This window comes from Pseudoduganella rhizocola (assembly GCF_045984285.3).
Classification (GTDB): Bacteria; Pseudomonadota; Gammaproteobacteria; order Burkholderiales; family Burkholderiaceae_D; genus Rugamonas.
The window spans coordinates 1-229070 of record NZ_JBJQIK030000007.1 but is presented as its reverse complement, the minus strand read 5'-3'; the positions used below and the strand labels follow the sequence as shown (position 1 = coordinate 229070).

Genomic DNA, 229070 nt, shown 5'->3' with positions numbered 1-229070 from the left:
CAGCAGCTCGCCGGGCAGGCCGGCGGTGAAGTCGGGCGCGGGCGGCACGGTGCGGTCGCCCGCCAGGTCGCGCAGGGAGCCCGGCAGCTGCGCAGTCAGCAGCGACAAGGCATTCAGCGCCTGTGCTTCCTGTTCAAGGAGGGCGGGAAGCGTGGCGCGCTGCTGCGCAAGCTGGGCCTCCAGCCTTGCCGTATCGATGGCGTTGGCAAGGCCCTGGCGCTGTCGTACCTCGGCCAGCTTCAGCAGCTGCAGCGTGGCGTCGATGTCTTCGCTGGCGAGTGCCTGTTCGTGCTGGGCGGCGCGCAGCTGGTAGTAGTTGCGCGCCACCTCCACGGCAACGCTGAGCTGCACCTGGCGCAGCTGCGCGCTGGCGGCGCCGGCTTCCGCGTCGGCCGCCTCGATGCCGCGGCGCACGCGGCCCCACAGGTCGAGCTCCCAGCTGGCGTCGAAACCGGCCTGGTAGACGGTGAAGGGATCGCTCAGCACCGCAACCAGCGCGTCGCGCGATCCGGGCGCCAGGGCGGCGGCCATGCGCGTGGCGGCGCCCGTCTCGCTCTGGCGCTGGCGTGTGGCGCCCGCATGCACGCCCAGCTGCGGACCCTGCTGGCTGGCGGTGAGGTCGCGCTGCCTGCGGCTTTGCGCGAAGCGCAGCGCGGCAGTTTTCAGGTCGAGATTGGCGCCGGCCTGGGCCAGCAACCCGGCCAGCACGGGATCGTTGAGGCGTGCGAAGGCCGGCTTGTCGCCGGCTGGCAGTCCTGTGTCGCCCAGTTCGGCGGCGCCGCCATGCCATTCCTTCCATTGCTGCGGCGCGGCGGCTTGCGGGGCATGATAGTCGGGACCCGCAGCGGTGCAGGCGGCGAGCGCGGCGCAGAGCAGGGTAAGGGGCAGGGTTTTCATGATGAAGTCCAGTTCAGACAAGTCGGTTGCGGAACAGCCAGGCGGCCAGTGGCAGCGTGAGCGTGGCGATAATCAGCAGGGGCACCAGGTCCGGCCATACCGTGCCGAGGCCCACGCCTTCCAGGTAGATGCGTTGCACCATGTCGATGGCGAAGCGCAGGGGATTGGCCATCGTGAGCCACTGCAGCAGCTGCGGCATATTGCGCACCGGTGTGGTGAGGCCGGACAGCAGCATCATGGGCATCACCAGTACGAAGGTGTAGAGCATGGCCTGCTGCATATTGGCGGACAGTGCGGAGATGGAGAGTCCGACGCCGACGCAGGCAATGGTGAACAGCGTGAGGCCCATGTAGATCGCCGGCGCCGATCCGGCCATCGGCACGCCGAACCAGTAGCGCGTGACCAGCAGGATGATGGTGGATTGCAGCAGGCCGATACATACCGGCGGCAACGCCTTGCCGGCCATGATTTCCGCAGGCGTGAGCGGCGTTACCAGCAGCTGGTCAAAGGTGCCCTGTTCACGCTCGCGCGCGACCGAGAGCGCCGTCAGCAGCAGGGTTTGCAGCATGCTGAGGGCCGCGATCAGGCCGGGCATCAGGTTCCATCGGGTTTCCAGGTTGGGGTTGTACCAGGCGCGGGTTTCCACCTGCAGCGGCGGTGCGGCGCCGCCGTGGCGTTCGCGCCAGCTGCGGTTGAAGTCCCCCGCCACCGCGCCGACGTGGGAGGCGGCGGAACCGGCCGTGTTGGAGTTGCGGCCGTCGAGTATCAGCTGCAGCGGCGCGGCGCGTCCTTCGTAGAGTGCGCGTTCGAAGTCGGGCGGAAAGTGCAGCACGAGCAGGACCTTCTGTGTGTCGATCAGCGTTTCCACTTGGCTTTGCGACTGTACGGAAGCGATGCGGTGGAAGATGCCGCCGCCATCCAGCTTGGCCAGCAGCTCGGCCGATGCGGCGCTGTGGCTGCGGTCCAGCACCGCGTAGGGCACGTTGCTCAGTTCGTAGGTTGCCGCATAGCCGAACAGCATGCTCTGCACCAGTGCGGGCACGATGAGGATGGCGCGGCTGCGCGGGTCCTTCAGTACGGCGAGGAACTCCTTGCGGCACAGGTTGGCGATGCGGCGCAGCAGGGGGATGACGATTTCCATGGCTTGCCTCAGTCGAGTTTTTTGCGGGTGACAAAGCGCGCGAGCCCCAGCAGCACCACGGCATAGGCGGCGAGGATGGCGCAGTTGCGCAGGATGAGCGGCCACACGTTCCCGGCGAGGAAGAGGGTTTTCACCAGTTCCATGAAATAGGTGGCGGGCAGGATATGGCCAACGCCGCGCACCACGGCGGGCACATTGCGCAGGTCGAACAGGAAGCCGGACAGCATCAGCGAGGGCATGAAGCTGGTGAGCAGGGCGACCTGGCTGGCGAGGAACTGGTTGCGCGTGACGCTGGAAATCAGCAGGCCCATGCCCACCGCCACGAAGAGGTAGAGCATGGAGCTGAGCAGCAGCAGGATCAGCGATCCCTGCATCGGCACATCGAACAGCAGGCGCGCAGCCAGCAGGCACAGTACGAGGCCGCCCATGCCGACGCAGAAGTAGGGAATGATTTTCGCCAGCAGGATTTCGGCGGGCCGCACCGGCGTGACGAACAGTGCTTCCAGCGTTCCGCGCTCCCATTCGCGCGCCATGACCAGCGCCGTGAGGAAGGCGCCGACCAGCGTCATGATCAGCACAATAAGGCCGGGCACCAGGTACCAGGTGCTGGTGTTGGCGGCGTTGAACCACATGCGCTGTTCGATGCTCACGCCTTGCGCCGGCCCGCGCGGACGGGCCAGCGCTGCGCTCGCGTAGTTCATGATGATGGTGGCGCGGTTGGCTTCGGAGCCGTGCACCAGCAGCTGAATACGGCCCTTGCCGGCCGCGAGGTCGCCAGGGAAGGTGGACGGCACGCGGACGATGGCGTCCACCCGGCGCGCGAGCATCAGCTGTTCCGCTTCGTGCATGGAGCCCAGCATGACAGGCGAGAACACGGGCGACAGCTGCAGGCCCGCCACTGCTTCGCTGGCCGTGGGCGAACTGTCTTCCATCACAATGGCGATGGGGGCGTTTTTCACATCCAGCGACAGGCCATAGCCGAAGATGAGGATCAGCACGATGGGCAGCAGCACGCCTATGGCGAGGTTGCTGGAATCGCGCAGCAGCTGGCGGAATTCCTTGCGGGTGAGGGCGATGAGGCGGCGCAGGTTCATGCTGCAGCTCCTTCGCGCCCGCGTTCCACGATGCCGATGAAGGCGTCCTCCATGTTGGCGGCATGGCCGGCCTGCGCGCGCACCTGCGCCGGCGTGCCGAGCGCCAGCACCTTGCCTGCGTCCTGGATCACGATGCGGTCGCAATACTCGGCTTCTTCCATGAAGTGGGTGGTGATGATGATGGTGACGCCCGCTTCCGACAACGCCGTGATGCGGCGCCAGAACTCGCGGCGCGCCAGCGGATCGGCGCCGCTGGTGGGCTCGTCGAGGAAGAGGATGTCCGGTTCGTGCAGCAGGCCGGCGGCCATGGCCAGGCGCTGGCGGAAGCCGCCGGGCAGTTCGCCGCTGGCGCGGTTTTCGGTGCCGCGCAGGTGGAACTGGTCGAGCATGTCGGCGATGCGCTGCTGCAGCCGCGCGCCGTACAGGCCATAGGCGCCGCCGAAGAAGTTGAGGTTTTCTTCGACGGTCAGGTTGCCGTACAGGGAAAACTTTTGCGCCACGTAGCCGATGCGGGCACGTGCCGCCGCACGCGCCGTGCGCAGGTTAACGCCTGCCACGCGCAGCGTGCCGCTGCTGGCGGGCAGCAGGCCGCAGAGCATGCGGAAGGTGGTGGTCTTACCGGCGCCATTGGGGCCCAGCAGGCCGAAGATCTCGCCGCGCCGCACGCTGAAGCTGGTGCTGGCGACAGCCGTGAAGTCGCCGAACTTGCGCACCAGGTCATGCACTTCGATCACCGGGCCGGCGCCCGCCGGCGCCGCACTGCCTGTGGCGGCGGGCGGCACGGCGGCGTCTGTGCCGGCGCCTTCGCGCAGGATCATCATGAAGCCGTCTTCCAGCCGGGCGCGCGCCGGACGTGGCGTGCTGCCGTCGAGCGCCGGCTGCAGGGCGGCCGTGTCCGCGCCGGAACGCAGCACGTAACGCACTTCGCCGCCTTCCGGCACGGCGTCAATGATGGCGGCGGGCAGGTCGAGCAGGCGGGCCTGCAGTGCGCGCGCCGGTTCGCCATGCGCTGGCGCTGCGGTGAAGCACAGGCCATCGGCCATGCCGCGAATGGAGTCCGGCGTGCCGGTGGCGAGGATGCGGCCTTCGTGCATCACGCACACCTGTGCGCAGCGTTCCGCTTCGTCCATATAGGAGGTGCTGACGATGACGCTGAGTTGTTCTTCGTCCACCAGCTGCTGCACGATCTGCCATAGCTCGCGGCGCGACAGGGGATCGACACCGACGGTCGGCTCGTCCAGCAGCAGCAGTTCGGGCGATCGTACCAGCGTGCAGGCCAGGCCCAGCTTCTGTTTCATGCCACCAGATAGTTTGCCGGCCGGGCGCGCGGTGAAGCGGGCGAGGTCGGTCATGTCGAGCAGGCGCGCAAAGCGCTGCCGCCGTTCGGCCGGGGGCACGCCGTGCAGGTCCGCATAGAGGTCGAGATTCTCTTGCACGCTCAGGTCTTCATACAGGCCGAAGCGCTGGGGCATATAGCTGATGCGGTTCTGCACCGCCTGCGGCTGTACCGCCACGTCGATGCCGAGCACCGACAGCGAACCTGCGCCGGGCGCCAGCAGCCCGGCGGCCAGGCGCAGCAGCGTGGTCTTGCCGGCGCCATCCGGGCCAACCAGCGCCGTCAGCGTGCCGCGTGGCACGCGCAGCGAGATATCGTGCAGTGCCTGCACGATGCCGAAGGCCTTGTGCAGGCCGCTGGCGATAAGGACATCCTGGCCGGCCATGATTCAGCGCGCGGCGGTATCGATGGTGACGGTGGCGGGCATGCCCATGCGCAGGCGGTCGGCCTTGTCCTCCGCCAGCACGCGCACTTCGTAGACCAGGGCAGTGCGCAGTTCTTCGGTCTGTACCGTTTTCGGCGTGAATTCCGCGACCGAGGAGATGTAGCCCACCTTACCCGCAATCGGCTGCTGCGGCTGCGAATCGATGGTGATGCGCGCGGCCATGCCGGAGCGGACGCGGCCAAGGTCGGTCTCGGATACATAGGCGCGCACCCATTTCGGATCGGTGATGGCCAGCGTGTAGACGGGACGCTGCGGCGAGGCCATGTCGCCCGCCTCCAGCAGCCGCGCGCGCACGGTGGCGTTGAGCGGGGCGTGCAGCGTGGACTCCGCCAACTGGTGCTCCAGCAGGGCGATGTCGGCCAGCGCCGCATCGAGGCGGGCCTGGGCCTGCGACTTGTCTTCGGCGCGCGGTCCCTGCTGCGCCAGCTGCAGGGCGCTGCGGGCGTTGTCGAGCTGCGCCTGCGTGGCTTTGCGGCGTGCGGCGGCGCTGTCGAGGTCCTGTTGGCTTACGGCGCCCGCCGCATCCTTCTGCGCGTCGCGCAGGCGCTGCCACTGCTGCTGTGCGAGCTCCGCCTCCGCCTGCGCGGCGGCGACGGCGGCGCGCGCCTGCGCCACTTCTTCGGGACGGCTGCCTGCCTGCAGTCGGCGCAGCGCCTGGCGCTGCGCTTCGGCCTGGGCGCGGGCCTGGTCCAGCCGTAGCTTGAGTGTGCGCGTATCCAGTTCGCCCAGCACCTGGCCGGCTTTTACCTGCTGGCCTTCATCCACATCCAGCCGCGCGATGCGCTCGCTGCCGCTGAAGGCCAGCGACACCTGGCGCGCGTCCACATTGCCATACAGGGTCAGTACGCCGGTGCTGCGGGCAGGGGTGTGCAGCTGCCAGGCCAGCGCGGCGCCGCCCGCGAGCAGCACGGCGGCGATGAGGATGGGCTTCTTGTTCATGCAGGGCCTCGAAAGGATGTTGTGGCGATGATGCGCATTCTAACATCAAATTCAAATTACAATTTGAATTATTTGAGTAGCGTGCTATCTTCCTGCCATAGCCTTTACAATGCACGCCATGCCAAATTCCAGCCGCGTTCCCGCCCCCGCCTCCGCCCGCAGCAAACGCCCGGATGGCGACGCCACCCGCCAGCAACTGCTGGACGTGGCGGGGCAGGTGTTCGCCGAACGAGGATACGCCGATGCCACCAGCAAGGAAATCTGCGCGCGCGCCGGCGTGAACCTGGCGGCAGTGAACTACCACTTCGGCAGCCGCGACCAGCTGTACGAGGCGGTGCTGGTGGAGGCACATCACCATTTGCTGAAGCTGGAGGAGATGCAGGCGGTGGCCTCGGCCGATACCGATCCGCGCGCCAAGCTGCGCACCATCCTGACCGGCATCGTGCACCGCGCCGCTGCGCCGGATGCGCACTGGGGCTCGCGCGTGGTGATTCGCGAGCTGCTGGCGCCCACAGCCTTCGCGCCCACGCTGGTGCACAAGGCCATTGCGCCCAAGGCCCAGGTCATGCTGGGCATCGTCACCCAGATTCTCGGCCTGCCGCCGGACAGCCCCGGCCTGCAGCGCGGGCTGTTCTTCATGATGTCGCCCTGCCTGGCGCTGCTGATGGCGCCGCGCGCCATGCGCGAAAACCTGTTCCCGTCCCTTAGCGGCGACCTGGATTCCCTGGCGGATGACATGCTGCGCTACGCGGACGCGGGCCTGGCGGCGCTGGCGGCTCAATACAGCAGCAACACTCGTTGACCGAAGGTACGGTGCTGCACCGCACCGGCACTAGCCGTTAAGCTTCTGCTGCCGCGTTCCGCCCAATGCGCGCCGCGCGGCGATCCCCGATGCAGCGTCTATCACCCAGGAGCCAGCCATGAAGAGTGCATTTGCCGTATTCGCCGTGTTGTTGGGGATGCTGAGTCCCCTCCATGCCCAGGAACGCCACGATTTTGCCTATTCCGATTTGCTGTTGGCTGCGCATGTGCCCAGCGGAAAGTACTTCGGCACTTTTGAAGGGCAGGATAACGATGGGGACGGCATGCTGGAACTGGAGGAGCTGAGCTATTTCAGCTGGAACAAGACAGTTTATATCTCCGGCGGAACCAGCGCCTGCACGCTGCCCGGTTATGAATGCCCGGTATTCAGCTTCCTGTACCCCGGAGCCGGACATGGCGTGTTCTTCTATGTGCAGAAGTTCACCGGCGGTTCGCTGCTGGAAGAAACCATCGTCGGCCTCTATATCAATCATCCGCGCGAGCCGGGTTCCGGCCAGTATGCGGTATTCAATTCGAGCTCGCGCTTCTACCTGGATGGCCAGATGGTGCCGATACCGGAACCATCGGCGCTGGCGCTCTTGCTGGCGGGGCTCGCATCATTGGGAATGTTGCAGCTTAAACGGCGCCGGAGCCACGGGGCGCTCAGGCCGCGAAAGGGCTGGCTTGCGCCTGCAGGATGGCTTCTACTGCAGGGTGCTTGATGCGCCGCTCGCTTGAGATGGCGTAGAACTGTTCGCGCAGGTCGGAGGCCGGGCCCACGGGCAGGGCCCCGAGCCGGGTGCGGATGTCCTCTTCCAGCAGGGCGGGGGCGAAGAACATGCCCAGGCCGTCGCGCGCGAAGGTAGTCAGCATGGCGTTGTCCTCGAACTCGCCCACCACGTCGGGCCGCACGTCCTGCTCCAGCAGCCAGGTGTCGATGCGGCCGCGCAGCGCGTTGTTCCGCGTCGGCAGCAGCAGCGGCGCCCCCTGCAGGCTGCGCGGGAACTGCTTGCCATGGCGGCGCGCCAGCGCGGGGGCCCCAAACAGCATCATCTCGCTTTCCCCCAGCAGGTGGCTGAACACGCGCAGGCTGGCGGTGGCGCGTACCGAACGGTCGGTCAGCACCACGTCCAGCTTGTGCAGCGCGAGGTCGCCCAGCAGCGCCTCGAATTCCCGCTCCACCACCACCAGCTTCACCTTGATATCCATGTGCAGGGCTGCCCGCAGCAGGCGGTAGGCGATCAGCTTGGGCAAGGAATCCGAGATGCCGACCGTCAGCCGGGTCTTGCCGGCATCCGTTTCCTCCAGCGCCTCCTGCATGCGGTCGCCCAGCTCGAAGATCTGCTCGGCATAGATGAGCGCCACCCGGCCCGCTTCAGTCGGCACAAGGCGGCGGCCCTGCTGCGTCAGCAGCGACTTTCCGATCGATTGTTCCAGCGCCGAGAGCTGGGCGCTGACGGTCTGGATCGCGAGACCCAGGCGCTCGGCAGCGCGGGTCAGGCTGCCCTCCGCGGCCACCACGCGGAAGAAATAAAGATGGCGGAAATTGATGCCGGTCGTTTTCATGGTTCGGTTTTTACGAAGTGAAGTTCAGATTATCTTCTATTTTTCAATTGCCATGTTTTCCTTACACTGCGTGACATAGATCAAACAAAAGAGGTTACGCATGAAGTACTTCAGGATTTCCTTCCTGGTGACTTTTATCTGCCTGGCGATCGCCGGCTGGTGGGGTTACGAGAAAGCGGGCATCACCGGCCTGATGTCGGCACTGGGCATTGCCGTCATTCTCGGCATTATGGAAGTGTCGCTCTCCTTCGACAACGCGGTGGTTAACGCGTCCGTGCTGAAGGGCTGGGACGAGTTCTGGCAGAAGCTGTTCCTCGGCCTCGGCATCATCATCGCCGTCTTCGGTATGCGCCTGCTGTTCCCGCTGGTGATTGTGGCGGTGGCGGCCGATATCGGCCTGATGGATGTGTGGACGCTGGCGCTGAACAACCCTGAAGAGTATTCGCGCCACCTGACCGACCACCACGCTGAAGTGGCGGCCTTCGGCGGCATCTTCCTGCTGCTCGTGTTCCTGAACTTCATCTTCGACCACGAGAAGGAAACGCACTGGCTGGGCAATGTCGAGAAAAAACTGGGTTCGCTGGGCAAGGTGTCCTCGATCTCCGTGATGATCGCCCTGGGCGCGCTGCTGGGCTGCATGAGCTTTGTGCCTGAGGGCCAGAAGCTGGTGGTGCTGATTTCCGGCCTGTGGGGTGTGCTGATCTACGTTGGCGTGGATGCGATCTCGAACCTGCTGGAGAAGGAAGACGCGAGCGGCGGCAATGTCGGCGACATGGTGAAGCGCGGCGGTATCGGCGGCTTCCTCTACCTGGAAGTGCTGGATGCATCGTTCAGCTTCGACGGCGTGATCGGCGCGTTCGCCATCACCTCCGACGTCGTGATCATCATGCTCGGCCTGGCGATTGGCGCAATGTTCGTGCGTTCGATGACGGTGTTCCTGGTGCACAAAGGCACGCTCGACGAATTCGTCTACCTGGAGCACGGCGCGCACTATGCGATCGGCATCCTGGCAGTGATCATGCTGGCGAGTATGAAGTTCCATATTCCCGAGATCTTCACCGGCCTGATTGGCGTGGCCTTCATCCTCGCCTCGCTGTGGTCCTCGGTGCAGCATCGTAAAAAACAGGAAGCCCTGGCGCTGAGCGCGTAAGGGCGGTACAGAAAACGCGGCGCGCTTTAGACACCAGCCTGCCGCGCATGCAAGGTGTCTGACAACACAAGGAGTAAGACAAATGGCAATCAGTCTGCAAAAAGGCGGTAACGTTAACCTGAGCAAGGAAGCCCCCGGGCTGTCCAAGCTGACGGTCGGCCTGGGCTGGGACGTGCGGGCCACCGACGGCGCAGCCTTCGACATCGACAGCTCGGCCTTCCTGCTGAAAGCGGACGGCAAAGTGCGCGCCGACCAGGACTTCATCTTCTACAACAACCTGAAATCGAGCGATGGTTCGGTGGTGCACAGCGGCGACAACCGCACCGGTGCCGGCGAAGGCGACGACGAAACCGTCAACATCGACCTGAGCAAGGTGCCTGCCGGCGTGGAGCGCATTGCGATCTGCGTCACGATCCACGACGCCGATGCGCGCCGCCAGAATTTCGGCCAGGTGCAGAAAGCCTTCGTGCGCTGCGTGAATGCGGCGGGCGGCACCGAGATCGCACGCTTCGACCTGTCGGAAGACGGCTCCACGGAAACCGCGCTGGTGTTCGGCGAGGTGTACCGCAACGGCGCCGACTGGAAGTTCAAGGCCGTGGGCCAGGGCTACAAGGGCGGTCTGGGTGCGCTGGCTTCGTCCTTCGGCGTGAGCGTATAAGCCATGCCAACTTTTACCGTAACGGGTGATGTGGATCCCTTCCTCCATGTGGGACTGAAGCAGGGAGACAAGATCTACTGCGAATCCAACGCGATGGTGATGATGGAGTCCACGCTGGAACTGAAGGGCCGCATGCAAGGCGGCCTGGGTGCGGCGCTGATGCGCACCTTCGCCAACGGCGAATCTTTCTTCCAGCAGCACATCGAAGCGGTGCGCGGCGACGGCGACTGCCTGCTGTCGCCAACCCTGCCGGGTGCGATGCAGGTGATCGACGTCGGTCCGCGCCAGTACCTGATCAGCGACGGCGCCTTTGTGGCGGCCACCTTCGGGGTAGACCTGAAGGTGCGCACGCAGAACATCGGCAATGCGATCTTCGGCCAGAGCGGCGGCTTCTTCATCACGGAGACGCAGGGCAGCGGCCAGTTGGTGGTATCGGGCTTCGGTTCGATCTCCCAGCTGGAGGTGGAGCCGGGCAAGGACGTCGTCATCGACAACGCCCATGTGGTGTGCTGGGACAGTTCGCTGCACTACGAGATTTCGGTGACAACCGGCCGTAGCGGCGGTGGCCTGCTGGGCAACCTGGTGAACAGCGTCACGAGCGGCGAGGGCATGGTGCTCCGCTTCTCCGGCGCAGGAAAGATTCTGGTGTGCTCGCGCAACCGCGACAATTTCGTCGCCTGGCTGTCGCGCGGCCGCCAATGAAAGGAGTAATGCAATGTCAGTCAATTTGACCAAGGGCCAGAAGATCTCGCTGGACAAGGAAGCCGGCGGCTCCCTGAACCGCGTGGTGATGGGCCTGGGCTGGGATGCCGTGAAGAGCAAGGGCTTCCTCGGCTTCGGCGCGAAGAGTGCCGACATCGACCTGGACGCATCCTGCGTGCTGTTCGATGACGCCAACAAGCCGCTGGACGTGGTGTGGTTCCGCCAGCTCAAGAGCCGCGACGGCAGCGTGTTCCACAGCGGCGATAACCGCACCGGCGCCGGCGACGGCGACGATGAGCAGATCAATGTGGCGCTGCAGTCGGTGCCGGACAATGTGCGTAGCATCGTATTCACGGTGAACAGCTTCACCGGCCAGAGCTTCGCGCAGGTGGAAAACGCCTACTGCCGCCTGGTGAGCGCGGAGAACGGCAAGGAAGTAGCCCGCTTCAACCTGTCGGTTCAGGGCCAGCACAACGCGCAGATCATGGCCAAGCTGTACCGCCATAACGGCGAGTGGAAGATGCATGCCATCGGCGAGAACGGCCTTGGCCGCACGTTTGACGAGCTGCTGCCGCAGATTGCGCAGCATCTGTAAGGAATAGGTAGTACGTAAGGAGTTTCACAGGCGCCTGCCCCATGGCGCGCTTCCCTTTGCGGTGGTCCTGGCAACAGGCCACCGCTTTTTTTTTGCGCGATACTGGCAGTGGTGGGCGTGGAAAGCAGTTAAAGCTGTGCGCAAGCGCCACAAGGTGGGCCAGGTACAGGCACCAGTGAGTTGTCATGCGAAGACCTGGACTGAAGCCTGGCCGGCTCGTTCGCTAGCGCCATTTCCAATCGGCTGGATGCGCCTCTATCCAGGCCCGGGCGCCCGAAAATGCATCATCTTCGGCTGTGACCTGGCTCAGGAATGATCGTGTGCTCGCGAGCGCGACTCCGTGCTGGATTGGGCTTCCGTCAGCAGAAGTGATCAAGGTTCGGTACGAGTAGTCGGGGGCCAGTGAAGACTGAACATTGATGAAATAGCCTCTGTAGCGTTGTGTGGACATATTACTTTCTGTTGATTCTCATGTTCGGTGGCGACTGCGGCGGCGTGATCGTGGCTCGAACAGGACGCGCATCACGGTCGCAGTCTTTAATCCGTAAATGCGCAGCATGCTCTCTGCATACTGGGTGCCGTGGGTTTCAGCGAAGACGATAGCGCGTTCGCATACGGCTGCTGTCACCTCATTTGATCTTCGGGACTGCGGAACATCCATTTTGTCGCGCACACGTCTCAATACATCTTCATGATCTGTCCCGGTGTCAGGTTGAGCGGCCAGTTTGTCCCTCGCTGCGGGGTGCGGAGCATCCGTTGACCGGTGAATACCAAGGGGGGAAAGCACGCGAAACGCTACGTCCCGCTCCACCCCGCGCTGCCTCATGTAGTGCCATGCGGATACGCATCCCCATAAAGTGTTGACCCGGATACCGGCATCCACAAACACAGCGCATCTGGTGTCGTTCCGCTTCTCGGCCATCGCTCGTCCTAGCGCATCGATTGTGCTTCGAACGCTGCTATTCGCTCTTCACTTGCCTCAACCGCGTTGACTCCATCATCGATCAAGGAGGCGGACCGCTGGGCGATCCCGCCAATCTCTTCGATACAGTTCGATCGTCGGCCGATATCGGCCAGGTCCGCGTCACGACGAACGCGGTGTGCGGGTGTTTCGGGCAGTTTTGAGGGCTTGGTGAAGTGCTTGTGCGGCGTAATCATATGGTTCTTCTGTTGTCAGTGCACTGCGGCCCGAGCTTGGGCATGGCCACGAACGTCGTGCCGAAGGAACAGGATCAGACAGGGATTGTCGCAGCTGACAAAACAGAGTGAGACTGAGCTTGGAGGTGTGCGGGGCGTGAATCACTATACACCTGTGGATCGCACGCACCATTGAATCCGTGCACGGGATGGTATTTTCGCGGCACCATCGCTAGCTCTTCGCCTACAAGCCGGCAGGCCTTTGAATGACAGGATCAATTTAAGGAAAGAGGTACTCTAAAGCTTTGGGCTGGTAATGAACCCGAAGAGCAACGGCATCCCCGAACGAATCCCGACCACCTCGTCCGAAAACAACAGCGGGAGCCCCTCGGCTCGTCCGCTCGGCAATGCACTTCCACGCCGCATTCCAACGGTCGAGCGCCGGGTGTCAACTGGCACGTATCGTGGGCGTGAAAGAAGAGGCCCCGGTGAAAGGCTGTGAAGCGGGTCGCCGCGTATCAGAGTCCAGCACCCGAAGTATGGTTGGAGTTTTCACATGGTAGAGGCGTAACAGCGCCATACTGAATGCACGCCCATGCGTATCGAGCAGGCTTATCGCGCGATCGCACGCATAGGCCGTTAGCCGGTCGGTTCGCGGGCACGAAGTCAGGAATGGCTTGGCCTTGTACGAGTCGATACTGCCCCGCTGATCCAGGATATCCAATGCGACCTGCAGCTCATGTTCCACCGGCACAGGACATGGACTCCTTCGCGGCTGACCTGCCGAAAATATCCGTAACAGGGTCTGCGCATCGATCTGGTAAGCGCGCGCATAGTTCCAGGCGCGCGTTGTTCCCCAGAGCGTTTGGACGCGTACCGCGGCGTCGACCACGGCCCTTGCCCGGACATTCATGCGGCGGTCGCCGGCATTCGTATTGGTCATGCCCAGATTCTGCACTTTGCGGTTGGTGAAGCAAACGGATTGATGCACTATACGCCCAAGTCTTCCCAATGCTTCAAACTTTCAATCGGGCGCTCAGCATCCAGGCAGGCCAAGCACTCAGCAGCGTTGTCCCTGCTGCTCGGCTGCCGGTGCTCGGAGCATGTCGAAGAACTGCAGCATGGCGCGGCTGGCATCGGGGCCTGCGCAGTCGGTAAAAGTGCCGGCCGCGCTGCCGCCTGCCCAGGCGTGGCCTGCGCCGTGTATCACCCAGTGCTCCGCCATAACGCTGGCGTCCTCGCCGCGGTACACGTGCCGTGTGTATTTTCGCCCTCCCGGCGCCTTCTTCGTTTCCGACTCAGGCGCCATGCCGCACTCGGACGAGACGGATCCTGTCACGATGTGTTGCCCGTTGGAGGGATGTACCGTTGCATCCCGGTCGCCATGAAAAACGATGACTTTCGGTCCGGCTGCCCGCCTGTGTTTCCCTTGCGCCCCGGCCCGCATCGACTGTAAGGCGGAGGGCAGGTCGCGTGCTGCACCGAAGGGCAGGCCGGAATGCACGCCGACGGCGTGGAAAAGTTCCGGGTACACTGCAGCGACCACCGCCGCCATTGCCCCGCCGGCAGACAGCCCGGCGATACTTATACGCGCGGGATCCACCGCGTGACTGGCCATCACCTGCTGGATAATGCCTGCGATCAGCGCAGGCTCGCCCTTGCCACGCTGCTGGTCCGCCGTATTGAACCAGTTCCAGCAGCGTGAGCTATTGGCATGCACCGCTTGCTGGGGCCAGACGACAAGACAGCCCGCTTCTTCCGCCAGCAGATTCATACGGGTGCCCGCGGCGAAGTCGTCGGCATCCTGCGTGCAGCCATGCAGCATCACCAGCAACGGTAGGGCTTGTCCGGCGTAGCTGCCTGGAATGTACAGCTTATAGTCGCGCTGGTCCGCCGCGCCTTCGTAGCTGAGTGCGAGATAGCGTGCGCCAGCAGGTAACGGCGGTGCAGGAGAACGTGCGCGCCGCTTCGTGGCTGCTGGCAGCGGGCTCCCTTTTGGCAGGGTGATGCCAGCTTGCCTTCGCAGCGCAGCGAGGTCCGGCACTTCGGCTATCGCCGCTGTGCCGGGGGCCTGGTTCGTGCGTGCCGCCGACGGCTCGTCCCGGCGCGTTCGATCGGCCGCCGGCGCGTGGGCCCATGCCGGGGCGGCGTTCAGATTTTTCATCTGCGGCGTGGGCGGGCTTCGGCTTGCTGCGGGCGCGTTGTCCGCATCGGGATTGGCGAGCGCATCCTGGATGGCCGCGGTGGCCGCGAGCGGTCCCTCCTTCATCAGCTGTTGTGTTGCCTGCTGCAGCTTTGCCATCAATGCCGTATAGGGTTTCATGTGTGCCTTTATGGGTGGTAGTGCGTTGATTCGCGATTGATCCGTCCGGCCAGAGCAGCGCGAACGGCCGTGGGGGCATGTAGCGCGCCCAGAACTGTCACCGAACGAATTGTTGCTGCCGCCAGCGCCGCCGGTACGTCGTCCGCAATGGTGAGCAGCCCCAGGACGCGGAGTGAGAGCATGTCTCCGCGCGTTTGCACCGCCTCAAGGTCAGCGCGGCTGTACGCGAGGAGCCCGAGCACGAGTTCATCCCGCTCCACGGTGCGGCGTACCGCTTCCGCATGCTGGCTGAGCTGGTTGCGCACCGCAGTCCGGATAAGGTCGGTGCGGTTGGAATAGAAGCCTTGCTGGACCAGCAAGTCAATCTGTCCGAGGTCGACAGGCATGAGGTTGATCGTAATCTTCTCGGACTCGGCAAGGCGGGACTTCAGTTCTGGCATTGGCAGCTCCTGGATATGAGCGACCATACTGGCACCATCCAAGTGGATGGTGTATCTATATCTACGGCGCGCTCATAACGGTATCGCGTCAGCGCGCCCGTTCGAGTCGGTGGAGCGGAGTCCCTTCTGTTTCTTTGGAAGGGTGACGGTAAACGTTGTCCCATCAGCATCAGACCGCACGTGTATCCGTCCTGAATGCCCATGAACAATTTCGCGCGCGATGAACAGCCCAATCCCCATGTTCGTACTTTCTCCTGGAGGCGCGGCCTCGATGCGCGAAAGGCGTACCAGGGGATCAAAGATGCTTGCAATCTCGTCTGGCGGGATTACCGGTCCGCGATTCATGATGGCAATGGAGATGTCGTCCTCAGCACTCGTGACGTCGACACTCACCGGCGACTCCTTGCTGCCGTATTGAAGCGCGTTGCCAAGCAGATTTGACAGCACTTGCGCCAGCCGGCTGCCATCGACAACCGCGCTCAAGGACGCCGGGGCACGAAGTTCGATGACGCGGTCGGGATGAAATGTGCGCAACTCATTGACCGCCTGCTCGCAGACCACGGTCAGGTTTTCCTGCCGCGGGGTGATCGGGATGCCTGGGCCGAGGTGCGTACGCGTGAAGTCAACCAGGTCATTGATCAGCTTGCCCATGCGTGTGGCGCTATTGAACATTCTCGTCGCAAGAAGAACGTATTTCGGAGCGAGGTCGAGCGCCTGCATGATGAAGCTCGAGCCCATAAACAGTGTGCCAAGCGGGTTGCGCAAATCGTGCCCGAGGATCGCCAGGAACATGTTCCGCGATTGCGTGACCAGGCGCTCGTAGCGGGCGACCGACTCAGCCACCGCCTGATCGACAGCCTCATTGAAACGCGTCACGTCCGTGAGGTTGGTACGGGAACTGTCAGCGGCCTCGGCACTCCACAGCGTCAGGACACTGGAACGAAGAGCGCGGTACTCCGATACGAGTTGCACCACGGTATAGCCAGACCTGAGGCGCGCCTGGGCATGTATCTCTGCTGCAGTGTCTTGCCGTCCCCGCTTTGCCAGGCCCTTGGATTTTGCAACGCTATCCGCGTCCGACTGGGCGGTTTTGATGTCTTCGGCAAAGGCGCAGAGCATTTGGTGCGCATGGTCGCGTAGCTCCTCATCGTCCATTGTCAGCGCGGGCGGTTCAATCGTGCGCGCAAAATTCTCCCAAGCCATAAGGATAGGTTCAATGTTGGCTAGTATGAAATCGGAGAGTCGGGGATTGGCATTCATGAGGAGTCTCCAGTCAGCTGCGTCCCACACATCCGGGCGTTTTTATCATAACAGTGGACAGCAAAGCGTCATGGATGATTCGTCTGCCGGGCAAATATTCGCGAAATACTTAGGCGAACCGGGCAAACTGCTGTATTGTGGGTCCGTGCTTCCACAAGCCTTGTATGTCGGCTGTCTTTCCTGTCTCGCCTCGGCGGTCCCGTTTGATTCCCTTCGTTTCCCTGCATTTGGCAAGCACGCAGGCGACTTGCCTATGCAATATGAAAGGACTACGAAATGACTACTCAAACTGGCACCGTAAAATGGTTTAACGACGCTAAAGGCTTCGGCTTTATCGCTCCGGATGGCGGCGGGGCAGATCTGTTCGCACACTTCCAGGATATCCAGTCAACCGGCTTCAAGAGCCTGTCGGAAAACCAACGCGTCTCGTTTACCCGCGCGAACGGCCCCAAAGGCGAAAAAGCTGCGAATATTCAGGTGGTCTGAAATCCACCAGTGCCCCGGCGGCGTGGAGTCAGGCCGCCAAGCACTTCTGCGTGCCATCGCGTCTGAAAAGGGTGTCCGGATGTCGACGACATATTGGATGCTCTTCGCCGGCGCAATAGAAGGTGGCATATGACAATACTTGAATGGCTCAGCACGGGCTTCCTGGCGCTGCCGCCATGGCAGGTTGCTGCGGCAGGCCTGGCGGCCACGCATCTGACGATCATCGCCGTTACAGTTTATCTGCACCGCAACCAGACCCATCACGCGTTGACGCTCCATCCGCTGCCAGCGCACTGCTTCCGATTCTGGCTGTGGCTCACCACCGGCATGGTGACGCGTGAATGGGTCGCGGTCCATCGCAGCCATCACGCGCACTGCGAAGGCGAACTTGACCCTCACAGTCCGCGCACCAAAGGAATTGGCAGCGTGCTGCTGCGGGGCGCGGAACTCTACCGCGCCGCCGCCGCCGATCCCGCGCTGGTGCGCCGCTATGGCGCCGGCGCACCGGATGACTGGATCGAGCGCCGGCTCTACAGCCGTTACACATGGCAGGGTGTAGCCATGCTGCTGATCGCCTATGTTGCAGCCTTCGGTGTCATCGGCATTACGGTATGGGCGATTCACATGCTGTGGATCCCCTTGCTCGCCGCAGGCGTGGTCAACGGCCTTGGTCACTACGCGGGCTACCGGAATTTCGATGGACCAGATGCTGCGGCCAATCTGATGCCGCTGGGGCTGCTGATCGGCGGTGAGGAACTGCATAACAACCACCATGCACTGCCGACTTCCGCCAAGTTCTCGGTACGCTGGTTTGAATTCGATGCCGGCTGGGCTTATGTTCGGCTGCTGGTTTGGCTGAGGCTGGCAAGCGTGCGGCCGCCGGCCGCACCACTAAGGTTGCGCGCGGAGCCAGGTGCACCGACCGTCGACACTCTGCGCCAGGTGCTGTGCAATCGGGCAATCCTGACCCGGCAGTTGAATGCTTGCGCGGTGGCGGCGCTACGTGTCCAGCGCCCCACTCTGCGGCATACTCTTTCCGCGCAGGCGATGGCGAGGATCGAAACCCTTCTGGCGCGCACACCGGGCCGGCTCGACCGCGAAGAGGAAGCCGAGTTGACACATTTTTGTGCCGTCTACCCCTTGTTTGAACAGCTCCAGGAACAGCGTCGCAGCTTTGAGGCGTTGTGGAACCGGTCGGCTGCGCCGCCAGCCGAACTGCTACTCCGGCTATCGGCATGGTGCGCGGCTGCCGCACGCGTTCGCCCCTTGAGCAGCTTCGCAAACCATTTGCGGCGGTACGGCTGACCAATGTAAGCAGTGGGCGAAGAAGTCAGCTTGGGCATTTTGAAGCTGCGCGGCTGCTTATTTCACCCACGTCCTCAATTGGCGTCGTCCAAAGGGATTTGTTTAAGCACCTCCTCGGCTACTTCTTCTTGTCCAAGCGCGGACAGGGTGCCTAAAATCATCAGGCGAGACCCCATTTCATTGTCAACGGATGAAGTCGCTTTCATCAAAGAGAGTAGCCGTCCCGTGATTCGCATTGCCGCGTCCGAACTTACTCGCCGCTGAATGCGGAAGCAATGTCCTTGCCGGTCCTTTGCATATTGTTGAGTAAGCTGGTTTTCATGTGAACCTCCCACTTGCTAAGCTATCACGCCGCCCGCTCGCGTAGCGCCGGCTTACCAATACGGTACTCCCTTTTCGTTGGCGGATATGCCAGGCCGACGCCTGGCAACGTATCGACCTGATGCCCATGAACAAGGCAGGCGCGGATGCGGCGAAGGTGAAAGGCGTGGATGCCGATGCGGGGCTGAGTTTTACCGAGGAACTGCATGCAGTGCAGGCCACCATTGCAGGGCAGGGCGTGGGGCTGCTCAGCCTGACCCTGGTGCAGCAGGAACTGGCGGCCGGTGTGCTGGTGCAGCCCTTCGCGCTGGAGCTGGGCAGCTTCAGTTATGACTTGGTGTACAGCCCGCGGGCGGCTAACCGTCCCGCGACGCTGCTGCTGAAGGAATGGGTGGCGTCGCAGTTCAGGCCACCCGCCTAGCGCTTACTCGACACGCAGGCTCTTGCCGATTCGGTCGGTACGCGGCAGCCAGTTGCCCTTGATGTCGGCCGAGACGAGGATGCGTTCCGCGCGGCCGATCAGCAGCGCGCGTGGCACGGTGCCGAACACGCGCGAATCGCCGCTGTTGTCGCGGTTATCGCCCAGCATCAGGTAGCTGTCGGCGGGCACGGTGATGGGACCGAAGTCGCGCATCGCCGCGATCTGCGGCAGGATCTGGATCGGGTAGCTGGCCTTGCCGCGCGTTTCCTGTACCTGCAGCGCCTGCAGCTCGCCCAGCACGTCCATATGTTCGGTGGCGTTGCCCAGCACTGTGTAATCGGCGTGCACGCCGTTGATCAGCAGGCGTTCGCCGCGCATTTCGACCGTGTCGCCGGGCAGGGCGGCGATGCGCTTGATGAGGCGCGTGCCGTCTTTCGGCGAGGAGAAGGTGACGACGTCACCGCGCTGCGGATCGTTGAGGCGCGCAACCGAGATATCGGTCAGCGGAATCTTCACGTCATAGGCCAAGCGGTTGACGAAGACCACATCGCCTTCCAGCAGGTTGGGGCGCATGGAGGCCGAGGGGATCGGGTTCCAGTCCGCGACCGCCGTGCGGAACAGGCCGAACAGCATGAGGAAGGCGATAAAGCCCTTGTTGGCGCGGATCCAGTTCTTCACGGCTGTTCTCCCTGATAAGCATTGTCGATATGCTTATCTTGCTCATCCTTTCTTAATCCGGGCTTATGCCGAAGGCCTTGCGCAGCTGCCTCTCGCCCTGCGGCGGCACGCTGAGCGCGCGGCTGTCGAGGTCCTGTTCCACCCAGCCCTTCTTCAACGCGAGCTGCAGCAGCGCCGCGCCCAGCGCGCCGCCGAGGTGGGGCTTGCGTTCGCTCCAGTCCAGGCAGGGACAGGCGAAGCGGCGCCGCAGCTTGCGCATGGCGGGCAGGTCGAAGCCGAGCTGTTCGAAGCGCGCCGCGCCGGCTGCGGACAGCTCGTAGTCGCCACGCCCGCCTTCTGCAGCGAGCCAGCCCTGCTCGGCGAAATGGTCGTGCAGGCGGACGGCAAGCGTGCCTGCCATGTGGTCATAGCAGGTGCGGGCGTTGCGCAGGCGGGGCGGCGTGTTTGGCGTGAAGGTGGGGCGGGGCAGGCCTGCGACCACGAGCAGCGCTTCCAGCGCCGCGGCCACGTCGCTGCCGGCGAGCTGGTAGTAGCGGTGCTTGCCTTGCGCGAGCTGGTCCACCAGGCGCTCATCCTTCAGGCGCGCGAGGTGGGCGCTGGCGGTGGAGGGGCTGACCTCGGCCACCACCGACAGTTCGGTGCTGGTGCGGGCGTGGCCGTCCAGCAGGGCGCACAGCATGCGCGCGCGGGCCGGTTCGGCAATCGCGCCCGCAATGCGGGCCAGGTAATTGTCGGCATGTGCATCCATAGTTCGATCCAGGACGAAGTGTTGATGTTCTTTTTTCAGGATACTGCTTTTATCCGATCATGCAAAGGACAGAACACCATGACAGCAATGAACGCAATCGCGGCGGCCACGCATCCCGATCCCTATCCCTGGTACGCCACGCTGGCGCGGGGCGGGCTGCAGTACGATGCCGCGCTGAAGCTGTGGATTGCAGCTTCCCCGGCGCTGATCCGCGAAGTGATGGCGCATCCGGCCTGCCGCGTGCGGCCGCCAGCGGAGCCGGTGCCTGCCGCGATTGCGGGCAGCGCGGGCGAACTGTTTGGCATGCTGGCGAGGATGAACGACGGTCCGCCCCACGTGCAGGCGCGCGCGATCCTGCAGCCGGTGCTGGATGCAATGGATGCAGGCACGGCCGCCGCACACGCGCGGCGCGTGGCGGGCGAGCTGGCACATGGCGGCGCCGCGTCCATGCTGAACCGCGTGATGGGCGAGGCGCCGGTGCGGGTGATGGCCGAGCTGCTCGGCTTTGCGCCCTCGCGCGGACCGGAAATCGCGCGGCTGGTGGCAGCGTTCGCGGCCTGCCTGTCTCCGCTTAGTTCCGCAGCCCGGATCGGGGCCGCGCATGAAGCGGCGCGGGCACTGCTGGCGGCAATGCGCACGCTGCACGATGCGCCGCTGCCGGTGCTGGCCAATATGGTGGGGCTGATGTCGCAGACTTATGAGGCCACGGCGGGCCTGATCGGCAACAGCGTGATTGCGCGCTGGCGCGGGCATGGCGGCACGGCGGCGGAACTCGTTGCCCGGACGGCGCAGCTGGATCCGTCGATCCAGAACACGCGGCGCTTCCTGGTGGAAGATGCGCAGATCGGCGGCGTATCGCTGCGTGCCGGCGATGCAGTATTGCTGCTGCTCGGCGCCGCCGCGCGCGAGGGACTGGGCTTCGGGCATGGCGTGCACCGCTGCCCCGGCCAGCGTCTCGCTGAAACCATTGCTGTGGCAGCGCTGGAGGTGCTGGTGCAGATGCCCCTGCCGCAACAGCTCATATGGCGTTACCGTCCATCGGTGAACGCACGCATTCCCGACTTCCTGGAGGCCGCATGATTGCCGTGATTTTTGAAGTTGTGCCGCACGCTGAGCACCGCCAGCGCTATCTCGATCTTGCGGCAGCGCTGAAGCCGATGCTGGAAGGGATTGACGGCTTCATTTCAGTGGAGCGTTTTCAGAGCCTGGCGAATCCGGAGAAGGTGCTGTCGCTGTCCTTTTTCCGTGATGAGGCGGCGCTTGCGCAGTGGCGGCAATTGGAGGCGCATCGCGTGGCGCAGGAGGCGGGGCGCAGCATGCTGTTCAAGGATTACCGGCTGCGGATTGCCGGTGTCATACGCGACTATGGTCTGTCAGAAAGGGACGAGGCGCCTATCGATAGCCGTGAGCGGCACGCGTAGCGCCTGATGGGGCAGACGGCAGCGCCGAGCCCCCAATGAAATAATCAGGGTCTGTCCCCAATTATTCAATGCGCGGGGTGCTGGACGGCGGCGCTGCCGGTGCCGTGGCGCTTGCCTTCGCTGACGGCGGTCACGGTGCCGTCGGGGTTGAAGACCAGCGCATTGGCGGCGCCGATTTCTTCCTGGGCGCCCCAGGTATGGCCCATCGCTGCCAGCCCTTTTGCCTGCGCGCTTGTGCCGAAGCCAGGTTCGATGTCGGTAGCGGCGCCGTTGCGCTGGGACAGGCGCGGCGCGTCCAGCGCCTGGTCCATGCGCATGCCGAGGTCGATGTAGTTGACGATGGTCTGCAGTACCGTGGTGATGATCGTCGAGCCGCCCGGGCTGCCGATGGTGAAGGCCGGCTTGCCGTCCTTGAAGGCGATGGTCGGCGTCATGCTGCTGCGGGGACGCTTGCCCGCTTCGGGCACATTCGGATGGGGACCGCTGAAATCGAAGTCCGTCATCTCATTGTTCAGGATGAAGCCATAGCCCGGCACCGTGATGCCGCTGCCGCCCCAGGATTCAATGGTGTAGGTGTAGGAGACGATATTGCCCTCCTTGTCCGACACCGTGAGGTGCGTCGTGTGCGCGCCTTCCGCCAGCAGCTTGCTGGTCGATGGCCGCAGCGGATAGCTCTGGTCTTTCTGGAACGGATAGGGATCGCCGGCGGGCGCCATGGGTTTGCCCGCGTGGTTGACGTCGATCAGTTCGCGGCGGCGCGCTGCATACTCCTTGCTCATCAGGCCTTCCACCGGCGCTTCCACGAATTCGGGATCCGCCAGGTAGGCATTGCGGTCGGCAAAGGCGAGGCGGCTCGCTTCAAGATACAGGTGCTCGGCCTTCTCGCGCGGCATGGACTTGAGGTCGTAGCCTTCGAGGATATTCAGCGCTTCGGCCACGGCTACGCCGCCGCTGCTCGGCAGCGGCATGCCGACGATGTCATAGCCGCGGTAGGTGCTGCGCACCGGCTGACGCAGGCGTGCTTCGTAATTGGCCAGGTCGGCCATCGTCATGTTCCCGCCGCGCACGTCGGCGCCACCCGCAACAGGCGGCTTGTTGACGGCAGCGACGATGGCGCGGCCGATCTTCCCTTCATAGAAAGCCTTAACGCCGCCCGCCGCGATCTCGCGGTAGGCTTTCGCCATGTCGGGATTGCGCAGCAGCGTCCCGGCAGGAAGCGATTTGCCGTCCTTCAGGTACAGGGCCGCCGTCGCCGGGAAAAGCTGGAATTTCCCGATATTGCCGTCGATAAGGTGCGCGAAGTTGGCATTGATGCGGAAGCCTTCGCTCGCAACCTTGATGGCCGGCGCCAGCACCTGGCGGAAGTTCATCTTGCCGTAGCGGTCCAATGCCTCGTGCCAGCCGCGCACCGTGCCCGGCACGCCGACCGACATGCCGCTGGCCACCACTTTTTCGAAATCCATCTCTGCGCCGTTCTCGGTGAATACCGTCGGCTTGAAGCCTGCAGGCGCCATCTCGCGGTGATCGATGGTGATCACGCGCTTGTCCCTGGCCAGGTAGATCACCATGAAGCCGCCGCCGCCGATGCCGCAGCTGAAGGGATCCGTCACGCCCAGGGTGGCGGCCGCCGCCACCGCTGCATCCACGGCGTTGCCGCCCTGGTTCAGGATGGTGATGGCCGATTGCGTGGCCTGTTCGGAGATGGTGGCCGCCGCGCCGCCGGTGCCGGTGGCCACGGGGCGCTTGGCGTATGCGGGGCCGGTGAAGGCCAGCGAGATGATGATGGTGGAAACGAGAAGGGTGGGAGTGGCGCGTCGCTGGCTTGGGCTCATGGTCGCTTAGGTAGGGCTTGGAAGATTTACCCTCAAGCTTACCCGATAATCCGGTGCGGGCTCATCTGCCGCCAGCGGTTCCGGCGGATCCAGGCTCTCCAGCGCGAACGCAATGCCGTTCTGCGTGATGGCGCGCCGCGCGTTCGGCATGTTCTCGGCGAGCACGAAGGTTTTGCTGCCCTTGGCGTCCTGCAGCGTGAAGCTGTAGCTGATATAGCCTTCCCACACGCAGACCGTGTTCCTGCGGCAGCGGCTGTCGTTGATGCGTTCCAGTTTGAGCGTGGTGTCGCGCGCCAGGCGCACGGTCTGGCCGGCGCGCAGCGCATAGCTGATCTCCATGCGCTGCGGCTGGCCGGACTCCGCGTTGGAGACCGGCACGCTGCAGGCGGCGATGACGCCGAGACCGAGAATGAAAGCGATGGTGCTGATGAACCGGGTGTTCATGGTTCCTCCTGGGCCGTAAAGGCAACGGGAGGAATGTTATCGAAATTACATCATACCCGGCGCACGATTGGCGCCAAAGCAAGAGAGCCGGCGGGGACGCTGTCCCGGCCGGCCCTCCTTACGTGCGGAAAATTACACGTAGGCGGCGAGCGCGCCCTTCATTTTCTTCAGGGCAGCCGCTTCGATCTGGCGGATGCGCTCGGCGGACACGCCGAACTCTTCCGCCAGCGTGTGCAGCGTGGCGCCGGAGCCGTCGTCATTCGCCAGCCAGCGCGCTTCCACGATGCGGCGCGAGCGCGGGTCCAGCTTGCCGAGCGCCGTTTCCAGGCCTTCGGACTGCAGGCGCGTTACCTGTTCGGCTTCCAGCACGCGCGTCGGCTCGTTCTGGTCGGAAGACAGGTAGGCGATCGGCGCGAATTTGTCGTCCTCGTCGTCGGTCGGCGATTCCAGCGCGATGTCGCGGCCGCTCAGGCGCGTTTCCATCTCGATCACTTCCTCGCGCTTCACATCCAGCATTTTCGCCAGCTCGTCGATCTGCTTGGGCGACATCGCATCCAGGCCCTGCTTGTGGCTGCGCAGGTTGAAGAACAGCTTGCGCTGGGCCTTGGTGGTGGCCACTTTGACCAGGCGCCAGTTCTTCAGGATGTACTCGTGCATTTCAGCCTTGATCCAGTGCATCGCATAGGACACCAGGCGCACGCCCTGGTCCGGGTCGAAACGCTTGACCGCCTTCATCAGGCCGATATTGCCTTCCTGGATCAGGTCGGCGTGCGGCAGGCCATAGCCCAGGTAGCCGCGCGCGATCGACACCACCAGGCGCAGGTGCGACATCACCAGCTTTTCGGCGGCTTTGATGTCGTTCTTTTCCTTGAGCTCGCGGCCCAGCTTGACTTCCTCGTCATGTGACAGCATCGGCAGGCGGTTGACGGCGGAAATGTAGGCGTCCAGGTTGCCCAGGTTGCCGCTGAAGCCCAGGCCAAGGGCATTGCTGCCAGCCGGAATCAGTGCAGAAGATGCGGACATCGTAGTCATTTTCATTTCCTCGCTTGAAGTGCTTTGTGCTGCCTGCGGAATTGCAGAGAACACTCATTGCCTACAGCATGCTCTAAACAACTTAGACAGTTCTTAATCCTGATTAAGTTGCATTACGGAACTGTTTTAGCATTGCTTTGGACATATATTAGCACTCTCGCCCGGTGAGTGCCAATCGTCGAAAACTGATCGCGGCGATAGAGAAGCGCTATCGATAGGCCGGATGCGATTCAGTTCGAGGGGAAGTATGGTGACAGCTTATCGCTGCCCGCGCGGCGTCCTCTGTGCGAGAACGCACGCTTGCGGCAGGACTCAGTTCAGGCGGGCGAGATGGCGCTGCACGGAAAGCACCGCTCCTGCCAGGCCAAGGCCGGCGGAGAGGGCCAGCAGCAGGGCCATGGGCAGCGGGTCGAGCGGGGCCAGCTGGAACTCGGAGGCGTACAGGCGTGCAAATTCGGCAATCGCCGTGTTCAGCGGACGCAGGGCCAGCGCCACCGCGCCCAGCGCCACCGCGCCGGCGCCCAGGCCGAGCAGGGCGCCCGTGTAATAGAAGGGGCGCTGGATATAGCTGTCGGTGGCGCCGATCAGGCGCGACACGAGGATCTCTTCACGCTGGGTCAGCACCTGCAGGCGGATGGTATTGAAGATGACCGCCACCACCACCGTCCCCAGCGTGGCCGCCAGCAGCAGCAGGGCCAGGCGCAGCACGCCCAGCAGGGCGGCCAGGCGCTTGACCCAGGCCGAGTCCACCTGCACCGCCTGCACGCCCGGCAGCGCGCGCATGCGTTCGGCGATATCGTCGATGGCCGCGCCTTCGGCGGCGCTCTGGAAGGCGTTCAGCTTGATGACATAGCTGTCCGGCAGCGGGTTCTCGCCCAGGGTGGCAACCACGTCCGCCAGGCCGCTCTTGTCGTTCAGGGTATCCAGCGCCTTCTCGCGCGGCACGAAGACGATCTTCGCATCCTTGACGATGGCGCGCAGCGAGGAGGCGAGGGCGGCCGACTGTTCGCGCGGCGCATCCGGCTGCATGAACACGGAGAGCTCGGGATCCACCGACAGCTGCTCGGACATGGGCCGCACATTTTCCAGCACCGTGAGCCCGGCGAAGGGCAGGGCCAGCGCAATCGCCACCACCAGGATATTGAAGAGGAAGCTGCCCGGCGCGCGGCGCAGGGTAGCGAAGGCGCCGCCCAGCGCGGCGAAGTGATGGCGCAGCCAGACGCTCATGCCGCCACCCCCGCGTCTTCCAGCTGGCCCTGTTTCAGGTAGATGACGCGGCCCGCCGCATCCAGCACCTGCTCGTCGTGGGTGGAGATCACGCAGGTCACGCCCACCGAATGGAAGGCTTTCAGCGCGTCGAACACGCGGGTGGCGCTGGCGCGGTCCAGGTTGGCGGTCGGCTCGTCGGCCAGGATGATCTGCGGCCGGTTGACGATGGCGCGCGCGATCGACACGCGCTGCTGCTCGCCGCCGGACAGGGCCAGCGGCTGGGCGTTGGCGCGGTCGCCCAGGCCCACCTTGTCGAGGGCGGCGCGGGCGCGCTGCTCGGCCTGGGCGCGCGGGGCGCCCGTCACCAGCAGCGGCATCATCACATTGGCCAGCACGGAGCGGTCGGTCAGCAGGCGCTGCTGCTGGAAAATCAGGCCCAGGTTGCGCCGCAGGAAGGGCACGCCGGCCGGTTTCAGGCGGCTGATGTCGGTGCCGTTTACCACCACGCTGCCCGAACTGGGGCGCTCCATCGCCGCCACCATCTTCATCAGCGTGGACTTGCCTGCGCCGGAAGGACCGGCGAGGTAAACCAGCTCGCCCTTGCCTATCGTGAGCGTGATGTCGCGCAGCGCCATCACATCGGAAGAATATTGCTTGGAAACGTGCTGGAATTCGATCATGGAGTCCTTAACCGAGCAGTGCTTCAACAAACTCCGCAGCACTGAAGGGCTGCAGGTCTTCGATCTTCTCGCCGATGCCGATGAAATAGACCGGCACCGGGCGCACGCGCGCAATCGCGGCCAGCACGCCGCCCTTGGCGGTGCCGTCCAGTTTGGTGATGATAAGGCCGGACAGCTGCAGCGCATCGTCGAAGGCCTTCACCTGGGCCAGGGCATTCTGGCCCGTATTGCCGTCGATGACCAGCAGCGTCTCGTGCGGCGCGCCTTCCAGGCCCTTGCCGATCACGCGCTTGATCTTCTTCAGTTCTTCCATCAGGTGCAGCTGGGTCGGCAGGCGGCCGGCGGTATCGATCATCACGACATTGGTGCCGCGCGCCTTGCCGGACTGCACGGCGTCGAAGGACACGGCGGCCGGGTCGCCGGACTCCTGGGCGATCACCGTCACATTATTGCGCTGGCCCCACACCATCAGCTGCTCGCGCGCGGCGGCGCGGAAGGTGTCGCCTGCCGCCAGCAGCACGGACTGGCCATGCGCCTGCATATGCTTGGCCAGCTTGCCGATGGTGGTGGTCTTGCCTGCGCCGTTGACGCCGGAAATCATCATCACCAGCGGCTGGTGGCGGCCCAGTTCGAAGGGTTTTTCCAGCGGCAGCAGCAGTTCCGTCATCAGCTGCTTCAGCGCCAGCTTCACGGCGGCCGCATCCAGCAGCTTGTCTTCCTTGACCTTGCGGCGCAGCGCGTCCAGCAGGTACTGGGTGGCATCGACCCCGGCGTCGGACATCAGCAGGGCGGCTTCCAGCTCCTCATACAGCTCCTCGTCGATGCGGGCGCCGACGAACAGCACGGACAGGTTGGCCGAGGTTTTCGACAGGCCCGCCTTCAGGCGGCCCATCCAGGACTGTTTCGACTCCGGGCGTTCGGCCGTTTCGGCATCGAAGGCCAGCGGGGCGGGGGCGGCGGATTCGGGTGCGGCGGGTTCTGGCGCCGCGGATTCGGACACCGCGGGCGCCGGCACTTCGGGCGCGACAGGTTTTTTCTTGAAGAAGCTGAACATGGTTGCTGCCGACACAGGAAAAGAGCCGGTATTCTACCAGAGCAGGCCGCGCCAATTGCGCCGCAGCAGGGTGTCAGGCGGCGGGGGCGTTGAGCTGGGCGCGCAGGCGGCGCCACTCTTCCAGGCGGGCGCTGATGTCGGCCAGTTCGATAATGCGCAGGTAGCCGGGCGGACGGCGCCGCAGCGCCGCGTTGCCGCCGCCGATCCATAGCTCCACATGCTCCGGCAGGCGGGCGCGCAGCTGCTTCAGCGATTCTGTTACCTGGCGCGAATTCATGGCCGAGGAGAAGGACAGCGCCACCACGTCCACCTGCTGCGAGCGGGCCGCCTCCACGATATCGGGCAGCGGCGTCTGCACCCCGAGCGAAATGCATTGCGCGCCCTCGGCCGAAAACAGCGCTTCGGCCATCAGCAGGCCCAGGCCGTGGCGCTCCTGCGGCAGGGTGGTGAGCAGGATGCGCGGGCGCGGCGCGGCGCTGATATGGCTGGCCTGGGGCAGGGCGAACACCGCGCTGTGCATCACGGCCTGCAGCGATTCAGTCACCATGTGTTCTTCAAACACTGCAAACTGGCCGCAAGCCCAGGCATCGCCCACCATCGTCGTCAGGGGCGCCATCAGGTCCAGAACGAAATTACGGACTCCCATTACCATCAGGGCCTGCGACAGGCGGCGGCGCAGTGCGTCGGCGTCCAGGCTTTTGCATAGATCGAGGTAAATCTGCAGATCGGGGTGGGGCGTGCGGCGCGGCTGGCGCTGGTCGGCGGCTTTTTCGGCCAGGGCCTGCAGCGCCTCCATGTCATAGCTGATCACCTTGCCCGGGCGGTAGCCCAGGTCGATCAAACGCTTGATCATGCGCAACTTCTGCACCTGCTCGGACGGGTAGACTCGCTCGCCGAAGCTGTCGCGTTGCGGCTGGGGAAAATCGTAGCGGCGTTCCCAGACGCGCAGGGTTTCTTTGGCGACGCCGGTATCGCGCTCAACATCGCTGATTGTTGCAGGCACGGGCATGTGGGTGACGTCGGTGTTCATCGGGATAGGCGGCTCCGCCAAGGAAGGCGACGTGCATTCTAACCTCGTTTTTACGAAGAAAGTTGCGCATTATCCACAGCAGACCAGGTGTTAAAAACTTGCTCGCGTTGCTTGTCCAATACACAGCTTGTGGTTTTTTGGCTTTCGCTTCGATTCCTTTCATTGTAGTTCCTGTGTCGTGGACAGAGGCCGTTACAAATTTTTTTTCACTCGGCGCTGCCATGCAAATGCGGATCCTTCGCACCAAGATGGTGCAGTCTTATGTGGAAAATACTTACTTAGATATGCGACATCATTAGCTGATTTCATACATAAAGTAGGTTATAAAGAGACAGTTTTTGCTGCTTTGCGGCAGGAATTTGTGTTCGGGTATACAATCCTGCCGTGGTGACCACCCAGGGAGACTGGCTGGTTCCATTAGTAGCTTGATACTTGATGGAAAGCAAAAGCATCAGTATAGTGCCGCCTCCCGGTGCATCCGTGCACCGATATGAAGCCGGCGCGAAACTCGGCCGCGACAATAAGTGAGAGCTCTCCTACCAGGAGGGCGAGATGGCAAATGGGGATATTTGCTTTCACAAAGACGGCGTCCGGGACGAGGACGCCCACAAGACCGATTCAAGCCTCTGCTTTGAAAAATCTTTAAATTGCAACACAACAGAAGGAACAGTAATGAAAAAAACTCTAATCTCCCTCGCAGTGTTAGGCGCAATGAGCAGCGCCGCTTTCGCACAGAGCAACGTCACCATCTACGGTATCCTGGACGCGGGCCTGGTTGCTGAGCGCGGCGGTAAAGCCGGCAATATCACCAAGGTAACCAGCGGCGTGGCCAACGCTTCGCGTATCGGCTTCCGCGGCGTGGAAGACCTGGGCGGCGGCCTGTCGGCCATCTTCACCCTGGAAACCGGCTTCCGTGCGGATGACGGCGCGCTGGACAACACCAGCAGCACCCTGTTCAACCGCCAGGCTTTCGTTGGCCTGCGCTCCAAGGAAGCCGGCACGCTGACCATCGGCCGCCAGTACACCCCTTGGTACAACGCCTTCGTGCAAGTGGGTGATCCGTTCGCTGCCGGCCTGTCGGGCTCCGCGAAAAACCTGTTCCCGGCCGGCGGCATCAACGTGCGTAACAGCAACGCCGTGGTGTACCAGACCCCGGTGTACAACGGCCTGAGCGGTGAAGTGTTCTACGGTTTCGGTGAGCAGTCGGGCGATTCCGCTGCCGGCCGTCAACTGGGCGCTGCCGTGTCCTACGCCAACGGTCCGCTGAACGTGCGCCTGGCCTACAACAACCGCAACAACGACACCGCGACCGGCCTGGCGCCGATCGTTGAGCGCGATATCGGCCACAACAGCCTGCTGGCAGTCAACTATGACTTCAAGGTTGCCAAAGCCTTCTTCATGTACGGAAGCAACAAGGGCCTGAACAGCGTCGCTTACCCGAACGCTACCGCCTACACCACCACTGCAGTGGCGCCGTCGACCGACAGCCGCAACGCCCTGATCGGCGCCACCGTGCCGGTCGGCGCGGCAGGCAGCTTCATCGCTTCCTACAGCACCGTGGACGACAAAGAGTTCAACCGTGACGCGCACCAGTGGGCACTGGGCTACACCCACAGCCTGTCGAAGCGCACCACGACCTACCTGTCGTACGGCAAGATCAACAACAAGAACGGCGCCAGCTACACCGTTGGCAACAACGCCGAAGTTGGTTCCGGCGATTCCGCTTTCAACGTGGGCATCCGCCACTCGTTCTAAGCCGCCTTGCTGCACATGGAAACCGGCTGCTTCGGCAGCCGGTTTTTTTTCGTCCTGCCGCGTTAGAATGTGGGCATGAAAACAAGAACCCGTTTGAGCATGGCCTTGCTGGCCCTGGTGACCGTCAGCTGCGCCGCCATTGCGGCGGCCTTCGCCGCGCCGCGCGGCAAGCAGGAGCCGGAACGCAAGCCGATTCCGCGCTACGGCGTTCTGGTTTATTCCGATATCTGCGTGCACCCGGAAACGGGCGACTATGGCGGCCAGCGCATTACCTTCCAGCGTTTCCTTGAAGTGGATACGGCCATCTACGAGTTCACGGCGGGCGGCATCAGCTGGCCGCTGGTGGCCAGCGATATCAATATCGACCCGCGCGGCAAGATGATGTATTTCACGGTGGACGTGCCGCAGGAAGAGGAGCCGCGCACCATCAGCGGCAAATTCTCGGCCGACGGCGAAACGCTGACGCTGGACGGCGGCTACTGCGAAGACCAGCAGAATCCGATGAAGCTGTCGCGCGTGCACGATTTCGGCGCCAGGCCCAAGGCCTGCAAGTCCTGCCCGCCGCCACGGCCGGTGAAGGAGAAGCGGGAGCCGGCGGAAGAACTGCCGCCGATGGAAAAAACGCCGGCCCCCAAATGGGAACCGGCGCCGCCGTCTCAAGGCTAAAGCCGCTTAGCGCTGCTGCGCCGCCTCTGCCGCCTTGCGCATCGCTTCCAGCGTGGCGCCCGGCGTAATCAGGTTGCCGTCGTAGCGCAGCTCGATCAGCGCGGGCAGCTGCTGCGTGCGCGTATGCTGCAGCGCGCGTTCCAGCGCCGGCGCGAAGTCCGCCGTCTTCTCCACGATCTCGCCATGCGCGCCGGAGGCCTTCGCCAGTTGCGCGAAATCCGGATTCGCCAGCGTGGTGCCGGAAACGCGGCCCGGATAGGTTTTCTCCTGGTGCATGCGAATGGTGCCGAACATCTCGTTATTGAACACGATGATGATGACGCCCGCCTTGTACTGCACGGCGGTGGCCAGCTCCTGGCCGTTCATCATGTATTCGCCGTCGCCCGCGAAGGTGATCACGGTGCGCTGCGGATCGATGATCTTGGCCGCGACGCCGGAGGGGACGCTGTAGCCCATGGCGCCGCTGGTCGGGGCCAGCTGGGTGCGCGCGCCCCCGTAGCTGTGGAAGCGGTGCGCCCAGGTGGCGTAGTTGCCGGCGCCGTTGGTGATGATGGTGTCGTGCGGCGCCAGGCGGTCGATGTCCTGCACCACCTGCCACAGGTCCAGCGGCGCCTTGCCGTCCTGGAAAATGGCGGGCTTCTGCTGCCAGGCCTGCAGTTCGGCGCGTGCTTCCGCCACCGAACCTTTCCAGGCGCCCGCGTCCACCGGCTCCATGGCCGCCAGCATGGCCGCAGCCTGCGGCATGCCGCTTGCGATCATCAGCTCGCCCTGGTACACGCTGCCCAGTTCTTCCGGATCCGGATGGATGTGCACGAGGCGCTGGCGCGGCACCGGCGATTCGATGATGGTATAGCCGCTGGTGGTCATCTCGCCAAGGCGCGGGCCGATGGCGATCAGCACGTCCGCGTCGCGCACGCGCGCCGCCAGCTTGGGGTTGATGCCGATGCCCACGTCGCCTGCATAGTGCGGGTGCTGGTTGTCCAGCAGGTCCTGGAAGCGGAAGGCGCAGGACACCGGCAGGGCGTTCGCTTCGGCGAAGCGCACGATATCGGCGCGGGCCTGCTCGTTCCAGCCGCTGCCGCCCAGCAGCAGCAGCGGGCGTTTCGCCTCCGCCAGCATGGCGCGCAGCTGCGCGATCTGGGCGGCGGCCGGGGAGGCTTGCACCGGCTGGTAGCGGCGGGTGTCCGCCACGGCGGCCTGCGCCACCAGCATGTCTTCCGGCAGTGCCAGCACCACGGGGCCCTGGCGGCCGCTGGTGGCAATCTGGAAGGCACGGGCGATATATTCAGGCACACGGTCGGCACGGTCGATCTGCGCCACCCACTTGGCCATCTGGCCGAACATGCGGCGGTAATCCACTTCCTGGAAGGCCTCGCGGTCCATGAAATCGCTGCCCACCTGGCCGATGAAGAGGATCATCGGGGTCGAATCCTGGAAGGCGGTATGCACGCCGATGGAAGCATTGGTGGCGCCGGGGCCGCGCGTCACGAAGCAGATGCCGGGCTTGCCGGTCATCTTGCCGTAGGCGTCGGCCATGAAGGCCGCGCCGCCTTCCTGGCGGTTGATGATGAAGCGGATGCCGGAGCCGTGCAGTGCATCCAGCACATCCAGGTAGCTTTCGCCGGGCACGCCGAAAGCGGTATCGACACCGTGGACTTTCAGTGCATCGACCAGGATCTGGCCGCCGGAACGGGATGGATGCGTCATGGAGCTCGCCTCAAGATAATAAGATGATGCAGCATTCTAGAACCTGCCCCGCCGCCCGGCTTTCCAAATGGCGACACCAATTTCCTGATTCCGACCGGGTATAATACGCCCTGATGCAAGCCAGACAGCCGCTGGCTGCCGTAGCAATACGGTGGCGGGAGGAAGGTCCGGACTCCATAGAGCGGGGTGACGGTTAACGGCCGTCCGCTGAAAGTCCTTCCGGGGATATAAGGCGAGGAACAGGGCCACAGAGACGAGCGTATTAAGTTACGGTGAAACGCGGTAACCTCCACCTGGAGCAATTTCAAATAGGCACGCGTTGAGGCGGCTCGCGGAGCGTGCGGGTAGAAAGCTTGAGCGGCGGAGTAATTCGCCGCCTAGAGGAATGGCTGTCATAGCGCTTCGGCGCCGTAACAGAATCCGGCCTATCGGCTTGCTTCAACTAATTCCTTTCTTCGGATTCGCCGATGAAAAAATACATCCTGGCGTTAGATCAGGGCACCACCAGCTCCCGCGCAATCCTCTTTGACCAGCGCGGCCGGCTGTGCGGCAGCGCAGCGCAGGAATATCCCCAGCACTTTCCGCAACCGGGCTGGGTTGAACACGATCCCAAGGACATCTGGGAGAGCCAGCTTGCCGTGGCGCGCAAGGTGCTGGCCGAACAGGGCGTGCAGGCTGCGCAGCTGCAGGCCATCGGCATCGCCAACCAGCGCGAAACCACGGTGCTGTGGGACCGCCTGACCGGCCAGCCGGTGGCGCCCGCCATCGTGTGGCAGGACCGGCGCACCGCCGACTACTGCGAACAGCTGCGCGCCGAGGGCAAGGCCAAGCTGATCTGCGAATGCACCGGCCTGGAACTGGATGCCTATTTTTCCGCCACCAAGCTGAAATGGCTGCTCGACCACGTGCCGGGCGCCCGCGAACGCGCCGAACGCGGCGAACTGTGTTTCGGCACCGTGGACAGCTGGCTGGCCTTCAAGCTGTGCGGCGTGCACGTGACGGACGTCAGCAATGCTTCGCGCACCATGCTGTTCAACATCCACCTGATGCGCTGGGACGCGGACCTGCTGGCGCTGTTCCGCATTCCGGCCTCCCTGCTGCCGCAGGTGGTGTCCTCCAGCGAAGAGGTGGGCATGACGCACGAGGAGCTGTTCGGCGAAGCGGTGCCGCTGGCCGGCATCGCGGGCGACCAGCAGGCCGCCACCTTCGGCCAGGCCTGCCACCAGCCCGGCATGGTGAAGAATACCTACGGCACCGGGTGCTTCATGCTGATGCATGCGGGCGCCCACCCGCGCGTGTCGCATAACCGCCTGCTGTCCACCGTGGGCTGGCGGGTGGACGGCGCCACCGACTACCTGCTGGAAGGCAGCGTCTTCATGGGCGGCGCCACCGTGCAGTGGCTGCGCGACGGGCTGGGCATCATCCGGCAGTCTTCGGACGTGGAAGCGCTGGCCGCCAGTGTGCCGGACAGCGGCGGCGTGCTGCTGGTGCCGGCCTTCACGGGGCTGGGCGCGCCGCACTGGGATCCCTATGCGCGCGGCGCCATCGCCGGTCTGACGCGCGGCAGTACGCAAGCGCATATTGCGCGCGCCGCCGTCGAATCCATCGCCTACCAGAGCGCCGAGCTGCTGGCCGCCATGCAGCGCGATGCCGCCATTCCTGTGGCCGAAGTGCGGGCCGACGGCGGGGCGGCGCGCAACGACATGCTGATGCAGTTCCAGGCCGACCTGCTCGGCGTGCCGGTGCTGCGCCCGCGCGTTACCGAGACCACGGCGCTCGGCGCCGCCTACCTGGCCGGCCTGGCCTCCGGTTTCTGGGCTTCGCGCGAGGAGATCGCGGCGCAATGGGAGTGCGAGCGCCGCTTCGAGCCAGCCATGGACAATGAGCGCCGCGCCGCCCTGATGCAGCGCTGGTCGCGCGCCGTCGAACGGGCCAAATCCTGGGCCGCGCCGCTCGATTGAAGCACTGCAGCATGGCCTGCGTATAATGGCGGCAGGCGCTGCACGGCAGCGTAAATTTGTCTATACAACTTGTTTCCCTCAAGCATCGTTGCTGCTGAATTCCTGAGCAGCCGCTCCTCCGGGGCGGTGGTGAAAACTGCCGCGCTCCCGCCTGTTCAGGGCAATTTCCGGCAAATTTGCGGCTGTCGCCCGTACGCGACGTGTTCGTTGCCAACTTGCAACCTTATGCATTTGTTTTAATTTTGTTTGTACCAATTTTGTAGCGCCGGACACGGTTGCGCAGATGAGGTAGCACTTTCACTATCCCGCCTAAGTATCTAATTTCTCGACACATTTTCACGTGAGCTCGCTTCAACGATGCGCGCTAAGTCCTTAATTTCATTACTAAAAACCGGTTTTTTCCAATTGGAAATCGCTTGACCACCAGTTTTGCTTACTCTAAAGTGGGCATCTGTGTGAAAAAGTGTAGTTTTGTGGGATTTTTTGGCGAGAAAAGCGCTGCACAAAATGACGGACAACATTAGGGATAGATAGAAAGAACAGCCGTGTTCCAGGGGGCTTCCGCGATCACTCTCGATGCGAAAGGCAGGATGTCGATTCCGGCCAAGCATCGTGACGCACTGATGATTCAGTGCGAAGGCCGCCTCACGCTCACGAAACACCCGGACGGCTGCCTGCTGATGTATCCCCGCCATGTGTGGGAAGCGAAGCGCGACCAGATCGCGGCGTGGCCGATGTCGGCCCGCGGCTGGCAGCGCATCCTGCTGGGCAATGCGAGCGATGTCGAGATGGATTCGGCCGGCCGCATCCTGGTGGCGCCCGAGCTGCGCGATGCCGTGGGCCTGGGCCGCGAGGTCGTCCTGTCCGGCATGCTGACCCACTTCGAAATCTGGGATCCGGCCAAGCGTGCCGAAAACGAGCAGGCCACCATCGATGTCGGCATGCCCGACACCCTTTCCGATTTCTCCTTCTGAGGCCTGCCGATGACCACGACAGCAGTGCCCGAATATCAGCATCGCACGGTGCTGCTAGATGAAGCGGTGAATGCGCTTGATCTGGAGGGCGCGCGCGCCAACGGCACATACATCGACGGTACTTTCGGCCGCGGCGGCCATAGCCGCCTGATTCTCTCGAAGCTCGGCGCCAACGCGCGCCTGATCGCCTTCGACAAGGATCCGCAGGCCATCGCCACCGCGGAACAGATCAGGGACCAGCGCTTCACGATCGTGCATGACAGCTTCGCCACGATGGCGGACGCCCTCGCCGAACGCGGTATCGGCAAGGTGGACGGCATCCTGCTGGACCTTGGCATCTCGTCGCCGCAGGTGGATGACGCGGCGCGCGGCTTCAGTTTCCGTAACGATGGTCCGCTCGACATGCGCATGGACACCACGCGCGGCATGTCGGCGGCGGAGTGGCTCGCCACAGAAACCGAACAGACACTGGAAAAGGTGATAAAGGAATATGGGGAAGAACGGTTTGCTTTTCAGATTGCAAAGGCGATTGTTGCTCGCCGGGCAGTCGAACCAATTTCAAGCACACGACAGCTTGCCGGTATCGTGGCAGGCGCGGTCAAAACCCGGGAGAAGGGCAAAGATCCGGCCACTCGGACCTTTCAGGCTATCCGGATTTTCATCAATAAAGAGCTTGAAGATCTCGAAGCAGGTCTGAAGCAGGCTTATGAAGCGCTGGCGCCCGGCGGCATCATTGCGATCATCAGCTTCCACTCGCTGGAAGACCGCATGGTGAAGCGCTTCTTTGCCGAACGCGCCAATGTGCCGCAGCCGGACCGCCGGCTGCCGATCCGCGCCGTAGACCTGCCGCAGCCTGAACTCAAGCTGCTGGCCAAGGTCAAGCCGTCGGACGAGGAAGTGGAAGCCAATCCGCGCGCCCGTTCCGCCGTCATGCGCGTGGCATTGCGCCTTGCTCCGAAAGGAGCGCTGCAATGAGCGGCAAGATCAATATCGTGCTGACCGCGCTGCTGGTGCTGTGCGCCTTGTCACTGGTGAAGTCGCAGTACCAGGCGCGCCACCTGTTCATTGAACTGGAACGCACCCAGAGCCAGGCGCGCCAGCTCGATATCGAATGGGCGCAGCTGCAGCTGGACCAGTCAACGCTGGGCAAGCATGCGCGTATCGAAGAAATTGCGCGGCGCGACCTGTCGATGACCCAGCTGACCCCCGCACGCACCCAGTACCTGACGGAGGGCGAGAAATAATGCGCGCCACCAGTGGCCTGAGCAGCTCCCGCGTTGCGGCTTCGAAGGGCGTGTCCTTCTCGAAGAGCCCCGTGCTGGCCGTGCGCCTGCCGACCTGGCGCTCGCGCGTGGTGCTGTTCGTGCTGTTCGCGGCCTTCGCCGCGCTGGCCGGCCGCGCACTGTGGCTGCAGGGCCTGTCCACCCAGTTCCTGCAGAAGCAGGGCGAAATCCGCTACGCGCGCACCATCGAACTGCCCGCAACGCGCGGCAAGATCACCGACCGCAATGGCCAGGTGCTGGCATCTTCCGTTCCCGTGAAAGCCATCTGGGCGATTCCGGACGATGTGCTGCAGGCGCCTGCCGACAAGATCCGCAAGCTGGCGAACCTGCTGGAGATGAGCGAGGTGGAACTGCGCAAGAAGCTGGATTCGGACCGCAACTTCGTTTACCTGAAGCGCCAGGTGGAGCAGGATGTGGCCGACCAGATCATCGCGCTGAAGATCGACGGCATCGACACCCGCAAGGAATACAAGCGCTTCTACCCGCAAGGCGAAGTGATGACCCACGTGGTGGGCTTTACCAATGTGGAAGATGTGGGCCAGGAAAGCATGGAACTGGCGCAGCAGAAAACCCTGGTCGGCACGCCCGGCTCGCGCCGCGTGATCAAGGACCGCCTGGGCCGCATCGTGGAAGACATCGGCGCCAAGCACGAGCCGCATGACGGCAAGGACCTGGTGCTGTCGGTCGATTCCAAGATCCAGTACATCGCCTTCACCCAGCTGAAGGGCGCCGTGGAGAAATTCAAGGCCAAGGCCGGCGCCGCCGTGGTGCTGGACGTGCACACGGGCGAAGTGCTGGCGCTGGCCAACTACCCAAGCTACGACCCGAACAACCGCCGCCAGCTGACCGGCGCGCAGCTGCGCAACCGCGTGATGACCGACTCCTTCGAGCCCGGTTCCACGCTGAAGCCGATTACCGTGGCGCTGGCGCTGGACAGCGGCCGCGTCAAGCCGCATACGCAGATCGATACCGGCAACGGCCGCCTCACCATTTTCGACCGCACCATCACGGACACCAAGCCGCACGGCGTGATCGACGTGAAGCAGATCATCGAGATGTCCTCCAACATCGGCACTTCCAAGATGGCGCTCAGCATGCCGCCGCAGGAGATGTGGGAGATGTTCACCAAAGTCGGCTTCGGCCAGCAGCCGAAGTGGGGCTTCCCCGGCGCCGTGGCGGGCCGCGTGCGTCCTTATAAATCCTGGCGTCCGGTGGAACAGGCCACCATGAGCTACGGTAACGGCATTTCGGTGTCGCTGATCCAGCTGGCGCGCTCCTACATGATGTTCGCGCGCGACGGCGACACCATTCCGCTGTCCTTCCAGAAGGTGACGGAGCAGCCCGTGGGCCAGCAGATCATCAAGCCGCAGACTGCGCGCGATATGCGCGAAATGCTGGAGGCTGTGGTCTCCGGCAAGGACGGCACCGCCAAGCAGGCGCAGATTCCCGGCTACCGCGTGGGCGGCAAGACCGGCACCGCCTACAAGGTGGAAAACGGCCGCTATGCGATACCGCGTAAATACATCGGTTCCTTCGTCGGCATGGTGCCGATGTCGAACCCGCGCTTCATCATCGCCGTCATGATCGATGAGCCGACCCAGGGCGGCCACTTCGGCGGCCAGGTCGCCGCGCCTACTTTTGCCAAGGTCGCAGAGAACGCTCTGCGCGCCATGAACGTGCCTCCGGATTCGTCCGTGACCGAAATCGTGATTCCGACCGATACCGGACCGGAGGCCATGTAATGAATACGATGACTAAGCAAGAAATCAGCAACTGGATCAAACAGGCAGCGCCCAACGGGCAGCTGGCCTCGGACTCGCGCCGCATCAAGCCGGGCGATGTGTTCTTTGCCTATCCCGGCGATGCCGGCGACGGGCGCACTTTCATTGAGACGGCGATTGAGCAGGGCGCAGCCGCCGTGGTCTACGACCCCGCAGGTTTCAGCTGGAAGCCCGAATGGAAAGCCGCTTCGCTGGCGGTGGAATCGCTGAAGCAGCAGGCCGGCCCGATCGCCCATGCCTTCTACAATATGCCGGACAGCGGCATGTTCACGGTGGCCGTCACCGGCACCAATGGCAAGACCTCCACCGCCGTATGGCTGGGCCACGCGCTGTCGCGCGGCGGCGATACCACGGCCGTTATCGGCACGCTGGGCGTGGGCCTGTTCCATGGCCGCGGCGAACCCGAATTCAGCTCCACCGGCTACACCACGCCGGATCAGGTGCTGCTGGCGCGCACGCTGGACGAATGCCGCGCCGCCGGCGCAAAGTCGCTGGCCATCGAAGCCTCCTCCATCGGCCTGGAACAGGGCCGCGTGGCAGGCATGCATTTCGACGTGGCGCTGTTTACCAACCTCACGCGCGACCACCTGGACTTCCACGGCACCATGGAAGCCTATGAGGCGGCAAAAACGAAGCTGTTCGACTGGCCCGGCCTGAAAACCGCCGTGCTGAACCTGGATGACCCGATGGGCCGGCGCCTGGCAAAGCATGTGCAGGGCAAGGTGCAGGTCATCGGCTACACGCTGGCGGACGCCGCGGCGCTGCCGGACCTGGACGGCGTGACCATGCTGCGCGCCAGCCAGGTACGCAGCCGTAACATCGGCACCGAATTCCACCTCGATTCGCCGCTCGGCAGCGCCAACGTGAAAACGCAGCTGGTCGGTTCCTTCAATGTGAGCAATGCGCTGGGCGTACTAGGCGCGCTGCTGGCCAAGGGAATCGCGCTGAAGGCCGCCATCGATGCCGTCGAGACCCTGACGCCGCCGCCGGGCCGCATGCAGCTGGTAGGCGGCAACGACACGCCGATGGTGGTCATCGATTATGCCCACACGCCGGACGCGCTGGAGAAAACCATCGCCGTATTGCGCGACGTGGCCGGCGACCGTGGTGGCAAACTGTGGTGTGTGTTCGGCTGCGGCGGCGACCGCGATCCGGGCAAGCGCCCGCAGATGGGCCGCATTTCGCAGGCCGCCGACCACGTGCTCGTCACCAGCGATAACCCGCGCAGCGAAGACCCGCATTCCATCATTGAACAGATCGTTGCAGGCATGGACCCCAAACACCCGTCCTCCGTGTTCGAGACCGTGGAAGACCGCGCCACCGCAATCCTCACCGCAATCCGCCATGCGGGCAAGCAGGACGTGATCCTGCTGGCAGGGAAGGGCCATGAGCCTTACCAGGAAATCAAGGGCAAGAAGCTGCCGTTCTCGGACGCAGACCACGCCCAGCTGGCGCTGTCCGCCCGCCTGACCATGATGAGGCCAGGCTGATGCGCGCCACGCTCGACCAGATCCTCAGCGTGCTGCCCGGCGCGCGCCTGTATGCGCCGGTGCTGGCCGATGGCGGCGCCGCGGCCGTGGCCGCGCTGGCGGTGCAGTTCGAAGGCGTGTCCACCGACAGCCGCACCGTGCCTGCGGGTGCGCTGTTCGTCGCCCTGCGCGGCGAAGTGTTCGATGCACACGACTTCCTGCCGCAGGTCGCGGAGAAGGGCGCTGCCGCCGTGATCGCGGAACAGCTGCCGGAAGGCTGGACCCTGCCTGCCATCATTGTGCCGAATACGCTGGCGGCGCTGGGCCAGATCGCCAACTGGTGGCGCCGCAAGTTCGCGCTGCCGCTGATCGGTGTCACCGGCAGCAACGGCAAGACCACGGTGAAGGAAATGATTGCCTCCATCCTGGCGGCGGCCCACGGCGAAGATAATCGCCTGGCCACGCGCGGCAACCTGAATAATGAGATCGGCGTGCCGCTCACCCTGTTCCGCCTCGGCGCGCAGCACAAGTCCGCGGTGGTGGAACTGGGCATGAACCATCCCGGCGAAATCGGCCGCCTGAGCGCCATCGCCGCGCCGACCATCGGCATGGTCAACAACGCGCAGCGCGAGCACCAGGAATTCATGCACACGGTGGAAGCCGTGGCGCGCGAGAACGGCAGCGTGCTGGCCGCGCTGCCGGCGGACGGCGTGGCCGTGTTCCCGCAGTCGGACGAATTCACGCCTATCTGGCGCGAGCTGGCGGGCAGCCGCCGCGTGCTCACCTTCGGCCTGACGAAGGAGGCGGACGTGAGCTGCACCTACCGCGCGGGCGACTTCGGCAACCAGATGTTCGTCAGCGTGCGCCAGGGCGGCGAGCCGCTGCAGTTCTTCATCGGCCTGCAGGCCGCGGGCGAACACAATGTGCTGAACGCGCTGGCCGCCATCGCCTGCACCTGCGCAGCGGGAATTCCCGCCGCGCAGATCAAGCTGGGCCTGGATACGTTCGCGCCGGTCAGCGGCCGCCTGCAGAAGAAGCAGGCCGCGAACGGCGCCACCGTTATTGACGACAGCTACAACGCCAATCCCGATTCGGTGCGTGCCGCGATTGACGTGCTGGCGAAAGCCGCCGCACCGCGCGTACTGGTGCTGGGCGATATGGGCGAAGTCGGCACCCAGGGCCGCGAGTTCCACGAAGAGATTGCTGCCTATGCCGCGAGCAAGGGCATCGAGCACGTTCTGGTAACAGGCGAACTGGCCAGCCACATGGCAGGCCACGCACAACACTTCCAACAGTTCGACGCATTGCTGCAGGCGGTAGATGCAGCCGTGGCGCCGGACACCACTGTATTAATCAAGGGCTCCCGTTTCATGAAAATGGAGCGGGTCGTGCAGCATTTGATTGGATCGCAACAGGCTAACAAGGACAACCACTAATGCTGCTCTGGCTCGCACAATTCCTGCAGGACGATATCGGCGCCTTCCGCGTCTTTAACTTCATCACCTTCCGCGCCGTGTTCGCGACGATCACGGCGCTGGTCATCGGCCTGGTTGCCGGTCCTGCGGTGATCCGCAAGCTGACCGCGATGAAGTATGGGCAGGCCGTGCGCACCGACGGTCCGCAGACCCACCTGAAGAAGCATGGCACGCCAACCATGGGCGGCGTGCTGCTGCTGATCGCAGTCGGCGTTTCCACCATCCTGTGGTGCGATTGGTCCAACCGCCTGATCTGGCCGGTGATGGTCGTTACCATCGGCTTCGGCCTGGTGGGCTGGGTGGATGATTACCGCAAGGTGGTGCGCCAGGATCCCGAGGGCATGCGCTCGGCCGAAAAATACTTCTGGCAGTCGCTGGTGGGCATCGGCGCGGCGCTGTACCTGGCCTTCTCCGTGTCGGCGCCGACGCCGGTGGAAGTGCTGAACCTGTTCTGGGCCTGGGTGCAGTCGGGCTTCTCGATGGACCTGCCGCCGAAGGCCGACCTGATCGTGCCGTTCTTCAAGACCATCAGCTATCCGCTGGGCGTGTGGGGCTTCATCGCGCTGACCTACTGCGTGATCGTGGGCACCTCGAACGCCGTGAACTTCACCGACGGCCTGGATGGCCTGGCCATCATGCCGACCGTGATGGTGGGTTCGGCGCTGGGCCTGTTCGCCTACCTCACCGGCAGTGCGACCTACTCGAAATACCTGTTCATTCCGCACATTCCGGGCGCGGGCGAGCTGATTATCTTCTGCGGCGCCATGGCAGGCGCGGGCCTGGCCTTCCTCTGGTACAACACGCACCCGGCGCAGGTCTTCATGGGCGACGTTGGCGCGCTGGCGCTGGGCGGCGCACTGGGCACGATCGCCGTGATCGTGCGCCAGGAGATTGTGCTGTTCATTATGGGCGGCATCTTCGTGGCCGAAACCCTGTCGGTGATTATCCAGGTGGGCTGGTTCAAGTACACCAAGAAGCGCTACGGCGCCGGCCGCCGTGTGTTCCTGATGGCGCCCCTGCACCACCACTTTGAACAAAAAGGCTGGAAGGAGACGCAGGTGGTCGTGCGCTTCTGGATCATCACCATGATGCTGGTGCTGATCGGCCTCTCGACCCTGAAGCTGCGTTAAACAACACAGATGATCTATAACGGCAAAATCGCGTTGGTATTAGGGCTGGGTGAATCCGGCCTGGCGATGGCACAGTGGCTGGCCCGCTGTGGCGCGCTGCTGCGCGTTGCCGATACGCGTGCCGTGCCGGACCGCCTGCCTGCGCTGCGCGAGGCGCTGCCGGGCACGCAATTCATCTCCGGCCCCTTCAACGCGGCCCTGCTGGACGGCGTGGACTTCGTGGCTGTCAGCCCCGGCCTCGGCCCGAACAAGGAACTGGCCGAGATTATCCCGGCGGCTGCCGAAAAGAATATCCCTGTATGGGGCGAAATCGAGCTGTTCGCACAGGCCCTGAAATGGCTGCAGGACGACCGCGCCTATGCGCCGAAGGTCATCGCCATCACGGGCACCAACGGCAAGACCACTGTCACCACGCTGACCGGCCAGCTGTGCGAGCGCGCCGGCCAGACCGTGCGTGTGGCGGGCAATATCAGCCCGGCCGCGCTGGATGTGCTGCGCGAAGCGATGGACGAGGAAACCCTGCCGCAGGTATGGGTGCTCGAACTCTCCAGCTTCCAGCTGCACACGACCTACAGCCTCAGGGCCGACGCCGCCACGGTGCTGAATGTGACGCAGGACCACCTGGACTGGCATGGCGATATGCAGTCCTACGCCAACGACAAGGCGCGCATCTTCGGCGACGACACCGTGCGCGTGCTGAACCGCGACGACGAATGGGTGATGCGCATGGCGAACCCCACCGGCGAGAACGTGACCTTCGGCACCGATGAGCCGGTGCTGGCGGACAGCTTCGGCCTGGTGAACGAGCGCGGTATCTTCTGGCTCGCCACCGCCGAGCCGACCGAGGAAGTGGAAAAGAAGAAGCGCCGCAAGAACGATCCGCCACGACCGCCGGTTGAGTGCTATGTGAAGAAGATGATGCCGGCCGATGCGCTGCAGATCCGCGGCACGCACAATGCGTCGAATGCGCTGGCCGCGCTGGCCTTGTGCCGCGCCATCGGCCTGCCGTTCGCGCCGCTGCTGCATGGCCTGCGCGAATACAAGGGCCAGCCGCACCGCGTGGAGCTGGTGTCGGCCATCAACGGCGTGGAATTCTACGACGACAGCAAGGGCACCAATGTGGGCGCCACCGTCGCGGCGCTGAATGGTCTCGGCAAGAGCTTCGGCGGCGAGCACCAGCGCCTGGTGCTGATCGCCGGCGGCGACGGCAAGGGCCAGGAATTCGATCCCCTGGCCGAGCCGGTGGCGCGCTATGTGCGCGCCGTGGTGCTGATCGGCCGCGATGCGCCTGGCATCCGCGCCGCACTGGCCGATACCGGCGTGCCGATGGAAGACTTCGCGACGCTGGAAGAGGCAACGAAGCGCGCTGCTGCGCTGGCGCAGAACGGCGACGCCGTGCTGCTGTCGCCGGCCTGCGCGAGCCTGGACATGTTCAAGAACTACGCGCACCGCGCGCAGGTGTTCATCGACACCGTGCGCGAACTGGCGCTCGATGCGGGGCAGGAGATCTGATGGCGTTCCAGCTCCCCTTCAAATTCGGCGGCGCGTCCGCCCCCACGCCGATCGACAGCCGCGCACGCCAGTCGAAGATGATGGAATACGACCAGCCGCTGGTGTGGGTGGTGCTGCTGCTCATGCTGCTCGGCATGGTGATGGTGTACTCCGCTTCCATCGCGCTGCCGGATTCGCCGAAGTTCGCGGCCTACTCGAATACCTACTTCCTGAACCGCCAGGCGCTGTTCATCGGCATTTCCGCCGTTGCGGCGGTGATCGTGTTCCGCATTCCGGTCGCCACGCTGCAGAAGGCGTCGCCTTACCTGTTCATCGCCACGCTGGTGCTGCTGGTCCTCGTGCTGATTCCGGGCATCGGCATCGTGGTGAACGGCGGCCGCCGCTGGCTGCCGTTCCGCCTCGGCCAGCCGTCCGAAGTGATGAAGCTCGTGATGGTGATCTACGCCGCCGACTACACGGTGCGCAAGCAGGAATACATGCACAAGCTGACCAAGGGCTTCCTGCCGATGGCGCTGGCCGTGAGCTTCGTCGGCCTGCTGCTGCTGCTGGAGCCGGACCTTGGCGCCTTCGGCGTCATCGTCTGCATCGCCATGGGCATCCTCTTCCTGGGCGGCGTGAACGCGATCTGGTTCGGCGGCATCGGCGCCATGCTGGTGACGATCTTTGTTTCCATCATTGCCTTGTCCAAGTTCCGGCGCGACCGTTTCTTCGCCTACCTGAATCCGTGGGAGGAAGAGAACGCGCTGAACAAGGCCTACCAGCTGACGCACTCCCTGATCGCCTTCGGGCGCGGAGAGCTGATGGGCGTTGGCCTGGGTGGCAGCGTGGAGAAGCTGCACTACCTGCCGGAGGCGCATACCGACTTCCTGCTGGCCGTGATCGGCGAAGAGCTGGGCCTGGCGGGCGTGCTTGTTGTGATCGCGCTGTTCTACTGGATCGTCAAGCGCGCCTTCGATATCGGGCGCCAGGCGATCGCCATCGACCAGACCTTCGCGGGCCTGGTGGCGAAAGGCATCGGCATCTGGATCGGCGTGCAGACCTTCATCAATATGGGCGTGAACCTCGGCCTGCTGCCGACCAAGGGCCTGACGCTGCCGCTGATGAGCTACGGCGGCTCGGGTGTTCTGATCAACTGTGTCGGCCTGGCGATCCTGCTGCGCATCGACTATGAAAACCGTGTGCTGATGCGGGGAGGGCGGATATGAAGCGCCTGATGATTATGGCGGCAGGTACCGGTGGCCACATCTTCCCCGGCCTGGCGATCGCGAACACCATGCGCGAGCGCGGCTGGGAAGTGAGCTGGCTGGGCACGTCCCACGGCATGGAAAAGGACCTGGTGCCGAAGAGCGGCATTGCGATGGATACCATCGATTTCAGCGGCATGCGCGGCAAGGGCCTGAAACACACCATCGAAGGCGGCTTCAAGATGCTGGGCGCCTTCGCCGACTGCTTCGGTTTCCTGGGACGCCGCAAGCCGGACGTGGTGCTGGGCATGGGCGGCTACGTTACGGTGCCGGGCGGCGTGGCGGCCAGGCTGCGCGGCGTGCCGCTGGTGCTGGTGAACGCCGATGCGGCCCTGCTGATGTCGAACAAAACCCTGGCGCCGGTGGCGAAGCGCGTGTGCTTCGGTTTCCCGGCCGAATTCGGCGCGGCTGCCGGCAAGGCCACGGTAACGGGCAACCCGGTGCGCGCCGAGATCCTGGCGCTGCCGGAACCGCAGCAGCGCTTTGCCGGGCGCGAAGGCCCGCTGCGCATCCTGGTGGTGGGCGGCAGCCTGGGCGCCAAGGCGCTGAACGATGTTTTGCCGGCTGCGCTGGCGCTGATACCGCCCGCGCAGCGTCCGATCGTCACCCACCAGTCGGGCAAGAAGAATATCGATGCGCTGCACCAGGCCTACTGGAAAGCCGATGTGCAGGCGAATGTGCTGGACTTTATCGACGACATGGCATGCGCCTATGCCGCGGCGGATCTCGTGATCTGCCGCGCGGGCGCCATCACCGTGTCCGAACTGACGGCGGCCGGCGTGGCGAGCGTGCTGGTGCCGCTGGTGGCGTCCACCACCAGCCACCAGCGCGACAATGCGCAGTGGATGGCGAAGCAGAACGCTTCCATCCATATGCCGCAGACGGAACTGAATCCGCAGAGCCTCGCGGCCCTGCTGCAAACGCTGACGCGTGGCGCCTGCCTGAACATGGCGGTGGCGGCGCGCGCGGTGGGCAAACGCGATGCGAACAACGCGATCGCGCAAGAACTGGAAAAACTGGCATGAAACACAAGGTCAAGAACATTCACTTCGTCGGCATCGGCGGCAGCGGCATGAGCGGCATCGCGGAAGTGCTGGTCACGCTCGGCTACAACGTCTCCGGTTCGGACCTGGGCAGCAACGCTGTTACCCAGCGCCTGACGGATATGGGCGCGAAGGTGTTCCAGGGCCACGCAGCGGACAATATCGGCGATGCGGATGCGGTGGTGACGTCAACCGCGGTGAAAGAAGACAATCCGGAAGTGGTGGCAGCCCGCGCCCGCAAGATTCCCATCGTGCCGCGCGCCGTGATGCTGGGGGAGCTGATGCGCCTGAAGCGCGGCATCGCGATCGCCGGCACGCACGGCAAGACCACCACCACCAGCCTGGTGGCATCGGTGCTGGCCGCCGGCGGCCTGGACCCGACCTTCGTGATCGGCGGCCGCCTGACTGCGGCGGGCGCCAACGCCAAGCTGGGCTCCGGCGAATACCTGGTGGCGGAAGCCGACGAATCGGATGCTTCCTTCCTGAACCTGGCGCCGATGATCGAAGTCATCACGAACATCGATGCCGATCACATGGAAACCTACGAGCACGATTTCGAGAAGCTGAAGCAGGCCTTCGTCCACTTCACGCACCGCCTGCCGTTCTACGGCCGCGCCATGCTGTGCATCGACGATCCGCATGTGCGCAGCATCATTCCGCAGGTGACGAAGCCCGTAACGACCTATGGCTTCAGCGAAGAAGCGGAAGTGCGCGCCATCAACGCGCGCGCCGTCGGCACCCAGATGCACTTCACCGTGCTGCAGGCCGGCCATCCGGACCTGGGCGTGGTGCTGAACCAGCCCGGCATGCACAATGTGCTGAACGCCTGCTCGGCGGTCGCCATTGCGCGCGAGATCGGCGTGGAAGACAGCGCCACGCAGGCCGGCCTGGCCGGTTTTGCCGGCGTGGGCCGCCGCTTCACCAAGTATGGCGACATCGCGATTCCGTCCGGCGGCAGCTTCACGCTGGTGGACGATTTCGGCCATCACCCGATTGAAACGGAAGTCACGCTGGCGGCGGCGCGCGCCGCATATCCCGGCCGCCGCCTGGTGCTGGCCTTCCAGCCGCACCGCTACACCCGCACCCGCGACCTGTTCGAAGACTTTGCAAAAGTGCTGAGTTCTGTCGACGTGCTGGTGCTGGCGGACGTTTATGCAGCGGGCGAGCAGCCGATCGTGGCTGCCGACGGCCGCTCCCTGGCGCACGCGATCCGCGCGCGCGGCAAGACCGAACCGGTATTCGTTGAAAACATCGCGGATATGCCGGAAACGATTATGAATGTGGTGCGCGGCGGCGACGTCGTGCTCACGATGGGCGCAGGCTCGATCAGCGGCGTCCCGGCAAAACTGACTGCATACAAGGCATGAACGTGAAACCTATCACTCAACAGGAAGCGCAGGCATTGGGCAAGGTGGGCGTGCTGTTCGGCGGACGCTCCGCCGAACGCGATGTGTCCATCATGTCCGGCACCGGCGTGCTGAAGGCGCTGCAAAGCCAGGGCATCGATGCCCACGCCTTCGATCCGGGCCAGCGCACGCTGGCCGAACTGGCCGCGGAAAAATTCGACCGCGTGTTCATCGCGCTGCACGGCCGCTTCGGCGAGGACGGCAGCCTGCAGGGCGCGCTGGAATTGCTGGGCATTCCCTACACCGGCTCGGGCGTGATGGCCAGCTCGGTGGGCATGGACAAGATCACCACCAAGATCTTGTGGCTGAACGAAGGCCTGCCGACGCCGCGCTACGCGGTGCTGGATGCGAAATCGGACCTGGACAAGATCGCCGCCGACCTGGGCCTGCCGCTGATCGTGAAGCCGCCGCATGAAGGTTCGACCATCGGCATCACCAAGGTCAACGCCGCGGCCGAATTCCGCCAGGCCTATGACACCGCGGCTGCGCTGGACGACGCCGTACTGGCCGAGGAATTCGTGACGGGCCGCGAGTTCACCGTCGCCGTGCTGGGCTCGGGCGCCAATGCGCGCGCGCTGCCGGTGGTGGAGATCGTGGCGCCTGAAGGCAATTACGACTACCAGAACAAATACTTCACCGACGACACGCAGTATTTCTGCCCGCCGCAGCTGGACGAATCCATTCAGGCCGAAATGCGCCGCATCGCCGTGGAAGCCTACCGTGCGGTCGGCTGTGAGGGCTGGGGCCGGGTCGACGTGCTGCTGCGCGTGGCCGACAACAAGCCTTTCCTGCTGGAGGTGAATACCTCCCCAGGCATGACCAGCCACTCGCTGGTGCCGATGGCGGCGCGTGCGGAAGGCATCAGCTATGAGCAGCTGTGCGTGGAGATACTGCGCTCGGCACGGCTGAAGATGAAGGCCTGAGGGGAATAAGGGGAACCATGTGGCAGGACGTCAAAGCCCTCAACGCAGCAGCCAGCGGCATCACCGCGCTGGCGCTCGTGGCTTGCGTCGCCGGTGGTGTGTGGTGGGTGGCGCAGCGTCCGGTGTTCAACCTGCGCACCATCACCGTGGAAGGGGTGGACAAGGAAGAACTGAAGCACGTCAACCTGCTCACCTTGCGCAACGGTACGCAGGGCCGGATACGCGGCAATTTCTTCACCGCGAACCTGGACAGCGTGCGGCAGGTATTCGAGTCGGTGCCGTGGGTAAGGCGGGCGACGGTGCGGCGCGAATGGCCGGACCAGCTGATCGTGGAAGTGGAAGAGCACGAAGCCCTGGGCACCTGGGGTGAGGATGGCAGGCTGCTGTCGGTGAAGGGCGATGTGTTCACCGCCAACCTGGCAGAAGCCGAAGAGGATCACGAGCTGCCCGCCTTCTCCGGACCGGAGGGCAGCGAGAAGGAAGTGCTGGCGCGCTACGGCGAACTGCAGAAATGGTTTGCGCCGATCAAGCTGGCGCCGGAGGAGTTGTCGCTGTCCAGCCGGTATGCGTGGACGGTAAGGCTGGACAACGGCATGAGCGTGGCGCTGGGCAGGGAGCAGACGCCGAGCATGCTGAAGGAGAGGGTGGACCGGCTGGTGGGGATCTGGCCCCAGCTGGTGAGCCGGGTGCCGAATATCGAGACGGTCGATATGCGGTACCAGAATGGATTGGCGCTGAGCGCACAGGGATTGAAGATACCGGCTGAAAAGCCGCATAAATAAAGCAGGCAAACAGATGACTAAAGACGCTAAAAACCTGATCGTCGGACTCGACATCGGCACCTCCAAAGTGGTGGCCGTGGTGGCCGAAGTGATGGGCGATGGACGCCACGAAGTGATTGGCCTGGGCCAGCACGAGTCTAAAGGCCTGAAAAAGGGCGTAGTGGTGAACATCGAAGCGACGGTCGAATCGATCCAGCGCGCGCTGGAAGAAGCCGAGCTGATGGCCGACTGCAAGATCCGCAATGTGTACGCGGGCATTGCGGGCAGCCATATCCGCAGCTTCAATTCCAGCGGCATGGTGGCCATCAAGGACAAGGAAGTGACGGCGACCGATGTAGCGCGCGTCATTGAAACGGCGAAGGCGGTTAACATCCCGACCGACCAGCAATTGCTGCATACCGTGCCGCAGGAATTCATCGTCGACAGCCAGGAAGATGTGCGCGAGCCGATCGGCATGAGCGGCATCCGCCTGGAAGTCAAAGTACATATCGTCACCGGCGCCGTGAGCGCGGTGCAGAACATCGTCAAATGCGTGCGCCGCTGCGGCCTGGAGGTCTCGGACCTGATCCTGCAGCCGATGGCCTCGGCCGATGCCGTGCTCACGCCGGACGAAAAGGAATTGGGTGTGGTGCTGATCGATATCGGCGGCGGCACCACCGACGTTGCTGTGTTCTCGGACGGCGCGATCCGCCATACGGCTGTGATCCCGATTGCCGGTGACCAGATCACCAACGATATTGCAATGGCGCTGCGCACGCCGACCTCGGAAGCGGAAGAAATCAAGATCCGCTACGGCGTGGCCAAGCAGGTGCTGGCGGATCCGGGCGAACACCTGGAAGTGCCGGGCCTGGGCGACCGCGGCCCGCGCAACCTTTCGCGCCAGGCGCTGGCTGCCGTCATCGAGCCGCGCGTGGAGGAGCTGTTCGCCATGGTGCACCAGGTGGTGCGCGAATCCGGCTACGAGGGCGTGCTCTCGTCCGGCATCGTGCTCACCGGCGGCACCGCCATCATGCCCGGCATGGTGGAAATGGCGGAGGACATTTTCCTGAAACCGGCGCGCCTCGGCACGCCGGACTACCGCGGCCAGCTGGCTGACGTGGTGCGCAGCCCGCGCTACGCCACCGTGCTCGGGCTGCTGCTGGAAGCGAAGAAGCAGTACCTGCGCGGGCATATCGTGACGCGCCAGGACGGGTCCGTGAAGGCGGTGTGGCAGCGCATGAAGGAATGGTTCCTCGGGAACTTCTGATTTTTTTGGGTTTGGCTTTTTAAATTTTTACTTTATTAAAACCGCAGTTTTCAATCTCCAGTTCTTCTACCGATATGAGGACTGGCGCTTGAAAACCGCATTCTTAGGAGCACATCATGGAGTTTGATATGGTCGATAACGCATCGCTGGGTACGGTCATCAAGGTGGTCGGCGTCGGTGGCGCAGGCGGCAACGCAGTGCAGCACATGATCAACAAGGGGATGAGCGGTGTTGAATTCATCGCCGCCAATACCGACGCGCAGGCGCTGTCGACTTCCAAAGCCAATAACATCATCCAGATCGGCGAGACCGGCCTGGGTGCGGGCATGAAGCCTGACGTTGGCCGCCAGCTGGCCGAAGAGTCCCGCGCGCGCATCGAAGACGCGCTGCGCGGCGCGCACATGGTGTTCATCGCTGCCGGCATGGGCGGCGGCACCGGCACCGGCGCTGCGCCGATCGTGGCCGAAGTGGCGAAGGCCCAGGGCGCGCTGACCGTGGCCGTGGTGTCCAAGCCTTTCTCGCACGAAGGCCAGAAGTGCATGGACATCGCCGATGAAGGCCTGGAAAAGCTGGCCGCGAACGTCGACTCCCTGATCGTGATCCTGAACGAAAAGCTGGAAGAGATCTACGAAGACGAATCGCTGATCGAATGGCTGCAGCACGCGGACGATGTGCTGAACAACGCCGTTGCCGGTATCGCCGAGATCATCAACGTGCCAGGCCACATCAACGTCGACTTCAACGACGTGAAGACCATCATGGGCGAGCAGGGCAAGGCCATGATGGGCACCGCGACCGCTTCCGGCGTGGACCGCGCACGTATCGCTGCCGAGCAGGCCGTGGCATCGCCGCTGCTGGATGGTATCGACCTGTCCGGCGCGCGCGGCGTGCTGGTCAACGTGACCGCATCACGTGGCCTGAAAGGTAAGGAGATCAAGGAAGTCATGGCTGCCGTGCGCGCCTTCGCTGCACCGGATGCATCGATTGCACAGGGTATCGCCTACGACGACTCCATGGGCGACGAAATCCGCGTCACCGTGGTGGCAACGGGCCTGGGCAAGGGCAAGAAGCACGTGCAGCTGGTGCCTCAGCCAATGCTGCGTACCGGCACCCACAATGCTCCTGTGATGCCATCGGCAGCACTGGGCGGCGCGGCAGCTGGCGGCACCGTGACCATGGGCAGCGCCCAGGGCTTCGAAGGCATGAAGGCGCCAGCCGTATGGCGCCGCGAATCGGCTTCCGAGCAGGTGCGCGCCATGGAAAAGAACGGCATGGAAACCTACGACATTCCGGCTTTCCTGCGCAAGCAGGCTGACTGATAGCAGTCCGGGAGCTTAATCGCCGGACGTGGCACAATACGTCCGGCAAGCCGCGCGCTGCGCGGCTTTTTCATTTCCGAATAACAGAACAGGAGTCATCCATGACCATTAAAGTAGGCGACAAGCTGCCGGAAGGCACGCTGGCAGAATTCATCGAAGTCGAGACCGAAGGCTGCTCCCTCGGCCCGAACGTATTCAATGTGCAGGACCTGGTCAAGGGCAAGAAGATCGCGATCTTCGGCCTGCCGGGCGCTTTCACCCCAACCTGCTCGGCACAGCACGTGCCGGGCTACGTCAAGAACGCCGACGCGCTGAAAGCCAAGGGCGTGGACGAAATCTGGTGCATCTCCGTGAACGACGCCTTCGTGATGGGCGCCTGGGGCCGCGACCAGAAATCCACCGGCATCGTGCGCATGATGGGCGACGGTAACGCCACCTTCACCAAGGCCCTGGGCCTGGACGCCGACTTCAGCAAGCACAATATGGGCACCCGCTCCCAGCGTTATTCGATGCTGGTGGAAGACGGCGTGGTCAAGCAGCTGAACATTGAACAGCCGGGCAAGTTCGAAGTCTCGAACGCCGAAACCCTGCTCGGCCAGCTGTAATTCACGCAGCCCGACGCAAAACGGCGCCCCTGAGGCGCCGTTTTTTTTGCTGTGATCTCCCGCAGGAGGACTGGGTAGGCTAACTGTTTTTTTTCGGTTTTACTAAAACGTGCTAATCCCCGCTACTTCGCTATAGCTGCCACTATTCCGCGATATCTCAAGCTAAATTGTAGTAAGGATTAGCGCACTATAGCGGGTTGTAGCAGTGATTGGCGGCGTTTAGAAAAACGCCTTTTTCAAGAGAGGTACCCCATGTATCTTTCCCAGGAGGGCTACGAGGTATCCGCCTGGCCTGGCTCAGCTTGTGGCGCACTGATAGCTGGAGGCCTTGTTCACGTCTCCGTGGCCCTTGTAGCGCGGGAAGGCCGGATAGCGGCAGAGTGGCCGCGAGCGGCCGGCGGTTGCCGCGTTGACGTCCACGCCTTTCAGCGTCTCGGGATCGTCGCCCTTGCTGACCCAGTCGTCGAGGATATCGACCGCGTTCCACGAGGGGACGAAGGTGCCGACCGAGTGGCCCAGGCCGGGCACCGTGTAGAAGCGCATGAACTTGTTGACGTTGTGCTGCCCCATCTTTGCGATCTGCGCCTGGTAGTAGGCAATGGTCGCGTTCGGGCTGATCACTTCATCGGCCAGGCCATGCAGCACGATCAGCTTGCCGCCGTGGCCGCGGAAGGCGTCCAGGTCCGGATTGGTGGCGCCGACGATGCCCGACATGTCCACCAGCCGCTGCTGCCACATGCCGGGATTGGCGATATCGAAGCCGATCGAGCTGTAAGTGCTGTTCTTCGTGATGAAATACTTGATGTAGCCGTCACCCTGTGAGAACAGGTAGCCGTTGGTGAGCGCACCGGGAGGCGAGCCGAGGTCGGGCGAGGAGCCGAGTCCCGGCGCCGGCGCGAAGTTCGCGCCCTGCAGGATGTTGTAGCCGTGGTGGCGGTTCACGCCGTGCGCCAGCTGGTAAGGCAGTACGAGGTCGCTTGCGATGACGTTCACAGTATTCAGCTGGGCATCCGACAGGCAGCTGTTGCCGGTATCGGCGCCGCCGGGGCAGCGCAGCGCTGCGGTGATGGCCGCCGACTTCGTGCGGCATGCGGCCACATTGCCCACGATGGAATCCTGCAGCCCGTCGTCGGCATCGCAGTGGGCGAGCACGGTGCTGTGCACGAGCGCCTGCTTGGTCTGGTTCAGGTAGCCGCCCGGAACGCCATAAGCCGCCTGGCCGACTTTCACGCCATGCAGGCGCACGCCCGCAAAGTTAATGGCCGGTGCGCTGACGACCGCGCCGTCATAGTCATGCGGATAGCGCTGGATCGCGGTCATGCCTTCGCGCCCGCCGGTGGAGCCGCCTGCGAAGTAGGAGCGCTTTGGCGCTTCCGCGTAGTGCAGCTTGATCAGGGCGAACGCCGCGTCGTGCGTTTTCTTCAGGTGTTCGTAGCCGAAGTTGGCGATGGCCGCTTCGTTCAGCGCGAATTCCGCACTGCCGACGCCGCCCACGTGGCCGGTATCCGAGCCGTAGGTGGCGAAGCGCTGCTGCAGCGGCGCAAAGCCCGGCGCGAAGGGCACGGCGCCGGTGGCATCAACCACCACGCCGCCATAGCCCGCGCCGCCCATCTGCACGGCCTTGCCGTTCCAGTCCGTCGGCAGGTTGAGCTGGAAGCGGATATCCGGCGTGCCTGCGGGCGCCGATACCGAAGGAATGATCTTGCCCAGCAGCTGGCAGTACTGCACGCCCTCGGCAGGCGTTACCAGCGTGGCCGAAGTCACGCTGGCGCCGCCCGTCGGCAGGCCGAGCGAAGACGCGGGAACACTCTGGCCGTTCATGTCGGCGCAGGCCACCGGTTTGGGTTTCTTCTTGGCTTCGGGGGCGCCGCCCTGGACGGCGCTGCCTTGCGCGAGGCTTTGCTGGGGGGCTGGTGTGGAATTGTCGCCGCCGGAGCAGGCAGCAAGCAGCGCGGCGGTCAGCGCGGCGCTGGAAAGACGAAGTGAGGCACGATACATGGGCAGTCTCCTGTTCACATCAATCGGGGAGTGATGGGAACGCGGCCTGCTGCCCGGTGGCGGCGACCATACACTCGCAGGCGCATCTTATTACAGCGCCGCGCGGGTGGGAATGGTCGCCTGGTCCCGGTCGAACCGGGGATTATTTAGACTTCTTCTTCTGCTTCTTCTTAGGCGCGAGCATCACGCCGGTGCAGGAAGGTGCGCCGCACAGGCAGCGGAAGGCTTCCTTCACTTTCTTCGTGTGCCTGGCCTCGTAGATCAGGCCGTAGTTGTAGTTCAGCTCTTCGCCTTTGTCGATGGGACGCAGGGCGTGGATGAAGACCCGGTCGTCCTCTTCGACGGCTTCGCAGTTCGGCTCGCAGGAGTGGTTGATGAAGCGCGCATCATTGCCCTGGGCGCCGCCGTCGATCAGCAGGCCGTTGTTGAGCGTGAAGAAGAAGGTATGGTTGATCGGGCCGCCCTTGGCTTCCGTGCGGCGGCAGGTTTCGTCCCAATCCACACGTTCTCCGGTGTACTCGATGATGCGTTTGCCCGCCGGGATCTTGCGCGCGGCGAAAACGCCGTTGCCGTGTACCGGCGAGTTGCGGACTTCGTAAAGGGGCTTGGTTTCTTTGTTGGGCGTGCTCATGGCGATATCATACAACGCCGGCGGCAGCGCACGATTCGCCATATGGCTTGTGGCGGGCTTGCGGCTCAAGCACGGACGCCGGGCATTGCGTACAATGGTTGACCCAAGAAAAAATAAAGTCGAGTCGCGCCGTGAACGCCAAGGAAAACCTGCACAGTATTTATGCGATGGTGGCAGCCGTCGCCATGTTCGCCTGCATGGACACCACGATGAAGCTGCTGGCCGAGCATTACCCGGCCATGCAGGTGACGGTGCTGCGCTGCGTGACCTCGATGCCCATCGTGTGCGCCTTCATGGCCTACCGTGGCAGCTTCCGCGGCATTTTCCGCGTGCGCTGGCCGCTGCACCTGCTGCGCGGCGTGATCGGCATCGGCATGCTGTCCATGTTCGCCTATGCGCTCAAGTCGCTGCCGCTGGCCGAAACCTATTCCATCTTCTTCATCGCCCCGGCCCTGATCACCGCGCTGTCGGTCTTCATCCTGAAGGAGCGCGTGGACGCCACGCAGTGGGGCGCCATCGTGGTGGGCCTGGTGGGCGTGCTGGTGGTGCTGCGGCCGGAGGGCACGAACTTCATTTCTGTCGCGGGCCTGGCGGTGCTGGCATCGGCGGCCTGCTATGCGGTGTCGGCGATTGCCAGCCGCATCCTGGCGCGTACCGATGCGCCGGAACACATCATGTTCTGGGTGCTGGCCCTGATGGGCATCGGCGCGCTGCCGCTGGCCTGGCCGAACTGGGTGCCGATCCAGGCCGCACACTGGCCTATCCTGGTGGCGCTGGCCGTCACCGGCTTCCTTGGCCAGCTGGCGCTGACCAAGGCCTTCAGCATCGGCAAGGCTTCGATTGTGGCCCCCTTCGAGTACACGGCGCTGGCCTGGGGCGTGGCGATCGACTGGGCGCTGTGGGATACGCTGCCGGATTCCTATACCCTGCTGGGTGCGGCCATCATTATCGGCAGCGGCATCTACCTGGTGCGGCGCGAGGCCGTGCATGCCGAGGCGGAGCATCCCTGAGCGGAAGCCGATATAATCGGCGCATGCTCAAACAACGCACTATTAAAGAAATGGTCCGCACCACCGGTGTGGGGCTGCATTCCGGCACCAAGGTCGTGCTGACCTTGCGTCCTGCCGCGCCGGATACCGGCATCGTGTTCAGCCGCGTCGACCTGGATCCGCCTGTTGTGTTTCCGGCAAGCGCCATGGCCGTGGGCGATACGCGCATGGCCTCGGTGCTGATCAAGGACAATGCCCGCGTCTCTACCGTCGAACACCTGATGTCCGCCTGCGCGGGCCTCGGCATCGACAATCTCTTCATCGACGTCACCGCCGAAGAAATCCCCATCATGGACGGTTCGGCATCGTCCTTCGTCTACCTGCTGCAGCAGGCCGGCGTGGAAGAACAGGAGGCGCCGAAGAAATTCATCAAGGTGCTGAAGCCGGTGGAAGTGCGCGAAGGGCAGGGCGCCGGCGAAAAGTGGGCCCGACTGGTGCCGCACGACGGCTTCAAGCTGGACTTCTTCATCGAATTCAATCACCCCGCCGTGGACGGTACCGCGCAGCGCGCGAACGTCGATTTCGGCGATGTGTCCTATGTGCAGGCGGTGGCGCGCGCGCGCACCTTCGGCTTCATGCAGGACGTGGAAATGCTGCGCGGGATCGGCCTGGCACGCGGCGGCTCGCTGGAAAACGCCATCGTGATGGACGAATACCGCATCCTCAACTCGGACGGCCTGCGCTACGACGATGAATTCGTGCGCCACAAGATCCTGGACGCCATCGGCGACCTCTATCTGGTCGGCCATCCGCTGGTGTGCAGCTACGAGGCGCACAAGTCCGGCCACGCGCTGAACAACCAGCTGCTGCGCGAGCTGCTCAAACACCCGGACGCTTACGAGATCGTGACTTACGATTCAGTGGAAAAGGCCCCGCCTTCCTACGCGAAGCAGATGGAGCAGGAGTGGTCGTTTAATTAGCGGCGCCGGGCCACCATGGCCCGCAGCGCGGCGATCAGCTTTTCATTCTGCGCGGTAGGTTCCAGCGTCTCGCTCAGCTGGGCGAAGGAATCCACGGCCGTCGGCGGCAGCGACAGCTCGCGCTTCTCCACCGGCGCCACCGAGGCGCTGCGCATCATCTGCACTTTCAGCCGGATGTTGCTAATTTGCCAGCCCTTCTGCTGCAGCTTCTCCTGCAGCTTGGGCAGCTGCTGCTTGAGCTTGGCCGCCAGGGCCGCATTCGGTGTGGACAGCACCAGCACCTCCCCCTCGAACGAAATGATTTCGCAGAAAGCGAAAGCGGTCGGCAGCACGGCGGCGCAGTCGCGCTGCAGGCTGGCCATTCGTTGCACTGCTGGCAACAAAGCGGCGAGCCGGTCATTGCGGCGCAGGAAATCCGTTGCCTCGATGGCCTTGCCGAACTGGTTGGGGGAGTTAAAGCGCATAGGACACAGCTTAGCACCCCGCAGGCTGAGAGCGCCAGCGCACATAGTATTTGCAGTTCCGGGTGTTAATATTTCCCCCCGCGCTATTGTGATACAGCCGTCCACCCTTATCTTGCCCAGAACGCATGATAAAATCACGGTCTTTTGCCATTGGCGGGCCGGCGGCAGCAAAGCGAGCTCTTTTTTACAAACGGCGTTAATTCAAGAATTCAAGCATGTCCTTACTGACCCAGATTTTCGGCAGCCGCAACCAGCGTCTGCTCAAGCAATATCAAAAAACGGTAAAAGCGATCAACGCGCTCGAGCCTGAATTCGAAAAGCTGTCGGATGCAGAGCTGCAGGCGAAAACGCCTGAGTTCAAGGAGCGCATCGCCAAGGGCGAAACGCTGGATGACCTGCTGCCCGAAGCTTTCGCCGTCTGCCGCGAAGCGTCCAAGCGCGTGTTCAAGATGCGCCACTTCGACGTGCAACTGATCGGCGGCATGGTATTGCATTACGGCAAGATTGCCGAAATGGGCACCGGCGAGGGTAAAACGCTGACCGCCACGCTGCCGGCCTACCTGAACGCACTGTCCGGCAAGGGCGTGCACATCGTGACCGTCAATGACTACCTGGCCCAGCGCGACGCCGAAACCATGGGCAAGCTGTACCGCTGGCTCGGCCTGTCCACCGGCATCAACCTGTCGCAGATGGAGCACAGCGCCAAGCAGGAAGCCTACGGTTCGGACATCACCTACGGCACCAACAATGAATTCGGCTTCGACTACCTGCGCGACAATATGGTGTTCGAAGCGCGCGACCGCGTGCAGCGCGGCCTGAACTTCGGCATCGTCGATGAAGTGGACTCGATCCTGATCGACGAAGCGCGCACGCCGCTGATCATTTCCGGCCAGGCCGAGAACCATACGGACCTGTACCACAAGATGAACGAAGTGCCGCCGCAGCTGATCCTGCAGGTGGGCGAAGAAACGCCGGACGGCAAGGGCAAGATCGAAGTGCCGGGCGACTACACCAAGGACGAGAAATCGCACCAGGTGCTGCTGACCGAAGCGGGCCACGAGAAGGCCGAAGCCATCCTTACCAAGATGGGCCTGCTGCCGGAAGGCGCTTCCCTGTACGACTCCGCCAACATCACGCTGGTGCACCACCTGTACGCGGCGCTGCGCGCCTTCGCGCTGTACCACAAGGACCAGCAATACGTGGTGCAGAACGGCGAAGTGGTCATCGTTGACGAATTCACCGGCCGCCTGATGACGGGCCGCCGCTGGTCCGACGGCCTGCACCAGGCCGTGGAAGCGAAAGAGGGCGTGAAGATCCAGAACGAGAACCAGACCCTGGCCTCGATCACCTTCCAGAACTACTTCCGCATGTACGGCAAGCTGGCCGGCATGACCGGTACCGCCGACACCGAAGCATACGAATTCCAGGAAATCTACGGCCTCGAAACCGTGGTGATTCCACCGAACCGCCCGTCGCAGCGCAAGGACCGCCAGGACCAGGTCTACAAATCGGCCCAGGAAAAATACGGCGCCATGCTGAACGACATCCGCGACTGCTACGAGCGCGGCCAGCCGGTGCTGGTGGGTACCACCTCGATCGAAAACTCGGAACTGTTGGCCGGCATCCTGACCAAGGCCAAGCTGCCGCACAACGTGCTGAATGCAAAGCAGCACGCGCGTGAAGCGGAAATCATTGCGCAGGCAGGCTCCCCGAAAGCCATCACCATCGCTACCAATATGGCGGGCCGCGGTACCGACATCGTCCTCGGCGGTAACGTCGAGAAGCAGATCCAGTTCATCGAAGCGAATCCGGACCTGGGCGACGCCGAGAAAGCGGCCCAGGCCCAGAGCCTGCGCGACGGCTGGCAGGCGCTGCACAATGAAGTGGTGGCGGCCGGCGGCCTGCACATCATCGGCACCGAGCGCCATGAATCCCGCCGCGTGGACAACCAGCTGCGCGGCCGTTCCGGCCGCCAGGGCGACCCGGGTTCCTCGCGCTTCTACCTGTCGCTGGACGATCCATTGCTGCGCATCTTCGCGGGCGACCGCGTGCGCGCCATCATGGAACGCCTGAAGATGCCGGAAGGCGAACCGATTGAAGCGGGCATCGTTACCCGTTCCATCGAATCCGCGCAGCGCAAGGTCGAGGCCCGCAACTTCGATATCCGTAAGCAGCTGCTGGAATACGATGACGTGGCCAACGACCAGCGCAAGGTGATCTACCAGCAGCGCAACGAGCTGCTGGAAGCGACCGACGTCTCCGACATGATCCAGAACCTGCGCCACGGCGTGTTCACCGACCTGGTGCGCGAGCACGTGCCGGAAGAATCGGTGGAAGAGCAGTGGACCGTGGACAAGCTGCAGGCGCAGCTGGCTGCCGAATGGCATATCGACCTGCCGCTGGTGGAGATGCTGGAGAAGGAAAGCAACGTCACCGACGAAGACCTGCTGGAACGCGTGCTGGCTGCCGCCGATGCGCAATACCAGGCCAAGATCGACGTCGTGGGCAAGGAAGCCTTTGGCGGCTTCGAACGCAACGTGATGCTGCAAAGCGTGGACAGCCACTGGCGCGAGCACCTGGCGGCGCTGGATCACCTGCGCCAGGGCATCCACCTGCGCGGCTATGCGCAGAAGAATCCGAAGCAGGAATACAAGCGCGAAGCCTTTGAGCTGTTCGGCCAGATGCTGGACATGATCAAGAACGACGTGATCAAGATGGTGATGACGGTGCGCATCCAGTCGCGCGAAGAGGTGGAGGCAGCGGAAGCAGCGCTGGCCGCTTCGCACGTGGAGAACGTGCACTACCAGCACGCCGACTTCAACCCGAACGCCGCGCCGGAAGAACTGCTGGCGCCAGTCGCCATGCCGGCCGGCCAGGAAAACGCCACCGTGCAGATGGGCGTCAAAGTGGGCCGCAACGACCCATGCCCATGCGGCAGCGGCAAGAAGTTCAAGGCCTGCCACGGCCGCCTTGCCTGATCGGCTAAAAAAAATGCCGCGGGCGCTATCTGCGCTCGCGGCAAAAACCTACCCTCACAAAACGGTTGCTGCTTAAGACGAGTACGTAACCACCGGCACTGGCCGGATCCGCGGATAGAACTGTTCGGCGCGCATCAGCGTGCGCATTTCCGCAATCGGCATATCGAAGACTTCATGAATCCGCAACATCATGTCGGCGCTGATGCGCTGCTTGCCGTGGCGGATTTTGCTCATCAGGCAAGGCTGCACGTCCAGGATGCGGCACAGGGCAGCATCATTCTTCAGGCCGTAGCGCTGCAGCAGCGCATCCAGCAAGCCATTGGCGTCGCAATCGAAGGAGTTGCGGCTATCGTGGTTATGCATCTTCATCGTTTACCTCGTTCAGTCAATTAATTCGGTTAAGCCGCGGCGGGCAGCGGCATGTGGTGGACGGCGGGACGCTGCAACCGGCCGGCCACGCGGCTTGCCGGTGCGGCAGGCCCTTGCGCGGCCTGGCTGCCCAGCCTGAAGATCGCCACCGCCTGCACCAGTTGTGCCGCCTGCTCCTGCATGGATGCCGAAGCGGCAGCCGCTTCCTCCACCAGCGCCGCGTTCTGCTGAGTGACGGAGTCCATGTCGCTCACGGCCTGGTTGATCTGTTCGATGCCTGCGCGCTGCTCCTGGCTGGCGGCCATGATCTCGCTCATGATGTCGGTCACGCGCTGCACGCTGTCGACCACATTGTTCATCGTTACGCCGGCCTGTCCAACGAGGCGGCTGCCTTCGCCGACCTTGCCCACGGTGTCGTCGATCAGGTGCTTGATCTCCTTCGCCGCCGTGGCGGAGCGCTGTGCCAGGTTGCGCACCTCGCTCGCCACCACGGCGAAGCCGCGGCCCTGTTCGCCGGCGCGCGCCGCTTCCACGGCAGCGTTCAGCGCCAGGATGTTGGTCTGGAAGGCGATGCCGTCGATCACACTGATGATGTCCACAATCTTGCGCGAGGCATCGTTGATCGCATCCATGGTCTGCACCACTTCCGCCACCACGACGCCGCCGTCGCGCGCCACTTCGGAGGCCTGCACGGCCAGCTGGTTGGCCTGCTGCGCGTTCTCATTGTTCTGTGCCACAGTGCTGGTCAGCTCTTCCATCGACGATGCCGTTTCCTCCAGCGCGCTGGCCTGCTGCTCGGTACGGGACGACAGGTCCATATTGCCGCTCGCGATTTCACCGGCCACGGTTGACATGGTGTCGGCGCCCTGGCGGATCTGGCGGATCGCATCGGACAGGCGGGCATTCATGGTCTGCAAGGCGCGAAGCAGCTGGCCTGTTTCGTCATTGCCGCGAACTTCAATGGTGCAGCTCAGGTCCCCGTTTGCCACCTGGTCCGCGAACTTCACGGCGCTCTGCAGGGGGCGGGATACGCTGCGGGTGGCGAAATACGCCAGCACGCTCGCCAGCGCCGCCGCCACGGCGGCCATTGCCATCAGCTCGTAACGGGTTTCCAGCGCCTGCACTTCCGCGGCATCGCCCGCTTCCTTCATCTCCAGCGACTGGCGTTCCACGAATTTGTCGAGTGTGGCCATGTATGCCAGCTGAATCGGACGCAGGGTGCCGAGCAGGTGCAGTCTCGCCTGATCCTTATTACCGGCCTTCAGCAGGTCAAGGAAACGGCCACGCTCCGCGACAAACGATTCGCGCGCGGCCAGCACTTCCCTGAACAGGCGGCCGGACTCCCCATCGGTGTTGTCGGCGGCCAGGCGGTCGAGCGCCGCGCTGATTTTCCGGCTGCTGTCCGCAATCTTGTCGATTTCTTCTAGCGCTTCCTTTGCATCATCCATCAGCAGGGCATTGCGCATACTGCGCGCAATGCGGTTCAGTTCATCCTTCGCGATATGCGCCTGCACCGTTTGCTGGTAGCTGTCGTCTTTCAGGAAGCGGATAGTCTCAACCATGCCCGCAGTGCGCATTGCGCCGAGCGCAGTCATGGCAACGATGACCGCGCCGAAGCTCAGGGCGAGGCGTTGTCCAATCCTCAGGTTCTGCAGTCTCATAACGCTTCCTTTGTTGATGGTTGGCTACTTGGATGGCTCCATTGTAATTCAAAATTGTTGAATTCGGTAAATTCGGTAGATTTGTTTTTTCTATCGAAATCATAAAAAATGGTATAGTTAAGTAATGAAGACGAGCAACTCACCCTCCGACGAGGTTTGCACGACCCAGAAAGCAGCCGAGATGCTGGGCATTTCCGTCACGTCCGTGCAGCAGCTGGTGGAAGCGGGCGTGATCGAGGCCTGGAAGACCAAGGGCGGGCACCGGCGCATTCCGCTGGCGGCCATCCACGCCTATAAGGCAGCCAGCGGCGCTCCGGCCCAGGGCGCGGCGCCGGCCGGCAAGCCGGGCGAGGCCTCGGTGCTGATCATCGAGGACAATCCCATGCAGCGCGCCCTGTACGAGCGCAACCTGCAGCAATGGGATCTCCCGCTCAATGTGCGCCTGTGCGACAACGGCTACCAGGCCCTGATCGAGATCGCGCGCCAGCGCCCCGATATCCTGCTGGCCGATATCGTGATGGAGGGAATGGATGGCTATGAGGTCATCAAAACCATCCTCGGCTACCCAGAGCTGGCCGATATGCACATCGCCATCCTGTCGAGCATGGCGCCGAAAGACCTGGAACTGCGGGGCGGCATCCCGTCCGGCGTTGTATTTTTCCCGAAACCGGTGAACCCGGATGAACTCCGCGGCTACCTCAAGGCCTGCATCGCCCAAAAATCACGTAGTTAAATATAACAATTCTCCCGAATCTGTTATATTTATAGCCGTGAAGGCTTTTGACGGAGATTGCCATGCCGCCCTACCGCTTTATCGACCCACTGGTCCTGCTGACGGCTGTAAGCGGCGATCCGGGCGCATTCCGGCAGTTATCCGATGTGTTCCTCAGCATCGGCCCGGATGCCTACGAGCGCCTGCGCGCGGCCCTCGGGCGGCGCGACCTGGGCGAAATCGCCCATGCCAGCCATGCGCTGAAGGGCAGCACCATGCTGGTCGGCGCGGGCCAATTGACGGCCCTGCTGCAGCAGATTGAAAGCGCGGCGCGCGGTGCGGCGCTGGAAGCATTCGACCAGCACCTGGTGGAGCTGAGCCGCCAGTTCGAAGGCGTGATGGCCGAAGTCAGCGCCAGCAGGGCCGATCCCCTCGCTGCGGAATACGAGGCCTGAGACGATCATGCCGTTCCAGGTACTCCTTGCTGAAGACACCGAGATGAACCGCATGCTGGTGCGCATCCTGCTCACTCGCATGGGTTTCGAAGTGGATGAAGCGGATAACGGCCAGCAGGCCGTGGAAGCACTGGCGCGCAAGCGCTACGACCTGGTGCTGATGGACTGCATGATGCCCGTGATGGACGGTTATGAAGCGACCCGCATCCTGCGTGCCCGCGAAGCGGAAGCAGGGCAGGAACGGGTGCCGGTGATTGCGCTGACGGCGAGCGCCATTGCGGGAGACCGCGAGCGCTGCCGCCAGGCGGGGATGGACGACTACCTGTCCAAGCCCTTCCAGGTAGACGACTTCAAGGCCATCGTGCAGCGCTACCTGAAGACAGGCTGATTACGGAAGGGTAAGGATGACCTTGACGGTATCGTCCACCGCCGACTTGTCGATATAGCCGATGGCCTTCGGGTCGGCCGCAACGGCCTTCTTCACATCGGCGTTCGACTTCATCTCCTTCGGCGCCGTGGCCTTGCCGGTAAACACCAGCTTGGACCAGATCGCCTTAACCTGCGCCGCATCCTTGTCCGCGATCTTCTGGTAGAAGTCATTGCGGATATGCGAGCCTTCCGCCTGGTCGATCGGCGTGAACATGGCCGATTTACCGAGGAAGAACTGGGCCGCCTGTTCGCTGAACATGCGGGTGGCGGGATTGGCCGGGTTGACGATCACCACGGTCTCGGCAAATGCCGGCGCGGCAGCGGCCAGCAGCAGGGCTGCAAGAATCTTCTTCATTGTCAGTCCCCCCTTAGAACACGAAGTCCACTGCGGCGGCAACCACAGTCACGTCGTTTTTCATGCCGGCAGCAGGGCCGAACACCAGCTGGCCGCCCTTGACCTTGGGCTTCACGCGGTCCACCTGCACTTTCAGGGCCATGGACTTGGCGAAGTCCCAGCGCACGCCGATCAGGTCGGACGATTGCTCCGGCGAGACCAGCAGGTTCGCCACCGTGGCGCCCAGCACGCCGGTGCGCGCCAGCGATGCCGGCAGCGTGACCGAGCTGCCCTTGCCTTCATAGGCAGCGTGCGCGTAGTAAGGCAGCACCTTGCCGAAGCGGTAGCCGGCCATTGCGTACCAGGCGTTGGTATCGGGGATGTACACGGCTTCCTTGGCGCGGCGCTGTGCGTATTCCGTCTGCAGCACGATGTTCTTCCAGTCCATCGACAGGCCCAGCGAGGTGAAGGCAATTTTCTTGCCGCCCTTGAGCGTGATGTCCTGCGCCACCTGTGCGAAGCCGACGGCGGTCAGCGTATTGGCCAGGGTGTTGATCGGGCCGACGTTGCTGCTGTCGATATCGCCGCGGGCGTGGCCCAGGCGGGCGGTGAAGGGGCCGTGTTCAGCCGACACATTGAAGCCGTAGGCCGGCGACTGGTGCTTTGCCACGGAGCCGCCACCGGTGGGGATGAACAGCTTGCCGCGGCTCACGCCGCCGAAAACCTGCACCGTCACATTGGTGTCGCCGAAGGCGCGCTGCCAGTTGATGTCGGCGCCGTCCACGTTTTCCAGCGGGGCCTGGCCATACATCTCGATAGGCGGACGCATCATCGTGTTGGCATAGCCCACGTTCTGGTAGTCCGAGATCAGGAAGATCGGCATCGCCATGCGGCCTGCGCGCACCGACAGTTCATCGTTCACCTGGTATTTCAGGAAGGCCCAGGTCAGGTCCGTGGTGAAGGAGGGGCTGGTGTTCTTGCGGGTGAGCACCTGCACGGTGCCGGACAGCTGCTCGCTGAACTTGTAGCTCGCCTGCAGGCCGAGGTTGGTGTCCAGGCCCAGGCGCGGCGAATCGCCCACGCCGGTGGCCTGGTTGTAGCGGGCGAACTTGGCTTCGTCGGTATTGCTCTTGGCCACACCCAGCGTGCCGAAGCCGCTGATGGTCAGGTTGTCGCCGCCGAGCGTGTTGGCCTGGGCGTTCAAGCCCAGAGCGGCCAGCACGGCTGCGCTCAGGAAGTGCTTCTTCATATTGTGGGATCCAATGTATTGTTATGCCGCCGTAGCGGTGCGCGCGTATTGGGTGGAAGGAAGTAAGCTTGCGCGCAGCGGATATGTTAAGGATTTTCCATGCGGCATGAAATGGAGGGCCGGCAACTAGTGCTAGAGCACTAATTTTTGTGTCGTATTTAAGTAGGTACAATAGCGTTTTTTCCATACTTGCACGAGAAACCACAATGGCCGTTAATTCTCCTATCCCTGTCGCCGCCGACCTGAAACCTGTTGCCGGTATTGAAATCGGCTATGCCGAAGCAGGCATCAAAAAGCCTGGCCGCAAGGACGTGCTGGTGATGAAGCTCGCCGAGGGCGCAACCGTTTCCGGCGTGTTCACGCTGAACCGCTTCTGCGCGGCGCCGGTGCAGATTTCGAAGGACAACCTGGCCAGGGCCAAATCCGGCGGCAAGCCGATCCGCGCGCTGATGGTCAACACCGGCAATGCCAACGCGGGCACTGGCGAAGCCGGCCTGGCGAATGCGCACGCCACCTGCGCAGCGCTGGCGCAGGAGCTGGGCCTCGACCCGCAGCAGATCCTGCCTTTCTCCACCGGCGTGATCCTGGAGCCGCTGCCGGTTGAAAAGATCAAGGCCGGCCTGCCCGCAGCGGTGAAGAACCTGAAGGCCGATAACTGGTTCAACGCCGCCGAAGGCATCATGACTACGGACACGCAGCCGAAAGCCGGCTCGCGCACCGTGGACATCGCGGGCCACAAGGTCACGCTGACCGGTATCAGCAAGGGCGCAGGCATGATCAAGCCGAATATGGCCACCATGCTGGGCTACCTTGCCTTCGACGCGAAAGTGGCGCAGCCGGTGCTGGACGTACTGGTGAAAGAGGCTGCCGACAAATCCTTCAACTGCATCACCATCGACGGCGACACCTCGACCAACGACTCCTTCATGCTGATCGCCACCGGCGCGGGCACGCTGGAAGTGAACTCCGTGGACTCGCCGGAATACAAGGCGCTGGCCGCCGCTGTGACCGAACTCTCGGTCTTCCTTGCGCAGGCCATCGTGCGCGACGGCGAAGGCGCCACCAAGTTCATCACCATCAGCGTGGAAGACGGCGCGAGTGTGGAAGAGTGCCGCAAGATCGCCTACTCCATCGGCCACTCGCCGCTGGTGAAGACCGCCTTCTTCGCATCCGACCCGAACCTGGGCCGCATCCTGGCCGCCATCGGCTATGCGGGCGTGGACGACCTGGACGTCAGCAAGATCAATATGTGGCTGGACGATGTATGGGTCGCGAAAGACGGCGGACGCAATCCGGACTACAAGGAAGAAGACGGCCAGCGCGTGATGAAGCAAAGCGAAATCACGGTGCGCGTGAAGCTGGCGCGCGGCGCGGCGGCGTCCACGGTATACACCTGCGACCTGTCGCACGACTACGTCTCCATCAACGCCGACTACCGTTCCTGATGCCTGCGCTCGAAGAGTTCCTCGCGCGCGCCGAAGCAGTGCTGGCGCGCGTTGAAGCGCTGCTGCCTGCCGCGCCGCCTGCGCCGGACTGGCAGGGCGCCTACGCCTTCCGCTGGCGCAAGCGGCAGGGCGGGCAGGGCTGGCTGCAGGCCGTCACGCACGCCTCGCGCATCCAGCTCGATGACCTGCACAATATCGCCGTGCAGAAGGAGCAGATCGAACAGAACACGCGCCAGTTCGTGGCCGGCAAACCGGCCAACAACGTGCTGCTGACGGGCGCGCGCGGCACCGGCAAGTCCTCGCTGATCAAGGCCTGCCTGAACCAGTTCGCAGGACAGGGCCTGCGCCTGATCGAAGTGGACAAGGCCGACCTGGCCGATCTTGGCGACATCATCGACCTGGTAGCCGGGCGGCCGGAGAAATTCGTGGTGTTCTGCGACGATCTCTCCTTCGAGGAAGGCGAGAGCGGCTACAAGGCGCTCAAGGTGGCGCTGGACGGATCGGTGACAGCACCGTCGGACAATGTGCTGATCTACGCCACCTCGAACCGGCGCCACCTGCTGCCCGAGCGCATGTCGGACAACGCCAGCTACAAGACGGACGACAACGGTGACCTGCATCCGGGCGAAACGGTGGAAGAAAAGATCTCGCTATCCGAGCGTTTCGGCCTGTGGCTGTCCTTCTATCCCTTCCGGCAGGACGACTACCTCGACATCGTGGCGCACTGGCTGCGCAGCTTCGGCTGCACGGCGCAGCAGATTGAAGAAGCGCGCGGCGACGCCTTGCGCTGGGCCTTGCAGCGCGGCTCACGTTCCGGCCGGGTGGCCTGGCAATTCGCGCGCGACTACGCAGGAAAACTATGACGGAAAAAAAAGCGCCGGTCGATGTAGCGGTCGGCATCCTGATGAAGCCGAACGGCGACGTGCTGCTGGGGCAGCGTCCCGAAGGCAAGCCTTACGCGGGTTACTGGGAATTCCCCGGCGGTAAAGTCGATCCCGGCGAAACCATCCTCGAAGCGCTGAAGCGCGAGTTCATGGAAGAGCTGGGCATGGAAGTGCTAAGCGCCGAGGAGTGGTGCGGTGTGGAGCACGTCTACGAGCACGCCCACGTGCGCCTGCACTTCTTCATCAGCCGCGACTTCCGCGGCGAGCCGCAAAGCCTGGAGGGCCAGGCCTTCGCCTGGCAAGGCGCGGTAGAAGTAGAGCCCCTGCTCCCCGCCACCATCCCCCTGCTCGAATGGATCGACCGCAATATTTCCTGAAAAATGGGGACAGACCCGGATTATTTTAATCCGGGTCTGTCCCCATTTTTTGGGCAACTTTTAGGGGAAGCGGGAGGAGTGGGAGGTGGTCATGAGCCACTGGCCGTCGCGGTGGATCCAGACGCGGGTGAAGCGGAATTTGCCGCTGAAGGGCTTGCCGTCGCCGATGCCGGACTGCACGCTGGCACCCGTAATCACCGCCATATCGCCATAGCGGCGCACTTTCACGTCTTCATTCGTGATTGAGGTGTTGATCCGGCTGCCCGTGCCCAGTTTGGCCAGGTAGCCGGTCTTGTATTCCACCTTGCCGTCCGAATGCGTCAGCATCCAGTCATCCGCCAGCAGCGGCGCCAGCGCTTTGGCGTCGCCCTTCAGGCGGTATTCGTTCCAGCGCGCGTCCAGCTGCAACAGCTCATCGGAGGACGGCGCGGCGAGCGCCAGCACAGGCGCCAGCAGCAGCGCGAACAGGACGTTCTTCATCAGTTGGAAGCGTTGGGATCGTCGAGCGGGTCGGTGGGGGCCGCGCCGGGGATGGTGTACTTCTCTTCGGCCCAGGCGCCAAGATCGATCTGCTTGCAGCGTTCGGAGCAGAAGGGGCGGTACTTGTTCTTTTCTGTCCACTCCACTTTTTTGGAGCAGGTCGGGCAATCGACTACGGTTGGCATGTTCAGAAATTGCAGAGGGTCAGTTCGAAAGGCACGTCTTCTTCCAGCGGCTTGGGCTTCAAGTCCCCGCCCTGGCTGGTGAAACGCACCCACAGCATGTATTTGTTGGCCGAGATTTCGGGGATGGCGCCCAGCGATTCATCCACCGTCAGGCGCAGCATCTGGTATACCTTCCCCTGCAGCATCTGCTGGTAGCTGCCGGCCGAGGCGATCATCTTCTTCGGCGTGCCGGAATCGCGCAGCAGGCGCAGCACCAGGCGCAGCGCTTCGAACAGCGGCGACAGCGGCGTGAACCAGTTGATGATGTCGGTGAAGCGCTGGTCGGCCGGGCGCTGCTGCCAGGCGTGGTAGGACGGCAGGTCGAATTCGCAGGCGCCGCCCGGGATGATGGTGCGGCCGCGGATGCTCATCAGCCATTCATTGTCGCGCACGTTCTGGCCGGTTTTGCCCTGCGAGGCGACCAGGGCGCTGGAGACGATGTCCAGCTCATCGAGCACCTTGTCCAGCATTTCGGATTGCACGGCGGGGTTGGAGCGGTAGCCCATCAGCGTCTGGCGCTGGCGTTCCAGTTCCTGCAGCAGATCGGATTTGAGGTCGGCACGCCCGGCGACTTCCAGCATGTCGAAGATCGTGGAGAGGGCTACGTGGTGCTGCATCGGGTGTTCCTGATGCACAAAGAACTTGAATTTCTCGTACAGGTCTTCCAACCGCAACAACGTGCGTATGCGCTCGTTGAAAGGATATTCGTAGACGATCAAAGTGACATCCCTCGTGTGATGGGCCTGTGAGAATTCCCGTGATTCTGAACCATGCTAGGCAAAATTACAAACGTTGCTTGTCTATTGTCTGCCGTCCCCCGGAAAATGCCAGATAAAAATGGTGTAAACGGTCGATTTGGGGCAGCAGGGCAGCAATTTCGCCGCTGTTGTCCACGATATCGTCGGCCGCTGCCAGCCTTGCCTGCCGTGATGCCTGGGCCGACATGATGGCGCGGACTTGTTCTTCTGATAAGCCATTGCGGGCCATCACGCGCTGCAACTGCAGCGTTTCCGGACAGTCCACCACCAGCACGCGGTGCACGCGCGACTTCCAGCTGCCCGATTCCACCAGCAGGGGAATATCGAAAATGACATAGGGGCCGGTGGCCAGTTGTGCTTCGGCAAACACGGCCTCGCGGATCATGGGGTGCAGGATGGCCTCCAGCCGCCGCTTGGCGCCGGGATCGCTGAACACGAGGGCGCGCATCTTCGCGCGGTCCAGCGCGCCGTCCCGGTCTTCGAAGTCGGCGCCGAATTCTGCCAGCACGGCGGGCATGGCCGCGCCATGGGGTGCGGTCAGGGCGCGGGCGATCTGGTCGGTATCCACAATGCTGGCCCCGCGCTCCGCGAACATCTTTGCCACCAGGCTCTTGCCGCTGCCTATGCCTCCCGTCAGGCCGACCGTGAAGCGTTCCATGGCTTTAACCGAGCAGGTGGCGGGTAAATTCGGAGATCGGGCCGCCGTAGAGCAGGGCGATCAGGCCCGCCGCCGCCAGATAGGGGCCGAAGGGGATGGGATTGTTGCGGCCGCGCCTGGCGAATACGATGAGGCTGATGCCCACCACGGCGCCCACCAGCGAGGACAGCAGGATAATCGTCGGCAGCATCACCCAGCCCAGCCAGGCGCCCAGCGCCGCCAGCAGCTTGAAGTCGCCGTAGCCCATGCCCTCCTTGCCGGTCAGCAGCTTGAACAGCCAGTAGATGGACCACAGCACCAGGTAGCCCGCCGCCGCGCCGATCACGGCGTCCTGCAGTGGCACGAAAGTGCCGTTCAGGTTAACCAGCAGCCCGGCCCACAGCAGGGGATAGGTGAGGTCGTCCGGCAGCAGCTGGGTGTCGGCGTCGATGAAGGTCATGGCGATCAGCAGGTAGGCGAACAGCAGGGTCGCCATGCCGGTATAACCGCTGCCGAAGGTCCACACCAGCAGGCCGGAAACCAGCGCGGTCAGCGCTTCAATGATGGGATAGCGCGCCGGGATCGGTGTCTTGCAGCTGCTGCACTTGCCGCGCAGGACCAGCCAGCTGATGACGGGAATGTTCTCCAGCGCCGTGATCTGGTGCCCGCACTGGGGGCAGGCCGAGCGCGGCACCATCAGGTTGAAGCGGTCGGTATGCGGCAGCGGCTGGCCGGACTCGGAGGCCACATAGTTGTCCGACTCGCGCTGCATCATCTTCGGCATGCGGTAAATGACGACGTTCAGGAAACTGCCGACCAGCAGGCCGAAGATGGCGGCGATGACGGCGGCGCCGAGGGTGGCTGGGGGCGAAAACAGTAGTAACTCTTGCAGCATCGAGAATCTTTCTAAATTGATGGCGAACGGCGGTCATCCCCGCGCAGCTTGTCATCCCAGCGCAGGCCGCGGGGACGACGGTATGTTAAACGACGGAGCCCAGCTTGAAGATCGGCAGGTACATGGCCACCACCAGGCCGCCGATCAGCACGCCCAGGATCACCATGATCATCGGTTCCATCAGGCTGGACAACGAGGCCACGGCATCGTCCACTTCTTCTTCATAGAAGTCGGCCACCTTGCCCAGCATGGCGTCCAGCGAGCCGGACTCTTCGCCGATGGACACCATCTGCGTCACCATATTCGGGAAGACTTCGGCATTCTGCATCGCGACCGTCAGGCTGGTGCCGGTGCTCACTTCGGTCTGGATCTTGCGCGTTGCCTCCAGATAGATGTAGTTGCCGGACGCTCCGCCCACGGAATCGAGGGATTCCACCAGCGGCACGCCGGCCGCGAACATGGTGGACAGGGTGCGGGTCCAGCGCGCGATGGTGGCCTTGCGGATCACGTCACCGAACACGGGCAGGCGGAGCAGGAAGCGGTCCATGGCCTGCTGCACCTTCAGCGAGCGGCGCCAGGACTGGAAGAAGAAATAAATCGACGCAAACAGGCCGCCGAAAATCAGGTACCAGTATTCGACAAAGAAGGCGGACAGGTTCATCACGAACACGGTCGGCGCCGGCAGGTCCGCGCCGAAGCTGGTGAACACTTCCTTGAAGGCCGGCACCACCCAGATCATGATCACGGCCGTGACCACGAAGGCCACAGCCAAAATCGAGATCGGGTAGGTCAGCGCCGACTTGATCTTGGCCTTCATGGCCAGCGTCTTCTCTTTATAGATGGCGAGGCGGGTCAGCAGGTCTTCCAGGATACCGGCCTGCTCGCCCGCACCCACCAGGTTGCAGAACAGCGGATCGAAGTAGAGCGGGAACTTGCGGAAGGCCTGGTTCAGGCTGGTACCCGTTTCGATATCGGCGCGCAGGTCCATGATCAGCTTGGAGACCGAAGGATTGGCATTGCCCTTGCCCACGATATCGAAAGCCTGCAGCAGCGGCACGCCGGCCTTCATCATGGTGGCCAGCTGGCGCGTGAAGAGGGTGATGTCCTTGTCCGTGACTTTCTTGCCGGAGCGGTACACCTTCTTCTTGACCTTCGTCACCATGATGCCCTGGCGGCGCAGCGTCACGTTCACGACGGCCACGCCCCCCGCGCGCAGTTCGCCGCGCACGGTTTTGCCGGTCTTGTCCTTGCCTTCCCATGCAAAGACCGATTCCTTGACCTGATTGCCCGCGTTTGCCATTGTGTGTTTCCTATTCGTTCGTGCAGCCCAGCACTTCTTCCAGGCTGGTCAGGCCCGCCTTCACTTTCACCAGTCCGGACTGGCGCAGCGATTTCACGCCTTCCGCTTCCGACTGCGCGGCAATCTGCATCGAATTGCCGTGCGCAAGAATCAGCGCCTCGATCGCCGGCGTGATCGGCATGATCTGGTAAATACCGACGCGGCCCTTGTAGCCCGAACCGTTACAGCGCTCGCAACCCACCGGGCCGTAAGGCTTCCAGCTGCCGTCCAGCTCATCGTCCTTGAAGCCGGCGCGGCGCAGCAGGTCTTCCGAAATATCCACCGGCTGCTTGCAGGTGCACAGGCGGCGCGCCAGGCGCTGCGCCGTAATCAGGATCACCGACGAGGCGATATTGAACGGCGCCACGCCCATATTCATCAAACGCGTCAGCGTGGATGGCGCGTCATTCGTGTGCAGGGTGGAGAACACCATGTGGCCGGTCTGCGCCGCCTTGATCGCGATATCGGCCGTTTCCAGGTCGCGGATCTCACCCACCATGATGATGTCCGGATCCTGGCGGAGGAAGGACTTCAACGCCACCGGGAAGGTGAGGCCGGCCTTGTCGTTCACGTTCACCTGGTTCACGCCGGGCAGGTTGATCTCGGCCGGGTCTTCCGCGGTCGAGATATTGATGCCGGGCTTGTTCAGGATATTCAGGCAGGTATACAGCGACACCGTCTTGCCCGAACCGGTCGGCCCCGTCACCAGCACCATGCCGTAAGGACGCTGGATGGCGTCGAGCAGCGTTTCCTTCTGGTCCGGATCATAACCGAGGGAATCGATGCCCATCTGCGCCTGGGTCGCATCCAGGATACGCATCACGGTTTTCTCGCCGAACAGGGTGGGCAGGGTCGAGATACGCAGGTCGATTGTCTTGGTCGGCGACACGATCAGGCGCATGCGGCCGTCCTGCGGCACGCGCTTTTCCGAGATATCGAGGCGGGCCAGCACCTTGATGCGGGACACCAGCTTGTCCTTGATCGAAATCGGCGGCTGGGCGTGTTCCACCAGCACCCCGTCGACCCGGAACCGGATACGGTAAAACTTCTCAAAAGGCTCGAAATGCAGGTCAGATGCGCCCATATTGACGGCATCCATCAGCATCTTGTTCAGGAAACGGACGATGGGCGCATCTTCCACATCGGTGGATGGATCCGGCGCGGCCGAGGTATCCTCTTCCTCGGCAAACTGGATATCGCCTTCCTCGCCCGCCAGGTCGGCAATGGTCTGGTCGGCGCTCTTGCCCAGCTCGGCCAGCAGGCGCAGCAGGGTATCGTGGGGAACGATGACGGGTTCGACCGAGGTTTCGGTCTGGAACTTGATCTGGTCAAGCGCCTGCGTATTGGTGGGATCGGAGATCGCCACCGACATCTTGTTGCCCCGCTTGGCCAGCGCCACCACCCGCTGGCTCTGCATCAGCTTTGGGTCGATGATCTTTTGCGGCAGGGCGTCCACGCTGAAGGCCGTCAGGTCCATCAGCGGATAGGCGAAGGTTTCGGAGCAGAACAGGGCCAGGTCGCGCGCATTCACGGTGCCGCTGGACACCAGCACATCGATGAAAGCCTGTTTTTCCGCCTGGGCGCGCTTGGCGAGCGTGTCCGCCTGGGGCAAGGTGAGCTTGCCCGCCTGCATCAGCGCCCGTGCCAGACCCGACATGGGGGCTGTTGCCGTCGGATTGGTCTGCACTGATGCCATAGGAACGCGCTAATGGGTTAAGAGAGGGGATGCGATCCTGTCGATGATGCCTGTGAGCATCATATTTGTAAAGCAGGCCCCTCTATACGTCGCAATTTGACGACTTTGATGGACTGGTTCTGCACCTGCATCACTTCGATGATGCAGTTGCCAATTTTGACACTGATGGGCGCGTCGGGAATGTCCTGCAGCCATTCGAGCAGCAGCCCGTTCAATGTTTTCGGCCCATCCAGCGGGAAGTTTAGCCCCAGGCGCTTGTTTATGTCACGCAGCGCGGTCACGCCTTCCAGCAGGCACTCGCCGTGCAGGTCCCAGGAGAAGGACTCGGCACGGGCGGCGCTTGGCGTGGAGGTGGTGAACTCGCCAATCATTTCCTCGATGATATCGTCCAGCGTTACCAGGCCCTGCACCTCGCCGTATTCATCGACGATGATGGCCAGGCGCTCCTTGTTCTCCTGGAAGTTCTGCAGCTGGTCGAGGGCAGCCGTCTCCAGCGGAATGAAATAAGGATCGCTGAGCAGGGCGCGGAAATGGTGGACGGTCAATTCATCCTCCTCGCGCAGCAGGCCCAGCGCCTTGCGCACGTGCAGGATGCCGACGATCTGGTTGATCTCGCCATCGTAGACCGGCAGCTTGTTGTGATAGCAGGTCGTGAGCTGTTCGATAATCTCTTCCACGGGCACGGCCAGGTTCAGCGCCTCGATCTGGGTGCGGGGCGTCATCACGTCTTCCACCGAGATCGATTCGAGGTCGAACAGGTTCAGCAGGATGCTGCGGTGCTTCTGCGGAATGAAGCTGCCGCTTTCCAGCAGCACCGAGCGCAGTTCATCGGGCGACAGGTCGGCATTGGCCAGGCTGCTGGAGGGCTTGATGCGGAACAGGCGCAGCAGGGCATTGACGAACAGGTCCACAAACCAGATCAGCGGCCGCGCCATGCGCAGCAGCGGGCGCAGCACGATACTGGCCGGCAGCACCACCTGGTCGGCATAGCGCGCGCCGATAATCTTGGGCGAAATCTCGGCCACCACAATCAGCACGAACACCACGGCGGCGGTGGAGATGATGATGACGTGTTCCTCGACACCGAAGTTGGTGATGGCAATTGCGGTCACAAGGGCGATGGCCAGCGCATTCAGCAGCGTATTGGCAATGAGCACCAGGGACAGCAGGCGTTCGGTCCGTTCAAGCAGCCATAGCGTGGCAATCGCGCGGCGGCTGCCGCGTTTGGCCTGGTGGCGCAGACGAAAGCGATTGGCCGCCATCAGGGCGGTTTCGGCCATGGCAAAGAAGGCCGACAGGAAGATCAGGAAAGCGAGCGCAAGAAATTGCGCCCACAAGGGTATGGTGTCCAAGTGGATAAATAGGCAGCTGCGGAACCCCCATTGTAGCTTAATTGGGGACAGACCCTGATTTAGGAAATTAGGGTCTGTCCCCAATTTCAGTGTATGCCCCACAGCGCTCGATATCGATGCGCGCCGCGCATGGATTCTCGGCAATCCCGGCGCAGCTCCCCTCTGAATCCCGGAATTGGGGACGGACCCTGATTTGTCTAATTAGGGTCTGTCCCCAATTTATAAGCAACTTTATAATCGGGAAATGGACACGAATCTGGATGCGGGTGGGCAGCGGCTGGCGTTTTTGCCGCCGCCGGCGCTGGCCGGCGTGGTGCGCTATTTTCATGTGGAGCGCGCCAGCCCGGGACTGGTGAAGGCGCCTGCCAACCCCTGCGCCATGCTGAGCTTCTTCGTTCAGGGCTATTCCATCGTGCAGGGCAATTGCTACCGGCGCGCGATGCTTTGCGGGCCCTTGTCGCAGCCCATGAAAGGCGACTGGCGCGAACTGACTACCTTTGTCGCTGCCGTCTTCGAGCCTGAATACCTGCCCCTGCTGTTCGGCGTGGATGCGGCGGCGCTGCGCGATTTCCCCATCCCGCTGTCCGACCTGGATCATCCGCCCGATGCCGAAGCCCTGGAGGCCGCCTTGCGCGCGCTGCCCGAGCCGCAGCAGTGGGTCGATGCGCTGTCGTCCTGGCTGCTCCACCTGCTGGACCGCCGCGAAGGCGAACGCAGTCCCTTTATCGTGCCGCGCGCGGCCCTGGCCCTGTCCACGCCCGACCTGGCCACGCAGTTCGGCATGAGCGTGCGCCAGCTCGAACGCCGCTACCTGGCCAGCTATGGACTTAATATCCGCGACAGCCGCAAGATGGAGCGCTACGTGCGTGCGCTGGCGCGGCTGATGGCGATGCCGCCGCAGCGCGGCTTCCTCACGCGGGTGGCCATGGATGCGGGCTATCACGACCAGGCGCATATGGTGCGCGACTTCCAGCACTACATCGGCATGCGCCCCGGCGCCCTGCACCAGGCCATGCGCGAGGATGAGCAGATGCGCCTTTACCGCTACGAGGGCGAATACCGCGATGTGGTGCTGCGCGGGCGCTGATGTCGCATCCATACAAGACTCGCCTCCCATCCGCCGCTATTCTGGGGCGATGGAACCTACACTTGAACACGATGGCTTTATGGTGACTTCGGCCGAGGCGCTGCTGAACGCAGCCCGCACCGACAGCCTGTGGTACCTCAGTTTCGGCCTGGCCTGCTGCGCGGTGGAGATGATGGAAGCCGCCTCCGCCCGCTACGATATGGACCGTTTCGGCATGGTGCCGCGCCCCTCGCCGCGCCATGCGGACCTGATGATTGTGGCCGGCACCCTCACCAACAAGATGGCGCGCGCCATGCGTAAGGCCTACGACCAGATGCCCGAGCCGCGCTACGTGGTGTCGATGGGTTCCTGCGCCAATGGCGGCGGCTATTATCACTACAGCTATTCGGTGGTGCGCGGCTGCGACCGCATCGTGCCGGTGGACATCTACGTGCCCGGTTGCCCGCCCACGCCGGAAGCGCTGGTGTATGGCCTGATCCAGCTGCAGCGCAAGATCAAGGCCGAACGGCCGAACCAGCATTACACCGAACTTGCACGCTGATGCGCTATGATGCCTTCGTCTTTTCGAATGCGGAGGAACGATGGCAAGCAAGTTGGCGGCAGGCGTGTTGTTGGCGCTGGCAGCATTTGGCGCTTCGGCGCAAACCCCCGATGCGGCGTTACTGAAACGCGCGGAACAGTCCAAACCTGACGCCCTGAAGCTGCTGGGCCGCATGGTCAATATCGATTCGGGGACTTTCAACGGCAAGGGCCTGAACGCGGTCGGCGCAATCGCCGCCGCGGAACTCACGCGCCTCGGCTTCAAAGTTCAAGCCATTCCCGCAAAGCCTGCGGCAGGTAACAATGTGCTCGCAACGGTGAACGGCAGCGGCAAGGGCCGCATCCTGCTGGTCGCCCACATGGATACCGTCTACGCGGACGGCACGGCGAAAGCGAATCCTTTCCGTATCGAAGGCAACCGCGCCTACGGTCCCGGCATCATGGACGACAAGGGCGGCATCGTCGTGGCGATTTACGCGCTGAAGGCGCTGCGCTCCATCAGCTTCAAGGACTTCGGCAAGATCACCGTCCTGCTGAACACCAATGAGGAAACCGGCTCGCACGGTTCGCGCGAACTGATCGAACGGATCGCGAAGGAGCACGACGTTGCCTTCAACCTGGAGCCGGGCCGTGCGGCCGACGGCGTGGTTATTTCGCGCAAGGGCAGCGGCGAGATCGAACTGGATGTGAAGGGCAAGGCGGCCCATGCAGGCGTGGCCGCGAAGCAGGGCGTAAACGCCGCCATGGAGGCCGCGCATCAGGTGCTCCAGATGGCCGCGCTGGGCGATGAAGAGAAGGGCACCACCGTCAACTGGACCGTCATCAAGAGCGGCGACCGCAGCAATGTGGTGCCGGACCAGGCCACCGCCGTTGCCGATATCCGCGTTTCCCAGCCCGAGGAATTCGACCGCGTGGAGCAGGACCTGAAACGCCTCGCCGCAAACCAGCTGCTCAAGGACTCGAAGGTGAATGTGGAGCTGCGCCGCGGCTTCCCGCCCATGCCGCCAAGCCCTGTTACCGATGCGCTGGCGAAGAAAGCGAACGATATCTACGGTGAGCTGGGACGCCAGCTCACGCTGGAGCACACCGGCGGCGCGGCGGATGCAAGCCTGATGTTTGCGCTCGGCGTGCCCACGCTGGACGGCCTTGGCATCGTCGGCGGCGGCATCCATACGCCGCAGGAGTATGCGGAGATCGACAGCATCGCGCCGCGCGTCTACTTGCTGGCGCGGCTGATCCAGGAATACGGCAAGGGCCAGTAATCAGCTGCCGCGGTAGGTGGAGTAGGACCAGGGCGAAACGACGAGCGGCACATGATAGTTCTGGTCCGCATGGGCGATGCCGAAGGCAATGGTAACGAGATCGATGAAACGCGGCGAGGGCAGTTCCACGCCGAGGCCGGCGAAGTAGTCGCCCGCATTGAACACCAGTTCATACATGCCGGGCTTCAGGGTGTCGCCTTCCAGCAGCGGGGTGCTGCAGCGGCCGTCGCTGTTGGTGATGTCCATCTTGAGCAGTTGCTTGCCTTCGGCGCTCACCGCGAACAGCGCGACCTTGACCCCGGCGCCGGGACGGCCGTGGGCCGTGTCCAGAACGTGTGTCGTGAGTTTTCCCATGTCAGAATCCTTCGTGTCGATATTTTGAGAATCATATACCGTGCTATGGCCATCAATATAACGCCGGCGGTATGGATATGCTATTCATAGGAAGATGATGAAACTTTCCCGTATTGTTGCACTTGGCCTTTTCTTCGCCAGCACGCACGCCGTGCAGGCGGCTCCCTCCGGCACGCCGCGCGTGGTCACGGAAAATGGTGCGCTGGAAGGCACGCTGGAAGCGTCCGGCGTCCGTGTCTTCCGCGGCGTTCCCTTCGCCGCGCCGCCGGTGGGCGAGCTGCGATGGAAGGCGCCGCAGCCGGTGAAGCGCTGGCAGGGCGTGCGTTCCGCAAAACAGTTCGGCAACCGCTCCATGCAGCCCTCCCTGTATGCGGATATGGTGTTCCGCTCGCCCGCAATGAGCGAGGACTGCCTCTACCTGAACGTGTGGACGCCTGCCGCTTCGCGCAAGGAAAAGCTGCCCGTGCTGGTGTATTTCCACGGCGGCGGCCTCGCTGCGGGCGACAGCACCGAGCCGCGCTATGACGGCGAGAACATGGCGCGCAAGGGCATCGTTGCGGTCACGGTCAACTACCGCCTCAGCGTGTTCGGTTTCTTTGCCCATCCGGAGCTCACGGCGGAATCGCCACACCGCGTGTCGGGCAATTATGGACTGATGGACCAGGCGGCGGCGCTGAAATGGGTGCAGAAGAATATTGCCGCATTCGGTGGCGACCCGGCGCAGGTGACGATTGCGGGCGAATCCGCAGGTTCCTTCTCGGTCAGCGCGCAGATGATCATGCCTTCTTCGCGCGGCACCTTCGCGCGCGCCATCGGTGAAAGCGGCTCCCTGCTCGGCCTTACGCCGCCGCCAACGGTGGCAGAGGCGGAAAAGCTGGGCGTCGCTTTCGCCAGCGCTGCCGGCGCCGATTCGCTCAAGGCCCTGCGCGCGCTGCCGCCCGAAAAACTGATTGAGACTGTCGGCAAGCCGGGCATGCCCTGGTTCGGCATCGTCAGCGACGGCCATGTGCTGCCGCAGGCGCCATTGCAGGCCTACAGCAAGGGCCAGCAGGCGCGCGTGCCGCTGCTGGCGGGATGGAATGCGCAGGAGACGGGCGCCGCGCGCGTGCTCGAAGGCGCTGCACCAACGCCCGAAAACTTCAGCGCCGCGATCCGCAAGCTGTACGGCGACCAGGCGCCGGCCGCACAAAAAGCCTACGGCTATGGCCTGCCGCAGGCTGCCATCGACCTGGCGAGCGACCGCTGGATCGTGTACGGCACCTGGAAATGGATCGACCTGCACAGCCGCGTGGCGCCCACTTTCCGCTACCTGTACACGCGTGCGCGTCCGGGCGAACCTGGCGCAGGCCATTCCGCCGAAATCGAATACGCGATGGGTAATCTGGACCGCAACAAGGTCTTCCCATGGACCGAGGACGATCACCGCACCTCGGCCGCCATGCAGGCCTACTTCGCCAATTTCATCAAAACCGGCAACCCGAACGGCGAAGGCCTGCCCGCCTGGCCGCTGGCCACTGCCGATGGCGATAATGTCATGCGCATCGACGCGCAGCCCCAGGCCGTGCGCACCTCCGACCGCGAGCGCTTCCTCTTCCACGACCGCCAGATTTCCGCACCATGAGCACATACGATAACTACCCGCGCGACCTGATTGGCTACGGCCGCAATCCTCCACACCCTGACTGGCCGGGCCAGGCGCGCATCGCCCTGCAGTTCGTGCTGAACTACGAGGAGGGCGGCGAGAACAATGTGCTGCACGGCGATCCCGCCTCCGAAACCTTCCTGTCCGAGATCATCGGCGCGGCGGCCTTCCCCATGCGCCATATGAGCATGGAATCGATCTATGAATACGGTTCGCGCGCGGGCCTGTGGCGCCTGCTGCGCATGTTCGAGGACCGCAAGCTGCCGCTGACGGTGTTCGGCGTGTCCATGGCGCTGAAACGCCATCCCGAGGCGGTAGCCGCCTTCCGGGAGCTTGGCCATGAAATCGCCTGCCACGGCCTGCGCTGGATCAGCTACCAGAACATGGACGAGGCCACCGAGCGCGCGCACATGAAGGAAGCGGTGGACATCATCCGCGAACTGACCGGCAGCGCGCCGCTGGGCTGGTACACCGGGCGCGATTCGCCGAACACGCGCAAGCTGGTGGTGGAACATGGCGGCTTCCGCTACGACGCCGACCATTACGGCGACGACCTGCCATTCTGGACCGAAGTGGAACACCTGGACGCCGGCGGCAATCCGGCCGTCTCGCCGCAGCTGGTGGTGCCCTATACGCTGGACACCAACGACATGCGTTTCGCCGCCATGCAGGGCTTCAACAGCGGCACCCAATTCTTCGACTACCTGAAGGATGCTTTCGACGTGCTGTATGCGGAAGGCGATCCGCAGGGCCTGAACCAGCCGAAAATGCTGTCCGTCGGCCTGCATTGCCGCCTCGTCGGCCGCCCGGCGCGCGCGGCGGCGCTGGCCCGCTTCCTCGACTATGTGCAGGGCCACGACAAGGTGTGGATCACGCGCCGCATCGATATTGCCGAGCACTGGCACCAGCGCCATCCTTATATTAAAAAATCCTGATAAGGAAAATCAGCAAAATCGTATAAGAGGGCGGTGCTCTGGTGTTAATCTTCTAACTTGGGATTAATCCGAGGGCAAGATGTCTGAACCGATTCGCTTTTACTTCCGTGGCGCCGTGCATGAAGTGCATGACGCCGCACCGACGCAGACTGTGCTCCAGCATCTGCGGGAGGACCTGCATTGCACCGGCACCAAGGAAGGCTGCGCGGAAGGCGATTGCGGCGCCTGCACGGTGCTGGTGGGAGCGCTCGGCGCGGACGGCCAGCTGCAGGTGAAAGCCGTGAACTCCTGCATCCAGCTCACGCCCACCCTGGACGGCAAGGCCCTGTTTACCGTGGAAGACATGCAGCAGCAGGACGGCGCCCTGCACCCGGTGCAGCAGGCGCTGGTGGAATGCCACGGTTCCCAGTGCGGTTTCTGCACGCCCGGTTTCGCCATGTCGCTGTGGGGGATGTACCTGAAGCAGGACGGCAAGCGCGCGGAGCGCAAGGAAATCGACGATTGCCTGTCCGGCAACCTGTGCCGCTGCACGGGCTACCGTCCCATCATCGACGCCGCCCGCCGCATGACGGAGCTGCCGAAAGTGAAATTCGATGCCGACCGCGTGGCATCGCAGCTGGCGGCGCTGCGCCGCGATGCGCTGGCGGTGTACAGCGCGCATGGCCAGACCTTCATGGCGCCGCGCACGCTCGATGAACTGATCCAGCTGCGCGCTGCCAATCCCCAGGCCACGCTGCTGGCCGGGTCCACCGATGTGGGCCTGTGGATCACGAAGCAGATGCGCGAACTGAATAACATCATCTACCTCGGCCACGTGGACGCGCTGAACTTCGTGCGCATGAACGAAGGCATGCTGGAGATCGGCGCCGGCGTGTCGCTGGAACAGGCCTACGCCGCGCTGTGCGAACACTATCCGGAAGAACTGGGCGAGCTGCGCCAGCGCTTTGCTTCGCTGCCGATCCGGAACGCGGGCACGCTGGGCGGCAATGTCGCCAACGGTTCGCCCATCGGCGATTCCATGCCGTGGATGATCGCCCTCGGCGCCGAACTGGTGCTGTGCGGCGCAGCCGGCGAGCGCGTGCTGGCGCTGGAAGATTTCTACCTGGATTATATGAAGAAGGACCTGGCCGCCGACGAATTCGTGCTGGCCATGCGCGTACCGTTGCGGCGCGCCGATGTCGCTTTCCGTACCTACAAGCTGGCGAAGCGCTTTGACCAGGATATCTCCGCCGTCTGTGCGGCCTTTGCTTTCACCCTCGACGGCGGCGTGATTGCCGATGCCCGCATCGCCTTCGGCGGCATGGCCGGCACGCCAAAACGCGCCTCCATAGCCGAAAGCCTGCTGAAAGGCCGTAGCTGGGACGAAGCCGCACTGGCGGACGCGATGCGCGCCCTGCAGCAGGACTACGCGCCGTTGAGCGACATGCGCGCCAGCAGCGAATACCGCATGAAGACGGCGCAGAACCTGCTGCGCCGCTACTGGCTTGAAACGCGCATCGATGCGCCGCTGGCCGCCGATGCGGTCAATGCTTTTGCCTGCCGCGCGTGAAAGGAACTGTCATGAACCATCCCGGCAATCCTGAACTGAAGGCCGCCGCCTGGACGGCGGTGGGCGTTGCGCGCCCGCACGAATCGGCCGAACTGCATGTGCTGGGCCAGGCCGCCTATACCGACGACATCCCCGAACTGAATGGCACGCTGCATGCGGCGCTGGGCCTGTCGGCGAAAGCGCATGCGCGCATCCTGAGCATCGACCTGGAGCCTGTGCGCGCCATGCCCGGCGTGGTCGATGTCTATACGGTGGACGATATTCCCGGTACCAACGACTGCGGCCCAATCATCCATGACGATCCGATCCTCGCGGATGGCGTCGTACAGTACGTGGGCCAGCCCATCTTCATTGTGGTGGCCGATACGCATACCAATGCCCGCCGCGCTGCGCGCAAGGCGGTAGTGGCGTATGAGGAGCTGCCCGCCATCCTCACGCCGCAGGAAGCGAAAGCCGCACAATCCTATGTGCTGCCGCCGCTGCAGCTGAAGCGCGGCGATTTCCAGGCCGCCTTCGAGCGTGCGCCGCATGTGGTGAAGGGGCAGCTCTTCGTCGGCGGCCAGGAGCAGTTCTACCTGGAAGGCCAGATCGCGTATGCCATCCCAAAAGAGCACAAGGGCATGTTCGTGCAGTGCTCCACCCAGCACCCGAGCGAGATGCAGCACGTGGTGGCGCATGCGCTGGGACGGCATTCCCACCATGTGCAGGTCGAGTGCCGCCGCATGGGCGGAGGCTTCGGCGGCAAGGAGTCGCAGTCCGCATTGTGGGCTGCCGCTGCCGCGATCGCCGCAGCGAAGTCTGGCCGCCCGGTCAAGCTGCGCGCCGATCGCGACGACGACATGATGGTGACTGGCAAGCGCCACTGCTTCTTCTATGAATATGAAGTGGGTTACGACGGCAGCGGCAAGATCTTGGCCGCCAAGGTCGACATGACCCTGCGCGCCGGTTTCTCCGCCGATCTTTCAGGGCCCGTCGCCACGCGTGCGGTCTGCCACTTCGACAATACCTACTACCTGTCCGACGTGGACATCCGCGCCGGCTGCGGCAAGACCAATACGCAGTCGAATACGGCCTTCCGGGGCTTTGGCGGCCCGCAAGGCGCCATCGCCATCGAATACGTGATCGACGAAATCGCGCGCAAGCTGGGGCGCGATCCGCTCGACATCCGCCGCCTGAATTTCTACGGCAAGGAGGAGCGCAACCAGACGCCTTACGGCCAGGTTATCGTGGACAACGTGATCGAAGAGCTGACGGCGGAGCTGGAGCAGACCAGCGAATACCGTGCGCGCCGCGCCGCCGTGGAAGCGTTCAACCGCAGCAGCCCCGTGCTCAAGAAAGGCATCGCGTTTACGCCCGTGAAGTTCGGCATCGCCTTCAACGTCACCCACCTGAACCAGGCGGGCGCGCTGGTGCACGTGTATGTGGATGGATCGGTGCTGGTGAACCACGGCGGCACAGAGATGGGGCAGGGCATCAATACCAAGGTGATGCAGGTGGTGGCGCATGAGCTGGGCCGCGATATCGCGCATGTGCGCGTGACGGCGACCGACACCAGCAAGGTTGCCAACACCTCGGCTACGGCCGCATCGACCGGCGCGGACCTGAACGGCAAGGCTGCGCAGGATGCAGCACGCAAGATCCGCCAGCGCCTGGCCGAATTCGCTGTGAAGCTGCACGGCGGCGAAGTCAGCGGGGTGCAGTTCCATGCCGATGCGGTGCATGTGAATGGCGTATCGGTGCCGTTCGAAGAGCTGGTGCAGAAGGCCTACCTGGCGCGCGTGCAGCTGTGGTCCGACGGCTTCTATGCCACGCCGGGCCTGAGCTGGGATGCGAAGACGATGAGCGGCCATCCCTTCTCCTATTACGCCTATGGCGCTGCGGTATCCGAAGTTGTGGTGGATACGCTCACCGGCGAGTGGAAGCTGCTGCGAGCCGACGCCCTGTACGACGCCGGGCAGTCGCTCAATCCCGCCATCGACATCGGCCAGGTGGAAGGCGCCTTCATCCAGGGCATGGGCTGGCTGACGACCGAGCAGCTGTGGTGGAATGCCGCCGGCAAGCTGATGACGCATGCGCCGTCCACCTACAAGGTCCCCGGTATCTCGGATTGTCCGGAGGACTTCCGCGTGCGCCTGTTCGAGAACCGTAATGTGGAGGACAGCATCCACCGTTCCAAGGCCACGGGCGAACCGCCATTGCTGTTGCCGTTCTCGGTGTTCTTCGCGATCCGCGATGCGATTTCCAGCGTGGGCGGCCACAAGGTCAACCCGCCGCTGAACGCGCCTGCCACCAGCGAAGAAATCCTGCGCGCCATTTCCGCTGTCGAAGCGGCATCCTGAGGAAGCGTGATGAAGGACTGGCTCACAGCCGCCGATGAACCGGCGGTGCTGGTAACGGTCGCGAGGGTCGAAGGCTCCGCGCCGCGCGAGGCGGGCACGAAGATGATCGTCACCGCCCGCAGCCAGTTCGACACCGTCGGCGGCGGCCACCTCGAAATGCGCGCCACCGCCATCGCCCGCGACATGCTCTGCCACCATGGGGTCAGGCACCATGGTGTCAGTGCCGTACGCTACGAGCGCTTCCCGCTCGGCCCCAGCCTCGGCCAGTGTTGCGGCGGCGTGGTGTGGCTGCTGTTCGAGCGCATCGAAGGCCATGTGGCGGAGATCCTGCAAGCGCTGCGCGGCCGGCGCAACGAAGACAGCATCCGCGTCACCGCGCTCGACGCGCCGCATAGCGCCCTGGCCGACGCCACCGGCGAATGGCTGGCAGGCGCGCGCGACGCAATGCCTGCCCACCACGCGAACGAGGCGCACGTCGCCACCGACAAGGCAGGCCGCCAATGGCTGGTGGATCCCTGCCTGGTCCCGCGCGCGCATCTGCTGCTGTTCGGCGCGGGCCATGTAGGCGCGGCCATCGTGCGTGCCATGGCGGAGCTGCCATGCCGCATCACCTGGGTGGACGAAAGGGAAGACGCCTTCCCGCAGGAGATCCCGCAAAACGTGACGATAGAAATCAGCGACACGCCGCAAGCCCTGGTGGCGGCAGCGCCGAACCATGCCAGCTACCTGGTGATGACCCACAGCCACGCGCTGGACCAGGCGCTGACCGAAGCCATCCTGGCGCGCGAACAGACCGGCTGGTTCGGCCTGATAGGCAGCGCGACCAAACGCAAACAGTTCGAAAACCGCCTGCTGGCGCGCGGCTTGAGCGCGGCGCGCCTGAACGATATGGTTTGCCCCGTCGGCCTGCCCGGTATCATCAACAAGGCGCCCGCCGTCATCGCGGCCTCAGTGTGCGCCCAATTACTCACCGTCTGGGAAGCGCAGTCGCTTCTCAGGCCCTAGCAGCAATACGAAAGACCCAGATGCAAACAGCTCACAGCAGCGTGCAAGCCTACCGAGGGAGCTTGCTGTACTTCCACGCCGACCCGGCCTTCATCGAGCACGCCCATGCCTGGCATGAGGACGGCCTGCTGGTCGTTGAAGACGGCAAGATCAAGGCGGCAGGCGACTATGCCACGCTGCACGCCAGCCTGCCGCAGGGTGTGCAGGTTCAGGACTACGGCGGCAAGATCCTGTCCCCCGGCTTCGTCGACAGCCACATCCACTATCCGCAGACGGACATGATTGCTTCGCCGTCGCCTGGCCTGCTGCCATGGCTGCAGGAATACACCTTCCCGACCGAGCGTTCCTTCGAAGATCCGCGGCACGCGGCAACCGTCGCCGAATTCTTCCTGGACGAATTGCTGCGCGTTGGCACCACCACGGCCATGGTCTATTGCACCGTGCATCCGCAATCGGTGGATGCCTTCTTCACCGCCAGCGAGGGCAGGGGCCTGCGCATGATCGCGGGCAAGGTGCTGCAGGACCGTAACAGCCCGGACTTCCTGAGCGACACCGCGCAAGGCGGCGCGCGCGACACGGAAGACCTCATCAGGCGCTGGCACAATCACGGCCGCTCGCTGTACGCCATCACGCCGCGCTTCGCGCCCACTTCCACCGAGGAGCAGATGCAGCTCACCGGCGAACTGGCGCGCGCTTATCCGGACACCTTCCTGCAAACCCACGTCTCCGAGAACGAGGAAGAATGCCGCTGGGTGAAGCAGCTGTATCCGCAGGCGCGCAGCTACCTTGACGTCTACGACCGCTACGGCATGATGCGCCCGCGCTCGGTGTTCGGCCACTGCATCTGGCTGGACCAGCAAGACCGCGCGCGCATCGCCGAAACCAAATCCGCGGCCGCCATCTGCCCCACCTCCAACCTCTTCCTCGGCAGTGGCCTGTTCGACTTCGAGCAGGCGGACAAGGCGGGCATGCTGATGTCCCTCGCCACCGACGTGGGTGCCGGCACCTCCTTCTCCATGTTGCAAACGATGAATGAAGCCTATAAAGTAGCGCGCTTGAAGGGCAGTTACCTTCCTGCAATGCGCATGTTTTACCTGGCCACGCTGGGCGCTGCGCGCAGCCTGCATCTGGAAGGCACGATCGGCAGTTTCTCGGCCGGCAATGAGGCCGACTTCATCGTGCTCGATCCGCAGGCCACGCCGCTGCTGGCACGCCGCACCCGCCTTTGCGACAGCCTGGAAGAGACGCTGTTCGCGCTGGCCCTGCTGGGGGATGACCGCGTGATAGCGGCCACTTACTCTGGCGGCAGACGGGTGCATGCGCGGGGGCAGGGCTGACCCATCGCCGACCAACCAAACGAGAGTCCCCATGCAAAAGTCCCTGAGCAGCCTGATGATCGCGCTGGCCTTCGCCAGCGCCACCGCGCCCCAAGCCCATGCCGCCAGCAATGAAGACGTGGTCAAGCGCCACTTCGCGTCGCTGGTCGCAGGACCCACGCCCAAGACCTCGGAACTGCAGATGTTCCTCACCATGATGCCGAAGGGCGGCGACCTGCATCACCATTACTCGGGCGCCATCTACGCCGAGCAGTACCTGGAATGGGTGGATAAGCAAGGCTTCTGCGTCAACAAGACCGACTTCCGCATCAACACGGCGGCCGGCGCCAAATCGGCCAGCTGCGTCAGCGGCAAGGACCTGGTGGCGGACAATGCCGCCTACCGCGCCCTGCTGCAGAAATGGTCCACGGCGGACTTCTACAACCACAGCAGCGGCAAGCAGCTGCCGCCGGACCAGACCTTCTTCGACACCTTCGGCTATTTCAACGACGTTGCTTCCACCAACGGCAGCGAAGGCCTGCAGACGCTGAAAAAGCGCGCAATTGCGGAGAACCTCAGCTATATCGAGACAATTTACGAGATCGCGCCGATCACGCCGGACGGCGATTTCGACAAGCTGGCCGCCGAAGGATTCGACAACGCCAGGCTGAACGCCGCACTGGAAGCGCTGGTGCCGAAGCTGGAAGCCAGCCAGGCGTTCCAGCAAGGCATCCAGAATTACCTGGCTCATCTGCAGAAAGCCAGCGCGGGCGTGGATGACGAGCAGTTCACCATGCGCTACCAGCCCTTCGTGCTGCGCTTCCTGCCGCCCTCGATGGTGTTCTCGCAGATGCTGGCCAGTTTCAAACTGGCGAAAACCAGCCCGCAAATCGTGGGCGTGAACATTGTGGGCCAGGAGAGCCTGAACGTCTCGATGCGTGACTACAGCCTGCACATGCAGATGTTCAAGTTCCTGAAGGCGAAATACCCGGATGTGAAGATGGCGCTGCACGCGGGGGAGCTGGCGCTGGGCGTCGTGCCGCCGGAAGGCCTGAAGTTCCATATCCAGGAAGCCGTCAACGTGGCCGGCGCCAACCGCATCGGCCACGGCATCGACATCGCGCACGAAAGCAATGCGCTGGCCATCATGAAAACCATGCGCGAGCGCCGCATTCCGGTGGAAGTGAACCTCACCAGCAATGAATTCATCCTGGGCGTGAAGGGGCCTGCACATCCGCTGGATCTTTACCGCAAGTATGGCGTGCCTTTCGTCATCTCCACCGACGATGCCGGCGTTACCCGCCACAACCTGTCGAACGAATACGTGCTGTTCGCCACCCGCTACAAGACCGACTATGCGGAAGTAAAGAAGCTGTCATATGACAGCATCCGCTACTCCTTCCTGGCCGATGCCGACAAAAAGCGCCTGTTGCAGCAGCTCGACAGCCGTTTCAGCAAATTCGAGGCCGATATCGCGCGCGCGTTGTTGCCAGCAAAATAAGCCTCGTCATCTAGCTGTCAAAAAAAGGGGTTTCTTGTATGACAAGAAGCCCCTTGTTCATTTGCTACATATGTGGCACATGTGCGACAAAATGTCTATTCAAGCAGAGGAGATTGTCATATTTCCAGATGAAAGAATTTCATCAAGGTAGCGCTCATTTATAATCCCGCCTGAACCGTCCTCGACTGAAAAAAGCCCTCGCTCTACACAACATCGCGCTCTCAGCGGTCATTTATTCGTTTTGCCACTTAATCGTAAAGGGAAAACGTATTTGTCCGTGCTGGGATGGCCGTGCCATAGTGATTCGAGGGCAATTTGGCAACTTTCTCTGTCATACCAATGTCATGGGCCGCGCCTACACTGCGGTGTTGGTGTAGAGGAACTTACCTCGCCTGTCAGGTTTCAGCTGTACCGCTATTCAGTTTCACCATAAACACTCTAAGGGGCTTTGAATGCAATCCAAACAATATCCGATCATGCGCATGAGCGTACTGGCCGTGGCAGTCCAGATGGCCTGCTTCGCCGCAGGTTCCGCGTACGCCCAGTCGGCATCGGAAGTGGCGCCACAAGTCACCACCGGTTCGGGCAAGAACCAGGTGGTTATCACCGGCAAAAAGCTGGGTATGGGCCTGATGGTCACGGAAGATGCGCCAAAAGCGCGTTCCACCATTACCGCCGAAGAACTCGAAAAGCAGCGTCCAACCGGCAACGCCTACCAGGCGCTGGAGATGCTGCCTGCAGTGAATAGCTACAACTATGACGCGACCGGCCTGTTCGGCGGCGGCCTGACCCTGCGCGGCTTTAACTCCGACCAGATCGGCGCCACCATCAACGGCGTGCCGGTCAACGACTCGGGTAACTTCGCTGTGTACCCGCAAGAATACGTTGACCAGGAAAACACCTGCTCGCAGTTCGTGACCCAGGGTTCGACCGACGTGGACTCGCCACAGGTTGGCGCCACCGGCGGTAACTTCGGCATCACCACCTGCAACCCTGAAAAAGAACAACGTATCCGCCTGCAGCAGTCGCTCGGCCAGCTGAACATGAGCAAGACCTTCCTGCGCGTGGACTCCGGCCTGCTGCCGGACGGCCGCTCGAAGTTCTTCATCTCCGCTTCGCACGCTGAAGCCGACAAGTGGAAGGGCAAAGGCCAGGCCAAGCGCGACCACATCGACGCCGGCTTCAACTATGATTGGGACCGCTTCAACTACATTCACGCCACGATCCTCTGGAACGAGGCGATGAACCACAACATCAACAACCTGACCCTGACCGAAATCAACACCAGGGGTTACAACTACGACTTCGCCGATACCTTCCAGATCACCCGCCTGACCCCGGTCAAGGGTACTGCCCAGGTAGAGCGCACCCAGTCGCCGGCCTACTACAAGCTGGCCGTGAACCCGTTCAAGAACGCGATTGCATCGGCTGAAGCCAAGTTCCGCCTGAGCCCGGACCTGGACGTGAAAATCGTGCCTTACCTGTGGTACGGCTTCGGTAACGGCGGCGCAGGCCAGCAGCGCGCCCAGTCGGAAAGCCAGTTCTACAATTCGACCACCGGCGTACGTAACGCGGCCAAGGACCTGAACGGCGACGGCGACACCCTGGACACCATCGTGGTGGCCAACGCCAGCGTGACCAAGACCCTGCGTCCTGGCGCGAACCTGGCCGTGACTTACACCGCCGGCGACCACCAGATCCTGGGCGGCGTGTGGTGGGAACGTGCACGCCACCAGCAGACTGGCCCGATGGTGCCGATGGGCCCGGACGGCGAGCGTGACTGGTATCTGCAAGACGGCAAGATCACCCGTCCTGACGGCAAGTTTGCGCAGAGCCGCGACTGGATCTCGATCTCGACCGCCTACCAGGCCTTCCTGCAGGACACCATCAGCCTGAACGACGACAAGGTCAAGATCAACTTCGGTATCCGCACGCCTTTCATCAAGCGTGACTTCACCAACTTCGGTGATGAAAACAATACCGTGATCCCTTACAAGATCAACCGCAAGTACAAGGACATCCTGCCACAGCTGGGCGCGCGCTACCGCCTGACCAATGACGACCAGTTCTTCGCTTCCGTGGCGAAGAACATGAAGGCGCCGCCGAACTTCGTGTTCGGTAACTTCGGCACCAGCGTCAAACTGGTGAACGGCGTGCCAACCCTGCTGGGCGACGTGAAGGAAGAAACCTCGGTCAACACCGATATCGGCTACCGCCACCAGGACAAGGACTTCATCGCTACCGCGACGCTGTTCTTCGTGGACTTCAAGGATCGCCAGGCGACTGCCTTCGATCCCGTGACCCAGGCAAGCAGCTACGCCAACGTGGGCAAAGTCACCAACCGCGGCCTGGAAATCGAAGTCGGCAACACGCCGATCAATGGCTGGTCCTTCTACGGCTCGCTGGGCTTCAATAAGAGCGAGATCAAGGACGACATGCGCCAGAACGGCACCGCCTTCCTGCCAACCGCAGGCAAGGAAATGATCAACACGCCACGCCGCAAGGCCGGCCTGTCGGTCGAGTACCAGCAAGCTTCCTTCTACAGCCGCCTGAAAATGCGTTCGAACAGCCGCCAGGCAGCTTCGATGGTCAACGATGAATGGGCGCCAGGCTACACCGTCTTCGATATCGACGGCGGCTATACCTTCGCCAACTTCGGCTGGCTGAAGCGTCCTAAGCTGAGCTGGAACATCAGCAACATCTTCAGCAAAGAGTACCGCAACGCATCGTCGGTCAGCATCACCAACACCAATCCGGTGCCGGGCGTGACGACCAGCGTTGGTACCCAGCGTTACTACCTGGGTGCTCCACGCTTCGCGTCGGTCACCCTGTCGGTCGACATCTAAGCAATACCGTGCGCGGCTTGCAGGCCAGGCCGCGCAACCCTTGCTGCAACGGGCCTTCGGGCCCGTTTTTCTTTTGTATCGCGTATGTTTCGCAAGGCCTTGGAAGGCGGGTTTTGCGCTATGCTGCACTCCTTATGAAGACACCATTTTTCAAACTCATTCCGGCCGCTGCGGCAGTGCTGCTTTCCGGCTGCGCGGCCTGGCATCAGCAGCCCGCTTCGGTAGACGTCAACCTGGTTGCGCTGAACGACCTGCACGGCCACCTGGAAGCCACCAATTTCACTTACACCACCGGCGCGAAACAGGAGAAGCACACCGTCTCCGCAGGCGGCATCGATATCCTGGCGGGGGCGCTGAAGCGCTGGCGCCGCGAAGATCCCGAGCTGCTGCTGGTGGGCGCGGGCGACATGATCGGCGCCAGCCCGGCCATCTCCTCGATGTGGGCCGATGAGCCTACGCTGGCCGCTCTGGATATGCTGGGCCTTACCGTGACCTCGGTGGGCAACCACGAATTCGACCAGGGCAAAGTGGAGCTGCTGCGCCAGCAGCGCGGCGGCTGCGATTCGCCGCGCGCCGACAAGGCCTGCAAGTTCAACGGGATCCATCCCGGTGCAAAATTCGGCTACCTGGCCGCCAATGTGGTGGACGTGCGCTCGCGCCAGCCCATCCTCCCTGCCTACCGCATTCTTGAATCGAAGGGTGTGAAGATCGCCTTCATCGGCACCGTGCTGAAAGATACGGCCGAAGTGGTGGCCGCATCGGGTATCGCGGGCCTGGAGTTCATCGATGAAGCGGAAGCCGTGAACCGCCTGCTGCCCGAACTGCGCCGCCAGGGCGCCGGCGTGTTCGTCGTGCTGATCCACCAGGGCGGCCGCAGCAAGGCCGATTTCGACAAGCAGTATTGCGACGACCTGGAAGGCGATATCCTGCCGGTCATCAAGAAGCTCGACCCGGCGATCCGCCTCGTCATCAGCGGCCACTCGCACAAAGGCTACCTGTGCAATGTGGACGGCCGCATCGTCACGCAGGCGCAGATGGGCGGGCACATGATGTCGCGCATCAAGCTGACGGTGGACCGCAACAGCAACAGCGTCGCCAGTATCGATGCGCAGAACGTGCTGATGACTAAGCTGCAGTTCTCGCCGGAGCCGGAAGCGGAAGCTTTCCTCAAGGGCTTGCGCGAACGCAGCATGCGCGAGCTGGCGAAGCCTGTCGCCACCATTGGCGCGAAGACCATCACGCGCGAGCGCGGCGACCTGGATGACTCGCCGCTGGGCCGCCTGGTGGCCGATGCCACGCTGTACGCAGGCCGTCCATACGGGGCGCAGATCGGGTTCATGAATGTCGGCGGTATCCGCCTGAGCCTCGAAGCGGGCGAGAACAATGTGGCCAACCTGGGCCAGGTGCAGGCTGTGCTCCCCTTCGGCAATTCGCTGGTCGTCATGAATCTCACCGGCGCCCAGATCCGCGGCCTGCTGGAGCAGCAGTGGGTGGGCGACAAGCCTGAAACGCGTGGACTGCTGCAGGTGTCCGAGGGTTTCACCTACCGCTACGACCTGCGCCGTCCGGCAGGCGAGCGCGTGATCCCCGGCAGCATCACGCTGAACGGCGTGCAGCTTGAAGACAATGCTTCCTACCGCGTTATCGTCAATGCTTTCCTCGCCGAAGGCGGCGACGCCTTCCCCATGTTCACCAAGGGCAGCAACCGCGTTGAAACCGGCATCCGCGATGTCGATTCGCTGGTGCGCTACCTGGTCAAGCGCGAGCAGGACAAGCGCCTGCCGGGCGCGGTGGCCGATGCAACGCGCATCCAGCAGGTAAAGGAGTAAGCCATGCGCCGATTGATCATCGCTGCGTTGCTCGCCGCAAGCGGCAGCGCCCATGCGGACTTCCGCATCCCCGGCTTCGAGCTGGTGCAGACCACGCCGGTGGAAACCACGCTGGCCAATGGCGACCTGCGTGACCCCGTCACCGTATGGTGCGAGCTGTTCGACCAGGCCCGCGGCGAAATTGCCATCGGCCAGTTCTATGTGGCGAGCAGGCCGGGAACGCCGTTCGAGAAAGTGATCGAACGGCTGGAAGCGGCGGGCAAGCGTGGCGTGAAGATCCGCTTCCTGCTGGACCAGAAGGGCGTCGGCCTGTCCGAGAAAGCGACGCTGGAGCGCCTGAAGGCCATTCCGAACCTGGAACTGCGCATCCTCGACTACAACAAGCTTACCGGCAACGGCATCATCCACGCCAAATACCTGGTGGTGGACCGTAGCGTGGCCTTCGTCGGCAGCCAGAATTTCGACTGGCGCTCCTTCACGCATATCCACGAAACCGGTTTGCGCGTGAGCGATGCCGCGATGGTGGCGCAGGTGCAGGCCATCTTCGAGCAGGACTGGCAGGCCCAGGGCCAGCTGGCCGCGGGGCAGGCCGTGGCGCCGCTGCAGGCGAAAGCGCTCGCTGCGCCATCGCTGGCGCAGCCCGCAATGCTGTTCGCGAGCCCCGCCGCCTACAACCCGGCCGGCGTGGTGGATTCGGAAGCCGGCCTGCCGGCGCTGCTGGCGGAAGCGAAGGAAGAAGTGCGCATCCAGCTGCTGGACTATGCGCCGCTCAGCTACGGGCCGAAGGGCACGCGGCCATACTATGGCGTGATCGACAACGCCGTGCGCGCTGCCGCCAACCGGGGCGTGAAGATCCGCCTGCTGGTCTCGAACTGGAACCTGGAAAGCCTGCCGCAGGCCTACCTGAAGAGCCTCGCCGTGCTGCCCAATGTGGAGATTCGCGTCGCTACGCTGCCCAAGGCGTCGACCGGCTTCATTCCCTACGCGCGCGTCATCCATAGCAAGACGATGACGATAGACGGCAAGCTGGCATGGGTCGGCACCAGCAACTGGTCCGGCGGCTATTTCGACCTGTCGCGCAATCTTGAAATCGTGCTGCGCAATGAAGCGATGGCACGCCGCCTGGCGGCGGTACATGAACAGATCTGGACTTCGCAGTATGCCGAAGCGCTGGACATCACCAAGCAATATCCGAAACCTAAGAAGGGTGAAGAATGAAGAAACTGGCTTGCATCGTGGCGCTGTCGGGCGCCTTCGTCTCCTTCAACGCCATGGCCTGGGGTAACGACGGCCACCGCACCGTGGGCGCCATCGCCGATAAGCTGATCAAGGGCAGCAATGCCGAGAAACAGGTGCAGGCGCTGTTGCTGCAGGGCGAAAGCCTGGAGAAAATCTCGACCTGGGCCGACTGCGTGAAGGGCACTTACTGCGGCCCGCAAACGCCGGAGATGATGGAATATACGGGCGCGAATCCGAAGCACAGCGAATACCATTACACGGACGTGCCCTTCCAGCTGAGCGAATACCACGACCATGGCGTAGGCACCCACGACGTGGATATCGTGCAGACGTTGAAGCAGACTATCCTGGTCCTGCAGGGCAGGGACACGCCGGAAACCAATCCGCACAAGTTCACCAAGCGCCAGGCGCTGCTGATCCTGACCCACCTGGCAGGCGATATCCACCAGCCGCTGCACGTAGGCGCCGCCTTCGTCAGCAAGGATGGCCAGTTCGTGGTGCCGAAGTCGAATGCGGAAATCGATTCACTGAACATCTTCGATTCCCGCGGCGGCAATAACCTGCAGATGGACGATGCAAAGCTGGAAGCAACCAGCGCGCAGCTGATTCCGCCGGCCGATGGCGAGAAGCCGGCCACCGCGCCGAAGTCCGGCGTGCGCGCCTTCCACTCCTACTGGGATACGACAGTAGTGAACTACGCGATGCGCCGCTCCAGCACGCGCAGCCCGCAGCAGTTTGCGCAATGGGCCATCGACAGCAAGCCGAATATTCCGGTCAACACCGGCGACGTGACGACCTGGCCTTACCAGTGGGCGAACGACGCGCTCGTGGTCTCGAAACTGGCGCACGCCGACGTGAAAGTCGGCGCCTCCAGCAAGCAGACCAGCCGCAGCTCCGGCGAAAGCTATACCGTGTGGGCGCTCACCGTGCCGGACAACTACCCGGTGCCGTCCTCCGCCATCGCGCGCGAACAGCTGATCAAGGGCGGCTACCACCTGGCCGCCATGCTGCAGAAAATCTGGCCGTAAGCATCCGGCCGCAGTTCAGGCCAGGATCACCTCGATGCCGGCCTCGCGGAAATGCGAGGCCAGCGCATCATCCACGCCGTCGTTGACGATGACGGCATCAATACTCTCCAGCGGTGCAATGCGGTAGGGCGCGGCGGTGCCGAGCTTTTCGCGCGAGGCGAGCACGATGGTGCGCTCGCTGCGGGCGCTGATGGCGCGCTTCATGCAGGCTTCGTCATAGTCGCCGGTGGTGATGCCGGCTTCCGGATGCAGGCTGCACACGCCCATGAAGAACAGGTCGGCGCGCATGCCCTCCAGCGCCTCCAGCGCGGCCGCGCCGCTGGCCACCATCGAGTGCTTGAACAGCCGCCCGCCGACCAGGATCACTTCGAGCTGGGCATGGTGTTCCAGCTCCACCGCCACCGAAGGGCTGTGCGTGATGACGGTCGCCTGCAGGTTCTTCGGCAGCGCGCGCGCCAGTTGCACTGCCGTTGTGCCGCCGTCGATGAATACCACCTGGCCCGGCGCGACCATGGCCGCCGCGGCGCGTGCAATCGCGGGCTTGGCATCGGCGGCAATCTGGCTGCGGGCGGCGAAACTGGCCTGGGCCGGCGAGGCGGGCAGGGCGCCGCCGTGCACCCGCTCCAGCAGGCCTTCCTTGGCCAGTTCGCGCAGGTCGCGCCGTATCGTGTCCTCCGACAGGCCTAGCGATTCGCTCAGCGTTTTGGCCACGATCTGGCCTTCCTCCCTGAGGATGCGAAGCAGCAGTTCCTTGCGTTGGCGTGTCAGCATGGTTGCACGAAATATCTTGAGATTGCACGATATTGCATGATATCGTAAAAAAACGCAATCACCGGAGCACGCCATGCATGTACGCATCAACAAAGTGGAGACCCTGTCCGACGACTGGTACGTCCTGCGCAAGACCACCTTCGACTACCGCCGCCGCAACGGCAGCTGGCAGACCATGTCGCGCGAAACCTATGACCGTGGCCACGGCGCCGTGATCCTGCTCTACAGCCTGGCGCAGCGCACCGTGCTGCTGGTGCGCCAGTTCCGATTCCCCGCCTGGAACTACGGCGGCAGCCACGATGGCTTCCTGATCGAGGCGCCGGCCGGCCTGCTGGACGCGGCGACGCCGGAAGCGCGCATCAAGGCCGAGGTGGAAGAGGAAACGGGCTACTGCGTGGACAAGGTGCGCAAGGTGTTCGAAGCCTTCATGAGCCCCGGTTCAGTGACGGAAAGGCTGCATTTCTTCGTGGCTGAATACGATCCTTCGGCGGCGCGAGGCGAGGGCGGCGGCGTTGAGGAAGAGGGCGAGGATATCGAGGTGCTGGAGCTGGACATCGGCCGCGCGGAACAGATGATTGCCGACGGCAGCATCGAGGACGGCAAGACTATCATGCTGCTGCAATACGCGCGCCTGCACCTGTTCGGCGCCGCGCGCTAACAGGCGCCACCGTTCGCGGGGCGCGTTTCAAGAATCTTGTGAATGCTGCCGGATTTCTCCATACGCTCGATTGCCTCGTTGAGAACGGGCAATGCTTCCCTGAAGGGAGAGGACTTCGGCACGGCGATCAGCACCGGTTCATTCCCCATGGGCTTGCGCAGCACAGTGAACTTGCCGGCGCCTGCGTAGACGCAGTTCAGCTTGTCCTCGACCGTGGCGCTGTTACGGTAGCTGTCGACCAGCACGGCATCGACGCGCCCCAGTGCCAGCATTTTCAGGCGGCTCGGGAGGCTGTCGGAATTCTCGGCAACAGTGAACAGCACATTCTTGCGTTGCTCGAACTCCGCACCGAACTTGGCGCCGCTGCTGATCGCAATCGTCTTGCCGCGCAAGTCTTCCCAGTCCTGGTAGCGGAACGGACGGGCCGGATCGGCTACCAGCCATTGGTGCACCAGGTACAGCGGCCGTGTGAAGGCGAACAGCGCCTGCCTCTCCGGCGTGGCCGTAGCGCCCAGCAGCAGGCCTTTACCGCTTTCAGCAAGCATCTGTGCCCGGCGCCAGGGATAGGCCCGCGCCACCAGGGGGAGGCCGGATTCGTCCGCCAGCCCCTGTATCAGGGCGGCGACCGTGGGGGCAACGCCAGCGTATTTGCCGTCGGCATCGGTTTGCGCAGCCAGCAGGACCGGGATTTCGTCGGGGCTGTCGTGGCAGCTGGCAAAAGGGCTCAGGCAGCATAAGATGCTTGCCAATACAAAAGTACGGAAACGCATTTTCCCCCGGAGTGAAGTCGGCCTGTCGTGCCAACTATTCTCGTACGGCATGCCGTAGCGGGCAAGCCAATCTTTCTGCCCAGCGCTGCGAATCCGCCATAGGGCCTAGAATCCTGTTACCGATCCACTCAAGGAGTACGCCAATGAAAGCAATTGTCGCAGCAAGCCTGTTATCGCTGGCCGGTATGGCCGCACACGCCGCCACCCCGGAAGAGTTGGCGAAGTCGAAAACCTGCATGGCCTGCCATGCGATGGACAAGAAGCTGGTGGGGCCGGCCTACAAGGATGTGGCAGCCAAATACCGTGGCCAGAAAGGCGCGGAAGACCTGCTGGTGCAGAAAGTGCTGAAGGGCGGTTCCGGCAACTGGGGACCGGTGCCGATGCCCCCGAACGCCGTCACCGACGCGGAAGCGCACATGCTGGTGAAATGGGTGCTGTCGCAGAAATGAGCGTCCTCCCGGCGCAGGCGGACCGCCGCCTGTGCCGGGACGACAGTTAGCGCGATTTGACGAAGGGAACGCCGATCGCCTTCGGCGCCACCGACTTGGCCATCAGGCCGGCCAGCACGATCACAGTCACTACATACGGCACCATCTGGATCAGCGAGCCCGGAATGCGGCCCACCACCGGCAGGTCCACGCCTTCCAGCTGGATCTGCACCGCGCCGAACAGGCCGAACATCAGGCAGCCGAGGAAGGTGTAGACCGGCCGCCAGTTACCGAACACCATGGCCGTCAGCGCCAGGTAGCCCGCACCTGCCGACATATCGCGCAGGAAGAAGCCGCTCTGCACGATCGCCAGGTAGGCGCCGGAGAAGGAGCACAGCACGCCGGCGATCAGCATGGCCGAATAACGCGTCCACGCCACCGATACGCCCGCCGCATCCGCCGCGTGCGGGTTCTCGCCGCAGGCGCGCAGGCGCAGGCCGAAGCGCGTGTGATACAGCACCCAGTGCACCAGCGGCACCAGCAGGAAGGCCAGGTAGACCAGCACCGAATGGCCGCCGATCAGCTTCGTATAGAACCAGCCCAGGCCGGGGATGTCGGCTACCGCGGCGCTGCCCGGCAGCTTCACGTCGAACAGGCGCGCTTCGCCGAGGTCCGGCGTGCGGCCGCCCTGCTGGAAGAAGTATTGCGCGACCACGAAGGTCAGGCCGCTCATGGCGATATTGATCGCAATGCCGCCCACCAGCTGGTTGCCCTTCTGCGTAATGGCCACATAGCCCTGCAGCGTGGCCAGCGCCACCGACACCGCCATGCCGGCCAGGATGCCGTACCACGGATTCTGCGTGGTAAAGGCCACCGCTGCCGACACGAAGGCCGAGGCCAGGATCTTGCCTTCCAGGCCGATGTCGATCACGCCGGAGCGTTCCGCGAACAGGCCGGCCATGGCGGCGAAAATCAGGACCGGCGCATTGCGCACGGTGGAAACGAGGATGCCGCCCAGTTGGATATCTTCGAACATCGCGTCAGCCCTTTCTTGCCTTGAGCAGTTTAATGAGCGCGGGGGCGTACAGGTTTTCCATCGCGCCGCAGAACAGGATGATCAGACCCTGGATGAAGATGAAGGTCTCGGTCGGGATATTCGGTTTTTCCAGCGACAGGTCGAAGCCGCCCTGGATCAGCGCGCCGAACAGCACGGAGGACAGGAAAATGCCGACCGGGTGCTGGCGCCCCATCAGCGCAATCGCAATGCCCACGAAGCCCGCGCCGTTGACGAAGCCCAGGCTCAGGTAATGGGTGGAACCGAGGATGGAGTTCACCGAACCCAGGCCCGCCAGCGCGCCGGAGATCAGCATCACCACAATGATCATGCCGCTGATCTTCACGCCCGCATAGTGCGCCGCATGCTTGTTCAGGCCCGTTGCGCGCAGCTTGTAGCCCCAGGAGGAGCGCCACACCATCACGCCGTAGATCGCCAGCGCCGCGATCGCGATCAGGAAGCTCACGTTCAGCGGGGTGTCGCCGAGAATGGGGAAGAGGGTGTTCAGGCGCGGCATTTCCGAAGCGGCGGCGAACACGCGGCTCGCGGTGTTCTGCTCGCCCGGCGGAATCATGTACTTCACGATGATGAAGTTCATCAGCGAGGCGCAGATGAAGTTGAACATGATCGTCGTCACCACGATATGGCTGCCGCGTTTGGCCTGCAGGTAGCCGGGCAGGAAGCCCCACAGTGCGCCGAACAGCGCGGCGCCGATCATGCCGAGCGGGATCAGCACGATGGCCGGCATCGAAGCATCGAAGGCCAGCATGGCCAGCGTGAGCCCCAGGCCGCCGAAATACATCTGGCCTTCGGCGCCGATGTTGAACAGGCCGGCCTGCATCGCGATCGACACGGCCAGGCCGGTGAACACGAAGGTGGAGGCATAGAACAGGGTATAGGACAGGCCTTCCGGATTGACGATGGCGCTGTTCACCAGGATGCGCATCGAGTCCACCGGGTCTTCGCCCAGCAGGTGGATCACCAGTGCCGCCACCAGCATGGCGGACAGCAGGTTCAGGACAGGGAGGACGAAACCGGTCGCCCAGCGTGGCAGGTCGTTAGTGGTCATGATTTATGCATACCCCCCATCAGCAGGCCAATGCGGGTGGTGTCGAATTCGTCGACCGGCAGTTCGCCGGTAATGGCGCCGCCGCACATCACGAGGATGCGGTCGGCCAGCGCGCGTACTTCTTCCAGTTCCACGGACACCAGCAGGATCGCCACGCCCGCGTCGCGCAGGGCCAGCAGCTGGGTGTGGATGGATTCGATGGTGCCGATGTCCACGCCGCGCGTGGGCTGGCCCACCAGCATCAGCTTGGGCTTGGCCAGCACTTCGCGCGCGATCACCACCTTCTGCTGGTTGCCGCCGGAGAGCAGGCCGATACGCAGGTCCGGATTTGGCGGACGCACGTCGAACTCTTTCAGCAGGCCGGCGCAGCGCTCGGCAATGTGCTTGAAGTCGAACAGGCCGAAGGCGCCTTTCAGGTGGTCCTGGTAGCCCAGCACCGTGTTCTGCATGACGGAGAAATTCTTCACCACTCCGTCACGGAGGCGGTCCTCCGGCACGTGGGCGATGCCCAGGTGGCGGAACTCCAGCGGCAGGCCGTCGGCATCGTGGCGTTTCTTGTAGGGCAGTGGCTTGCCTTCGAAATCCACTTCGCCGGAGGTCGGCAGGCGCATGCCGGACAGGATTTCCATCAGCTCGCTCTGGCCGTTGCCGGATACGCCCGCAATCGCCACGATCTCGCCCGCGCGCAGCGTGAAGTTAATGTTCGACAGCAGGCTCACGCCCGTGGAATCCTTCAACTGGAGATTGCGCACTTCCAGCACCGGCGCGCCCGGATTGTAGGGCGCGCGCGGCAGGTTGTTCTCGATGGGACGGCCCACCATCATATTGGCCAGTTCCTCTTTCGAGGTCTGCGCGGTTTCCACCGCACCGGCCACGCGGCCGCCGCGCATCACGGTCACGGTGTCCGTGATGTCCAGGATTTCCTGCAGTTTGTGCGTGATGAGGATGATGGTTTTGCCCTGTTCCTTGAACAGGCGCAGGATTTCGAACAGGGACTCGGTCTCCTGCGCGGTCAGCACGGCGGTGGGTTCGTCCAGGATCAGGATATTGGCGCTGCGGTAGATCTGCTTGAGGATCTCCACGCGCTGCTGCGCACCCACCGACAGGTCGTGGATGGTGGCCAGCGGATCGACATCGAGCCGGTAGCGTTCGCAGATCTCGCGCAGCCTGGCTTCCACGGCGGCGCGCTTGGGCTTGAGCAGGAAACCGCCTTCGGTGCCCAGCATCACATTGTCCAGCACCGTCATGTTCTCCACCAGCATGAAGTGCTGGTGCACCATGCCGATGCCCAGTTCGATGGCCTCATGGCTGGAGCGGATCGGCGTCACCTTGCCGTCGAGCAGGATCTCGCCGCTGTCGGCATGGTAATAGCCGTACAGGATGCTCATCAGCGTGGACTTGCCGGCGCCGTTCTCGCCCACCAGGCCATGGATGGCGCCTTTGGCGATGGAAAAACTGACGTCCGCATTCGCCTTCACTGCCCCGAACTGTTTCGAGATGCCGCGGAATTCTACAGCTGGCTGCATAGGATTTTTTCAGGTTTATTTACTGAAAAACGCGCCGGCGGGACGACCCGCACGGCGCGTTCTGTGTCATGAAGAGAAAAATCAGGCCGGACAGGCGGCGCCGGAACGGATATCGATGACCTTGATCTTGCCATCGATAATGTCCTTGCGTGCGCCCAGTACCTTCTTCTCGATTTCCGGGGTGATCAGCTTGCGGTTGTACTGGTCCAGCGTCCAGTCCACGCCGCCTTCCTTGATACCCTTGGCGACGACGCCAGGCTTCCAGCTGCCGTTTTTCACTTGCATGAAGGTGTCATAAACCGCATTGTCCACGCGCTTGACCATGGAGGTCAGGATGGAGCCAGGATGCAGGTGGTTCTGGTTCGAATCCACGCCGATGCCCAGCTTGCCTTTTTCCTTGGCCATGGACAGGGTGCCGAGACCGGAACCGCCGGCCACCGCGAACACCACGTCCACACCGCGCTCGAACTGGGAACGGGCCAGCTCGCCGCCCTTGGCCGGGTCATTCCATGCCGCGGCGGTGGTGCCCACCATGTTCGAGTAGATTTCCACTTTCTTGTCGGTGGCCTTGGCGCCTTGCGCATAGCCGCAGCCGAAGGCGCGGATAAGGGGAATATCCACGCCGCCCACGAAGCCCAGCTTCTTGGATTTGGAGGCCATGGCCGCGGCCACGCCCACCAGGTAGGAGCCTTCTTCTTCCTTGAAGGTAATCGAGCTCACGTTCGGCGCGTTCACCACGCCGTCGATCAGCACGAACTTCACGTTCGGGAATTCCTTGGCGACCTTCTGCACCGCCTGGGTCTGCGAGAAGCCGATGGAAGCGATCAGGTCCATCTTCTTGCGGGCCAGGCCGCGCAGGATCTGTTCGGCCTGGGTGTCGCTGCTGGCCTGGGCTTCGAGGAAGTTGATCTTGGTTTCGGTGCGGAAGCGGGAAGCGCCTTCAAAGGCCGACTGGCTGAAGGACTTGTCGAACTTGCCGCCCGCGTCATAGACGACGGCCAGCTTCGGGTCTGCCGCAAAAGCGCTGGCCGAGACCGCAACAGCGGACATCATCGTCAAAAATTGTTTAATTTTCATGAAAGGGCTCCTGGAAGTTCGTTATTGTATAGTTTTTGGGGACCAAACATCTACTCAACGACTGCAATTCACACCCAGACTTCCCTGTGCTGCGCTTGTAGCGTTTGCACAACAGCCTGTCTCCACCTTTTGCGGGCTTGCCGCGTTGTTTTTTTGTGCGGTGCACCTGCCTGCGTTCCCGCCTGAAAATCCCGCTCTCCTATGAACGGTATCCATCTGTCGGGAACAAGACAGTTCGCCACTATGCAGCAGCCTGATTTGTATGACAAATACGATTTAGCTTGGCTATTTATTCGTGCAACATCTTAATCAAACTTCCATCTTAGTAATTTGTAGTTGTTGACCTTTCTGCTAGCATTCGCCTTTATGGTCCTGTCGGACAGCCGGTTTACACCACATAAAGGAGTTTGCTTGATGAATACGACGCTGCGTTTTACCAAACGTACACTACTGGCCCTGGCGATCGCCAGCGCCTTCCCGCTGCATGCCATGGCCCAGGAAGCCGCCACGGCGCCCGAAGCTGAAAAAACCGAAAAAGGCCAGCTGGAAACCGTGATTGTTACCGCGCAGCGCCGTGCCGAAAACATCAAGGACGTGCCGATGTCCATCGCCACCGTGAAAGGCGAAAAGCTCGACGTGCTGACCTCCGGCGGCCAGGATATCCGTTTCCTGAACGGCCGTTCGCCTTCCGTGGCGGTTGAGTCCGACTACGGCCGTACCTTCCCGCGTTTCTATATCCGCGGCCTGGGCAATACCGACTTCGACCTGAACGCTTCCCAGCCGGTCGGCCTGGTGATGGACGATATCGTCCAGGAAAACCCGATGCTGAAAGGCTTCCCTGTGTTCGACGTGGACCAGGTTGAAGTGCTGCGCGGCCCGCAGGGTACCCTGTTCGGGCGCAACTCCCCGGCCGGCGTGATCAAGTTCGACTCCGCCAAGCCGGTGTTCCGCCAGGAAGGCTACCTGAACGCCGGCGCCGGCAAGGATGGCGTCATCAATGTGGACGGCGCCTTCAATATGCCGGTCAGCGACACCGTGGCGCTGCGCTTCTCGGGCCAGAGCCAGCACCGTGACGACCGCGTGCACAACCCGCGCGCCACCGGCACCAAGGATTTCGAAGGCTATAAAGATAACGCCGTGCGCTTCCAGGTGCTGGTCAAGCCAAGCAAGGACTTCAGCGCGCTGCTGAACCTGCACGCCCGCGACATGGACGGCACCGCCACCCTGTTCCGCGCAAATATCCTGAAGAAGGGCACCAACGACCTGGTGGACAACTTCGACTATGGCAGCTACCCGACCGACGGCATCAACGAACAGTGGCTGAAGAACAAGGGCGCCAACCTGCGCCTGCGCTGGGACCTGCCGGGCATGACCTTCCACTCCATCACCGGCATCGAGAAGCTGGACTTCTTCAGCCGCGCCGACGTGGACGGCGGCTACGGCGCCGTGTACGCGCCGCCGATGGGCCCCGGCTTCATTCCCTTCGTCGTGGAAACCGCCGACCTGATCCCGAACCACAAGCAGATTTCCCAGGAATTCCGCGTCGAGTCCAACACCAAGGATCCGCTGCAGTGGATCGCCGGCGTGTTCTACTTCAAGGAAGACATCCAGATCGATTCGATCGCCTTCGACTCGCTGGCGCCGGGCAATCCGCAAGTGCCTAACTACGCCACCCAGACCCAGAACGCGAAATCGTATGCCGTATTCGGTTCCGTGAACTACGCCGTGAACGACAAGCTGAAGCTGCGCGGCGGCGTGCGCTACACCAGCGACAAGAAAGACTTCGTGGCCCAGCGTATCGAAACCGGCGGCAAGAGCTACCTGCCGCTGCATGACGATTCGAGCAACGTGAGCTGGGATGCCAGCGGCACCTATATCGTCAACAAGGACACCAACGTCTTCGCCCGTATCGCAACCGGCTACCGCGCACCGTCGATGCAGGGCCGCCTGTTCGACCTGGGCAGCAAGCCTTCGATGGCCGATGCCGAGAAGGTGCTGTCCTATGAAATCGGCGTGAAGCAGGACCTGTTCAACCGCCGCGCGCGCATGTCGGCCACCGCCTTCCACTACCGTGTGAAGGACAAGCAGCTGACCGCCGGTTCCGGCAGCGTGAACATGAACCAGCTGATCAATGCAGACGAAGCCATCGGCCAGGGCGTGGAATTCGACTTCCAGGCCAATCTGTCGGACAGCCTGAGCGCCACCTTCGGTTCCAGCTATAACGACACCGAGATCAAGGATGCGGCCCTGTACGCCCAGCCATGCGGCAGCGGCTGCACGGTCACCAACCCGATCCGTTTCGTTGGCGGTTCCGCCGTTGCCATGATCGACGGCAATCCGCTGCCGCGTGCGCCGAAGTGGCAGCACAACTTCACCCTGAAGTACAGCGCCCCCCTGAACGACGGCGAGTTCTACGCCTTCACCGACTGGTCCTACCGCTCGACCTACAACTTCTTCCTGTATGAAGCGAAGGAGTACAAGGCCAAGCAGCTGCTGGAAGGCGGCCTGCGCCTGGGTTACAAATGGGGTGACGGCAAGTACGACCTGGCCCTGTACGGCCGCAACATCACCGACAAGGTGCAGTCGCTGGGCGCCATCGACTTCAACAACCTGACCGGTATCGTCAACGAACCGCGCACCTACGGCGTGCAGTTCCGCATGAACTTCTGAGCCTTCGCGCTCTGAACCGAACCCGCGCGGTGTGAGCCGCGCGGGTTTTTTTATGGCCTGCCGCTGGTAATGGCTTTCAGCGGCAGGTCGATCGCCACCGTGGTGCCGGTTTCGGCCGAGCTGTCGATATTGATCGAGCCGCCGTGCGACTCGGCCACATTCTTTACGTAGGCGAGACCAAGTCCCCAGCCCTGCACCTTTTCCTGCTGGCCGCCGCGCCGGAACATCAGGAAGTGTTCCGCGATCTGGTCTGGCGGAATCGGCTTGCCCATATTGTGGACCGACAGCAGCACCTGGGAATCGAAGCGGTCCACCACCACCGTGATGGGGGTATCGCGCCGGCCGTACTTGACGGCATTGCGGATCAGGTTCTCCAGCGCGCGGCGCAGTGAGGCCGGGCACCACACGCCCTGCACGGACGGTCCCCGTACTTCGTAGCCGCCTGGATGCAGCGGGGCTTCCCGCACTACCTCCTGCACCATTTGCATCATCTCCATGTCCACGGGGCTGATCGGCAGGTGCTCGGTACTCTGCAGGGCGGCGGTGTCCAGCAGCTCGCGCAGCATCTGGTCGGCGCGGTCCACGTTCTTGCGGATGGTGGCGGACAGCATGGCGATGCGCGCCGCATCAGCATCCGGATCAAGCATGGCGAGGGCGCTCAGGATGACCGAGAGCGGCGTGCGCAGGTCGTGCGCCAGCGTGGCGACGTACCTGGTGCGGAAAGCTGCCTGTGCGGCCGAGTAGGCGATGATGGATTCCAGCACGGCCGTGTCGATGGAGGCATTGATCAGCGCCCGGTCGGTTCGGTCGAGCGCGAGCTGGTGCTGTTCGCTCACCTCGAACAGGCTGTCGCGGAACAGCTGGTATTCAAGGACGATGTCCTGCGGTTGGTAGTCCGTCATGCGCGCACGCTCGCTGCCGTGCGCTAGCGCGATGCTGGAATTGCCGCTGGCGATATTGCGCGGATGGCCTTCCGAGATCACCTCGGCAATATTCTGCAAGAAGACCGGCAGCGTATTAACGAGGATGGGCGAGGCCATGCCGGCCATGCCCGGCATGCGTTTCCGTACGCGCGCTGACCATTCGTTGATGATGACATCGCACAAGGAAAGCAGCTTTTGCGCAGTTGGCGACAGTGTCGCGCCTTGCGTCTGGTCGGTACCGATCTGCATGATGCAGCCTCGCGTTGGATTGTGCAGCGGCCAGATTAGCGCGGCGCCGCCTCCCGATCTGCGCGCCGTCTAACATAGCAGCTCATCAATCGCGTGCCGGCGGGCGCAGAATATTCAGGAATGCACGAACGACGGGGGCATCGTCCAGGGTGGTGTAGGTGATGTAGAGATTGGCCGACGGCGGATTGCTGCGGATGGGCAGGAATACCACGCCCGGCCAGCCGATACGGCTGGTCGTCTCTGGAATGAGGGTGACGCCAAGGCCGGCGCCCACCATGGCCAGCAGGGTTTGCGGCTCGTTCGCTTCCTGGAAGATGTGGGGCTGGAAGCCGGCCTTCACGCAGCACTGGATCAGGTAGCGCGGGAAGGAGGACTTGTCGAGGGCCAGCGTCAGCATCGGCTCATTGGCGATGTCCGTCAGCTCGATGGCTTCCAGCTTGGCCAGCGGATGGTGTTCGTTCACCGCCACGCACACATTCTCGCGGAAGCACAGCTCCTGGCGCAGGTTGTCGTTCTTCAGGTCGTCCTCGTCCAGCTTGGGCTCGCGCCAGAAGCCGACATCGATCTGCTTGGCGCGCAGCGCCTCGTACTGCACCGTGGGGCCCAGTTCGTGAATGGTCCAGCTCACGCGCGGGAACTTGCTCTGGAACTCCTCCAGCATGGAAGGGATGGGGCCCCACATGGCGGAGCCCACAATGCCCACGCGCAGGCGGCCCACTTCGCCGCGGTCGATCTGGCGTACGGTGTCGATGGTGATGCGCATCTTGGCCAGCATGTCGGCCGCTTCCTGCATCAGGGCCTTGCCCGCCACGGTGAGTTCGAAGCTGCGCGTGGTGCGCGCGAACAGCTTCACGCCCAGCTCCGCTTCCAGCTTCATGATCTGCTGGCTGAGCGGCGGCTGCGAGATATGCAGGCGTTCGGCGGCGCGGCTGAAGCTTTTCTCTTCGGCGACGGCGAGGAAGTATTTGAGTTGTTTCAGGTCGATCGACATTGGCGGTCCTCAGGCGGCCGGGAACTCCAGCATGGCGCGCGCCAGCGCCGCGCCCACGCGCGCATTGTTCTTCACCAGCGCGATATTGGTGGCAAGGCTGCGGCCGTTGGTCAGGGTCTTGATGCGCGCCAGCAGGAAGGGTGTGACTTTCTTGCCGGTGACGCCGTTTTCCGCGGCTTCCTGCAAGGCCTGCAGCGTGATGCCGTCGATTTCGTCCTTCGCCATCGCGTCCACCTCCGGCACCGGATTGCTGACCACCACGCCGCCCCGCAGGCCGAGGCGCCATTTGGTCTGGATGAAGGAGGCCTGTTCGGCCGGCGTGTCCAGCTGGAAGTCGGCATTGAAGCCGCTCTCGCGCGTGAAGAAGGCGGGGAAGCCCGGCTGGCCCACGCTCACCACGGGCACGCCTTGGGTTTCCAGGTATTCCAGCGTGAGGCCGATATCGAGGATGGATTTCACGCCCGCGCACACCACGGCCACATTGGTCTGCGCCAGTTCCTGCAGGTCGGCCGAGATGTCGAAGCTGGTTTCCGCGCCGCGGTGCACGCCGCCGATGCCGCCGGTGACGAAGACCGGAATATTGGCCAGTTCCGCGCAGATCATGGTGGCCGCTACCGTGGTGGCGCCCAGCTTGTTCTGCGATAGCACATAGGGCAGGTCGCGCCGGCTTACCTTCATCGCGTCCGGCGAATTGCCCAGCAGCTCGAGCTGTTCCGGCGTGAGGCCGATGCAGATCTTGCCGTTCATGATGGCGATGGTGGCCGGCACCGCGCCCGCGTCGCGGATGATCTGTTCCACTTCAATCGCCGTATGCACATTCTGCGGATACGGCATGCCGTGCGAGATGATGGTCGATTCCAGCGCCACGATCGGCTTGCCGGTGGTGCGCGCGTTCGCCACTTCCGGCGAGAAGGAGAGGAATTGGTGCATGGTCTAGTCCTGTTCTGTGGCGGTGGCAAACAGCCCGGGCGTCAGGGCGGGGGACACGGTCTGGCTGCTCTGCAGTGTAAGCGAGGCGGCGTGCAGGCCGCGCTCGCAAGCGAGTGTGAGGTCGGCGGCGCCCTGCGCCAGCGTCCAGCAGATGGCGGCCGAGAAGGCATCGCCCGCGCCGGTGACGTCCACCACGTCCACATCGTGGGCCGGCAGCCATTGCAGGTCGCCCGGAATGGTGTGGTACACCCCGGCCGCGCCGCAGGTAACGATGATGTCCTGCGCGCCCTGGGCCTGCAGGCTGCGGCAGGCTTCCCGCACGTCCGCCTCGGTGGGCAGGGCGCGGCCGGCGCGCGCTTCCAGTTCGCCGCGGTTCAGGATCAGCAGGCGCAGGCCGCGCAGGTCCTGCGGCAGGCGCGCCATCTTGGGCTGCGACACAGCCACCAGCACCAGCGGTACGCCGCTGTCCCGGGCATCCGACAGCAGCAGGGCAATGGAGTCCAGCGGCAGGTTCAGGTCGGCCACCACCAGCGAGGCGGCATTGCGCTGTGGCTGGCGGCTGGCGATGAACTCGGGCGTCAGCTGTTCGTACAGCGCCATGTCGGCCAGTGCCACCACCATCTCGCCGCCCGCATCCAGCACGGCGGTGTAGGTGCCGGTGTGCGTGTTGGGGAGGCGCAGTGTGCCGCTCATGTCCACGCCCGCCGCTTCGGCATAGGAGCGCAGCGCCTGGCCGGCGGCATCGCTGCCCAGCGCCGTAATGAGCGCGCAGGGCATGCCCAGCCGCGCAATGTTCTCGGCGATATTGCGCGCCACGCCGCCGAAAGTCTCCTCGGCGGAAGCGGGATTGGAGGTGCCCATCTGCAGCGGGGCGGCGGGGCGCAGCTTGCGGTCCAGGTTGGCCGCGCCGAGGCAGAGCACCGGGCGCTCGTCCGGCAGCACGTAGGCGCGGCCCAGCAGGCGGCGCTCGCGGATCAGGCTCGCCACATGGCCGGCCACGGCGGAACGCGACAGGCCGAGCTGGTCCGCCATCTCCTGCTGCGAGATGAAGGGATTGGCGCGAATGAGCTCGTAGAGCTGCTCTTTTTTCGTGATAAACATTTGTTGCTTATGCTAGACACTTGTTTGGCGGCTGTCAAACCCGCATTCCTACTATAATATTCGGCCATTTATACAGCGCGCATATAAATGGCGAAGAAAAATGGTATTTGCCATACATATAGCGAATAAGGCATATTGCGGCATCGCGAAATCCATTCCAAAATCCAGAACGAGGATCCCATGTTCACCAACACCCCATTCCAGGCCGCCGATATCATCCGCTCGCGCATGCCCGCGAACTTCCAGCCGCGCCTCGCCATGATCCTGGGCTCCGGCCTGGGCGTGCTGGCGGAGCAGATGACGGATGCCGTGACCATCGGCTTCGACGAGCTGCCGGGCTTCCCTATCTCCACCGTGCATGGCCATGCCGGCCAGATGGTGATCGGCACACTGTCCGGCGTGCAGGTGGTGTGCCTGAAGGGCCGTGGCCACTTCTACGAAGGCTACGGCATGGGCGTGATGACGAGCGCCATCCGCACCCTCAAGCTGCTGGGCTGCGAATTCGTGTTCGTGACCAATGCCGCCGGCTCGCTGCGTCCGGAAGTGGATGCGGGTTCGCTGGTGGCGCTGACCGACCATATCAATTTCCTGCCGGGGAGCGCGATGATCGGCCCGAATGACGAACGTTTCGGCCCGCGCTTCTTCAGCATGGCCAATGCCTACGATGTGGACCTGCGCAATCTGCTGAAGGATACCGCCGCCTCCAATAACATCACGCTGCATGACGGCGTGTACATCGCCTATCCGGGCCCGAACTTCGAGACCCCGGCCGAGATCCGCGCCTTCGGCCGCCTGGGCGCCGACGTGGTCGGCATGTCGGTGGTGCCGGAAGTGGTGCCGGCCCGCCACTGCGGCCTGAAAGTGGTGGGCGTATCCGTGATTACGAACCTGGCGGAAGGCCTGTCGCCGTTCCCGCTGTCGCACGAACAGACCCTGAAGTACGCAGCAGTGGGCGCCGAAAGCCTGATCAAACTGATCCTGGCCTTCCTCGCCAACGTGGCGAAGACGCCAAAAGCCTGAAAACTGATTGCGCGTGCGGGCGGCGCGGCCGTCCGGCGCGCCGAACCTGACAAACGAGACTGACCATGTCACGCGCATTTATCCTCCTGCTCGATTCCTTCGGCCTCGGCGCAACGCCGGATGCCGATAAATACGGCGACAGCGCCGCCAATACCTTCGGCTCCATTGCCGCCTGGGCGGCCAAGGAAGGCAAGCCGATGCAGCTGCCGACCATGGAGAAACTCGGCCTCGCGGCCGCGGCGCATATCGCCAGCGGAAAGTGGGCCGAGGGCTTCAGCATGCGCGAAGGCTTCACCGGCGCCTACGGCGCGGCGCGCGAACAATCCACCGGCAAGGACACGCAGAGCGGCCACTGGGAAATCGCGGGCGTGCCAGTTACCTACGACTGGGGCTATTTCCCGAAGAGCGTGCCGTCCTTCCCGAAGGAACTGACCGACAAGCTGCAGGAACTGGGCAAGGTGCCCGGCTTCCTCGGCAACTGCCACGCTTCCGGCACCACCATCATCGACCAGCTGGGCGACGAGCACGTGGCCAGCGGCAAGCCGATTCTCTATACCTCCGCCGACTCGGTGCTGCAGATCGCCGCGCATGAGGAGAGCTTCGGCCTGGAGCGCCTGTACGAGCTGTGCGAAATCGCCTATGAGCTGGTGAAGCCGTACAACATCGGCCGCGTGATCGCGCGCCCCTTCCTCGGTGCGAACGGCAAGTACAAGCGCACCGCCAACCGCCACGACTACGCCGTGCCGCCGCATGCGCCAACGCTGCTTGACCATGTGAAGAACGAAGGCGGCGAGGTGATCGCGCTCGGCAAGATCAGCGATATCTACGCTGCGCAGGGCGTGAGCCGCGTGCTGAAAGGCCCGGACAACATGGCGCTGTTCGACCGGCTGCTGGAAGCCGAAGCGGGAGCGGGCGACAAGTCGCTGACCTTCGTGAACTTCGTCGACTTCGACATGCTGTTCGGCCACCGCCGCGATGTGCAGGGCTACTCGCAGGCGCTGCACGAACTGGATGCGCGCCTGCCTGAATTCATCGGCAGGCTGAAGGAGGGCGACCTGGTCGTGATTACCGCCGACCATGGCTGCGATCCAACCTCGCCGGGTTCCGACCATACGCGCGAACATATCCCGGTGATCTTCTTCGGCCCCGGCGTGAAGCCGCGCGCGCTCGGCATCTCCCCTACCTTCTCCGATATCGGCCAGACCATTGCACACCACCTCGGCGTGAAACCACTTTCCAACGGAACCAATCTTTTATGAGCTCTCCCGCAGACTTCAAGCGCAACGAGGCCCAGGGCCTCGACCTGGGCTGGCTGAACCACATCCACGTCAACAAGGCCGCAGCCGACCGCCGCGCCGCATCGCTGGCGAACCGCCGCACGGTGAAGAAGGAATATCAGGCAGCATGGCTGGTCAAGGCCATCGAACTGATCGACCTGACCACGCTGTCCGGCGACGACACGCCGGGCCGCGTTGAGCGCCTGTGCATGAAGGCCATGCGCCCGCTGCGCACCGACCTGGTGGAAGCGCTGGGCCTGCAGGAGCGCAATCTGATGACCGGCGCCGTCTGCGTGTATCACGAGATGATCCGCCACGCGGACAAGGTGCTGAAAGGCCGCCTGCCGATTGCCGCGGTGTCCACCGGCTTCCCGGCCGGCCTGACGAATATGGAAACCAAGGTGCGCGAGATCGAACTCTCCGTGGCCGACGGCGCGAAAGAGATCGACATCGTCATCACCCGCCAGCACGTCCTGACCGGCAACTGGCAGGCGCTGTACGACGAAATGCTGGCCTACCGCCAGGCCTGCGGCGAAGCGCACGTGAAAGCCATCCTGGCAACGGGCGACTTGGTCACGCTGGAAAACGTGGCCAAGGCATCGTGGGTCTGCATGATGGCGGGCGCTGATTTCATCAAGACCTCGACCGGCAAGGAAGGCGTGAACGCCACCATCCCGGTATCGCTGGTGATGGTGCGCGCGATCCGCGAATACTACGAGCAGACCGGCTTCATGGTCGGCTACAAGCCTGCGGGCGGCGTGAGCACCGCCAAGGCGGCGCTGCAGTACATGACCGTGATGAAGGAAGAACTGGGCAACGAATGGCTGGAACCCCACCTGTTCCGCATTGGCGCGTCCAGCCTGCTGACCGACATCGAGCGCCAGCTGGAGCACTACGTGACCGGCAACTACTCCGCCGCCCACCGCCACGCGCAACCATAAGAAGACATCGCCATGCCAACTATTAACGAGATCCTCAACACCATGGACTACGGCCCTGCACCAGAAAGCCAGAAAGAAGCGCAAGCGTGGCTGGAGCAGCGCTCCCGCAAATTCGGCCTCTTCATCGACAACGCGTGGACCGAGCCGGGCGAACTGTTCGCCTCCAACAATCCGGCGGATGGTTCGCAGCTGGCCGAACTGACGCAAGCCACGGCCGACGATGTGAACCGCGCCGTGGAAGCCGCGCGCCGCGCGCAGCCGGGCTGGCAGGCGCTGGGCGGCGGCGGCCGTGCACGCGTGCTGTACGCGATTGCGCGCCTGATGCAGAAGCATTCGCGCCTGTTCGCCGTGCTGGAAACGCTGGACAACGGCAAGACCATCCGCGAAACGCGCGATGCCGACCTGCCGCTGGTGGCGCGCCACTTCTACTATCACGCAGGCTGGGCCCAGCTGCAGGACGAAGAGTTCGCAGGCCACCGGCCGGTGGGCGTGGTTGGCCAGATCGTGCCGTGGAACTTCCCGCTGCTGATGCTGGCATGGAAAATCGCACCGGCGCTGGCGGCAGGTAACACCGTGGTCTTCAAACCGGCTGAGTTCACGCCGCTGACCGCGCTGCTGTTCGCCGAAATCTGCGTGCAGGCCGGCGTGCCGGCGGGCGTGGTGAACATCGTCACCGGCGACGGCCGCACCGGCGAAGCGCTGGTCAAGCACGAAGGCATCGACAAGCTGGCGTTCACCGGGTCCACCGAAGTGGGCCGCCTGATCCGCGAAGCCACCGCAGGCAGCGGCAAGAAGCTGTCGCTGGAACTGGGCGGCAAATCGCCATACATCGTGTTCGAAGATGCGGACCTCGATGCGGCGGTTGAAGGCCTGGTCGATTCCATCTGGTTCAACCAGGGCCAGGTCTGCTGCGCCGGTTCGCGCCTGCTGGTGCAGGAGTCGGTGGAAGAGCGCTTCCTGAAGAAGCTGAAAGCGCGCATGGATAACCTGCGCCTTGGTTCGCCGCTGGACAAGTCGATGGATATCGGCGCGCTGGTCGACCCGATCCAGCGCCAGCGCATCCACGGCCTGGTGGAATCGGCGCGCGCCGAAGGCTGCGAGATCTATCAGCCGCAGGCCTGCGAAATCCCGGCGACGGGTTCGTGGTTCCCGCCGACGCTGATCACCGGCGCCTCGACTTCCGCTGCCGTGGCCCAGGCTGAAATCTTCGGCCCGGTGCTGGTGGCGATGAGCTTCCGCACCCCGGCGGAAGCCGTGCAGCTGGCGAACAACACCGTGTACGGCCTGGCCTCCTGCGTATGGACCGAAAACATCTCGCTGGCGCTGGACGTGGCGCCTGCCATCAAGGCCGGCGTGGTGTGGATCAACACCGCCAACCAGTTCGACGCAGCCTGTGGCTTCGGTGGCTACAAGGAATCGGGCTACGGCCGTGAAGGCGGCAAGGAAGGCATGTACGAATACCTGGTGCCGGTGTCGGAAGACGCACGTCCTGCCGCACCGGTATTCGAGAAGCCGGCGAAAGCCAAGGCCGCACCGGCCGCCGCCACCGACCCATTCGCCATCGACCGCACCGCCAAGCTGTACATCGGCGGCAAGCAGGCCCGCCCTGACGGCGCCTACAGCCGCGCGATCCACGGCGCGGACGGCAAGTTCATTGCCGAAGTGGGCGAGGGCAACCGCAAGGACATCCGTAACGCAGTCGAAGCCGCGCACAAGGCCACCGGCTGGACCAAGGCCACGGCGCACAACCGCGCGCAGGTGCTGTACTACATCGCCGAAAACCTGGCGGCGCGCGGCGAAGAATTCGCCGCCCGCATCGCCGCGCAGACCGGCGCGAAGAATGCGGAAAAGGAAGTGCAGGCATCGATCGAGCGCCTGTTCTACTGGGCCGCGTGGGCCGACAAGTACGACGGCCAGGCGCACCAGCCGCCGATGCACGGCATCACGGTGGCGCTGAACGAAGCGATCGGCGTCATCGGCATCGTGTGCCCGAACGAGAACCCGCTGCTGGGCTTCATCTCGCTGGTGGCGCCTGCGATTGCCGTGGGCAACCGCGTGGTGGCGGTGCCGTCGGAAGCCTATCCCCTGTCGGCAACGGACCTGTACCAGGTGTTCGATACGTCGGACCTGCCGGGCGGCGTGGTGAACATCGTCACCGGCAGCGCCGACGAACTGGCGCGCACGCTGGCCTCGCACTCCGACATCGACGCCATCTGGCGCCATGACGGTTCGGCAGCGGGCTGCGCGGAAGTGGAGAAGCTGTCGGCAGGCTCGCTGAAGCGCACCTGGACCGGCGGCGCCAAAGGCCGCGACTGGTTCAGCGTTACGCAATCCGCCGGCCGCACGGTCCTGCAGCACGCCACCCAAGTCAAAAACATCTGGATCCCCTACGGCGTCTAACGCCGAGCCCGTGTCCACCCTGGGGTCAGGCACCCATGTGGACACAGGCTCAACTATGTAGCACTTGAGCTCGTGTCCACCTTGGTGCCTGACCCCAAGGTGGACACGGGCTCAACAGCTTTGAAAGCGAGAAGAATATGTACCTGCCACAAGAAATCATCCGCAAGAAGCGCGATGGCGGCCATCTGAGTGCCGATGAGATTCAGTTCTTTGTTCGCGGCATCACCGATAACAGCGTGAGCGAAGGCCAGATCGCGGCGCTGGCCATGGCCGTCTATTTCAACGGCATGAATATGGACGAGCGCGTGGCCTTCACGCTGGCCATGCGCGATTCCGGCGATGTGCTGGAATGGAAATCGCTGAACCTGCCCGGCCCGGTCATGGACAAGCATTCCACCGGCGGCGTCGGCGACGTGGTCTCGCTGATGCTCGGCCCGATGATCGCTGCCTGCGGCGGCTTCGTGCCGATGATCTCGGGCCGCGGCCTCGGCCATACCGGCGGCACGCTCGACAAGTTCGACTCCATCCCCGGCTATTCCACCGTGCCCACCAACGAGAAATTCCGCGAAGTGGTGCGCGATGTCGGCGTGGCCATCATCGGCCAGACTTCCTCGCTGGCGCCGTCCGATAAACGCTTCTACGGCATCCGCGATGTGACCGCCACCGTGGAGTCGGTCGCCATGATTACCGGTTCCATCCTGGCGAAGAAACTTGCCGCCGGCCTCGATGTGCTGGCGATGGATGTGAAAGTCGGTTCCGGCGCCTTCATGCCGAGCTTCGAAAAATCGGTGGAGCTGGCGGAGAGCATCGTCGCTGTCGGCAATGGCGCAGGCACGCTCACTTCCGCGCTGCTGACCGATATGAACGAATCGCTGTCGCCATGGGCCGGCAATGCACTGGAAGTACGCGGCGCGATCGATTACCTGACCGGCAAGCACCGTCCCGCGCGCCTGCATGAGGTGACGATGGCGCTGTGCGCCGAGATGCTGGTGCTGGGTAAGCTCGCCGCCACGGAAACCGAAGCGCGTGCCAAGCTGCAGGCAGCGCTGGACAGCGGCGAAGCCGCCAGCCGTTTCGCGCGCATGGTCACGGCACTGGGCGGCCCCTCCGACCTGGTCGAGAATATGGACAAACACCTGGACAAGGCGCCGGTTATCGTTCCGGTTCCGGCGCTGCAGAGCGGTTATGCCACCAGCACGGATTGCCGTGGCATCGGCCTCGCCGTAGTCAGCCTCGGCGGCGGCCGCCGCCGCCCAAGCGACGCTATCGACTTTGCCGTCGGTCTGACCGATCTGGTCGAGCTCGGCCAGAAGATCGAGAAGGGCCAGCCGCTGGCCGTGGTGCACGCCCGCACCGAAGCCGCCGCGCAGCAGGCTGTCGCCGAAATCCAGGCCGCCTACCGCCTGGGCGACGCCGCGCCAGCCGCCAACCCCATCGTCTACCGCACCATCCGCCCATAAGTGTTGCAATTTAATTGGGGTCTGACCCCGATTAGGAAATTACATGACTAACGACAAGTTGATTGAGGAAGCGAAGGCGGCGCGGCTGAAGGCTTATACGCCGTACTCGAACTTCAAGGTGGGGGCGGCGCTGCTCACCAATGACGGCAAGATCTTCCACGGCTGCAATGTGGAGAACGCTTCCTACGGCCTCTGCAATTGTGCCGAGCGTACCGCCCTGTTCAGCGCCTTCGCTCAGGGTTACAAGCAAGGCGATTTCGCGAAGCTGGTGGTGGTGGGCGAGACCGATGGGCCCATCGCCCCCTGCGGCGCCTGCCGCCAGGTGATCCTGGAGCTGGGCGGCAATGAGCTGCCCGTCGTGCTCACCAACCTCAAGGGCGATGTCTTCGAAACCACCGCCGCCGCACAACTGCCCAACGCCTTCGGCGGCCAGGATCTCAAAAAGAAGTGAAGAAGTATATCGACGTTCAGGCCGCAGTCGCCGTTGCGGCGGCCGAGGCCATTGCAGCGAAGACGCAGGGTACCTTCGGCGTCGGCGGCGTGATGCTCGACCAGTTCGGCACCGTGCTCAAGGCGCTGCATAACAACGTCATTCGCGATGGCCTGATTTACGACCCCACCGCCCACGGCGAGCGCCAGCTTATCGACTGGTATTTCGCTGAACGCGCCAAGGGCCGTGAACTGCCGCCGCCGCAGGAAATCACCATCGTCACCTCGCTCGATCCCTGCTGCATGTGCACCGGTGCGATCCTGGCCGCAGGGTTCAACGTGGTGGTGGCCGCGCAGGACCGCAATGCCGGTATCAATCACGACGGCAGCGCGCAGTTCCCCTCGCTGCCGGAACGCCTGCGCGAACAGGCGCGCGCCATCTTCGCTTATCCTGCGGTGCTGGGCACGTCCTCCTATTCGCGCAAGAGTGCGGGGGCCGCGCCCAAACCTTCCTTCATCGGCAAGACCATCGCCGAGCCGACGCAGGCTTTGTGTTCGCTGGTGTTCGAGGCCACCACCGAGAATGTGATGGACCTGTTCAAGCAGGATCCCCCGCGCAGCCAGCTGAAAGACCCTACCACGCTGCCGGAAGACCACGCCATCGTGCGCGCCCTGAAGCGTGCCTGTCCGGACGCGCTGACCTACCGCAGCGCACCGCAAAAGCCGGATGCCGGCCTCGCACCCTACCTGGTGCAGGCGATGCAGCGCGACCGCAGCAACGGCGGCGCAGGCAATGCAGTGGCGCTGCTGGACAGCTTCGGCAACCTGCTGCTGTGCTGCCACGGCCGCATCAAGCAATCCGGCATCCGCAGCGCCTTCATGGAGTGCACGCGCGCCTATGCGCAGCTGCGCTACAAGCTGATGCACAATGCCAGCGCGGAGCAGCAGCAGGAGGTGCGCCGTTATCTGGGCCACCCGAAGGACGGTACTTTTGTGTTCGCACTCGGCCCGGACGACAGCGCGCAGAGCTTCATGGATCTCGGCGCCTACGGTTCAACGCTGGAGGGCCCGCTGCCGGACGATAATCCGGCCCAGTTCCAGTACGTGCTGCCCGTGATGCCGGCGCAGCAGCTGCATGCGCAGTGCGAAGCGCTGCCGCCGTTCTACCGCAATGTGGTGAAGGTACGCCCGGTGCAGGTAAGCGACCAGGCGCTGGTTCAGTCGGTCCAGGGATCGTAAGTCCCGATACTCCACACATGGCCTTCCGGGTCGCGCAGCGTGAAGCCCCGGCCGCCGTAATCTTCATCCTTCAGTTCCATCAAAATCGGCGCGCCGGCCCGCACGGCGCGTGCATGCACGGCGTCGGCGTCGTTTACCACCAGGTAGATGGACTGCGTCACGCTCAGGCCGATCTCGGCCGGCTGCTTCATCAGGCGCCCGTATTCGGTGTCGAATATGGAGCCGAGCATCACCATGCCGTTGCCGTAGGAGAGTTGTGCATGGGCGATAGTGCCGTCGTCGTTCGGCACGACGAGGTTGCGTTCGAACCCCAGCGTGGTGCACAGCCAGTCGATTGCGGCCGGCGCATCACGGTAGCGCATGCAGGGCATCACGGTGGCGATGGTGTTTTTCGGTGTATTCGACATGCTTTTCTCCCTGATTCATGGGTGGTATCGGGAACAGCGAATCACCAATATAGACCAGCGCCGTAGCGGTATCAAGCAGTGTCAGGCATGCGTGGGGGGTTACATTTGCTGGAATAAATGAGTGTTGCCGCGGCTGACTTCCAGCTCTTCCTTCGAATTCCGCACCCGCACCATCTGGCGCCCGCGCAGGTCGCGCGACACTTCGGCAATCGCATCCACCCGCACCAGGGTTGAACGGTGGATGCGCCAGAACTCGTTGGGGTCGAGTTCGTCTTCCAGTTCCTTGAGCGTTTTCCGTATCAGCACTTCGCCCTCGGCGGTCTGCACCCGCGTGTACTTCTCGTCCGCGCGGAAGTAGAGGATTTCCTTGGTGCTGATCATGCGCAGGCTGTTGCCTACCTGCGCCTGGATCCAGTGCAGGTAGTCGCGCTGTTTGGCGGGCGGCGCGCTGTGCGACAGCAGCTGCGACAGCTGGCGCTCGATGTTGCTGGGCCGCTTGCCGACGCGCGCCTGCAGCCGCGTGCAGGTGGCTTTCAGGCGTTCGCCGCCTGCCGGCTTGAGCAGATAGTCCAGCGCGCCCTGTTCGAAGGCTTCGATGGCGTACTGGTCATACGCGGTAATGAAAACGATATGGCAGCGGTTGAACAGCATGCGCGCCGCTTCGATGCCACTCATGCCGGGCATGCGGATGTCGAGGAACACAATGTCCGGCTGGTGCTGCCCGGCGAGGGCAATGGCTTCGATGCCGTTGGCCGCTTCCGCCACGATCTCCAGCTCCGGCCAGCATTCCTGCAGCCGTGCGCGCAGCATGTCGCGCATCGGTTCTTCATCGTCCGCAATCAGGGCGGTGGCGTGCGGATGGCTCATGGCTTCTGTCCCGCAAAGATATCGGGTGCGAAAGGCACGCGAATGGATGCGCGGCAGCCGCCTTCCATCGGCGTTTCGATCAGCAGTTGGGCGCGCGTGCCGTACACCAGTTTCAGCCGTTCGCGCACATTGTTCAGGCCCACGCCGTCGCCTGCATAGAGGTTGAAGCCCACGCCGTCGTCCTGCACGTCCACCTGCAGCATATTGCCGTTGGCGGCGGCGCGGATATCGATGCGGCCGCCCTCGATCTTCGGTTCCAGACCGTGCTTGATGGCGTTCTCGATCAGGATCTGCAGCATCATCGGCGGGAAGGTGGCGCTTTCCAGTTCCGGCGGCACGTCGATCGAGACGGCCAGGCGCGACTTCATCCGCGCCTGCATGATGGCGAGGTAGGAACGCGACAGCACGATCTGCCGCCCCAGCGTGCCGCTGCCGCGTGCGCGCATCTGCGGCAGCGTGGAGCGCAGGTATTCGATCAGGTGGGTATGGATCTTTGCAGCCTGCGGCGGATCGGTTTCTATCAGCTGGCCGATCAGCGCCAGGGTGTTGAACAGGAAGTGCGGCTCCACCTGCGCCTGCAGTGCGGCCATCTGCGCTTCCACCAGCTTGCGTTCCAGCGTTTCGGTATCTGCCTGCGCGGATGCGGCGCGCGCCTCGATCTCCGCCTTGCGCTTGCCGCCGGCAAGCACCTTCAGGCCAAGGGAAATCAGCACGAAGGCTGCTGCCTGTTCCGGCATCAGCACCGGCGTGCAGCCGAGCAGCAGCACCAGCACCCAGGTCACGGCCAGCTGGCGCATCGGCACCTGCGCCAGCCAGTCGAAGAACTGCCACCACAGCGAGCTGGCGGTATCGCCGACTTCGCGGACGAAGCCGATGGCGTTCTTTGTGCTGCCGGCGGACATGTTCACTCCTGCGGCGTGCGTGGAAGGTGCTTAACGCCGAAGGCGCCCACAATCACTTTCACCAGCATGAAGCAGACGAAGAGCGTGAAGGCCAGCGGCAGGATGGCGACCAGCAGCGCGAGCATGATGCACAGGGCCAGCAGCGTTGGCCACGGCATGCGTTCAACACGCTTCAGCGCGGCGCGGCAGGTGCGCAGCACGGCATCGGCTGCATCATTCAGGCGCTCGGAAAAAGTGGGGTTGATGGTTTTCATGGCTTGCTCCTTGGTAATCGATGGTGTGACTGTACCAAGCGGCTTCCGCCGCGGGTACTGCTTTCCGATAAAGCGTCGATTCCGGGGGCTGATCTGTGGTGTGTGCGGACGAATGGCGTGCAGTTCAGCGCGCTGCCTGCCAGTCGGCTTTGAGCAGGCCAAAGATGTCGCTGTCGCAGACCTCGCCGTTCACGATCCAGCGTTGCCGCAGCAGGCCTTCCTTGCGGAAGTGCAGGCGTTCCAGCAGGCGCGCCGAGGGTTCGTTGCGCGGATCCACGTCCGCTTCAATACGGTTCAGGCCCAGCGTGTTGAAGGCGTAGTCGATCATCGCGGGCAGGGCTTCCTGCATATAGCCTTTGCCCCAGTGCGGACGCGCCAGCATATAGCCGATTTCGCAACGGAGATTTTGCTTGTCGAAGGCGCGCAGCGTGACGAAACCGTTCATGGCGCCTTCGATCTCGATGGCCAGGCGCAGGTAGTCGCCTTTTTCGTAACCGGCGAGGATGGCGGCCAGCGATTCCTCCGCCTGCTGAATGGAAGTCCATGCGCTGCTGCTGCCATAGCGCATGGCGCCGGGATCGGACATCAGGCGATACAGCGCCGGCAGGTCCATTTTGGTGATAAAGCGCAACTTTATGCGGGGGCAGGGTAGTTCGAACGGAAGAAAAGAGGGCATTTTGTTCAGAAATGTGGTTTTTGCTCAGGACAAACGATTGCCGAGGGTTAATTGATGATATCCTCTCGGCTGATCATTGTATTGTTGGAAATTATGATGTCAAAGTTGCTAAAAGTCACGATACTTGCCGGTGCACTGGTTTCGGCCCTCGCCCATGCAGATACGCTGGACCTGGGTTTCATCAAGGGAGCGAACGTGTTCAGCCTTGGTGACTTCCGCTCGTCCGGTTCGGACGTGGAGGGCGCCGTTATTGCAGCAGGCAATGTGACTGTCTCTAACTATTCCTTCAATGCAAAAAATGACGACGCATTCGGCGGCTACGCACTGGTGGCCGGCGGAAACCTGAACTATACGAGCGGCTCCATCAACAACGGCAACTGGTATGTGGCGGGCACCACCACGCTCACTTCCTTCGGTGCCACCGGCGGCGCGGCCGCTGCGGGCGCGCCGGCAGGCCTCGACTTCAATGCGATGGCCGCCACGGCGCGTAATGTTTCCACTTCGTTGTCCGGTGTCGGGAAAACCGGCGCCGCGACGACGCAGTGGGGCGGCCTGTTCCTCACCGGTACCAACAGCCAGGTGGAAGTCTTCGACCTCACGGGCCAGACGCTGCAAGGCGTAAGCTGGATGAATGTGAGCGGCCTGAATGCGGGCGCTACCCTGATCTTCAACGTCAGCGGCGCCGGTCCGGTGACGATGAGCGGCGGCTTCGACGCCTTCAGGAACTACAACGTGCTGTTCAACTTCTATGAAGCCAGCACTGTGAACTTCAGCAATATCGGCCTGGATGCGAGCGTGCTGGCGCCGGAAGCCACCATCACCGGCGGCGGCGTCATCACGGGCAGCGTCATCGCGGGCAACTGGGCGGCGCAAACCCAGGTCAATACCGGCAACGCCTTCGAGGCCGCCAATGTGCGCGGTTTTGCGCTGAGTGTGCCGGAACCGAAGCCTTGGGCCATGGGCCTGATCGGCCTCGCCCTCATCGGTTTTGTCGGCAGCCGCCGGCGCAACACCGATGTGGTCAAGTTTGCGCCACCGCCGCAAGAACCATCCGAATAATCGTTTCCTCTGCGGCGTCGAAATCGCGCCGCGTCAGCTCCTTGCGGCCCAGCACCAGCGTCATCTGGGCCGAGAAGTCCGCATAGGATTGCGTCATCGCCCAGATGGCGAACAGCAGGTGCGTTGCGTTCACGGGCGCGATGCGGCCCGCGGCGATCCACTGTTCAAATACCTCGATATCGCGCCGCAGCAGCGGCACCACGCGCTCGCGGATCTGCGGGCCGTAGACCTGTGCGCCTCCGATCACCTCCATCGCATACACGCGCGAAGCTAATGGCTGCTCGCGCGAGAAGCGCAGCTTGGCCTGGATGTAGGCGCGCAGCAGATCCTGCGGCGATTGGGCGGGATCGGCAAGGCTGGCCATGCGTTCCAGCCAGTCGTCCAGCACATTGTCCAGCACCCTTTCGTACAGCGCCTGCTTGGTGGGGAAGTAGTACATCAGGTTCTGCTTCGACAGGCCCGCGTTCTCCGCGATGACGGCAATCGACGCGCCCTCGTAGCCGCATTCGGCGAAGGTGCGCACGGCTTCGGCGAGGATGTCCGCTTCGAGGCGGTCGCGCTGGAGCATGCGGCGCGAAGCGCTGCTGAATTTAGCCACGGCCGCTCCTTATCGACTGGAAGAAAGCCTTGAGCTGCGGCGCGTCCGTATAGGCCACGTTGAAGCGGAACCAGACGGTGTCGCTGGGCCGCAGCATGAAGAATTCGTTTGGCGACAGCAGGATGCCCGCCTTCAGCGCCAGGTCTGCAATGGCGCGGCCGTTCCATTCCGCCGTGGGTGCTGCTGGCCAGCCCGCGCTCACGAACATGCCGCCGCGCGGTTTTGCGATGGGCGCCATGCCCACCTCGTGCAGCGCTTCGATGCTGCGTTCGCGGCCGGCATCGAGCTGGGCGTGCAGCTTCTCCACCATGCGTTTGTAGGGCCGCGCCGTCACCGCGTGGTAGACGGCGCGCTCGTTGACTTCCGAGGTGGTGAGGCCGGCCAGCATCTTCACGCGCACCAGTTCCGGCAGCAGGGAAGCGGAGGCGCAGATGGAGCCCACGCGCAGCACCGGCGACAGCGTCTTGGAGAAGCTGCCCACGCGGATCACGCGCCGCAAGCCGTCCATCGCCGCCAGCGAGGCTTCGCCGCGCGGCGTGAGCTCGCGGTAGATATCGTCTTCCACCAGCCAGAAATCGAACTGCTCGGCCAGCGCGAGCAGGCGGTGCGCCTGCGCCTGCGTGAGCGAGGTGCCGAGGGGATTCTGCAGCACCGTGTTGACGAACATGAGCTTGGGCTGGGCCAGCGCGGCCTGTTCGGCCAGGTAATCCAGGTCGAGGCCCTGTTCGCGGCGCGGAATGCCGACCACATTGCAGCCATGGTGGCGGATCAGCGATAGCAGGTTGCTGTAGCCGGGATCTTCCACGAACACCGTGTCGCCCGGCTTGGTCAGCGTACGCAGGATCAGGTCGAAGGCGTGTGTGGCGCCATGGGTGAGCAGCACCTGTTCCGGCTCCACCGGCAGCAGCTCGTCGCTCAGCGTGGACGCAAGGTGCTGGCGCAGGCTGGGAAAGCCGAGCGGGTGGCCATAGCCGCGCAGGCGGTTGGCGGGAATGCGCATGGCCTGGCGCACCGCGTCCAGGATCGTGTCCTCGCCATACCATTCGGGCGGCAGCCAGCCCGCGCCCACCGGCAGCGCGTCCGTCACGCCGGAATACAGCTCCGGCGTGAGGGCGTCGACGGCCGCTGGGCTGGTCGCCATCGCCGGCAGCAGCTGGGCAGGAATCTCGTGGCGCGCCACGTAGTAGCCGGAACCGCGGCGCGAGGACAGCAGGCCGAGCGTTACGAGCCGGTCGTAGGACTCCACAACTGTAAAGGTACTGATGCCATTACACTTCGCGAATTGCCGTACGGAAGGCATTTTCGTGCCAACCCGTAATTCCTTGCTCGCCACCATGTCCGTGATGGCGGCCACGATCTTGTCCACCAGGCTGCCCTTGCGGGCGCGTTCCAGCTGCAGAACGGGCCAGCCGGCCGTGCCGAACGTACTTTGATCGGGCGCAAAGCCCTGTCTGTCCATCGTTGACTCCGTTCGCCCGCGGGCAGGAAACTGTAGTGTTTTTGAGACCTGTACGGTTGGAATGTTTTGCTGATTGTGTATATGTGCCATAGTTAAGGCGCTGTCTATTATTGCATCATCATTTTGCCAACCGGTAAAGTTTTTTTACGAGCCGTCAAAAAGCTCCCAGGAGAAATGTATGAATGAATCCCGGCCAGCATCGATGTCCGCTTTCTGGATGCCGTTTACGAATAACCGCGACTTCAAGGCCAGCCCGCGGCTGCTGGTTTCCGCGGAAGGCAATTACTACAAGGATGTGGACGGCAACGCCATCCTCGACGGCACGGCAGGCCTGTGGTGCGTACCTTGCGGCCACGCACAGCCCAAGATCGTTGCCGCCGTGCGCGAGATGGTCGGCCAGCTCGATTTCGCGCCCACCTTCCAGATGGGCCATCCGGCAGCTTTCGATCTCGCCGACAAGCTGATGGAATACACGAACAATCGTTTCGGCCACGTGTTCTATACGAACTCCGGCTCCGAGGCGGTGGATACGGCGCTGAAGATGGCGCTGGCGTATCACAAGGCGCGCGGCGAAGCGAGCCGCACCCGCCTGATCGGCCGCGAGCGCGGCTACCACGGCGTGGGTTTCGGCGGCATCTCGGTCGGCGGCATTGCGGGCAACCGCAAGCCTTACGGCGTGATGCTGCCCGGCGTCGATCACCTGCCGCACACGCATAACCTGGAAAAGAACGCCTACACGCGCGGCGAGCCGGAACACGGCGCCAACCTCGCGGATGAACTGGAGCGCATCGTGGCGCTGCATGACGCGTCCACCATCGCCGCCGTGATCGTGGAGCCGGTGGCCGGTTCCACCGGCGTGCTGATTCCGCCCAAGGGCTACCTCAAGCGCCTGCGCGAGCTGTGCACCAAGCACGGCATCCTGTTGATCTTCGATGAAGTGATTACGGGCTTCGGCCGCCTCACCACGCCCTTCGCCGCCGACTACTTCGACGTCGAACCGGACATGATGACGACCGCGAAAGGCCTCACCAACGGCACCATTCCGATGGGCGCGGTGTTCACCAAGCAGTTCGTGTACGACGCCTTCATGGATTCGCCGGCCGGCATTGAACTGTTCCACGGCTATACCTATTCCGGCCACCCCGTGGCATGCGCCGCCTCGCTGGCCACGCTGGAAGTGTTCAAGGAACAGAAGATCCTCGACCACGCTGCCGGCATCCAGGACTACTGGGCCGATGCAGTGTATTCGCTGAAAGGCCTGCCGCATGTGATCGACCTGCGCGTGATCGGCCTGATCGCCGGCATCGAGCTGGCGCCGATTGCGGGCAAGCCCGGCGCACGCGCCTACGCGGCGTTCAAGAAAGCTTTCGCGGACGGCATCCTGATCCGCGTGACTGGCGACATCATCGCGCTGTCGCCGCCTCTGGTCTTCGAGAAAAAACATATCGATGAACTGTTCGGCAAACTTACCAAGGTGCTGAAAGAACTGGAGTAGAAAAGCGCGGTAACAAAATGAGGAGACAACCATGCTCGTAGGCGTACCGAAGGAAATCAAGAATCAGGAGTCCCGCGTTGGCCTTACCCCGGCCAGCGTCAAGGAACTGACTCTGCGCGGCCACCAGGTCCTGGTGCAACAGAATGCCGGCGCAGCCATCGGCTTGACGGACGAGATGTATGCCGGTTCCGGCGCCACCATCGTCGATACCGCGCAGGAGATCTTTGCCCGCGCCGACATGGTGGTGAAGGTGAAGGAGCCGCAGCCGCAGGAATGCGCCATGCTGCGCGAGAACCAGATCCTGTACACCTACCTGCACCTGGCGCCGGACCCGGAACAGACCAAGGCGCTGGTGGCATCGGGCGCCATCTGCATTGCGTATGAAACCATTACCGGCGCTGGCGGCGGCCTGCCGCTGCTGGCGCCGATGAGCGAAGTGGCGGGGCGCATGTCGATCCAGGCCGGCGCCGCCCACCTGGAGAAATCCAAGGGCGGCATGGGCCTGCTGCTGGGCGGCGTGCCGGGCGTGGCGCCGGGCCATGTGGCGATTATCGGCGCCGGCGTGGTTGGCACCAATGCGCTGCAGATTGCCGTGGGCATGGGGGCGCGCGTAACAGTGCTGGACAAGAACGTGGACCGGCTGCGCCAGCTTGATCTCGTGTACGGCAATCGCATCCAGACCATGTATTCCAATGCGCACAATATCGAAGACGCGGTGCTGGATGCCGACCTCGTGATCGGCGGCGTGCTGGTTCCCGGCGCGGCGGCGCCGAAGCTGGTGACGCGCTCGATGATCGCGCGCATGAAGCAGGGCGCGGTGGTGGTGGATGTGGCCATCGACCAGGGCGGCTGTTTCGAAACCTCCCATCCCACCACGCACGAGAACCCGACCTTCGTGGTGGACGGCGTGGTGCACTACTGCGTGGCGAACATGCCGGGCGCTGTTGCCCGCACGTCCACCTTCGCACTGAACAACGCCACCATCAGCCATGCCATCGCGCTGGCCGACAAGGGCTGGAGCAAAGCAATGCGGGACAACCCGCACCTGAAAAACGGACTGAATGTGTGCCGGGGCCAGGTCACCTATGAAGCGGTGGCCCATGCCCTTGGCTATTCCTATGTACCGGCCGACAGCATGCTGGCCTGAACCCTTGAGAACACCATGAGCAATCTCGATACCATTACCCACTTCATCAACGGCAGCAAGGTGGACACGCTGAGCGGCCGTTATGGCGACGTATTCAACCCTGCGCTGGGCGAGCCGGTGGCCCGCGTGGCGCTGGGCACGGCGGAGGAAGTGGATGCGGCAGTGAAGGCGGCGGAAGCGGCTTTCCCTGCATGGTCCAACACGCCGCCGCTGACGCGTGCGCGCGTGCTGTTCCGCTACCTGCAGCTGTGCCAGGAGCATACCGACGAATTTGCGGCGATGCTGACGCGTGAGCACGGCAAGACCTTCGCCGACGCGCAGGGCGAAGTGGCGCGTGGTATCGAGATCGTGGAATTCGCCTGCGGTATTCCGCAGCTGCTCAAGGGGGAGTTCACCGACCAGATCGCGCGCGGTATCGATGCCTGGTCGATGCGCCAGCCTCTGGGCGTGGTGGCGGGCATCACGCCATTCAATTTCCCGGTGATGGTGCCGATGTGGATGTTCCCCATCGCCATCGCTTGCGGCAACACCTTCGTGCTGAAGCCTTCGGAGCGCGATCCTTCACCATCGCTGCTGCATGCGCGCCTGCTGAAGGAGGCAGGCTTGCCGGATGGCGTGTTCAACGTGGTGCAGGGCGACAAGGTCACTGTCGATGCCCTGCTGGAGCATCCGGTAGTGCAGGCGGTGAGCTTTGTCGGTTCTACGCCGATTGCCGAATACATCTACGCCAAAGGCAGCGCGAGCGGCAAGCGCGTGCAGGCCCTGGGCGGCGCGAAGAACCATATGGTGGTGATGCCGGATGCGGACATGGAGATGGCCACCGATGCGCTGATCGGCGCCGCCTTCGGTTCCGCCGGCGAGCGCTGCATGGCGATCTCGGTGGTGGCAGCGGTGGGCGATGCAGGCGACAAGCTGATTGGTGCACTGGAAAAGCGCACTGCCGCACTGAAAGTACGCGACGGCATGGCTGCCGATGCCGAAATGGGGCCGGTAGTCACGGCCGCCGCCAAGCAGCGCATCGAGCGCCTGATCGGCGAAGGCGTGGAGCAGGGCGCAAAGCTGGTGGTGGATGGCCGCGGCTACAAGGTGGAAGGCCGCCCCAATGGCTTCTTCGTCGGCGGCACGCTGTTCGACCACGTCACGCCGGATATGACGATCTACAAGGAAGAGATCTTCGGCCCTGTGCTCTGCGTGGTACGCCTGCCGGACGTGGCCAGTGCCGTGGACCTGATCAACCGCAATGAGTACGGCAACGGTGTTGCCGTCTTCACGCGCGACGGCGGCGTGGCGCGCGAGTTCGTGCGCCAGATCCAGGTCGGCATGGTCGGTGTGAATGTTCCGCTGCCGGTGCCGATGTCCTTCAACAGCTTCGGCGGCTGGAAGCGCAGCCTGTTCGGCGATCACCACGCCTACGGCCCGGAAGGCGTGCGTTTCTACACGCGCCACAAGGCTGTCATGCAGCGCTGGCCGAATACAGCCAGCGCTGGCGCAGAATTTGCATTCCCACAGATGAAGTAAATAACGCTCAGGAACGGGACCATGATCGAGTCACTCAAACATATGCCGCAGCCAAGCGCCACGAGCACAGAGCTCGCATCGCATTTCACCGACCTGGCGCCACCGTTGAACGCGCGCCAGGCCGCCATTGAAAGCGCCCGCTGCCTGTATTGCTACGATGCGCCATGCACCCGCATCTGTCCCTCGGAAATTGATGTGGCGAGCTTTATCCGCAATATCCACGACAGGAACATCAACGGCGCGGCGCAGGGCATCCTGAAGCAGAACATCCTTGGCGGCAGCTGCGCGCGCGTCTGCCCGACGGAGATCCTGTGCGAGGATTCCTGCGTGCGCAATCATGACGCGGAAGGCCAGCCGGTGAAGATCGGCCTGCTGCAGCGCTATGCCCTCGACAATATGAGCATCGAAGGCCATCCTTTCCAGCGTGCGCCGTCCACCGGCAAGAAAATCGCGGTTGTGGGCGCCGGTCCCGCCGGCCTCTCCTGCGCGCACCGCCTGGCAATGCTGGGCAACGACGTGGTGATTTACGAAGCGCAGCCGAAAGCGGGCGGCCTGAATGAGTACGGCATCGCCAAGTACAAGCTGACCGGCGATTTCGCGCAGAAGGAAGTGGAGTTCCTGCTGGGTATCGGCGGCATCGAAATCCAGTACGGCCGCAAGCTTGGGGAAAACCTGCACCTGAAAGACCTGCATGCGCAGTACGATGCCGTCTTCCTCGGCCTGGGCCTTGGCGCCAGCCGCCAGCTTGGCCTGACCGGCGAGGATGCGCCGGGGCTGATGGCGGCGGTGGATTACATCGCGGCGCTGCGCCAGGCGTCCGACCTTTCCGCATTGCCGGTGCCGAAACGCGCCATCGTGATCGGTGCTGGCAACACGGCCATCGATATGGCCGTGCAGATCCAGCGCCTCGGCGCGGAAGAAGTAACGCTGGTCTATCGCCGTGGCTTCGAGGCCATGAGCGCGACTCAGCACGAACAGGACATTGCCAAGGCCAACCAGGTGCGCATGCTCACCTATGCGCAGCCGCAGCAGGTGCTGCTCGACGATGCAGGCCGCGTGCGCGGCATGCGCTTCGAGAAAACCATGCTGGAAGCGAACCGCCTGGTCGGCACCGGCCAAACCTTCGAGATTGCAGCCGATGCCATCTTCAAGGCGATCGGGCAAACCATGGAAGCCGCATCGCTGGCCGACCCGCTGGCCGTGGTGCTGAAGCGCGACGGCGACAAGATTCATGTGGACGCACAGTTCCGCACCGTGCTGCCGGGGATTTATGCCGGCGGCGACTGCGTGGCGCCGGGCCAGGATCTTACCGTGCAGGCGGTCCAGCACGGCAAGCTCGCCGCACATGCGATTCATACCGACATCCAATCGAAAGTGGAGGCTGCATAATGGCTGATCTGAGCATCAACTTCTGCGGCATCAAATCGCCGAATCCTTTCTGGCTGGCGTCCGCTCCGCCAACCGACAAGGCCTATAACGTGATCCGCGCTTTCGAAGCAGGGTGGGGCGGCGTGGTGTGGAAGACGCTGGGCGAAGATCCGCCGGCCGTCAATGTTTCGTCGCGCTACTCGGCCATCTACGGCAAGAACCGCGAAGTCATCGGCTTCAATAATATCGAGCTGATTACGGACCGCAGCCTTGAAATCAACCTGGAAGAAATCACGGTGGTGAAGAAGGCCTGGCCGGACCGCGCCATCGTGGTGTCACTGATGCTGCCGTGCGAGGAGCACTACTGGGCCGATATCCTGCCGAAAGTAGAAGCGACCGGCGCGGACGGCATCGAGCTGAATTTCGGCTGCCCGCACGGCATGCCGGAGCGCGGCATGGGCGCGGCGGTGGGCCAGGTGCCGGAATACGTGCAGAACGTGACCGCATGGTGCAAGAAGCACACGAAGCTGCCGGTGATCGTGAAACTCACGCCGAACATCACCGACATCCGCTGGCCGGCGCGGGCCGCGCAGGCAGGCGGCGCGGATGCGGTCTCGCTGATCAATACCATCAACTCCATCACATCGATTGACCTGGACCGCATGGTGGCGCTGCCGACCGTGGGCACCGCCAGCACGCACGGCGGCTACTGCGGCACGGCCGTGAAGCCGATCGCGCTGAACATGGTGGCCGAGATCGCGCGCGATCCGCAGACCAAAGGGCTGCCGATCTCCGGCATCGGCGGCATCAACAACTGGCGCGACGCGGCCGAGTTCATCGCGCTGGGCGCGGGCTGCGTGCAGGTCTGCACGGCTGCCATGCTGCACGGCTTCCGCATCGTTGAAGAGATGAAGGACGGCCTGTCGCGCTGGATGGATGCGAAGGGCTACAGGACGCTGGCGGACTTCTCCGGCAAGGCGGTGCCGAACACCACGGACTGGAAGTATCTCGACATGAACTACAAGGTCGTGGCGCAGATCAACCAGGATGACTGTATCAAGTGCGGCCGCTGCTACGTGGCCTGCGAGGACACTTCGCACCAGTCGATCTGGCAGCTGGTGGATGAAGCAACCGCCGTGCGCACCTACCAGGTGAATGTGGAGGAATGCGTGGGCTGTAATCTTTGCGAAATTACATGTCCGGTGCAGGGTTGTATTACCATGGTTCCGCAAGCCACCGGCAAGGGTTATATGAACTGGACCCAGGACCCACGTAACCCGCGTGCCGAGAAAGTCACCGAAGCAGCCTGACACACCACCCCCAGGAGAGCCGCAGTGAGCAAAGACCTGAACGGCAGTACCGAGTTGTGGAATGAAGACCTTGCACCAACCAGCGCCGCGCAACGCACCTGGCGCTGGTATCACTTTGCGGCGCTGTGGGTTGGCATGGTGATGTGCATTCCGGCCTATACGCTGTCGGCCTCCCTGATTGAAGGCGGCATGTCCGGCTACCAGGCCGTGCTGACCGTCTTCCTTGCCAACGCCATCGTGCTGCTGCCGATGCTCGCCATCGGCCATGCGGGCACCAAATACGGCATTCCCTACGCGGTGCTGGCGCGCGCGTCATTCGGCACCTCGGGTGCGCGGCTGCCCGCGCTGATGCGCGCCATCGTGGCCTGCGGCTGGTACGGCATCCAGACCTGGTTTGGCGGGCAGATGATCTACACCCTGATGGGCGTGCTGCTGGGAGGTGAAATCGGCGGGGAGAAGATTGCGGGCCTTGGCATCAACCTGATGCAGCTGCTCTGCTTCCTCGCATTCTGGGCCATCCAGTTCTGGTACATCGTGCATGGCATGGATTCCATCCGCAAGCTGGAAACCTATACGGCGCCGCTGAAGATACTGATCTGCTTCGTGCTGCTTGGCTGGGTGTACCAGAAGGCAGGCGGTTTCGGCCCGCTGCTGGAGCAGCCATCGCAATTCGTTGAAGGCGGCGCGAAGGCGGGCCAGTTCTGGCAGGCCTTCTGGCCTTCACTGACTGCGATGGTGGGCTTCTGGGCCACGCTGGCGCTGAACATCCCCGACTTCACCCGTTTTGCGAAATCGCAGCGCGACCAGCTGGTAGGCCAGTCGGTCGGCTTGCCTGTCCCTATGGGCCTGCTGGCTGCGCTCGCGGTGATCGTCACCTCAGCCACCATCGTCCTGTATGGCAAGGCGATCTGGGATCCGGTGGACCTGGCGAGCCGCATGACCAGCGCCGCTGTGCTGATCGCGCTGATCATCCTGCTGATCGACACGGTCAGCGTGAACCTCGCGGCCAACCTGGTCGGCCCGGCTTATGATTTCTCGGCGCTGGCGCCACGCCTGATTTCCTACCGCACCGGCGGCTACATCACTGCCGCCATCGCGCTGGCCATGATGCCGTGGAAGCTGCTGGAAACCACGCAGGGCTATATCTTCACCTGGCTGATCGGCTATTCGGCGCTGCTGGGCCCCATCGCGGGCGTGCTGATTGTCGACTACTACTTTGTGCGCAGGACGGAATTGAGCGTCGAAGAACTCTACCGGGAGGACGGGCAGTATTCCTACCGCAATGGCTGGAACATGGCGGCGCTGGTGGCCTTCGTTTTCGGCGTGCTGCCGAATATTCCCGGCTTCCTGAACGCCGCATTCCCGTCCGCCTTCCCCGATGTAGGCGAGGGCTTCAAGACTATCTATACCTATGCGTGGTTTGTCGGCATAGCCATTTCGGCGCTGGTGTACGGCATCATGATGAAGGCCAGCCCGGCGCGCAGCGCAGAATTAAGGAGAGCTTCATGAGCATCATCATTCGTGGCGGTACCGTCGTTAATGCCGACCGCGCGTTCAAGGCCGATGTGCTGTGCGAGGGCGACAAGATCGTCGCCGTCGGCAGCGGCCTGCAGGCGCCGGCGGGCGCACAGGTCATCGACGCCGCCGGCCAATACGTGATGCCTGGCGGGATCGACCCGCACACGCATATGAACCTGCCTTTCATGGGCACCGTTACCGCCGACGATTTCTACACCGGCACCGCCGCGGGCATGGCGGGCGGCACCACCACCATCATCGACTTCGTGATTCCGAATCCGCAGCAATCGCTGCTTGAAGCCTACCACCAGTGGCGCGGCTGGGCGAAGAAGGCCGCGGGCGACTATACCTTCCATGTGGCGATCACCTGGTGGTCGGACCAGGTGCATGAGGAGATGGGGGAGCTGGTGCGCAATCATGGCGTGAACAGTTTCAAGCACTTCATGGCCTACAAGAACGCCATTATGGCGGATGATGAAACGCTGGTGCGCAGCTTCCGACGTTCGCTCGAACTGGGCGCGATTCCTACCGTGCACGCGGAGAACGGTGAGCTGGTCTACCAGCTGCAGCAAGACCTCATCAAGCAGGGACTCACGGGACCATCGTCCCATCCGCTGTCGCGCCCTCCCGCCGTGGAGGCGGAAGCGGCCAACCGCGCCATCGCCATCGCCAATGTGCTGAATACGCCGCTGTATATCGTGCACGTGTCCTGCCAGGAGTCGCTGGAAGCCATTACGCGGGCGCGCGCAATGGGCCAGCGCGTGTACGGCGAAGCGCTGGCCGGGCACCTGCTGATCGACGACAGCGTCTACCAGAACCCGGACTTCGATTTCGCAGCGGGCCACGTGATGAGCCCTCCCTTCCGCAGCAAGGAGCACCAGCGCGCGCTGTGGCACGGCCTGCAGGGCGGGAACCTGCACACCACGGCCACCGACCACTGCACCTTCTGCGCCGAGCAGAAGGCAGCCGGCAAGGACAACTTCGCGAAGATTCCAAACGGCTGCGGCGGCGTGGAAGACCGCATGGCGGTGATATGGGACGAAGGCGTGAACAAGGGCCTGCTCACGCCATCCGAATTCGTGCGCGTGACCTCGGCCAATGCGGCGCAGATCTTCAATATCTATCCGCGCAAAGGCCTCGTTGCCGCCGGGGCGGATGCCGATATCGTGGTGTGGGACCCGGCCGCAACGCGCACCATCTCCGCCAAGACCCAGTTCGCAAAGGGCGGCTTCAATGTGTTCGAAGGCCGCACCGTGAAAGGCATTCCTGCCACCACCGTGGCCGCGGGCAAGGTGGTGTTCCACCGCGGCGAGCTGATGGCCGTGGAAGGCGCGGGCCGCCATATCGACCGCCCGGCCTTCCGGCCCGTAACGGCAGAATGATTCAGGAGCAGATGATGAGTGATATGCGTATCAACGGCAAGCGCCTGTGGGACTCGCTGATGGAGCTCGCGCAGATCGGCGCGACGGAGAAGGGCGGCGTGAAGCGGCTCGCATTGACGGACCTGGACAAGCAGGGCCGCGACCTGGTGGTCGGCTGGGGCAAGGCCGCGGGCATGAGCGTGACCATCGACCAGATCGGCAACGTATTCATGCGCCGCGACGGCACGGACAATTCGCTGCCGCCGATGATGACCGGCAGCCATATCGACACCCAGCCCACCGGCGGCAAGTTCGACGGCAACTACGGCGTGCTGGCCGGCCTGGAAGTCGTGCGTACGCTGAACGACAGGGGCATTAAAACGAAAGCACCGATCGAGGTCGCGTTCTGGACCAATGAAGAGGGTTCCCGCTTCGTGCCGGTGATGATGGGCTCCGGCGTATTCTGCGGCGCCTTCACGCTGGAACATGCGTATGCGGCGAAGGATACGGAAGGCAGGAGCGTGGGCGAGGAACTGGAACGCATCGGCTACAAGGGAGACCAGGTGCCGGGGCAGCACCCTATCGGCGCCTATTTCGAAACGCATATCGAACAGGGCCCGGTGCTGGAGGACGCGGACAAGGTGATCGGGGTAGTTCCCGCCGTGATGGGCCTGTCGTGGTATGACTGCACGGTGAGCGGGATGGAGGCGCACGCCGGTCCCACGCCGATGCACCTGCGGAAGGACGCAATGCAGGTGGCGGCGAAGATCATTCCCGAAGTGGTGGCCATCGCCAACCGCTACCCGCCGTACGGGCGTGGCACGGTGGGCATGATGCAGGTGTTCCCGAACAGCCGCAATGTGATTCCGGGACAGGTAAAGTTCAGCATCGACCTGCGTAATGTGAGCGATGAGCTGTTGAACAGGATGCACGAGGAAATGCTGGCCTTTATCGACAAGACCGCGTCGGAATCCGGCCTCGATATCAAGATCGAACGCGTTTCCTACTACCCGCCGTGCCCCTTCCATCCGGACGTGGTGGGCGCGGTGCGCAGCGCGACGGAAAAACTGGGCTACTCGACGATGGACGTGGTCTCCGGTGCGGGCCATGACGCCATCTATGCGGCCCGCCTGGCGCCTTCCGGCATGATCTTCGTGCCCTGCAAGGACGGCATCAGCCACAACGAAATCGAAGATGCCAAGCCCGAGCACCTGGAGGCAGGCTGCAACGTGCTGCTGCACGCGATGCTGGAGCGGGCGGGCACTGCCTGACGATGACGGTCCACTTCCGTCCTGGCGAGTTCTATGGCGTGCTGCAGGACTGCAAGCAGGGCGGGGTATTCGATATCAGCGTGCTGAATGCAACGGCGCCGGAGCGCGATGTGCACCTGCATATGCATACCGATGCCCACTTCGTGCTGGTGCTGTCGGGCACCTATCTCTCTACCGCACGCGGCGCACCGGAATTCGCGCGGGCTCCGGCGCTTGTCTACAACCCTCCGGGGACCGTGCACCGCGACCGTTTCCTCGGCGGGCAAGGACGTTTCATGGCGATCTCCATCGATCCGGCGCGGCTGGACGGCGCCGATGCGCTGCGCGGCATTCCGGCCAGTTCCAGCTACCTGCAACGGCAACCCTGCATGCGGACGGCGTTCTCGCTGGCGCGCGAGATGCAGGGCGCGCCCGATGCCACGCTGCTGGAATCGGGCGTATGGGACCTGTTGGCCGAAACGGACGTGTCGCCGCGAAAAAACATGCGCCAGCCGCCATCATGGATGTATCACGCCTATGAAGCGGTAATGGACAGCGCCTCCGATGCCGGCCTGTCGATTGGTGAAGTGGCGGAAAGCGCAGGCGTGCATCCGGTTCACCTGGCGCGCGTGTTCCGCGATGCGCTGGGCTGTACGCCCGGCGAACTGCTGCGCTGGCGCCGCATCGACCATGCCTGCAGGCTGCTGCGGCAGCCAGGCCTCAGCGTGGCGGAGATTGCGGCCGACGCGGGCTTTGTCGACCAGAGCCACCTCACGCATGCCTTCCGCCAGCGCTTCGGCCTGCCGCCGGGGGCCTGGCGGCGCAAAATGTTTGAAGGATACAAGAAACCGCCTCCAATGCCGGGGTAGACTCCCCGGCAAAGGAGGAGTCATTCATGTTTCGATATGCAATCGCTGCAAGCCTTGCCGCTGCCGCGGCCCCCATCCATGCCGCCAGCCTCGATGCCGTCACCAGCGAGGTAAAAGCCGGGAACTTCAAGCAGATCACCAGTGTGGTGGTGGCCCAGCACGGGAAAATCCTGTACGAGCAGTACTTCGACGCGGAAGGCGCGGAAAGCCTGCGCAATACGCGCTCCGTGACCAAGACGGTAGCGGGGATGCTGGTTGGCGCCGCAGTGGACCGCAAGCTGCTTCGCGCCGATACGCCGGTGCTGCCCTTCTTCAAGGACCGCCAGCCGCTGGCGGCGCCCGATCCGCGCAAGGGCAAGATTGTGGTCGAAGACCTGTTGACGATGAGCTCCATGATGGAATGCGACGACGATAACCAGTACTCGCGCGGGAACGAGGAGCGCATGTACCTGGTCGAAGACTGGAGCCGCTTTTACCTCGACCTGCCGATCAAGGGTTTTGCCGACTGGGTGCCGAAGCCGGAGAAGCAGCCCTATGGCCGCGCATGGAGCTACTGTACGGCGGGTGTCACGCTGCTGGGTCCCATCCTGGAGAAAGCCACCAGGCGCGCCGTGCCCGCATTCGCGGACGAGGTGCTGTTCAAGCCCCTCGGCATCACGACAGTGAAATGGCAGTTCCAGCCCCTCGGCCCCGCGATGACCGGCGGCGGCATCGGCTTGCGCAGCAGGGATCTGCTGAAGCTCGGACAGCTCTACCTGAACGGTGGCAAATGGGAAGGCAAGCAGATCATCTCGGCGGACTGGGTCAAGCGTTCCATCGCGCCGCATGCCAATGCGCGGGACGACATCGACTACGGCTACCTGTGGTGGCTGCAGCCCTTCAAGGTGGGCGAGCGCAAGGTGCCGAGCTTCGGCATGTCCGGCATGGGCGGCAACAAGGTGTATGTGCTGCCGGAGCAGGATGCGGTGGTGGTCATCACCACCACCAACTTCCAGATGCGCGGCGCCCACCCCAACAGCGATAAGCTACTGACCACCCTCGTGCTGCCGGTGCTCCTGGGCGAGTAAGCGCACCAGCTCCTTCGCATAGCCGGGCAGGTCGTCGTAGCTGTTCATGCAAATGAGCAGGCGGCGGCTTGCCCAGCGGTCGCTGAGACGGATGATTTTCAGCGTGCCCGCATCGCGCGAGCGCAGCACCGCCGATTCCGGCAGTACCGCAATGCCGGTACCGCTGGCGGCGATGCGGCACACCGCATCGAAACTGCGCACGTGCACGCGGTAGCGCAGGCGGCGTCCCAGCCGGTTGGCCTGTTCGGCAATATACGTCTGCAAGGCGCTGTCGCCGGCCAGGCCGACGAAATCGTGTTCGAGCATGGAGGCGAAGGGCACGCTGCTGTTGCGGCGCAGCCCTTTTGCGGCGAGATGTGCAGGCGCCAGCGCCACCACCAGCCGGTCTTCGCGGAAGGGCAGGGTTTCGAGGCCGCTGGTGTCGATGGCGTCGGACGCGATGCCGATATCGGCCAGCTTGTCACGCATGCCCTGCACCACATTGACGCTGGTGCGTTCATCCAGGCCGATGCTGACTTGCGGATGCGCTGCCATGAAGACGGCCAAAGGATCCGGCAGGAATTCGGTCAGCGCCGAGGTATTGCAAAGCAAGCGAATATGGCCTTTCAGGCCGCTCGCGAATTCGCCCAGGTCGGCGCGCATGCGTTCCATCTGCAGTGTGATGATGCGGGCGTGGTGAAGCAGGGTGCGGCCGGCATCGGTAGGTTCGACGCCGCGGCGCGTGCGCAGCAGCAGCGGCACACCAAGCGTGTCTTCCATGCCGCGAATGCGTGCGCTGGCCGACGCCAGTGCCAGGTGTGCGTGTTCCGCGCCGGCCGTGATGCTGCCGCTTTCGGCAATACGCAGGAAGAGTTTGAGGTCGGTGAGGTCGAATCGCATCGCTGGCTCCAGCCTTCGGATTTGGCGAAGGCTGGAGCAGTATATTCCACATTTTCGGTGCACGCCGGCGTCTGCATACTGCGTGCATGGACACTACCACCTTCCCAATTCTTGCCATCTTCCTCGCTGCCGGGCTGGTAAAAGGCGTCACCGGCATGGGACTCCCTACACTGGCCATGGCGCTTCTGAGCCTGCACATGCCGCCGCTGCAGGCCGCGGGGTTGCTCGTTGTGCCTTCGCTTTTGACGAACCTGTGGCAGCTACTGGCAGGGGCGCCGGTGTATGCACTATGGCTGCGGTTCGCGCCGATGATGGCCGGTATCTGCGCCGGCACGCTGGTGGGAAGCGCCTTCGCGCTGCCGGGCGAAAGCGGGAGTATCGTGCTTGGACTGGCGCTGCTTGCCTATGCGGCGATCGGGCTGGCCCGCGTGCGCTGGCGGGTGGCGCCGGACGCGGAAGACTGGCTTTCGCCGCTGATGGGCATTTTTACTGGCTTGCTGACGGCAGCAACGGGAGTGTTCGTGCTGCCTGCCGTGCCATACCTGCAAGCGCTCGATTTAGAGCGCGATGAGCTGGTGCAGGCGATGGGACTGTCGTTCATGGTATCCACCATGGCGCTGGCGGTTGCGCTGGCGGCGCGCGGCGCCTGGGGAATCGAGGTAGCGGGACTTTCCTTTGCAGCCCAGATTCCTGCATTGGCAGGGATGTTGTTTGGCCAGCGCCTGCGCAAACGGATGCAGCCGGAACTGTTCCGCCGATGCTTCCTCGCCGTGCTGCTGCTGGTGGGAGTGCATCTCGTGATCAGCAGCTTCTAGCAACACCCGGCGTTCCGGCGTTGATGGCCGAATGGCATATTGCTATGATAGGCGGCATTACCTTTGGGGAGCCGCCGTGGATATCGCTGAGGTACAAATCACCTCGCAGCTCGCGCTACGCCGCGGGCGCGCCGCCGGGTTCAATATCGACAGCTATGCCGTCAATGCAATTGCACGAGCGGTCAGCCGTTCTCCTGGCGCCCTGTTCGACGAAGTGACCCAGCTCGCCCTTGAGTTGTGTGCAGCGGGCAGCACTGGTGTTAGCCTGATCGATTCCAGCGATGAAGAAGCGGGTTTTTCATGGACCGCGCTGGCGGGCCAGCTTGGCGGCCGTGTCGGCGGCCGCACACCACGCCACGACAGTGCTTGCGGCGTTACCTTCGATAGCCGCACGCCTCAGCTCTTCCGGCAGCCGGCGCGGTATTTCCAGTGGATGGCGCTGTTTGGCGTTCCGGTTGAGGAACTGCTTGTTGTGCCCTTGCTGGCGAACGGGCGCACGCCATATGGAAACCTGTGGGCGGTGCACCATGAGCCGGGGAGGCACTTCGACAGCGAAGACCTGCGCATCCTGACTTCGCTGGCAAGCCACGCCTCGGCGGCGCGGCAGATTTAGGCGAAGTTGCGCAGGAAGCCGAGCAGCACCTCGCCGGCAAGGTCCGCGTCGTCCGCCGTCATCGTTTCCAGGGGATTGTGGCTGATGCCGCCATTGCCGCAGCGCGTAAACAGCATGGCCACATCCGTGATCGCGGCCATGGCCATGGCATCGTGGCCTGCGCCGGACAGCAGGTCGAAGCGCTGCAGGCCGGTGGCTTCGATGGCATCGCCCAAGCGCTGCATCAGGGCAGGCGAGCAGGGAGCTGCCTTCGCTTCAACGATTTTATCGAGCTTGAATTCAATCTGGCGGCGGGCGCAGATCGCCGCGATACCGTCGAGAACATCCTTCACTGCATCCTGGCGCGCGGCGTCGTCGGCGGCGCGAATGTCGAGCGAGAGCTTGCAGGCGCCCGGCACCACATTGACTGAACCGCCGGGAACCGATAGCTGCCCGACCGTGCCGACCAGCGAGGGCGCCTGGGCGCAGCGTTGCTCCACCAGCAGCACGATTTCAGCCGCGGCGGCTGCGGCATCCTTCCGCATCGTCATCGGCGTGGTACCTGCGTGGCTCGCGAGGCCGGCCAGCTCGACCAGGTAGCGCGAGCTGCCTGCAATGGCAGTCACGACGCCGAGAGGCAGGCCGCGTTCCAGTAATACCGGGCCCTGTTCGATATGGACTTCCACGAAGGCCAGGACATCTTCACGTTTGCGCGCGATGGAAGGAATGGCTGCGGGATCGTGGCCGGCGGCGGTGAGCGCGTCGCGCATGCTGACGCCATCCGCATCGGTGGCATCCAGCAGCGACAGGTCGAAACGGCCCGTAACGGCGTTGGAGCCAAGGAAGGTGCTGCGGAAGCGGACGCCTTCTTCTTCGGCGAAGCCGATGACCTCCAGATGGAAAGGCAGCGTTTCGCCGCGCTGGTGCAGGTGCTGCACGATGGCGACCGGCAGCAGGATGCCGAGGCGGCCATCGTACTTGCCGCCATTGCGCACCGTATCGTAGTGCGAGCCGGTGATGAGCGTCTTCGCGCCCGGCACGGGAGATGCATAGCGCCCGGTGACATTGCCCACAGCGTCGATCTGCACCGTCATACCTGCCTCACGCATCCATTCGGCGAGCTGCGCCGCCGTTTTGCGGTGGGCATCGGTCATGTAGGCGCAGGTAAGGCCCTCGTCGTCGTCGCTCCACTGCGCCAGCGTTTCCGACCATTGCATGACCTGCGGGCCGAAGCGGAGCTGCACGTCCAGCAGCACGTTCAGGCGCATCTCGGCGATACGGTGGATCTGGCGCAGGCATTCCGCCATTTCATCGGCGCGCTGGTTCCTGAGGCGGCGCGTGAAGGTCTCGATGATGGCCTGGCGCGTGAGCCCGTTGCCGGTAGGGCCTTTGACCGCGAGGATGAAGGGGAAGCCGAACTTCGCGTTGTAATCCGCGTTCAGCTTCTGCAGCGTGGCGAATTCCTGCGGGCTGCACAGGTTAAGGCCCGATTTCGCCTGTTCGCTGGTCGATTCGGCGGTCAGCTCGCCCGCAATGGCGGCCTTGCCTGCGAGTTCAGGGTGGGCGCGTATCAGGCCCAGTCGTTCGTCCTGCGTTGCTTCGGTGACGGCCTTCTGCAAGGCCTGCTTCAAGGCGGTCAGCGTCGCAAACGGCCGCTGCGCCGCCGCGCGCTCCGGAATCCATGGCGAATGCTCGTAAATGCCGTGCAGCGCCTGCACGAACTCCGGCGTATCGAGCGCATTCAGCGTAGAAAGAGAAATCGTCATCGCATCCACCCCATCATGAAGCCTCGATCATATAGCTGTTCGCATATACACAGCTCACCACAATCATATATCCCATATCGCCGCCCATTGATGACTGACACCATGGGGTCAGACCCCAGGGTGTCAGGGTGCTGGGGAAAGACTATTTCTGGGCCAGGGCCTTGGCGGCGGCGCTGACCTGGTCGCGCAGCCATTTGTGTTCGGGCGCCTGGTGGACGCGCTCGTGCCATAGCTGGTAGAAGCGCATCGGCGGGAATTTTACCGGCACCGTGAAGGTCTTCAGGGGCAGCGATTTTTCGTAGAAGCGCACGAACTGGCGGCCTGTCGTCAGCACCAGGTCCGTCTGCGTCAGCATATAAGGGATCAGGCCGAAGTAGGCCGATTCCACTACCACGTTGCGGCGCAGGTTCTGACGTTCCAGGAAGGCGTCGATCACCCCGCCGTAACCGGGTAGCATCTGCGATGGCGCCACATGCGGCAGGCTCAGATAGTCCTGCAGCGTCATGGCGTCGCTCGCAGTGCGCTTCGCATACGGACTGCCGGCGTGCATGGCGCAGATGATCGGGTCTTCGAACAGCTTGGAAATGTGCAGGTGCTGCGGCGGCTCGTCCCAGTTGGCAATCACGAGGTCCATGTCGCCGTCGGACAGCATGCGTATGTAGTCCACCCCCGGCCCGATGCTGTGAATGACCACGCGGCTTTTCGGCGAGCCGCGTCGCAGCATCGACACCACATTCGGCAGGAACTGGCTGTCCAGGTAGTCCGGCGCGGCAATGTGGAAGGTGCGCGCTTCCTCCTGCGGCACGAAGGGCGTTTTCTTGACGAAGAGGTTTTCGGTTTCGTCGAGAATGCGCTTGGCGGGCTTCAGCAGGCTCTCGCCGTGCTGCGTGGGCACCATGCCGCGCGCACCGCGCACCAGAAGCGGATCGCCCGTAAGTTCCCGCAGCTTGCGCAGCGATGCCGAGATGGAGGGCTGCGGCTGGTTCAGCTTGAGCGCCACGCGCGAGACGTTCTTCTCCACCAGCAGCAGGTAGAGAATGCGGATCAGGTGGATGTCGAGATGTTGCGGAAGGCTGGACATGGCGCGCGTGGCTATATTGGTACGAATATGTCCAATATACGCGATTTTTCATGTGACAGAAACCGAAACCGTTTATCTTCTGTAAATTACCATCCGTCTGACCTCAAGGATTTTCATGGATTTTCTGCTCCCGTATGGCCTGGAATGGGCCAATCTGCTGGTGCGCTGGCTGCATATCATCACCGGCATCGCCTGGATCGGCGCTTCCTTCTATTTCGTGTGGCTGGATAATTCCATCCGTCCGCCGGCGCCGGGCTCGGAGCTGGCAAAGAAGGGCGTGTCCGGGGAACTGTGGGCGGTCCATGGCGGCGGCTTTTACAATCCGCAGAAGTACCTGGTGGCGCCGGCGGAACTGCCGAAGGAGCTGCACTGGTTTAAATGGGAGGCCTATTCCACCTGGATTTCCGGCTTCGCGCTGCTGACCATCGCCTACTATTTCAACGCGCAGGCCATGATGGTCGATAAGTCGGTGGCTGACCTTAGCAGCCTGCAGGCAGTCGGCATCGGCCTCGGTTCGCTGGTGGTGGGCTGGGTGGTGTATGACGCATTGTGCCGCTCCCCGCTGGGCAAGAAAGACCTGTGGTTCGGCGTAACGATTTTCGCGCTGCTGGTCGGCGCGGCGTATGTGCTGACGCACCTGCTCAGCGGCCGCGCGGCCTACATTCATATCGGCGCCATGATCGGCACCATCATGGTGGCCAATGTCGCCATGCTGATCATCCCCGGCCAGCGCAAGATGGTGAGCGCAATGCAGGCCGGCGGCCTGCCGGATCCGGTGCACGGCATCAAGGCCAAGCAGCGCAGCGTCCACAATAACTACTTCACGCTGCCGGTGCTGTTCATCATGATCAGCAATCACTATGCGATGACCTACCAGAACCGACACGCCTGGCTGGTGCTGGCCTTCATCATGGCGGCGGGCGTCTTCATTCGCCACTTCTTCAACCTGCGCCACAAGGATCGCGTGGAATGGCGCTATCCGGCAATCGGCGTGGCGCTGCTGCTGGCGGTGGCGGTGATGATTGCGCCATCGCGTCCGGCAGCGGTGGCTGCGGCAGCCGATCCTGCCGCCGAATTCGCAAAGGTGAAAGCCATCATGGACCAGCGCTGCATCCAGTGCCATTCCGCCCATCCCACGCAGCCCGGCTTCGCCACGGCGCCTGCCGGCATCATGCTCGATACGCCGGAACAGGTCCGCCAGCGTGCGGCGCAGGTCCACAAGCAGGTAGTGGAGCTGAAGGCCATGCCGATCGGGAATCTCACCAATATGACGGATGCCGAGCGCGCGCAGGTCGCCGCCTGGTTCGCAGCAGGAGCAAAGTAATGGGCAGCCGTGAACAGATCATCCAATGGGTCGATGCGCACTTCGATGAAGAAGTGGCCTTCCTGCAGCAGGTGCTGCGCGTGCCGACCGACACACCGCCCGGCAACAACGCCCCGCACGCGGACACTGTTGCAGAGCTGGTGAAGGCTTACGGCTGGCAGGCCGAGAAGCATGCCGTGCCGGAGCAGCTGGTGCGCGACTACGGTATGGAAACCATCACCAACCTGATCGTGCGCCGCCCCTATGCGGCAGGCGGACCGACCGTGGCGCTGAACGCGCACGGCGACGTGGTGCCCCCCGGTGACGGCTGGAGCAAGCCGCCCTACGGCGGCGTGATCGAGGACGGCTATATCTATGGCCGCGCGGCCGCAGTGTCGAAAAGCGACTTCGCCACCTATATCTTCGCCACGCGCGCTCTGGAAGCGCTGGGCGTGCCGCTCAAGGGCGGCATCGAGCTGCACTTCACCTACGACGAGGAGTTTGGCGGACTGCTGGGCCCCGGCTGGCTGCTGGAGCAGAAGCTCACCAAACCCGACCTGGTGATGGCGGCGGGCTTCAGCTACAACATCGTCACCGCGCACAACGCCTGCCTGCAGCTGGAGATCACGGTGCATGGCAAGTCCGGCCACGGCGCCATGCCCGAAACGGGCCACGATGCGCTGCAGGCCGCAACGAAGATCCTCAACGCTATCTACGGCGAGCTGCCGGAACTGAAGAAGATCAAATCGAAAGTGCCGGGCATCGATTCGCCGACCGTGCTGGTGGGCCGCATCGACGGCGGCACCAATACCAATGTGGTGCCAGGCAAGGTAGTGATGAAGATGGACCGCCGCATGATTCCGGAAGAAGACCCGGTGGCGGTGGAAGCGCAGGTGCGCGCGCTGATCGAAGGGGCCGTGCGCGGCGAACCGGGCATCCGCATCGAGATCCGGCGCTTGCTGCTGTCCCATGCGCTGCGCCCGCTGCCCGGTTCCGAAAAGCTGGTGGACAGCCTGCGCGCGAATGCGAAGGCGGTGCTGGGCGAGGAGATCACGGCCCAGGGAACGCCGCTGTATGCCGATGCGCGCCTCTACGGCGAACATGGTATTCCTGCGGTACTATATGGAGCGGGCCCGCGCAGTGTGCCCGAATCCAATGCCAAAAAGGCGGACGAGAAGCTGTCGCTGGAGGACCTGCGCAAAGCTACCAAAGTGGTTGCGCTCACCTTGCTGGACCTGCTCGCCGCCTGATCTCTACAGGAGCGCACATGTTTGAACGCAGGATGGTGGCGGGGTGGGGCGATATGGACTTCAACAGCCATATGGCCAATACGTCTTTTCTCGACAAGGCCAGCGATATCCGCATGCTGTTCCTCAGCGAGCATGGCTATCCCATGGGCGAGTTCAAGCGCCTGAATATCGGCCCTGTCGTGATGAAGGACGATATCGCCTACTTCAAGGAAGTGACCCTGCTGGAGAATATTACGGTGACGCTGGCCGTGGCCGGCCTGTCGCAGGATGGTTCGCGCTGGATGCTGCGCAGCGATATCTACCGCAGCGACGGCAAGCTGGCCGCACGCATCAACAGCACCGGCGGCTGGCTCGACCTCACGGCGCGCAAGCTGGTGACGCCGCCGCCTTCGCTGCTGGCAGCCTGGCAGTCGCTGTATCAAACCGACGACTTCCAGGAGCTGCCGAGCAGCGTGCGCTGATTACTTCAGCGTGCGTTCGAACAGCTGGTAGATGCGGCGGTACTGGTCGTACCAGCTTTCCGGCTGCGTGTAGGCATGGCGCTCCAGCGGATAGCTGGCCAGTTCCCAGTGATCCTTCTTGAGCTCGATCAGGCGCTGGGCCATGCGCACGGAATCCTGGTAGAACACGTTGTCGTCCACCATGCCGTGCGCGATCAGCAGGTGGCCTTTCAGCTGGTCCGCATATTCGATCGGTGAGGACTTCTTGTAGGCTTCCGGGTCGAGGTCAGGCGTGTTCAGGATATTGGCCGTGTAGCCGTGGTTGTAGGTGGTCCAGTCGGTCACGGGACGCAGCGCGGCGCCGGCTTTGAACAGCTCAGGCTCGCGCATCAGTGCCATGAAGGTCATGAAGCCGCCGTAGCTGCCGCCATAGATGCCGACCTTGCCGAGATCGCCCTGGTGATTCGCGGCCAGCCATTTCGCACCATCGACATAGTCTTCCAGTTCCGGATGGCCCATCTGGCGGTAGATGGCCGTGCGCCAGTCGCGGCCATAGCCCAGCGACGCGCGGTAGTCCAGGTCCAGCACGATGTAGCCTTTTTCCACCAGCAGGTTGTGGAACATCTGCTCGCGGAAGTAGTTCGGATAGCGCTTGCTCACGTTCTGCAGGTAGCCTGCGCCGTGCACGAACAGCACGACCGGGTACTTCTTGCCCGCTTCCAGCTGCGCCGGGCGATACAGCTTGCCCTGCACCGGCTGGCCCGCGCCATGCGTGGACGGGATGCTCACAAACTGCGGCTGGATCCATTCACGTGCCTTGAATTCGGCCGTGCGGGTATCGGTCAGGCGCTGCGCGGCGCCGCCGTTGGCCGGCACCACGGCCAGCTGCGCCGGCATATAGGAGGCGCTGTAGCGCACTGCCAGCTTGCGCAGGTCGGGCGAAGGCACAAAGTCTTCCACACCGCCGCCCAGCTGCGTCACTTCGCGCACTGCGCCATCCTTTGCGTTCACCGCACACACCTCGTAGTCGCCCGGCGTTTTGCGGTTGCACATCAGCCAGGCCAGCGAGCCGTCCGCGTTCCAGCGCACATTGCTGGCTTCCCAGTTGCCGCTGGTGAGAGCGCGCTGCCTGCCATCGCTGCCGATGGTGTAGAGGTGGGAGTAGCCGCTTTCTTCAGACAGGAGCCACAGCGTCTGCTGGTCCGGCAGCCAGCCGAATTCGTTGAAGCGGGAATTGATCCAGGCCTTGTCGCCCAGGCGGTGCAGGGGCTGCAGGCCGGCCTTGTCGAAGTCCACGACCGCAATCCAGCGGTCCTTGTTGTCGACGGCGCGCAGCATGACGGCCAGGCGCGTGCCGGTGGCATTCCATACCAGGCCGTTGCCGTTGTCGTCTTCCAGGCGCAGTGCGCGGCTGCCTTTCAGCGGCTCCAGCTTCTGTGCGGCGCGCATGGCGGCCAGAGGATCTTCCTTCACGCCGGGCAGGGCGTCCAGCGAGATATCGCGCACGGCATTGCTGCGCAGCTCGATCAGTTTCAGGGTCTGCGCCAGCGGCAGGTTGCGGCCCACGCGGGTGCGCTGGTCGTCGAATTCTTCGTAGCCGGATTCGGTGACATAGCGCGGCAGCTTGCCGACGCGGCCGTTGTCGCTGCTCTTCGGCGATACGGCCACCAGCAGCCAACGCCCATCCGGGGACAGCGCGCTGGCGTCGATCACGACCTTGTCGCCGAGGTAGACGGCGGCCGGCGCGCGGGTCGGGTCGGCGCGGCGCTGGGCCTCGTTGTTGGCGCGGACCGCGTCGCGGTCGTCCTTCTGGCGCTTGAGCGTGGCGATCAGGCGCAGCTGCAGGGTGCGCAGGTAGTCTTCGTCCGGTGCGGCAGCGGGATCCTTCATCGCGCGCGGCATGGCCACCGGCGCCACCAGCCGGTCCGCACGGTTCCAGCTGAACCAGTCATGGCCGATACGGAACTGCACGGCGGCGCCGTCGGCCGAATACTGCGGGTCGGCCGCCGGCACGGTGTTGCGGCTGATCTGGGTCAGCACGCCGGTTTTCAGGTCGCGTTCGAACAGGTCGCCATTGCGCAGGATGACGGCGCGGCTGCGCTCACGGTTGAAGGTGATGAATTCCGTATCCAGGGCCGCCAATTCGGTATCGCCTACCTGGCGCACCCTGGGCATGGCGGCGAAGGTGTCGCGCAGGGGGGAAGCGGCGCGCTTCTGCTTGAAGAAGACCTGTTTGCTGTCCCAGCTCCACCAGCTGGTTTCCACGGGATTGCCGATCCAGTCCGGATGGGCCATGGCCTGGTCGAGCGTGACCGGCGTCTGGGCGAAGGCAGGCGCGCCGATGGCGGCGGCCGCGAAGATAAGGGCGAATTTGCGCATTGGCTCGAAGAATGAACAAAGGAGCGCAGATTCTAGCTCATCGGCGGGCCGCGGCCTACGCCGCCGTTCAGGGCCGGGTGACGAAGCGGTGCACGGTCTCGTTCAGGGTGTCGAGGCTGACCGGCTTGGTGAGATGGTGGTTGAAGCCCGCCGCCATCGCATTCTCACGGTCCTTGTGCTGGCCATAGCCGGTGAGCGCCACCAGCGCCACGTCGCGCAGGGCAGGCATTTCGCGCATGCGCGCGGCAACTTCGCCGCCGCTCATGTCGGGCAGGCCGATGTCCAGGAAAACCAGGTCGGGCCGTACCTGCAGGGCCGCAGCGATGGCGCTGGCGCCGTCATGCGCCAGGTGCACGGCGTGACCGGAGTGCTCCAGCAGGGCGCCCACGATTTCGGCGGCATCGATGCTGTCATCCACCACCAGGATGCGATAAGGCTCGGTGCCGGGCGCAGTTTCCGGTTTTGCCGGCGAGGGAGCAAGCGCGCAGCTTTCCGTGGCCGGCAGCCTTACCTCGAAGGTGCTGCCCATGCCGATGCCGCCGCTGTGCGCGGTGACGGAGCCGCCATGCAGCTGCACCAGCGTGCGCACCAGTGACAGGCCGATGCCCAGGCCGTCCTGCACCCGGTCCGGTGCATGGCCGGCCTGCGAGAACAGGTCGAAAATGGAGGACACGTGTTCGGGATCGATGCCGATGCCGTTGTCCTGTACCCGGATCAGGGCTTCACCTCCACTGCAGGTGGCGGACAGGGTGACGCGTCCGCCGGGCGGCGTGAACTTGGCGGCATTGTTCAGCAGGTTGCCGATCACCTGCGCCAGGCGCACGCTGTCGCCGTCCAGCCATACTTCGCTTTCCGGCAGCTGCACGTCCAGCTGATGGTGGCGGCTGACGATATTGGGCTGCGAGGTCTCCACGGCCGTGCGCAGGACGGTGGACAGCTCTACCGGCGCGCGGCGCAGCGTGATCTTGCCCTGCGAAATACGCGACACGTCCAGCAGGTCGTCCACCAGGCGCACCATATGGTCGGTCTGGCGCAGGATCATCTGGCGCGCATTTTCCTGCGAGGGCGAGGGCGAGGGATCCAGCTTGCGCAGCAGTTCCACCGCATTGCGGATCGGCCCCAGCGGGTTGCGCAGCTCGTGCGCAAGGATGGCGAGGAATTCGTCCTTGCGGCGGTCCATGTCGCGCAGCTCGCGTTCCACCCGGCCCAGGCGCAGCAGGGCGCGCACATTGGCCACCAGCTCTTCCGGCTCGATCGGTTCGAACAGGTAGTTGTCGGCCCCGCTGTCCAGCGCGCGGATCTTGTCGGGCTTGCCGATATACGAGGCCGAAGTCTGCAGCACCAGCACCATTGCCGTAATCGGGTTCTGCTTCAGCTGGCGGCAGACATCGAAACCGTTCACGTCCGGCAGCTTGGTGTCGAGCAGCACCAGGTCCGGCTTCTCCCGGCTCGTCCTCTCCAGCGCTTCGCTGCCGCTGCTGGCCTCGATCACCCGGAAGCCGGCATGCTGCAGCACGCGCGTCTTGGCATAGCGGGCCGCATCGGAGTCGTCCACGTTGAGGATCAGTTCTTCGGGATGTGCCGTCATCATGCTCTCTATTCTATATGGCACAGCGCATTCAGCTGCGCGAGAAGATCTTCGCGCAGCACCGGTTTCGTGAAATAGGCATCCGCGCCGAGCGAGAAGGCCTTCTGGCGGTCCGCCACTTCACTTGCGATGATGACCGGCACCTGTTTGCGGCGCTCGTCGTTCTTGACGTCGGCCAGCCAGCGCCAGCTGTCTTCGCCATTCAGGTACAGGTCCAGTATAACGGCGGCGGGCCGTTCGGCGGCCCACGCCTGGTTCGCTTCCCAGATGCTGCGCGCGGCCACCAGGCGGTAGGGCGTGTTGCGCATGAAGCTGCGGTACAGCAGCATGGTGGAGCGGTCGTCTTCCACCACCAGTACCGGAATGCCGCTGGCATCGGCGTCCGCCAGCGAATCGGCGAAGGGCATCGGCTCCGGCGTGATGGCATGCACCAGCGGAATCAGGGCGCTGAAGGTGGAACCCTCGCCCGGCGTGCTGCGCAGGCTCACGCTGCCTCCCAGCAGTTCCGCCAGCCGGCGGCACAGCGGCAGGCCGAGGCCCGTACCCTTGACGCGGTGCTGCAGGCGGTTCTCGACCTGGCCGAACTCCTCGAAGATAATCTGCTGGTGTTCCGGCGCGATGCCGATGCCGGTATCTTCCACATCGAAACGCACGCAGTCGCCATCCATGGCGGCGCTCACGCGCACATGGCCCTTCTCGGTGAACTTGAGCGCATTCGAGATGAAGTTGCGCAGGATCTGCGACAGCTTGGCTTCATCCGTCATCATCGTCACCGGCGTGTCCGGTTCCTTGAACAGCAGCTCCACGGAAGAACTGATCAGCAAGGGGCGCAGCATGCCGCGCAGCGCGCTGAACATCTCGTGCACTTCGAAGGCGGCCGGCCGCACGTCGATCTTGCCCGCTTCGATCTTGGCCAGGTCCAGCAGGTCGTCCACCAGTTCCGTCAGCGATTCCGCGCCTTTCAGGATGAAGCGCACCTGCTTGTCCTGCTCCGGCGACAGCTCGCCGTCCACACGGTCCAGCAGCAGCTTGGTGAGGGCGCGGATGGAACTGAGCGGCGTGCGGAACTCATGGCTCATGTTCGACAGGAAGCGCGTCTTCATCTCATCCGCGCGGCGCAGGTGGTCAGCCTTTTCGTCCAGCTCCGCGTACAGGGCCACCACGCCGCGGTTGGTGTCCTCCAGCTCGCGCGTCAGTTGCACCAGCTCATCCTGGCGCGCTTTCAGTTCGGCCAGTGTGGCCAGCAGCTCCTTGTTCTGCTGCTGCATCTCGGACAGGGTCACGTCGGACGGCAGCGAGGTCAGTTGCGCGCCCATGGCGCCGATGGCACGGGCCGTGAGCAGCTCGGCATTGGACGGCAGCAGTTTCTTGAGCACGATGGTGGTGCCGGCGCCCGGCGCGGTGCGGATATCGCACTGGTCCATCAGGCGCCGGGCGCCCAGGATGCCCAGGCCCATGCCCGTGCTGGACTGGTAGCGGCCGGACAGCACCAGGTCCAGGTTGACGATGCCCGGGCCGCGGTCCTCGATGGTGATCACCAGCAGCTGCGGCGTGGTTTCGCCTTCCACGGCGAAATCGACGCGGCCTTCCCGTGCATAGTTATAGACGTTGCGCGCCAGCTCGGAGACGGCGGTGGCGATGCGCGCCTGGTCCTGGCTGTTGAAGCCGCACAGGGCCGCGATATGGCGCGCGCGCTGGCGCGAGGCCACCACATCGAGTTCGGCACGCACGTTCATGCTGAGGATGCGCAGGCTCATTGCGACCATCCTTCCCGGTCGCGCACCACCAGCACGCTCACATCGTCGCGGTGGCGGCAGCAGTCGCGGTAGAGCACGGCCGCGACCAGGGCCGGATGGTGGAATTCGAGGCCGGGATAGTCCTTCAGGTCCCAGCGCGAAGCCAGTCCGTCCGAATGCAGCAGCAGCATGGTGTCGCTGCTCCAGGCGGCGTCGAATTCCTGCACCTTGCGCATATTGCTGCCGACGATGCCGTTATGCGATACCAGCTGGCGGCGCTCGCCGCCGCCGGAGATATAGGTGGCGATATTGCCGATGCCCGCGAAGCTCAGTTTTTCCAGCAGCATGTCGATGCGCGCCACCGCCACGGCGGCGCCGCGGGTGGCGCGCAGCGCCATATGGCTGTCCTGCAGCAGGGTGGCGGCGGGCAGGGAGGGCTGCTGCATGGTGATGGAGGCCGCCAGTTCCGACGCTTGCGCCGCAAGCGGGCCATGTCCCAGCCCGTCGGCCACCAGCACCGTCGCTTCGGTGGCGCCGATGGCCAGCGCCCAGCTGTCGCCGCTCACGGATTCACCCGCCATCGGCAGGCAAACCACGCCGTAGTGAATCGATTGCGCGGGCAGTTCGGCATGGCGCGGCCAGAGCTGGGCCCAGATGGCAGCCCCCTTGCCCGGTGCGCTGTAGATGTCGAAGCCGCGCGACAGGCGGCGCATCGCGCCAAGGCCAACGCCGTAACTGCCTGCGGTGGTGGTGCCGTCCTGCATACTGCTGACAAGATTGCTGAAACCCGGCCCCTGGTCCAGCGCAATCATCTCCACTCCTTGTGCCGTGCCGCAGCGCAGGGGGCGCAGCAGCACCACGCCGTGGCCGGCGTGCTTGAGAATATTGGTGGCAGCTTCGGTGACAACGATGGCCAGTTCGCCGGCCGTGGTTTCATCGAAGCCCGCATGAGCCGCGAGGTTCGACGCCACACGCCGCACCGATGCAATCTGGCTGCTCTCGGCCACAGGGTGGCAGGTCTGGCGCATTTCCGCGCCTAGTATGGTTTCCATTTATTGATCTTTACTGTGGTGCCCTGTCCGGGCGCCGACTCGATATCGAATTCATCGGCCAGGCGTTTGGCGCCCGAGAGGCCCAGGCCCATGCCGCCGCCGGTGGTATAGCCGTCCGTCAGCGCCTGGGCGATGTCGGGAATGCCCGGACCATGATCGATGAAGGTCAGCCCGATGCCGCGCCGCAGGCCATTCTGCAGCTTGAGCAGGTGCGCTTCGCCGCCGCCGCCGTAGCGCAGGGTGTTGCGCGCCAGCTCACTGGCCGCCGTAATCATCTTGGTCTGCTCGATCAGGCTGAAACCGGAGGCGATCATCTGCTCGCGCACGGACTGGCGCAGGCGCACCACGTCTTCGTCCGAACGCAAGGGAAGGATCTGCGCGTCCACGTCGTTCTGGTTCAAGAGTGCCGCCTTTCCCCGCGCATCATTCGATGCGCTGCAGCAGCTTGACGCCCTGCTCAACGTTCAGCGCAGTGCGTACGCCGTGCAGGGTCAGGCCCAGCTCCACCAGGGTGATGGCGACGGCAGGCTGCATGCCGACCAGCACCGTGGTCGCATCCAGGATGCGCGCCATGGCGGCGGTATTGCTGATCATGCGGCCGATGAAGGAGTCCACGATGTCGAGGGCGGAAATATCGATCAGCACACCGGTGGCGCGCTCCTTGACGATGCGGGCGGTCAGGTCATCCTGCAGCGTCATCGCCAGCCGGTCGTGCATATCGACCTGGATGGTGACGAGCAGCAGGTTGCCCATCTTGAGAATGGGGATGCGTTCCATGGAGGCCCTTTCAGGCGCTGTGCGCGACGGTGGCGCCCACGCGCTTCAGCGCTACCAGGAAGGCATCGGCCAGCGTGGCCTTGGTGATCACGTCTTCCAGGTTCACCCCGAGGTGGACGATGGTTTGCGCGATCTGCGGGCGGATGCCGGAAATGATGCAGTCCGCGCCCATCAGGCGCGCCGCGGCCACGGTCTTCAGCAGGTGCTGGGCCACCAGGGTATCGACGGTGGGCACGCCGGTGATATCGATAATGGCGATGGAGGCGCCGGTATCGATGATCTTCTGCAGCAGGCTTTCCATCACCACCTGGGTACGCGCGCTGTCCAGCGTGCCGATCAGCGGCAGCGCCAGCACGTCCTTCCACAGCTGCACCACCGGCGTGGACAGTTCCATCAGTTCCTGCTGCTGGCGCAGGATGACCTGTTCGCGGCTCTTCTGGTATTCCTCGATGGTATGCAGGCCGAGGCGGTCGAACAGCATGCCGGTTTCGGTGATTTCGGTAGCCAGGGCGGCGGCATCGTCGGCCATTGCCGCGCGCAACTGCGCGAACAGGGGCTCCTTGAGGGCGAAGATAAACAGCGCCGTCTCCGTCGGCGAATAGCCCTGGCGCACGCGGGCGGCGGAAATCTCGCCCAGCAGCTGGCGCACTTCGGTCCAGTTGCTGTTGTCGATGTCGTAGCTGGAACCCTTGTCGAGGGCCTTGATCAGGAGGGGGATGAAACGGGAGGCCTGCTGGCGCAACTCGGCTTCCGCGTTCTTGTCGCGGCGTACCAGGCGCGACAGCATGGTGCTGAGCCATCCTTCCAGCAGCGCTTCCTGGTTTTCAGTGAGGATTTTGGCCAGGTGGCCGGTCGTTGCCAGACTCATGCACATGCTCCGAGGAAAAAATAAAATAGGTCGGAAGAGTGTATCAGCGGCGTGCTATTTCCCGTGCACGATTGGAAATATTTGTTGCGTGGAAAGCTACCTTCGGACTTTTAACCGAAAGTAGCTGGGGGCTGCGTAGAACTTGTAGCGCAGGCCGGCCGGGTATTCATTGCCAGTGCAGGGACATCGGCAGGCCGGTGTCCCGCGCTGCGGGGCCGGGTTTTATCGCCAGGGTGGGCTCAGGGAATTGGCCTGGTGCTCACGCGGACCGGGGAGCGGTAGCGCTCGGCCATGGCACGTACATAGCCTTGCCACTGCTCGCGGCTGGTGATTTCGCCGGCGCGGTCCCAGGCGCCGCCCGCGTAGTAGCGCACGGCCTTGCCGGAAGCCGCCTGCGCAACGATCAGGTGGTTGAGCGCGTCCTCCGCATAGCCCGTTGCACCGGGCAGCACCACGGCCACGCCGAACTGGCCCTTGGACTTCTGCTTCACCCACTGCATGAGCAGGCCATTGGCCTGGTCGCGGTCCACATCGATGGTGGGCTCCTGGCCCTTGTCGGTCGGGGTCTTGTTCAGGCCCGCCGCGAAGGGCAGCGAGGGTTTGCCCTCGAAGGTGAGGGTGCTGTCGATCTGGTCCAGGTAGTGGCCTGCGTCCACGGTGAAGCGCTTCACTTCGCTGACCTGGGTGCCTGCCGCATCGAAGCCCTTGTAGCGCAATTCGAAGATGGCGCGCACCGGGCCGTTGGCCAGCACTTTCCAGGTCGAGTAGTTCACGGCCGTGTACAGGGTTTGGCCGTCCCACACGCCGGTGCCGCCGGCGCCGCGCGACTTGCCCACGTTGTACATGTCCATGCCTTCACCCTCGTCGTGGTGATAGTGGTCATGACCCTTGTTGTACCAGCGGTCCACGATGGGGTAGGGCACGCGTTTGAACCAGAGATCGAGGCCGCTGGTGACGAGCACCTCCTTGCCGCTGCCCGGTTCCGCCGGCGCAGCCAGCGCGGGGCCGTAGGTGCGGTGCGCCAGCTTGTCGTTCTCCCAGGCGAAATCGTCCAGGCGTTCCTGCACGTAGCGGGCGAAAGCCTTCACGGGGAACACGGGCGTGAGCTCATCGATCTTTTCGACCGTGAAGGTGGCTTCCTGCTCACCCGCGGCGAAGTCGTGCTGGAAAATCAGCTCGCCATAGGCGATGCCTTCGTTCTTTGGATCCTTGGCCAGCGGTTTCACATTTGTTACCTGCGAAGGCAGCACGCGGCCCTTCGCATCCTTCACGGCGATATGCTGGATCAGGGCGCCGGGCAGGGCGCGGTTCACTTCCGACCACGGCACGGTAATCGTTTCGGACGGACGCGGCGCCTTCAGGTCGTGCTTGACGGTGATGGACAGCGCTGCGGCCAGCGCTTCCGGCGCCAGGACGGCGAGGGCGGGCAGCAGCGCTGCTGCGGCAAGGCGTAGTTTCATGGCGGGCCTCAGTGATGTTCGCGGTAATCGGTTTTGCCGGAATCTTTCGGCATGTAGTGATAGGTGCGCACTTTGTATTCGATGGCGATGTGCTTGTTGTTGATCAGGCGGATCATCTCGGCGCCTGCCAGCAGCATCGGGCCGTAGCCGTGCAGCGCGTGGACGCTGGTGGGACGGTTGTAGTAGTAGACCTGGTCGCCCGCCAGCGTGGTGCCTACGCAGGTGCCTTCCACCTGGCCTTTGGCGTTGATCTTCGTGGACAGGCCCGCCCATCCCGCCTGCGCGATGGAGCCGTAGGTAGTCGGCGACACCCAGCCTTCGTTCACCGCGTGCGCGATCACATAGGTGAACATGGCGCTGGCCGAGGTTTCGAGGTAGGAGTCGTTACGGTCGATCATCTGGTGCCACAGGCCGGTGCCGGACTGGCGCTCGGCAATGCCCTTGATGGCGGCGCGCAGCTGGTTCAGCACCAGCGGGTAGCCGGGATGGTTCTTCGGCAGCACGTCCAGCAGGTCGGACATGGCCAGCACCGCCCAGCCGTTCGCGCGCGCCCAGTAGAAGCGCGGCGCATCCGGCGCATTCTGGTGCCAGCCGTGGGCGTAGATGCCTTCCTTTTCATTGAACAGGTAGCGCGACATGTTCAGCACATTGTTCACGGCGTCGTCGTAGCGGCCCATTTCGGCCAGCGCCGGAATGCTCATATACATATCGTCGCCCCACAGCGATACGGCTTGCGGGCGCTTGCGCGCCATGGTGCCGTCGGCCAGGCGGAACTGCTTGTTGGCCACCCAGTCGGAGCAGGTGGCGATCATGGCGCCCAGGTCAGGTCCGATTTTCGCATTGCGGGCGCGCATCAGGGCGGCGCACATCGAGCCTGCGTCATCCAGCGCGCGCGGGTCGAGGAAGCGCGAAAAACTGTTTGCGCGCTCCAGGTGGAACTGCTGTTCCTGCGCCTTGAAGTAGGGCAGGGTATCGCCGTAGAACTGCAGGTGGCGCTGGGTCATCGCAGTGAAGCGCTTGTCGCCGGTGATGGCTGCAGCGCGGATCAGGCCCGAATGCACCACGCCCATCTCATAGACCATGATGCCGAAATCGCCCTTGGCAGGTTCGAAAATGGCTTCCGCGACCGGCTTTTTGAAGTCGGTGATGGCGGCGCCGGTTTTCTTGTTGATGACGCGGGTCGGCGTCACCTCCTCCATATAGCCGCGCACCCGGTTCAGCTGCTCCGTGATCTCGGCGGTGGTCGGCATCTGGTAAGGAACCGGATACGTGCCCTCGGATACGTCGGTGGCGGACTTGTTATCGCGGTTGCGGAATGGGCCTTCGGCATGCGCGGCGCCCAGCAGCAGGCAGAAGGCGCCAACGCCGGCGATGGCGCGGGTCAGTGTTTTCACATTGTCTCCGTGGTAGTGTAAATATGCGAATGTGGTCAGGCCATTCTAAATTGGTCTGGCCAGATTCGCAAGGTGGACTAACCACCGGAGCGGGGAGGGCTTAGCCGCGCGAGAACACGCGGGTCACGCGCTCCAGGTGGGCGCGCATGGCCGCCCGGGCGGCGGCGGGATTATGGGAAGCAATGGCTTCCAGGATATTGCGATGGTCGAGCAGGGTCTGCTTGCGCAGTTCTTCCGTCTGGAAGTGCTCCTTCAGCTTGTGCCACAGGCTGCCGCGCTGGTTCCACAGGCATTCGATCACGCCCACCAGCGCCGCATTGGCGGTGGCGCGGGCAATCGCCATATGGAAGTTGCGGTCGGCCTGCTCGTTGCTGGCGCGGTCTTCGTGGTGCTTTTCCATCTCCAGCACGGCGCGCAGGATGGCGTCCACCGCGGAATCGGTGGCCACCTTGGCCGCAATGGCGGCCACCTCACATTCGATCAGCTTGCGGGCGGCCAGCACCTCGAAGGGGCCGGGGCCGGCTTCCGGCATGTCCGATTCCGGCGTGGCCTGCTCGCTCACGTACACGCCGGAGCCGCCGCGCACCTCCACAATGCCGCCCAGCTCCAGGGCGATCAGGGCTTCGCGCAGGGAAGCGCGGCTCACATTCAGGGTCGCAGCCAGTTCTCGCTCGGCGGGCAGGCGGGTGCCGGCCTTGATATTGTCATCCTTGATCAGCTTCTGGATGCGGTCTGCCACCACTCGGTACAGGCGCGGTTCGGCGGTTTGTGCGTCTTGCGGCCCGGAGGTTTTCTTCATCGACTGGCTGGCTCTGGAAAATGTTAAGGAAAAAGCAGTTTCGGGGATTCTAGTGCGCCCTATGCCTTCTTGCAAGGCGCTCAGCATGCTAAAATCAAGGGCTTAACCAAGTGCGCCACGGAGGGCGCGTCACATGACAAAGACCAATCACCCGGTAGTAGGCGTCGTCATGGGGTCGGATTCCGACTGGCCCACGATGCAGGCAGCAGCTGCCATTCTGAAGGATTTCGGCGTCGCGTATGAAGCACGCGTCGTCTCGGCCCACCGCACCCCGGACCTGATGTTCGAATACGCCGAACAGGCGGCCGAACGCGGTTTGCAGGCGATTATCGCAGGCGCGGGCGGCGCCGCCCACCTGCCAGGCATGCTGGCCGCCAAAACCGCCGTGCCCGTGCTGGGTGTGCCGGTGCAGTCCAAGGCCCTGTCGGGCAAGGATTCGCTGCTCTCCATCGTGCAGATGCCGAAGGGGATTCCCGTCGCAACCTTCGCCATCGGCGAAGCCGGCGCCGCGAATGCCGCGCTGTTCGCCGTCGCCATGCTGGCCACGCACGACAAGGAACTGGCCGCGAAGCTGGCCGCCTTCCGCCAGGCGCAGACCGATAAAGTCCTGGCGATGAACCTGCCACAAGCCTGAGAACGTCCATGAGCAAACACACCACCCAGCGTCCTGCCATTCTCGGGATGCTTGGCGGCGGCCAGCTGGGCCGCTATTTCGTCACCGCCGCCCATGAACTGGGCTACCAGGTCTGGGTGCTGGACCCGGATGCGCACAGCATCGCCGGCCAGATCGCCGAGCGCCACCTGCATGCTGCCTATGATGACCGGGCGGCGCTGGATGAAATGGCGCGTGAATGCTCCGTGATCACCACCGAATTCGAGAACGTTCCGGCCGAGACGCTGGACTACCTGGCGAAGTCGGTGCCGGTGCGCCCGGCTGCTGCTGCCGTGTCGGTGTGCCAGAACCGCCTGTCGGAGAAGGGCTTCCTGCGCGATAACGGCCTGCCGCATGGGCCTTACGCTGCCGTGCACTCCGAAGCCGATATCGCCGCAGCCGGCGCCGACCTGTTCCCCGGCATCCTGAAAGTGGTGCGCTTCGGCTATGACGGCAAGGGCCAGGCCGTGGTGGAAGACCGCGAGGCCGCAGTGGCTGCCTTCCGCAACTTCAAGGGCGAAACCTGCATCCTGGAGAAGAAGCTGACGCTGGACTACGAAATCTCCGTGGTGCTGGCGCGCGATGAAGAGGGCAATACGCGCTGCTTCCCCGTCTCCGAGAATATTCACCGCCGCGGCATCCTCGATATTTCGATCGCCCCGGCGCGCGCCGCGCAGTGCATCCGCGACAGCGCCATGGAGTATGCCGAGCATATCGCCGCGAAGCTGGGCTATATCGGCACGCTGGGTGTGGAGTTTTTCGTCTCGCACGGCCAGCTGGTCGTTAACGAAATGGCGCCGCGCCCGCATAACAGCGGCCACTACACGCTGGATGCCTGCGTGACCAGCCAGTTCGAACAGCAGGCGCGCGCCGTCTGCGGCCTGCCGCTGGCGGAGCCGCGCGCGCATTCGGCCTCGGTGATGGTGAATATCCTCGGCGATATCTGGTTCGACGGCGATACGTACCGCGAGCCGGACTGGAACCTGCTGCACCAGTACCCCAACCTCAAGCTCCACCTCTACGGCAAGCACGAAGCCCGCAAAGGCCGCAAGATGGGCCACTTCACCGTGATCGGCGAAGACCCGGCCAAGGTGCTGGAAGCCGCCATGGCCGCCCGCGCCGCCATCGGCATCGCCGACTAAGCCTTCCCCCGCGCAGCCGCTGTTCAGGCGGCTGCAGCTTCGGTAATATCCGAAGCATCGGGTTAACCGCTTTTTACAATGAAAACGCCATCGTTCAAATACCTGGTGCCGGGCGTGCTCGCGGGATTGGCGCTGGCCTACACCGGCTTCGGCTTCCTTGCCGTACCGGCCATCATGAAGTCGCAGGCCACGCAATTCGCCGCCGAAAAGCTGCACCGCCAGCTCACCATCGAGAAGGCTGAATTCAACCCCTTCACCTTGTCCGCCACGCTGCAGGGCGTGAAGATGATGGAGCCGGATGGCGCCACCGTCTTTGCCGGCTTCGAGCGCCTGGGCATCGATATCGCGTGGCAGTCCCTGTTCAGGATGGCGCCGGTAGTGCAGGAAGTGCGGCTGACGAAACCCGTCGTGCGGCTGGTGCGCAAGGACGCCAACCATTACAGCATCGACGATATCCTGGCCTTTATCGCCAGCCAGCCGCCCTCGCCGGAGCCTACGCGCTATTCGGTCAACAACATCCAGCTGGAAGGCGGCACGCTGTCCTTCGATGACAGGCCTGCCGGGGTAAGGCACGAAGTGGCGGACCTGAACCTGGGCCTGCCCTTCATCTCCTCCCTGCCTGCGGACGTGGAAGTCTTTGTCGAACCGCTGTTCAGCGCCAGGGTGAATGGCGCACCGCTGCACCTGAGCGGCAAGGCGCGCCCCTTCGCGGAATCGAAGGACTATGTGATGGCGCTCGATATCGACGACGCCGATATCGCTGCCTATCTCGGCTACCTGCCCGGCAAACCGAATTTCCGGCTGCAGGGCGCGCGCCTCAGCGCGAAGCTGCAGGCTACGTTCACGCAGCCGAAGGGCAAATCATCAGCCCTGCTGCTGGGAGGCCAGGCCAGCCTGAAAGACGTGGCGCTGCAGCAGGCGGACGGCAAGCCCCTGCTGAAGCTGAAGGAATTTTCGGCGCAGCTCGGCAAACTGGATGTGCTGGCCGGGCGCTATGAGCTGGCGTCGATCCGCCTCCAGGGCCTGGATGCCGACCTGGTACGGGACCGCGACGGCCGCCTGAATGTGGACAAGCTGCTTGGCCAGCCTGCAGCGCCGGCCAAAGCCGAAGCGTCTTCCGCCGCGCCGCGTAACGCCACCGCGCCATACATATCGCTGAAGGCGCTCGATATCGGCGACGCTGCTGTACGGTACACCGATGGCGGCATGCATGCAGGGGTCGGGAACTTCAGTCTCGCCGCGCGCGATATGGCGGCAGACCTGGGCAAGAACACGATTGCCATCGGCTCGCTCGCATCGGATAGCGCAGGCATCAACTTCCGGCAGGGGAAGGCGGCGAGCGCACCTGCGGCACAGAAGGATGCAGCGCCCGCCGGGAATGCGGCGCCGCTGCTGCTTACGGTCGGCAAGCTGGATATCGCCAACTGGTCTGCGCGCGTGCAGGACGACAGCCATGAGCAGCCGGTTGTATTCGACATCAACCCGCTGAGCTTTGCGGTGCAGGGTTTTTCCACTGCGCCGGCGAGCACCAGCACCTTCGAGCTGAAAGCGAACGTCAACAAGACCGGCAAGCTGGCGCTGGGCGGTGAGCTGGCGCTGGCGCCCTTCAAGTCGGACCTGAAGCTGGAGCTGAAGAATTTCGGACTGCTCCCGCTGCAGCCGTATGTCACCGACTACGTCAACCTGCGCGTGGCGCGCGGCGACCTGTCGGGCCAAGGGCGGCTGCAGCTCGCGGCGGCGGCCGATGGCAAGCTGCGTGGCGGCTTCACCGGCGACGTGAGCGTCGGCAAGCTCTCCACCGTGGACAAGGCCAGCGCCAATGATTTCCTGAGCTGGGATTCGCTGGCCTTCCAGCGCATGGACCTGCAGCTGCAGCCCTTCGCGCTCAGCGTGGAGCGCGTTGTGCTGGCTGATTTCTTCTCGCGCGTGATCATCGATCCCAACGGCCGCATCAACGTGCAGGACGTGATGCGCGATGCGGCGGCCGGCGACAAGAGCCTGACCGATGCGGGCGAGCGCGCGCAGGCTGCCGTGCAGGCGCGCAGGAACAAAAAGCAGGCCACGCCGGTCCCGGCGCCTGCGCTGCCGGCGGAGCCTTTGCCCCCGATCCGTATCGGGCAGCTCGCGTTATCTGGGGGGCGCGTGCGCTTCACCGACAACTTCATCAAGCCGAACTACACCGCCAACCTGCGGGATATCGGCGGCGCCATCAACGGCCTGTCCTCGGATCCGGCCAGTGCCGCCACGGTGAGCCTGAAGGGCAATGTGAACAGCGCGCCGCTGTCCATTGCGGGCCGCGTGAATCCGTTGAAGCGCGACCTGTCGCTGGACCTGAAGGCCGACGTGCGCGGCATGGAGCTGGCCCAGCTCTCGGCCTACGCCGACAAGTATGTCGGCTACGGCATCGAAAAGGGCAAGCTCAGTTTCGAGGTGGCCTATCAGCTCGAAGGCCGCCAGCTGAAAGCGGAGAACCGGCTGATACTGGACCAGCTTACCTTCGGCAAGGAGAGCACGAATCCGGAGGCGACGAAGCTGCCGGTGCAGCTGGCGGTGGCCCTGCTCAGCGACCGTAACGGGGTGATCGACCTGAACGTGCCGATCGGCGGCTCGCTGGATGATCCCGAGTTTTCCATCGGCGGCATCATACTCAAGATCATCGGCAATGCGGTCCTCAAGACGGTGACGGCGCCGTTTGCCTTGCTCGGTTCCATGTTCGGCGGCGGCGAGGAGCTGTCCGCCATGGAATTCGAAACCGGCCGGGCGCTGGTGCCCGCGGCAGGTGAAGCGAAGCTGAAATCGCTGGCGGCGGCGATGACGGAACGCCCCGGTCTGAAGCTCGACATCACGGGCCGTTATGATCCCGCCACGGAAACCGAAACGCTGCGCCGCCTGGCCATGGAGCGCAAGCTGCGCATGTTGAAGACCCGTGATCTGCAGGCGAAGGATGCACCGCTGCCGGAAGGCGGTGTCGTAGTCGCGCAGGCCGAGTATGCCGACCTGCTGGCGCGTGTGTACAGGAACGAATCCTTCGACAAGCCGCGGAATTTGCTGGGCCTGCAGAAAAACCTGGCGGTGGCGGAAATGGAAAAGCTCATCCTGGCGCATACCGCTATCGACGACGACGACCTGCTGGCGCTGGGCAACCGCCGCGCACAGGCCGTGCGCGACTGGCTGGTGACGAAAGGCCAGGTGCCGGCTGAACGCCTCTTCATTACCGGCGCCAAAGCGGCGGGGCAGGACGGCAAGGGATCGGGCAGCCGGGCCGAGTTCAGCCTGCACTGAGGGCGGACGATCGGACAAGATTTCGGGACGGGCGTCCCGGACAGGGCCGGAGCCAGCTTGCTACACTGCCTTTTTTGCGGAAGGACGGACCATGGCAACAGTTCGGAACTACAGGCTTACTTCGATCGACATGCTGCGCGGCCTGGCGATCGTGATCATGGCGCTCGACCATGTGCGCGACTTCAATATGGTGGGCGGCGTGCAGGATCCGATGGCCGACCCGAATGTCAGCCCATGGCTGTATTTCACGCGCTGGATCACGCACTTCTGCGCGCCGGTCTTCATCCTGCTGGCAGGCAGCAGCGCGGGCCTGATGGCCGGCCGAAAGAGCCCGCGCGAACTTGCCGCCTTCCTGTTCACGCGCGGCCTGTGGCTGATCTTCATCGAGTTGGTGGTCATGTCCACCTCGCTGACCTTCTCGCCATTCGGCCTGCCCCAGTTCAACGGGCAGACCATGATCGCGCTGCAGACGCTGTGGGCCATCGGCGCCAGCATGGTGATCCTGTCCGGCGCACAGCTGTTGGGTGCGCGCGCCTGCCTGTGGATTGGCCTCGCCATCGTCCTGGGCCATAACCTGCTCGATCCCTGGTGGCCCGCATCCACGATGTTCACGGCCACCCATCCATGGTGGGTAGGGCTGCATGCGCAGATGGCCGTCAGCACGGAGCATGTCCTGTTCCTCGTCGTCTACCCGCTGCTGCCATGGGCCGGCGTGATGCTGCTCGGTTTCGGCACGGCCGGCGTATTCCGCCTGCCGCCTGAGGAGCGCGACCGCAAGCTGCGGTGGGCCGGCGCGGCAATGGTAGCCGCTTTCATCCTGCTGCGCGCGTTCGACATCTACGGCGAACCCCAGCACTGGAAGGCCAGCCCGGACGGTGCGCTGGCATCGCTGATGCCTTTCCTGAACACGAGCAAATATCCGCCCAGCCTGCAGTTCCTGCTGATGACGCTGGGCCCGGCCGCGATCCTGTGCTCCTTCGCCGATCGCTGGCAGGGCAGGGTGAAGGATATGCTGGTGATGTTCGGCCGCGTGCCTTTCGCTTTCTATGTGGCCCACTTCTACCTCGCGCACCTGCTGGCGGTGGCAATCGGCCTGGCGCAGGGTTTCAGGGTGGAGCAGATGTGGACCTTCTTCGCCTTCTTCCCGCAAGGCTTCGGGCTCCCGCTCGGCGGCGTTTATTTCGCGTGGATCGCGGTGGTCGCCATGCTGTATCCCTTCTGCCGCTGGATCGCTCGCATCAAGGCGCGGCGCAAGGACTGGTGGCTCAGCTACCTGTGAGGCTGCGGGGTATAATTCCCCGCACATGCTCAGCAAAATCTCATCAGGCGGCCTTCAGCACTCCGGTTCGCCCCTGAACAAGGGAGGCTCCAACACGCCTGCGCTGGCGCTGTTCTCCCGCTTTTCCGCCTGGCTCTCCCGAGCTCGGTGAGGAACTCCCAGCAGCTTGCACAGCTGGCCTCCCGAGCCACTCCACTCCCAAGGTTCCGCCCATCCAATGCGGGCGGATGCATATTCATTCTTTGTAGAGTTGATGATGAGACCAGATATCGTTGTGTCCTCGCTGGACATGGAGCGCCTTGAAGCGCTTTTCGATTCACTGCCGGCCGCGCAGGCCAGCCAGCACGCCGGATTGCTGGAAGAGCTCTCCCGCGCCAATGTGATGGAGCCCGGCGCCATGCCGCCGGATGTGGTGACGATGAATTCCCGCGTACGTTTCCAGCTTGACGGCAGGCCGGAGGAATTCGACATGTCGCTGGCCTACCCCAGGGACGTGGATGGAAGCGGAAGCAAAATCTCCATCCTGACGCCGGTAGGCACCGCGCTGCTTGGCCTCAAGACGGGCGAAAGCATCCAATGGACGCGCCCCGACGGCACTCCGTTCCAGGTAAAGGTTTGCGGCATCGCATACCAGCCGGAACGCGAGGGCGAACTGCACCGGTGAGGCGTGTTTAGCGCCGGCGCTAAAATGGACGCCCGGACGTGAAAGTTTGTTGAACAGGATTCTCCCGCTTGGTATAAATTTTTCTTTATTCCCATGACGGAGTTCCCTGATGAAGGCAATCGCCACCATGTTCGGCGCCATCTTGAGCGCGGCGCTTCCCGCTGCGGCGGAAACGCCGCTTTCCTACGAGTGCCTGCGCGCCACGCATGCTATCCGCATTGACGGAAAACTGGATGACGCGGCCTGGCGCAATGCGCCCTGGACGTCCGACTTCATCGACATCGAGGGCGGCAGCAAGCCCCGGCCCAAATACCGCACGCGCGTGAAGATGCTGTGGGACGACCATTACCTCTATATCGCCGCCGAACTCGAAGAGCCGGACGTGAAGGCCACGCTGACCGAACGTGATTCCGTGATCTTCAAGGACAACGACTTCGAGGTGTTCATCAAGCCGCTGCCGGATACGGAGAGCTACTACGAGTTCGAGATCAACGCGCTCAACACGGGCTGGGACCTGTTCCTGCCCAAGCCTTACCGCGACGACGGCAAGCCCGATAACAGCTGGGATATCGCAGGCCTGAAGACCGCCATTGGCGTGCAGGGCACCCTGAACCGCCCGCAGGACAAGGACAAAGGCTGGACCGTGGAGATCGCGTATCCGCTGACGGCCTTCGCTTCGCGCCAGGCGGTGCCGCATCCGCAGGCGGGAACCACCTGGCGCATCAACTTCAGCCGCGTGCAGTGGACGGCGGGACAAGCGAAGGAAGACAACTGGGTCTGGTCGCCCCAGGGCGTGATCGATATGCACGTGCCGGCGCGGTGGGGATACCTGCATTTTTCAGGAAGCGTTTCCACCAAAAAGAACTGATGCGAATGTCGCGAATCTGACGCACTCTTGTTTACTAAACAAACTAAACTTCGTGCCTTTTTTGAAATCTTCTTGAGGCGTTCTGGCTTCCTTTGTATAAGTTTCCCTAGGTGGAATGCGATGCTCATCCGCAAATGCAACGGCAAGCTGCCGTTTAGTAAAGCGCGGGAAAACGGCATTCAAAAACCACATAAAGCCCCCAAGGGGCAACAACCAGGAGACATACATGACGTTCAGAACCCACCCACGGCAGCGCCGCTGCGCGGCAACGCCGATTGCACTGGCGGTGAGCGCCGCACTGCTCGCAATGGCCGGCGCGCATGCGCAAACCACCTCCACCGACCAGCCGTCCGCGCCGGCCGCCGACGCGGCCGTGCCGGAGAAGGTGGTCGTTACCGGCTACCGCTATGCGATCGAGAAAAGCCTGGACCAGAAGCGCAACGCGAATGCGCTGGTCGAAGTGGTGACGGCAGAAGATATCGGCAAATTCCCCGACAAGAACGTGGCCGATGCGCTGCAGCGCGTGCCGGGCGTGATCATCGACCGCAGCGGCGGCGAGGGCAAGAACGTGAGCGTGCGCGGCCTGTCGTCGGAACTGACGCTGACCCAGTTGAACGGCAACTACATCGCCACCGCGGAATCGAACGGCGATCCCACCCGTTCCTTCAACTACACGCTGATGCCGTCGAACATGCTGTCCGGCGCTGAGCTGTTCAAAACGCCGGAAGCGCGCCTGGATGAAGGCGGCGTCGGCGGCACGGTAATCCTGCGCACGCGCCGTCCGCTGGAAGTGAAGTCCAACAGCGGCTTCATCTCCACCGAAGGCACATGGTCCGACACCACCAAGAAGACCGACGGCCAGTTCTCCGGCCAATATGCATGGCACGACGAGAGCAACCGCTTCGGCATCCTGGTCGGCTACACGCAGCAGAAGCGCACCACGCGCACCATGGGCGCCACCACCGAGAACTGGCAATGGTATGCGGACGACTACGATGCGCATCCGGCCACCGACGTCAACGGCAAGCCTTCCGGTATGACCTCGCGCTGGTGGGGCGAATCCGGTTTCTACGACCAGAGCGGCAAGTACTACACCAACTTCATGATGCCGACCTCGGTGAACTTCGAGGTGAAGAGCGAGGAACGTGAACGCAAGGGCGGGCAGCTGACCTTGCAGTTCAAGCCAGTGCGCAACCTGACGCTGACCGGCAACTACTTCCGTTTCGATTTGAACCAGGACTCGCAGATGAATACGCTGAAGATCCCCGAGTGGAATCTGGCGCGTTATTCCGGCGACGGCAACTGGCCGGGCGGCCGCATGCTGGACGGCCTGACCTTCGACCCGAGCAAGACCGTCGTCACCGGCGCGCAATACAGCGCGCATAGCGGCAAGACCTACTACTGCAGCGAATCGCAGGCCGCCGCCGCAGGCCAGAAGCCGGGCGGCTGGGGACCGGACGACTGCACCATTCCAACGCCGCAGATCACCGGCAGCTACAACCGCGAGAAAGCGCTGTCGCAGACCGCCGATTTCGAGGCCGACTGGCGCGGCCAGACGGTGGATGCGACCTTCAAGCTGGGCCGCACCTGGGCCAGCGGCGGTCCGTCCCTGCAGTTCACCATGCCGATCAAGCCACGCGTGCAGAATGCCGACGGCAGCTGGACCATGGGTAACTACGCCAGCTCCTGGAGTACGGCAGGCACGCCGACCATGGTGTTCTCGCCCGAGCTGATGTCCAACCTGCAGAAGGGTATTGGCGAAATCGACCTCGGTTCGACCTCGTCATCCTGGACCCGCAACAGCACGGAGCAGAAGTACGCGCAGGCCGACTTCACCTGGCATACCGACAGCAGCTGGCTGGATTCGCTGCAGTTCGGCGCCAAGTACCGCGACGGCGGCACCCACCGCAGCACGGGCAACAACTACTGGGTGTGCAAAGGCGAAGATCCCACCAATTACGACAAGCGCTACCAGGCAGGCTGCGATTCCAGCGCCAACAAGTTCCAGCCGGCGTACCTGTACGGGAACTCGCTGGAGCATCTCTCCGGCGGCATCAAGGCCAGCGCTTTCCCGGCCATTAACTACCCGGCCTATATCGCGCACCTGGACCAGACCTACGGCGAGATGCAGACCCGTAACGAGAACAACTTCGTCTACAACGTGGAGGAGAAGATCTCGGCAGGCTACCTGCAGGCTAATATCAAAACTGACCGCCTGCGCGGCAACCTGGGCCTGCGCTTCGTGCGCACCCGCCAGCACGCCGATTCCACGGACCAGGTGGAAGATTACAAGGACTACTTCTACAACGGTCCTGACGGCAAGCCTGCGCCATGCCTGGCAGGCGGTGCGCCTGCTGCCGGGGCGCCTGCGGGTTCGGGCTGTGTCAGCGGCTTCACCAAGCTGCCGGACAGTATCTCGCGCGTGTCGTCCTTCGTGGTCAGCTCGCTCGACCGCAGCTATAACGACGTGCTGCCAAGCCTTAACCTGGCCTACGACCTGAAGCCTGACCTGCTGCTGCGCGTGGCCGCGTCCAAGGTGATTTCGCGTCCGAGCTACAACGACATCGCCTTCCCGGGCGGCCTGCAGTACTACAGCGCGGAATACGTGAATGACCGCCGCCTGATCGGCGGCGGCGACCAGCAGGGCTGGTTCGGCACGGGCAGCAACAAGCAGCTGGAGCCGTACAAGGCCAACCAGTACGACCTGGGCCTGGAGTGGTACTTCCAGCGCGGCTCGGTGCTGGGCGTCGACCTGTTCCGCAAGAACGTCAGCAACTTCTCGGTGCCTGTGGTGCGCGACGTGAACCTGAGCGTGGGCGGCGAGAACGTGACGGTGCAGAGCTATTCCACCACCGCCGGCGGCCGTAACGGCGTGTCGCAAGGTGTGGAACTGTATGCGCAGCACACGCTGGCTTCCGGCATCGGCTTCCAGTTCAACTACACCTACAACAAGACCAACCAGGCCGCCATCACGCTGGAAGATGGCACCGATATCGGCAAGTCGCCACTGGTCGGCAGCGCGAAGAACCAGCTGAACCTGACGGTGTTCTATGAAACCGAGAAGTTCCTGGCGCGCGCTTCCTACAACCGCCGCGGCGAGGTGGTGAATGGCCTGGTGAATGGCCTGAACGTCTATGACGAGCCATACAGCCAGGTGGACGTGAACGTGGCCTACAATCTGACCAAGGAACTGAGCCTGACCGCATCGGTGCTGAACCTGACCAAGGAAGAGACCCGTTCCCACCTGGGCAACGACACCAAGGACCGCTTCTACTCCAACGGTTACGCCGGCCGCATCGCGTACTTCGGCCTGAACTACAAGTTCTGAGCCAGCCTCCGTGCCTTTCCCGCTTTCGGGCAGGGAAGGCATTTTCACGGCAGCTGCCCGCTCCCCTATCCCTCGGGCGGCTGCCGTCTTTTCTGGACGATGCAATGGACAAGCACAAGCGGATCAGCAATATCACCGTGGTGGGCGGCGGCAGCGCAGGCTGGATGGCCGCGGCGGCCCTGGCGACTTACCTGGGCAAAGACACTTCTATCCGGCTGGTGGAGTCCGAGGAGATAGGCATCGTCGGCGTGGGGGAGGCCAGTGTGCCGCACATCCGCCAGTTCAACGGGCAGATGCTCGGCATCGACGAAGCGGAATTCGTCAAACGTACGCAGGGCACGGTCAAGCTCGGCATTGAATTCAAGGACTGGAGCCGCATCGGCGACAGTTATATCCACGGCTTCGGCGCCATCGGGCGTTCACTGGGGCCGCTGCCTTTCCACCAGTTCTGGCTGAAGCTCTTCCTGTCCGGGCGCGCCGTGCCGATCGGGGCATATTCGCCGCAAACCATCATGGCGCCGCGAGGCAGGTTCGCGCCGGGCGACCGCAATGCGCCGCCGAATTCTCCGCTGGCCGACATCGCCTACGCCTACCATTTCGACGCAGGGCTTTATGCACGCTTCCTGCGCGAACTGGCCGAGCAGCGCGGCGTGCAGCGCATCGAGGGCAAGATCGTCGGCGTCAACCAGCGCGCCGCAGACGGCTTCATTGAATCCGTAACGCTGGAGAACGGCCAGACCGTTGATGGTGAACTGTTTATCGACTGTTCGGGTTTCCGAGGGCTGCTGATCGAGCAGACGCTGAAGACCGGCTATGTGGACTGGTCGCACTGGCTGCCTTGCGACCGCGCCATGGCGGTGCCCTGCGAAAGCGTGGACCGCATCACGCCCTACACCAGCTCCACCGCGCGCGCCGCAGGCTGGCAATGGCGCATTCCACTGCAGCACCGCACCGGCAACGGCTATGTGTATTCGAGCCGCTACATCAGCGATGACGAGGCGGCGGCAACCCTGCTGGCGAACCTGGACGGCAAGGCCCTGGCCGATCCGCGCGCGTTGCGCTTTACCACCGGCATGCGCAAGAAATTCTGGAACAGGAACGTGGTGGCGCTGGGGCTGGCCAGCGGCTTCCTGGAACCGCTGGAATCCACCAGCATCTACCTGGCGCAGTCGGGCATTACCCGCCTGCTGGCGCTGTTCCCCCAGTCCGATTTCGATCCGCTGCTTTCCGAACGCTTCAACAGCGAGTCCGCCTTCGAATATGAACGGGTGCGCGATTTCCTGATCCTGCATTACCACGCCACCGAACGCAATGACACGCCGTTCTGGGATTACTGCCGCACCATGTCCGTGCCGGACACGCTGAGGGACGCGATGGCGATGTTCCGCGCCGATGGACGTTACTTCCGCAACGGCGAAGATTTCTTCGCCCTGCCAAGCTGGGTGCAGGTGATGCTGGGCCAGCGCATCATCCCGCAAAGCTACCATCCCATCGTGGACAATATGCCCGAAGGGAAGCTGCTCGACTACGTGGACGGCATGCGCGCGACGCTGGAACATGCCGTTGCTTCCATGCCCACGCATGATGAATGGATTGCGCGCTACTGGAAGGCTGCGCCATGAACATGCCGGTGCTGTTTCGTGTCCTCGTGCGCCTGTGCGCTGGCATTGGACTGGCGCTGGCCGCCGCGTCGGCCATGGCCGGCACGCCGGAGCGGCAGGTGATCGGCAAGGGCTGGAGCTTCCGCCTGCTGCCCGGCCATGCGCAAGCAGCCGCCCATCCCGAAGCCGGGACGTGGCGCAAGGCGTCGGTGCCGGGCACCGTGCATACCGACCTGTTCGCGCACAGGCTCATTCCCGATCCCTATGTGGGCGCGCCCGAAGCCGGGCTGCAGTGGATTGGGCTGGCCGACTGGGAGTACCGCACCAGTTTCGACGCGCCCCGTTCCGCCGTAGGGGCAGCGCGCAGCGAGCTGGTATTCGAAGGCCTCGATACCTTTGCCGAAGTCTGGCTCAATGGCGGCAAGCTGCTCGATGCCGACAACGCCTTCCGCACCTGGCGCGTGCCGGTGCAGGGCAAGCTGCGCGCGAAAGGCAATGAGCTGCGCATCGTGCTGCGTTCGCCGATTGCGAAGCTGCTGCCGCAAGTGCAGGCCATGCCGCACAAGCTGGCGGGGAATTACCCGTCTCCTTATGGCGATGAGCCGCGCGACGCAATGACCGCGAACTTCGTGCGCAAGCCCGGCTATCACTATGGCTGGGACTGGGGGCCGCGCTACGTCACGGCCGGCATCTGGAAACCGGTAGTACTGGAAAGCTGGGACGCGGTCCGTATCCCGGACCTGCAGCTGCGGCAGGACCAGGTGAGTGAAGCAAAGGCCGATATCGTTGCCTTGCTGTCGGCCGATGCCGTGCACGGCGGTTCCTTTGAGCTGCGCCTGTGGCAGACATCTCCGGACGGCAAGCGCACGCTCGCGGCGCAGCAGCGCCTCGCACTGCAGGCGGGCAGCAACCGTGTCGAAATCCCGCTGCACATCGAAGAGCCGCAACGCTGGTTCCCGAATGGCTATGGTGCGCAGCCGCTGTACCGATTCGAACTGGAAATCAGTGACGGCAAGACCGTGCTTGCCCGGACCAGCGCGCGCACCGGCCTGCGCAGCATCGAACTGCGGCGCGAGCCCGACAGCAAGGGGACAAGCTTCTACTTCGCTGTCAACGGCATCCCCGTGTTTGCCAAAGGCGCCAATACGATTCCCTTCGATATGTTCCAGCCGCGGGTGAGCAAGGCGCAGCTGCGCCGGGTGCTGGAATCGGCGCGCGACGCCAACATGAATTTCCTGCGCAGCTGGGGCGGCGGCTACTACGAGAGCGAGGACTTTTACGACCTGGCCGATGAACTGGGCCTGCTGGTGTGGCAGGACTTCATGTTCGGCGGCGGCATGCAGCCCGCCTACGATGACGATTTTCGCGCCAGCGTTGTCGCCGAAGCGCGCGATAACGTGCGCCGCCTGCGCAACCATCCGAGCCTGGCCCTCTGGTGCGGCAACAATGAGGAAGAGATCGCGTGGAAGTACTGGGGACCGGGCAAGGCGCTGGCGGAGGCCGATCCCGCTTTCGCCCGCAAAGTCTGGGACGGCTATGTACAGCTGTTCGGCACCGACCTGCGCAAGGTGGTGGCGGAGGAGGGCGGCGGCATCGCCTACTGGGCCAGCTCGCCCAGCGACGACCTGGCCGAAGTGGCCAACACGCCGGCCAGCGGCGATATGCATTACTGGGAAGTGTGGGGCAACCCCGCGCATCCGCCGTCGAAATACCTGGAGATTACGCCGCGCTTCATGTCCGAGTACGGCCTGCAGGCATGGCCGGTGCAGCGCACGGTCGATGCCTTCGCCCGCCGTAGCGAACAGGGTATCGACACGCCGGTGATCGAGGCGCACCAGAAGTTCATGGCCGGGAAGGGCAACGAGCGGCTGATGAAGTACGTGGACTACGAGTTCGGCCCGCCCCGGGATTTCGCCCATTTCGTATACCTGAGCCAGGCCGCCCAGGCCGAAGGCATTGCGCTGGCGGCGCTGCACCACCGCGCCAGCCGTCCGTACACCATGGGTTCGCTGTACTGGCAGCTGAATGATGTGTGGCCGGGCGCCTCGTGGTCGAGCGTGGACTGGTTCGGGCGCTGGAAGGCGCTGCACTTCCATGCGCGGCGCTTCTATGCGCCGGTGGCGGTTGCCGCACTGCGTGGGGCGGAAGGCGGCACCGCGGTGACGCTGCTGAACGACCGCACACGGGCCGTGCAGGGCGAGCTGCGCCTGCGGGTGATGTCGCTGGACGGACAACTGCTGCGCGAGGAGCGCAAGCCAGTCGGAATCGCGGCGCTGTCGGCGGAGAAGGTGGCCGCCTATACGGACGCTGAACTGCTCGGCTCTGCCGATCCGGCATCCACCGTCGCCGTGTTCGACCTGCAGGCAGAAGGCGAGCCTGCATCGCGTAGCGTGGTGTACTTCCGTGCCGCGAAGGAGATGCAATGGCCGCACGCAGGCCTGCGGGCGGAGCTGCAGCGCGATGGGAAGGGCTATGCACTGCAACTGCATACGGAACGGTTCGCACGCGCCGTGTGGATCGATTTCGGCGACGCCGATGCCGAGCTTTCGGACAATGCCATGACCCTGCTGCCGGGCGAGAGCGTGCGCCTGCGCGTGTCGTCCAAAGCGGCGCTTCCGGTGCTGCGGAAAGCGCTGCAGCTGCGGTCCTTTGTGTTTAGTAAAACGCGCTAAAAGCGCGCCATTCCGGCTGCTTTGATTGACGCTAAAAAATACGGCTGATATAAGAACTACCTATGAACAGAAGCGCAAATGCGCGGTCTGGAAACGCCGATAGAAGCGTTTATTAAAACTGCATACTGGAGACTGTTGATGTACTTGAATCCGCCCCCCGGGAGGCGTCCGTGAGCCAGGTTACTTTGCGCGATATCGCGGCTGCTACCGGACTGTCGATCGGCACGGTGTCCCGCGCGCTGAAGAACCAGGCGGGCATGACCGAAGACACCCGCAGCAAGGTGCGCGAGACGGCACTGCGGCTGGGCTACGACTTCAGCCAGCTGCAGAAAGGACGCATCCGCCGCATCGCCTTCCTGCTGCACAGCCAGCACAATACGCTGGCATCCAGCCCCTTTTACTCGCCGGTGCTGCATGGCGCGGAGGAAGCATGCCGGCGCGAAGGCGTGGCGCTGTCCGTGATTGCGGTAGGTCCGGCGGAACCGGTGCTGGGCCAGATCCGGCTGCACCAGCCCGATGCGATCATTTGCGCGGGGTTCTTCGAACCCGAGGTGCTGTCCGCCCTGCAGCAGGTAGGCAAGCCGATGGTGCTGGTGGATATGCAGCGCAATGGTTTTATCTCTGTCAATCCGGATAACCTGCGCGGCGGCTACCTGGCCACGCAGCACCTGCTGCGCAGTGGCCGCAAGCGCGTTGCCATGCTGTCCGGCTCACTGGCCCACTACAGCATCCAGCAGCGCAACCGCGGCTTCCGCCAGGCGCTGTTCGACGCCAAGGTCCACGCCGACCCGGACCTGGAAGTCATCGTGCCGTCCATGGGCGACGGCGATGAAGGCGTGGCGGAAGCCATGCGCTACCTGCTCGCCCTGCCCAAGCGGGCCGACGCGGTCTTTTGCTACAACGACAGCACGGCGCTCGCGGCCATGAAGTACTGCCTGAATGCGGGCCTGAAAATCCCGTACGACATTGCCATCGTCGGTTTCGACGACATCGCTGCCGCCGCTGCCGCCATTCCTCCGCTCAGCACCATCCGCGTGGACAAGGAAGGCCTGGGAGCGGCCGGCATCGAACTCCTGCTTCACAAACCAGATGAAACCCTGTCGCAGATAACCGTCCCGGTCGAGATGATCGTGCGCGAGAGCAGCTGCGACGACTAGCCACTTAACCTGAAACCGATATGTCCAATCTCCCGAACTTCCGCAGCCCGGCCGTACTGCTTGAACATGCGCAGCACACCATGCGTTTCTACCACCCGCGCGCGATCGATCCCGCCGGCGGCCTATTCCACTTCTTCAAGGACGACGGCAGCGTGTACGACGCCAGCCACCGCCACCTGGTGAGCAGCACCCGTTTCGTGTTCACCTATTCGATGGCATACCGCCATTTCCAGGATCCGGCCTACCAGGAAGGCGCACGCCATGCGCTGCGCTTCCTGCGCGACGTGCACCGCAGTCCTGATGGCAGCGGCTATGCCTGGATGCTGAACGGCCGGGCAGTGGAAGACGGCACCCAGCATGCCTACGGCCAGGCCTTCGTGCTGCTGGCCTATGCGCACGCCGCCATGGCGGGACTGGACGAAGCGCGGCCCTGGATAGCCGAAACCTTCGAACTGATGGAGCGGCGCTTCTGGGATGTGCAGGCCGGCCTGTATGCCGACGAAGCCAGTGCCGACTGGAGCGTGCTGTCCAGCTACCGCGGCCAGAACGCCAATATGCATGCCTGCGAAGCGCTGCTGGCCGCCTTCCAGGCCACCGGCGAGCGCCGCTACCTGGAACGCGCTTATACCGTGGCATACAACATCACCCAGCGCCAGGCGCAGCGTTGCGGAGGCCTGATCTGGGAACACTACGACCCGCAATGGCAGCCGGACTGGAAGTTCAATATCGATGACCCGGAGAACCTGTTCCGTCCATGGGGCTACCAGCCCGGCCACTTCACCGAATGGGCCAAGCTGCTGCTGCAGCTGGAAGCGCGCGGCGCCGGCGTGCTGCATGAAGACATGGGCTGGCTGCTGCCGACGGCGGAGCGCCTGTTCCGCACGGCGGTGGAGAAGGGCTGGGATCCGCAGTACGGCGGCCTGTGCTACTCGCTGGCGCCGGACCTGAGCATCTGCGACTGGCACAAATACTTCTGGGTGCAGGCCGAGAGCGCGGCGGCGGCGGCCATGCTGGCCCAGCGCACCGGCAACGCCGAGTACTGGGACTGGTACGACCGCCTGTGGGCCTACAGCTGGACCCATATGGTGGACCACAAATATGGCGCCTGGTTCCGCATCCTCGACCGCGAGAACCGCAAGCTGAGCGACGAGAAGAGCCCGGCGGGCAAGGTGGATTACCACACCATGGGCGCCTGCTATGACATCGTCGCCACGCTGGCGAAGACCGGCCATGCGTAATGCGCCGCTGATGCTGTGCGCCGGCGAGGCGCTGACCGACATGATCCACCAGGGTGGGGAACAATGGGTAAGCCGCACCGGCGGTTCGACATGGAATGTGGCGCGTGCGCTGGCGGTGCTGGGCGAGCCAACTGCCTTCGCCGGCGCCATCAGCCGTGACCGTTTCGGCGACGCCTTGTGGGCGGCCAGCGAAGCGGTCGGCCTGGACATGCGCCTGATGCAGCGCCTGGACCGCGCGCCGCTGCTGGCAGTGGTGGAGCAGGGCGAGCCGCCGCGCTATTTCTTCATCGGCGACGACAGCGCCGACCTGCACTTCACGCCCGCCTTGCTGCCCGATGGCTGGCCGGACAGCCTGCGCTGGGCGCACTTCGGCGGCATCAGCCTGGCGCGCGAGCCGCTAGCTTCCACGCTGGTGGCGCTGGCCGGGCGGCTGAAGGCGCGAGGCGTGGCCATCAGCTACGACCCCAACTACCGCAACCTGATGACCGAGGCCTACACGCCAACCCTGCGCCGCATGGCGGCGCTGGCGGACGTGATCAAGGTATCCGATGACGACCTGCGTGGCCTGTTCCCCGGCATGGGGCTGGACGAAGCACTGCAGCAGCTGCGTGCCCTAAGCCCGGATGCGTATTGCCTGTTCACGCGCGGCGGCCAGGGCGCGAGCCTGTTCCACGGCACGCAGCGCTGCGACGCGCAGGCGCCGCCGGTGAAGGTGGTGGACACGGTCGGCGCTGGCGACGCCAGCGTGGCCGGCCTGCTGCACAGCCTCGCGCGCCACCCCGAACGTCCATTGCAGTCGCACCTGCATGCCGCGCTGGCAGCGGGATCCGCCGCCTGCCTGCAGGCAGGCGCTACCCCGCCGCCGCCAACGGCCATGCTGCAACTATTCAATCAGCTCGAAGGAGAGGTATTGTGATGAGCGGTATCCGGTTTTCCCCTTTGCAGCCGGCCCTGCGCGGCCTGCGTGCCGCGCTGCTGGTCCTGCTGCCGGTAATGGCGCAAGCCGCAGCGCCGGCATCCATGCCGGTCAACACCTTCATCGGCACCCAGGACGAAGGCAACACCTTCCCCGGCGCCTCCGCGCCCTTCGGCATGATCCAGGTCAGCCCGACCGGCGAGCATTACGCAGGCTGGCACTATAGCGACAAGCGTATCCGCGGCTTCGGCCACTCATTCCTGTCCGGCGCAGGCTGCTGGGAACAGGGCGGACAGCTCTCGGTGCTGCCAGTGACGGGCCGCATCGGGCCGGGCGGGGATTTCGATACCGCCAAGCCGGGCAGCTTCGATTACAAGCGCTACGCCGCCGAATACAGCCATGAAGGCGAAGTGGGCGAGGCAGGCTATTACAAGGTGCAGCTCACCAGCTATGGCGGCATCAGGGCCGAAGCCACCGCGCTGACCCGCGCCGCCGCCGAGCGCTACACCTTCGCCGCAGGAACCGCCACCGGCCATGTGCTGCTCAACCTCGGCCAGGCCAATGAGCGCCATTCGGTGGTCGGCAGCGAAGTGCGCGTGCTGGACGAGCGCAGCGTGGAAGGCAAGATCACCACCCGCAGCTTCTGCGGCGGGGCGCAGTACACCACCTGGTTCCGCATCGAGTTCGACCAGCCCTTTGCCGCCCACGGCATCTGGGACGACCGTGGCGGCTGGCCCGGCGTGAAAGGCCCGAGCCAGCAGGGCGACAGCCGTCCGCATGGCGTGTGGCTGACCTTCGACCTGAAGCAGGGTACAGCGGTCACTGCCGTCAGCGCGATTTCCCATGTCGATGCCGAAGGCGCGCGCATCAACCTGCGGGCGGAAGGCATGGCTGGCGGCAAGCCGATGACCTTCGACGCAATGCGCACGCAGGCGCAGGCAACATGGCAGCGTGAACTGGGCAGCGTACGTATCGAAGGCGGCAGCACCGATGACCGCACCGTGTTCTACACGGCTCTCTACCACGCGCTGCTGCAGCCGCTCACCGGCAACGACGCGGACGGCCGTTACCGCGGCTACGACGACGCCGTCCACACCGCGAAGGACTGGACCTACTACGAGTTCTTCTCGCTGTGGGACACCTATCGCGCGCAGAACCAGCTGCTGGCGCTGCTGCGCCCGCAGCGTGCGCGCGACATCGCAAATTCCGTGCTGAAGATCCGCGAGCAGGGCGGCTGGCTGCCGCGTTGGGGCTACGCCAGCTTCGAAAGCAATGTGATGACCGGCGACCCGGTCACGCCTTTCATGGTTGACCTGTGGCGCTTCGGCGCGCTGAAAGGCCGTGAGCGCGAAGCTTATACCGCGCTGCGCGAGAATGCCTTCGGCGTGCCGCCGCACCGCATCCGTCCGCAAGGCCGTTCGGGCAATCCGAGCTACCTGCAGCAGGGCTTCGTGCAATATGACCGCGGCTTCGTTTCGAAGGGCATGGACACCGATCCGCACCACGGCGCTTCGGCGACGCTGGAATATGCGCTGGCCGACAGCTCGCTGGCCGCGATGGCGAAGGCGCTGGGCCACAACAAGGACGCGCAGCAGCTGGAACAGCGCGCCCTCAACTGGCGCAAGGTATGGGATCCATCCGTGGTGGATACGCCGACCGGCCTGCGTGGTTTCCCGCGTCCACGCCTGCTGGACGGCAGCTGGTTCGCCGACATTGGCGGCGCCTATGATCCGCGCGGCGAACGCGGCTTCCACGAAGGCACCGCATGGCAGTACCAGTGGCTGGTGCCGCAGGACGTTCCCGGCCTGGCCGCGGCGATGGGCGGCACCGAGCAGGCCCTGCGCCGCCTCGACCACTTCTTCGACTACGACACTGTGCTGGCCGATCCGAAAGCCGTGCGCAAGTCCTGGGTGGTTGGCGCTTACAGCTACTACAGCCAGTTCCGCTACAACCCGAACAACGAGCCGGACCTGCACGCGCCATGGATGTACACCCTGATGGGCCAGCCGTGGAAAACCACCACCGTACTGCGCGCGGCGGAAACACTGTTCGGCAACGGGCCAAGCGGCGTTACCGGCAATGACGACCTGGGCACCATGTCGGCCTGGTACCTGTTCAGTGCACTGGGCCTCTATCCGGATGTGCCGGGCAGCGGCCGCTTCCTGCTGCATGCACCGCGCTTTGCGCGTGCCGAGATCGACCTGGCGCAAGGCCGCACGCTGCGCATCGAAGCGCCGGAAGCCAAACCCGGTGAGCGCCGCTTCGTGCAGTCGGTGAACTGGGCAGGGCGCCCGCTGCAGCGCGTATGGCTGGACTGGGAGCAGCTGCAGTCCGCAGGAACGCTCAGCTACCAACTCGCGCCGCAGCCTGATACGGCGGGCTGGGGCACCCGTGCCCGCGACCTGCCGCGCCCACCCGCCGGCCTCGCTCCATAAGCGCCGCCGATTCAAATTACAAAGATCCGGAGACAGTCATGGCAAACATGGCACATAACACCAGCCCACAGGCTGCAGGCAGTACGCAGAACGGAACGAACACCAGCGCGCTGGTCATCGTCACCATCCTGTTCTTCATGTGGGGCTTGATCACATCCCTCAACGATGTGCTGATTCCCCACCTGAAGGCGATCTACACGCTGAGCTACTTCCAGGCGATGCTGGTGCAGTTCTGCTTCTTCGGCGCTTACTTCATCGTGTCGGTACCGGCCGGCATCCTGATCCGCCGTATCGGCTACCAGAAGGGCGCCGTCACCGGCCTGCTGATTGCGGCAGGCGGATGCGTGCTGTTCTACCCCGCGTCCTTCGGCGGCTACGGCCTGTTCCTGCTGGCTTTCTTCGTGCTCGCGTCGGGCATCACCGTGCTGCAGGTGGCGGCCAATCCTTACGTGACCGTGCTGGGGCCGGCGCGCACCGCCTCCAGCCGCCTGAACCTGACGCAGGCCTTTAATTCGCTCGGCACGACGATCGGTCCCGCTATCGGCGGCCTGCTCATTCTGTCCACGGCGGGTGCTGTGGCTGGCGCAGTGGCCGACGCCTCGACCGTACGCGGCCCCTACCTCGCCCTGGCCGGCGCGCTGGCGCTGCTGGCCGTGCTGTTCTACGTGGCCAAGCTGCCGCAGATCGCCGACAGCGAAGACATTTCGCTGGCAGGCGAGGGCCATGGTTCGGCCTGGGCGCACAAGCACCTGGTGCTGGGCGCGGTCGGCATCTTCCTGTATGTGGGCGCGGAAGTCAGCATCGGCAGCTTCCTGATCAACTTCCTCGGCGAGTCGCATATCGCCGGCCTTTCGCATGCCGACGCCGCGCACTACGTCAGCATCTATTGGGGCGGCGCGATGATCGGCCGCTTCATCGGCTTTGCCGTGATGCGTGTTGCGAGCCCCGGCAAAACGCTGGCCGTGAACTCGCTGGTAGCGATTGCGCTGGTGCTGGCGGCCACCTTCGGCAAGGGCCCAGTCGCAATGTGGGCCATTCTCGCTGTAGGCCTGTGCAACTCCATCATGTTCCCGACCATCTTCAGCATGGCGCTGCACGGCCTTGGCAAGTACACGGGGCAGGGCTCCGGCATCCTGTGCATGGCCATCGTAGGCGGGGCGCTGGTCCCGTTCGCGCAGGGCGCGCTGGCGGATTCGATCGGTGTGCAGGCATCCTTCATTCTGCCGGCGGCCTGCTACGCCTTCATCCTCTGGTTCGGCGCGAAATATTCGTCGATGTATGCGGCGCAGTGATGCTGCAATGAGCCGCCTGCTTCGGCTGGCGGCTTCCGGTTTCCTGCTGTGTGCCGCCGCTACGCTGCATGCAGAAACCGTGGACCGCATGGTGCTGTCGAGCGATGGCGTCGTGCTGGAAGTCTCTTCACCAGCCAGCGGGATCATGCGCATCCGTATGGGCCGTAGGCATCTTCCTGAAGACGCCTCCTGGGCAGTATCACGCGCTGCACGAAGCGCCCGCCTGCCCCTGCAGGTCACACGCGGCGGTGGCGCCGTGCGGCTGAGCGCCGCCCAGATCGGCGTGCGCATTGACCCGAAGACCCTGCGCCTGGAGGTCCTGGACGCAGGCGGCAAGGTGCTGCTGGCCGACCTCGCCGGCCGCGCCGCGCTGTCGACCCAAGGCTTCCGCCTGCGCGCGCGTTTGAACGGCGACGACCATATCTTCGGCCTCGGCGACAAGACCGGCACCTTCGACCGCAAAGGCGGCGCCTACACCATGTGGAACTCGGACGCCTGGAAGTTCACGCAGGCGACCGATCCGCTGTACAAGTCCATTCCATTCTTCATGGCCGTAAGCGACAGCGGGCAGTCCTTCGGCCTCTTCCTCGACAACACCTGGCGCTCCACCTTCGATTTCGGCAAAACCGAACGCGGTGTGCTGGCCATCGGCGCGGAGGGCGGGCCGGTCGATTACTACGTGATGTCCGGCCCTGCACCGAAGGACGTGCTGCAGCAGTACGCGCGCCTCACCGGCACGCCGCCCCTGATGCCGCAATGGGCGCTCGGCTTCCAGCAATCCAAATGGAGCTACAGGAGCGACGCCGAAGTACGCGCGATTGCGCGGCGCCTGCGTAGCGAACGCCTGCCGGCCGACGTGATCTATATGGACATCGACTACCAGGATCGATCGCGCCCATTCACCGTCAACCGAGCGGCATTTCCCGATTTGCGAAAGCTCGCCGGCGACCTGCGCCAAGAGGGCATGCGGCTGGTGCTGATTACCGATCCCCATATCGCCAATGCGCCCGGCCAGAACTACGCGGCGTATGACAGCGGCGCGGCGCAGGACCTGTTCCTGAAACTGCCGGGCGGCCAGTATTACTCCGGCGACGTGTGGCCTGGCGCGGCAGTGTTCCCTGACTTCAGCCGCGCCAAAGTCCGCAACTGGTGGGGCGGGCTGTATGCTGGTTTCGTCGCCGACGGTGTGGCGGGCTTCTGGAACGACATGAACGAACCTGCCATCTTCAACGTGGCGAGCAAGACGATGCCGCTCGACGTGGTACACCGCATCGAAGGCGACGGATTCGCGCCACGCACCGCCAGCCACGCGGAGATGCATAACGTCTACGGCCAGCTTAATTCACGCGCAACCTATGAAGGGCTGATGCGCTTGCGTCCCGATGAACGTCCCTTCGTGCTGACCCGCGCCACCTACGCCGGGGGGCAGCGCTACGCCGCGACATGGACCGGCGACAATGTATCGAGCTGGCAGCATCTCAAGATGGGCACGCAGCAACTGGTCAATCTCGGCCTGAGCGGCTTTGCCTACGCCGGTAACGACGTCGGCGGCTATGCCGGCGAGCGCCCGTCGCCGGAGCTGCTGACACGCTGGTTCCAGATAGGCGCCTTCACGCCCCTGTTCCGTGCGCATGCGGAAACCGGGCGTCCGGACCAGGAGCCATGGGTCGGCGATCCGGTGCAAGTCGAAATCCGCCGCCGCTTCATTTCCGAGCGCTACCTCCTCATGCCCTACCTGTACGCCGCTGCGGAGCACAACAGCCGCACCGGAATTCCACTGCTGCGTCCTGTCTTCCTCAACTTTCCCAAGGTGCTGGCGAACGGCGACCGCCTCGGCGGCTCGGAAGACCAGTTCATGGTGGGCGAGGACTTGCTCGTGGCGCCATCCCCGACGCTGGAGTCGCCCGGCGACTACAAGGTGGAACTGCCCGGCAAGGGCTGGTACAACTACTGGACCGGGCAGCGTTTGAGCGACAGGAGCGAGACGGTCACACCGGACATCGCGCAATTGCCCGTCTACGTGCGCCCCGGCGCAATCATTCCAAAACAGCCGCTGGTGCAAAGCACGGCCATCATCCCGTCCGGCCGCCTTGAACTGCACATCTACCCCGGCGCCGACTGCCGCGGCGATATCTACGCCGATGACGGCTCAAGCCTCGCCTACAAGCGCGGCAGTTTCCTGCGCCAGCGCATCCGCTGCGAAGAAACGCCATCCGGCCTGCGCGTCCAGTTTGATCAGCGGGAGGGCTCCTGGACGCCATGGTGGAACGGACTGGCGCTCCACGTTCATGGCTGGAATGGCGGCACGCCGGCACAAGCGCAAGTCACAGGCGTGAAGCTCGCCACATCTTTTGATCCAGCCCAGATGGTTCTCGTGGTACAGGCGTCTGACTTGGTGCGTGGCTTGGTGGAGATCGAACGATAACCGCGAAACTGGATGAGATTCCTCAATCCGGTGCTATGCACCATATGCTGTACTTCATGCGCCGGGCTGCGGCTCTACTGACGACTACGTTATGGATATCTGGTTCCGGATCTGGGTATATATCCTGCCATTTCCCATGTGGCTGGCAGAATATTTCATGAGAACGAGCATGAATAATCCCGAGGCCGAAGACTTTTTTCCATCTAGCCTGGCTGCTGCGGCATTGGGGATGGTAATTCCGGTACTGTCCCCCAAAATCACCGTACCACCGGCTGAGACCACGATCCCGGCGGGGACGCTACTTGTGTATCGTCGCGATGAAAAGCTGCGCAGATTTGGCATGGCTTACTTATTTTATGGAACCTTGCTTTGGTTGGCCACAGTTTTTCTGAGCATTGGTGGGAAATGGCCGGACGGCTGGCCTGCGGCGAGCATTGACCAGAAATTCTGGATCGGGATTATCATGTACGTGCTGGCATTTGCACTTACCGAAGCCAAGGAGCGCATATGACGGATCTTCTTGCATTGGCCGAGCCGGTCGCTACAGCGGCAATTGCCCCTGCGCTGTTGCTTGTTGTTCGCTTTCTTTTCTTCTATATTGAGAAGACGTTTCCGCACATTTGGGAAAACGACGTGTATCTTCTATCCGCTGCAAATGGACGCCGCGTTGAAATTGTCCTCAGGAAGGCAGCGTCTGCGGAAGAGCGAGCGCGGATTTTCAACGAGAAGGTACGTGAATTAGGCGAACAACGCCCAGCCTAGTCGGGCTCCTCCATCATTGCCGCCAAGGCCTTGAAGCGTGCGTCCCACAGCTGGCGGTTCAGCGTGGTCCATTGCTGCAGTACGTCCAGTCCGCGGTAATCCATGGCGCATACGCGGACGCGGCCCACCTTCTTGGTCTGCACCAGTCCACAATCCTGCAGCACATGCAGATGCTGGGTGACGGCAGTCAGCGTTACGCTGAGCGCCTTCGCCAGTTCGCTCACCGATTTCGGGCCTTCCGATACAAGCCGCATCATGCGCCGCCGTGTGGTATCGCCGAGCGCCACGAAGATTGGTTCCGCAGCGGCGAAGTCGAGAGCCTGTGCCATCATCTCAGGCTTCCCGTCCTAGCGCCGTGCGCAGTTGGCTGAACAGCTGCTCCCATCCCGCTTGCCGCATCTGCGGACCGTCTGCGCCTTCGAAGAAGGCCGCCTGGTGAGTGAATACCAGGAGGGTGCCATTTCCCTCCGCACGGAATTCAAAGGTCTCCAGCGATGCCGAAATGCGGCCGCCGCCCATCGCCATCGTCGATGCGGTAACAATGCGCTGCTCCGGCACGATATCCAGAAAAGTGCCCTCATGCACCAGGCTGACACCGGCAAACGAACCCCCGGCCCTGAAGCGATAAGCCGCCTTCTCACGGCCACCGGGCTCGAACTGCATCTCAAAATGTTCAACATCGTGGTTCGTGCTCTCGGCAAACCAGCGCCGCTTGCGTTGTGGATCCGCAAAAGCGGCGAAGACTTTTTCAGGCACCTTCGCAAAACGCTGTTCGATTGTGAATGTGTGATGCTGGATGAGTTGCTGTGCCATGAAGCCCCCCTTCTTTTAAAGTGAAGTTTAAACTTAAGTATATGGGTCAAAAAGCTCAAAATCAAGGGATTGAGGAAAGAGGGCAGTGCAGGAGGAGTTTTTCTGTTGCCAATAATGGCAGTATGCGAGAATGCCCTCCCGCATTAACGGTGTGCATGATGACCAAATTCGCCGCAATCATCACTGGAATGATGTTGGTGCTGACAGCTTGCAAGCCCGCCGCCACAGCACCTGCGGAAGACATTCCTGCAGCAATGAGCCAGACGGCGACCACCCTGCTACAGTCAAAACTTCTTCACGCGACCTCGATCGCTGTGGTTTATCGCGGCAAGGAATTCATTCTGCATCAAGGCGAGCTGGAAACCGGCAAAGCCAATCCGCCGAACGATACAACGCTTTATGAAATCGGCTCAGTCAGCAAAACTTTTGCGGGCCTTCTGCTGGCAAACGCCGTGCTTGAAGGGAAGGCGGCGCTCGACGATCCCATACAAAAGTATCTGCCGGCCGCCTACCCGAACCTGCAGTGGCGGGGGCAGCCAATTCGCTTGCGCCATTTGATCACGCATACCAGCAATATGCCGGGCGTGCTGCCATTGCAGGTCAACACGGTTTTGAAGGATTTCACGGCACATGCCACACCGGCGAAGCTCAATGCAGCCTACGCCAGCTATGGACAACGGCAATTCTGGCAGGATCTGCATACAGTCAGTATCGAAGGTCCGCTTGGCAAGGACTACGCATATTCAAGTGCCGGCACCGAACTCATTGCGTACACGCTCGAAAAAATCTACGGGATGCCCTATGAAGTCCTGCTCACCCAATTCATCGCGCGCGAAGCGGGCATGCAGGATACCAGGCTGAGAATCTCGGGCAAGGATGCGGGCCGGCTGGCGCCCGGCTATCACAGCGACAATCCCGTCTCCACAACGCCGATGCCGCAACTGCCCTGGGGCGCGGCCGGGAACCTGAAGTCGACCATGCCGGATATGGCGAAGTACCTGCGCCTGCAATTAGGCGCCAATCCCGCCGTCGTCGAGTCGCACAAGCCGCTGATACGCTTCCAGGATGACTTCAGCATTGGCTATTTCTGGAACATCGGTAGCAATCGCCAGTTGGGCACGCATTATGTACACCATGGTGGCGTGCCGCGTGCGCAAAGCTATGCCTACGTCGTTCCCAAATATCAGCTTGGGGTCTTCATCATCACCAACCAGAGCGGCGACGCTACTGCCAACGCCATGGAAAGCGCCTTGGCGCATATTTTCGATACAGTGGAATCGGTGGAAAGCGCGAAGTAGGCCGCTGCTTGTTTTGAAATGCTTTTTGAGGAATGGTCGGGGTGAGAGGATTCGAACCTCCGGCCTCTACGTCCCGAACGTAGCGCTCTACCGGGCTAAGCTACACCCCGACTGGTAGGAGGCATTATTACACCAGAACTTTGCGGGTTTATCAACAGTGCCCATAGGGGAAGTGGTGTGCAAGCTTGCTTATTTCGATTGCTTCCAATAGTATCGAAATATGGAGACGAAAACCGTTATTGCTTCTTTGGCCGCGCTTGCGCAGGAGTCGCGGCTGGGCGTGTTCCGTTTGCTGGTGCAGGCGGGGCCGGAGGGAATGGCGGCCAGCCGGATTGCGGAGGCCATGGCGATTCCGCCGTCCTCGCTGTCCTTTCATTTGAAGGAGCTGAGCCACGCGGGGCTGATTGAGGCTAAGCGCGAGGGTCGTTCCATTATCTATAGCGCGAACTTTGCGGCCATGGAGGGCCTGGTGGGCTTCCTGACCGAGAACTGCTGCGGCGGCGTGCCGTGCGGGACGCGCTGCTGAATTCCGGGAATTTATGAGCGTTACGATTTATCACAACAATGCGTGCAGTAACTCGCGCGGCGCGCTGGCGCTGATTCGCGAGGCGGGGATTGAGCCGGTCATCATTGAGTATGTGCAGGCGCCGCCGAGCAAGGCTGTGCTGAAGGAGCTGGTTGCCAAGGCGGGCTTGACGGCGCGCGGGGCGATGCGGACCAAGGATGCGCTTTATACGGAGCTGGGGCTGGATGATGCGTCGCTGAGCGAGGATCAGCTGCTGGAGGCGATGGTGGGGAATCCGAAGTTGATTAATCGGCCGTTTGTGGTGACTGCCAAAGGCGTGAGGCTGGCGCGGCCGCCGGAGCTGGTGAAGGAGATCTTGTAAGCCGCGGACTTCAGGCGGCGGCGGACTGAGGTACCGGCGACAGACCCCAATTATTTTGCAACTTTGGCGCAGCCAAAGTTGCAAAATAATTGGGGTCTGTCCCTATCTGTCAGTGGGTGCGGTTGACGGAGAAGTGGGCGAGGTCGAGCAGGGATTGCTTGTAGACGCTGGCGGGCATGCTGGCGATGGCGTCGATTGCGCGCTGGCTCGCCACTTCGGCGGCGCGGCGGGTGTAGTCAAGGGCGCCGCTGGTGGTGATGGCGGACAGGATGGTGTCGAAGTGCTGCTCGTCGCCGTTTTCGATGCAGGAGCGCACCAGCTGGCGCTGCTCTTCGGTGCCGTTTTCCATCAGGTAGATCAGGGGCAGCGTCGGTTTGCCTTCTCGCAGGTCGTCGCCCACGTTCTTGCCGATCTCCGTTGCATCCCCCGCGTAATCGAGCACGTCATCGATCAGCTGGAAGGCGGTGCCCAGCGAGCGGCCGTATTCGCCGGCGGCGGCGATTTCGGCGTCGTTGCAGCCCGAGATCAGGGCGCCCAGTTCGGCCGCCGCTTCGAACAGCTTGGCCGTCTTGGAGCGGATCACCTGCAGGTAGGCTTCTTCGTTCACGTCCGGGTCGTGCATGTTCAGCAGCTGCAGCACTTCGCCTTCCGCGATCACGTTGGTGGCGTCGGACAGGATCTGCATCACGCGCATATTGTTCAGCGAAACCATCATCTGGAAGGCGCGCGAGTACAGGAAGTCGCCCACCAGCACCGAGGCGGCATTGCCGAACAGGGCGTTGGCCGTCTGGCGGCCGCGGCGCATCGAGGATTCGTCCACCACGTCGTCGTGCAGCAGGGTGGCGGTGTGGATGAATTCCACCACCGCGGCCAGTTCGTGGTGCGCCGTGCCCTTGTAAGAGTAGGCGTTTGCCACCAGCAGCACCAGCACCGGGCGGATACGCTTGCCGCCAGCGCTGATGATATATTCCGCAATCTGGTTGACCAGGGCGACTTCCGAATGCAGGCGCGCGCGGATCACCGTGTTAACGGCGTCCATGTCGGCGGCAATGGTGCTGGTGATGGTGTTCTGGCTGGAAGGTTGGGTAGCGGCTGACAAGGCGAACCTGCACGGGCGTTTAATTAGGTGCCGCGATTATACGTCATGCGTTGCCGACATACCACGAGCGCACCCCCTTTGGAAAGCTTTTTGACCGGTTTTTGAAACCCGTGTATAATCCTCGGTTCTCCCGTCTCCGTCCGTTCTGCGCGATGTTGCAGGCGTGAGTATTTTCTTAACATTTGATGAGGTTTCAAATCATGTACGCGGTCATAAAAACCGGTGGCAAACAGTACAAAGTTGCTGCTGGCGAAAAACTCAAAGTAGAACAGATACCTGCTGACATTGGTTCCGAACTCACCATCGATCAAGTGCTCGCAGTGGGCGCAGGCGACAGCATCAAGTTTGGTGCTCCGCTGGTTGAAGGTGCAAAGGTTCTGGTGAAAGTGGTTTCCCAAGGTCGTCACGACAAAGTGCGCATCTTCAAAATGCGTCGTCGTAAGCACTACCAGAAGCACCAGGGCCATCGCCAGAATTACACCGAAATCCAAATCGTTTCGATCAACGGCTGATCGCCGCTTGCCCGAATTTAGCTAGTCAAGGAGTACAACAATGGCACACAAAAAAGGCGGCGGTACTACCCGCAACGGTCGCGATTCCGAATCAAAACGCCTGGGCGTTAAGGTTTACGGCGGCCAGTCGATCAATGCAGGCGGCATCATCATCCGTCAACGCGGCACCCCAGTGCGCGCTGGCGAAGGTGTTGGCACCGGCAAGGACCACACCCTGTTCGCCCTGGTGGACGGCGTTGTGAAGTTCGTGACCAAAGGCGCTGACAACCACAAGTTCGTCACCGTCGTTCCGGCTGCGCAGTAAGCATCCGCGATCACGTAAAGTAAGGCGCAAGCCTTCGCATCGAAAGGCTCTGCCAACGGTAGAGCCTTTTTTAGTTTATGGCGGCAGATTATGAAGTTTATCGACGAAGCACGGATTGAGGTCATCGCTGGTGACGGCGGCAATGGCTGCGCCTCTTTTCGCCGTGAGAAATTCCGTCCGTTCGGCGGCCCTGATGGCGGCGACGGCGGCAAAGGCGGCTCGATCTGGGCGGTAGCAGACCGTAACGTGAATACCCTGGTGGATTACCGTTTCTCCAAGGTCCACCGCGCCAGCAATGGCGAAGCGGGACGCGGTTCCGACTGCTACGGCAAGGGCGCGGACGATGTCACGCTGCGCATGCCGGTCGGTACGCTGATCATCGACGAAGTGACCGGCGAAATCATCGCCGACATGACGGAACACGGCCAGGTCGAACTGCTGGCCAAGGGCGGCGAGGGCGGCTGGGGCAATATCCACTTCAAGACCTCCACCAACCGCGCGCCGCGCCAGAAAACCGAAGGCAAGGAAGGCGAACGCCGCGAGCTGCGCCTGGAGCTGAAGGTGCTGGCGGACGTGGGCCTGCTGGGCATGCCGAATGCCGGCAAATCGACCTTCATCACCGCGGTGTCGAATGCGCGTCCGAAGATTGCGGACTACCCGTTCACCACCCTGCATCCGAACCTCGGCGTGGTGCGCGTGTCGCACGAGAAGAGCTTCGTCATTGCCGATATTCCGGGCCTGATCGAAGGCGCGGCGGAAGGCGCCGGCCTGGGGCACCAGTTCCTGCGCCACCTGTCGCGCACCGGCCTGCTGCTGCATATCGTGGACCTGGCCACCTTCGACGACAAGGTCGATCCGGTCAAGGAAGCGAAGGCGCTGGTGAAGGAGCTGGAGAAATACGATCCCGCGCTGGCCGAGAAGCCGCGCTGGCTGGTGCTGAACAAGCTGGATGTGATTGCGGAAGACGAACGCGCCAAGCGCGTGAAAGACTTCGTCAAGAAGTTCGGCTACAAGGGGCCTGTGTTCGAGATTTCCGCGCTGAGCCACACCGGCACGCAGGAACTCGTGAACGAGATCTACAAGCACCTGGAAGCAAAGCGCCACAGCGAACAGCGCGCAGAAGAAGTGCAGATGACCGAAGAAGCACGCGGCATCTCGTCCATCGACCCGGACGACCCGCGCTTCAAGGTTCTCGATTAAAATCATCTCTCCCGGCCGGCATTCCCCGCACTTATCCGTGTAGTGGAATGCCGGTTGCGGCAAGCAGGGCAAACCGCCCGGCGATTCAGTACACTGTCCCTTTTCAGAAGAGAATTGCCGTCCCATGACTTCCTCCGTCATCCAGAAAGCCACCCGCATCATCATCAAGGTGGGCTCCTCGCTTGTCACCAATGACGGGCGCGGGCTCGATCACGCCGCCATTGCGCGCTGGGCCGCGCAGATTGCGGCCTTGCGGGCCATGGGCAAACAGGTGGTGCTGGTGAGTTCGGGCGCTATTGCGGAGGGCATGCTGCGGCTGGGGTTCGAGGCGCGGCCCACGGATATCCATGAACTGCAGGCCTGCGCCGCGGTAGGGCAGATGGGCCTTGCGCAGATTTACGAAACCAGCTTCCGCGCGCATTCGCTTGGCACGGCGCAGGTGTTGCTCACGCATGCCGACCTGGCGGACCGCGAACGCTATCTCAATGCGCGCTCCACGCTGACCACGCTGCTGCGCCTTGGCGTGGTCCCCATCATCAACGAGAACGATACGGTCGTTACCGACGAAATCAAGTTCGGCGATAACGACACGCTGGGCGCACTGGTGGCCAACCTGATCGAAGCCGATGCGCTGATCATCCTGACCGACCAGCGCGGCCTGTTCAGCGCCGATCCCCGCAAGGATCCTGCGGCTTACCTGATCACGCACGGCACGGCTGGCGATGCCGCGCTGGAAGCAATGGCAGGCGGCGCCGGTTCCTCGCTGGGCCGCGGCGGCATGCTGACGAAGATCCTGGCGGCGAAGCGCGCGGCGAAATCCGGCGCACATACCGTGATTGCGTTCGGGCGCGAAGCCGATGTGCTGACGCGGCTCGCCGGTGGCGAGGCAATCGGCACCGAGCTGTCGGCGCAGACCGGCCACCTCACGGCGCGCAAGCAGTGGATGGCGGACCATCTGCATACGGCTGGCCAGGTGGTGCTGGATGCGGGGGCGGTGGAGAAGCTGTCGCGCGAAGGCAAATCGCTGCTGCCGATCGGCGTGGTGGAAGTGCGTGGCGAGTTCGGACGCGGCGCCGTCATTACCTGCGTCAGTGAAGGCGGCGTGGCGATAGCACGCGGCCTCACCAACTACACCAGCGCCGAAGCGCGGCGCATCCTGCGCAAGCCATCGGCGGAGATCGAAGCTATCCTGGGCTTCATGGAAGGCCCTGAACTGATCCATCGCGATAATCTCGTTCTGCTCTGAAAAGCGATGCTATAGTTTCCGTTTTGGAAACTACAGGTGCTTCGATGCGTATTGCCGGTCCTTTGTCGGTTTTATCCCTGGTGCTGGCAGTGCCGCAGGCGATGGCGGCGCCATTGGCTTTGCGTATCGACGTCAAGCCCGTCCCTGATGCTGGCAGGCCCGCGCTGCAGGTCGATGTGCGCTACCGGGCCGATGCGGGCGGCACCTGCTATATCGAACTGCCGAATGAATGGGCGGACCAGCAGCAGTTCTACAAGGCCGTGCATGGCCTGCGGCTGGTGGGTTCATCCGCACCATTGCGCGAAACGGAAAAGGCGCATGTGCGCAGTTTTGGCTGCAAGCGCGATCAGGCCATTCACCTGCAGTATGAGCTGCGTCCCGAATCGGCCGAGCCACTGAATAACGCACGGCGCTACCGCTTTGCGATGACGCCGGATTATTTCCACCTGATCGGCTATGCGGGCTGGGTGCTGCCGAAAGCGGAGGAGAATGACCGCATCAAGGTGGACCTGCGCTGGAACGGCGTGCCGAAAGCCTGGGCGCTTGCCAACAGCTTTGGCAACGGCGCGCGGCATCAGACGGTAGCCACGAGCGTGGACCAGTTCCGCGCCTCGGTCTTCGTCGGCGGCGATTTCAGGGTGCGCACGATGAAGGATGAGGGCGGGCGCGGCATCACAGTCGCCATGCGCGGGGACTGGAGCTTTCGCGATGAGTCCTTCGCCAACAAGGTGCGCAGCATCATTGGCGTAGAGCGCGATTTCTGGCGCAGCAAGGAATCGAGCTATCTCGTAACGCTGGTGCCCCTGAGCGAACCGCCGGGCGCGACCTCGATCGGGGGCACCGGCCTGACCGGCGCCTTCGCCACCTTCGTGACGCCGAATGCCAAGCTCGAAGACATGTCCACGCTGCTCGCGCACGAGTATTTCCATAACTGGAACAGCCAGCAGCTGGGCTATATGGCGGAGCCGCAGCAGGCCGTGTACTGGATCAGTGAAGGCTTCACCGATTACTACGCGCCGCTGTTCCTGCTGCGCAGCGGGCAGATGACGCTGGAAGCCTATATCGACCACTGCAACCGCCTGCTGAAGAACGTGTATATCTCGCCCGTGCGCGAGGCGGACAACAAGCGGGTGGTGGAGGCATTCTGGAGCAACCCGGACGTGCAGAAGCTGCCCTACAACCGCGGCGCCTTGCTCGCCATGGAGTGGCATGCGCAGATCCATGCGGCCAGCGGCGGACGGCATTCCTTCGACGATGTGATGCACGGCCTGCAGCAGCAGGCCGCATCGTCCATGGGGAAGATGGAGAAGCTGCCGGACCTGAGCGCCGAGCGTGTTGTCGGCCTGCTGGCGCAGCTGGGCGCCAGCGAAACGTCCAGCCTGGTGCAGCGCCATATCGAAGAAGGGCGGCTGATCGTGCCGCGCGCGGAGTGGTTCGGCCCTGCGGTGGAGCTGCGCCAGGTGGAGCTGCCGGTGTATGAGCTGGGACTGGACCTGCCGAAGCTGCGCGAGAAAATCATCGATGGCGTGCGCGAAGGCAGTGCGCCATATGTGGCGGGCTTGCGCAACGGCCAGCGAGTTGTGAAGCGCACGCCTATCTTCCTGAACAACACGGACCAGACGATTGAGGTGACGGTGGAAGATGGCGAGGGCCAGCAGACCTACCGCTTCCAGCCGCATGCGGCGAAAGGCATCGTCGTTCCGCAATTCATCCTGCGCCCTGACGCCACGCCGGCGCAACTTTCGCAAACCCGCCAGCTGCTGGGCATCGCGATTCACTGACACCATGGGGTCAGGCACCGCATGTCAGTACGCGCGGCGCCCAGCCCCACCGCATGTTGCAGGTTGAGCATGACACTGGTGCCTGACCCCATGGTGTCAGGCGTTGGCGGGGGCGGGGGTTTTGGCTTTGTATTCGCAGAGGTCGGCGATCAGGCAGTTCCAGCACAGGGGCTTGCGCGCGATGCAGGTGTAGCGGCCGTGCAGGATCAGCCAGTGGTGGGCGTCCTGCAAAAACTCCTTCGGCACGAACTTCAATAGCTTCTGTTCGACGATGTCGACGTTTTTCCCCGGCGCCAGCTTGGTGCGGTTGGAGACGCGGAAGATGTGGGTGTCCACCGCGATCGTCGGGTCGCCGAAGGCGGTGTTCAGCACCACATTGGCAGTCTTGCGGCCTACGCCCGGCAGGCTTTCCAGCGCTTCGCGGTCGTGCGGCACTTCGCCGCCATATTGGTCGATCAGGATCCGGCAGGTCGCCATCACGTTCTTCGCCTTGGTGCGGTAGAGGCCGATGGTCTGGATGTAGCCCATCAGCTCGTCCAGCCCGAGGTCGAGGATCGCCTGCGGCGTGTTGGCCACCGGGTAGAGGCGGCGCGTGGCCTTGTTGACGCCCACGTCGGTCGCCTGCGCCGACAGCAGCACCGCAATCAGCAGTTCAAAGGGAGTGGTGTATTCGAGCTCGGTGGTCGGCTTCGGATTCGCTTCGCGCAGGCGGCGGAAGATTTCCTGGCGTTTGGCTGGATTCATTCTTGGTCTTTGTCGGCTTTGGCGGCTTCGGCGCGCAGGCGGGCGCGTTCCATGGCGGCGGCGATGATGGCGCGCTTGCGTTCCTTCTCGGCTTCTTCCGCGGCATTCTCCGGGCTTAATCGTTCAACGGCGGCCATCTTGGCCTGCGCCTTGGCGGCGAGGCGGGCGTCGTTCTCCTCGCGCTCGCGCTTCAGGCGGGCGTTGCGGAAATCGTGGCGGCAGCGCGCGGCGTCGGCGTCGGCCTGGCTCCAGGCGTCCCAGCCCGTGGTTTCCGTGACAGGGTACATGACGATGCAGTCCACCGGGCAGGGCGTCACGCACAGGTCGCAGCCGGTGCACAGCTCGGGAATGATGGTGTGCATCTGCTTGGCCGCCCCGAGGATGGCGTCCACCGGGCAGGCCTGGATGCACAGCGTGCAGCCGATGCACAGGGCTTCGTCGATGAAGGCGACCGCGCGCGGGCGCTCGAAGCCATGCACGGGGTTCAGCGGAATCACCTTGCGCCCGGTGACGGCGGACAGGCGCACGATGCCTTCGGCGCCGCCCGGCGGGCACTGGTTGATCTCGGCTTCCCCGGCCGCAATCGCTTCAGCATAGGGACGGCAGCCGGCGTAGCCGCATTTCGTGCATTGCGTCTGGGGCAATACATCCTCGATGCGGTCGGCCAGGGACTTGGTGTCGGTCACGGTGGGATGGCAAAACGATAAAACGCCATTATCCTTCATCTGGCGCCATCGGGCAGCAAATCCCCTGAGCCCTTTACGGCTTCGCCAGCTTGTGGGAGCATTGCCTTTAATCAAAATAGCGCGGGACGAGCGATGTCATTCCTTAAACCCGCTGCGCTTGCTTTCTGCCTTGCCTTTGCCTTGCCCACCCAAGCCCGCGAGCCCGTCCGCTTCGCCGGGGAGGAGTGGCCGCCCTTCGTCACGCCGTCGCTGCCTGAGCACGGCCTGTCGTCGGCGATCATGCAGGCGGTATTCGCGAAAACGGGCCGCAGCGTCCAGATCGACTATTTCCCCTGGAAGCGAACCATGGAACTGGGTTTGCACGATCCGCGCTATGCGGGTTTCCTGGCCGTGTGGCGCACGCCGGAGCGGGAAAAACTGTGCCACTTCTCGGCGCCGGTCGGCAATACGCTGACCGTCATCGCCCATCTGCGCGATACGCTGGTGGCAGCCGACGATGTACGCGACCTGGCGAACTACCGCGTGGGCACGGTGGCCGGGTATGCGAACGATGAGCGCTTCGAAAAGCTGGTCCAGCAGAAGAAAATCGTGGTGGAAGAAGGCGTCAACGACGAGACCAATGTGCGCAAGCTGCTGATGCGGCGCTTTCCCGTCATCGTGATCGAACGGCGCGTGCTGCAGTACCTGCTGTCATCGGGCCGTTTCAGCGATGCGGACCGGGTGCGCATCGCCATCAACGACACCCTGTTCAAGGAGAGGCCGGTGCACCTCTGCTTCAAGCGCACGCCGGAAGGGCTGGCGCTGCAGCGCGCCTTCAATGAGGCGGCGCGGCAGCTCGATACGGACAAGCTTGAACGGGACTACCTGCGGCGCATCGGCGCGGACCAGGGAGGTTAAAAAAGCCGCCCTGTGTGGGCGGCTTCCGCTTATCCGTGCTGGCGGATGAACTGGCTGATCTTCGGGCACACCAGCTCGCGCCAGCGGCGGCCGGAGAAGATGCCGTAGTGGCCGGCCTGCGGCACCACATAGTCTTCCTGCATGTCGGCCGGGATGCCGGAGCACAGCTCGTGCGCGGCCTGGGTCTGGCCGGCGCCGGAGATATCGTCCAGCTCGCCTTCCACGGTCAGCAGCGCCACATTGGTGATATCCTGCGGACGCACCAGCTGGCCGCCCACTTCCCAGGTGCCCAGCGGCAGGCGGTGTTCCTGGAACACGGTCTTGATGGTGTCGAGGTAGTACTCGGCCGGCATGTCCAGCACGGCATTGTATTCGTCGTAGAACTTGCGGTGGCTTTCCGCCGGCTCGTCGTCGCCCTTCACCAGGTGCATGTAGAACTCGCGGTGGCTCTGCGCGTGGCGGCCCGGGTTCATGGCGATGAAGCCGGCATGCTGCAGGAAGCCCGGATACACCTTGCGACCGAAGCCCGGATAGTTCGGCGGCACCGGATACACCACGGTGTTTTCGAACCAGGAGTAAGGCTTTTCCACGGCCAGGTTGTTCACCGCCGTCGGCGATTTGCGCGGATCGATCGGGCCGCCCATCATCGTCATGGTCTTTGGCAGCTTCGGATCCTTGTTGGTGGCCATCAGCGAGATCGCGGCCAGCACCGGCACCGTCGGCTGGCAGACGGAAATCACATGCAGGTCCGGACCCAGGTGGCGGATGAAGTCCTGTACGTAGAAGATGTAGTCGTCCAGGTGGAAGGGGCCTTCGGACAGCGGCACCATGCGTGCGTCGGTCCAGTCGGTGATGAAGACGTCATGCTCCGGCAGCAGCCCGCGCACGGTGTCGCGCAGCAGCGTTGCATGGTGGCCGGACAGGGGCGCCACCAGCAGCACGGTCGGCTGCTTCAGGGCCTTGAATTCCTTGTCGCCGATGTCTTTCTTGAAATGGATCAGGCGGCAGAACGGCTTGTTGACGGCCACGTGTTCCAGCACGCCAATCGTTTGCTTCCCCTTGATGGTGGTCGTGTCGATACCGAACGCAGGCTTCTCGTAGTCTTTGCCCAGGCGGTACAGCAGTTCGTAGCCGGCCGCGATGCGCTGCGAGAACGGGGTGTGCGCGAAGGGCGATACAGGGTTGCTGAACAGTTTGGAGGATGCTTCCGCCCACTGCATCAGCGGGTTGAGGAAGGTGCGTTGCATCTCGTGGAGTTGGTAAAGCATAGTCGTTCCTGTGTTGATGCCGCCCGGAAAGCAATCGTGCGACACGAAAATCGTGAACCCATTATAGGCGATTTGTCCTGCGGAAAGACAACAATTACGGACCTATTGCCGTAAGTAGAACGATAATAGTGATACTAAAACAAAAAAAGCAGCGTTGCCGCTGCTTTTTTGTAGGAGGGTGCCTGAAGGCTGAGTAAGATCAGTCGAACACCGGGGTTTCCACGCCCAGCACCTTGTGCAGCTTGGGCGAGGTGGTGGTGTACTGCATGTGGATCTTCTTGTCCGGGAAGATGTAGGGCGCCGCGCCGAAGGCTGCCAGGGCCGCTTCGTGGAAGCCGGACAGGATCAGCTTCTTCTTGCCAGGGTAGGTGTTGATGTCGCCCACCGCGAAAATGCCCGGCACATTGGTTTCGAACTTCTCGGTGTTCATCACTTTCAGCTGCTTGCGCTCGATCTCCAGGCCCCACTCGGCGATCGGGCCCAGCTTCGGCGACAGGCCGTAGAACACCAGCAGCATGTCCAGCGGCACGCGGCGGGTCACGCCGTCGGCGCCGGTCACACGCAGTTCGCTCAGCTTGCCTTCGGCATTGGTTTCGAAGCCCGAAGCCTGGCCGATGATCAGCTGCATCTCGTATTCGTCGCACAGCTGCTTCATCTTGGCCACGGAAGCAGGCGCGGCGCGGAATTCTTCACGGCGGTGCAGCAGCACCACGGATTCGGCCTTGCCCACGAAGTTCAGGGCCCAGTCCAGCGCGGAGTCGCCGCCGCCGCAGATCACCAGGTTCTTGCCTTCGAAGACAGCCGGGTCCTTCACGCGGTAGAACAGCTGCGAGTTCTCGAAGGCCTCGATGCCGTCCACCTTCATGGTCCGGGCCTGGAAGGAGCCCACGCCGGCCGCGATGAAGATGGTCTTGGTGATGAATTTGGTGCCGGTGCTGGTTTCCACGTCGAAGCGGCCGTCGGCGCGCTTCTGCACCACGGTCACTTCCTGGCCCAGGTGGAAGGTCGGCTCGAAGGGGGCAATCTGCTTCAGCAGGTTGTCGGTCAGCTCCTGGCCGGTGCACGATGGAACCGCAGGAATATCGTAGATCGGCTTGTCCGGGTACAGTTCCACGCACTGGCCGCCCACCGCGTTCAGCGAGTCGATCACGTGGGCCTTGATTTCCAGCAGGCCCAGTTCGAAGACCTGGAACAGGCCGACCGGGCCGGCGCCGATAATGACGGCATCCGCTTCGATGACGCCGTCTGGAGTGGTGCTTACGTTACTCATGCGATTTCAATCCTGTATTGATCAGCGCGCCAGCAGGTGCGCCTTTTCCTTCACGTCCTTGAACTGCTCCGCATCCGGGAGCGCCGCTTTGGTCTTCGTGATCGAAGGCCAGTTGCGGGACAGGTCGGCGTTGATTTTGATGAAAGACTGCTGGTCGGACGGCACGTCTTCTTCGGCAAAAATGGCGTTGACCGGGCATTCGGCCACGCAAACGGCGCAGTCGATGCACTCGTCGGGGTCAATCGCCAGGAAATTCGGGCCTTCGCGGAAGCAATCGACCGGGCAAACATCAACGCAGTCCGTGTAACGGCAGGCGATGCAGGATTCGGTGACAACGTGGGTCATAACAGTCCTATCTATGTTGGTGCGCTGTGAGCGGGCTTGCTGCAAATTCGGCAACCATACCTTCAGCAAAGCACTGTATTTTAAGGCAATTCGCCTTTTCTAACAATTCGCGCTTAGACACAATACAAATAAGCAAATTCGGCCCATGCACGGGCCGCTGCGGCCTGGCGCCCGGTTCAGGCGGCCAGGATGAGGGAGAGGAGGGGCTGCCAGCGGGCAGCGTCCGGGCTGCCGTCGGCAAATTGGAGGGAGCGGCTGCGGTCCTGGTCATCGACGCGGATGACCCAGCGCATGGAATCGGCGGTCCCCTCCGCCTCGGACGCGGCGGGGGCATCGAAAAAGCCGCTGTCGCGGACGGCGGCTTCCAGCGCGGGACCGGCAGCGCAGGCGCCGGTATCGACCACATGCTGCTGGACGATGCCGGCGAAACCTCCGCTGCCTGTGACAGTGATCTTCATCTTATTTGGCTTCCACCGCTTGCGGCGCCGGCTGGCGCCCGGCATAGCCCCTGCACCATTGTGCCAGCGCCTCGCGTTCGGCGTCCAGCACGCCTTCCAGCTCGAAGTACTGGGCATTGTTCATGGTGCCGCAGCAGGCGCGCCGGTCCTGCACGGCGCTGGGCGAGTCTTCCACCATGGCGGCCAGTTCCACGCCGGATTGCTGGTCGTCCGTCAGCGGCACGGGCGACACCACCACCTCGCGCAGCGCAAAGCGGTTGCGGATGAAGTTGCGGTATTCGACCGGCTTGCCGTCGGCCTCGCAGATGCGCAGCATCTGGTTCACCACATGGGCATAGGTGGCGGCGCGGTCGGGCGCGGCTACCAGCGAACGCAGCGTGAGGCTGCACAGGTAGTTGCCGATCCGGTGCAGCACGGCGGCATCGTCTTCCAGGCCGGGCTGGCGCTCGTAGCTGAACATGTCGGCCAGGATGTCGTAGACGGCGCCGGTGAATACCTGCGAGATGGCGTGCACCTCGTTGCCGGTATCGGACAGCTTGAGGTCATTGTCCGCGTTGCGCAGGCCGTTGGTGCGGCCCAGGGCGAGGCCGAACTGTTCGGCCATATCGGCCAGGAAGGTCTTGTCGTGCAGGTCGGCCTTGGTCTGGGCGATCACGGCTTCCACCTGGTCCATCTGCGACAGGCAGAGGAAGATGGCGGTCAGGTCGCCGAAGGACTCATGCAGGCCGCCGGTCTGCGGCGGCGCGCTGCTGAGGATCCATTGCGGCTTCAGGCCGTCCAGCACCGCATGGCCCGCTTCGTGCGACACGATGTCGAAGGAGCGGCAGGTGAAAACGCGGCTGCCGCCGCCGCTGGGCACGAAGTCGCCGAACTTCAGGGCTTTCTCGTTGCGGCTGTAGTAGGCGTTCATCACATTCGGCAGGCCGCGCGGGAACACCGCCAGCGGCTGCGTGTTGGAGCTGCTGTTCCAGGCCCAGGGCAGGGGCGCGCCGCTGTCGCCGCTGGCCAGTACCCGCTGGTACATGGTCAGCGTCTGGCGCACCACGGTGAAGGTGTGCACGGCATCGAACTGCTCGGTATCGGGCGCCATGATGAAGTCGCCGAAGGCATTCGGCGACACCGGCGCAATGCCCGGCTGGCCGAAGGTGATGCGGGCGTCGCGCGGGCCTTCCAGGATCACGCCCGGCAGGAAGGCCTTGCGCGTGCCCATTTCGCTGACCGAGGGATCCTGCTTCCACATCAGCACGCGCGAACCGGCGGGCGGCGTGGCGGGCAGGTTCATCGGCATGCCCGCCATTTTCAGGCGCGGCCGGCCCGGCTGCTGCGTCAGCATGGCGGCGCGGCGGTGGATACGGTAGGGCGCCGAGGGCGTGGGCACATAGCCCACCGGCAGCGACAGGCATTTGGTCAGAACGGCTTCGACCGGTACGATGACTTTCTCGTCCATGTTGCATCTCCTTGTTGGCTCGTGCGGTGAAGGCGCCGCATGCGAAGGACCATGGTCACGCCACCGCCTGCGGCATCGTTTGATGCATCGCAAAGTCGCTGTCGTACAATGCGCGGCAGAGCTATAAAAAAGGAGAACCGCGTGACCCCCAGCACCGTTGAGATCGCCGGCGCCTGCCTGTTTGCCATCGCCATCCTGCACACTTTCGCCACGCCGTTCTTCAGCCGCCTGGCCGACCGCTATCCGGCCCATGCCGGCATCTGGGACCTGCTGGGCGAGGTGGAAGTGGTGTTCGGTTTTTGGGCGCTGCTGCTGGTGCTGTTCATCGTCGTCAGCGGCGGCTCGGGCCGCGCCGTCGAGTATCTGGAAACGCGCAACTTCACCGAGCCGCTGTTCGTTTTCGTCATCATGGTGATGGCGGCAACGCGTCCCGTGCTGCAGACGATGAAGCGGGTGATCGCCAGCCTGGCGCGCGCCCTGCCGCTGCCTGGCAGCATGGGCTTTTACTTCACGGTGCTGGCGCTGGTGCCCCTGCTCGGTTCCTTCATCACCGAGCCGGCCGCAATGACATTGGGCGCCCTGATCCTCGCGCGAAGCCTGTTCGGCGGCGGCATGTCGGAACGCCTGAAGTACGCCACGCTGGGCGTGCTGTTCGTCAACGTCTCCATCGGCGGCACACTGACATCCTTTGCAGCGCCGCCGGTCCTGATGGTGGCGGCCAAGTGGAACTGGGACATGGCCTATATGCTGAGCCATATCGGCTGGAAGGCCGCGCTGGCGGTGCTGGTCAACGCAGCCGGCGCCACACTGCTGTTCCGGCGTGAGCTGGCCGCGCACCGGCCCGCCGCGCAGGAAGCGGAAGACGCGGTACCGCTGACGCTGGTCATCGTCCACCTGCTGTTCATGGTCGGCGTGGTGGCGTTCTCGCACCACAGCGTGGTGTTCATGGGCCTGTTCATGTTCTTCCTGGGCATAACGCATGCCTATGAGCGCCACCAGGACCGCCTCATCCTGCGCGAGGGCCTGCTGGTGGCCTTTTTCCTGGCCGGCCTGGTGGTGCTGGGCGGCCAGCAGCAATGGTGGCTGCAGCCGCTGCTGCTGGGCATGAGCAGCGAGGCCGTGTTCTACGGAGCGACGGCCCTGACGGCCGTCACCGACAACGCCGCGCTCACCTATCTGGGCTCGCTGGTCGAGGGCCTGAGCGAGGAATTCAAGTATGCGCTGGTGACGGGCGCGGTGACGGGCGGCGGCCTGACGGTGATCGCCAATGCGCCGAATCCGGCCGGCCTGTCCATCCTCAAGGGCTATTTCAAGGATGAGGCGGTGAGTCCGCTCTACCTGCTGCTGGCGGCGCTGGCGCCGACCTGCGTCGCCATCGCGGCTTTCCGCCTGCTGTAAGGCTGTGGCATCATTGCGGCTTTTTGCTCGGGAATATGGCGGATATTGATATCGTGCAGGCGCACAGCCTGGAACCGGCCGCGGCGCGCGCGGCAGCCGAACAGGTGGCGGGCAGGATCGCCCAGGAATTCGGGCTGGCCTGCAACTGGCAGGGCGATGTGCTGCGTTTCGAACGCAGCGGCGTGGAGGGATCGCTGACGCTGGCGCCGCAACAGGCCCGGCTCCAGATCAAGCTGGGTTTCCTGTTCGGCGCCTTTGCCCCTGCCATCGAAGGCAAGGTCACGGAAAAGATGCGGAAAGTGTTCGCGGGCCAGGCCGCTTAGCCTTTCAGTTCTTCGATCAGGTCGATGTACTGCTGCTTCGCCTCGTCCTGCGAGGTGCCCTGCAGCGCGGCCCAGGCGTCGAACTTGGCGCGGTTCACGAAGTCGGTCATGCCGGGACGCTCGCCGCTGGCATCGCCGCTGGAACCCTGCTTGTACAGCGCGTAGATCTTCAGCAGCGTCATATTGTCCGGGCGTTCCGGCAGGTTCTTGGAATCGGCGACGGCCTGGTCGAACTGTTCTTGCAGACTCATTTTTATCCTCTGGTTTGGGTTGCGATGCGCCATCATACAAAAGATGCCGCGCTTCGCCGTAGAGGAATCGTTCCAATAAAAAACGGCGGATCAAGCCAGCCCGCGAGGGCTTTCTTGATCCGCCGTTCTGGCGAAAGCCGGAATTACTTCTTCTTGGTTGGGTTCACTGCTGCTTTCAGGGTTGCGCCAGCCGAGAATTTCGGGGTCTTGGAAGCGGCGATCTTGATCGCTTCGCCGGTTGCAGGATTGCGGCCTTTGCGCGCAGCGCGCTTGGCGACGGAGAAGGTGCCGAAGCCGGTGATGCCGACCGTGTCGCCCTTTTTCAGACGCTCGGTAACGATGGCAATCAGAGTGTTCACTGCATCGTTGGCTGCAGCGCCGGACATCTCGGTACGCTTCGCAAATTCTGCAATCAGTTCGCCTTTTTTCATTACTACCTCCTTGGTTAATGGAGCGCGCAGATTAGCACAATAATTGCCAAATGTAATCCTTTCTCGGCGAAGAAACCCATATAGTAGCTGGCTTGCCACGCAGCGCGCCGCCAAACAGGGCTTGGCGGCAGGCGTTTCGGGCCATGCTGCACCGCAGTGTACGCAAGCCGGGCGCGGGCTCCCGCCATGCCGGTGCTAATATGGAAGCAGCTGTGAATCAAGCGCGAGCGAGGATCGATATGAGCTTTTCGGATGAGGTTCTGAGGGCCTATGCCGACGGCATGCTGGGCGCCGAAACGCGCCGCGCCGTGGAACTGGCCATGCAAAAGGACGCGGCGCTGGCGCGCCGCGTTGCGCAGTACAAAACCCTGCAAGCCAATGCCTGCGCCGGCTTTGCGCCGGGCGAGGAGCCGGCGCCGCAACGGGCGCAGCGCCTGCGCCAGGCCACCATCATCAACCTGGGCGAGGTGCGCGCGCGGCGCGAAGCCAGCCAGCTGGCGGCAAAGAAGGCCGCGCAGCCGAAGCGCTGGACCTGGCAGGTTTGGGGCGCCCTGGGCGGCGTGCTGCTGCTAGGCGTGCTGGGCGGGAAGTTCGGCCTCGACTACCTGATGCAGCCCGATCCCGGCAAGACGGAGACCATTTCCAGCCGCGATGGCGCGCTGACGGCACAGGGCCGGCTGGCCATCGCGCTGGACCAGCAGTTGTCCAGCACACAGGGTGCGCAGCCGGCGGCAGCGGGACTGCCCGTGTCGGCCACGGCGGCGGCCAGCCCGGTGCGCATCGGCGCCAGCTTTGTCTCCAACGATGGCAACTACTGCCGCAGCTTTGTCAGCGGCGGCAGCGTGCAGGACCTGGCGGGGCTGGCATGCAGGGCAGGGCAGGAATGGCGCATCCTGCTGGCGGTGCAGAATCCGCGCCTGGGCGGCTTCCGCTCCCTGGAACTGCCGGCGCCGGTGCTGCAGGCGGTGGAACAGCAGATCAGCGGCGACCTGCTCGATCCGCGCGCGGAACATGAAGCGATGCAGCGGGGCTGGCAGCGCTGAAGAAGGGAAGGATATTGCAGGGCAGGATTGCGCGTAAGGCTCGGGCTGGCGGGTTATGCCGGATTCAATGCCCGTTTTTCTTGTCGTCCTCATCGTCGCCGGAACCCACCACGGCCTTGCCGACCGAGTAAGCCCCTTTACCGACCGCCACGCCGGCACTGACGGCGGTGGAGGCGACGGTGACGCCGGCGCCAACCACGGCGCCGGTAACGGCCACTACCGTGCAGCCGCTGAGCGCGGCTGCGGCGGCCAGCGCGCAGGGCGCCAGCAGCCAGCGAAACTGTCTGTCCATCAAACGTCCAGCAAGTCCACGTCGAAGATCAGGGTGGCGTTCGGCGGAATCACGCCGCCCGCGCCGCGCGCGCCGTAGCCCAGCTCTGCCGGAATGACCAGCTGGCGGGTGCCGCCTACTTTCATGCCTTGCACGCCTTCGTCCCAGCCGCGGATGACCATGCCTGCGCCCAGTGCGAACTCGAAGGGATCGTCGCGGTCCTTGCTGGAATCGAATTTGGCGCCCTTGCTGCCGTCGGCGTTCTGCAGCCAGCCGGTGTAGTGCACGGTGACGTTCTGGCCCGCTTTCGCTTCGGCGCCGTCGCCCACGGTGATATCGTCGTACTGCAGGCCGGATGGGGTGGTGGTGATGGCCATGATGCTCCTTCAATGGTGAGTGAAAGCCGTTGCCGGCTTAGCCTTCGATTGTAGTCCATGGCTCAGCAAAGCGCCATGGCGTTAGCTTCTCGACCACGAGTGTGAGCAAGCTGTTATGGCCACCCGGCCAAGCCGTTGTTTTTGCGGAGCGCCCGCAGGCGAAATCCCCCTGAAATATTGTCGGCAATAACTATATTCGTCCGTTTTCCCCGTAAAATAAGGGCTTATGTCTTCTCCGGCGAGCTTCTCTATGTTCCGCAGTTTCACTTGCGCCACCCTTCGCGCGATTGTGTTTCCCTTGTTGCTGGCGGCAGTGCCCGCCGCGCAGGCTAATGTTGTGGTCGTGCTGAATTCGCGCGATGCGACGGTGCAGCTGCTGGACCAGTCCACGCACAAGAGCCTGGAAACCATTGCCGTGGGCAAGGAGCCGCATCACCTGATGTCCACGCCGGACAACAAGTCGCTGATCGTGGCCGCGGCCGTCGGCAACGAGCTGGTCTTCCTCGACCCGAAAACCGGGCAGGTGCAGCGCCGCGTCAAGGACATCCTCGACCCTTACCAGATCGGCTTCTCGCCGGACCAGAAGTGGTTCATCGCCACCTCGCTGCGCCTGGACCGCATCGACCTCTACAAATACGACGGCAAGGACTTCAAGCTGGGCAAGCGCATTCCCCTGCCTAAGCTGCCCAGCCATATCGCCTTCGATGCGAAAAGCACGATGGCCTTTATCACGCAGCAGGGCAGCGATCAGGTCAGCGCCATCGACCTCGCTACCCAGACCGTGAAATGGACCATGAGCGTGGGCAAGCTCCCGGCCGGCATCACCATGACGCCGGACGACAAGTACCTGCTGGTCGGCATCATGGGCAAGGACTATGTGGAAGTGATCGACTGGCGCACGCAGAAGTCGGTCAAGCGCATCAAGGCCGGCGCCGGCACCCACAACTTCCGCGCGCAGGGCGACAACCGCCTGACCTATGTGTCGAACCGGGTGTCGAATACGATCAATATCATCGACCAGAAAACGCTGGAGAACGTCGGCACCATCAATGTGCCGGGCGGCCCCGACTGCATGGAAATCACCGACGATGGCAAGACCATGTGGGTGACGCTGCGCTGGATTAAGAAAGTGGCGGTGATCGACCTCCCTTCGCGCAAGGTGGTGAAGATGATTCCCGTGGGCCGTTCACCGCATGGCGTGTTCTTCGCCAATTCCTCGGCCCGCATGTAAGGGACGCGGCCCGCGCGGCGCCATGAAGCGAGCTTCCCTGATCCTTGGCGCCGCCGTGCTGGCGGCCCATGCTGTCCACGCCGCCAATCCTGCGGCCTGCCGCGGCACGATTTACCTGACCTTCGACACCGGCAGCCAGTCGCAGGCCGAACTGATCGCCGCCACGCTGAAGCGCCACCATATCAAGGCCACCTTCTTTCTCGCCAACGAGAAAACGGTGCGCGGCGACTATGCGCTGGATCCGTCCTGGGCGGCGTTCTGGCAAGCCCGCGTGGCGGAAGGCCATGCTTTCGGTTCGCATACCTTTGACCACGTCTATTTCGAAAGAGATGCGGCCGGCGGTTTGATCCAGGTCAAACCCCAGTTCGGCGCGGATGCCGGTAAACGCCGGCAATGGACGGCCGGGCAGTTTTGCAGCGAGCTGCGCCGTGTCGACGATCGCTTCCGGCAGCTGACCGGCGCCCGGCTCGACCCGCTGTGGCGCGCGCCCGGCGGGCGCACCTCGCCGCGCACGCTGGCGGCGGCCGAAGCTTGCGGCTACCATCACGCAGGCTGGGCGCCCGCCGGTTTTTCGGGCGACGAGCTGTCCAGTGCCAGCCACCCGAATGCGCTATTGTTGAAGAAGGCGCTGGACGGGCTGCGCGATGGCGATATCTTCATGGCCCATATGGGCATCTGGTCGCGCAAGGATCCGTGGGCGCCGGCCAACCTGGAGCCGCTGATCGCCGGGCTGGAGAAAAAAGGCTTCTGTTTTGCGACCTTGCGTGAACATCCCGACTATTCCTCTTTCATGAAACAACGATGATCGACTTCCTGACCGAGCATTTCGCGCTGGCGCAAGGGTGGCTGTTCGAAACCGTGATCGAACCGCTGCTGTACTATGCCGGCCTGGGCGATGTGATCGAAGATGCCTTCGAAGGCACCGAATGGCTGCTGATCGGCGCGTGCGAAATCGTGCTGATCTTCCTCGTGCTGCGCCCGATGGAAGCCCTGATCCCGGTGCACCGCTTCGACGACCGGCGCGCCCGCTGGAACGATTTCATCTACACCTTCCTGCACCGCATCGGCCTGTTCCCGGTGCTGATCTTCTTCACGCTGGATCCGCTGATGGACCATGTGGCGGCCTGGCTGCACCTGGAGAACATCAGCCCCTTCAACCTGGAAGAACTGGTGCCGGACATGAGTCCCCTGACCAGCTTCTTCATCTATTTCGTGGTGCTGGACTTCTTCGATTACTGGTTCCACCGCGCCCAGCACCAGTTCAACTGGTGGTGGGGCCTGCACAGCCTGCACCACAGCCAGCAGAACATGAACCTGTGGAGCGACGACCGCAACCACCTGCTGGACGATGTGCTGCGCGACCTCTACCTGGCCATCATCGGCCTCGCCATCGGGGTGCCGCCGGGCCAGTATGTGCTGCTGATCTCCCTGTCGCGCATCCTGCAAAGCCTGCAGCATGCCAATGTGCGCCTGCACTTCGGCCGCGTCGGCGAATGGCTGCTGGTATCGCCGCGCTACCACCGCATGCACCATGCGGTCGGCGTGGGCCATGAATCGCATGGCAAGGGCACGCTGGGCGGCTGCAATTTCGCCGTGCTGCTGCCGGTTTGGGACATCGTATTCCGCACCGCGAACTTCACGCCGAAGTTCGAGCCGACCGGTGTGCGCGACCAGCTGGCGCGCGAGGATGCCGACGGCACCGTGCGCCCCGGCCGCGACTATGGCCGCGGCTTCTGGCAGCAGCAGTGGCTGGGCCTGAAGCGCATGGTGGAATTCGCCGCGGCGCGGAGGCCGGGCTGATGCGCGCCGTCGCCAACGCCTACGGCCGGGCGCTGCTGTCCCAGCTGCACGGCAAGATGCTGGTGCTGAGCATCCTGCCTTTCGTGCTGTCGGTGGCGCTGTGGGCGCTGCTGCTGTGGCTGGGCCTGCAGCCCCTGCTGGACTGGCTGCATATGCATTTCGTCGACTATGAAATCTTCCGCAGCACCAGCAGCTGGCTCGAATGGCTGGGCCTCGGCGTGCTGAAGACGGTGGTGGTGCCCTTCTTTGCCATGCTCCTGCTGCTGCCGCTGATGATCCTGACGGCGCTGGTCTTCATCGGGGTGATCGCCATGCCTGTCATCGTGCGCCACGTAGGCGGGCGCCACTTCGCGCAGCTGGAGCTGAAGCGGGGCGGCAGCATCCTGGGCGGCCTGGGCAAGGCGCTGAGTTCCTTCGGCATATTCGTGGTGCTGTGGTTCTTCACGCTGCCCCTGTATGCCTTCCCGCCGCTGGCGGTGCTGTCCTCCTCGCTGCTGTGGGGCTGGCTTACCAGCCGGGTCATGAGCTACGACGCGCTGGCCGACTATGCCAGCGAGGAGGAGCGCCGCACCATCCAGCATGAACGGCGCCGGGAGCTGTGGACCATCGGCGTCATATCGGGCGCTGCCGGATCGCTGCCTGCTGTACTGTGGGTAGGCGGCGCCGCCATCGCAGTCGTATTCTTCCCCTTCCTGCTGGCCGCCTCGATCTGGCTCTATGTGCTGATCTTCATCTTCACCGGCCTGTGGTTCGAGTACTTCTGCCTGCAGGCGCTGGCCGAACTGCGCGGCCGGGAGGCCACCATCACCATCGAACAGGATACAGAATGAGCATCGGACTGATTATCATCGGCGACGAAATCCTGTCAGGCAAACGCACCGACCAGCATTTCCCGAAAGTGGTGCAGCTGCTGGCTGCGCGCGGCCTGCAGCTGGGCTGGGCCGAATACCTGGGCGACGAACGGGAACGCATTGCGGACACGCTGCGCCGCACCTTCGCCAGCGGCGACCTCGTGTTCTGCTGCGGCGGCATCGGCGCCACGCCGGACGACCATACGCGCCAGGCGGCTGCCATGGCCGCCGGCCTGCCCCTGGTGCTGCACGAGGAGGGCAAGCGCCTGATCCAGCAGCGCATTGTGCAGATGGCGCGCGAGGCAGGGCACGCGGCCGACCTGGAGGCGCCGGAAAACCTGCAGCGCCTGCAGATGGCGGAATTTGCCGAAGGCGCGGCCCTGATCCCCAACCCTTATAACAATGTGCCCGGCTTTGCCATCGGCACCCATTATTTCGTGCCCGGCTTCCCGGTCATGGCCTGGCCCATGATCGAGTGGGTGCTGGACACCCATTACGCCGACCTGTTCCACCGCGAGCAGCGCGCCGAGCACGCGGTGCTGGTGTACGAAACCGCCGAATCGCTGCTGACGCCGATGATGGTGGAACTGGAAGCCGCTTTCCCGCGCATCAAGGTGTTCAGCCTGCCCAGCGTGGGCGATGCGCAGACCCGGCGCCACATCGAGCTGGGTGTGAAGGGCGAGCCGGAACAGGCTGCCGCCGCCTTCGCGCAGCTGTGTGCCGGACTGGAGCAACTCAAGGCCGAGTTTCATCCCGCCGGGGACGCCAGGGCCTCTGGCTAAAGGCAGGGACGCGTTGTTTTTTTGCGAAAAAGCATGGGGCGGATGAGATTTTCAATTGTATCGCCCGTGCACATTTGCCTGATGTGGTGCAATGGCATTGCACGCTGTAACTAAGTCTGCTGTAACCAAGTCTGAATATGTCTTCCCAATACGATCAAGAAAGTCCGCACCTGGACGAGGAACAAGCCGCCACGCCGCCGCCGTCGGAGCCACGGAAGAGCAAGCGCTCCCGCAATGCCTTCATTGTGCTGATGCTGGTGCTGCTGTCGCTGGCGGTGTGGTGGATGCTGCGCGAGTTCCGCACCTCCACCATGCAGGCCAAATACTTCACCCACCTGGTCAAGCAGCTCAGCTACAAGGTCGAGCCGGGGCCCAGCGATGCAATCCGCTTCCCGCACGACAGCCCCTACGACGAACGCCTGGGCTACGCCAATATGCCCGACTACCTGGCCAAGCTGAAAACCCGCGATTATGAAATCACGGCCCAGTCGCGCTTCTCGCCCAAGATGGTGGAGCTGTCGGACATGGGCATCTTCACCACCTTCCGCGAAAAGACCCGCACCGGCCTTACGATCTACGATTGCCGCGCCCAGCCGCTGTTCTCCACCAGCTATCCGGAACGGATCTACCCGAGTTTCGAGCAGGCCCCGGCCGCCCTGGTGCATAGCCTGCTGTTCATCGAAAACCGCGAACTGCTGGACAAGACCTACCCGAAACGCAATCCGGCCGTGGAATGGGACCGCCTGTCCAAGGCCGTGCTGGAGAAGACCGCCAGCGCGGTCGGCGCCGGCAGCCACCGCGCGGCCGGCGGCTCCACCCTGGCCACCCAGATCGAGAAGTACCGCCATTCGCCGGAAGGCCGCACCGGTTCCATGAAGGACAAGCTGCAGCAGATGATTTCCGCCTCGCTGCGCGCCTACCAGCAGGGCGAGGACACCACCGCCGTGCGGCGCCAGATCGTGGTGGACTACCTGAATACGGTGCCGCTGTCGGCCAAGCCGGGCTACGGTGAAGTGAACGGCATCGGCGACGGCATGTGGGTGTGGTATGGCCGCGACTTCGACGAAGTGAACAAGCTCCTGGGCGGCAAGATGGACCAGCCGGACAGCCCGCTGGCCTTCAAGGAGGCATTGAGCCTGCTGATCGCGCAGCGCCGCCCCAGCCACTACCTGGGCGATGGCGACGAGGACCTGGAAGTGCTGGCCAACAGCCACCTGCGCCTGCTGGCCCAGGCCGGCGTCATCACGCCGCAGCTGCGCGACGCGGCGCTCAAGGTCAAGCTGAAACCGGCCCACGGCTCCGGCCTGCAGTCGGCGCCGCCGATGAGCTATGTGACCAAGAAAGCCTCGAATGCCGTGCGCGTGCACCTGGCCAACCTGCTGGGCGATAACCGCATGTACAACCTGGACCGGCTGGACCTGTCCGTGGTCTCCACCCTCGATGCGGACGCGCAGAAGGCCGTCACGCAGATGCTGCGCGACCTGAAGGATCCGGAAATCGCGCTGAAGGCCGGCCTGACCGGCAAGGGCATGCTGGGCAACGGCGACCCGGCCAATGTGGTGTACAGCTTCACGCTGCTGGAAAAGGGCAAGGACACCAACTACCTGCGCGTGCAGACCGATAACTACGACCAGCCGCTGGACATCAATGAAGGCGCCAAGCTGGACCTGGGCTCCACCGCCAAGCTGCGCACCCTGGTGACTTACCTCGACATCGTCGACCAGCTGTGGAAGAAGTACCAGGACAAGAGCCCGGAAGAACTGAAGAAGGTCGCGGTCGATCCCAAGGACCGCCTGACGGCATGGGGCATCGAATACATGCTCACCACGCCGGCTGCCCAGCGCAGCCTGCCGCATATGCTGAACGCGGCCATGGAGCGCAAGTATTCCGGCAATCCGGGCGAAGGCTTCTTCACCGGCGGCGGCCTGCATTACTTCGGCAACTTCTCGAAAGAGGACGACTTCAAGATCCTGACCGTGCGCGAAAGCCTGCGCCGCTCCACCAACCTGGTGTTCGTGCGCCTGATGCGCGACGTGGCCAAATATTACTCCTTCCAGATGCCGGGCTCCTCGGCCACCCTGCTGGCCGATGCGGACGATCCGCGCCGCGCCGACTACCTGGCGCGCTTCGCCGACATGGAAGGCAAGGAGTTCCTGTCCCGCTTCTACAGCAAGTACAAGGGCAAGAAGGTGACGGAGCTGGACCGCATCCTGGTCGACAGCGTGCGCCCGACGCCGGTGCGCCTGGCGAATATCCACCGCACCCTGTTCCCGAAAGCATCGCTGGCCGAGTTCACCATGTTCGTGAACGGCAACCTGCAGTCGCAGAACGAGGTGCCGGACGACCGCCTGGCGCGCATGTACGACCAGTACGCGATGGACAAGTGGAGCCTGGCCGACCGCGGCTACCTGGCCAACCTGCATCCGCTGGAATTGTGGCTGGTGGCCTACCTGCGTTCGCACCCGGGCGCCAACTTCAGCGACGTGGTGGCGGCCAGCGAGAAGGAACGCCAGGAGGTCTACCAGTGGCTGTTCAAGACCCACCGCAAGCACGCGCAGGACAAGCGCATCGCCGGCCTGCTGGAGATGGAAAGCTTCATGGAGATCCACCGCCAGTGGAAGAAGATGGGCTATCCCTTCGACTCGCTGGTGCCTTCCTATGCGACCACGCTGGGCGCCTCGGCCGACCGTCCGTCCTCGCTGGCCGAGATGATGGGCATTATCGTCAACGGCGGCGTGCGCAAGACCACGCAGCGCATCGAGTCGCTGCATTTCGCGGCCGGCACGCCTTACGACACCAAGGTGGCGCGCGCCAGGAGCAGCAGCAACGAACAGGTGCTGTCGCCGGAAGTGGCGCGCGTGGCGGCCGATGAAATCCGCGGCGTGGTATCGGACGGTACGGCGCGCCGTGTCAAGGCGGCCTTCGTGGGCGCGGACGGCGCCATTATCCCCGTGGGCGGCAAGACCGGCACCGGCGACCAGCGCTTCGACGTGTATGCGGCGGGCGGGCGCCTGATCGAATCGCGCTATGTGAACCGCTCGGCGACCTTCGTGTTCAATATCGGCGAACGCTTCTTCGGCAGCATGACGGCCTATGTGCACGGGCCGGAATCGAAGAATTACGACTTCACGTCGGCGCTGCCGGTACAGCTGCTGACGGTGCTGGCGCCCAGCCTGATGCCGCTGATCGAACCGCAGGCGGCGCTCAAGCCGGGCACTTCGGTGGCGGCAGCGGCGGCGGCGCTCGGCGCGCCCGTGAAGGCCTGCGGGCGTTAAAATCCGGGCATGAAACCCGTACGCCACCACGTCACACGCATCTTAAAGTTCACGCGCTTCTCGTTCAGCGACCTGATAGCCAGCGCGGCGCCAACCTTCCTGTTGATCGCCGCGCTGTGCGTCGCCGCCTACCTGATCGTCGATCCGGCGCCGCCGCGCCGCGTCACCCTCGGCACCGGGCAGGAGAACAGCGCCTATGACCGCATCGGCCGGAAGTACGCCCAGGAGCTGGGCAAGCATGGCATTGCCGTTGCGCTCAAAGGCTCGCACGGCTCGCGCGAAAACCTGCGCCTGCTGAACGAAGGGAAGGTCGATATCGCCTTCGTGCAAAGCGGCACCACCGACCAGGCGGAAGCCGAGCGGCGCGGCCTGGTTTCGCTGGGCAGCCTGTTCACGGAACCGCTGTGGCTTTTCCTGCGCGAACACAAGGGCAAGCCGCCCATCACCCAGCTCACGCAGCTGAAGGGCATGAGGATCAATATCGGCGCCAGGGGCAGCGGGGCGCCGCGCCTGTTCCGCCAGGTGCTGGAAGTGAATGGCCTGGATGTAAAAGAGATCCAGGCCTCCCAGCTGGACAACACGCCGGCCACCGTCGAGCTGATCGAAGGCCGCGTCGACGGCATCGTGTTTGCCGCGGCGCCGGACGACCCGCTGATCCAGATGCTGCTGGCCACGCCCGGCATGGCGCTGTTCGATTTCGCGCAGGCCGAGGCCTATACGCGCCGCCTGCCTTTCCTCACGCATGTGACGCTGCCGCGCGGCATCGTGGACCTGGGCCGCGACCTGCCGGCGCGCGACTATCACCTGATTGCGCCCACCGCCACGCTGGTGGCGCGCGAAGACCTGCACCCGGCCCTGGTCGATCTCTTCGTGCAGGCGGCGGCGCGCATCCACAGCGGGGCAGGGTGGTTCCAGCAGCAGGGGCAGTTCCCTTCGCCGCGCTTCAGCGAGATTCCGGTGGCGCCGGAAGCGGCCAAGTTCTACAAGGACGGGCCGCCTTTCCTGCAGCGCTACATGAACTTCTGGCTGGCCAATTTCTTCGACCGCATGTGGGTGGTGGTGGTGGCGCTGGGCGCGCTGATCCTGCCGCTGTCGCGCGTGGTGCCGCCCCTGTATGTGTGGCGCATCCGCTCGCGCATCTACCGCTGGTACGGCCAGCTGCGCGCGGTGGAACAGGCGCTGGAAGCGGCGCCGCCGGAGCGCCGCGAGGAGGTCAGCAAGGCCCAGCTGGAACGCCTGAACGATATCGAACAGCGCGTGAACCAGATCTCGATCCCCTTGTCCTTTGCGGACGACCTGTATGGCCTGCGCAGCCATATCAACTTCGTGCGGCAGCGAGTCATCGGACAAGTAAGTAGTAGTACGGACTGAACTTTATTGGTAAAACGAAACAATGTTGTTTCTTTCCCCAATTGGTGAAATTCGATCCCGAATTAATTGACAGGCGAGCAGGCTCATCACTACATTAAATTAGGCCTTGCGCAGCAAGACCGAATAAGCCCCATCGTTCGATCAAGCCTCAAAAATAATTCGAAGGGATCCACAATGCAGAGTACGAGAAAACCAAACAAGAGCCTCCTGGCGGCCACCATTGCTTCGCTGTTCGCCGGCGCGGCATTCGCCCAAACCCCAACCCAGGCAACGGAAGACAGCCAGGCCACCGTGGTGGTGACCGGCACCCGCGTTTCCAACCGCACCGTGCTCGATACGTCGGCGCCGGTGGACGTGATTTCTGCCGACACCATCAAGAACACCGGCGTGCCCGAGATCAGCCAGGCGCTGTCCGTGGCGCTGCCATCGCTGAATTTCCCGCGTCCCGGCCTGGCGGACGGCACCGACACCATCCGTCCCGCCACCTTGCGCGGCCTGGCGCCGGACCAGACCCTGGTGCTGGTGAATTCCAAGCGCCGCCACACCTCCTCGCTGATCAACCTGAACGGCACCATCGGCCGCGGTTCGGCGGCAGTGGACATGAACACCATCCCGACGGCGATGGTGAAGAACATTGAAGTGCTGCGCGACGGCGCATCGGCCCAATACGGCTCGGACGCGATTGCGGGCGTGGTCAATATCCGCCTGCGCACCGACCGCAGCGGCGGCGAGGCGACCGCGAGCTATGGCGCCCGCATCACCGAATACGAATTCGCCGTGGCGCCGCCGCCGGCAGGCGCCAACTGGGCTGCCGGCCCGACCTCGCGCGAACGCACCGACGGCCAGACCGGCACCGTCAGCCTGTGGAAAGGCCTGCCATGGGGCGAATCCGGCCATGTGACCATCGCCGCCGAATACAAGGACCAGGCGCACACGGAGCGCAGCGGCTACGACATGCGCCAGCAATACCCGCTGGTGAGCGGCGCCTTCGATCCGCGCGAAGCCACCATCAACCGTTTCAACGCCTGGTACGGCGAGCCGGAGATGAAGCAGTCCACGCTGTTCGTCAATGCGGGCAATAACCTTGGCGACGGCGTGAAGCTGTATGCCTGGAGCAGCTACCAGAAGCGCGAAGCGAAATCGGGCGGCTTCTTCCGCCGCGCGCTGCAGGACAACAACACCATCCAGATCTATCCGAACGGCTTCCTGCCCATCATCTCGCCGGACGTGGACGACTACAGCGCGGCGGCAGGCGTGACCTGGATGCTGGGCGGCTGGGACATGGACACCTCGCTCAGCTACGGCAAGAACGAGATGGCCTACACCATCGAGAACACGCTGAACCGCTCGATCGGCCCATCGTCCAAAACCAGCTTCGATGCGGGCGGCTACTCCTACGACCAGCTGACCTTCAACCTGTCCGGCGTGCGCCAGTTCGACGTGGGCCTGGCCTCCGACCTGAACGTGGCGCTGGGCGCCGAGGCGCGCCGCGAAGGCTACAAGCTGTGGGCCGGCGAGCCGGATTCCTACCGCAATGGCGGCGTGCTGCTGCCAAGCGGCGCACCCACCGCATCGGGGTCGCAGGTGTTCCCGGGCTTCCGCCCGAGCGATGCATCGAACAGCCACCGTACCGCGCTCAGTATCTTCGCCGACTTCGAAGCGAACCTGACGCAGAACTTCCTCGGCTCCTTCGCGGTGCGCGGCGAGCACTACTCGGACTTCGGCAACAACTGGTCCGGCAAGCTGGCAGGCCGCTACAACTTCACCAAGGACTTCGCGCTGCGTGGTTCGGTGCAGAACGGCTTCCGCGCGCCATCGATGCAGCAGCAGAACTTCACCTCGACGTCGACCAACTTCATCAACGGCATCCCTTACGACATCACCACCTTCAAGCCTGCCGACCCGGCCGCGATTGCGCTGGGCGCGAAGCCGCTGGAAGCCGAGAAGTCCACCAACTACTCCTTCGGCGCGGTGATGAAGCTGGGCCGCGGCAGCCTCACGGTGGACGGCTACAAGATCAAGATCCGCAACCGCATCGTGCTGTCGGAGAACCTGACGGCGGCCAATGTGCGCGACTACCTGACGGCGCGCGGCTTCATCGGCATTGGCGGCGGCCGCTTCTTCATCAACGGCGTGGATACCACGACGGATGGTGTGGATGTGGTGTTCAACCATCCGTTCTCGCTGGGCACGGCCGGCAAGCTGGATCTCACGCTGGCGGGCAACTACACCAAGACCGACGTGACCAAGGTACCGGCCACGGCGCAGCTGGCAGCCCTGAGCCCGGCGCCGATCCTGTTCGACCGCGTGAATGTGCTGACGTTCGAAGAAGGCACGCCGAAGACCAAGTTCAGCGCCAACCTGAACTGGTCGATGGGCGCCTGGGGCGCGACGGCACGCGCCACGCGCTACGGCAAGATCCTGACCCCGGCCTCGCCGGCGACGCTGGACCAGTGGGCATCGGCCAAGGTGCTGGTGGACCTGGAGGGCCGCTATGCGGTGAACAAGCAGCTGTCGCTGGCGCTGGGCGCGGATAACGTGTTCGACCAGTACCCTGATGCCTACACCACGGCGCAGAACACCACGGGCAACGCGCCGTTCTCCAACTACTCGCCGTTCGGCCGCTCCGGCCGCTACGTCTACGCCCGCGTCAACTACGCCTTCTAAGGCAGAACACTGACACCATAGGGCCAGACCCCATGGTGTCAGTGTTGATTTACAAGTGAACAACAGTACGATACAAAAAGCTGCGTATTAGAAACTTGTTCGATACACACGATTGAGATCATGGGCCCTCATGGGCCCACGATCTCTTTCTTTTTCCGGCAAACGCATCCTGCGCGGTGCGCTGTGCCTGCTGGCGATCTTCCTGTTCTGCCTGAGCTACTGGATCCACCGCTACTTCGGCCAGCTGGATGTCAACCAGATCGCCTATCACCTGAACTTCGGCGTCGATATCGTCCGCAGCTCCGATCCCGTTTTTACCAGGCGCTTTGTCCGCTGGTGCGTGCTGGCGCCCTGCATTTTCCTGGCACTGCTGCTTGCCGCCGAGCGCCGCCTGCTGGGCGCGCTGCTGCGGCAGCCGCGCGCATGGCGGCCGGCGCTGTGCCGTCTCTACCGGCAGCTGCCCAATGTGCTGCTGGCCGCCGCCGCCGGCTTCTGGCTGTGGGATGTCTCGGCCCTGAAATATGTGGGCGCCAATTTCGGGCCGGATTACTTCGGCGCGAACTATGTGCAGCCGGGCTCGGTCCAGCTGGCCGAAAGGGAGGCGAAGAACCTGATCCTCATTTATGTGGAGAGCCTGGAAACGGGCTATGCCGACCGCGCTGCCTTCGGCCGCGACCTGATTGCGCCGCTCACCGGCCTGCACGGCGCCAGCTTTGCCGCGTACGAGCAGGCGCCCGGCACCGGCTGGACCATTGCCGCCCTGGTCGCTACGCAGTGCGGGGTGCCGCTGGAGCGGGTCACAATTTTCGACGGCAATACGCAGGGGCAGATGATGGATTCCTTCCTGGGCAAGGCTGTCTGCCTGCCCGACCTGCTGGCGCAGCGCGGCTACCGCAATGTGTTCATGGGCGGTGCGTCGGCGCGCTTCGCGGGCAAGGACAAATTCCTGCGCCAGCACCACTACCATGAAGTCTACGGCAAGGACGAGTGGCTGCGGCGCGGCGCCAGCGAAAGCGCCATGAACGGCTGGGGCCTGTACGACGCCGACCTGTTCCGCGAGGCGCGGGCAAAGCTGCGCCAGCTGGCGGCCTCGAAGCAGCGCTTCAACCTGTCGCTGCTGACAGTGGATACCCACGAGCCGGGCGGCCCCCGGTCCGCGCATTGCGCGCGGGCCGGCTATGCGGCGGGCTTCGAGGGCATTGTGTCCTGCACGGCGGCCGAGGTGGCGGACTTCGTGCGCTTCGCGCGCGAGCAGGGCTACCTGGAGAACACCAATATCGTGATCATGGGCGACCACCTCGCGCGCAAGAACCCGCTGTCGGCGCAGCTGGAATCGCTGCCGCGCCGCGCCATCTTCAACCGCTTCATTGCGCGCGATGCGCCGGCGCCGGTGCGCGGCCAGCTGCTGCATTTCGACCTGCTGCCGACCATCCTGGAATTCGCCGGCTATGCGGTGCCGGGCGGCCGCCTCGGCCTCGGCTATAGCGGCTTCAGCCGCCATGCGCAGCCGCCGCCCGGCCGCCTGCGGGAGATGGAGCGCGACCTGCTGAACCGCTCGGACCAATACCTGGCCCTGTGGGCCCCCGACTGAATCAGGCGCCCAGCCAGGGCAGGCCGGCCTTGCACCAGCCGCCCACCGTCTTGCGGTGGCCCGCGCTGTCCTTGTCGCCTTCGAACCCTTCCAGGATGTCGTAGCAGCACGTGTAGCCGTGTTCCGTCGCCAGTTTCGCCGAGTGGCGCGAGCGCACGCCGGAACGGCACAGGAAGAGCAGCACCTCGTCCTTGCCCGCCACGGCCGCCAGCTGGGCCAGGAAATCGGGATTGGGGGCGCCGCCCGGCCAGGTGCTCCATTGCACGGCGGCATGCTGGGCTTCCGGAATTGTCACGCGGCCCACCCAGTCGCGCTCCGCATTGGTGCGCACGTCCACCAGCTTGATGGCGGGATCGGACTTCAACAGCTGGTACGCCTCGTCCGGTGTCACCGCGCCGGCATAGGGCAGGGTGGTGTCGCGCGTGCGGGCGCGTTCGAGAATTTGTTCCGGGGTCGCCATGTTTTCCGCTTTCGTCTTCGTTTATGATGGTCGCGCACCGCGGCGCACCAGTGTGATGCATTTTCACCATTTCAGTGCAAATGGATGAGATTGCACTAAATGAGTGCATGTGCAATCGTGGTGCGCGGGCTTTGCCCAAAGGATTTTAGCTCCGATGCCCGCTGGCATGGAACCTGCTTACTCAATCCGCGAGTTTTTGCCGCATTCCGGTGCGGCAGCCCTTTTCACTTAGGAGATATGCATGGCAATGACCGCCGAAGAAGTTCTGAAGATGGTAAAAGATAACGAAGTCAAATTCGTTGATTTCCGTTTTGCCGATACCCGTGGTAAAGAACAGCACGTTACCGTGCCTGTGTCCGCTTTTGACATCGACAAGTTCGAGTCCGGCCACGCCTTCGACGGCTCCTCGATCGCTGGCTGGAAGGGCATCGAAGCGTCCGACATGCTGCTGATCCCTGATCCGAACACCGCGAACATCGACCCGTTCATGGAAGAGACCACCCTGTTCATGCAGTGCGACGTGATCGAACCGTCGGACGGCAAGGGTTACGACCGCGATCCGCGCTCCATCGCCAAGCGCGCCGAAGCCTACCTCAAATCCTCCGGCCTGGGCGACACCGCCTACTTCGGCCCGGAGCCGGAATTCTTCATCTTCGACTCCGTGAAGTGGAAGATCGACATGTCCGGCGCCATGGTCAAGATCGACTCCGACGAAGCTTCCTGGTCGACCGACAAGGACATCGAAGGCGGCAACAGCGGCCATCGTCCAACCGTCAAGGGCGGCTACTTCCCTGTGCCTCCAGTCGATTCCTTCCAGGACATGCGCTCGGAAATGTGCCTGATCCTCGAATCGATGGGCATCCCGGTTGAAGTGCACCACCACGAAGTGGCGGGCGCCGGCCAGAACGAAATCGGCACCAAGTTCTCGACCCTGGTCGAGCGCGCCGACTGGACCCAGAACCTGAAATACATTGTGTGGAACGTGGCGCACAGCTACGGCAAAACCGCTACCTTCATGCCGAAGCCTATCGTTGGCGACAACGGCTCGGGCATGCACGTGCACCAGTCGATCTGGAAAGACGGCAAGAACCTGTTCGCCGGCGACGGCTATGCCGGCCTGTCCGACTTCGCGCTGTACTACATCGGCGGCATCATCAAGCACGCCAAGGCCCTGAACGCGATCACCAACCCCGGCACCAACTCCTACAAGCGCCTGGTGCCAGGCTTCGAAGCACCGGTGAAACTGGCGTACTCGGCCCGTAACCGTTCCGCTTCGATCCGTATTCCGCACGTGGCCAATCCCAAAGGCCGCCGTATCGAAACCCGCTTCCCGGACCCGCTGGCCAACCCATACCTGTGCTTCGCCGCGCTGATGATGGCCGGCCTGGACGGCGTGCAGAACAAGATCCACCCGGGCGAAGCCGCGTCGAAAGACCTGTACCACCTGCCGCCGGAAGAAGACGCGCTGATCCCGACCGTCTGCGCTTCGCTGGAAGAGGCCCTGGATGCGCTGAACAAGGACCGCGAGTTCCTGACCCGCGGCGGCGTGTTCACCGACACCATGATCGACGCCTACATCGAGCTGAAGATGAGCGAAGTCACCCGCATGCGCATGACCACGCATCCGGTTGAGTTCGACATGTACTACTCGCTGTAAGAGCGGTGCAGCCGGTTCCCGAGCCGGCGCAAAACGGCGCGAGGCGAGCCAGTGCTTTCCTCGCGTTTTTTTTCGAATGTTGTATAGTCGGGGCATGAAAAAACGCATTCTTGTACTGGCGCTGGCGGCCGGTTCGGCCCAGGCGCAGATCTATCGTTGTGTGGATGCCAACGGGCACAAGGAGTACACGGACAGCCGCAAGGGCAGCCACTGTGTACTGCTGGATGTGCCGGGCGCGATCGCGGCGCCGGCTGCGCGCAGTGCGCCGCCGAAGGCCAGGCCGCAGGTGCCGGCCGCCGCGTCGCAGTTCCCGCGCATCGATAACGCCGAGCAGAAGGCGCGCGATGCGGACCGGCGCGCCATCCTCACCGAGGAGCTGAACGCAGAGATGAAGAAGCTGGCGGAACTGAAGGTGGAGTTCAATAACGGCGAGCCGGAACGGCGCGGCGATGAACGCAACTACGCCAAGTACCAGGAGCGCGTGGCCACGCTGCGCGACAGCATCTCCCGCTCGGAGAAGAATGTGGAAGCCCTGCGCAGGGAAATCGCAAACATACGATGACCAGAGTGAGCAATTTTGCGGAGCCGCGCCTGCCGTCCATGGCCGGGCTGGACCTGCTGGCCTCCGCCGTGCTGCTGATCGACGGCAGCAACCATATCGTTTACGCCAACGCGGCGGCCGAGAACCTGCTGGAAAGCTCGCTGAAGGCCATGTCGCGCCAGACGCTGGGCGACCTGTTCATCAATGCGGCCGAGCTGGACAACATCACGGCCCAGGCCCGCGCCCACCAGTTCTCCGACCTGCGCCAGGAACTGACGCTGGAGCGGCTGGGGCGCGATGCGCTGCAGGTGCACACCATCGTCAGCGCGCTGGACGAGCCTCCCGGCGGCGTGCTGGTCGAGCTGCGCGAAACGGTGCAGCAGATGAAGCTGGACCGCGAGGAGCGCCTGCTGGACCAGAGCCAGGTGAACAAGGAGCTGATCCGCAACCTGGCGCATGAAATCAAGAATCCGCTGGGCGGCATCCGCGGCGCGGCCCAGCTGCTGGAAATGGAGCTGCCGCCGCTGCACCTGGGCCAGCTGCGCGAGTACACCCAGGTCATCATCAAGGAGGCGGACCGCCTGCAGACGCTGGTGGACCGCCTGCTGGCGCCGCACCGCCGCCCGCATATCGTGGGCGATGTGAATATCCACGAAGTGCTGGAGCGCGTGCGCAGCCTGATGATGGCCGAATTCCCCAGCGGCCTGGCCATCCTGCGCGATTACGACGCCTCGCTGCCCGAGTTCCGCGGCGACAAGGAACAGCTGATCCAGACCGTGCTGAACATCGCGCACAACGCGGCGCAGGCGCTGGCCGGGCGCATCGAAGCGGGCGATGCGCAGATCACGTTCAAGACACGGGTCGCGCGCCAGGTCACGCTGGCGAAGGTCCGTTACAACCTGGCATTAGATTTGCATATCATCGACAATGGACCGGGCATTTCGCCGCAGATCCGCGACCGCATCTTCTATCCGCTGGTATCCGGGCGGGAAGGAGGCAGCGGCCTCGGCCTGACTTTGGCGCAGACCTTCGTGCACCAGCACCTGGGCGTCATCGAATGCGAAAGCCGGCCTGGATACACGGACTTCCGGATCCTGCTGCCCCTGCCATAAGCGGGTGCCGCGCCGGCCGCTATCCCTGATTAAAGATCCATATTGCGGAACCACACAACACATGAAGCCAATCTGGATAGTTGACGACGATGAATCGATCCGCTGGGTACTGGAAAAAGCATTAGCGCGGGAAAACCTCGCCACCCGCAGTTTTGCCAATGCGCGCGACGCGATCGCCGCGCTGGAGCACGAGACGCCGCAGGTGCTCGTCTCCGACATCCGCATGCCGGGCGATTCCGGCCTCGACCTGCTGCAGCTGGTCAAGCAACGCCATCCCGGCCTGCCGGTCATTATCATCACCGCCTTCTCCGACCTCGATTCGGCCGTGGCCGCCTTCCAGGGCGGGGCCTTCGAATACCTGGCCAAGCCCTTCGATATCGACAAGGCCGTGGAGCTGATCCGGCGCGCGCTGGACGAGAGCCTGCGCGAAGCCAGCGTGGAATCGGGGCCGGCCGAAACCCCGGAAATCCTGGGCCAGGCGCCCGCCATGCAGGAGGTGTTCCGCGCCATTGGCCGCCTGTCGCAGTCGAATGTCACGGTGCTGATCACGGGCGAGTCGGGCACCGGCAAGGAGCTGGTGGCGCGCGCCCTGCACAAGCACAGCCCGCGCGCCGCCCAGCCCTTCATCGCGCTGAACACGGCGGCGATTCCCAAGGACCTGCTGGAGTCCGAGCTGTTCGGCCATGAGCGCGGCGCCTTCACCGGCGCCCAGGCCACGCGGCGCGGCCGTTTCGAGCAGGCCGAGAACGGCACGCTGTTCCTCGACGAAATCGGCGACATGCCCTTCGACCTGCAGACCCGCCTGCTGCGCGTGCTGTCGGACGGCCACTTCTACCGCGTGGGCGGGCACCAGCCGCTGAAGGCCAATGTGCGCGTGATCACGGCCACCCACCAGAACCTGGAGCAGCGCGTGCGCGACGGCCTGTTCCGCGAGGACTTGTACCACCGCCTGAACGTGATCCGCCTGCGCCTGCCCAGTTTGAGGGAGCGGCGCGAGGATATCCCCATTCTGGTGCGCCACTTCCTGGTGCAGAGCGCCAAGCAGCTGGGCGTGGAGGCCAAGCGCATGAGCGACGCCACCATCGCCTTCCTGCAGAGCCTGGACCTGCCGGGCAATGTGCGCCAGCTGGAGAACCTGTGCAACTGGATCACGGTGATGGCGCCGGGCCAGACGGTGGAGGTCAAGGACCTGCCGCTGGAACTGAGCGAAGGGCAGGGCAGCACGGTCCCGGCGGCCGAGCAGGCGCTGCCGCAGCACCACGGCACCGTCATCAGCGCGCCGGCCGCGGCCGCGCCGGATGGCTGGCTCAGCCTGCTCGAACTGCAGGCGGCCAGCATGCTGGCCGCCGGGCAGCAGGAGGTGATGGATGTGCTGGGGCGGCAGTTCGAGTCCTCGCTGATCCGCACCGCGCTCAAGTTCACGCATGGCCGCAAGAACGATGCGGCGGTGCGCCTGGGCATCGGCCGCAACACCATCACGCGCAAGATCGCGGAACTGGGCATCGACGGCGCCAAGGAAGATTAGCCGTCGTTCCCGCGCAGGCGGAAACCCAGGGGCGACACAGCATACTCCTGGGGCGCCTGCGCGGTGGCGACCTCGGTGGTAAGCTTCGGGCAGGAAATTGTCCGGAGCTTTTTTTATGCTGATTAATTGCGTCGCTTACCAGGATGGCCGCAAGCTGGCGGATGTGCCGGTGGCCGACATCAGCGACTACGTGTCGCGTCCCGACGCCTTCGTATGGGTGGCCTTGCGCGATGCGCTGCCCGAAGAGCTGGCCGTGATGCAGGAAGAATTCGGCCTGCACGAGCTGGCCGTGGAAGACGCCCAGCGCGGCCACCAGCGCCCCAAGATCGAGGAATACGGCGACTCGCTGTTCGTGGTGGTGAAGACCGTGGAACTGCTGGACGACGAGCTGCAGGTGGGCGAGGTCGATGTCTTCGTCGGCAAGAATTATGTGCTGTCCTCGCGCCAGAACAGCAGCCAGGGTTTCCTCGGCGTGCGGGCGCGCGCCGAGCGCGAGCCGGAACTGCTGCGGCAGGGCTCGTCCTTCGTGCTGTATGCGCTGATGGATGCCGTGGTGGACCGCTATTTCCCGGTCGTCGACGCCTTCGAATCGGAGCTGGAACAGATCGAGGAGCGCATCTTCATCCAGGGTTCGCAGCGCGCCAATATCGAGCGCCTGTACGATCTGAAACGCAAGGTGATGACCCTGCGCCACGCCGTGGCGCCGCTGCTCGATGCGATCGGCAAGCTGCATGGCGGCCGCGTGCCGGCGATCTGCGCCAATACCCAGGAATACTTCCGCGACGTGCACGACCACCTGCACCGCATCAACGGCACCCTGGATACCATGCGCGACACCATCGGCACCGCGATCCAGGTCAACCTGTCCATGGTGGCGCTGGAAGAGGGCGAAGTGAACAAGCGGCTGGCGGCCTGGGCCGCCATCTTCGCCGTGCTGACGGCCTTTGCCGGCATCTGGGGCATGAACTTCAAATCCATGCCGGAACTGGACTGGCGCTTCGGCTATCCGCTGGCGCTGGCCACCATGTTCGGCACCAGTTTCTACCTGTACCGGCGTTTCCGGCGTGCCGGATGGCTCTGATTTTGCCAATCTGTTGCAGCTTCACAGAGTAAGACATCTTTTCGACAATTTTGTGACAAATATGCGCCCACACGTGGGCCATGCGCGGTGTGCCGGTTAGTGCGTAAACCGGCCTGCGCGCGTCTGTCACCGATGTGTCACCGCCTTGCTGCCAAAGGGGCGCCGCGGCACTGGCGCCGCGTTGACGCTGCTCCTTCTCCCATGATTTTATTGCCCGCTTGAACACGTCGGAATCACCGGCGATGTGTTCGATATGTGACGTTCCGTGCTCCTGGCTGCCGCGACCCGGCAGGCAGGAGAGCGTTCAATCCAATGATCGGGAAAAAAAATATGTTGAATAAAAAAGTCTTGGTGCGGGCCGTGCAGCTCGCATTGGCCGGCGCCATCAGCACCGCCATGATGGAGCCGGCACTGGCGCAATCGAATGCCACCGGCAATATCGTCGGCAAGCTGGCTTCCGGCGCCGGCAGTTCCATCAGCGTGGTCGGCCTGGACAACGGCCTCAAGCGCACCATCGCACCGGAGGCCGACGGCAGCTTCCGCGTGACCTCCCTGCCGGTCGGCAACTACAAAGTCACCCTGATGCAGAACGGCGCCCAGGTCAGCACGCAGAACGTGGAAGTGCGCATCGGCCAGGAAGCGGAAGTCGCGCTGGCGCTGCAGACCGTGACCGTGTCGCAGCGCCGCAAGACCATCGACATGGGCGCCTCGAATTCCGGCTCCTCCTTCAATGCGCGCGAACTGGCGGCCCTGCCGCTGGCGCCGGAAGTGGCCAATGTGGTGCAGCTGGCCGGCGGCACCACCCGCGCCGACTCGCGCTACGGCAATAACGCGGCCAGCTTCGGCGGCTCCAGCGCCTCCGAGAACGCGGCCTATATCAACGGCTTCCCCGTCACCAACAGCCTGTACCAGGTGGGCTACTCCTCGCTGCCTTTCGGCTCCATCGGCGAGGCCCAGATCATCACCGGCGGCTACGGCGCCGAGTTCGGCCGCTCCACCGGCGGCGTGGTCAACATCACCACCAAGAGCGGCAACAATACCTGGGAAATGGGCGTGGGCGCCAGCTGGGCGCCGAACTCGCTGCGCGCCTCGCCGCGCAACATCATGTACCCGATGACCGGGGCGCCGATCAACGCCAACACCGACGGCAAGATCAACATCTACAAGGCCGGCGATGTGCTGGACGAGAAGATGTACAACGCCTATATCAGCGGCCCGATCATCAAGGACCGCCTCTTCGTCTACCTGGCCGGCGAATATAACGATGTGCACCGCGAAGGCGCCCGCCTGGCCGCCAGCAGCACCGTGGCCAACCAGACCGGCTGGGGCGTGCAGGAGCAGCGCGTGCCGCGCTACCTGGCGAAAGTGGACTGGAACATTACCGACAACCACCGCCTCGAATACACCCGCATTGCCGACACGGCGAAGCTGGACGAGAAGTACTACGGCCTGGATTACAACACCCTGAAGCACAACAATGTGGTGGCCGGCGGCGCCACCTACCGCAACTACGCGTCCGGCGTGCTGGGCCTGTCCAGTACCGGCGCGGCGCTGGCGGCGCCGCAGGGCGCGAACGTGAATATCTTCAAGTACACCGGCTACATCACCGACGACCTGACCGTGCAGGCGCTGGTGGGCAAGGCGCGTACCGAACGCGTGCAGGTCCCGCTGGGCTATGTGCCTGGCCTGCGCCCGATTTCGGCCGCCGCCGCCAACCGCGTGCCGGGCCTGAACTACACGCCAAGCCAGGTGCAGGGCTTCGCCGACCAGCTGCTGCGCGACGACGCGCATGACGAGAACAAGGGCCACCGCCTGGACGTCGAATACAAGCTGGGCAAGCAGCACACCCTGCGCGCCGGCCTCGACCGCAACAAGATCACGGCGCTGAACGGCACCGAATCCGCCGGCGGCGGCTCCTGGACCTATCTGCGCGTGACCGATCCGAACCAGGTGCTGTCCGGCCACAACATCTCGCCGGCCGCGGGCGGCGGCTACGGTACGCAAGGCTACTATGTGCAGGAGAACATCCAGCGCGGCGGCTCCACGCCGGCCGTGGACCAGTCGGCCCAGTACATCGAAGACCGCTACCAGGTCAACGACAACCTGGTGGTCACGCTGGGCCTGCGCAACGAGGCCTTCAAGAACTTCAACGGCGCCGGCGAAGTGTTCGTCGAGCAGAAGGACATGCTGGCGCCGCGCCTGAACGTGGCCTGGAATGTGTACGGCGACGGCACGCTGAAAGTGTTCGGTACCGCAGGCCGCTACTTCATGCAGCTGCCGGCCAATATGGCAGTGCGCTTCGCCGGCGCGGCGCTGAACACCGACCGCTTCTACACCTATACCGGCGTGGATGCGGCCACCGGCGCGCCGACCGGCCTGAACCCGATCAGCAATGTGCTGTCCGCAAACAACGAGTTCGGCCAGGAGAAGATCGCCAAGCAGCTGGCGGCGGAAGGCCTGAAAGCGCACTATCAGGACGAGATCAACCTCGGCTTCGAAAAAGCGCTGACGCCCGACTACAACGGCGGCGTGAAGCTGACCTACCGTACCCTGCGCAACAGTATCGACGACTTCTCCGATCCGCGCGCCATCATGCGCAAGCTGAGCGCTTCGGAAGCGGAATACTTCCAGAGCGTGTGGACCGGCGCGCTGTTCAATCCGGGCAAGGACAACACCTTCCTGGTGCCGGTCGGCCCGAACGGCCAGTCGCGCTCCGTGCACGTGACGGCGGCGGAACTGGGCTTCCCGGACGACGTGAAGCGTACCTATACGGCGCTGGAATTCATGCTGGAGCACCCGCTGCGTAATGGCTGGTACGGCAAGGTGAACTACACCTGGTCGCGCAGCTACGGCAACCAGGAAGGCCAGACCAAGTCGGACAATGCCCAGCCAGACGTGGGCTTCACTTCCGGCTGGGACTTCCCGGAAACCATGATCAACGCCGTGGGCCTGCTGCCGAATGACCGCAAGCATCAGCTGAAAGCCTACGGCTACTACGAGCTGAACAGGGAATTCGCGGTAGGCGGCAACCTGCTGGTGGCGAGCGGCCGTCCGAAATCGCGGACCTGCAATATTCCTGCGGCGATGGACCAGGAAGGCCTGGGCCTGTTCCAGTACGGTCCGGTGTTCTTCCTGTGCCCGGATGGCCAGAATGGCCGTGGCGCCCTGGGCCGCCTGCCGACCGAGTCGCGCATCGACCTGAACCTGACATACAAGCCGGCTTTCCTGAGCGGCACCATGTTCAAGGTCGACGTGCTGAACGTGACCAACCAGCAGGTGGTGCAGCGTATCAACGAAGGCTATAACGTCAGCCGTGCCGGCACCACGGTGAGCCCGACCGCCCTGCAGGAAGCGGCGTATTCCACGCCACGCAGCGTGCGCCTGACGGCCCAGTACAACTACAAGTTCTGAGCTGCGGCAGCCCCATGAAAAACGCCGGCGCAATGAACTGACCCCGTAAAGTTGGACGGTTAGTTTGCCTAAGCGGCCAAGGGCTGGGTTCTGTATTGCACAGGACTCAGCCCTTTTAGTTTGAGCTTGATG

Annotated in this window: 204 protein-coding genes, 1 tRNA gene, 1 other RNA gene and 1 pseudogene (1 of these 207 running past the window's edge); 124 read left to right on the top strand and 83 right to left on the bottom strand. The window is 63.6% G+C overall.

What is annotated here, in order from left to right:
- The 5 genes in view from ACJRPG_RS17050 to ACJRPG_RS17030 are tightly spaced (at most 13 nt apart) and all read right to left on the bottom strand, a layout consistent with a single transcriptional unit that may run on beyond the window.
- Positions 1-897 carry the 5' portion of an efflux transporter outer membrane subunit gene (locus ACJRPG_RS17050; protein WP_408001288.1) on the bottom strand. It extends 552 nt beyond the left edge of the window, so the window shows 897 of its 1449 coding nt (coding positions 1-897); its start codon is at positions 895-897; its stop codon lies beyond the left edge, outside the window.
- Positions 898-910: 13 nt separating this feature from the next.
- Positions 911-2038, bottom strand: a complete 1128-nt coding sequence (locus ACJRPG_RS17045) for an ABC transporter permease (protein WP_408001287.1) — start codon at positions 2036-2038, stop codon at positions 911-913.
- Positions 2039-2046: 8 nt separating this feature from the next.
- Positions 2047-3132 (bottom strand): ABC transporter permease, encoded by a 1086-nt coding sequence (locus tag ACJRPG_RS17040; RefSeq protein WP_408001286.1) that lies wholly within the window; start codon positions 3130-3132, stop codon positions 2047-2049.
- Positions 3129-4853, bottom strand: a complete 1725-nt coding sequence (locus ACJRPG_RS17035) for an ATP-binding cassette domain-containing protein (RefSeq protein WP_408001285.1) — start codon at positions 4851-4853, stop codon at positions 3129-3131. The genes ACJRPG_RS17040 and ACJRPG_RS17035 overlap by 4 nt, the downstream gene beginning before the upstream one ends.
- Positions 4854-4856: 3 nt before the next feature.
- Entirely contained in the window at positions 4857-5852 is a 996-nt protein-coding gene (locus ACJRPG_RS17030; protein WP_408001284.1) for a beta-barrel domain-containing protein, read from the bottom strand.
- Between the two features lie 118 nt (positions 5853-5970).
- Between ACJRPG_RS17030 and ACJRPG_RS17025 the strand changes: the two genes are divergently transcribed.
- The gene (locus tag ACJRPG_RS17025; RefSeq protein WP_408001283.1) at positions 5971-6654 is read left to right on the top strand and encodes a TetR/AcrR family transcriptional regulator; all 684 of its coding nucleotides are present in this window, start codon (positions 5971-5973) and stop codon (positions 6652-6654) included.
- A 118-nt stretch (positions 6655-6772) separates the two neighbouring features.
- Positions 6773-7375 (top strand): PEP-CTERM sorting domain-containing protein, encoded by a 603-nt coding sequence (locus ACJRPG_RS17020; protein ID WP_408001282.1) that lies wholly within the window; start codon positions 6773-6775, stop codon positions 7373-7375.
- On the opposite strand, the gene ACJRPG_RS17015 is transcribed toward ACJRPG_RS17020, so the two are convergent.
- On the bottom strand, positions 7317-8219 hold the full coding sequence (locus ACJRPG_RS17015) for a LysR family transcriptional regulator (RefSeq protein ID WP_408001281.1): 903 nt from the start codon (positions 8217-8219) through the stop codon (positions 7317-7319). The two genes, ACJRPG_RS17020 and ACJRPG_RS17015, sit on opposite strands and share 59 nt — an antisense overlap.
- Positions 8220-8319: 100 nt before the next feature.
- On the opposite strand from ACJRPG_RS17015, the gene ACJRPG_RS17010 reads away from it, so the two are divergent.
- From ACJRPG_RS17010 to ACJRPG_RS16995, 4 genes are all read left to right on the top strand, one after another.
- Positions 8320-9369 carry a DUF475 domain-containing protein gene (locus tag ACJRPG_RS17010; protein ID WP_408001280.1) on the top strand — a complete coding sequence of 350 codons (1050 nt, stop codon included), beginning with the start codon at positions 8320-8322 and terminating at the stop codon, positions 9367-9369.
- Positions 9370-9451: 82 nt separating this feature from the next.
- Complete coding sequence (locus ACJRPG_RS17005; RefSeq protein ID WP_408001279.1) at positions 9452-10027, top strand: TerD family protein; 576 nt, start codon at positions 9452-9454, stop codon at positions 10025-10027.
- 3 nt (positions 10028-10030) lie between these two features.
- A complete protein-coding gene (locus tag ACJRPG_RS17000) occupies positions 10031-10729 on the top strand; it encodes a TIGR00266 family protein (RefSeq protein ID WP_408001278.1) in 699 nt (232 codons plus the stop codon).
- A 13-nt stretch (positions 10730-10742) separates the two neighbouring features.
- Positions 10743-11324, top strand: a complete 582-nt coding sequence (locus tag ACJRPG_RS16995; protein WP_408001277.1) for a TerD family protein — start codon at positions 10743-10745, stop codon at positions 11322-11324.
- A gap of 930 nt (positions 11325-12254) precedes the next feature.
- Here ACJRPG_RS16995 and ACJRPG_RS16990 read toward each other — a convergent pair.
- From ACJRPG_RS16990 to ACJRPG_RS16970, 5 genes are all read right to left on the bottom strand, one after another.
- A complete protein-coding gene (locus ACJRPG_RS16990) occupies positions 12255-12482 on the bottom strand; it encodes a hypothetical protein (protein ID WP_408001276.1) in 228 nt (75 codons plus the stop codon).
- Positions 12483-12909: 427 nt separating this feature from the next.
- A complete protein-coding gene (locus ACJRPG_RS16985) occupies positions 12910-13404 on the bottom strand; it encodes a hypothetical protein (protein ID WP_408001275.1) in 495 nt (164 codons plus the stop codon).
- A 117-nt stretch (positions 13405-13521) separates the two neighbouring features.
- Positions 13522-14784, bottom strand: a complete 1263-nt coding sequence (locus tag ACJRPG_RS16980) for an extracellular catalytic domain type 1 short-chain-length polyhydroxyalkanoate depolymerase (RefSeq protein WP_408001274.1) — start codon at positions 14782-14784, stop codon at positions 13522-13524.
- An 8-nt stretch (positions 14785-14792) separates the two neighbouring features.
- Positions 14793-15224 (bottom strand): ribbon-helix-helix domain-containing protein, encoded by a 432-nt coding sequence (locus tag ACJRPG_RS16975; protein WP_408001273.1) that lies wholly within the window; start codon positions 15222-15224, stop codon positions 14793-14795.
- 72 nt (positions 15225-15296) lie between these two features.
- Positions 15297-16484 (bottom strand): ATP-binding protein, encoded by a 1188-nt coding sequence (locus tag ACJRPG_RS16970; RefSeq protein WP_408001272.1) that lies wholly within the window; start codon positions 16482-16484, stop codon positions 15297-15299.
- A gap of 276 nt (positions 16485-16760) precedes the next feature.
- On the opposite strand from ACJRPG_RS16970, the gene ACJRPG_RS16965 reads away from it, so the two are divergent.
- From ACJRPG_RS16965 to ACJRPG_RS16955, 3 genes and pseudogenes are all read left to right on the top strand, one after another.
- The gene (locus ACJRPG_RS16965) at positions 16761-16970 is read left to right on the top strand and encodes a cold-shock protein (protein ID WP_408001271.1); all 210 of its coding nucleotides are present in this window, start codon (positions 16761-16763) and stop codon (positions 16968-16970) included.
- A 129-nt stretch (positions 16971-17099) separates the two neighbouring features.
- On the top strand, positions 17100-18275 hold the full coding sequence (locus ACJRPG_RS16960; RefSeq protein ID WP_408001270.1) for a DesA family fatty acid desaturase: 1176 nt from the start codon (positions 17100-17102) through the stop codon (positions 18273-18275).
- Between the two features lie 472 nt (positions 18276-18747).
- Positions 18748-19017: pseudogene (locus ACJRPG_RS16955) on the top strand (LysR substrate-binding domain-containing protein); the annotation flags it as partial.
- Positions 19018-19020: 3 nt separating this feature from the next.
- Here the strand turns inward: ACJRPG_RS16955 and lepB are convergent.
- Positions 19021-19695: a signal peptidase I gene (gene lepB, locus ACJRPG_RS16950; protein ID WP_408001269.1), complete on the bottom strand. Its 675-nt coding sequence runs from the start codon at positions 19693-19695 to the stop codon at positions 19021-19023.
- Between the two features lie 52 nt (positions 19696-19747).
- On the bottom strand, positions 19748-20443 hold the full coding sequence (locus tag ACJRPG_RS16945) for an ArsR/SmtB family transcription factor (RefSeq protein WP_408001268.1): 696 nt from the start codon (positions 20441-20443) through the stop codon (positions 19748-19750).
- A gap of 78 nt (positions 20444-20521) precedes the next feature.
- On the opposite strand from ACJRPG_RS16945, the gene ACJRPG_RS16940 reads away from it, so the two are divergent.
- Positions 20522-21523, top strand: a complete 1002-nt coding sequence (locus ACJRPG_RS16940) for a cytochrome P450 family protein (protein ID WP_408001267.1) — start codon at positions 20522-20524, stop codon at positions 21521-21523.
- Complete coding sequence (locus ACJRPG_RS16935) at positions 21520-21864, top strand: antibiotic biosynthesis monooxygenase family protein (protein ID WP_408001266.1); 345 nt, start codon at positions 21520-21522, stop codon at positions 21862-21864. Before ACJRPG_RS16940 ends, ACJRPG_RS16935 begins: the two co-directional genes overlap by 4 nt.
- Before the next feature lie 65 nt (positions 21865-21929).
- Here the strand turns inward: ACJRPG_RS16935 and ggt are convergent, their stop codons facing one another.
- The 7 genes from ggt to ACJRPG_RS16900 form a co-directional block, all read right to left on the bottom strand.
- A complete protein-coding gene (gene ggt / locus ACJRPG_RS16930; RefSeq protein ID WP_408001265.1) occupies positions 21930-23696 on the bottom strand; it encodes a gamma-glutamyltransferase in 1767 nt (588 codons plus the stop codon).
- 6 nt (positions 23697-23702) lie between these two features.
- Positions 23703-24140 carry a hypothetical protein gene (locus tag ACJRPG_RS16925; RefSeq protein WP_408001264.1) on the bottom strand — a complete coding sequence of 146 codons (438 nt, stop codon included), beginning with the start codon at positions 24138-24140 and terminating at the stop codon, positions 23703-23705.
- A gap of 132 nt (positions 24141-24272) precedes the next feature.
- The gene (gene rpoH / locus ACJRPG_RS16920; protein ID WP_408001263.1) at positions 24273-25172 is read right to left on the bottom strand and encodes an RNA polymerase sigma factor RpoH; all 900 of its coding nucleotides are present in this window, start codon (positions 25170-25172) and stop codon (positions 24273-24275) included.
- A gap of 312 nt (positions 25173-25484) precedes the next feature.
- Complete coding sequence (gene ftsX / locus ACJRPG_RS16915; protein WP_408001262.1) at positions 25485-26399, bottom strand: permease-like cell division protein FtsX; 915 nt, start codon at positions 26397-26399, stop codon at positions 25485-25487.
- On the bottom strand, positions 26396-27061 hold the full coding sequence (locus ACJRPG_RS16910; RefSeq protein ID WP_408001261.1) for a cell division ATP-binding protein FtsE: 666 nt from the start codon (positions 27059-27061) through the stop codon (positions 26396-26398). The genes ftsX and ACJRPG_RS16910 overlap by 4 nt, the downstream gene beginning before the upstream one ends.
- A 7-nt stretch (positions 27062-27068) precedes the next feature.
- Positions 27069-28115: a signal recognition particle-docking protein FtsY gene (gene ftsY / locus ACJRPG_RS16905; protein WP_408001260.1), complete on the bottom strand. Its 1047-nt coding sequence runs from the start codon at positions 28113-28115 to the stop codon at positions 27069-27071.
- Positions 28116-28188: 73 nt separating this feature from the next.
- Positions 28189-29145, bottom strand: coding sequence for a MerR family transcriptional regulator (locus ACJRPG_RS16900; protein ID WP_408001259.1), 957 nt, complete (start codon positions 29143-29145; stop codon positions 28189-28191).
- 672 nt (positions 29146-29817) lie between these two features.
- Between ACJRPG_RS16900 and ACJRPG_RS16895 the strand changes: the two genes are divergently transcribed.
- Together ACJRPG_RS16895 and ACJRPG_RS16890 are read left to right on the top strand one after the other, a co-directional pair.
- A complete protein-coding gene (locus tag ACJRPG_RS16895) occupies positions 29818-30900 on the top strand; it encodes a porin (protein ID WP_408001258.1) in 1083 nt (360 codons plus the stop codon).
- A gap of 75 nt (positions 30901-30975) precedes the next feature.
- Positions 30976-31566: a hypothetical protein gene (locus ACJRPG_RS16890; RefSeq protein WP_408001257.1), complete on the top strand. Its 591-nt coding sequence runs from the start codon at positions 30976-30978 to the stop codon at positions 31564-31566.
- A gap of 6 nt (positions 31567-31572) precedes the next feature.
- Here ACJRPG_RS16890 and ACJRPG_RS16885 read toward each other — a convergent pair whose 3' ends face one another.
- Positions 31573-33273 (bottom strand): thiamine pyrophosphate-binding protein, encoded by a 1701-nt coding sequence (locus tag ACJRPG_RS16885; protein ID WP_408001256.1) that lies wholly within the window; start codon positions 33271-33273, stop codon positions 31573-31575.
- A 112-nt stretch (positions 33274-33385) separates the two neighbouring features.
- Here ACJRPG_RS16885 and rnpB point away from each other — a divergent pair.
- The 18 genes from rnpB (at position 33386) to ACJRPG_RS16795 (ending at position 53426) form a co-directional block, all read left to right on the top strand.
- Positions 33386-33717: RNase P RNA component class A (rnpB, locus tag ACJRPG_RS16880), an RNA gene on the top strand.
- Positions 33718-33740: 23 nt separating this feature from the next.
- On the top strand, positions 33741-35234 hold the full coding sequence (gene glpK, locus ACJRPG_RS16875) for a glycerol kinase GlpK (protein ID WP_408001255.1): 1494 nt from the start codon (positions 33741-33743) through the stop codon (positions 35232-35234).
- 545 nt (positions 35235-35779) lie between these two features.
- Positions 35780-36208 carry a division/cell wall cluster transcriptional repressor MraZ gene (gene mraZ / locus ACJRPG_RS16870; RefSeq protein WP_231768064.1) on the top strand — a complete coding sequence of 143 codons (429 nt, stop codon included), beginning with the start codon at positions 35780-35782 and terminating at the stop codon, positions 36206-36208.
- Between the two features lie 9 nt (positions 36209-36217).
- The gene (rsmH, locus tag ACJRPG_RS16865) at positions 36218-37183 is read left to right on the top strand and encodes a 16S rRNA (cytosine(1402)-N(4))-methyltransferase RsmH (protein ID WP_408001254.1); all 966 of its coding nucleotides are present in this window, start codon (positions 36218-36220) and stop codon (positions 37181-37183) included.
- Positions 37180-37452 (top strand): cell division protein FtsL, encoded by a 273-nt coding sequence (gene ftsL, locus ACJRPG_RS16860; protein ID WP_408001253.1) that lies wholly within the window; start codon positions 37180-37182, stop codon positions 37450-37452. The genes rsmH and ftsL overlap by 4 nt, the downstream gene beginning before the upstream one ends.
- Positions 37452-39233, top strand: a complete 1782-nt coding sequence (locus ACJRPG_RS16855; protein ID WP_408001252.1) for a peptidoglycan D,D-transpeptidase FtsI family protein — start codon at positions 37452-37454, stop codon at positions 39231-39233. Before ftsL ends, ACJRPG_RS16855 begins: the two co-directional genes overlap by 1 nt.
- A gap of 8 nt (positions 39234-39241) precedes the next feature.
- Positions 39242-40762, top strand: a complete 1521-nt coding sequence (locus ACJRPG_RS16850) for a UDP-N-acetylmuramoyl-L-alanyl-D-glutamate--2,6-diaminopimelate ligase (RefSeq protein ID WP_408001251.1) — start codon at positions 39242-39244, stop codon at positions 40760-40762.
- Positions 40762-42177 carry a UDP-N-acetylmuramoyl-tripeptide--D-alanyl-D-alanine ligase gene (locus tag ACJRPG_RS16845; RefSeq protein ID WP_408001250.1) on the top strand — a complete coding sequence of 472 codons (1416 nt, stop codon included), beginning with the start codon at positions 40762-40764 and terminating at the stop codon, positions 42175-42177. The genes ACJRPG_RS16850 and ACJRPG_RS16845 overlap by 1 nt, the downstream gene beginning before the upstream one ends.
- Positions 42177-43346, top strand: a complete 1170-nt coding sequence (gene mraY, locus ACJRPG_RS16840) for a phospho-N-acetylmuramoyl-pentapeptide-transferase (protein WP_408001249.1) — start codon at positions 42177-42179, stop codon at positions 43344-43346. The genes ACJRPG_RS16845 and mraY overlap by 1 nt, the downstream gene beginning before the upstream one ends.
- Before the next feature lie 9 nt (positions 43347-43355).
- Positions 43356-44858 carry a UDP-N-acetylmuramoyl-L-alanine--D-glutamate ligase gene (murD, locus tag ACJRPG_RS16835; RefSeq protein WP_408001248.1) on the top strand — a complete coding sequence of 501 codons (1503 nt, stop codon included), beginning with the start codon at positions 43356-43358 and terminating at the stop codon, positions 44856-44858.
- Complete coding sequence (gene ftsW / locus ACJRPG_RS16830) at positions 44858-46063, top strand: putative lipid II flippase FtsW (RefSeq protein ID WP_408001247.1); 1206 nt, start codon at positions 44858-44860, stop codon at positions 46061-46063. The genes murD and ftsW overlap by 1 nt, the downstream gene beginning before the upstream one ends.
- Complete coding sequence (murG, locus tag ACJRPG_RS16825; protein WP_408001246.1) at positions 46060-47127, top strand: undecaprenyldiphospho-muramoylpentapeptide beta-N-acetylglucosaminyltransferase; 1068 nt, start codon at positions 46060-46062, stop codon at positions 47125-47127. Before ftsW ends, murG begins: the two co-directional genes overlap by 4 nt.
- Positions 47124-48512: a UDP-N-acetylmuramate--L-alanine ligase gene (murC, locus tag ACJRPG_RS16820; protein ID WP_408001245.1), complete on the top strand. Its 1389-nt coding sequence runs from the start codon at positions 47124-47126 to the stop codon at positions 48510-48512. Before murG ends, murC begins: the two co-directional genes overlap by 4 nt.
- Positions 48509-49474 (top strand): D-alanine--D-alanine ligase, encoded by a 966-nt coding sequence (locus ACJRPG_RS16815; RefSeq protein ID WP_408001244.1) that lies wholly within the window; start codon positions 48509-48511, stop codon positions 49472-49474. Before murC ends, ACJRPG_RS16815 begins: the two co-directional genes overlap by 4 nt.
- Positions 49475-49491: 17 nt before the next feature.
- The gene (locus ACJRPG_RS16810; RefSeq protein ID WP_408001243.1) at positions 49492-50256 is read left to right on the top strand and encodes a cell division protein FtsQ/DivIB; all 765 of its coding nucleotides are present in this window, start codon (positions 49492-49494) and stop codon (positions 50254-50256) included.
- A gap of 13 nt (positions 50257-50269) precedes the next feature.
- Positions 50270-51502, top strand: a complete 1233-nt coding sequence (gene ftsA, locus ACJRPG_RS16805) for a cell division protein FtsA (protein WP_231768077.1) — start codon at positions 50270-50272, stop codon at positions 51500-51502.
- A 116-nt stretch (positions 51503-51618) separates the two neighbouring features.
- Positions 51619-52821 carry a cell division protein FtsZ gene (gene ftsZ, locus ACJRPG_RS16800; RefSeq protein WP_408001242.1) on the top strand — a complete coding sequence of 401 codons (1203 nt, stop codon included), beginning with the start codon at positions 51619-51621 and terminating at the stop codon, positions 52819-52821.
- A gap of 101 nt (positions 52822-52922) precedes the next feature.
- Positions 52923-53426, top strand: coding sequence for a peroxiredoxin (locus tag ACJRPG_RS16795; protein ID WP_408001241.1), 504 nt, complete (start codon positions 52923-52925; stop codon positions 53424-53426).
- Positions 53427-53723: 297 nt separating this feature from the next.
- Here the strand turns inward: ACJRPG_RS16795 and ACJRPG_RS16790 are convergent, their stop codons facing one another.
- Both ACJRPG_RS16790 and ACJRPG_RS16785 read right to left on the bottom strand, forming a co-directional pair.
- Positions 53724-55424, bottom strand: coding sequence for a tannase/feruloyl esterase family alpha/beta hydrolase (locus tag ACJRPG_RS16790; RefSeq protein WP_408001240.1), 1701 nt, complete (start codon positions 55422-55424; stop codon positions 53724-53726).
- Between the two features lie 142 nt (positions 55425-55566).
- Positions 55567-56055, bottom strand: a complete 489-nt coding sequence (locus ACJRPG_RS16785; protein WP_408001239.1) for an SET domain-containing protein — start codon at positions 56053-56055, stop codon at positions 55567-55569.
- 167 nt (positions 56056-56222) lie between these two features.
- Between ACJRPG_RS16785 and ACJRPG_RS16780 the strand changes: the two genes are divergently transcribed.
- A complete protein-coding gene (locus ACJRPG_RS16780) occupies positions 56223-57065 on the top strand; it encodes a DMT family transporter (RefSeq protein WP_408001350.1) in 843 nt (280 codons plus the stop codon).
- 23 nt (positions 57066-57088) lie between these two features.
- Positions 57089-58024 (top strand): UDP-3-O-acyl-N-acetylglucosamine deacetylase, encoded by a 936-nt coding sequence (gene lpxC / locus ACJRPG_RS16775; protein WP_408001238.1) that lies wholly within the window; start codon positions 57089-57091, stop codon positions 58022-58024.
- Here lpxC and ACJRPG_RS16770 read toward each other — a convergent pair.
- Positions 58021-58488 (bottom strand): DciA family protein, encoded by a 468-nt coding sequence (locus ACJRPG_RS16770; RefSeq protein WP_408001237.1) that lies wholly within the window; start codon positions 58486-58488, stop codon positions 58021-58023. The two genes, lpxC and ACJRPG_RS16770, sit on opposite strands and share 4 nt — an antisense overlap.
- 215 nt (positions 58489-58703) lie before the next feature.
- On the opposite strand from ACJRPG_RS16770, the gene secA reads away from it, so the two are divergent.
- Positions 58704-61466: a preprotein translocase subunit SecA gene (gene secA, locus ACJRPG_RS16765; RefSeq protein WP_408001236.1), complete on the top strand. Its 2763-nt coding sequence runs from the start codon at positions 58704-58706 to the stop codon at positions 61464-61466.
- A gap of 72 nt (positions 61467-61538) precedes the next feature.
- On the opposite strand, the gene ACJRPG_RS16760 is transcribed toward secA, so the two are convergent.
- On the bottom strand, positions 61539-61835 hold the full coding sequence (locus ACJRPG_RS16760; RefSeq protein ID WP_408001235.1) for a helix-turn-helix domain-containing protein: 297 nt from the start codon (positions 61833-61835) through the stop codon (positions 61539-61541).
- Positions 61836-61864: 29 nt separating this feature from the next.
- Positions 61865-63496, bottom strand: coding sequence for a methyl-accepting chemotaxis protein (locus tag ACJRPG_RS16755; RefSeq protein ID WP_408001234.1), 1632 nt, complete (start codon positions 63494-63496; stop codon positions 61865-61867).
- Between the two features lie 124 nt (positions 63497-63620).
- On the opposite strand from ACJRPG_RS16755, the gene ACJRPG_RS16750 reads away from it, so the two are divergent.
- From ACJRPG_RS16750 to ACJRPG_RS16740, 3 genes are all read left to right on the top strand, one after another.
- Complete coding sequence (locus ACJRPG_RS16750) at positions 63621-64229, top strand: response regulator (RefSeq protein ID WP_408001233.1); 609 nt, start codon at positions 63621-63623, stop codon at positions 64227-64229.
- 62 nt (positions 64230-64291) lie between these two features.
- Complete coding sequence (locus ACJRPG_RS16745; RefSeq protein WP_408001232.1) at positions 64292-64663, top strand: Hpt domain-containing protein; 372 nt, start codon at positions 64292-64294, stop codon at positions 64661-64663.
- A 7-nt stretch (positions 64664-64670) separates the two neighbouring features.
- On the top strand, positions 64671-65051 hold the full coding sequence (locus ACJRPG_RS16740) for a response regulator (protein WP_408001231.1): 381 nt from the start codon (positions 64671-64673) through the stop codon (positions 65049-65051).
- Here ACJRPG_RS16740 and ACJRPG_RS16735 read toward each other — a convergent pair whose 3' ends face one another.
- Positions 65052-65447, bottom strand: coding sequence for a type 2 periplasmic-binding domain-containing protein (locus tag ACJRPG_RS16735; protein ID WP_408001230.1), 396 nt, complete (start codon positions 65445-65447; stop codon positions 65052-65054).
- A gap of 13 nt (positions 65448-65460) precedes the next feature.
- Complete coding sequence (locus tag ACJRPG_RS16730; protein ID WP_408001229.1) at positions 65461-66675, bottom strand: porin; 1215 nt, start codon at positions 66673-66675, stop codon at positions 65461-65463.
- 206 nt (positions 66676-66881) lie between these two features.
- Here ACJRPG_RS16730 and argJ point away from each other — a divergent pair, with 206 nt between their 5' ends.
- From argJ to ACJRPG_RS16715, 3 genes are read left to right on the top strand one after another with little or no spacing between them, the layout of a single operon-like run.
- Entirely contained in the window at positions 66882-68120 is a 1239-nt protein-coding gene (argJ, locus tag ACJRPG_RS16725) for a bifunctional glutamate N-acetyltransferase/amino-acid acetyltransferase ArgJ (RefSeq protein WP_408001228.1), read from the top strand.
- Complete coding sequence (locus ACJRPG_RS16720) at positions 68120-68983, top strand: ATP-binding protein (protein WP_408001227.1); 864 nt, start codon at positions 68120-68122, stop codon at positions 68981-68983. Before argJ ends, ACJRPG_RS16720 begins: the two co-directional genes overlap by 1 nt.
- Positions 68980-69381: an NUDIX domain-containing protein gene (locus ACJRPG_RS16715; protein WP_408001226.1), complete on the top strand. Its 402-nt coding sequence runs from the start codon at positions 68980-68982 to the stop codon at positions 69379-69381. Before ACJRPG_RS16720 ends, ACJRPG_RS16715 begins: the two co-directional genes overlap by 4 nt.
- Before the next feature lie 60 nt (positions 69382-69441).
- On the opposite strand, the gene ACJRPG_RS16710 is transcribed toward ACJRPG_RS16715, so the two are convergent.
- From ACJRPG_RS16710 to ACJRPG_RS16675, 8 genes are all read right to left on the bottom strand, one after another.
- The gene (locus tag ACJRPG_RS16710; RefSeq protein WP_408001225.1) at positions 69442-69861 is read right to left on the bottom strand and encodes a nuclear transport factor 2 family protein; all 420 of its coding nucleotides are present in this window, start codon (positions 69859-69861) and stop codon (positions 69442-69444) included.
- Positions 69861-70046: a DNA gyrase inhibitor YacG gene (gene yacG / locus ACJRPG_RS16705; RefSeq protein WP_408001224.1), complete on the bottom strand. Its 186-nt coding sequence runs from the start codon at positions 70044-70046 to the stop codon at positions 69861-69863. Before yacG ends, ACJRPG_RS16710 begins: the two co-directional genes overlap by 1 nt.
- A 2-nt stretch (positions 70047-70048) precedes the next feature.
- Positions 70049-70804 (bottom strand): cell division protein ZapD, encoded by a 756-nt coding sequence (gene zapD, locus ACJRPG_RS16700; protein ID WP_408001223.1) that lies wholly within the window; start codon positions 70802-70804, stop codon positions 70049-70051.
- A 64-nt stretch (positions 70805-70868) separates the two neighbouring features.
- A complete protein-coding gene (gene coaE, locus ACJRPG_RS16695) occupies positions 70869-71501 on the bottom strand; it encodes a dephospho-CoA kinase (protein ID WP_408001222.1) in 633 nt (210 codons plus the stop codon).
- 4 nt (positions 71502-71505) lie between these two features.
- On the bottom strand, positions 71506-72375 hold the full coding sequence (locus ACJRPG_RS16690) for a prepilin peptidase (protein WP_408001221.1): 870 nt from the start codon (positions 72373-72375) through the stop codon (positions 71506-71508).
- Between the two features lie 85 nt (positions 72376-72460).
- Positions 72461-73675, bottom strand: coding sequence for a type II secretion system F family protein (locus ACJRPG_RS16685; protein WP_408001220.1), 1215 nt, complete (start codon positions 73673-73675; stop codon positions 72461-72463).
- Between the two features lie 10 nt (positions 73676-73685).
- The gene (gene pilB, locus ACJRPG_RS16680; protein ID WP_408001219.1) at positions 73686-75371 is read right to left on the bottom strand and encodes a type IV-A pilus assembly ATPase PilB; all 1686 of its coding nucleotides are present in this window, start codon (positions 75369-75371) and stop codon (positions 73686-73688) included.
- 98 nt (positions 75372-75469) lie between these two features.
- Positions 75470-76762, bottom strand: coding sequence for an HlyC/CorC family transporter (locus tag ACJRPG_RS16675; RefSeq protein WP_408001218.1), 1293 nt, complete (start codon positions 76760-76762; stop codon positions 75470-75472).
- A gap of 244 nt (positions 76763-77006) precedes the next feature.
- Here ACJRPG_RS16675 and ACJRPG_RS16670 point away from each other — a divergent pair, with 244 nt between their 5' ends.
- The 3 genes from ACJRPG_RS16670 to ACJRPG_RS16660 are packed head-to-tail and all read left to right on the top strand — an operon-like array spanning position 77007 to position 79651.
- Positions 77007-77849, top strand: a complete 843-nt coding sequence (locus ACJRPG_RS16670; protein ID WP_408001217.1) for a helix-turn-helix domain-containing protein — start codon at positions 77007-77009, stop codon at positions 77847-77849.
- Between the two features lie 49 nt (positions 77850-77898).
- Positions 77899-78390, top strand: a complete 492-nt coding sequence (locus ACJRPG_RS16665) for a NuoB/complex I 20 kDa subunit family protein (protein ID WP_408001216.1) — start codon at positions 77899-77901, stop codon at positions 78388-78390.
- 40 nt (positions 78391-78430) lie between these two features.
- A complete protein-coding gene (locus ACJRPG_RS16660) occupies positions 78431-79651 on the top strand; it encodes a glutamate carboxypeptidase (RefSeq protein WP_408001215.1) in 1221 nt (406 codons plus the stop codon).
- Here ACJRPG_RS16660 and uraH read toward each other — a convergent pair whose 3' ends face one another.
- Entirely contained in the window at positions 79652-80005 is a 354-nt protein-coding gene (gene uraH / locus ACJRPG_RS16655; protein WP_408001214.1) for a hydroxyisourate hydrolase, read from the bottom strand. It abuts the gene before it with no gap.
- A 94-nt stretch (positions 80006-80099) separates the two neighbouring features.
- Here uraH and ACJRPG_RS16650 point away from each other — a divergent pair, with 94 nt between their 5' ends.
- The 11 genes from ACJRPG_RS16650 to ACJRPG_RS16600 all read left to right on the top strand — a co-directional run bounded on the left by ACJRPG_RS16650 (position 80100) and on the right by ACJRPG_RS16600 (position 97234).
- A complete protein-coding gene (locus ACJRPG_RS16650) occupies positions 80100-81626 on the top strand; it encodes a carboxylesterase/lipase family protein (protein WP_408001213.1) in 1527 nt (508 codons plus the stop codon).
- Complete coding sequence (gene puuE / locus ACJRPG_RS16645) at positions 81623-82582, top strand: allantoinase PuuE (RefSeq protein ID WP_408001212.1); 960 nt, start codon at positions 81623-81625, stop codon at positions 82580-82582. The genes ACJRPG_RS16650 and puuE overlap by 4 nt, the downstream gene beginning before the upstream one ends.
- A gap of 79 nt (positions 82583-82661) precedes the next feature.
- The gene (gene xdhA, locus ACJRPG_RS16640; RefSeq protein WP_408001211.1) at positions 82662-84131 is read left to right on the top strand and encodes a xanthine dehydrogenase small subunit; all 1470 of its coding nucleotides are present in this window, start codon (positions 82662-82664) and stop codon (positions 84129-84131) included.
- Positions 84132-84142: 11 nt separating this feature from the next.
- Positions 84143-86470 carry a xanthine dehydrogenase molybdopterin binding subunit gene (gene xdhB / locus ACJRPG_RS16635; RefSeq protein ID WP_408001210.1) on the top strand — a complete coding sequence of 776 codons (2328 nt, stop codon included), beginning with the start codon at positions 84143-84145 and terminating at the stop codon, positions 86468-86470.
- A gap of 9 nt (positions 86471-86479) precedes the next feature.
- On the top strand, positions 86480-87475 hold the full coding sequence (xdhC, locus tag ACJRPG_RS16630; protein WP_408001209.1) for a xanthine dehydrogenase accessory protein XdhC: 996 nt from the start codon (positions 86480-86482) through the stop codon (positions 87473-87475).
- 20 nt (positions 87476-87495) lie between these two features.
- Positions 87496-88812 (top strand): guanine deaminase, encoded by a 1317-nt coding sequence (gene guaD, locus ACJRPG_RS16625; RefSeq protein WP_408001208.1) that lies wholly within the window; start codon positions 87496-87498, stop codon positions 88810-88812.
- A 31-nt stretch (positions 88813-88843) separates the two neighbouring features.
- Positions 88844-90292 (top strand): adenosine deaminase family protein, encoded by a 1449-nt coding sequence (locus ACJRPG_RS16620; protein ID WP_408001207.1) that lies wholly within the window; start codon positions 88844-88846, stop codon positions 90290-90292.
- A 452-nt stretch (positions 90293-90744) separates the two neighbouring features.
- Positions 90745-93138: a TonB-dependent receptor gene (locus ACJRPG_RS16615; RefSeq protein WP_408001206.1), complete on the top strand. Its 2394-nt coding sequence runs from the start codon at positions 90745-90747 to the stop codon at positions 93136-93138.
- Positions 93139-93272: 134 nt separating this feature from the next.
- The gene (locus ACJRPG_RS16610; protein ID WP_408001205.1) at positions 93273-94967 is read left to right on the top strand and encodes a bifunctional metallophosphatase/5'-nucleotidase; all 1695 of its coding nucleotides are present in this window, start codon (positions 93273-93275) and stop codon (positions 94965-94967) included.
- 3 nt (positions 94968-94970) lie between these two features.
- Positions 94971-96185 (top strand): phospholipase D-like domain-containing protein, encoded by a 1215-nt coding sequence (locus tag ACJRPG_RS16605; RefSeq protein WP_408001204.1) that lies wholly within the window; start codon positions 94971-94973, stop codon positions 96183-96185.
- Entirely contained in the window at positions 96182-97234 is a 1053-nt protein-coding gene (locus ACJRPG_RS16600) for a S1/P1 nuclease (protein WP_408001203.1), read from the top strand. Before ACJRPG_RS16605 ends, ACJRPG_RS16600 begins: the two co-directional genes overlap by 4 nt.
- A 15-nt stretch (positions 97235-97249) precedes the next feature.
- Here the strand turns inward: ACJRPG_RS16600 and ACJRPG_RS16595 are convergent, their stop codons facing one another.
- Positions 97250-98005: a DeoR/GlpR family DNA-binding transcription regulator gene (locus tag ACJRPG_RS16595; protein WP_408001202.1), complete on the bottom strand. Its 756-nt coding sequence runs from the start codon at positions 98003-98005 to the stop codon at positions 97250-97252.
- A 73-nt stretch (positions 98006-98078) separates the two neighbouring features.
- Here ACJRPG_RS16595 and ACJRPG_RS16590 point away from each other — a divergent pair, with 73 nt between their 5' ends.
- A complete protein-coding gene (locus tag ACJRPG_RS16590) occupies positions 98079-98663 on the top strand; it encodes an NUDIX domain-containing protein (protein WP_408001201.1) in 585 nt (194 codons plus the stop codon).
- Here ACJRPG_RS16590 and ACJRPG_RS16585 read toward each other — a convergent pair.
- Positions 98660-99412, bottom strand: coding sequence for a substrate-binding periplasmic protein (locus tag ACJRPG_RS16585; RefSeq protein ID WP_408001200.1), 753 nt, complete (start codon positions 99410-99412; stop codon positions 98660-98662). The genes ACJRPG_RS16590 and ACJRPG_RS16585 overlap by 4 nt on opposite strands.
- Before the next feature lie 206 nt (positions 99413-99618).
- Here ACJRPG_RS16585 and ACJRPG_RS16580 point away from each other — a divergent pair, with 206 nt between their 5' ends.
- The gene (locus ACJRPG_RS16580; protein WP_408001349.1) at positions 99619-99882 is read left to right on the top strand and encodes a c-type cytochrome; all 264 of its coding nucleotides are present in this window, start codon (positions 99619-99621) and stop codon (positions 99880-99882) included.
- 46 nt (positions 99883-99928) lie between these two features.
- On the opposite strand, the gene ACJRPG_RS16575 is transcribed toward ACJRPG_RS16580, so the two are convergent.
- From ACJRPG_RS16575 to ACJRPG_RS16560, 4 genes are all read right to left on the bottom strand, one after another.
- Positions 99929-100897: an ABC transporter permease gene (locus tag ACJRPG_RS16575; RefSeq protein ID WP_408001199.1), complete on the bottom strand. Its 969-nt coding sequence runs from the start codon at positions 100895-100897 to the stop codon at positions 99929-99931.
- Positions 100898-100901: 4 nt separating this feature from the next.
- Positions 100902-101984, bottom strand: a complete 1083-nt coding sequence (locus ACJRPG_RS16570; protein WP_408001198.1) for an ABC transporter permease — start codon at positions 101982-101984, stop codon at positions 100902-100904.
- Positions 101981-103510, bottom strand: a complete 1530-nt coding sequence (locus tag ACJRPG_RS16565) for an ABC transporter ATP-binding protein (RefSeq protein WP_408001197.1) — start codon at positions 103508-103510, stop codon at positions 101981-101983. The genes ACJRPG_RS16570 and ACJRPG_RS16565 overlap by 4 nt, the downstream gene beginning before the upstream one ends.
- An 81-nt stretch (positions 103511-103591) precedes the next feature.
- On the bottom strand, positions 103592-104587 hold the full coding sequence (locus tag ACJRPG_RS16560) for a BMP family lipoprotein (protein WP_408001196.1): 996 nt from the start codon (positions 104585-104587) through the stop codon (positions 103592-103594).
- 414 nt (positions 104588-105001) lie between these two features.
- Between ACJRPG_RS16560 and ACJRPG_RS16555 the strand changes: the two genes are divergently transcribed.
- A complete protein-coding gene (locus tag ACJRPG_RS16555) occupies positions 105002-107257 on the top strand; it encodes a TonB-dependent receptor (protein ID WP_408001195.1) in 2256 nt (751 codons plus the stop codon).
- A 50-nt stretch (positions 107258-107307) separates the two neighbouring features.
- Here ACJRPG_RS16555 and ACJRPG_RS16550 read toward each other — a convergent pair whose 3' ends face one another.
- The 4 genes from ACJRPG_RS16550 to ACJRPG_RS16535 form a co-directional block, all read right to left on the bottom strand.
- Entirely contained in the window at positions 107308-108429 is a 1122-nt protein-coding gene (locus ACJRPG_RS16550; protein WP_408001194.1) for a sensor histidine kinase, read from the bottom strand.
- A gap of 85 nt (positions 108430-108514) precedes the next feature.
- On the bottom strand, positions 108515-109420 hold the full coding sequence (locus tag ACJRPG_RS16545) for a LysR family transcriptional regulator (protein WP_408001193.1): 906 nt from the start codon (positions 109418-109420) through the stop codon (positions 108515-108517).
- Between the two features lie 9 nt (positions 109421-109429).
- Entirely contained in the window at positions 109430-110350 is a 921-nt protein-coding gene (locus ACJRPG_RS16540) for a pseudouridine-5'-phosphate glycosidase (RefSeq protein WP_408001192.1), read from the bottom strand.
- Positions 110351-110353: 3 nt separating this feature from the next.
- A complete protein-coding gene (locus ACJRPG_RS16535) occupies positions 110354-111451 on the bottom strand; it encodes a carbohydrate kinase family protein (RefSeq protein ID WP_408001191.1) in 1098 nt (365 codons plus the stop codon).
- A 180-nt stretch (positions 111452-111631) separates the two neighbouring features.
- Between ACJRPG_RS16535 and xapA the strand changes: the two genes are divergently transcribed.
- The 7 genes from xapA (at position 111632) to ACJRPG_RS16500 (ending at position 120217) form a co-directional block, all read left to right on the top strand.
- Positions 111632-112471 carry a xanthosine phosphorylase gene (gene xapA / locus ACJRPG_RS16530; protein ID WP_408001190.1) on the top strand — a complete coding sequence of 280 codons (840 nt, stop codon included), beginning with the start codon at positions 111632-111634 and terminating at the stop codon, positions 112469-112471.
- Between the two features lie 65 nt (positions 112472-112536).
- The gene (locus ACJRPG_RS16525) at positions 112537-113730 is read left to right on the top strand and encodes a phosphopentomutase (RefSeq protein ID WP_408001189.1); all 1194 of its coding nucleotides are present in this window, start codon (positions 112537-112539) and stop codon (positions 113728-113730) included.
- Positions 113727-114689 (top strand): deoxyribose-phosphate aldolase, encoded by a 963-nt coding sequence (gene deoC, locus ACJRPG_RS16520; protein WP_408001188.1) that lies wholly within the window; start codon positions 113727-113729, stop codon positions 114687-114689. The genes ACJRPG_RS16525 and deoC overlap by 4 nt, the downstream gene beginning before the upstream one ends.
- Before the next feature lie 12 nt (positions 114690-114701).
- Positions 114702-117089 (top strand): aldehyde dehydrogenase family protein, encoded by a 2388-nt coding sequence (locus ACJRPG_RS16515; protein WP_408001187.1) that lies wholly within the window; start codon positions 114702-114704, stop codon positions 117087-117089.
- A 137-nt stretch (positions 117090-117226) separates the two neighbouring features.
- Complete coding sequence (gene deoA, locus ACJRPG_RS16510; protein WP_408001186.1) at positions 117227-118549, top strand: thymidine phosphorylase; 1323 nt, start codon at positions 117227-117229, stop codon at positions 118547-118549.
- A gap of 43 nt (positions 118550-118592) precedes the next feature.
- Positions 118593-119000, top strand: coding sequence for a cytidine deaminase (locus ACJRPG_RS16505; RefSeq protein WP_408001185.1), 408 nt, complete (start codon positions 118593-118595; stop codon positions 118998-119000).
- Positions 118997-120217, top strand: a complete 1221-nt coding sequence (locus ACJRPG_RS16500; protein ID WP_408001184.1) for a nucleoside deaminase — start codon at positions 118997-118999, stop codon at positions 120215-120217. The genes ACJRPG_RS16505 and ACJRPG_RS16500 overlap by 4 nt, the downstream gene beginning before the upstream one ends.
- Here the strand turns inward: ACJRPG_RS16500 and ACJRPG_RS16495 are convergent.
- From ACJRPG_RS16495 to ACJRPG_RS16475, 5 genes are all read right to left on the bottom strand, one after another.
- On the bottom strand, positions 120196-120624 hold the full coding sequence (locus ACJRPG_RS16495; protein ID WP_408001183.1) for a VOC family protein: 429 nt from the start codon (positions 120622-120624) through the stop codon (positions 120196-120198). The two genes, ACJRPG_RS16500 and ACJRPG_RS16495, sit on opposite strands and share 22 nt — an antisense overlap.
- A 99-nt stretch (positions 120625-120723) precedes the next feature.
- Entirely contained in the window at positions 120724-121491 is a 768-nt protein-coding gene (locus ACJRPG_RS16490) for a LytR/AlgR family response regulator transcription factor (RefSeq protein ID WP_408001182.1), read from the bottom strand.
- Positions 121488-122393, bottom strand: coding sequence for a sensor histidine kinase (locus ACJRPG_RS16485; RefSeq protein ID WP_408001181.1), 906 nt, complete (start codon positions 122391-122393; stop codon positions 121488-121490). Before ACJRPG_RS16485 ends, ACJRPG_RS16490 begins: the two co-directional genes overlap by 4 nt.
- Before the next feature lie 2 nt (positions 122394-122395).
- Positions 122396-122647, bottom strand: a complete 252-nt coding sequence (locus tag ACJRPG_RS16480) for a hypothetical protein (protein ID WP_408001180.1) — start codon at positions 122645-122647, stop codon at positions 122396-122398.
- A 124-nt stretch (positions 122648-122771) separates the two neighbouring features.
- On the bottom strand, positions 122772-123278 hold the full coding sequence (locus ACJRPG_RS16475; protein WP_408001179.1) for a GNAT family N-acetyltransferase: 507 nt from the start codon (positions 123276-123278) through the stop codon (positions 122772-122774).
- A gap of 141 nt (positions 123279-123419) precedes the next feature.
- Here ACJRPG_RS16475 and ACJRPG_RS16470 point away from each other — a divergent pair, with 141 nt between their 5' ends.
- Positions 123420-124382 (top strand): choice-of-anchor A family protein, encoded by a 963-nt coding sequence (locus ACJRPG_RS16470; RefSeq protein WP_408001178.1) that lies wholly within the window; start codon positions 123420-123422, stop codon positions 124380-124382.
- Here the strand turns inward: ACJRPG_RS16470 and ACJRPG_RS16465 are convergent.
- Positions 124345-124950 carry a TetR/AcrR family transcriptional regulator gene (locus ACJRPG_RS16465; protein ID WP_408001348.1) on the bottom strand — a complete coding sequence of 202 codons (606 nt, stop codon included), beginning with the start codon at positions 124948-124950 and terminating at the stop codon, positions 124345-124347. The genes ACJRPG_RS16470 and ACJRPG_RS16465 overlap by 38 nt on opposite strands.
- Positions 124951-124972: 22 nt before the next feature.
- Positions 124973-126439: an aminotransferase-like domain-containing protein gene (locus ACJRPG_RS16460; RefSeq protein WP_408001177.1), complete on the bottom strand. Its 1467-nt coding sequence runs from the start codon at positions 126437-126439 to the stop codon at positions 124973-124975.
- A gap of 178 nt (positions 126440-126617) precedes the next feature.
- Between ACJRPG_RS16460 and aptA the strand changes: the two genes are divergently transcribed.
- The 10 genes from aptA to ACJRPG_RS16410 are packed head-to-tail and all read left to right on the top strand — an operon-like array spanning position 126618 to position 139342.
- On the top strand, positions 126618-127934 hold the full coding sequence (gene aptA / locus ACJRPG_RS16455) for an omega-aminotransferase AptA (protein ID WP_408001176.1): 1317 nt from the start codon (positions 126618-126620) through the stop codon (positions 127932-127934).
- 31 nt (positions 127935-127965) lie between these two features.
- Positions 127966-129081 (top strand): alanine dehydrogenase, encoded by a 1116-nt coding sequence (gene ald, locus ACJRPG_RS16450; RefSeq protein ID WP_408001175.1) that lies wholly within the window; start codon positions 127966-127968, stop codon positions 129079-129081.
- Between the two features lie 15 nt (positions 129082-129096).
- Positions 129097-130599, top strand: a complete 1503-nt coding sequence (locus ACJRPG_RS16445; protein ID WP_408001174.1) for a CoA-acylating methylmalonate-semialdehyde dehydrogenase — start codon at positions 129097-129099, stop codon at positions 130597-130599.
- Between the two features lie 21 nt (positions 130600-130620).
- Positions 130621-131988, top strand: a complete 1368-nt coding sequence (locus tag ACJRPG_RS16440; protein ID WP_408001173.1) for an NAD(P)-dependent oxidoreductase — start codon at positions 130621-130623, stop codon at positions 131986-131988.
- Positions 131988-133277, top strand: coding sequence for an NAD-dependent dihydropyrimidine dehydrogenase subunit PreA (gene preA / locus ACJRPG_RS16435; RefSeq protein ID WP_408001172.1), 1290 nt, complete (start codon positions 131988-131990; stop codon positions 133275-133277). Before ACJRPG_RS16440 ends, preA begins: the two co-directional genes overlap by 1 nt.
- Before the next feature lie 24 nt (positions 133278-133301).
- The gene (locus ACJRPG_RS16430; protein WP_408001171.1) at positions 133302-134786 is read left to right on the top strand and encodes an NCS1 family nucleobase:cation symporter-1; all 1485 of its coding nucleotides are present in this window, start codon (positions 133302-133304) and stop codon (positions 134784-134786) included.
- The gene (gene hydA, locus ACJRPG_RS16425; RefSeq protein WP_408001170.1) at positions 134783-136177 is read left to right on the top strand and encodes a dihydropyrimidinase; all 1395 of its coding nucleotides are present in this window, start codon (positions 134783-134785) and stop codon (positions 136175-136177) included. Before ACJRPG_RS16430 ends, hydA begins: the two co-directional genes overlap by 4 nt.
- Before the next feature lie 14 nt (positions 136178-136191).
- On the top strand, positions 136192-137427 hold the full coding sequence (locus ACJRPG_RS16420) for a Zn-dependent hydrolase (RefSeq protein WP_408001169.1): 1236 nt from the start codon (positions 136192-136194) through the stop codon (positions 137425-137427).
- Between the two features lie 2 nt (positions 137428-137429).
- Positions 137430-138275 carry a helix-turn-helix domain-containing protein gene (locus tag ACJRPG_RS16415; RefSeq protein ID WP_408001168.1) on the top strand — a complete coding sequence of 282 codons (846 nt, stop codon included), beginning with the start codon at positions 137430-137432 and terminating at the stop codon, positions 138273-138275.
- Between the two features lie 26 nt (positions 138276-138301).
- A complete protein-coding gene (locus ACJRPG_RS16410; protein WP_408001167.1) occupies positions 138302-139342 on the top strand; it encodes a serine hydrolase domain-containing protein in 1041 nt (346 codons plus the stop codon).
- Here the strand turns inward: ACJRPG_RS16410 and ACJRPG_RS16405 are convergent.
- On the bottom strand, positions 139301-140221 hold the full coding sequence (locus tag ACJRPG_RS16405; RefSeq protein WP_408001166.1) for a LysR substrate-binding domain-containing protein: 921 nt from the start codon (positions 140219-140221) through the stop codon (positions 139301-139303). The genes ACJRPG_RS16410 and ACJRPG_RS16405 overlap by 42 nt on opposite strands.
- An 86-nt stretch (positions 140222-140307) precedes the next feature.
- On the opposite strand from ACJRPG_RS16405, the gene ACJRPG_RS16400 reads away from it, so the two are divergent.
- Both ACJRPG_RS16400 and ACJRPG_RS16395 read left to right on the top strand, forming a co-directional pair.
- Positions 140308-141036, top strand: coding sequence for a sulfite exporter TauE/SafE family protein (locus ACJRPG_RS16400; RefSeq protein WP_408001165.1), 729 nt, complete (start codon positions 140308-140310; stop codon positions 141034-141036).
- Between the two features lie 76 nt (positions 141037-141112).
- Entirely contained in the window at positions 141113-141649 is a 537-nt protein-coding gene (locus ACJRPG_RS16395) for a GAF domain-containing protein (protein WP_408001164.1), read from the top strand.
- Here ACJRPG_RS16395 and ACJRPG_RS16390 read toward each other — a convergent pair.
- Positions 141646-143394, bottom strand: a complete 1749-nt coding sequence (locus ACJRPG_RS16390; RefSeq protein WP_408001163.1) for an allantoate amidohydrolase — start codon at positions 143392-143394, stop codon at positions 141646-141648. The two genes, ACJRPG_RS16395 and ACJRPG_RS16390, sit on opposite strands and share 4 nt — an antisense overlap.
- 142 nt (positions 143395-143536) lie before the next feature.
- Entirely contained in the window at positions 143537-144475 is a 939-nt protein-coding gene (locus ACJRPG_RS16385; RefSeq protein ID WP_408001162.1) for a LysR substrate-binding domain-containing protein, read from the bottom strand.
- 115 nt (positions 144476-144590) lie between these two features.
- Here ACJRPG_RS16385 and ACJRPG_RS16380 point away from each other — a divergent pair, with 115 nt between their 5' ends.
- The 3 genes from ACJRPG_RS16380 to ACJRPG_RS16370 are packed head-to-tail and all read left to right on the top strand — an operon-like array spanning position 144591 to position 147489.
- Entirely contained in the window at positions 144591-145799 is a 1209-nt protein-coding gene (locus tag ACJRPG_RS16380) for a urate hydroxylase PuuD (RefSeq protein ID WP_408001161.1), read from the top strand.
- Complete coding sequence (locus ACJRPG_RS16375; RefSeq protein WP_408001160.1) at positions 145799-147028, top strand: M20/M25/M40 family metallo-hydrolase; 1230 nt, start codon at positions 145799-145801, stop codon at positions 147026-147028. The genes ACJRPG_RS16380 and ACJRPG_RS16375 overlap by 1 nt, the downstream gene beginning before the upstream one ends.
- Positions 147029-147045: 17 nt before the next feature.
- Complete coding sequence (locus tag ACJRPG_RS16370; protein ID WP_408001159.1) at positions 147046-147489, top strand: thioesterase family protein; 444 nt, start codon at positions 147046-147048, stop codon at positions 147487-147489.
- Here the strand turns inward: ACJRPG_RS16370 and ACJRPG_RS16365 are convergent, their stop codons facing one another.
- The 10 genes from ACJRPG_RS16365 to ACJRPG_RS16320 all read right to left on the bottom strand — a co-directional run bounded on the left by ACJRPG_RS16365 (position 147490) and on the right by ACJRPG_RS16320 (position 159521).
- Complete coding sequence (locus ACJRPG_RS16365; RefSeq protein ID WP_408001158.1) at positions 147490-149847, bottom strand: S9 family peptidase; 2358 nt, start codon at positions 149845-149847, stop codon at positions 147490-147492.
- Between the two features lie 67 nt (positions 149848-149914).
- Positions 149915-151438 (bottom strand): response regulator, encoded by a 1524-nt coding sequence (locus ACJRPG_RS16360; protein ID WP_408001157.1) that lies wholly within the window; start codon positions 151436-151438, stop codon positions 149915-149917.
- 5 nt (positions 151439-151443) lie between these two features.
- Positions 151444-153192, bottom strand: coding sequence for an ATP-binding protein (locus tag ACJRPG_RS16355; RefSeq protein ID WP_408001156.1), 1749 nt, complete (start codon positions 153190-153192; stop codon positions 151444-151446).
- Positions 153189-154223: an ATP-binding protein gene (locus ACJRPG_RS16350; RefSeq protein WP_408001155.1), complete on the bottom strand. Its 1035-nt coding sequence runs from the start codon at positions 154221-154223 to the stop codon at positions 153189-153191. The genes ACJRPG_RS16355 and ACJRPG_RS16350 overlap by 4 nt, the downstream gene beginning before the upstream one ends.
- Positions 154208-154624, bottom strand: coding sequence for an ATP-binding protein (locus ACJRPG_RS16345; RefSeq protein ID WP_408001154.1), 417 nt, complete (start codon positions 154622-154624; stop codon positions 154208-154210). Before ACJRPG_RS16345 ends, ACJRPG_RS16350 begins: the two co-directional genes overlap by 16 nt.
- 22 nt (positions 154625-154646) lie before the next feature.
- Entirely contained in the window at positions 154647-155000 is a 354-nt protein-coding gene (locus ACJRPG_RS16340) for an STAS domain-containing protein (RefSeq protein ID WP_408001153.1), read from the bottom strand.
- A 10-nt stretch (positions 155001-155010) separates the two neighbouring features.
- Positions 155011-155868, bottom strand: a complete 858-nt coding sequence (locus ACJRPG_RS16335) for an STAS domain-containing protein (protein ID WP_408001152.1) — start codon at positions 155866-155868, stop codon at positions 155011-155013.
- A 239-nt stretch (positions 155869-156107) separates the two neighbouring features.
- Positions 156108-157328, bottom strand: a complete 1221-nt coding sequence (locus ACJRPG_RS16330) for a DUF4861 domain-containing protein (protein WP_408001151.1) — start codon at positions 157326-157328, stop codon at positions 156108-156110.
- Between the two features lie 8 nt (positions 157329-157336).
- Positions 157337-158722: a glycoside hydrolase family 88/105 protein gene (locus ACJRPG_RS16325; protein WP_408001150.1), complete on the bottom strand. Its 1386-nt coding sequence runs from the start codon at positions 158720-158722 to the stop codon at positions 157337-157339.
- 100 nt (positions 158723-158822) lie between these two features.
- Complete coding sequence (locus ACJRPG_RS16320) at positions 158823-159521, bottom strand: FadR/GntR family transcriptional regulator (protein WP_408001149.1); 699 nt, start codon at positions 159519-159521, stop codon at positions 158823-158825.
- A gap of 133 nt (positions 159522-159654) precedes the next feature.
- On the opposite strand from ACJRPG_RS16320, the gene purE reads away from it, so the two are divergent.
- The 17 genes from purE to ACJRPG_RS16235 all read left to right on the top strand — a co-directional run bounded on the left by purE (position 159655) and on the right by ACJRPG_RS16235 (position 185234).
- Entirely contained in the window at positions 159655-160155 is a 501-nt protein-coding gene (purE, locus tag ACJRPG_RS16315) for a 5-(carboxyamino)imidazole ribonucleotide mutase (RefSeq protein WP_408001148.1), read from the top strand.
- An 8-nt stretch (positions 160156-160163) separates the two neighbouring features.
- Positions 160164-161315 carry a 5-(carboxyamino)imidazole ribonucleotide synthase gene (locus tag ACJRPG_RS16310; protein WP_408001147.1) on the top strand — a complete coding sequence of 384 codons (1152 nt, stop codon included), beginning with the start codon at positions 160164-160166 and terminating at the stop codon, positions 161313-161315.
- A gap of 78 nt (positions 161316-161393) precedes the next feature.
- The gene (locus ACJRPG_RS16305; protein WP_408001146.1) at positions 161394-164597 is read left to right on the top strand and encodes a DUF748 domain-containing protein; all 3204 of its coding nucleotides are present in this window, start codon (positions 161394-161396) and stop codon (positions 164595-164597) included.
- A 91-nt stretch (positions 164598-164688) separates the two neighbouring features.
- Positions 164689-165876, top strand: a complete 1188-nt coding sequence (locus ACJRPG_RS16300; RefSeq protein WP_408001145.1) for an acetyltransferase domain-containing protein — start codon at positions 164689-164691, stop codon at positions 165874-165876.
- 253 nt (positions 165877-166129) lie between these two features.
- Positions 166130-166540: a nucleoside diphosphate kinase regulator gene (rnk, locus tag ACJRPG_RS16295; protein ID WP_408001144.1), complete on the top strand. Its 411-nt coding sequence runs from the start codon at positions 166130-166132 to the stop codon at positions 166538-166540.
- Between the two features lie 109 nt (positions 166541-166649).
- Positions 166650-167408, top strand: coding sequence for a carbohydrate-binding family 9-like protein (locus ACJRPG_RS16290; RefSeq protein WP_408001143.1), 759 nt, complete (start codon positions 166650-166652; stop codon positions 167406-167408).
- 226 nt (positions 167409-167634) lie between these two features.
- Positions 167635-170736, top strand: coding sequence for a TonB-dependent receptor (locus ACJRPG_RS16285; protein ID WP_408001142.1), 3102 nt, complete (start codon positions 167635-167637; stop codon positions 170734-170736).
- A 104-nt stretch (positions 170737-170840) separates the two neighbouring features.
- Entirely contained in the window at positions 170841-172358 is a 1518-nt protein-coding gene (locus ACJRPG_RS16280; protein WP_408001141.1) for a tryptophan halogenase family protein, read from the top strand.
- Positions 172325-175009, top strand: a complete 2685-nt coding sequence (locus ACJRPG_RS16275; RefSeq protein ID WP_408001140.1) for a beta-mannosidase — start codon at positions 172325-172327, stop codon at positions 175007-175009. The genes ACJRPG_RS16280 and ACJRPG_RS16275 overlap by 34 nt, the downstream gene beginning before the upstream one ends.
- A 170-nt stretch (positions 175010-175179) precedes the next feature.
- Positions 175180-176166, top strand: a complete 987-nt coding sequence (locus ACJRPG_RS16270; RefSeq protein WP_408001139.1) for a LacI family DNA-binding transcriptional regulator — start codon at positions 175180-175182, stop codon at positions 176164-176166.
- Positions 176167-176186: 20 nt separating this feature from the next.
- Positions 176187-177404 (top strand): AGE family epimerase/isomerase, encoded by a 1218-nt coding sequence (locus ACJRPG_RS16265; protein WP_408001138.1) that lies wholly within the window; start codon positions 176187-176189, stop codon positions 177402-177404.
- Positions 177397-178320, top strand: a complete 924-nt coding sequence (locus ACJRPG_RS16260) for a carbohydrate kinase family protein (RefSeq protein WP_408001137.1) — start codon at positions 177397-177399, stop codon at positions 178318-178320. Before ACJRPG_RS16265 ends, ACJRPG_RS16260 begins: the two co-directional genes overlap by 8 nt.
- Positions 178320-180755 (top strand): GH92 family glycosyl hydrolase, encoded by a 2436-nt coding sequence (locus ACJRPG_RS16255; RefSeq protein WP_408001136.1) that lies wholly within the window; start codon positions 178320-178322, stop codon positions 180753-180755. The genes ACJRPG_RS16260 and ACJRPG_RS16255 overlap by 1 nt, the downstream gene beginning before the upstream one ends.
- A 38-nt stretch (positions 180756-180793) precedes the next feature.
- A complete protein-coding gene (locus tag ACJRPG_RS16250) occupies positions 180794-182047 on the top strand; it encodes a sugar MFS transporter (RefSeq protein ID WP_408001135.1) in 1254 nt (417 codons plus the stop codon).
- Positions 182048-182054: 7 nt separating this feature from the next.
- Complete coding sequence (locus ACJRPG_RS16245; protein WP_408001134.1) at positions 182055-184472, top strand: glycoside hydrolase family 31 protein; 2418 nt, start codon at positions 182055-182057, stop codon at positions 184470-184472.
- Positions 184473-184563: 91 nt separating this feature from the next.
- Positions 184564-184983: a hypothetical protein gene (locus ACJRPG_RS16240; RefSeq protein WP_408001133.1), complete on the top strand. Its 420-nt coding sequence runs from the start codon at positions 184564-184566 to the stop codon at positions 184981-184983.
- On the top strand, positions 184980-185234 hold the full coding sequence (locus ACJRPG_RS16235) for a hypothetical protein (RefSeq protein ID WP_408001132.1): 255 nt from the start codon (positions 184980-184982) through the stop codon (positions 185232-185234). The genes ACJRPG_RS16240 and ACJRPG_RS16235 overlap by 4 nt, the downstream gene beginning before the upstream one ends.
- Here the strand turns inward: ACJRPG_RS16235 and ACJRPG_RS16230 are convergent.
- Together ACJRPG_RS16230 and ACJRPG_RS16225 are read right to left on the bottom strand one after the other, a co-directional pair.
- Entirely contained in the window at positions 185231-185566 is a 336-nt protein-coding gene (locus tag ACJRPG_RS16230) for an ArsR/SmtB family transcription factor (RefSeq protein WP_408001131.1), read from the bottom strand. The two genes, ACJRPG_RS16235 and ACJRPG_RS16230, sit on opposite strands and share 4 nt — an antisense overlap.
- Position 185567: 1 nt before the next feature.
- Positions 185568-186047, bottom strand: coding sequence for an SRPBCC family protein (locus ACJRPG_RS16225; RefSeq protein ID WP_408001130.1), 480 nt, complete (start codon positions 186045-186047; stop codon positions 185568-185570).
- Positions 186048-186202: 155 nt separating this feature from the next.
- On the opposite strand from ACJRPG_RS16225, the gene ACJRPG_RS16220 reads away from it, so the two are divergent.
- A complete protein-coding gene (locus tag ACJRPG_RS16220; RefSeq protein ID WP_408001129.1) occupies positions 186203-187345 on the top strand; it encodes a serine hydrolase domain-containing protein in 1143 nt (380 codons plus the stop codon).
- 33 nt (positions 187346-187378) lie between these two features.
- Here the strand turns inward: ACJRPG_RS16220 and ACJRPG_RS16215 are convergent.
- Positions 187379-187455 (bottom strand) — tRNA-Pro (locus tag ACJRPG_RS16215).
- Between the two features lie 110 nt (positions 187456-187565).
- Here ACJRPG_RS16215 and ACJRPG_RS16210 point away from each other — a divergent pair.
- Together ACJRPG_RS16210 and arsC are read left to right on the top strand one after the other, a co-directional pair.
- Positions 187566-187871, top strand: a complete 306-nt coding sequence (locus tag ACJRPG_RS16210; RefSeq protein WP_408001128.1) for an ArsR/SmtB family transcription factor — start codon at positions 187566-187568, stop codon at positions 187869-187871.
- A 13-nt stretch (positions 187872-187884) separates the two neighbouring features.
- The gene (arsC, locus tag ACJRPG_RS16205; protein WP_408001127.1) at positions 187885-188232 is read left to right on the top strand and encodes an arsenate reductase (glutaredoxin); all 348 of its coding nucleotides are present in this window, start codon (positions 187885-187887) and stop codon (positions 188230-188232) included.
- 109 nt (positions 188233-188341) lie between these two features.
- Here arsC and ispB read toward each other — a convergent pair whose 3' ends face one another.
- Complete coding sequence (gene ispB, locus ACJRPG_RS16200) at positions 188342-189331, bottom strand: octaprenyl diphosphate synthase (protein WP_408001126.1); 990 nt, start codon at positions 189329-189331, stop codon at positions 188342-188344.
- A 200-nt stretch (positions 189332-189531) separates the two neighbouring features.
- Between ispB and rplU the strand changes: the two genes are divergently transcribed.
- The 5 genes from rplU to ACJRPG_RS16175 all read left to right on the top strand — a co-directional run bounded on the left by rplU (position 189532) and on the right by ACJRPG_RS16175 (position 194374).
- On the top strand, positions 189532-189843 hold the full coding sequence (gene rplU, locus ACJRPG_RS16195; RefSeq protein ID WP_231770032.1) for a 50S ribosomal protein L21: 312 nt from the start codon (positions 189532-189534) through the stop codon (positions 189841-189843).
- Positions 189844-189883: 40 nt separating this feature from the next.
- A complete protein-coding gene (gene rpmA / locus ACJRPG_RS16190) occupies positions 189884-190147 on the top strand; it encodes a 50S ribosomal protein L27 (RefSeq protein ID WP_408001125.1) in 264 nt (87 codons plus the stop codon).
- Positions 190148-190237: 90 nt separating this feature from the next.
- Positions 190238-191347, top strand: a complete 1110-nt coding sequence (cgtA, locus tag ACJRPG_RS16185; protein WP_408001124.1) for an Obg family GTPase CgtA — start codon at positions 190238-190240, stop codon at positions 191345-191347.
- Between the two features lie 124 nt (positions 191348-191471).
- Positions 191472-192593 carry a glutamate 5-kinase gene (gene proB / locus ACJRPG_RS16180; RefSeq protein ID WP_408001123.1) on the top strand — a complete coding sequence of 374 codons (1122 nt, stop codon included), beginning with the start codon at positions 191472-191474 and terminating at the stop codon, positions 192591-192593.
- Between the two features lie 44 nt (positions 192594-192637).
- Positions 192638-194374: a M61 family metallopeptidase gene (locus tag ACJRPG_RS16175; protein WP_408001122.1), complete on the top strand. Its 1737-nt coding sequence runs from the start codon at positions 192638-192640 to the stop codon at positions 194372-194374.
- Between the two features lie 96 nt (positions 194375-194470).
- Here ACJRPG_RS16175 and nth read toward each other — a convergent pair whose 3' ends face one another.
- Both nth and rsxB read right to left on the bottom strand, forming a co-directional pair.
- On the bottom strand, positions 194471-195118 hold the full coding sequence (gene nth / locus ACJRPG_RS16170) for an endonuclease III (RefSeq protein ID WP_408001121.1): 648 nt from the start codon (positions 195116-195118) through the stop codon (positions 194471-194473).
- Positions 195115-195843: an electron transport complex subunit RsxB gene (gene rsxB / locus ACJRPG_RS16165; protein ID WP_408001120.1), complete on the bottom strand. Its 729-nt coding sequence runs from the start codon at positions 195841-195843 to the stop codon at positions 195115-195117. The genes nth and rsxB overlap by 4 nt, the downstream gene beginning before the upstream one ends.
- 93 nt (positions 195844-195936) lie before the next feature.
- On the opposite strand from rsxB, the gene ACJRPG_RS16160 reads away from it, so the two are divergent.
- Positions 195937-196701 (top strand): substrate-binding periplasmic protein, encoded by a 765-nt coding sequence (locus ACJRPG_RS16160; protein WP_408001119.1) that lies wholly within the window; start codon positions 195937-195939, stop codon positions 196699-196701.
- Between the two features lie 29 nt (positions 196702-196730).
- Here ACJRPG_RS16160 and ACJRPG_RS16155 read toward each other — a convergent pair whose 3' ends face one another.
- From ACJRPG_RS16155 to ACJRPG_RS16135, 5 genes are all read right to left on the bottom strand, one after another.
- Positions 196731-197969 carry a polyhydroxyalkanoate depolymerase gene (locus ACJRPG_RS16155; protein WP_408001118.1) on the bottom strand — a complete coding sequence of 413 codons (1239 nt, stop codon included), beginning with the start codon at positions 197967-197969 and terminating at the stop codon, positions 196731-196733.
- A gap of 199 nt (positions 197970-198168) precedes the next feature.
- Complete coding sequence (locus tag ACJRPG_RS16150) at positions 198169-199239, bottom strand: NAD(P)/FAD-dependent oxidoreductase (protein WP_408001117.1); 1071 nt, start codon at positions 199237-199239, stop codon at positions 198169-198171.
- Between the two features lie 21 nt (positions 199240-199260).
- A complete protein-coding gene (gene fdxA, locus ACJRPG_RS16145) occupies positions 199261-199584 on the bottom strand; it encodes a ferredoxin FdxA (protein WP_408001116.1) in 324 nt (107 codons plus the stop codon).
- Between the two features lie 176 nt (positions 199585-199760).
- Positions 199761-200042: a protealysin inhibitor emfourin gene (locus ACJRPG_RS16140; protein ID WP_408001115.1), complete on the bottom strand. Its 282-nt coding sequence runs from the start codon at positions 200040-200042 to the stop codon at positions 199761-199763.
- A gap of 1 nt (position 200043) precedes the next feature.
- Entirely contained in the window at positions 200044-201489 is a 1446-nt protein-coding gene (locus ACJRPG_RS16135) for a gluzincin family metallopeptidase (protein WP_408001114.1), read from the bottom strand.
- Between the two features lie 108 nt (positions 201490-201597).
- Here ACJRPG_RS16135 and ACJRPG_RS16130 point away from each other — a divergent pair, with 108 nt between their 5' ends.
- Together ACJRPG_RS16130 and ACJRPG_RS16125 are read left to right on the top strand one after the other, a co-directional pair.
- The gene (locus ACJRPG_RS16130; protein ID WP_408001113.1) at positions 201598-202887 is read left to right on the top strand and encodes a putative Na+/H+ antiporter; all 1290 of its coding nucleotides are present in this window, start codon (positions 201598-201600) and stop codon (positions 202885-202887) included.
- Positions 202888-202922: 35 nt separating this feature from the next.
- Positions 202923-203210: a polyhydroxyalkanoic acid system family protein gene (locus ACJRPG_RS16125; RefSeq protein WP_408001112.1), complete on the top strand. Its 288-nt coding sequence runs from the start codon at positions 202923-202925 to the stop codon at positions 203208-203210.
- On the opposite strand, the gene ACJRPG_RS16120 is transcribed toward ACJRPG_RS16125, so the two are convergent.
- Together ACJRPG_RS16120 and ACJRPG_RS16115 are read right to left on the bottom strand one after the other, a co-directional pair.
- Positions 203207-203461: an acyl-CoA-binding protein gene (locus tag ACJRPG_RS16120; protein ID WP_408001111.1), complete on the bottom strand. Its 255-nt coding sequence runs from the start codon at positions 203459-203461 to the stop codon at positions 203207-203209. The genes ACJRPG_RS16125 and ACJRPG_RS16120 overlap by 4 nt on opposite strands.
- Positions 203462-203604: 143 nt before the next feature.
- Positions 203605-203892, bottom strand: a complete 288-nt coding sequence (locus ACJRPG_RS16115) for an HU family DNA-binding protein (RefSeq protein WP_050409188.1) — start codon at positions 203890-203892, stop codon at positions 203605-203607.
- A gap of 239 nt (positions 203893-204131) precedes the next feature.
- Between ACJRPG_RS16115 and ACJRPG_RS16110 the strand changes: the two genes are divergently transcribed.
- On the top strand, positions 204132-204935 hold the full coding sequence (locus tag ACJRPG_RS16110; RefSeq protein WP_408001110.1) for an anti-sigma factor family protein: 804 nt from the start codon (positions 204132-204134) through the stop codon (positions 204933-204935).
- Positions 204936-204999: 64 nt separating this feature from the next.
- On the opposite strand, the gene ACJRPG_RS16105 is transcribed toward ACJRPG_RS16110, so the two are convergent.
- Together ACJRPG_RS16105 and ACJRPG_RS16100 are read right to left on the bottom strand one after the other, a co-directional pair.
- Entirely contained in the window at positions 205000-205227 is a 228-nt protein-coding gene (locus tag ACJRPG_RS16105) for a hypothetical protein (RefSeq protein WP_408001109.1), read from the bottom strand.
- Positions 205227-205583: an FKBP-type peptidyl-prolyl cis-trans isomerase gene (locus tag ACJRPG_RS16100; protein WP_408001108.1), complete on the bottom strand. Its 357-nt coding sequence runs from the start codon at positions 205581-205583 to the stop codon at positions 205227-205229. Before ACJRPG_RS16100 ends, ACJRPG_RS16105 begins: the two co-directional genes overlap by 1 nt.
- 250 nt (positions 205584-205833) lie before the next feature.
- Here ACJRPG_RS16100 and ACJRPG_RS16095 point away from each other — a divergent pair, with 250 nt between their 5' ends.
- From ACJRPG_RS16095 to ACJRPG_RS16055, 9 genes are all read left to right on the top strand, one after another.
- Positions 205834-206814 carry a YVTN family beta-propeller repeat protein gene (locus ACJRPG_RS16095; protein ID WP_408001107.1) on the top strand — a complete coding sequence of 327 codons (981 nt, stop codon included), beginning with the start codon at positions 205834-205836 and terminating at the stop codon, positions 206812-206814.
- A 22-nt stretch (positions 206815-206836) separates the two neighbouring features.
- Complete coding sequence (locus ACJRPG_RS16090; protein ID WP_408001106.1) at positions 206837-207619, top strand: polysaccharide deacetylase family protein; 783 nt, start codon at positions 206837-206839, stop codon at positions 207617-207619.
- Positions 207616-208614 (top strand): sterol desaturase family protein, encoded by a 999-nt coding sequence (locus ACJRPG_RS16085; RefSeq protein ID WP_408001105.1) that lies wholly within the window; start codon positions 207616-207618, stop codon positions 208612-208614. The genes ACJRPG_RS16090 and ACJRPG_RS16085 overlap by 4 nt, the downstream gene beginning before the upstream one ends.
- The gene (locus ACJRPG_RS16080) at positions 208614-209444 is read left to right on the top strand and encodes an EI24 domain-containing protein (RefSeq protein WP_408001104.1); all 831 of its coding nucleotides are present in this window, start codon (positions 208614-208616) and stop codon (positions 209442-209444) included. Before ACJRPG_RS16085 ends, ACJRPG_RS16080 begins: the two co-directional genes overlap by 1 nt.
- Positions 209441-210247 carry a competence/damage-inducible protein A gene (locus ACJRPG_RS16075; RefSeq protein WP_408001103.1) on the top strand — a complete coding sequence of 269 codons (807 nt, stop codon included), beginning with the start codon at positions 209441-209443 and terminating at the stop codon, positions 210245-210247. Before ACJRPG_RS16080 ends, ACJRPG_RS16075 begins: the two co-directional genes overlap by 4 nt.
- A gap of 137 nt (positions 210248-210384) precedes the next feature.
- Positions 210385-213522 (top strand): transglycosylase domain-containing protein, encoded by a 3138-nt coding sequence (locus ACJRPG_RS16070; RefSeq protein ID WP_408001102.1) that lies wholly within the window; start codon positions 210385-210387, stop codon positions 213520-213522.
- A gap of 9 nt (positions 213523-213531) precedes the next feature.
- Positions 213532-214893 (top strand): TAXI family TRAP transporter solute-binding subunit, encoded by a 1362-nt coding sequence (locus ACJRPG_RS16065; RefSeq protein ID WP_408001101.1) that lies wholly within the window; start codon positions 213532-213534, stop codon positions 214891-214893.
- A gap of 174 nt (positions 214894-215067) precedes the next feature.
- Positions 215068-217560 carry a TonB-dependent receptor plug domain-containing protein gene (locus ACJRPG_RS16060; protein WP_408001100.1) on the top strand — a complete coding sequence of 831 codons (2493 nt, stop codon included), beginning with the start codon at positions 215068-215070 and terminating at the stop codon, positions 217558-217560.
- Positions 217561-217690: 130 nt separating this feature from the next.
- Entirely contained in the window at positions 217691-219151 is a 1461-nt protein-coding gene (locus ACJRPG_RS16055) for a sulfatase-like hydrolase/transferase (protein WP_408001099.1), read from the top strand.
- Position 219152: 1 nt separating this feature from the next.
- Here the strand turns inward: ACJRPG_RS16055 and ACJRPG_RS16050 are convergent, their stop codons facing one another.
- Entirely contained in the window at positions 219153-219611 is a 459-nt protein-coding gene (locus ACJRPG_RS16050; RefSeq protein ID WP_408001098.1) for a rhodanese-like domain-containing protein, read from the bottom strand.
- 241 nt (positions 219612-219852) lie between these two features.
- Between ACJRPG_RS16050 and glnA the strand changes: the two genes are divergently transcribed.
- The 6 genes from glnA to ACJRPG_RS16020 all read left to right on the top strand — a co-directional run bounded on the left by glnA (position 219853) and on the right by ACJRPG_RS16020 (position 228938).
- Positions 219853-221268: a type I glutamate--ammonia ligase gene (gene glnA, locus ACJRPG_RS16045; protein WP_408001097.1), complete on the top strand. Its 1416-nt coding sequence runs from the start codon at positions 219853-219855 to the stop codon at positions 221266-221268.
- A gap of 94 nt (positions 221269-221362) precedes the next feature.
- On the top strand, positions 221363-221830 hold the full coding sequence (locus ACJRPG_RS16040; RefSeq protein WP_408001096.1) for a DUF4124 domain-containing protein: 468 nt from the start codon (positions 221363-221365) through the stop codon (positions 221828-221830).
- Positions 221827-222921 carry a nitrogen regulation protein NR(II) gene (glnL, locus tag ACJRPG_RS16035; RefSeq protein ID WP_408001095.1) on the top strand — a complete coding sequence of 365 codons (1095 nt, stop codon included), beginning with the start codon at positions 221827-221829 and terminating at the stop codon, positions 222919-222921. The genes ACJRPG_RS16040 and glnL overlap by 4 nt, the downstream gene beginning before the upstream one ends.
- 61 nt (positions 222922-222982) lie before the next feature.
- Positions 222983-224446 carry a nitrogen regulation protein NR(I) gene (gene ntrC, locus ACJRPG_RS16030; RefSeq protein WP_408001094.1) on the top strand — a complete coding sequence of 488 codons (1464 nt, stop codon included), beginning with the start codon at positions 222983-222985 and terminating at the stop codon, positions 224444-224446.
- Between the two features lie 115 nt (positions 224447-224561).
- Complete coding sequence (gene corA, locus ACJRPG_RS16025) at positions 224562-225527, top strand: magnesium/cobalt transporter CorA (RefSeq protein ID WP_408001093.1); 966 nt, start codon at positions 224562-224564, stop codon at positions 225525-225527.
- Positions 225528-225857: 330 nt separating this feature from the next.
- Positions 225858-228938: a TonB-dependent receptor gene (locus ACJRPG_RS16020; protein ID WP_408001092.1), complete on the top strand. Its 3081-nt coding sequence runs from the start codon at positions 225858-225860 to the stop codon at positions 228936-228938.
- The last annotated feature ends 132 nt before the right edge of the window (positions 228939-229070 follow it).

Excerpts from the sequence above, each read along its gene's own strand:
- ACJRPG_RS17045 (WP_408001287.1), bottom strand. The coding sequence starts at position 2,038 with ATGGAAATCGTCATCCCCCTGCTGCGCCGCATCGCCAACCTGTGCCGC.
- ACJRPG_RS17040 (WP_408001286.1), bottom strand. The coding sequence starts at position 3,132 with ATGAACCTGCGCCGCCTCATCGCCCTCACCCGCAAGGAATTCCGCCAG.
- ACJRPG_RS17035 (WP_408001285.1), bottom strand. The coding sequence starts at position 4,853 with ATGGCCGGCCAGGATGTCCTTATCGCCAGCGGCCTGCACAAGGCCTTC.
- ACJRPG_RS17030 (WP_408001284.1), bottom strand. The coding sequence starts at position 5,852 with ATGAACAAGAAGCCCATCCTCATCGCCGCCGTGCTGCTCGCGGGCGGC.
- ACJRPG_RS17025 (WP_408001283.1), top strand. The coding sequence starts at position 5,971 with ATGCCAAATTCCAGCCGCGTTCCCGCCCCCGCCTCCGCCCGCAGCAAA.
- ACJRPG_RS17020 (WP_408001282.1), top strand. The coding sequence starts at position 6,773 with ATGAAGAGTGCATTTGCCGTATTCGCCGTGTTGTTGGGGATGCTGAGT.
- ACJRPG_RS17015 (WP_408001281.1), bottom strand. The coding sequence starts at position 8,219 with ATGAAAACGACCGGCATCAATTTCCGCCATCTTTATTTCTTCCGCGTG.
- ACJRPG_RS17010 (WP_408001280.1), top strand. The coding sequence starts at position 8,320 with ATGAAGTACTTCAGGATTTCCTTCCTGGTGACTTTTATCTGCCTGGCG.
- ACJRPG_RS17005 (WP_408001279.1), top strand. The coding sequence starts at position 9,452 with ATGGCAATCAGTCTGCAAAAAGGCGGTAACGTTAACCTGAGCAAGGAA.
- ACJRPG_RS17000 (WP_408001278.1), top strand. The coding sequence starts at position 10,031 with ATGCCAACTTTTACCGTAACGGGTGATGTGGATCCCTTCCTCCATGTG.
- ACJRPG_RS16995 (WP_408001277.1), top strand. The coding sequence starts at position 10,743 with ATGTCAGTCAATTTGACCAAGGGCCAGAAGATCTCGCTGGACAAGGAA.
- ACJRPG_RS16990 (WP_408001276.1), bottom strand. The coding sequence starts at position 12,482 with ATGATTACGCCGCACAAGCACTTCACCAAGCCCTCAAAACTGCCCGAA.
- ACJRPG_RS16985 (WP_408001275.1), bottom strand. The coding sequence starts at position 13,404 with ATGACCAATACGAATGCCGGCGACCGCCGCATGAATGTCCGGGCAAGG.
- ACJRPG_RS16980 (WP_408001274.1), bottom strand. The coding sequence starts at position 14,784 with ATGAAACCCTATACGGCATTGATGGCAAAGCTGCAGCAGGCAACACAA.
- ACJRPG_RS16975 (WP_408001273.1), bottom strand. The coding sequence starts at position 15,224 with ATGCCAGAACTGAAGTCCCGCCTTGCCGAGTCCGAGAAGATTACGATC.
- ACJRPG_RS16970 (WP_408001272.1), bottom strand. The coding sequence starts at position 16,484 with ATGAATGCCAATCCCCGACTCTCCGATTTCATACTAGCCAACATTGAA.
- ACJRPG_RS16965 (WP_408001271.1), top strand. The coding sequence starts at position 16,761 with ATGACTACTCAAACTGGCACCGTAAAATGGTTTAACGACGCTAAAGGC.
- ACJRPG_RS16960 (WP_408001270.1), top strand. The coding sequence starts at position 17,100 with ATGACAATACTTGAATGGCTCAGCACGGGCTTCCTGGCGCTGCCGCCA.
- ACJRPG_RS16945 (WP_408001268.1), bottom strand. The coding sequence starts at position 20,443 with ATGGATGCACATGCCGACAATTACCTGGCCCGCATTGCGGGCGCGATT.
- ACJRPG_RS16940 (WP_408001267.1), top strand. The coding sequence starts at position 20,522 with ATGACAGCAATGAACGCAATCGCGGCGGCCACGCATCCCGATCCCTAT.
- ACJRPG_RS16935 (WP_408001266.1), top strand. The coding sequence starts at position 21,520 with ATGATTGCCGTGATTTTTGAAGTTGTGCCGCACGCTGAGCACCGCCAG.
- ggt (WP_408001265.1), bottom strand. The coding sequence starts at position 23,696 with ATGAGCCCAAGCCAGCGACGCGCCACTCCCACCCTTCTCGTTTCCACC.
- ACJRPG_RS16925 (WP_408001264.1), bottom strand. The coding sequence starts at position 24,140 with ATGAACACCCGGTTCATCAGCACCATCGCTTTCATTCTCGGTCTCGGC.
- rpoH (WP_408001263.1), bottom strand. The coding sequence starts at position 25,172 with ATGACTACGATGTCCGCATCTTCTGCACTGATTCCGGCTGGCAGCAAT.
- ftsX (WP_408001262.1), bottom strand. The coding sequence starts at position 26,399 with ATGAGCGTCTGGCTGCGCCATCACTTCGCCGCGCTGGGCGGCGCCTTC.
- ACJRPG_RS16910 (WP_408001261.1), bottom strand. The coding sequence starts at position 27,061 with ATGATCGAATTCCAGCACGTTTCCAAGCAATATTCTTCCGATGTGATG.
- ftsY (WP_408001260.1), bottom strand. The coding sequence starts at position 28,115 with ATGTTCAGCTTCTTCAAGAAAAAACCTGTCGCGCCCGAAGTGCCGGCG.
- ACJRPG_RS16900 (WP_408001259.1), bottom strand. The coding sequence starts at position 29,145 with ATGAACACCGACGTCACCCACATGCCCGTGCCTGCAACAATCAGCGAT.
- ACJRPG_RS16895 (WP_408001258.1), top strand. The coding sequence starts at position 29,818 with ATGAAAAAAACTCTAATCTCCCTCGCAGTGTTAGGCGCAATGAGCAGC.
- ACJRPG_RS16890 (WP_408001257.1), top strand. The coding sequence starts at position 30,976 with ATGAAAACAAGAACCCGTTTGAGCATGGCCTTGCTGGCCCTGGTGACC.
- ACJRPG_RS16885 (WP_408001256.1), bottom strand. The coding sequence starts at position 33,273 with ATGACGCATCCATCCCGTTCCGGCGGCCAGATCCTGGTCGATGCACTG.
- glpK (WP_408001255.1), top strand. The coding sequence starts at position 33,741 with ATGAAAAAATACATCCTGGCGTTAGATCAGGGCACCACCAGCTCCCGC.
- rsmH (WP_408001254.1), top strand. The coding sequence starts at position 36,218 with ATGACCACGACAGCAGTGCCCGAATATCAGCATCGCACGGTGCTGCTA.
- ftsL (WP_408001253.1), top strand. The coding sequence starts at position 37,180 with ATGAGCGGCAAGATCAATATCGTGCTGACCGCGCTGCTGGTGCTGTGC.
- ACJRPG_RS16855 (WP_408001252.1), top strand. The coding sequence starts at position 37,452 with ATGCGCGCCACCAGTGGCCTGAGCAGCTCCCGCGTTGCGGCTTCGAAG.
- ACJRPG_RS16850 (WP_408001251.1), top strand. The coding sequence starts at position 39,242 with ATGACTAAGCAAGAAATCAGCAACTGGATCAAACAGGCAGCGCCCAAC.
- ACJRPG_RS16845 (WP_408001250.1), top strand. The coding sequence starts at position 40,762 with ATGCGCGCCACGCTCGACCAGATCCTCAGCGTGCTGCCCGGCGCGCGC.
- mraY (WP_408001249.1), top strand. The coding sequence starts at position 42,177 with ATGCTGCTCTGGCTCGCACAATTCCTGCAGGACGATATCGGCGCCTTC.
- murD (WP_408001248.1), top strand. The coding sequence starts at position 43,356 with ATGATCTATAACGGCAAAATCGCGTTGGTATTAGGGCTGGGTGAATCC.
- ftsW (WP_408001247.1), top strand. The coding sequence starts at position 44,858 with ATGGCGTTCCAGCTCCCCTTCAAATTCGGCGGCGCGTCCGCCCCCACG.
- murG (WP_408001246.1), top strand. The coding sequence starts at position 46,060 with ATGAAGCGCCTGATGATTATGGCGGCAGGTACCGGTGGCCACATCTTC.
- murC (WP_408001245.1), top strand. The coding sequence starts at position 47,124 with ATGAAACACAAGGTCAAGAACATTCACTTCGTCGGCATCGGCGGCAGC.
- ACJRPG_RS16815 (WP_408001244.1), top strand. The coding sequence starts at position 48,509 with ATGAACGTGAAACCTATCACTCAACAGGAAGCGCAGGCATTGGGCAAG.
- ACJRPG_RS16810 (WP_408001243.1), top strand. The coding sequence starts at position 49,492 with ATGTGGCAGGACGTCAAAGCCCTCAACGCAGCAGCCAGCGGCATCACC.
- ftsA (WP_231768077.1), top strand. The coding sequence starts at position 50,270 with ATGACTAAAGACGCTAAAAACCTGATCGTCGGACTCGACATCGGCACC.
- ftsZ (WP_408001242.1), top strand. The coding sequence starts at position 51,619 with ATGGAGTTTGATATGGTCGATAACGCATCGCTGGGTACGGTCATCAAG.
- ACJRPG_RS16795 (WP_408001241.1), top strand. The coding sequence starts at position 52,923 with ATGACCATTAAAGTAGGCGACAAGCTGCCGGAAGGCACGCTGGCAGAA.
- ACJRPG_RS16790 (WP_408001240.1), bottom strand. The coding sequence starts at position 55,424 with ATGTATCGTGCCTCACTTCGTCTTTCCAGCGCCGCGCTGACCGCCGCG.
- ACJRPG_RS16785 (WP_408001239.1), bottom strand. The coding sequence starts at position 56,055 with ATGAGCACGCCCAACAAAGAAACCAAGCCCCTTTACGAAGTCCGCAAC.
- ACJRPG_RS16780 (WP_408001350.1), top strand. The coding sequence starts at position 56,223 with ATGGTGGCAGCCGTCGCCATGTTCGCCTGCATGGACACCACGATGAAG.
- lpxC (WP_408001238.1), top strand. The coding sequence starts at position 57,089 with ATGCTCAAACAACGCACTATTAAAGAAATGGTCCGCACCACCGGTGTG.
- ACJRPG_RS16770 (WP_408001237.1), bottom strand. The coding sequence starts at position 58,488 with ATGCGCTTTAACTCCCCCAACCAGTTCGGCAAGGCCATCGAGGCAACG.
- secA (WP_408001236.1), top strand. The coding sequence starts at position 58,704 with ATGTCCTTACTGACCCAGATTTTCGGCAGCCGCAACCAGCGTCTGCTC.
- ACJRPG_RS16760 (WP_408001235.1), bottom strand. The coding sequence starts at position 61,835 with ATGAAGATGCATAACCACGATAGCCGCAACTCCTTCGATTGCGACGCC.
- ACJRPG_RS16755 (WP_408001234.1), bottom strand. The coding sequence starts at position 63,496 with ATGAGACTGCAGAACCTGAGGATTGGACAACGCCTCGCCCTGAGCTTC.
- ACJRPG_RS16750 (WP_408001233.1), top strand. The coding sequence starts at position 63,621 with ATGAAGACGAGCAACTCACCCTCCGACGAGGTTTGCACGACCCAGAAA.
- ACJRPG_RS16745 (WP_408001232.1), top strand. The coding sequence starts at position 64,292 with ATGCCGCCCTACCGCTTTATCGACCCACTGGTCCTGCTGACGGCTGTA.
- ACJRPG_RS16740 (WP_408001231.1), top strand. The coding sequence starts at position 64,671 with ATGCCGTTCCAGGTACTCCTTGCTGAAGACACCGAGATGAACCGCATG.
- ACJRPG_RS16735 (WP_408001230.1), bottom strand. The coding sequence starts at position 65,447 with ATGAAGAAGATTCTTGCAGCCCTGCTGCTGGCCGCTGCCGCGCCGGCA.
- ACJRPG_RS16730 (WP_408001229.1), bottom strand. The coding sequence starts at position 66,675 with ATGAAGAAGCACTTCCTGAGCGCAGCCGTGCTGGCCGCTCTGGGCTTG.
- argJ (WP_408001228.1), top strand. The coding sequence starts at position 66,882 with ATGGCCGTTAATTCTCCTATCCCTGTCGCCGCCGACCTGAAACCTGTT.
- ACJRPG_RS16720 (WP_408001227.1), top strand. The coding sequence starts at position 68,120 with ATGCCTGCGCTCGAAGAGTTCCTCGCGCGCGCCGAAGCAGTGCTGGCG.
- ACJRPG_RS16715 (WP_408001226.1), top strand. The coding sequence starts at position 68,980 with ATGACGGAAAAAAAAGCGCCGGTCGATGTAGCGGTCGGCATCCTGATG.
- ACJRPG_RS16710 (WP_408001225.1), bottom strand. The coding sequence starts at position 69,861 with ATGAAGAACGTCCTGTTCGCGCTGCTGCTGGCGCCTGTGCTGGCGCTC.
- yacG (WP_408001224.1), bottom strand. The coding sequence starts at position 70,046 with ATGCCAACCGTAGTCGATTGCCCGACCTGCTCCAAAAAAGTGGAGTGG.
- coaE (WP_408001222.1), bottom strand. The coding sequence starts at position 71,501 with ATGGAACGCTTCACGGTCGGCCTGACGGGAGGCATAGGCAGCGGCAAG.
- ACJRPG_RS16690 (WP_408001221.1), bottom strand. The coding sequence starts at position 72,375 with ATGCTGCAAGAGTTACTACTGTTTTCGCCCCCAGCCACCCTCGGCGCC.
- ACJRPG_RS16685 (WP_408001220.1), bottom strand. The coding sequence starts at position 73,675 with ATGGCAAACGCGGGCAATCAGGTCAAGGAATCGGTCTTTGCATGGGAA.
- pilB (WP_408001219.1), bottom strand. The coding sequence starts at position 75,371 with ATGTCGGGTCTGGCACGGGCGCTGATGCAGGCGGGCAAGCTCACCTTG.
- ACJRPG_RS16670 (WP_408001217.1), top strand. The coding sequence starts at position 77,007 with ATGGACACGAATCTGGATGCGGGTGGGCAGCGGCTGGCGTTTTTGCCG.
- ACJRPG_RS16665 (WP_408001216.1), top strand. The coding sequence starts at position 77,899 with ATGGAACCTACACTTGAACACGATGGCTTTATGGTGACTTCGGCCGAG.
- ACJRPG_RS16660 (WP_408001215.1), top strand. The coding sequence starts at position 78,431 with ATGGCAAGCAAGTTGGCGGCAGGCGTGTTGTTGGCGCTGGCAGCATTT.
- uraH (WP_408001214.1), bottom strand. The coding sequence starts at position 80,005 with ATGGGAAAACTCACGACACACGTTCTGGACACGGCCCACGGCCGTCCC.
- ACJRPG_RS16650 (WP_408001213.1), top strand. The coding sequence starts at position 80,100 with ATGATGAAACTTTCCCGTATTGTTGCACTTGGCCTTTTCTTCGCCAGC.
- puuE (WP_408001212.1), top strand. The coding sequence starts at position 81,623 with ATGAGCACATACGATAACTACCCGCGCGACCTGATTGGCTACGGCCGC.
- xdhA (WP_408001211.1), top strand. The coding sequence starts at position 82,662 with ATGTCTGAACCGATTCGCTTTTACTTCCGTGGCGCCGTGCATGAAGTG.
- xdhB (WP_408001210.1), top strand. The coding sequence starts at position 84,143 with ATGAACCATCCCGGCAATCCTGAACTGAAGGCCGCCGCCTGGACGGCG.
- xdhC (WP_408001209.1), top strand. The coding sequence starts at position 86,480 with ATGAAGGACTGGCTCACAGCCGCCGATGAACCGGCGGTGCTGGTAACG.
- guaD (WP_408001208.1), top strand. The coding sequence starts at position 87,496 with ATGCAAACAGCTCACAGCAGCGTGCAAGCCTACCGAGGGAGCTTGCTG.
- ACJRPG_RS16620 (WP_408001207.1), top strand. The coding sequence starts at position 88,844 with ATGCAAAAGTCCCTGAGCAGCCTGATGATCGCGCTGGCCTTCGCCAGC.
- ACJRPG_RS16615 (WP_408001206.1), top strand. The coding sequence starts at position 90,745 with ATGCAATCCAAACAATATCCGATCATGCGCATGAGCGTACTGGCCGTG.
- ACJRPG_RS16610 (WP_408001205.1), top strand. The coding sequence starts at position 93,273 with ATGAAGACACCATTTTTCAAACTCATTCCGGCCGCTGCGGCAGTGCTG.
- ACJRPG_RS16605 (WP_408001204.1), top strand. The coding sequence starts at position 94,971 with ATGCGCCGATTGATCATCGCTGCGTTGCTCGCCGCAAGCGGCAGCGCC.
- ACJRPG_RS16600 (WP_408001203.1), top strand. The coding sequence starts at position 96,182 with ATGAAGAAACTGGCTTGCATCGTGGCGCTGTCGGGCGCCTTCGTCTCC.
- ACJRPG_RS16595 (WP_408001202.1), bottom strand. The coding sequence starts at position 98,005 with ATGCTGACACGCCAACGCAAGGAACTGCTGCTTCGCATCCTCAGGGAG.
- ACJRPG_RS16590 (WP_408001201.1), top strand. The coding sequence starts at position 98,079 with ATGCATGTACGCATCAACAAAGTGGAGACCCTGTCCGACGACTGGTAC.
- ACJRPG_RS16580 (WP_408001349.1), top strand. The coding sequence starts at position 99,619 with ATGGCCGCACACGCCGCCACCCCGGAAGAGTTGGCGAAGTCGAAAACC.
- ACJRPG_RS16575 (WP_408001199.1), bottom strand. The coding sequence starts at position 100,897 with ATGTTCGAAGATATCCAACTGGGCGGCATCCTCGTTTCCACCGTGCGC.
- ACJRPG_RS16570 (WP_408001198.1), bottom strand. The coding sequence starts at position 101,984 with ATGACCACTAACGACCTGCCACGCTGGGCGACCGGTTTCGTCCTCCCT.
- ACJRPG_RS16565 (WP_408001197.1), bottom strand. The coding sequence starts at position 103,510 with ATGCAGCCAGCTGTAGAATTCCGCGGCATCTCGAAACAGTTCGGGGCA.
- ACJRPG_RS16560 (WP_408001196.1), bottom strand. The coding sequence starts at position 104,587 with ATGAAAATTAAACAATTTTTGACGATGATGTCCGCTGTTGCGGTCTCG.
- ACJRPG_RS16555 (WP_408001195.1), top strand. The coding sequence starts at position 105,002 with ATGAATACGACGCTGCGTTTTACCAAACGTACACTACTGGCCCTGGCG.
- ACJRPG_RS16550 (WP_408001194.1), bottom strand. The coding sequence starts at position 108,429 with ATGCAGATCGGTACCGACCAGACGCAAGGCGCGACACTGTCGCCAACT.
- ACJRPG_RS16545 (WP_408001193.1), bottom strand. The coding sequence starts at position 109,420 with ATGTCGATCGACCTGAAACAACTCAAATACTTCCTCGCCGTCGCCGAA.
- ACJRPG_RS16540 (WP_408001192.1), bottom strand. The coding sequence starts at position 110,350 with ATGCACCAATTCCTCTCCTTCTCGCCGGAAGTGGCGAACGCGCGCACC.
- ACJRPG_RS16535 (WP_408001191.1), bottom strand. The coding sequence starts at position 111,451 with ATGTTTATCACGAAAAAAGAGCAGCTCTACGAGCTCATTCGCGCCAAT.
- xapA (WP_408001190.1), top strand. The coding sequence starts at position 111,632 with ATGTTCACCAACACCCCATTCCAGGCCGCCGATATCATCCGCTCGCGC.
- ACJRPG_RS16525 (WP_408001189.1), top strand. The coding sequence starts at position 112,537 with ATGTCACGCGCATTTATCCTCCTGCTCGATTCCTTCGGCCTCGGCGCA.
- deoC (WP_408001188.1), top strand. The coding sequence starts at position 113,727 with ATGAGCTCTCCCGCAGACTTCAAGCGCAACGAGGCCCAGGGCCTCGAC.
- ACJRPG_RS16515 (WP_408001187.1), top strand. The coding sequence starts at position 114,702 with ATGCCAACTATTAACGAGATCCTCAACACCATGGACTACGGCCCTGCA.
- deoA (WP_408001186.1), top strand. The coding sequence starts at position 117,227 with ATGTACCTGCCACAAGAAATCATCCGCAAGAAGCGCGATGGCGGCCAT.
- ACJRPG_RS16505 (WP_408001185.1), top strand. The coding sequence starts at position 118,593 with ATGACTAACGACAAGTTGATTGAGGAAGCGAAGGCGGCGCGGCTGAAG.
- ACJRPG_RS16495 (WP_408001183.1), bottom strand. The coding sequence starts at position 120,624 with ATGTCGAATACACCGAAAAACACCATCGCCACCGTGATGCCCTGCATG.
- ACJRPG_RS16490 (WP_408001182.1), bottom strand. The coding sequence starts at position 121,491 with ATGAGCCATCCGCACGCCACCGCCCTGATTGCGGACGATGAAGAACCG.
- ACJRPG_RS16485 (WP_408001181.1), bottom strand. The coding sequence starts at position 122,393 with ATGTCCGCCGGCAGCACAAAGAACGCCATCGGCTTCGTCCGCGAAGTC.
- ACJRPG_RS16480 (WP_408001180.1), bottom strand. The coding sequence starts at position 122,647 with ATGAAAACCATCAACCCCACTTTTTCCGAGCGCCTGAATGATGCAGCC.
- ACJRPG_RS16470 (WP_408001178.1), top strand. The coding sequence starts at position 123,420 with ATGTCAAAGTTGCTAAAAGTCACGATACTTGCCGGTGCACTGGTTTCG.
- ACJRPG_RS16465 (WP_408001348.1), bottom strand. The coding sequence starts at position 124,950 with ATGCTCCAGCGCGACCGCCTCGAAGCGGACATCCTCGCCGAAGCCGTG.
- ACJRPG_RS16460 (WP_408001177.1), bottom strand. The coding sequence starts at position 126,439 with ATGGACAGACAGGGCTTTGCGCCCGATCAAAGTACGTTCGGCACGGCC.
- aptA (WP_408001176.1), top strand. The coding sequence starts at position 126,618 with ATGAATGAATCCCGGCCAGCATCGATGTCCGCTTTCTGGATGCCGTTT.
- ald (WP_408001175.1), top strand. The coding sequence starts at position 127,966 with ATGCTCGTAGGCGTACCGAAGGAAATCAAGAATCAGGAGTCCCGCGTT.
- ACJRPG_RS16445 (WP_408001174.1), top strand. The coding sequence starts at position 129,097 with ATGAGCAATCTCGATACCATTACCCACTTCATCAACGGCAGCAAGGTG.
- ACJRPG_RS16440 (WP_408001173.1), top strand. The coding sequence starts at position 130,621 with ATGATCGAGTCACTCAAACATATGCCGCAGCCAAGCGCCACGAGCACA.
- preA (WP_408001172.1), top strand. The coding sequence starts at position 131,988 with ATGGCTGATCTGAGCATCAACTTCTGCGGCATCAAATCGCCGAATCCT.
- hydA (WP_408001170.1), top strand. The coding sequence starts at position 134,783 with ATGAGCATCATCATTCGTGGCGGTACCGTCGTTAATGCCGACCGCGCG.
- ACJRPG_RS16420 (WP_408001169.1), top strand. The coding sequence starts at position 136,192 with ATGAGTGATATGCGTATCAACGGCAAGCGCCTGTGGGACTCGCTGATG.
- ACJRPG_RS16415 (WP_408001168.1), top strand. The coding sequence starts at position 137,430 with ATGACGGTCCACTTCCGTCCTGGCGAGTTCTATGGCGTGCTGCAGGAC.
- ACJRPG_RS16410 (WP_408001167.1), top strand. The coding sequence starts at position 138,302 with ATGTTTCGATATGCAATCGCTGCAAGCCTTGCCGCTGCCGCGGCCCCC.
- ACJRPG_RS16405 (WP_408001166.1), bottom strand. The coding sequence starts at position 140,221 with ATGCGATTCGACCTCACCGACCTCAAACTCTTCCTGCGTATTGCCGAA.
- ACJRPG_RS16400 (WP_408001165.1), top strand. The coding sequence starts at position 140,308 with ATGGACACTACCACCTTCCCAATTCTTGCCATCTTCCTCGCTGCCGGG.
- ACJRPG_RS16390 (WP_408001163.1), bottom strand. The coding sequence starts at position 143,394 with ATGACGATTTCTCTTTCTACGCTGAATGCGCTCGATACGCCGGAGTTC.
- ACJRPG_RS16385 (WP_408001162.1), bottom strand. The coding sequence starts at position 144,475 with ATGTCCAGCCTTCCGCAACATCTCGACATCCACCTGATCCGCATTCTC.
- ACJRPG_RS16380 (WP_408001161.1), top strand. The coding sequence starts at position 144,591 with ATGGATTTTCTGCTCCCGTATGGCCTGGAATGGGCCAATCTGCTGGTG.
- ACJRPG_RS16375 (WP_408001160.1), top strand. The coding sequence starts at position 145,799 with ATGGGCAGCCGTGAACAGATCATCCAATGGGTCGATGCGCACTTCGAT.
- ACJRPG_RS16370 (WP_408001159.1), top strand. The coding sequence starts at position 147,046 with ATGTTTGAACGCAGGATGGTGGCGGGGTGGGGCGATATGGACTTCAAC.
- ACJRPG_RS16365 (WP_408001158.1), bottom strand. The coding sequence starts at position 149,847 with ATGCGCAAATTCGCCCTTATCTTCGCGGCCGCCGCCATCGGCGCGCCT.
- ACJRPG_RS16360 (WP_408001157.1), bottom strand. The coding sequence starts at position 151,438 with ATGATGACGGCACATCCCGAAGAACTGATCCTCAACGTGGACGACTCC.
- ACJRPG_RS16355 (WP_408001156.1), bottom strand. The coding sequence starts at position 153,192 with ATGAGCCTGCGCATCCTCAGCATGAACGTGCGTGCCGAACTCGATGTG.
- ACJRPG_RS16350 (WP_408001155.1), bottom strand. The coding sequence starts at position 154,223 with ATGGAAACCATACTAGGCGCGGAAATGCGCCAGACCTGCCACCCTGTG.
- ACJRPG_RS16340 (WP_408001153.1), bottom strand. The coding sequence starts at position 155,000 with ATGGAACGCATCCCCATTCTCAAGATGGGCAACCTGCTGCTCGTCACC.
- ACJRPG_RS16335 (WP_408001152.1), bottom strand. The coding sequence starts at position 155,868 with ATGAGTCTGGCAACGACCGGCCACCTGGCCAAAATCCTCACTGAAAAC.
- ACJRPG_RS16330 (WP_408001151.1), bottom strand. The coding sequence starts at position 157,328 with ATGAAACTACGCCTTGCCGCAGCAGCGCTGCTGCCCGCCCTCGCCGTC.
- ACJRPG_RS16320 (WP_408001149.1), bottom strand. The coding sequence starts at position 159,521 with ATGAAGAAAACCTCCGGGCCGCAAGACGCACAAACCGCCGAACCGCGC.
- purE (WP_408001148.1), top strand. The coding sequence starts at position 159,655 with ATGACAAAGACCAATCACCCGGTAGTAGGCGTCGTCATGGGGTCGGAT.
- ACJRPG_RS16310 (WP_408001147.1), top strand. The coding sequence starts at position 160,164 with ATGAGCAAACACACCACCCAGCGTCCTGCCATTCTCGGGATGCTTGGC.
- ACJRPG_RS16305 (WP_408001146.1), top strand. The coding sequence starts at position 161,394 with ATGAAAACGCCATCGTTCAAATACCTGGTGCCGGGCGTGCTCGCGGGA.
- ACJRPG_RS16300 (WP_408001145.1), top strand. The coding sequence starts at position 164,689 with ATGGCAACAGTTCGGAACTACAGGCTTACTTCGATCGACATGCTGCGC.
- rnk (WP_408001144.1), top strand. The coding sequence starts at position 166,130 with ATGATGAGACCAGATATCGTTGTGTCCTCGCTGGACATGGAGCGCCTT.
- ACJRPG_RS16290 (WP_408001143.1), top strand. The coding sequence starts at position 166,650 with ATGAAGGCAATCGCCACCATGTTCGGCGCCATCTTGAGCGCGGCGCTT.
- ACJRPG_RS16285 (WP_408001142.1), top strand. The coding sequence starts at position 167,635 with ATGACGTTCAGAACCCACCCACGGCAGCGCCGCTGCGCGGCAACGCCG.
- ACJRPG_RS16280 (WP_408001141.1), top strand. The coding sequence starts at position 170,841 with ATGGACAAGCACAAGCGGATCAGCAATATCACCGTGGTGGGCGGCGGC.
- ACJRPG_RS16275 (WP_408001140.1), top strand. The coding sequence starts at position 172,325 with ATGGATTGCGCGCTACTGGAAGGCTGCGCCATGAACATGCCGGTGCTG.
- ACJRPG_RS16265 (WP_408001138.1), top strand. The coding sequence starts at position 176,187 with ATGTCCAATCTCCCGAACTTCCGCAGCCCGGCCGTACTGCTTGAACAT.
- ACJRPG_RS16260 (WP_408001137.1), top strand. The coding sequence starts at position 177,397 with ATGCGTAATGCGCCGCTGATGCTGTGCGCCGGCGAGGCGCTGACCGAC.
- ACJRPG_RS16255 (WP_408001136.1), top strand. The coding sequence starts at position 178,320 with ATGAGCGGTATCCGGTTTTCCCCTTTGCAGCCGGCCCTGCGCGGCCTG.
- ACJRPG_RS16250 (WP_408001135.1), top strand. The coding sequence starts at position 180,794 with ATGGCAAACATGGCACATAACACCAGCCCACAGGCTGCAGGCAGTACG.
- ACJRPG_RS16245 (WP_408001134.1), top strand. The coding sequence starts at position 182,055 with ATGAGCCGCCTGCTTCGGCTGGCGGCTTCCGGTTTCCTGCTGTGTGCC.
- ACJRPG_RS16240 (WP_408001133.1), top strand. The coding sequence starts at position 184,564 with ATGGATATCTGGTTCCGGATCTGGGTATATATCCTGCCATTTCCCATG.
- ACJRPG_RS16235 (WP_408001132.1), top strand. The coding sequence starts at position 184,980 with ATGACGGATCTTCTTGCATTGGCCGAGCCGGTCGCTACAGCGGCAATT.
- ACJRPG_RS16230 (WP_408001131.1), bottom strand. The coding sequence starts at position 185,566 with ATGATGGCACAGGCTCTCGACTTCGCCGCTGCGGAACCAATCTTCGTG.
- ACJRPG_RS16225 (WP_408001130.1), bottom strand. The coding sequence starts at position 186,047 with ATGGCACAGCAACTCATCCAGCATCACACATTCACAATCGAACAGCGT.
- ACJRPG_RS16220 (WP_408001129.1), top strand. The coding sequence starts at position 186,203 with ATGATGACCAAATTCGCCGCAATCATCACTGGAATGATGTTGGTGCTG.
- ACJRPG_RS16210 (WP_408001128.1), top strand. The coding sequence starts at position 187,566 with ATGGAGACGAAAACCGTTATTGCTTCTTTGGCCGCGCTTGCGCAGGAG.
- arsC (WP_408001127.1), top strand. The coding sequence starts at position 187,885 with ATGAGCGTTACGATTTATCACAACAATGCGTGCAGTAACTCGCGCGGC.
- rplU (WP_231770032.1), top strand. The coding sequence starts at position 189,532 with ATGTACGCGGTCATAAAAACCGGTGGCAAACAGTACAAAGTTGCTGCT.
- rpmA (WP_408001125.1), top strand. The coding sequence starts at position 189,884 with ATGGCACACAAAAAAGGCGGCGGTACTACCCGCAACGGTCGCGATTCC.
- cgtA (WP_408001124.1), top strand. The coding sequence starts at position 190,238 with ATGAAGTTTATCGACGAAGCACGGATTGAGGTCATCGCTGGTGACGGC.
- proB (WP_408001123.1), top strand. The coding sequence starts at position 191,472 with ATGACTTCCTCCGTCATCCAGAAAGCCACCCGCATCATCATCAAGGTG.
- ACJRPG_RS16175 (WP_408001122.1), top strand. The coding sequence starts at position 192,638 with ATGCGTATTGCCGGTCCTTTGTCGGTTTTATCCCTGGTGCTGGCAGTG.
- nth (WP_408001121.1), bottom strand. The coding sequence starts at position 195,118 with ATGAATCCAGCCAAACGCCAGGAAATCTTCCGCCGCCTGCGCGAAGCG.
- rsxB (WP_408001120.1), bottom strand. The coding sequence starts at position 195,843 with ATGAAGGATAATGGCGTTTTATCGTTTTGCCATCCCACCGTGACCGAC.
- ACJRPG_RS16160 (WP_408001119.1), top strand. The coding sequence starts at position 195,937 with ATGTCATTCCTTAAACCCGCTGCGCTTGCTTTCTGCCTTGCCTTTGCC.
- ACJRPG_RS16155 (WP_408001118.1), bottom strand. The coding sequence starts at position 197,969 with ATGCTTTACCAACTCCACGAGATGCAACGCACCTTCCTCAACCCGCTG.
- ACJRPG_RS16150 (WP_408001117.1), bottom strand. The coding sequence starts at position 199,239 with ATGAGTAACGTAAGCACCACTCCAGACGGCGTCATCGAAGCGGATGCC.
- fdxA (WP_408001116.1), bottom strand. The coding sequence starts at position 199,584 with ATGACCCACGTTGTCACCGAATCCTGCATCGCCTGCCGTTACACGGAC.
- ACJRPG_RS16140 (WP_408001115.1), bottom strand. The coding sequence starts at position 200,042 with ATGAAGATCACTGTCACAGGCAGCGGAGGTTTCGCCGGCATCGTCCAG.
- ACJRPG_RS16135 (WP_408001114.1), bottom strand. The coding sequence starts at position 201,489 with ATGGACGAGAAAGTCATCGTACCGGTCGAAGCCGTTCTGACCAAATGC.
- ACJRPG_RS16130 (WP_408001113.1), top strand. The coding sequence starts at position 201,598 with ATGCGCGGCAGAGCTATAAAAAAGGAGAACCGCGTGACCCCCAGCACC.
- ACJRPG_RS16125 (WP_408001112.1), top strand. The coding sequence starts at position 202,923 with ATGGCGGATATTGATATCGTGCAGGCGCACAGCCTGGAACCGGCCGCG.
- ACJRPG_RS16120 (WP_408001111.1), bottom strand. The coding sequence starts at position 203,461 with ATGAGTCTGCAAGAACAGTTCGACCAGGCCGTCGCCGATTCCAAGAAC.
- ACJRPG_RS16115 (WP_050409188.1), bottom strand. The coding sequence starts at position 203,892 with ATGAAAAAAGGCGAACTGATTGCAGAATTTGCGAAGCGTACCGAGATG.
- ACJRPG_RS16110 (WP_408001110.1), top strand. The coding sequence starts at position 204,132 with ATGAGCTTTTCGGATGAGGTTCTGAGGGCCTATGCCGACGGCATGCTG.
- ACJRPG_RS16105 (WP_408001109.1), bottom strand. The coding sequence starts at position 205,227 with ATGGACAGACAGTTTCGCTGGCTGCTGGCGCCCTGCGCGCTGGCCGCC.
- ACJRPG_RS16100 (WP_408001108.1), bottom strand. The coding sequence starts at position 205,583 with ATGGCCATCACCACCACCCCATCCGGCCTGCAGTACGACGATATCACC.
- ACJRPG_RS16095 (WP_408001107.1), top strand. The coding sequence starts at position 205,834 with ATGTTCCGCAGTTTCACTTGCGCCACCCTTCGCGCGATTGTGTTTCCC.
- ACJRPG_RS16090 (WP_408001106.1), top strand. The coding sequence starts at position 206,837 with ATGAAGCGAGCTTCCCTGATCCTTGGCGCCGCCGTGCTGGCGGCCCAT.
- ACJRPG_RS16085 (WP_408001105.1), top strand. The coding sequence starts at position 207,616 with ATGATCGACTTCCTGACCGAGCATTTCGCGCTGGCGCAAGGGTGGCTG.
- ACJRPG_RS16080 (WP_408001104.1), top strand. The coding sequence starts at position 208,614 with ATGCGCGCCGTCGCCAACGCCTACGGCCGGGCGCTGCTGTCCCAGCTG.
- ACJRPG_RS16075 (WP_408001103.1), top strand. The coding sequence starts at position 209,441 with ATGAGCATCGGACTGATTATCATCGGCGACGAAATCCTGTCAGGCAAA.
- ACJRPG_RS16070 (WP_408001102.1), top strand. The coding sequence starts at position 210,385 with ATGTCTTCCCAATACGATCAAGAAAGTCCGCACCTGGACGAGGAACAA.
- ACJRPG_RS16065 (WP_408001101.1), top strand. The coding sequence starts at position 213,532 with ATGAAACCCGTACGCCACCACGTCACACGCATCTTAAAGTTCACGCGC.
- ACJRPG_RS16060 (WP_408001100.1), top strand. The coding sequence starts at position 215,068 with ATGCAGAGTACGAGAAAACCAAACAAGAGCCTCCTGGCGGCCACCATT.
- ACJRPG_RS16055 (WP_408001099.1), top strand. The coding sequence starts at position 217,691 with ATGGGCCCACGATCTCTTTCTTTTTCCGGCAAACGCATCCTGCGCGGT.
- ACJRPG_RS16050 (WP_408001098.1), bottom strand. The coding sequence starts at position 219,611 with ATGGCGACCCCGGAACAAATTCTCGAACGCGCCCGCACGCGCGACACC.
- glnA (WP_408001097.1), top strand. The coding sequence starts at position 219,853 with ATGGCAATGACCGCCGAAGAAGTTCTGAAGATGGTAAAAGATAACGAA.
- ACJRPG_RS16040 (WP_408001096.1), top strand. The coding sequence starts at position 221,363 with ATGAAAAAACGCATTCTTGTACTGGCGCTGGCGGCCGGTTCGGCCCAG.
- glnL (WP_408001095.1), top strand. The coding sequence starts at position 221,827 with ATGACCAGAGTGAGCAATTTTGCGGAGCCGCGCCTGCCGTCCATGGCC.
- ntrC (WP_408001094.1), top strand. The coding sequence starts at position 222,983 with ATGAAGCCAATCTGGATAGTTGACGACGATGAATCGATCCGCTGGGTA.
- corA (WP_408001093.1), top strand. The coding sequence starts at position 224,562 with ATGCTGATTAATTGCGTCGCTTACCAGGATGGCCGCAAGCTGGCGGAT.
- ACJRPG_RS16020 (WP_408001092.1), top strand. The coding sequence starts at position 225,858 with ATGTTGAATAAAAAAGTCTTGGTGCGGGCCGTGCAGCTCGCATTGGCC.